This window comes from Rhodospirillaceae bacterium, assembly GCA_028819475.1.
Classification (GTDB): domain Bacteria; phylum Pseudomonadota; class Alphaproteobacteria; order Bin65; family Bin65; genus Bin65.
The window spans coordinates 228,840-417,899 of the sequence record JAPPLJ010000050.1; the positions used below are offsets into that span (position 1 = coordinate 228,840).

Annotated in this window: 185 protein-coding genes, 7 tRNA genes, 3 pseudogenes and 1 riboswitch (1 of these 196 cut by a window edge); of the genes and pseudogenes, 95 read left to right on the top strand and 100 right to left on the bottom strand. The window is 67.2% G+C overall.

Annotated features, from left to right (window positions below):
* Positions 1–31 carry the 3' portion of a hypothetical protein gene (locus OXM58_15500; protein MDE0149776.1) on the top strand. 491 nt of this gene lie to the left of the window's left edge, so the window shows 31 of its 522 coding nt (coding positions 492–522); the start codon falls outside the window, past its left edge; the stop codon is at positions 29–31.
* Positions 32–139: 108 nt separating this feature from the next.
* On the opposite strand, the gene OXM58_15505 is transcribed toward OXM58_15500, so the two are convergent.
* A complete protein-coding gene (locus tag OXM58_15505) occupies positions 140–670 on the bottom strand; it encodes a histidine phosphatase family protein (protein MDE0149777.1) in 531 nt (176 codons plus the stop codon).
* Between the two features lie 74 nt (positions 671–744).
* Between OXM58_15505 and OXM58_15510 the strand changes: the two genes are divergently transcribed.
* The 3 genes from OXM58_15510 to OXM58_15520 all read left to right on the top strand — a co-directional run bounded on the left by OXM58_15510 (position 745) and on the right by OXM58_15520 (position 5,982).
* On the top strand, positions 745–3,015 hold the full coding sequence (locus OXM58_15510; protein MDE0149778.1) for an RNA degradosome polyphosphate kinase: 2,271 nt from the start codon (positions 745–747) through the stop codon (positions 3,013–3,015).
* Between the two features lie 14 nt (positions 3,016–3,029).
* The gene (locus OXM58_15515; GenBank protein ID MDE0149779.1) at positions 3,030–4,625 is read left to right on the top strand and encodes a Ppx/GppA family phosphatase; all 1,596 of its coding nucleotides are present in this window, start codon (positions 3,030–3,032) and stop codon (positions 4,623–4,625) included.
* Positions 4,626–4,809: 184 nt separating this feature from the next.
* The gene (locus tag OXM58_15520) at positions 4,810–5,982 is read left to right on the top strand and encodes an iron-containing alcohol dehydrogenase (GenBank protein ID MDE0149780.1); all 1,173 of its coding nucleotides are present in this window, start codon (positions 4,810–4,812) and stop codon (positions 5,980–5,982) included.
* An 81-nt stretch (positions 5,983–6,063) separates the two neighbouring features.
* Here the strand turns inward: OXM58_15520 and OXM58_15525 are convergent, their stop codons facing one another.
* Positions 6,064–6,498, bottom strand: coding sequence for a potassium channel family protein (locus tag OXM58_15525; protein MDE0149781.1), 435 nt, complete (start codon positions 6,496–6,498; stop codon positions 6,064–6,066).
* A 472-nt stretch (positions 6,499–6,970) separates the two neighbouring features.
* On the opposite strand from OXM58_15525, the gene OXM58_15530 reads away from it, so the two are divergent.
* The gene (locus OXM58_15530) at positions 6,971–8,197 is read left to right on the top strand and encodes an O-succinylhomoserine sulfhydrylase (protein MDE0149782.1); all 1,227 of its coding nucleotides are present in this window, start codon (positions 6,971–6,973) and stop codon (positions 8,195–8,197) included.
* Positions 8,198–8,214: 17 nt separating this feature from the next.
* Positions 8,215–8,604, top strand: a complete 390-nt coding sequence (locus OXM58_15535; GenBank protein ID MDE0149783.1) for a rhodanese-like domain-containing protein — start codon at positions 8,215–8,217, stop codon at positions 8,602–8,604.
* A 6-nt stretch (positions 8,605–8,610) separates the two neighbouring features.
* Here OXM58_15535 and OXM58_15540 read toward each other — a convergent pair whose 3' ends face one another.
* Positions 8,611–9,108, bottom strand: coding sequence for a tetratricopeptide repeat protein (locus tag OXM58_15540; protein MDE0149784.1), 498 nt, complete (start codon positions 9,106–9,108; stop codon positions 8,611–8,613).
* Positions 9,109–9,248: 140 nt separating this feature from the next.
* Positions 9,249–9,338: transfer RNA gene (locus tag OXM58_15545), tRNA-Ser, on the bottom strand.
* Between the two features lie 319 nt (positions 9,339–9,657).
* Between OXM58_15545 and OXM58_15550 the strand changes: the two genes are divergently transcribed.
* The 6 genes from OXM58_15550 (at position 9,658) to mazG (ending at position 15,809) form a co-directional block, all read left to right on the top strand.
* A complete protein-coding gene (locus OXM58_15550; GenBank protein MDE0149785.1) occupies positions 9,658–10,500 on the top strand; it encodes a D-alanyl-D-alanine carboxypeptidase in 843 nt (280 codons plus the stop codon).
* Between the two features lie 4 nt (positions 10,501–10,504).
* Complete coding sequence (gene tmk, locus OXM58_15555) at positions 10,505–11,167, top strand: dTMP kinase (GenBank protein MDE0149786.1); 663 nt, start codon at positions 10,505–10,507, stop codon at positions 11,165–11,167.
* Positions 11,160–12,254: a DNA polymerase III subunit delta' gene (locus tag OXM58_15560; GenBank protein MDE0149787.1), complete on the top strand. Its 1,095-nt coding sequence runs from the start codon at positions 11,160–11,162 to the stop codon at positions 12,252–12,254. The genes tmk and OXM58_15560 overlap by 8 nt, the downstream gene beginning before the upstream one ends.
* A gap of 254 nt (positions 12,255–12,508) precedes the next feature.
* Complete coding sequence (gene metG / locus OXM58_15565) at positions 12,509–14,059, top strand: methionine--tRNA ligase (protein ID MDE0149788.1); 1,551 nt, start codon at positions 12,509–12,511, stop codon at positions 14,057–14,059.
* A gap of 23 nt (positions 14,060–14,082) precedes the next feature.
* Positions 14,083–14,880, top strand: a complete 798-nt coding sequence (locus OXM58_15570; protein ID MDE0149789.1) for a TatD family hydrolase — start codon at positions 14,083–14,085, stop codon at positions 14,878–14,880.
* A gap of 59 nt (positions 14,881–14,939) precedes the next feature.
* Entirely contained in the window at positions 14,940–15,809 is an 870-nt protein-coding gene (gene mazG / locus OXM58_15575; GenBank protein ID MDE0149790.1) for a nucleoside triphosphate pyrophosphohydrolase, read from the top strand.
* 260 nt (positions 15,810–16,069) lie between these two features.
* Here mazG and OXM58_15580 read toward each other — a convergent pair whose 3' ends face one another.
* The 11 genes from OXM58_15580 to dusB all read right to left on the bottom strand — a co-directional run bounded on the left by OXM58_15580 (position 16,070) and on the right by dusB (position 29,228).
* The gene (locus tag OXM58_15580; GenBank protein ID MDE0149791.1) at positions 16,070–16,924 is read right to left on the bottom strand and encodes an inositol monophosphatase; all 855 of its coding nucleotides are present in this window, start codon (positions 16,922–16,924) and stop codon (positions 16,070–16,072) included.
* 96 nt (positions 16,925–17,020) lie between these two features.
* Positions 17,021–18,319: a GTPase HflX gene (gene hflX, locus OXM58_15585; GenBank protein MDE0149792.1), complete on the bottom strand. Its 1,299-nt coding sequence runs from the start codon at positions 18,317–18,319 to the stop codon at positions 17,021–17,023.
* Between the two features lie 114 nt (positions 18,320–18,433).
* On the bottom strand, positions 18,434–18,691 hold the full coding sequence (gene hfq / locus OXM58_15590) for an RNA chaperone Hfq (protein ID MDE0149793.1): 258 nt from the start codon (positions 18,689–18,691) through the stop codon (positions 18,434–18,436).
* A gap of 75 nt (positions 18,692–18,766) precedes the next feature.
* Positions 18,767–19,435: an HAD hydrolase-like protein gene (locus OXM58_15595; GenBank protein MDE0149794.1), complete on the bottom strand. Its 669-nt coding sequence runs from the start codon at positions 19,433–19,435 to the stop codon at positions 18,767–18,769.
* Positions 19,432–20,325 (bottom strand): D-amino-acid transaminase, encoded by an 894-nt coding sequence (locus OXM58_15600; GenBank protein ID MDE0149795.1) that lies wholly within the window; start codon positions 20,323–20,325, stop codon positions 19,432–19,434. The genes OXM58_15595 and OXM58_15600 overlap by 4 nt, the downstream gene beginning before the upstream one ends.
* Positions 20,326–20,377: 52 nt before the next feature.
* Positions 20,378–21,754: a Trk system potassium transporter TrkA gene (gene trkA, locus OXM58_15605; GenBank protein MDE0149796.1), complete on the bottom strand. Its 1,377-nt coding sequence runs from the start codon at positions 21,752–21,754 to the stop codon at positions 20,378–20,380.
* Positions 21,755–21,793: 39 nt separating this feature from the next.
* Positions 21,794–23,197 carry a sigma-54 dependent transcriptional regulator gene (locus OXM58_15610; protein MDE0149797.1) on the bottom strand — a complete coding sequence of 468 codons (1,404 nt, stop codon included), beginning with the start codon at positions 23,195–23,197 and terminating at the stop codon, positions 21,794–21,796.
* A gap of 42 nt (positions 23,198–23,239) precedes the next feature.
* A complete protein-coding gene (locus OXM58_15615) occupies positions 23,240–25,561 on the bottom strand; it encodes a PAS domain-containing sensor histidine kinase (GenBank protein ID MDE0149798.1) in 2,322 nt (773 codons plus the stop codon).
* Entirely contained in the window at positions 25,561–27,057 is a 1,497-nt protein-coding gene (gene ntrC, locus OXM58_15620) for a nitrogen regulation protein NR(I) (GenBank protein ID MDE0149799.1), read from the bottom strand. The genes OXM58_15615 and ntrC overlap by 1 nt, the downstream gene beginning before the upstream one ends.
* Positions 27,058–27,060: 3 nt before the next feature.
* Positions 27,061–28,227: an ATP-binding protein gene (locus OXM58_15625; GenBank protein MDE0149800.1), complete on the bottom strand. Its 1,167-nt coding sequence runs from the start codon at positions 28,225–28,227 to the stop codon at positions 27,061–27,063.
* A gap of 2 nt (positions 28,228–28,229) precedes the next feature.
* A complete protein-coding gene (gene dusB, locus OXM58_15630; protein ID MDE0149801.1) occupies positions 28,230–29,228 on the bottom strand; it encodes a tRNA dihydrouridine synthase DusB in 999 nt (332 codons plus the stop codon).
* 98 nt (positions 29,229–29,326) lie between these two features.
* Between dusB and OXM58_15635 the strand changes: the two genes are divergently transcribed.
* Genes OXM58_15635 through OXM58_15650 form a run of 4 tightly spaced genes read left to right on the top strand, consistent with a single transcriptional unit; the run spans position 29,327 to position 32,328 of the window.
* Positions 29,327–30,538, top strand: coding sequence for a bifunctional 2-C-methyl-D-erythritol 4-phosphate cytidylyltransferase/2-C-methyl-D-erythritol 2,4-cyclodiphosphate synthase (locus OXM58_15635; GenBank protein MDE0149802.1), 1,212 nt, complete (start codon positions 29,327–29,329; stop codon positions 30,536–30,538).
* Between the two features lies 1 nt (position 30,539).
* A complete protein-coding gene (locus tag OXM58_15640) occupies positions 30,540–31,043 on the top strand; it encodes a phosphatidylglycerophosphatase A (protein ID MDE0149803.1) in 504 nt (167 codons plus the stop codon).
* Entirely contained in the window at positions 31,040–31,582 is a 543-nt protein-coding gene (locus OXM58_15645) for a CinA family protein (GenBank protein ID MDE0149804.1), read from the top strand. The genes OXM58_15640 and OXM58_15645 overlap by 4 nt, the downstream gene beginning before the upstream one ends.
* Positions 31,579–32,328, top strand: coding sequence for a CPBP family intramembrane metalloprotease (locus OXM58_15650; GenBank protein ID MDE0149805.1), 750 nt, complete (start codon positions 31,579–31,581; stop codon positions 32,326–32,328). Before OXM58_15645 ends, OXM58_15650 begins: the two co-directional genes overlap by 4 nt.
* Here OXM58_15650 and OXM58_15655 read toward each other — a convergent pair.
* The 4 genes from OXM58_15655 to OXM58_15670 form a co-directional block, all read right to left on the bottom strand.
* Positions 32,325–32,807, bottom strand: coding sequence for a type II toxin-antitoxin system RatA family toxin (locus OXM58_15655; GenBank protein MDE0149806.1), 483 nt, complete (start codon positions 32,805–32,807; stop codon positions 32,325–32,327). The two genes, OXM58_15650 and OXM58_15655, sit on opposite strands and share 4 nt — an antisense overlap.
* Positions 32,808–32,811: 4 nt before the next feature.
* Positions 32,812–33,786 (bottom strand): lipoyl synthase, encoded by a 975-nt coding sequence (gene lipA / locus OXM58_15660; protein ID MDE0149807.1) that lies wholly within the window; start codon positions 33,784–33,786, stop codon positions 32,812–32,814.
* Positions 33,787–33,872: 86 nt separating this feature from the next.
* A complete protein-coding gene (locus OXM58_15665) occupies positions 33,873–34,169 on the bottom strand; it encodes an ETC complex I subunit (GenBank protein MDE0149808.1) in 297 nt (98 codons plus the stop codon).
* A gap of 31 nt (positions 34,170–34,200) precedes the next feature.
* A tRNA-Pro gene (locus tag OXM58_15670) sits at positions 34,201–34,277 on the bottom strand.
* A 244-nt stretch (positions 34,278–34,521) separates the two neighbouring features.
* Here OXM58_15670 and OXM58_15675 point away from each other — a divergent pair.
* Positions 34,522–35,190, top strand: a complete 669-nt coding sequence (locus OXM58_15675; protein MDE0149809.1) for a class I SAM-dependent methyltransferase — start codon at positions 34,522–34,524, stop codon at positions 35,188–35,190.
* On the opposite strand, the gene OXM58_15680 is transcribed toward OXM58_15675, so the two are convergent.
* From OXM58_15680 to OXM58_15695, 4 genes are all read right to left on the bottom strand, one after another.
* Complete coding sequence (locus tag OXM58_15680; protein MDE0149810.1) at positions 35,187–36,233, bottom strand: acetoin utilization protein AcuC; 1,047 nt, start codon at positions 36,231–36,233, stop codon at positions 35,187–35,189. The two genes, OXM58_15675 and OXM58_15680, sit on opposite strands and share 4 nt — an antisense overlap.
* 1,060 nt (positions 36,234–37,293) lie before the next feature.
* Positions 37,294–37,512, bottom strand: coding sequence for a hypothetical protein (locus tag OXM58_15685; protein MDE0149811.1), 219 nt, complete (start codon positions 37,510–37,512; stop codon positions 37,294–37,296).
* Positions 37,513–37,546: 34 nt separating this feature from the next.
* The gene (locus OXM58_15690; protein MDE0149812.1) at positions 37,547–37,819 is read right to left on the bottom strand and encodes a hypothetical protein; all 273 of its coding nucleotides are present in this window, start codon (positions 37,817–37,819) and stop codon (positions 37,547–37,549) included.
* 54 nt (positions 37,820–37,873) lie between these two features.
* Entirely contained in the window at positions 37,874–38,089 is a 216-nt protein-coding gene (locus OXM58_15695) for a hypothetical protein (protein MDE0149813.1), read from the bottom strand.
* Between the two features lie 275 nt (positions 38,090–38,364).
* On the opposite strand from OXM58_15695, the gene OXM58_15700 reads away from it, so the two are divergent.
* The 17 genes from OXM58_15700 (at position 38,365) to OXM58_15780 (ending at position 51,849) form a co-directional block, all read left to right on the top strand.
* The gene (locus OXM58_15700) at positions 38,365–39,849 is read left to right on the top strand and encodes a hypothetical protein (protein MDE0149814.1); all 1,485 of its coding nucleotides are present in this window, start codon (positions 38,365–38,367) and stop codon (positions 39,847–39,849) included.
* 63 nt (positions 39,850–39,912) lie between these two features.
* Positions 39,913–40,206 (top strand): hypothetical protein, encoded by a 294-nt coding sequence (locus OXM58_15705; protein MDE0149815.1) that lies wholly within the window; start codon positions 39,913–39,915, stop codon positions 40,204–40,206.
* Between the two features lie 182 nt (positions 40,207–40,388).
* Positions 40,389–41,276, top strand: coding sequence for an IS1 family transposase (locus OXM58_15710; protein MDE0149816.1), 888 nt, complete (start codon positions 40,389–40,391; stop codon positions 41,274–41,276).
* Positions 41,277–41,333: 57 nt separating this feature from the next.
* Positions 41,334–41,478: riboswitch (TPP riboswitch) on the top strand.
* Complete coding sequence (locus tag OXM58_15715; protein ID MDE0149817.1) at positions 41,469–42,347, top strand: ABC transporter permease; 879 nt, start codon at positions 41,469–41,471, stop codon at positions 42,345–42,347. Its footprint overlaps the riboswitch before it by 10 nt.
* A gap of 16 nt (positions 42,348–42,363) precedes the next feature.
* On the top strand, positions 42,364–43,332 hold the full coding sequence (locus tag OXM58_15720; GenBank protein ID MDE0149818.1) for an ABC transporter substrate-binding protein: 969 nt from the start codon (positions 42,364–42,366) through the stop codon (positions 43,330–43,332).
* A 194-nt stretch (positions 43,333–43,526) separates the two neighbouring features.
* A complete protein-coding gene (locus tag OXM58_15725) occupies positions 43,527–44,024 on the top strand; it encodes a Na+/H+ antiporter subunit E (protein MDE0149819.1) in 498 nt (165 codons plus the stop codon).
* A complete protein-coding gene (locus tag OXM58_15730; protein ID MDE0149820.1) occupies positions 44,021–44,332 on the top strand; it encodes a cation:proton antiporter in 312 nt (103 codons plus the stop codon). The genes OXM58_15725 and OXM58_15730 overlap by 4 nt, the downstream gene beginning before the upstream one ends.
* 2 nt (positions 44,333–44,334) lie before the next feature.
* Entirely contained in the window at positions 44,335–44,685 is a 351-nt protein-coding gene (gene mnhG, locus OXM58_15735) for a monovalent cation/H(+) antiporter subunit G (protein MDE0149821.1), read from the top strand.
* Positions 44,682–45,344 (top strand): DUF4040 domain-containing protein, encoded by a 663-nt coding sequence (locus OXM58_15740; GenBank protein MDE0149822.1) that lies wholly within the window; start codon positions 44,682–44,684, stop codon positions 45,342–45,344. The genes mnhG and OXM58_15740 overlap by 4 nt, the downstream gene beginning before the upstream one ends.
* Entirely contained in the window at positions 45,341–45,811 is a 471-nt protein-coding gene (locus OXM58_15745; GenBank protein ID MDE0149823.1) for a Na(+)/H(+) antiporter subunit B, read from the top strand. Before OXM58_15740 ends, OXM58_15745 begins: the two co-directional genes overlap by 4 nt.
* A gap of 8 nt (positions 45,812–45,819) precedes the next feature.
* Positions 45,820–46,179 (top strand): cation:proton antiporter subunit C, encoded by a 360-nt coding sequence (locus OXM58_15750; protein MDE0149824.1) that lies wholly within the window; start codon positions 45,820–45,822, stop codon positions 46,177–46,179.
* Positions 46,179–47,657: a monovalent cation/H+ antiporter subunit D family protein gene (locus OXM58_15755; GenBank protein MDE0149825.1), complete on the top strand. Its 1,479-nt coding sequence runs from the start codon at positions 46,179–46,181 to the stop codon at positions 47,655–47,657. The genes OXM58_15750 and OXM58_15755 overlap by 1 nt, the downstream gene beginning before the upstream one ends.
* Entirely contained in the window at positions 47,654–49,171 is a 1,518-nt protein-coding gene (locus tag OXM58_15760) for a proton-conducting transporter membrane subunit (protein ID MDE0149826.1), read from the top strand. The genes OXM58_15755 and OXM58_15760 overlap by 4 nt, the downstream gene beginning before the upstream one ends.
* Positions 49,172–49,173: 2 nt before the next feature.
* Positions 49,174–49,449 carry a hypothetical protein gene (locus OXM58_15765; GenBank protein ID MDE0149827.1) on the top strand — a complete coding sequence of 92 codons (276 nt, stop codon included), beginning with the start codon at positions 49,174–49,176 and terminating at the stop codon, positions 49,447–49,449.
* Positions 49,439–51,130, top strand: a complete 1,692-nt coding sequence (locus OXM58_15770) for a Na(+)/H(+) antiporter subunit D (GenBank protein MDE0149828.1) — start codon at positions 49,439–49,441, stop codon at positions 51,128–51,130. Before OXM58_15765 ends, OXM58_15770 begins: the two co-directional genes overlap by 11 nt.
* Positions 51,131–51,214: 84 nt before the next feature.
* The gene (locus tag OXM58_15775; protein MDE0149829.1) at positions 51,215–51,451 is read left to right on the top strand and encodes a hypothetical protein; all 237 of its coding nucleotides are present in this window, start codon (positions 51,215–51,217) and stop codon (positions 51,449–51,451) included.
* Positions 51,448–51,849, top strand: coding sequence for a type II toxin-antitoxin system VapC family toxin (locus OXM58_15780; GenBank protein MDE0149830.1), 402 nt, complete (start codon positions 51,448–51,450; stop codon positions 51,847–51,849). Before OXM58_15775 ends, OXM58_15780 begins: the two co-directional genes overlap by 4 nt.
* Before the next feature lie 37 nt (positions 51,850–51,886).
* Here the strand turns inward: OXM58_15780 and OXM58_15785 are convergent, their stop codons facing one another.
* The 5 genes from OXM58_15785 to OXM58_15805 all read right to left on the bottom strand — a co-directional run bounded on the left by OXM58_15785 (position 51,887) and on the right by OXM58_15805 (position 57,068).
* Positions 51,887–52,771, bottom strand: coding sequence for an ABC transporter ATP-binding protein (locus tag OXM58_15785; protein MDE0149831.1), 885 nt, complete (start codon positions 52,769–52,771; stop codon positions 51,887–51,889).
* Positions 52,771–53,514 carry an ABC transporter ATP-binding protein gene (locus OXM58_15790; GenBank protein ID MDE0149832.1) on the bottom strand — a complete coding sequence of 248 codons (744 nt, stop codon included), beginning with the start codon at positions 53,512–53,514 and terminating at the stop codon, positions 52,771–52,773. The genes OXM58_15785 and OXM58_15790 overlap by 1 nt, the downstream gene beginning before the upstream one ends.
* Entirely contained in the window at positions 53,511–54,674 is a 1,164-nt protein-coding gene (locus OXM58_15795; protein MDE0149833.1) for a branched-chain amino acid ABC transporter permease, read from the bottom strand. Before OXM58_15795 ends, OXM58_15790 begins: the two co-directional genes overlap by 4 nt.
* Positions 54,675–54,681: 7 nt before the next feature.
* On the bottom strand, positions 54,682–55,728 hold the full coding sequence (locus OXM58_15800; protein ID MDE0149834.1) for a branched-chain amino acid ABC transporter permease: 1,047 nt from the start codon (positions 55,726–55,728) through the stop codon (positions 54,682–54,684).
* 104 nt (positions 55,729–55,832) lie between these two features.
* Positions 55,833–57,068, bottom strand: coding sequence for an amino acid ABC transporter substrate-binding protein (locus tag OXM58_15805; GenBank protein ID MDE0149835.1), 1,236 nt, complete (start codon positions 57,066–57,068; stop codon positions 55,833–55,835).
* A 268-nt stretch (positions 57,069–57,336) separates the two neighbouring features.
* Here OXM58_15805 and OXM58_15810 point away from each other — a divergent pair.
* Positions 57,337–57,789: pseudogene (locus tag OXM58_15810) on the top strand (carbon monoxide dehydrogenase subunit G).
* A gap of 36 nt (positions 57,790–57,825) precedes the next feature.
* On the opposite strand, the gene OXM58_15815 reads toward OXM58_15810, so the two are convergent.
* From OXM58_15815 to OXM58_15825, 3 genes are all read right to left on the bottom strand, one after another.
* Positions 57,826–58,728, bottom strand: a complete 903-nt coding sequence (locus OXM58_15815; GenBank protein MDE0149836.1) for a DUF2497 domain-containing protein — start codon at positions 58,726–58,728, stop codon at positions 57,826–57,828.
* Positions 58,729–58,822: 94 nt separating this feature from the next.
* Positions 58,823–60,202 carry a TolC family outer membrane protein gene (locus OXM58_15820; GenBank protein MDE0149837.1) on the bottom strand — a complete coding sequence of 460 codons (1,380 nt, stop codon included), beginning with the start codon at positions 60,200–60,202 and terminating at the stop codon, positions 58,823–58,825.
* A gap of 166 nt (positions 60,203–60,368) precedes the next feature.
* A complete protein-coding gene (locus OXM58_15825; protein ID MDE0149838.1) occupies positions 60,369–61,052 on the bottom strand; it encodes a protein-L-isoaspartate O-methyltransferase in 684 nt (227 codons plus the stop codon).
* A 302-nt stretch (positions 61,053–61,354) separates the two neighbouring features.
* Between OXM58_15825 and OXM58_15830 the strand changes: the two genes are divergently transcribed.
* Together OXM58_15830 and OXM58_15835 are read left to right on the top strand one after the other, a co-directional pair.
* Positions 61,355–61,428: transfer RNA gene (locus OXM58_15830), tRNA-Cys, on the top strand.
* 131 nt (positions 61,429–61,559) lie between these two features.
* Positions 61,560–61,634: transfer RNA gene (locus tag OXM58_15835), tRNA-Asn, on the top strand.
* A gap of 74 nt (positions 61,635–61,708) precedes the next feature.
* On the opposite strand, the gene OXM58_15840 is transcribed toward OXM58_15835, so the two are convergent.
* Together OXM58_15840 and mtnA are read right to left on the bottom strand one after the other, a co-directional pair.
* Positions 61,709–63,325 (bottom strand): Na/Pi symporter, encoded by a 1,617-nt coding sequence (locus OXM58_15840; protein ID MDE0149839.1) that lies wholly within the window; start codon positions 63,323–63,325, stop codon positions 61,709–61,711.
* A gap of 196 nt (positions 63,326–63,521) precedes the next feature.
* Positions 63,522–64,634 (bottom strand): S-methyl-5-thioribose-1-phosphate isomerase, encoded by a 1,113-nt coding sequence (mtnA, locus tag OXM58_15845; protein MDE0149840.1) that lies wholly within the window; start codon positions 64,632–64,634, stop codon positions 63,522–63,524.
* A gap of 217 nt (positions 64,635–64,851) precedes the next feature.
* Between mtnA and OXM58_15850 the strand changes: the two genes are divergently transcribed.
* The 3 genes from OXM58_15850 to OXM58_15860 all read left to right on the top strand — a co-directional run bounded on the left by OXM58_15850 (position 64,852) and on the right by OXM58_15860 (position 67,237).
* On the top strand, positions 64,852–65,733 hold the full coding sequence (locus OXM58_15850) for an MBL fold metallo-hydrolase (protein ID MDE0149841.1): 882 nt from the start codon (positions 64,852–64,854) through the stop codon (positions 65,731–65,733).
* 133 nt (positions 65,734–65,866) lie between these two features.
* Positions 65,867–65,943, top strand: a tRNA-Arg gene (locus tag OXM58_15855).
* A 109-nt stretch (positions 65,944–66,052) separates the two neighbouring features.
* Complete coding sequence (locus tag OXM58_15860; protein ID MDE0149842.1) at positions 66,053–67,237, top strand: Rieske 2Fe-2S domain-containing protein; 1,185 nt, start codon at positions 66,053–66,055, stop codon at positions 67,235–67,237.
* Positions 67,238–67,419: 182 nt separating this feature from the next.
* Here OXM58_15860 and OXM58_15865 read toward each other — a convergent pair whose 3' ends face one another.
* The 4 genes from OXM58_15865 to OXM58_15880 all read right to left on the bottom strand — a co-directional run bounded on the left by OXM58_15865 (position 67,420) and on the right by OXM58_15880 (position 69,735).
* Positions 67,420–68,007, bottom strand: coding sequence for a hypothetical protein (locus OXM58_15865; protein ID MDE0149843.1), 588 nt, complete (start codon positions 68,005–68,007; stop codon positions 67,420–67,422).
* A gap of 3 nt (positions 68,008–68,010) precedes the next feature.
* Entirely contained in the window at positions 68,011–68,223 is a 213-nt protein-coding gene (locus OXM58_15870; GenBank protein MDE0149844.1) for a hypothetical protein, read from the bottom strand.
* 443 nt (positions 68,224–68,666) lie between these two features.
* On the bottom strand, positions 68,667–69,161 hold the full coding sequence (locus tag OXM58_15875) for a CinA family protein (GenBank protein ID MDE0149845.1): 495 nt from the start codon (positions 69,159–69,161) through the stop codon (positions 68,667–68,669).
* 124 nt (positions 69,162–69,285) lie between these two features.
* The gene (locus OXM58_15880; GenBank protein ID MDE0149846.1) at positions 69,286–69,735 is read right to left on the bottom strand and encodes a thioesterase family protein; all 450 of its coding nucleotides are present in this window, start codon (positions 69,733–69,735) and stop codon (positions 69,286–69,288) included.
* A gap of 398 nt (positions 69,736–70,133) precedes the next feature.
* Here OXM58_15880 and OXM58_15885 point away from each other — a divergent pair, with 398 nt between their 5' ends.
* Both OXM58_15885 and OXM58_15890 read left to right on the top strand, forming a co-directional pair.
* Entirely contained in the window at positions 70,134–70,961 is an 828-nt protein-coding gene (locus OXM58_15885) for a helical backbone metal receptor (protein ID MDE0149847.1), read from the top strand.
* Positions 70,962–71,241: 280 nt separating this feature from the next.
* Complete coding sequence (locus OXM58_15890; GenBank protein MDE0149848.1) at positions 71,242–71,802, top strand: 3-hydroxyanthranilate 3,4-dioxygenase; 561 nt, start codon at positions 71,242–71,244, stop codon at positions 71,800–71,802.
* 99 nt (positions 71,803–71,901) lie between these two features.
* Here the strand turns inward: OXM58_15890 and OXM58_15895 are convergent, their stop codons facing one another.
* Complete coding sequence (locus OXM58_15895; GenBank protein ID MDE0149849.1) at positions 71,902–72,789, bottom strand: hypothetical protein; 888 nt, start codon at positions 72,787–72,789, stop codon at positions 71,902–71,904.
* A gap of 323 nt (positions 72,790–73,112) precedes the next feature.
* On the opposite strand from OXM58_15895, the gene OXM58_15900 reads away from it, so the two are divergent.
* Entirely contained in the window at positions 73,113–73,265 is a 153-nt protein-coding gene (locus OXM58_15900; protein ID MDE0149850.1) for a hypothetical protein, read from the top strand.
* 94 nt (positions 73,266–73,359) lie between these two features.
* Positions 73,360–73,866 (top strand): cytochrome b/b6 domain-containing protein, encoded by a 507-nt coding sequence (locus OXM58_15905; protein ID MDE0149851.1) that lies wholly within the window; start codon positions 73,360–73,362, stop codon positions 73,864–73,866.
* A 261-nt stretch (positions 73,867–74,127) separates the two neighbouring features.
* On the opposite strand, the gene OXM58_15910 is transcribed toward OXM58_15905, so the two are convergent.
* Positions 74,128–75,213, bottom strand: a complete 1,086-nt coding sequence (locus OXM58_15910) for an LLM class flavin-dependent oxidoreductase (GenBank protein MDE0149852.1) — start codon at positions 75,211–75,213, stop codon at positions 74,128–74,130.
* Positions 75,214–75,469: 256 nt separating this feature from the next.
* Between OXM58_15910 and OXM58_15915 the strand changes: the two genes are divergently transcribed.
* The 3 genes from OXM58_15915 to OXM58_15925 all read left to right on the top strand — a co-directional run bounded on the left by OXM58_15915 (position 75,470) and on the right by OXM58_15925 (position 77,961).
* Positions 75,470–76,039, top strand: coding sequence for a hypothetical protein (locus OXM58_15915; GenBank protein ID MDE0149853.1), 570 nt, complete (start codon positions 75,470–75,472; stop codon positions 76,037–76,039).
* Positions 76,040–76,240: 201 nt separating this feature from the next.
* Positions 76,241–76,666, top strand: coding sequence for a DUF2794 domain-containing protein (locus tag OXM58_15920; protein ID MDE0149854.1), 426 nt, complete (start codon positions 76,241–76,243; stop codon positions 76,664–76,666).
* Between the two features lie 41 nt (positions 76,667–76,707).
* Positions 76,708–77,961 (top strand): thiolase family protein, encoded by a 1,254-nt coding sequence (locus OXM58_15925; protein ID MDE0149855.1) that lies wholly within the window; start codon positions 76,708–76,710, stop codon positions 77,959–77,961.
* A gap of 248 nt (positions 77,962–78,209) precedes the next feature.
* On the opposite strand, the gene OXM58_15930 is transcribed toward OXM58_15925, so the two are convergent.
* The 5 genes from OXM58_15930 to OXM58_15950 form a co-directional block, all read right to left on the bottom strand.
* Complete coding sequence (locus OXM58_15930) at positions 78,210–79,325, bottom strand: bifunctional trypsin-like peptidase domain-containing/SEL1-like repeat protein (GenBank protein ID MDE0149856.1); 1,116 nt, start codon at positions 79,323–79,325, stop codon at positions 78,210–78,212.
* 3 nt (positions 79,326–79,328) lie between these two features.
* A complete protein-coding gene (gene glpK / locus OXM58_15935; GenBank protein ID MDE0149857.1) occupies positions 79,329–80,846 on the bottom strand; it encodes a glycerol kinase GlpK in 1,518 nt (505 codons plus the stop codon).
* Between the two features lies 1 nt (position 80,847).
* Positions 80,848–81,651: a glutathione S-transferase family protein gene (locus tag OXM58_15940; protein ID MDE0149858.1), complete on the bottom strand. Its 804-nt coding sequence runs from the start codon at positions 81,649–81,651 to the stop codon at positions 80,848–80,850.
* A 146-nt stretch (positions 81,652–81,797) separates the two neighbouring features.
* On the bottom strand, positions 81,798–83,639 hold the full coding sequence (locus OXM58_15945; protein MDE0149859.1) for an adenylate/guanylate cyclase domain-containing protein: 1,842 nt from the start codon (positions 83,637–83,639) through the stop codon (positions 81,798–81,800).
* A 177-nt stretch (positions 83,640–83,816) separates the two neighbouring features.
* Positions 83,817–83,893, bottom strand: a tRNA-Glu gene (locus OXM58_15950).
* 162 nt (positions 83,894–84,055) lie between these two features.
* On the opposite strand from OXM58_15950, the gene OXM58_15955 reads away from it, so the two are divergent.
* The 3 genes from OXM58_15955 to OXM58_15965 all read left to right on the top strand — a co-directional run bounded on the left by OXM58_15955 (position 84,056) and on the right by OXM58_15965 (position 86,288).
* The gene (locus tag OXM58_15955; GenBank protein ID MDE0149860.1) at positions 84,056–85,033 is read left to right on the top strand and encodes a nitronate monooxygenase family protein; all 978 of its coding nucleotides are present in this window, start codon (positions 84,056–84,058) and stop codon (positions 85,031–85,033) included.
* Positions 85,034–85,200: 167 nt separating this feature from the next.
* Positions 85,201–85,890 (top strand): hemerythrin domain-containing protein, encoded by a 690-nt coding sequence (locus OXM58_15960; GenBank protein ID MDE0149861.1) that lies wholly within the window; start codon positions 85,201–85,203, stop codon positions 85,888–85,890.
* A 110-nt stretch (positions 85,891–86,000) separates the two neighbouring features.
* Positions 86,001–86,288 carry a HigA family addiction module antitoxin gene (locus tag OXM58_15965; protein ID MDE0149862.1) on the top strand — a complete coding sequence of 96 codons (288 nt, stop codon included), beginning with the start codon at positions 86,001–86,003 and terminating at the stop codon, positions 86,286–86,288.
* A 38-nt stretch (positions 86,289–86,326) separates the two neighbouring features.
* Here OXM58_15965 and OXM58_15970 read toward each other — a convergent pair.
* Positions 86,327–86,413: transfer RNA gene (locus OXM58_15970), tRNA-Leu, on the bottom strand.
* A 126-nt stretch (positions 86,414–86,539) separates the two neighbouring features.
* Here OXM58_15970 and OXM58_15975 point away from each other — a divergent pair.
* The gene (locus tag OXM58_15975; GenBank protein MDE0149863.1) at positions 86,540–86,779 is read left to right on the top strand and encodes a hypothetical protein; all 240 of its coding nucleotides are present in this window, start codon (positions 86,540–86,542) and stop codon (positions 86,777–86,779) included.
* A gap of 34 nt (positions 86,780–86,813) precedes the next feature.
* On the opposite strand, the gene OXM58_15980 is transcribed toward OXM58_15975, so the two are convergent.
* A complete protein-coding gene (locus OXM58_15980) occupies positions 86,814–87,575 on the bottom strand; it encodes a molybdopterin-binding protein (protein MDE0149864.1) in 762 nt (253 codons plus the stop codon).
* Between the two features lie 156 nt (positions 87,576–87,731).
* Here OXM58_15980 and sfsA point away from each other — a divergent pair, with 156 nt between their 5' ends.
* The 3 genes from sfsA to radC are packed head-to-tail and all read left to right on the top strand — an operon-like array spanning position 87,732 to position 90,165.
* The gene (gene sfsA, locus OXM58_15985) at positions 87,732–88,448 is read left to right on the top strand and encodes a DNA/RNA nuclease SfsA (protein ID MDE0149865.1); all 717 of its coding nucleotides are present in this window, start codon (positions 87,732–87,734) and stop codon (positions 88,446–88,448) included.
* Positions 88,449–88,488: 40 nt separating this feature from the next.
* Positions 88,489–89,331 (top strand): type I methionyl aminopeptidase, encoded by an 843-nt coding sequence (map, locus tag OXM58_15990; protein ID MDE0149866.1) that lies wholly within the window; start codon positions 88,489–88,491, stop codon positions 89,329–89,331.
* A 60-nt stretch (positions 89,332–89,391) separates the two neighbouring features.
* Entirely contained in the window at positions 89,392–90,165 is a 774-nt protein-coding gene (gene radC / locus OXM58_15995) for a DNA repair protein RadC (GenBank protein MDE0149867.1), read from the top strand.
* Positions 90,166–90,181: 16 nt separating this feature from the next.
* On the opposite strand, the gene OXM58_16000 is transcribed toward radC, so the two are convergent.
* Complete coding sequence (locus tag OXM58_16000) at positions 90,182–91,222, bottom strand: COX15/CtaA family protein (protein ID MDE0149868.1); 1,041 nt, start codon at positions 91,220–91,222, stop codon at positions 90,182–90,184.
* Positions 91,223–91,376: 154 nt separating this feature from the next.
* On the opposite strand from OXM58_16000, the gene OXM58_16005 reads away from it, so the two are divergent.
* Positions 91,377–92,957 carry a benzoate-CoA ligase family protein gene (locus OXM58_16005; GenBank protein MDE0149869.1) on the top strand — a complete coding sequence of 527 codons (1,581 nt, stop codon included), beginning with the start codon at positions 91,377–91,379 and terminating at the stop codon, positions 92,955–92,957.
* Here OXM58_16005 and OXM58_16010 read toward each other — a convergent pair.
* The 3 genes from OXM58_16010 to OXM58_16020 form a co-directional block, all read right to left on the bottom strand.
* A complete protein-coding gene (locus OXM58_16010) occupies positions 92,941–94,170 on the bottom strand; it encodes a TauD/TfdA family dioxygenase (protein MDE0149870.1) in 1,230 nt (409 codons plus the stop codon). The genes OXM58_16005 and OXM58_16010 overlap by 17 nt on opposite strands.
* Before the next feature lie 309 nt (positions 94,171–94,479).
* Positions 94,480–95,628, bottom strand: a complete 1,149-nt coding sequence (locus tag OXM58_16015; GenBank protein ID MDE0149871.1) for an acyl-CoA dehydrogenase family protein — start codon at positions 95,626–95,628, stop codon at positions 94,480–94,482.
* 83 nt (positions 95,629–95,711) lie between these two features.
* The gene (locus tag OXM58_16020) at positions 95,712–96,083 is read right to left on the bottom strand and encodes a VOC family protein (protein MDE0149872.1); all 372 of its coding nucleotides are present in this window, start codon (positions 96,081–96,083) and stop codon (positions 95,712–95,714) included.
* A gap of 191 nt (positions 96,084–96,274) precedes the next feature.
* Here OXM58_16020 and OXM58_16025 point away from each other — a divergent pair, with 191 nt between their 5' ends.
* From OXM58_16025 to OXM58_16070, 10 genes are all read left to right on the top strand, one after another.
* Positions 96,275–96,802 (top strand): 2Fe-2S iron-sulfur cluster-binding protein, encoded by a 528-nt coding sequence (locus tag OXM58_16025; protein MDE0149873.1) that lies wholly within the window; start codon positions 96,275–96,277, stop codon positions 96,800–96,802.
* A 15-nt stretch (positions 96,803–96,817) separates the two neighbouring features.
* Complete coding sequence (gene hcrA / locus OXM58_16030) at positions 96,818–99,181, top strand: 4-hydroxybenzoyl-CoA reductase subunit alpha (GenBank protein MDE0149874.1); 2,364 nt, start codon at positions 96,818–96,820, stop codon at positions 99,179–99,181.
* The gene (locus OXM58_16035; GenBank protein ID MDE0149875.1) at positions 99,181–100,194 is read left to right on the top strand and encodes an FAD binding domain-containing protein; all 1,014 of its coding nucleotides are present in this window, start codon (positions 99,181–99,183) and stop codon (positions 100,192–100,194) included. The genes hcrA and OXM58_16035 overlap by 1 nt, the downstream gene beginning before the upstream one ends.
* A gap of 204 nt (positions 100,195–100,398) precedes the next feature.
* Positions 100,399–101,472 carry an ABC transporter ATP-binding protein gene (locus tag OXM58_16040; protein ID MDE0149876.1) on the top strand — a complete coding sequence of 358 codons (1,074 nt, stop codon included), beginning with the start codon at positions 100,399–100,401 and terminating at the stop codon, positions 101,470–101,472.
* Between the two features lie 94 nt (positions 101,473–101,566).
* Positions 101,567–102,853 (top strand): ABC transporter substrate-binding protein, encoded by a 1,287-nt coding sequence (locus tag OXM58_16045; GenBank protein ID MDE0149877.1) that lies wholly within the window; start codon positions 101,567–101,569, stop codon positions 102,851–102,853.
* Positions 102,854–102,943: 90 nt separating this feature from the next.
* Complete coding sequence (locus OXM58_16050) at positions 102,944–103,807, top strand: sugar ABC transporter permease (protein ID MDE0149878.1); 864 nt, start codon at positions 102,944–102,946, stop codon at positions 103,805–103,807.
* Entirely contained in the window at positions 103,804–104,625 is an 822-nt protein-coding gene (locus OXM58_16055) for a carbohydrate ABC transporter permease (protein MDE0149879.1), read from the top strand. The genes OXM58_16050 and OXM58_16055 overlap by 4 nt, the downstream gene beginning before the upstream one ends.
* Positions 104,622–105,470 (top strand): endonuclease/exonuclease/phosphatase family protein, encoded by an 849-nt coding sequence (locus tag OXM58_16060; GenBank protein MDE0149880.1) that lies wholly within the window; start codon positions 104,622–104,624, stop codon positions 105,468–105,470. Before OXM58_16055 ends, OXM58_16060 begins: the two co-directional genes overlap by 4 nt.
* Positions 105,471–105,476: 6 nt before the next feature.
* Positions 105,477–106,994, top strand: coding sequence for a glycerol-3-phosphate dehydrogenase (glpD, locus tag OXM58_16065; protein ID MDE0149881.1), 1,518 nt, complete (start codon positions 105,477–105,479; stop codon positions 106,992–106,994).
* Complete coding sequence (locus OXM58_16070; protein MDE0149882.1) at positions 106,991–107,797, top strand: HAD-IIB family hydrolase; 807 nt, start codon at positions 106,991–106,993, stop codon at positions 107,795–107,797. Before glpD ends, OXM58_16070 begins: the two co-directional genes overlap by 4 nt.
* Positions 107,798–108,414: 617 nt before the next feature.
* On the opposite strand, the gene OXM58_16075 is transcribed toward OXM58_16070, so the two are convergent.
* The 4 genes from OXM58_16075 to OXM58_16090 all read right to left on the bottom strand — a co-directional run bounded on the left by OXM58_16075 (position 108,415) and on the right by OXM58_16090 (position 112,178).
* Positions 108,415–109,326, bottom strand: a complete 912-nt coding sequence (locus tag OXM58_16075; protein ID MDE0149883.1) for a DMT family transporter — start codon at positions 109,324–109,326, stop codon at positions 108,415–108,417.
* Positions 109,327–109,353: 27 nt separating this feature from the next.
* A complete protein-coding gene (locus tag OXM58_16080; GenBank protein MDE0149884.1) occupies positions 109,354–109,770 on the bottom strand; it encodes a VOC family protein in 417 nt (138 codons plus the stop codon).
* A 13-nt stretch (positions 109,771–109,783) separates the two neighbouring features.
* Entirely contained in the window at positions 109,784–110,920 is a 1,137-nt protein-coding gene (locus OXM58_16085; protein ID MDE0149885.1) for an acyl-CoA dehydrogenase, read from the bottom strand.
* 61 nt (positions 110,921–110,981) lie between these two features.
* Positions 110,982–112,178, bottom strand: a complete 1,197-nt coding sequence (locus OXM58_16090; protein MDE0149886.1) for an acyl-CoA dehydrogenase family protein — start codon at positions 112,176–112,178, stop codon at positions 110,982–110,984.
* Between the two features lie 119 nt (positions 112,179–112,297).
* Between OXM58_16090 and OXM58_16095 the strand changes: the two genes are divergently transcribed.
* Positions 112,298–113,077 carry a glucose 1-dehydrogenase gene (locus OXM58_16095; GenBank protein MDE0149887.1) on the top strand — a complete coding sequence of 260 codons (780 nt, stop codon included), beginning with the start codon at positions 112,298–112,300 and terminating at the stop codon, positions 113,075–113,077.
* A 206-nt stretch (positions 113,078–113,283) separates the two neighbouring features.
* On the opposite strand, the gene OXM58_16100 is transcribed toward OXM58_16095, so the two are convergent.
* The 6 genes from OXM58_16100 to OXM58_16125 form a co-directional block, all read right to left on the bottom strand.
* Positions 113,284–113,994, bottom strand: a complete 711-nt coding sequence (locus OXM58_16100) for a DUF1194 domain-containing protein (protein ID MDE0149888.1) — start codon at positions 113,992–113,994, stop codon at positions 113,284–113,286.
* A 23-nt stretch (positions 113,995–114,017) separates the two neighbouring features.
* Complete coding sequence (locus OXM58_16105; GenBank protein MDE0149889.1) at positions 114,018–116,126, bottom strand: 3-hydroxyacyl-CoA dehydrogenase NAD-binding domain-containing protein; 2,109 nt, start codon at positions 116,124–116,126, stop codon at positions 114,018–114,020.
* 259 nt (positions 116,127–116,385) lie between these two features.
* Positions 116,386–117,591 (bottom strand): acyl-CoA dehydrogenase family protein, encoded by a 1,206-nt coding sequence (locus OXM58_16110; protein MDE0149890.1) that lies wholly within the window; start codon positions 117,589–117,591, stop codon positions 116,386–116,388.
* 116 nt (positions 117,592–117,707) lie between these two features.
* Entirely contained in the window at positions 117,708–118,085 is a 378-nt protein-coding gene (locus tag OXM58_16115; GenBank protein MDE0149891.1) for a type II toxin-antitoxin system VapC family toxin, read from the bottom strand.
* Positions 118,082–118,363 carry a type II toxin-antitoxin system prevent-host-death family antitoxin gene (locus tag OXM58_16120; protein ID MDE0149892.1) on the bottom strand — a complete coding sequence of 94 codons (282 nt, stop codon included), beginning with the start codon at positions 118,361–118,363 and terminating at the stop codon, positions 118,082–118,084. The genes OXM58_16115 and OXM58_16120 overlap by 4 nt, the downstream gene beginning before the upstream one ends.
* 182 nt (positions 118,364–118,545) lie before the next feature.
* Entirely contained in the window at positions 118,546–119,610 is a 1,065-nt protein-coding gene (locus OXM58_16125) for a TauD/TfdA family dioxygenase (GenBank protein MDE0149893.1), read from the bottom strand.
* A gap of 113 nt (positions 119,611–119,723) precedes the next feature.
* Between OXM58_16125 and OXM58_16130 the strand changes: the two genes are divergently transcribed.
* From OXM58_16130 to OXM58_16150, 5 genes are all read left to right on the top strand, one after another.
* Entirely contained in the window at positions 119,724–120,449 is a 726-nt protein-coding gene (locus OXM58_16130) for a haloacid dehalogenase type II (protein ID MDE0149894.1), read from the top strand.
* Between the two features lie 78 nt (positions 120,450–120,527).
* Positions 120,528–121,292 carry a transglutaminase family protein gene (locus OXM58_16135; GenBank protein ID MDE0149895.1) on the top strand — a complete coding sequence of 255 codons (765 nt, stop codon included), beginning with the start codon at positions 120,528–120,530 and terminating at the stop codon, positions 121,290–121,292.
* 2 nt (positions 121,293–121,294) lie between these two features.
* Positions 121,295–122,344: a hypothetical protein gene (locus tag OXM58_16140; GenBank protein ID MDE0149896.1), complete on the top strand. Its 1,050-nt coding sequence runs from the start codon at positions 121,295–121,297 to the stop codon at positions 122,342–122,344.
* 4 nt (positions 122,345–122,348) lie between these two features.
* Entirely contained in the window at positions 122,349–123,335 is a 987-nt protein-coding gene (locus OXM58_16145; GenBank protein MDE0149897.1) for a hypothetical protein, read from the top strand.
* Positions 123,332–124,621, top strand: a complete 1,290-nt coding sequence (locus tag OXM58_16150) for an AMP-binding protein (protein ID MDE0149898.1) — start codon at positions 123,332–123,334, stop codon at positions 124,619–124,621. The genes OXM58_16145 and OXM58_16150 overlap by 4 nt, the downstream gene beginning before the upstream one ends.
* 6 nt (positions 124,622–124,627) lie before the next feature.
* Here OXM58_16150 and OXM58_16155 read toward each other — a convergent pair whose 3' ends face one another.
* The 7 genes from OXM58_16155 to OXM58_16185 form a co-directional block, all read right to left on the bottom strand.
* Entirely contained in the window at positions 124,628–125,062 is a 435-nt protein-coding gene (locus OXM58_16155; protein MDE0149899.1) for a PIN domain-containing protein, read from the bottom strand.
* Positions 125,059–125,316 (bottom strand): hypothetical protein, encoded by a 258-nt coding sequence (locus tag OXM58_16160; protein ID MDE0149900.1) that lies wholly within the window; start codon positions 125,314–125,316, stop codon positions 125,059–125,061. Before OXM58_16160 ends, OXM58_16155 begins: the two co-directional genes overlap by 4 nt.
* Positions 125,317–125,419: 103 nt before the next feature.
* Positions 125,420–127,234 (bottom strand): single-stranded-DNA-specific exonuclease RecJ, encoded by a 1,815-nt coding sequence (recJ, locus tag OXM58_16165; protein MDE0149901.1) that lies wholly within the window; start codon positions 127,232–127,234, stop codon positions 125,420–125,422.
* Between the two features lie 23 nt (positions 127,235–127,257).
* Entirely contained in the window at positions 127,258–128,235 is a 978-nt protein-coding gene (gene glpX / locus OXM58_16170; GenBank protein MDE0149902.1) for a class II fructose-bisphosphatase, read from the bottom strand.
* A 25-nt stretch (positions 128,236–128,260) separates the two neighbouring features.
* Positions 128,261–129,553 carry a homoserine dehydrogenase gene (locus OXM58_16175; protein ID MDE0149903.1) on the bottom strand — a complete coding sequence of 431 codons (1,293 nt, stop codon included), beginning with the start codon at positions 129,551–129,553 and terminating at the stop codon, positions 128,261–128,263.
* A gap of 42 nt (positions 129,554–129,595) precedes the next feature.
* Positions 129,596–130,792 carry an LL-diaminopimelate aminotransferase gene (locus tag OXM58_16180; protein MDE0149904.1) on the bottom strand — a complete coding sequence of 399 codons (1,197 nt, stop codon included), beginning with the start codon at positions 130,790–130,792 and terminating at the stop codon, positions 129,596–129,598.
* Between the two features lie 34 nt (positions 130,793–130,826).
* Positions 130,827–131,513: a hypothetical protein gene (locus OXM58_16185; GenBank protein MDE0149905.1), complete on the bottom strand. Its 687-nt coding sequence runs from the start codon at positions 131,511–131,513 to the stop codon at positions 130,827–130,829.
* Between the two features lie 318 nt (positions 131,514–131,831).
* Between OXM58_16185 and phaC the strand changes: the two genes are divergently transcribed.
* On the top strand, positions 131,832–133,643 hold the full coding sequence (gene phaC, locus OXM58_16190) for a class I poly(R)-hydroxyalkanoic acid synthase (protein ID MDE0149906.1): 1,812 nt from the start codon (positions 131,832–131,834) through the stop codon (positions 133,641–133,643).
* A gap of 30 nt (positions 133,644–133,673) precedes the next feature.
* Positions 133,674–133,967, top strand: a complete 294-nt coding sequence (locus tag OXM58_16195) for a cupin domain-containing protein (GenBank protein ID MDE0149907.1) — start codon at positions 133,674–133,676, stop codon at positions 133,965–133,967.
* 28 nt (positions 133,968–133,995) lie between these two features.
* On the opposite strand, the gene OXM58_16200 is transcribed toward OXM58_16195, so the two are convergent.
* Positions 133,996–134,820, bottom strand: a complete 825-nt coding sequence (locus tag OXM58_16200) for an SDR family oxidoreductase (GenBank protein ID MDE0149908.1) — start codon at positions 134,818–134,820, stop codon at positions 133,996–133,998.
* Positions 134,817–135,362 (bottom strand): gamma carbonic anhydrase family protein, encoded by a 546-nt coding sequence (locus OXM58_16205; protein ID MDE0149909.1) that lies wholly within the window; start codon positions 135,360–135,362, stop codon positions 134,817–134,819. Before OXM58_16205 ends, OXM58_16200 begins: the two co-directional genes overlap by 4 nt.
* A gap of 446 nt (positions 135,363–135,808) precedes the next feature.
* Here OXM58_16205 and OXM58_16210 point away from each other — a divergent pair, with 446 nt between their 5' ends.
* From OXM58_16210 to OXM58_16230, 5 genes are all read left to right on the top strand, one after another.
* Positions 135,809–136,663: a hypothetical protein gene (locus OXM58_16210; GenBank protein ID MDE0149910.1), complete on the top strand. Its 855-nt coding sequence runs from the start codon at positions 135,809–135,811 to the stop codon at positions 136,661–136,663.
* Between the two features lie 539 nt (positions 136,664–137,202).
* Positions 137,203–138,933 carry a hypothetical protein gene (locus OXM58_16215; protein ID MDE0149911.1) on the top strand — a complete coding sequence of 577 codons (1,731 nt, stop codon included), beginning with the start codon at positions 137,203–137,205 and terminating at the stop codon, positions 138,931–138,933.
* A 61-nt stretch (positions 138,934–138,994) separates the two neighbouring features.
* Positions 138,995–139,231: a hypothetical protein gene (locus OXM58_16220; protein MDE0149912.1), complete on the top strand. Its 237-nt coding sequence runs from the start codon at positions 138,995–138,997 to the stop codon at positions 139,229–139,231.
* Positions 139,231–139,872 (top strand): transposase, encoded by a 642-nt coding sequence (locus OXM58_16225; GenBank protein ID MDE0149913.1) that lies wholly within the window; start codon positions 139,231–139,233, stop codon positions 139,870–139,872. The genes OXM58_16220 and OXM58_16225 overlap by 1 nt, the downstream gene beginning before the upstream one ends.
* A 72-nt stretch (positions 139,873–139,944) precedes the next feature.
* On the top strand, positions 139,945–143,238 hold the full coding sequence (locus OXM58_16230) for an error-prone DNA polymerase (protein ID MDE0149914.1): 3,294 nt from the start codon (positions 139,945–139,947) through the stop codon (positions 143,236–143,238).
* Positions 143,239–143,478: 240 nt separating this feature from the next.
* Here OXM58_16230 and OXM58_16235 read toward each other — a convergent pair whose 3' ends face one another.
* The 5 genes from OXM58_16235 to OXM58_16255 all read right to left on the bottom strand — a co-directional run bounded on the left by OXM58_16235 (position 143,479) and on the right by OXM58_16255 (position 148,197).
* Entirely contained in the window at positions 143,479–144,879 is a 1,401-nt protein-coding gene (locus tag OXM58_16235; protein ID MDE0149915.1) for a cytochrome P450, read from the bottom strand.
* Positions 144,880–144,955: 76 nt separating this feature from the next.
* Positions 144,956–146,104 (bottom strand): acyl-CoA dehydrogenase family protein, encoded by a 1,149-nt coding sequence (locus tag OXM58_16240; GenBank protein MDE0149916.1) that lies wholly within the window; start codon positions 146,102–146,104, stop codon positions 144,956–144,958.
* A gap of 65 nt (positions 146,105–146,169) precedes the next feature.
* Positions 146,170–147,000 (bottom strand): SDR family oxidoreductase, encoded by an 831-nt coding sequence (locus tag OXM58_16245; GenBank protein ID MDE0149917.1) that lies wholly within the window; start codon positions 146,998–147,000, stop codon positions 146,170–146,172.
* A 324-nt stretch (positions 147,001–147,324) separates the two neighbouring features.
* Complete coding sequence (locus OXM58_16250) at positions 147,325–147,735, bottom strand: MaoC/PaaZ C-terminal domain-containing protein (protein ID MDE0149918.1); 411 nt, start codon at positions 147,733–147,735, stop codon at positions 147,325–147,327.
* Positions 147,736–147,747: 12 nt separating this feature from the next.
* Positions 147,748–148,197 (bottom strand): MaoC family dehydratase N-terminal domain-containing protein, encoded by a 450-nt coding sequence (locus OXM58_16255; GenBank protein ID MDE0149919.1) that lies wholly within the window; start codon positions 148,195–148,197, stop codon positions 147,748–147,750.
* 367 nt (positions 148,198–148,564) lie between these two features.
* Between OXM58_16255 and OXM58_16260 the strand changes: the two genes are divergently transcribed.
* Positions 148,565–149,818, top strand: a complete 1,254-nt coding sequence (locus OXM58_16260) for a cytochrome P450 (GenBank protein MDE0149920.1) — start codon at positions 148,565–148,567, stop codon at positions 149,816–149,818.
* Positions 149,819–150,000: 182 nt separating this feature from the next.
* Here OXM58_16260 and OXM58_16265 read toward each other — a convergent pair whose 3' ends face one another.
* Together OXM58_16265 and OXM58_16270 are read right to left on the bottom strand one after the other, a co-directional pair.
* A complete protein-coding gene (locus OXM58_16265; GenBank protein MDE0149921.1) occupies positions 150,001–150,621 on the bottom strand; it encodes a redoxin domain-containing protein in 621 nt (206 codons plus the stop codon).
* Between the two features lie 58 nt (positions 150,622–150,679).
* Positions 150,680–152,923, bottom strand: a complete 2,244-nt coding sequence (locus OXM58_16270; protein ID MDE0149922.1) for a thioredoxin family protein — start codon at positions 152,921–152,923, stop codon at positions 150,680–150,682.
* Between the two features lie 218 nt (positions 152,924–153,141).
* Between OXM58_16270 and OXM58_16275 the strand changes: the two genes are divergently transcribed.
* The 3 genes from OXM58_16275 to OXM58_16285 are packed head-to-tail and all read left to right on the top strand — an operon-like array spanning position 153,142 to position 155,829.
* Positions 153,142–154,785 carry a long-chain fatty acid--CoA ligase gene (locus OXM58_16275; GenBank protein ID MDE0149923.1) on the top strand — a complete coding sequence of 548 codons (1,644 nt, stop codon included), beginning with the start codon at positions 153,142–153,144 and terminating at the stop codon, positions 154,783–154,785.
* Positions 154,786–154,787: 2 nt separating this feature from the next.
* Positions 154,788–155,348: a hypoxanthine phosphoribosyltransferase gene (gene hpt, locus OXM58_16280; protein MDE0149924.1), complete on the top strand. Its 561-nt coding sequence runs from the start codon at positions 154,788–154,790 to the stop codon at positions 155,346–155,348.
* Between the two features lie 40 nt (positions 155,349–155,388).
* A complete protein-coding gene (locus OXM58_16285) occupies positions 155,389–155,829 on the top strand; it encodes a hypothetical protein (protein MDE0149925.1) in 441 nt (146 codons plus the stop codon).
* A 40-nt stretch (positions 155,830–155,869) separates the two neighbouring features.
* On the opposite strand, the gene OXM58_16290 is transcribed toward OXM58_16285, so the two are convergent.
* The 4 genes from OXM58_16290 to OXM58_16305 all read right to left on the bottom strand — a co-directional run bounded on the left by OXM58_16290 (position 155,870) and on the right by OXM58_16305 (position 159,654).
* Positions 155,870–156,979, bottom strand: a complete 1,110-nt coding sequence (locus OXM58_16290; protein ID MDE0149926.1) for an aromatic ring-hydroxylating dioxygenase subunit alpha — start codon at positions 156,977–156,979, stop codon at positions 155,870–155,872.
* A 69-nt stretch (positions 156,980–157,048) separates the two neighbouring features.
* Positions 157,049–158,263 (bottom strand): NADP-dependent isocitrate dehydrogenase, encoded by a 1,215-nt coding sequence (locus OXM58_16295; protein MDE0149927.1) that lies wholly within the window; start codon positions 158,261–158,263, stop codon positions 157,049–157,051.
* A gap of 99 nt (positions 158,264–158,362) precedes the next feature.
* A complete protein-coding gene (locus OXM58_16300; protein ID MDE0149928.1) occupies positions 158,363–159,016 on the bottom strand; it encodes a nitroreductase family protein in 654 nt (217 codons plus the stop codon).
* An 80-nt stretch (positions 159,017–159,096) separates the two neighbouring features.
* Positions 159,097–159,654 (bottom strand): TIGR00730 family Rossman fold protein, encoded by a 558-nt coding sequence (locus tag OXM58_16305; protein ID MDE0149929.1) that lies wholly within the window; start codon positions 159,652–159,654, stop codon positions 159,097–159,099.
* A gap of 176 nt (positions 159,655–159,830) precedes the next feature.
* Here OXM58_16305 and OXM58_16310 point away from each other — a divergent pair, with 176 nt between their 5' ends.
* Positions 159,831–160,364, top strand: a complete 534-nt coding sequence (locus OXM58_16310; protein ID MDE0149930.1) for a cytochrome c — start codon at positions 159,831–159,833, stop codon at positions 160,362–160,364.
* A gap of 341 nt (positions 160,365–160,705) precedes the next feature.
* Here the strand turns inward: OXM58_16310 and OXM58_16315 are convergent, their stop codons facing one another.
* The 5 genes and pseudogenes from OXM58_16315 to OXM58_16335 form a co-directional block, all read right to left on the bottom strand.
* Positions 160,706–161,299 (bottom strand): aromatic-ring-hydroxylating dioxygenase subunit beta, encoded by a 594-nt coding sequence (locus OXM58_16315; protein ID MDE0149931.1) that lies wholly within the window; start codon positions 161,297–161,299, stop codon positions 160,706–160,708.
* A complete protein-coding gene (locus OXM58_16320; protein ID MDE0149932.1) occupies positions 161,299–162,663 on the bottom strand; it encodes a Rieske 2Fe-2S domain-containing protein in 1,365 nt (454 codons plus the stop codon). Before OXM58_16320 ends, OXM58_16315 begins: the two co-directional genes overlap by 1 nt.
* Before the next feature lie 21 nt (positions 162,664–162,684).
* Positions 162,685–163,884, bottom strand: a pseudogene (locus OXM58_16325) (glutamine synthetase family protein).
* A gap of 714 nt (positions 163,885–164,598) precedes the next feature.
* The gene (locus OXM58_16330) at positions 164,599–165,225 is read right to left on the bottom strand and encodes a discoidin domain-containing protein (protein ID MDE0149933.1); all 627 of its coding nucleotides are present in this window, start codon (positions 165,223–165,225) and stop codon (positions 164,599–164,601) included.
* Between the two features lie 118 nt (positions 165,226–165,343).
* Positions 165,344–166,261: a VOC family protein gene (locus OXM58_16335; GenBank protein ID MDE0149934.1), complete on the bottom strand. Its 918-nt coding sequence runs from the start codon at positions 166,259–166,261 to the stop codon at positions 165,344–165,346.
* 77 nt (positions 166,262–166,338) lie between these two features.
* On the opposite strand from OXM58_16335, the gene OXM58_16340 reads away from it, so the two are divergent.
* Entirely contained in the window at positions 166,339–167,250 is a 912-nt protein-coding gene (locus OXM58_16340; protein MDE0149935.1) for a DUF1932 domain-containing protein, read from the top strand.
* Here the strand turns inward: OXM58_16340 and OXM58_16345 are convergent.
* On the bottom strand, positions 167,240–168,001 hold the full coding sequence (locus OXM58_16345; GenBank protein MDE0149936.1) for an iron-containing redox enzyme family protein: 762 nt from the start codon (positions 167,999–168,001) through the stop codon (positions 167,240–167,242). The two genes, OXM58_16340 and OXM58_16345, sit on opposite strands and share 11 nt — an antisense overlap.
* 101 nt (positions 168,002–168,102) lie before the next feature.
* Complete coding sequence (gene gor / locus OXM58_16350) at positions 168,103–169,482, bottom strand: glutathione-disulfide reductase (GenBank protein ID MDE0149937.1); 1,380 nt, start codon at positions 169,480–169,482, stop codon at positions 168,103–168,105.
* Positions 169,483–169,658: 176 nt separating this feature from the next.
* Here gor and OXM58_16355 point away from each other — a divergent pair, with 176 nt between their 5' ends.
* The 5 genes from OXM58_16355 (at position 169,659) to aat (ending at position 173,096) form a co-directional block, all read left to right on the top strand.
* A complete protein-coding gene (locus tag OXM58_16355; protein MDE0149938.1) occupies positions 169,659–169,856 on the top strand; it encodes a hypothetical protein in 198 nt (65 codons plus the stop codon).
* Positions 169,857–170,010: 154 nt separating this feature from the next.
* Entirely contained in the window at positions 170,011–170,472 is a 462-nt protein-coding gene (aroQ, locus tag OXM58_16360; GenBank protein ID MDE0149939.1) for a type II 3-dehydroquinate dehydratase, read from the top strand.
* A gap of 58 nt (positions 170,473–170,530) precedes the next feature.
* Entirely contained in the window at positions 170,531–171,016 is a 486-nt protein-coding gene (accB, locus tag OXM58_16365) for an acetyl-CoA carboxylase biotin carboxyl carrier protein (protein MDE0149940.1), read from the top strand.
* 52 nt (positions 171,017–171,068) lie between these two features.
* Positions 171,069–172,418 carry an acetyl-CoA carboxylase biotin carboxylase subunit gene (accC, locus tag OXM58_16370; GenBank protein MDE0149941.1) on the top strand — a complete coding sequence of 450 codons (1,350 nt, stop codon included), beginning with the start codon at positions 171,069–171,071 and terminating at the stop codon, positions 172,416–172,418.
* A 24-nt stretch (positions 172,419–172,442) separates the two neighbouring features.
* Positions 172,443–173,096, top strand: a complete 654-nt coding sequence (gene aat, locus OXM58_16375; protein ID MDE0149942.1) for a leucyl/phenylalanyl-tRNA--protein transferase — start codon at positions 172,443–172,445, stop codon at positions 173,094–173,096.
* On the opposite strand, the gene OXM58_16380 is transcribed toward aat, so the two are convergent.
* The 7 genes from OXM58_16380 to OXM58_16410 form a co-directional block, all read right to left on the bottom strand.
* Complete coding sequence (locus tag OXM58_16380; GenBank protein MDE0149943.1) at positions 173,066–173,545, bottom strand: DUF2155 domain-containing protein; 480 nt, start codon at positions 173,543–173,545, stop codon at positions 173,066–173,068. The genes aat and OXM58_16380 overlap by 31 nt on opposite strands.
* A 21-nt stretch (positions 173,546–173,566) precedes the next feature.
* Positions 173,567–174,364, bottom strand: a complete 798-nt coding sequence (locus tag OXM58_16385) for a class I SAM-dependent methyltransferase (protein ID MDE0149944.1) — start codon at positions 174,362–174,364, stop codon at positions 173,567–173,569.
* Positions 174,361–174,855 (bottom strand): outer membrane lipid asymmetry maintenance protein MlaD, encoded by a 495-nt coding sequence (locus OXM58_16390; GenBank protein ID MDE0149945.1) that lies wholly within the window; start codon positions 174,853–174,855, stop codon positions 174,361–174,363. Before OXM58_16390 ends, OXM58_16385 begins: the two co-directional genes overlap by 4 nt.
* Before the next feature lie 11 nt (positions 174,856–174,866).
* The gene (locus OXM58_16395) at positions 174,867–175,334 is read right to left on the bottom strand and encodes an MlaD family protein (GenBank protein MDE0149946.1); all 468 of its coding nucleotides are present in this window, start codon (positions 175,332–175,334) and stop codon (positions 174,867–174,869) included.
* A gap of 146 nt (positions 175,335–175,480) precedes the next feature.
* A complete protein-coding gene (locus OXM58_16400) occupies positions 175,481–175,843 on the bottom strand; it encodes an NADH:ubiquinone oxidoreductase subunit NDUFA12 (protein MDE0149947.1) in 363 nt (120 codons plus the stop codon).
* A gap of 113 nt (positions 175,844–175,956) precedes the next feature.
* Entirely contained in the window at positions 175,957–176,244 is a 288-nt protein-coding gene (locus OXM58_16405; GenBank protein ID MDE0149948.1) for a HigA family addiction module antitoxin, read from the bottom strand.
* 5 nt (positions 176,245–176,249) lie between these two features.
* Positions 176,250–176,537, bottom strand: a complete 288-nt coding sequence (locus tag OXM58_16410; GenBank protein MDE0149949.1) for a type II toxin-antitoxin system RelE/ParE family toxin — start codon at positions 176,535–176,537, stop codon at positions 176,250–176,252.
* A gap of 137 nt (positions 176,538–176,674) precedes the next feature.
* Between OXM58_16410 and OXM58_16415 the strand changes: the two genes are divergently transcribed.
* From OXM58_16415 to OXM58_16430, 4 genes are all read left to right on the top strand, one after another.
* Positions 176,675–177,649 (top strand): DMT family transporter, encoded by a 975-nt coding sequence (locus OXM58_16415; protein ID MDE0149950.1) that lies wholly within the window; start codon positions 176,675–176,677, stop codon positions 177,647–177,649.
* A gap of 391 nt (positions 177,650–178,040) precedes the next feature.
* Positions 178,041–181,862 carry a vitamin B12-dependent ribonucleotide reductase gene (locus tag OXM58_16420; protein MDE0149951.1) on the top strand — a complete coding sequence of 1,274 codons (3,822 nt, stop codon included), beginning with the start codon at positions 178,041–178,043 and terminating at the stop codon, positions 181,860–181,862.
* A 228-nt stretch (positions 181,863–182,090) separates the two neighbouring features.
* Positions 182,091–183,557, top strand: a complete 1,467-nt coding sequence (locus OXM58_16425; GenBank protein ID MDE0149952.1) for a DNA methyltransferase — start codon at positions 182,091–182,093, stop codon at positions 183,555–183,557.
* A complete protein-coding gene (locus OXM58_16430; GenBank protein ID MDE0149953.1) occupies positions 183,554–183,871 on the top strand; it encodes a hypothetical protein in 318 nt (105 codons plus the stop codon). Before OXM58_16425 ends, OXM58_16430 begins: the two co-directional genes overlap by 4 nt.
* 58 nt (positions 183,872–183,929) lie before the next feature.
* Here the strand turns inward: OXM58_16430 and OXM58_16435 are convergent.
* Positions 183,930–184,109: pseudogene (locus OXM58_16435) on the bottom strand (IS630 family transposase).
* A gap of 35 nt (positions 184,110–184,144) precedes the next feature.
* Here OXM58_16435 and OXM58_16440 point away from each other — a divergent pair.
* Together OXM58_16440 and OXM58_16445 are read left to right on the top strand one after the other, a co-directional pair.
* The gene (locus tag OXM58_16440) at positions 184,145–184,957 is read left to right on the top strand and encodes a hypothetical protein (GenBank protein ID MDE0149954.1); all 813 of its coding nucleotides are present in this window, start codon (positions 184,145–184,147) and stop codon (positions 184,955–184,957) included.
* A gap of 517 nt (positions 184,958–185,474) precedes the next feature.
* Entirely contained in the window at positions 185,475–186,665 is a 1,191-nt protein-coding gene (locus tag OXM58_16445) for an AAA family ATPase (protein ID MDE0149955.1), read from the top strand.
* A gap of 70 nt (positions 186,666–186,735) precedes the next feature.
* On the opposite strand, the gene OXM58_16450 is transcribed toward OXM58_16445, so the two are convergent.
* The 5 genes from OXM58_16450 to OXM58_16470 all read right to left on the bottom strand — a co-directional run.
* On the bottom strand, positions 186,736–187,032 hold the full coding sequence (locus tag OXM58_16450) for a hypothetical protein (protein ID MDE0149956.1): 297 nt from the start codon (positions 187,030–187,032) through the stop codon (positions 186,736–186,738).
* A 301-nt stretch (positions 187,033–187,333) separates the two neighbouring features.
* Complete coding sequence (locus OXM58_16455) at positions 187,334–187,843, bottom strand: hypothetical protein (GenBank protein ID MDE0149957.1); 510 nt, start codon at positions 187,841–187,843, stop codon at positions 187,334–187,336.
* A complete protein-coding gene (locus OXM58_16460) occupies positions 187,840–188,112 on the bottom strand; it encodes a hypothetical protein (GenBank protein ID MDE0149958.1) in 273 nt (90 codons plus the stop codon). The genes OXM58_16455 and OXM58_16460 overlap by 4 nt, the downstream gene beginning before the upstream one ends.
* 283 nt (positions 188,113–188,395) lie before the next feature.
* Positions 188,396–188,554, bottom strand: coding sequence for a hypothetical protein (locus OXM58_16465; GenBank protein MDE0149959.1), 159 nt, complete (start codon positions 188,552–188,554; stop codon positions 188,396–188,398).
* Between the two features lie 198 nt (positions 188,555–188,752).
* Positions 188,753–189,060: IS110 family transposase (locus OXM58_16470; GenBank protein ID MDE0149960.1), on the bottom strand; the 308-nt coding region annotated here is incomplete at its 5' end.

The window sequence follows — 189,060 nt, forward strand, 5'->3', positions numbered from 1 at the left end:
ATTGAAATTACATTTGAAAACAAAAGATTAGTCGGTAACCTTAATCTGACCTTACGCTATCGGCGTAGGGGAGGGTTTCAAACCCTCCCCTACAAATCGGGGGCCAATTCCGCGCGCCATCCCGTGCACAAATTCCGGGCTACACCAGATCCTTCGGGCGGACGAAGCGCAGCAGCGTCGCCTTGCCGGGGCCGAGGGCCGGCCACGCTCCTTCGAACGCCAGGTCGGCCACGGCGGCGGTCGGAAACTTGGCGCGCATCTCGGCGACTCCGCGCGCCGCCCGGTCCGCCGCCAGCAGGATCGCCAGGCCGTCGAACCCCGGATGATGGCCGACCAGGCAGACCGTCGCCACGCCGTCGTCCAGCGACCGCAGGCGCTGCAGCAGGTCGCCGGTTTCGGCGAGATACAGGGCTTCGTCGAGCACCGGGTCGGGCGCCTCGGGCCATTGCCGGGCGACGATCGTCCAGGTCTCCGCGGCGCGCCGCGCGGCCGAGCACAGGACGAGGCCGGGCACCGGGGTTTCCTCGGCCAGCCAGGCCCCCATGAGAGCGGCGGCCCGGCGGCCCCGGGCGTTCAGCGGACGGTCGAAATCGGACCCGTAACCGGCGGCCCAGTCGGACTTGGCGTGCCGCAAAATCAGTATCCGGCGGTTGGCGTCTGGTCCGGCCATTATGTTCTCCCGAAAAACTGCACTATATTGGGATTGTGCGAAGGCCCGAGGGCCGATAACGACGCGGACACCCCATGGACGACCGGATCGCCCCGTTACAGGACAGCGACGCCCAGATCGCCGACTCCCAGATTGGCGAATCCGGGCCGGAGCCTTCGGACGATGCCGGCGTTTCGCTGACCGATCCGAAACGGTTCATCAACCGGGAGCTTTCCTGGCTCGCCTTCAACGAGCGGGTCATGGAAGAGGCCGACAATACCGACCACCCGTTGCTCGAGCGTCTGCGCTTCCTGTCCATTTCGGCGAGCAATCTGGACGAATTCTACATGGTCCGGGTCGCCGGGCTGAAGGGGCAGGTCGAGGCCGGCGTGACCGCGCCGAGCCAGGACGGCCTCTCGCCGGCCGAACAGTTGCGGGCGATCTACGCGCGCGGCGGCGACCTGATCGATTCGCAGCTTGCGGCCTGGCGGCGCCTCAGGGCGGACCTCGCCCGGCACGGCATCGACGTGGTCGATCCGCAGGCGCTCGACGCTGCCGACCTGGCCTGGCTTGACGACCATTTCATGGAACAGGTGTTCCCGGTCCTCACGCCGATCGCGGTCGATCCGGCGCATCCCTTCCCCTTCATCCCGAACCTGGGCCTGTCGATTGCGCTCGAACTGGCGCGGCCGGACGCCGACGAATCGCTCTATGCACTGGTCCGCCTGACCGACCAGCTGCCGCGCTTCATCAGGCTGCCCGGCAAGGCGGCGCGCCATATCACCCTGGAAGACCTGGTCGGGCTGATGCTGCACCACCTGTTCCCGGATTTCGAGGTCCAGGCGCGCGGCCTGTTCCGGGTCATCCGCGACAGCGACATCGAGATCGAGGAGGAGGCCGAAGACCTGGTCGCCCTGTTCGAGACCGTGCTGAAGCGGCGCCGGCGCGGCCATGTCATCCATCTGTCGGTCGACGCCGCCATGCCGGAGAGCCTGCGCCATTTCGTGGTCAAGGAGCTGGAGGTTCCGGAAGACGACGTCTTCGAGATCGACGGCCTGCTCGGCTTCGCCGACGTCAGCCAGCTGATCGATAACGCGCGGACCGACCTGCTGTTCGAGCCCTACAACCCGCGCTCGCCCGAACGGATCCGGGACTTCGGCGGCGACTGTTTCGCCGCGGTCCGGGCCAAGGACATCCTCGTCCACCATCCCTATGAGAGCTTCGACGTCGTCGTGCAATTCCTGCGCCAGGCGGCGCGCGATCCCTCCGTCGTCGCGATCAAGCAGACGCTCTACCGGACCAGCACGGACTCGCCGATCGTCGACGCGCTGGCCGAGGCCGCCGAGGCGGGCAAGAGCGTCACCGCGCTGGTCGAACTCAAGGCGCGCTTCGACGAGGAGGCCAACATCCGCTGGGCGCGCAACCTCGAACGCGCCGGCGCCCAGGTCGTCTACGGCTTCATCGACCTCAAGACCCATGCCAAGGTCTCGCTGGTCGTGCGGCGCGAGGGCCACGGCCTCGCCCGCTATGCGCATTACGGCACCGGCAACTACCATCCGATCACCGCGCGCAGCTACACCGACCTTTCCTTCTTCACCTGCGATCCGGTGCTGACCCGCGACGCGGCGCACCTGTTCAACTACATGACCGGCTATGCCCGGCCCGAGCCGATGCAGAAGCTCGCCGTGGCGCCGATCGACCTGCGCCAGAGGCTGCTGGAGCATATCGACACCGAAATCGCCAACGCCCGGGCCGGCCGGCCGGCGCAGATCTGGGCCAAGGTGAACTCCCTGGTCGACGGGCCGATGATCGACGCCCTCTACCGCGCCTCGCAGGCCGGCGTGCAGATCGACCTGGTGGTGCGCGGCATCTGCTGCCTCCGGCCGGGCGTGCCGGGCCTGTCGGAAAATATCCGGGTCAAGAGCATCGTCGGCCGCTTCCTCGAACATTCGCGCGTCGTCGCCTTCGCCAACGGCAAGGCGCTGCCCAACCGCGACGCGCGGCTCTACCTGTCGTCGGCCGACTGGATGCCGCGCAACCTCGACCGCCGGGTCGAGAGCCTGGTGCCGATCGAGAACCCGACCGTCCACGAGCAGATGCTCGACCAGATCATTGTCGCGCAGATCAACGACAACCGGCAGAGCTGGGTGCTGGACGCGGACGGCCGTTACGCCCGGGTCATGCCGGCCGGCGCTTCCGCGGACGCTTCGGCCGACGCTTCTGAACGTGCATTGAAGGGCTTTTCCTGCCATACCTATTTCATGACCAACCCGAGTCTTTCCGGCCGCGGCAGCGCCCTCTACGGCAGGGGGCGCGGCAAGGGACGGCGCCCGCCGGCCGACCTGTCGCCCCCCGGAAGCGTTTGAGGAAACCCGCCTGAATGGCCTCGGGCCTTGTTGAAAACGCGGCCGCGCCGGGTGCGGCTGCCGGCACTGCCGCCCTGCTGCCGGCCGGCCCGGATACCAACGGCGGCGCAGGCGTCCCGGACGCCGAGGCTCCCGATTACTTCTTCGGGCGGCGGATCGCGGTCATCGATATCGGCTCCAATTCGATCCGCCTGGTGGTGTTCGAGGGTTCGGCCCGCGCGCCGACGCCGATCTTCAACGAGAAGGTGATGTGCGGGCTCGGCCGCGGCATGCAGTCCAGCGGCCGGCTCAACCCGGACGGCGTCGCCCGGGCGCAGGAAAATCTCGGCCGGTTCGTCGGCGCGGCGGCCGCCATGAAGGTCGCCGGCCTTTCGGCCTTCGCGACGGCGGCGGTGCGCGAGGCCGCGGACGGCCCGGCCTTCATCGAGGCGCTGCGGCGCGATCCGGGCCTCGAGGTCCGGGTCCTGAGCGGCGAGGACGAAGCGCGGCTTTCGGCCTATGGCGTCATGGCCGGCTTCCCCCAGGCGGAAGGCATCGTCGGCGATCTGGGCGGCGGCAGCCTGGAGCTTGTCCGGGTCGGCGGCGAACGGGTGCGCGACATGGCAACCCTGCCGCTCGGGCCGCTGCGGCTCAACGAGGCGATGGCGCAGGGCGAGAGGATCGGCGCCCTGGTCAGGAAATCGCTCGGCGATATCGACTGGCTCGCCAAGGCCGGGGGGACGACGCTCTACGCCGTCGGCGGCGCCTGGCGGTCGCTCGCCAAGGTCCATATGGCGCAGCACGGCCGGGCGCTGCGGATGATCGACGGCTACCGCGCCGGGGCTTCGGAGTTTGCCGATTTCGCCCGATTGCTGGCGCGACAGAGCGACCGGGCGCTGGAGCGGCTGCCGGCGATCTCACCCAGGCGGATCGAAGCGGTGCGGGCGTCGGCCATCGTGTTGCGGCGGCTGATCCGGATCGCGCAGCCGGCCCGGATCGTCTTCGCCGCGCGGGGCGTGCGCGAGGGGGTCCTGTACGAAGCCCTCGACCCCGCGGCGCGGCGCGCCGATCCGCTGCTCGCCGGGGCGTCCGCCTTCGGCCAGCGTTTCTGCCGCTTCACCGGGCTCGGGCCGGCGCTCGCCGGCTGGACCGCCGGTCTCTTCCCCGGCGAGACGCGCGAACGGACCCGCCTGCGCCGGGCGGCCTGCGAGATCGCCGACACCGGCTGGTCCGACCACCCGGACTACCGCAACCGGCACGCCTGGGGCCGCATCCTGACCGCCCCGCTGATGGGGCTGGACCATGCCGGCCGCGCCTTCCTCGCGCTGGCGGCGAGCGCGCGCTACAGCGGCGGCATCCAGGAGGATATGGAGCGAACCGCGCGCGACACGGGCCTCGGCGCAGACGATATCCGCGATGCAAGGGCCCTCGGCCAGGCCCTGCGGCTGGGCTACACCATCGCCGCCGGACAGCCCGAAATCCTCGACGGCAGCCGCTTCGAGCGAACGGAAACCGCCCTCGCGCTGAAGGTCGGCGACAGCGGCACCCACTATTTCGGCGAAGTCATCCGGAAACGCCTCGGCGACCTTGCCATGACCCTGGAACTGGAGCCGGAACTGGTGCTGGGGTAGGGGGGCGCTGCAACAGCCTTTTGTGTACTTGGCAGGCCGCGAGTAATCTTTGCAAATTCGTGAATGGACGCCCGTGTGTAGGGGAGGGTTTCAAACCCTCCCCTACAAAATCCGCGGATGACAATAGCTTCTCCGCTCGGGCGGCCGGGCGATGCGGCAGGTGCAGCAACACCGGACAAACGCCATGACGCCAGCGGAAGGCCTGTTTCAGTTTCTCGCCCAGGAACGCGTCGGCTGGGGTACGCCGGCGCCGGAGGCGATCGCGCGGGAGATGGCGGCGCTCGGGGCAGGGCGAGCGCTGATCGTGGCCTCGACGACCCTCGCGACCCGGACGGACACGATTGCCGCCATCGAGGCCGAACTGGGCGACGGGCTCGCCGGCCTCTTCACCGGCTGCCGCGAACACACGCCGGTCGACACCGTCATCGACTGCGCCGCCGCGATCCGGCGGAGCGGGGCCGATGTCGTCGTCACCGTGGGCGGCGGGACGCCGATCGACACCGTGAAGGCCGCCCTCCTGTGCCTGGCGGAGGACGTGCACGACCCCGAAGCCCTGAAGGCCTACCGCGTGACGGTGGCCGAAGACGGCGCGCGCACGGTGCCGGCGGTCGGCCCTTCGGCGGTCCGGCAGATCGCGGTGCCGACGACGCTCTCCGGCGCCGAATTCAGCAACATCGCCGGCGTCACCGACCCGGAGCGCGGCGTCAAGGACGCCTATATCGCGCGCGACAGCGCGCCGGCCGCCGTGATCCTCGACCCGGCGGCGACGGTCCACACGCCGGACTGGCTGTGGCTCTCGACCGGCGTGCGCGCCGTCGACCATGCCGTCGAAACCCTTTGCTCGCGCTCGGCCCAGCCGCTGCCGGACGCGACGGCGATCCACGCGCTGAAAATCTTTGCCGGGGCGCTGCCGCGGACGAAGGAACATCCGGAAGACCTGGCGGCGCGGCGCGACTGCCAGCTTGCGGTCTGGCTGGCGGGTTTCGGCCTCGGCCGGGTCGAATACGGCGCCAGCCACGGCATCGGCCACCAGCTCGGCGCGGTCGGCGGCGTGCCCCACGGCCACACAAGCTGCGTCATGCTGCCGAGCGTGCTGCGCTGGAATGCGCCGGTGAACGCCGGACAGCAGGCCCGGGTCAGCGAAGCGCTCGGCCGGGCAGGGGAGGCGGCGGCCGACGTCGTCGCCGATCTCGTCGCCCGGCTCGGCCAGCCCGGCACCCTGCGCGCCGTCGGCATAACCGAAGATCAGCTCGACACGATCGCCGAAGGCAGCCTCGGCAACATGATGGTGCGCTCCAACCCGCGCCCAATCGCTGAGGCGGCCCAGGTGCGCGAGATCCTGGACATGGCGTGGTGAGAAGACCGCTCTCCGGAATGCACCGGCCGGTGTAGGGGAGGGTTTCAAACCCTCCCCCACGGGACGCTGGAAACCCGGCAATCAGTCTCCCGCCCCGGGCCGCGTCGTGTGCAGGCTGCGGATCAGGTCGATCAGCACGGCCGTGGTCAGGCCGAACAGCACCAGGCCGTTGGCTGCGAGCAAACCGGACAGCAGGCGGTGCGGCTTGTCGAGCACGACGTCGCCGAAGCCCAGCGTCGTGAAGGAAACGAGCGAGAAATAGACCGCCGTCTCCAGGTCGCCCAGCGCCCCGCTCCACAGCAGATAGAAGGCCCAGATCCAGACCGTGGCGCTCATGCTGACCAGCAGCCAGACGGAGAGCACGGTGAGCGCCCCGGTGAGCTTTGACAATTGGGGCGGTTGCGCCAGCCAGGCTTCGTGCCGGCGGAAGGCGCGGACCGCCAGCGCCATGAACGCGGCATGGATCGCGAAGCTCAGCACGATCAGGGCCGATCCGACGGCGAACTGGCTTGTCATCGCCTGGACTGCTCCCGCTGTTGCACGCCGGCCCGCCCGGCCTCCCGGCCGGTAACCGCGGCAGCGCCAGATTAACCCGGATTCGCCGCCGCGGTCATCGCCGTCGACGCCGGGTGTGCCGCGCCGCTTTTCCGGGCCGGTCTTGCAAGACACAGCCGGGGCTTGACGGCGGCCCCGCGATGTTCCATATGGATCGCAGCGCCGATTTAGACCGACTTGCGGGCGCTTTTAAGAAATGCGGCTAAAGAGGTGGAAACCCGTCCGGAAGCCGCGACGGGTTTTTGTATGGGCCGATCCCCCTTACCGGATCCGCGGGATTTGATCGGGCAGCTTGCATCCGCGTCACCAACTGCTAAAGCGCCACGGAGGCATCTTCCGTGGGCCCGCCGACCGGCAACCCATGGGGATGACCGTGAACCAGATCCTTCAGCCGACCCCCGGACCCGCAACCCCTGAATCCGTAACAGGGGCGATCGCCCGGGAATTCCCGCATCCGCTGCACACGGAGACTGCCGCCGTGCACGGCGGCATCGTGCGCAGCCCGTTCGAGGAGACCGCCGAGGCGCTGTACCTCACCTCCGGCTATGTCTACGGCTCGGCCGAGGAGGCGGCGGATGCCTTCGAGAACCCGGATTTGCGCTACGTCTACAGCCGCTACGGCAACCCGACGGTGCAGATGTTCGTCGACCGGCTGTGCGCAATCGAGGGCGCCGAGGCCGGCGTGGCAACGGCGAGCGGCATGTCGGCGGTCTTCACCGCCCTGATCGGCCTGCTGCGCACCGGCGACCGGCTGGTGGCGTCGCGCGCCCTGTTCGGCTCCTGCGCCTTCGTCTGCACCGACATCCTGCCCCGCTTCGGCATCGTCACCGACCTGGTCGACGGCACGGACCTGGCGGCGTGGGAGCGGGCGCTTTCCACCCCGGCAAGGGCGGTCTTCCTGGAGACGCCGACCAATCCGCAGCTCGAAATCGTCGATCTCGCGGCGGTCGCCAAACTGGCCCACGCCGCCGGCGCCACGGTGGTGGTCGATAACGTCTTCGCCACGCCGCTGCTCCAGCGGCCGCTCGAACTCGGCGCGGACGTGGCGGTCTATTCCGCGACCAAGCATATCGACGGGCAGGGGCGTTGCCTGGGCGGCGCGATCCTCGGCTCTAAAGCGTATTGCAGCGAGGCGCTCTCGCCCTTCGTCCGCCACACCGGGCCGAGCATGAGTCCGTTCAACGCCTGGGTGCTGCTCAAGGGGCTGGAGACCCTGGCGGTGCGGGTCGAACGCCAATGCCGGACGGCGACCCATATCGCGCACTGGCTCGAACGGCGCGCCGGCGTCCGGCGGGTGCTCTATCCCTTCCTCGACTCCCATCCCCAGGCGGAACTGGCGCGGCGCCAGATGGCGGACGGCGGCACGGTCGTCACCTTTATGATCGAGGGTACGATCGAAGGCGGCCGGCGCGAGGCCTTCGCCCTGCTCAACGCCCTGCAGCTGATCCCGATTTCCAACAATCTGGGCGACGCCAAGAGCCTGGCGACCCATCCGGCCTCGACGACCCACCACCGGATCGGCGCCGAAGGCCGGGCCGCCGTCGGCATCGGCGACGACATGATCCGCCTGTCGGTCGGCCTCGAACATCCCGACGACCTGATCCGCGACCTGGACCGTGCCCTAAATTGTGCGGGTGCCCAGGCCGGCCTCGGCGCCTGACAAAAGGATCGAACGCTATGGCGACTCTTTCGAACAAGAAGAACATCACCGTCCAGGCGGTCGACGTGCACCGGGCTAAGATGCTGCTGGAGGCCGGCGAGGCCGTGCTGATCGACGTGCGCGAGGACATCGAATACGAGGACGAATACATTCCCGGCGCGGCCCACTATCCGCTCTCGACCTTCGACAGCCTGCGGCCCGAGGGCGACAGCGGCAAGATCGGCATCTTCCATTGCCGCTCCGGCCGCCGGACCGCGGAAAATTTCGCCCGTTTCCTGGAGACCGGCTACCGGGAGGTCGTCCACATGGACGGCGGCATCGTCGACTGGTCGATCGCGGGCTATCCGGTGCGCACGGAAGACGAGATGGCGGAGGAGGCGGGGCAGCCGTCCGGACCGGCGGCGTGAGGGGCGCTAATCGCCCTTACCGTGCTTCGCCTTGTAGGCCTCGATCGCTTCCTTGAGCTCGGTATATTCCTCGCAGCCGAACAGGCAGGCCCGGTCGAGCACGGCGAGGCGCTCCTCGGCCTTCTCGAGCTGGCCCAGCGCGAGATAGAGTTCGCCCAGATACTCGTTCGCCCCGCGGTGCCGCGGTTCGATGCGCAGCGCGATCCCGTAGTGCTTCAGCGCCGCGTCATACCGTTTCAGGTTGCGCAGCGCGTAGCCGAGCCAGTTGTGGACATCTGCATTGTCCGGCGCCTTCGCCTCCGCCTTCCTGAGCAGCGGGAGCGCCCCGGCGAAGTCGCCTTTCCCGATCAGCGCCACCGCCGTTGTGTAGTCCGGGTTCGCCGGCGTGCCCGGCTGCGGGCTGCTGCCGGCCCCCGCCGCCACGGCCGGGCCCGCCGCAAGCAGCGCGTAAAACAGGACGGCGACTGTCGCCGAAACCGTGTACCGCAAAAGGGTTGCCGTCATCGACCGTCCTCCCATCGAGACCGCGGTTTCGGGCGCCGATCCCCAATGGCATACCGCCGCGCCGCGGGCGCAAATTCTGGAACTAATGTTCGTAAAATAAAAGGATTTTTGTTATTTTTCATACTATTAAACCGCAAAGTTGGCGGATGGGGTGGGATTCGAACCCACGAGACGCATTCACGCCTGCCGGTTTTCAAGACCGGTGCCTTCGACCGCTCGGCCACCCATCCGGACGGTGCGGGAGCGATATTCGATTGATCAGATTAGGGCCGGGACGCGAAGCGTCAACCGGCGAAACCTACGCCCCGGTATTGCCAATCCGTCATTTCGACCGACCGCAGGGAGCGGAGAAATCTTTCCAGCGCGGTTTAACGTTCCTTGCTCCGCGGGGAAAAGATATCTCCACTTCGCCGCCCTGCAGGCGGCTCCGGTCGATATGACGGGGTCGGTGTATGCAAAGACCGACCGGAATGAATCCCCTGCTTCGGCTATCCGGCCTGAGAATAATCCGTACAATGGCGCCGCCATCTCCGACCGCGCCGGAAACCGATGCGTCCGCTTCTGCTGTTCCTCATGCCGATAGGTCTTGCGCTGCCGACTGCTGTAGCCGCCGGCGAAGCGAACGCGGCGGCCGGGCGGAGCCCCGCCACCCCGGCGAAACAGGCATTGCTGGTCGATTTCCCGTCCTATCGCGTGCTGTTCGCGAAAAACGCCGGGGTCAGGATGCGGCCGTCGTCCATGACCAAACTGATGACCGCCCTGCTGGTCTTCGAGGCGCTGCGCGCGCGCCGACTCTCCGGCGAGGCGCAGGTTGCCGCCAGCCGGCATGCCGCCGGGCAACGCGGGTCGCGCGTCGGCCTGAAGCCCCGCGGCGGCTACCGGGTGCGCGACCTCGTGCGGGCGATGATCGTCCATTCCGCCAACGACGCCACGGTCGCCCTGGCCGAGCGGCTGGCCGGCAGCGAGACCGCGTTCGCGGCGGCGATGACCCGGCGCGCCCGGCAGCTCGGCCTGCGCGACACGGCGTTCCGCAACGCCACCGGCTTCACCGCCCCCGGCCAGCTGACCAGCGCACGCGACGTCGCCCGGCTGGCTGGCGAGATCGTCGCCCGGTTCCCGGCGCGCTATCGGCTGTTCGCCCTGCGCTCGGTGCAATTCGGCGGCCGGGCATGGCCCAACCGGAACCCGGTGCTCGGCCGGGTCGCAGGCGCCGACGGCCTGAAGACCGGCCAGACCCGGGCCGGGGGCTACGGCCTCGTCGCCTCGGCGAAGCGCGGCGGCCGGCGGCTGATTCTGGTGATCAACGGCCTGAAGAGCGCCGGCGCCCGGCAACGCGAAGCGGTGCGCCTGCTGCGCTGGGGCTTCCGCCAGCCTTCTGGTGCCGGGCAGTAGACCGGTGGCGGATCGCAAGCCTGCGGCCGGGCGCTTCGTCACCGTCGAGGGCGGGGAGGGGGCCGGCAAGTCGACCCAGATCCGCCGGCTCGCAGCCTGGCTGGACGGGCAGGGCATCGAAACCGTCGTGACGCGGGAACCGGGCGGCACGCCGGGCGCCGAGGCGGTCCGCGCCCTGCTGGTCACCGGCGACCCCGACCGCTGGGACGCCACGGCCGAAGCCCTGCTCATCGCCGCGGCCCGGCGCGACCATGCCGGGAAACTCATCCGGCCGGCGCTGGCGCGCGGCGCCTGGGTGCTGTGCGACCGGTTTGCCGATTCGACCCTGGCCTACCAAGGCTACGCCGGCGGATTGCCGCTCGACGGGCTGACGGCGCTGACCCGGTTCGCGGTGGGAGACCTGACGCCGGACCTGACGATCGTTCTCGACCTTCCGGCCGAAGCGGGGCTGGCGCGGGCAGGGCGGCGGATGGCGGCCGGACCGGGAGCCGAGAGCCGCTTCGAAGGCCGCGATCTCCGGTTTCACGAAGCGGTGCGCAACGGGTTTCTCGACATCGCCCGGAAGGAACCGGCGCGCTGCGTCGTCGTCGATGCCGCCCCGCCGGCCGACAACGTGGCCCGGCAGATCGCCGCGGCGGTCGAAGGCAGGCTGCTTGCCGATGGCTGAGCCGAAGGAGGAGGCGGCCCGGCCCGGTCCGGAGAACACCCATGCGCTGTTCGGCCACGAGACGGCCGAGGCGGTGCTGGCGAAGGCGTGGCGCAGCGGCCGGCTGGCCCATGGCTGGCTGCTGACCGGCAGCGAGGGCATCGGCAAGGCGACGCTCGCCTTCCGCTTCGCCCGCGCCATCCTGTCCGGCGCGCTGGACGGCGCGGGGCCGCCGGCCGGGCCGGGCCTGCCGGGCCTGCCCGGCATGGAAACGCCGGCCGATGTTCTGCCGGCCGATCGCCTGCCCGACGTCGTTCCGGACGATCCGGCGGCGCGGAAGATCGCCGCCGGCGCCCATCCCGGTCTCAGAATCGTACGCCGCTCGATCAACCCGAAAACCGAGAAATTACGCGGCGAGATCGCTGTCGGCGACGTGCGCGAAGCCATGAAATTTCTCAACCGGACGGCGGCCGACGGCGGCTGGCGCATCGTCATCGTCGATCCGGTCGACGAGATGAACCGGAACGCCGCCAACGCCGTGCTCAAATCGCTTGAGGAACCGCCGGACAAGTGCCTGTTTTTGCTGATGAGCCACGTTTCCGGCACCGTCCTGCCGACGATCCGCTCGCGCTGCCAGCTGCTCGCCCTGTCGCCGCTGGCGCCCGACGATGTCCGGGCCGCGATCGGCGCGGCGGCGCCCGACCTGGCGTCCCGTGCGGACGATACGCTGCTCGACCTGGCGGCGGGCAGCCCGGGCCGGGCGATCCGGCTGCTCGACGCCGACGCGGGGGCGCTGGAGCGCCGGATCGGCGCCATCCTGGCGGAGCCGGAAGAGGCGGGCGGCATCGCGGCGCTGGACCTGGCCGAACAGGTTGCGCGGGCCGGCGCGACCGAAGCGTTCCGCACCGTCGGCCAGCTGCTGGCGCGGCGCAGCGCGATCCTGGCCCGCGACGCGCGGGAAGCCGCGGTGCGCGATGCCGCCGCCGTGCTGTGGTTCGAAACCGCGGAACGGTTTCGCGAGGCCGAACTGCTCAATCTCGACCGGCGCCACACGGTGCTGAAGGCGTGCCGCGATACCGGCCGCCTCGTCCGGACGGCCGGCGGCTGACGCGGGGCAGGAAGAAGAAACCGACGGGCGAAGGGGCGTCTCAGGCGTTGTGGGGGAGGGTTTCAAACCGTCCCCTACGGCGGTTTGGAAACGCGCGGCGGGTCGCCAACGCTCCATTACGGGCAAAGCCGCGCGGGCGATTGGACGCTGTGGCGCAGCGGGCCGGCATGTCCTATGTGTCTGGCCTCACGGTATCCGACATCCGGCGCGCCCGGCTCTCCTTCCTCCAACGCCGCTCCCGCGGTTCCGACGGCATGACCGACAAGCCCAAATTCTACATCACGACGGCGATTTCCTACGTCAACGGCGCGCCCCATCTCGGCCACGCCTACGAAGCGATCTCGACCGACGTCATCGCCCGCTACAAGCGGCTGGACGGCCACGACGTCTTCTTCCTGACCGGGACCGACGAGCACGGCCAGAAGGTCGAATCCTCGGCGCGGGCCGAGGGCATGGAGCCGAAAGCCTTCTGCGACATGATCGCGGCCCAGTTCGAGGAGATGACCCGGACGCTCAACATCTCGAACGACGGCTTCATCCGCACGACCGAGCCGCGCCACTACGAATCGACCCGGGCGATCTGGCGCAAGCTGGTCGAAGCCGGCGACATCTATCTGGGCAGCTACGCCGGCTGGTATTCGGTGCGCGACGAAGCCTATTTCAGCGAGGACGAACTGGTCCGCGACGGCGAGCGCTGGCTGACCCCGGGCGGCGCCGAGGTCGAGTGGATCGAGGAGCCGAGCTATTTCTTCCGCCTGTCGGCCTACACGGACAGGCTGATCGCCCACTACGAGGCCAATCCCGGCTTCGCCGCCCCGCCGCACCGGCGCAACGAGCTGATGAATTTCCTGCGCCAGGGGCTGAAGGACCTGTCGGTGTCGCGCACCAGCTTCAACTGGGGCGTGCCGGTGCCGGACGACGACGACCATATCGTCTACGTCTGGCTCGACGCGCTGACGAACTACATCACCGCCGCCGGCTATCCCCATGAAGAATCGGAGTTTTACCGGTATTACTGGCCGGCCGACATCCACATCGTCGGTAAGGACATCATGCGCTTCCACGCGATCTACTGGCCGGCCTTCCTGATGTCGGCCGGCGTGCCGCTGCCCGGCCAGGTGTTCGGCCACGGCTTCCTGACCATCGAGGGGCGGAAGATGTCCAAGTCGGTCGGCAACGTGGTGACGCCGGATGCGATGCGGGAAACCTACGGCGTCGACCAGATGCGCTATTTCCTGATGCGCGAGGTGCCCTACGGCAACGACGGCTCGGTCACGCCGGAAGCCATCGTGCAGCGCATCAACAGCGACCTGGCGAACGATCTGGGCAATCTCGGCCAGCGCGTGCTCACCATGATCGCGCGCAACTGCGGCGGGCTTGTGCCGGAACCGGGCGAATTCACCCCGGAGGACGAAGCGCTGTTCGCGGCCGCGGCCGCGCTGGTGGATGACACGCGGGACGCCATGGCCGACCTGGCGATCCACCGGATGCTGGAGGCAATCTGGCGCGTCGTCGGCGACGCCAACCGCTATGTCGACGCCCAGGCGCCCTGGGCCCTGCGCAAGACCGATCCGGCGCGCATGGCGACGGTGCTCTACGTCCTGGCCGACGTGATCCGGCAGCTGGCGATCTTCGTGCAGCCGGTCGTGCCGGGCGCGGCCGGCGCGCTGCTCGAACAGCTCGCGGTGCCGGCGGAGGAGGGCGCCCGCAACTTTGCTGCCCTCGCCGGGCGGATCGCGCCGGGCACGGCGCTGCCGGCGCCCTGGCCGGTATTCCCGCGCTTCGTCGCCGAAGACGCGGCCTGAGCGCCTGCCGGCGGCGCCCGACGATGCTGGTCGACAGCCACTGCCACCTGGATTTCGACTCCCTGGCCGAGGACCGCGCCGCCGTCCTCGACCGCGCCTGGCAGGCCGGCATCGAGACCATCGTGACGATCTGCACGCGCGTGAGCCGGTTCGGCGACATTCTGGCGATTGCGGCGGAACATGAGCGGGTTTTCTGCTCGGTCGGAGTCCATCCCCACAACGCCGACGAAGAAGGTGTCGGCAACGCCGCGCAACTGGTTGAAAAAACCGAACATTCAAAGGTCGTCGGGATCGGCGAAACCGGGCTGGACTATTTTTACACGAACAGTCGTCCCGAAACCCAGCGCGCCAGTTTCGTCGCCCATATCGCCGCCGCACGGCAAACCGGCCTGCCGCTGATCGTCCATGCGCGCGACGCCGATGCCGAGACGATGGAAATCCTGACGGCCGAGCGGGAGAAGGGCGCCTTTCCCGGCGTCATCCATTGCTTTACCGGCTCGCGGGCGCTCGCCGAACGGGCGGTCGCGCTCGGCCTCTATATTTCCTTTTCCGGCATCCTGACCTTCAAGAAGGCGGACGACCTGCGCGCGATCGCCCGCGACCTCCCGGAGGACCGGATCCTGGTCGAAACCGACGCGCCGTTTCTCGCGCCGGTGCCGCACCGGGGCAGGACCAACGAGCCGTCCTTCGTCGTTCACACCGCCGAATGCCTTGCCACGGTGCGCGATATGCCGGCGGAACGGCTCCAACAGGCGACGACGGACAATTTCTATCGTCTTTTCAACAAGATAAACCGCCTGGCTCCAGTAAATTCAACCTGATTTATTTTCCATAATATATATTATGCGAATCATTGATGCGGCGCACAGGGAGTGAAGCGATGACGACGGACCCCTCTCCGGCTGCCGAAATCGCCGCCGCCGAACCGCCCGATGCGGCAGAAGCCGTCACGCAGATCCGGCGCCTGCTCGCCATCATGGCGGCGCTGCGCAATCCGGACGGCGGCTGCCCGTGGGACCTTGAGCAGGATTTCGCCAGCATCGCGCCCTACACCATCGAGGAAGCCTACGAGGTCGCCGACGCGATCGGGCGCAACGATATGGCCGACCTGCAGGACGAACTGGGCGATCTGCTGTTCCAGGCCGTGTTCCACGCCCGGATGGCGGAAGAGGCCGGCGCGTTCGACTTCGCCGACGTCGCCCGGTCCATCGCCGACAAGATGGAACGCCGCCATCCCCACGTTTTCGGCGCGGACCGGGTCGCTTCGGTCGAAGCCCAGTCGGCCGCCTGGGAGGACCACAAGGCGCAGGAGAGAAACAGGAAATCCGGACAACGCATTGAAAATACGAGCGTTCTGGACGATGTGCCGACCGCCCTGCCTGCCCTGCTGCGGGCCCACAAGCTCGGCCGGCGCATGGCGCGCGCCGGCTTCGACTGGCCGGACGCCCTGTCCATCCTCGGCAAGGTCGAGGAGGAGCTGGACGAGTTGCACGCCGAAATCCGGCCCGAAGTCCATGGGGGCGATGCCGGCCGCATGGCCGGAGAACTCGGCGATCTGCTGTTCACCGTCGCCCAGATCGGTCGCCGGCTCGGCATCGACCCGGAAGAGGCCCTGCGCCGGGCCAACCGCAAGGTCGAGCGCCGCTTTCGCAGCGTGGAAGACCGGATCCGGCAGGACGGCCGCGATATCGCGGCCCTGCCGATGGAAGACCTGGAGCGGTACTGGCGCGCGGCGAAGGCCGAAGAATAGGCGGTTTTCCCGGTCGTCCCTCGATACGGCGCTTCGCGCCTACTCGGGATGAGGGAAAATGACGGAAATCAGCCATTTCACCCCTCCCCTCATCCCGAGCAGCCGCCGCTTCACCCATCCCCTCATCCTGAGTAGCCGCCGCAGGCGGCGTATCGAAGGATGTGCCACGGGCGCCGGCAGTTGCCCGACCGCAGGGGAGGGTTTTAAACCCTCCCCTACAAAATGAATCGGCGGATTCCGGCCATTTTCCGCGCCGCCGGTCACTCTGCGGTGAGCGTATCCCGGATCGTGCGCCAGCTGGCGGCGTCGGGCGCGAGCAGGAAGGGGACGTCGCGCTCGACGGGCCGCCACGGGCCCGACTGCGGCGCGCCGTCGACATAGCCGTAGCAGCCGCCCGCCTCGGCGATCATCAGGATCCCGGCGGCATGGTCCCAGGGCAGCAGGCGGGTGAAGACGGCATAGTGCGCCCTGCCCGTCAGCATCGCGATATATTCCCAGGCGGCGCAGCGCGCGAAACGGCGCGGCCCGAGCCGGCCGCGCCCGCGCAGCGCCTTGATCCGCTCGAACATGGCCGGCGCCCGCGATTTTCCGACATAGAGCGCGCCGGTCATGGCGCCGAAAGCGGCCGGCTCGGGCAGCCGGAGCGCGCCGGAAGCGCCGTGAGCCCCCTGCCCCAGCCCCGCCGCGTAGGTTTCGTCCCTGGACGGCAAATGGATGTAGCCGCAAACCGTGATTCCGTCGCGCACCAGCGCCACGATGGTGGCGAAACGGTGATTGTCGTGGGCGTAGTTCCAGGTGCCGTCGATCGGATCGATGATCCAGACGTCGCCCGGCCGGCCAAGCCGGTCGAGGACCGCCGGATCGGCCGCCGCTGCTTCCTCGCCGATCGCGGCCGAGCCGGGCAGCACCTCGGTCAACGCCTTGCGCAGAAAGGCTTCGCAGCGTTCGTCGGCCACGGTGACGAAATCGTTGGGGCCCGTCTTCGTCCTGACGTCCGCACCGGCGAGATTGCGGAAATGCGGCAATACGATGGTCCGCGCCGCCTCGCGCAGGATGCCGTCGACCGTTTCGAAGGCCGGCAGGGCGGGCAGCGGCCGGTTTTCGCCCGTCTGCATCAGCGGTCCGGCCTCGTATTCAACGCGTATTCAACCCGTATTCTGTATACTGCATGCAAATACACTCTTCTATACGCAGTATACAGTGCCGCAGACTCACGGTCGGGCGGGTGTTTCGACGATCCCGGATGCCGTCGACAGCCCGTAGCGGCTGTCCAGCGTCCGGCAGTCCGATTGTTCGATGTCGACGATGAGCAGGCTGCCCGCCTCGTCGTCGGTCCGCTCGACGACCGCGCCGCGGTCGTAGAGCCAGGCCAGCGCCGCCCCCTTTTCGTAGGGCACGCGGATCGCCATGCGCCGGCGCGCGGCACCGAGCAGGTCCTCGACTTCGGCGCACAGGCCGTCGACTCCGGCGCCGGTGAGCGCCGAGACGAGCCGTATGCGGTCGTTGGCCCGGTCCGCCCGGTTGCGCAGGCGCTCGAGGCCGGGGCCGCCCACGCGGTCGATCTTGTTCCAGACCTCGATCGTTGCCGATGCGAGTTTTTCCCCGGCGACCAGGTCGCCCAGGATCCGCCGCACGCTCTCGGCCTGGGCCGCCGCGTCCGGCCGGGCGATATCGCGGACATGGAGGATGACATCCGCCAGCGCGACCTCCTCCAGCGTCGCCCGGAAGGCGGCGATCAGTTCGGTCGGCAGGTCGGAGATGAAACCGACGGTATCCGAGACGACGATCCGGCGGCCGCGCGGCAGCGCGATCCTGCGCATGGTCGGATCGAGGGTCGCGAACAGGGCGTCCTCGGCCGCCACGCCGGCCGCGGTGAGCCGGTTGAACAGGGTCGACTTGCCGGCGTTGGTGTAGCCGACGAGCGCCGCGACCGGATACGGCACCTTCGCGCGCGCCTTTCGTTGCAGGGCGCGGCGCTTGCGCACCGTTTCGAGCGCACGCTTCAGCCGGGCGATCCGGTCGTCGATCAGCCGCCGGTCCAGTTCGATCTGGGATTCGCCCGGCCCGCCGGCAAAGCCGAAGCCGCCGCGCTGGCGCTCCAGATGGGTCCAGCTGCGCACCAGCCGGCTGCGCTGCCAGGTCAGGTGCGCAAGCTCGACCTGGAGACGGCCCTCCCGGGTGCGGGCGCGGGCGCCGAAAATCTCCAGGATCAGCGCGGTCCGGTCGATGACCTTGCAATGCCAGCGCCGTTCCAGGTTGCGCTGCTGGCCGGGGCTGAGGGTGCAGTCCATGACGACCAGTTCGGCGCCGGCCGCCGCAACGTCGCAGCCGATCGATTCAACCGCGCCCTTGCCGATCCAGGTCGCCGGCACAATGCGCGCGCAGGGCGCCGGATGGACGCTGCGGACCGCAAGCCCGATGGCGCGCGCCAGGCCGGCAGCCTCCTCGAGCCGGTCGGCGCTGCGCGCCGCCGCGCCGCTGTCGCCGCGCTGCCAGGGATGGACGACCAGGGCCCCTGCCCCGGCGGCTCCGGTATCCGATGCGTCTGTCCCGGCCGGAATTGCGGGCGCGCCGGAATGCGGCCCGGCTGGCTGTCGTTCGATAGCGATGGCGCCGGCCCGGCTTCAGGCCTTGGTGTCGGCGCCCGGCGCGTCCGGTTCGAACAGCTGGATCGGCTGGCCCGGCATGACCGTCGAGATCGCGTGCTTGTAGACCAGCTGCGAATGCTGATCGCGGCGCAGCAGGACGCAGAAGTTATCGAACCAGGTGACAATGCCCTGAAGCTTCACGCCATTGACGAGAAACACGGTCACCGGCGTCTTGTTCTTCCGGATATTGTTCAGAAAAACGTCCTGCAGGTTTTGTTGTTTTTCCGACGACATGCTCGATTCCTTGGTTATTTTTCTGCAGTCAGTTCCGTCGCGCCGGCGTCAGTCCTTTTCTTTCGGCCGCCTTCGTCATATGGGCCGTCGCGCATCGACGGCAAGCCTCAATATAGCTTCGGAGGATTTCGCCACGGCCGCCGGCGGCCAGTCGCGAAAAGCCGCTTCCGGCTCGTCTTCCGTCGCCCGCAGGACCGGCGTGCAACCCGCGCGGATGGCGCATTCCATGTCGATCGCAGCGTCGCCTACAAACCAGACCGCGCCGGACCGGCCGATGCCCGATCCGCTGAGCGCCAGGTCGACGGGCGCGACCGCGGGCTTGTCCTCGGCGGCATCGCCCGCGCCGACCGCCCGCCCGATCAGGGCAGTCCACGCCAGATGGCCGATTTCCTTGCGCAGATAGCCGCCGTGCTTGTTGCTGACGATGCCGACATAAAGGCCGAGCCCGTTGAGCCGCCGCAGCAGTTCGCCCGCGCCGGGCAGCGGCTTCAGCGCTTCGAGATGCTTCGCGCGGAAGCTGCCGTAGAAGATTTCGCGCGCCTCGGTCCAGGCCTCGCCGAACATGGCGGGAAAGCTGTTGCGCATGGATTGCCTGACCCAGCCGCGCACGGCCGCTTCGCTCATCTCCGGATGGCCGAACGCGCTGCGCGCCGCGTTCAACGCGCCCGCGATGGCGGCCCAGTTGTCGACCAGCGTGTTGTCCCAGTCGAACAGGATGGCAGCCGGCGCCGGCAGCGGCGTCATGCTTCGGACGAACCCGGTTTGGCCGCTTCGGCCCCGCCTTCGGGAGCCATGCCCGCATGGGCGTCGTAATGCGCCTGCAGGGCGCTTGTCAGCGGGCCGGGCCGGCCGTCGCCGACCGGCCTATCGTCGATCCGTACGACCGGCATGACATGGGAGGTCGTGCTGGTCAGGAAGGCCTCGGCGGCGGCGTGCGCTTCGTCGAGCGAGAAGACCCGCTCGACCACGGCATATCCCTCGCGTTCGGCGATGGCGCGGACGGTGCGGCGCGTGATGCCGTTGAGGATCGCGTGGGTCGGCGGCCGGGTCACGACTTCCCGGCCTGCGGTGACGATCCAGGCGTTGGCCGAGGTGCATTCGGTGACGTCGCCGTCCGGCGTCACCATCCACGCCTCGTAGGCGCCGGCTTCCGCCGCCATCTGCTTGGCCAGAACATTAGGTAACAGTCCGACCGTCTTGATATCGCAGCGTTTCCACCGGATGTCTTCGGTCGTCACAACCGAAACGCCGCCGGCCCTGGCCGACGATTTGGGCACGGTCGAGCGGGCGGTGACGACGAGGGAACTGACGCGGTGCGCAGGAAAGGCATGGTCGCGCCGGGCGACGCCGCGCGACACCTGCATATAGACGATGCCGTTGCGCACCCGGTTGCGCCGGACGATCTCGCGCAGAATTTGCCTGAACGCCGGCCGGCCGACCGGCGGCGCCATGCGCAGCTCGCCGAGCGAGCGTTCGAGCCGGTCGAGATGCGGCTCCTCGTCCACGAACCGTCCGTTCTGGATCGCGATCACCTCATAGACCGCGTCGGCGAACTGGTATCCCCTGTCCTCGACATGGACCGCCGCGTCGCGGTGTCGGGTGAAGCGGCCGTTGACATAGGCAATGCGGGACATGGTTCGCGCTTTCCGGCGTGATTCTCGGGGGACGGGATTCGGGTCCGCGGCCTCAGAAGAATTCGAGGCTGACCGAGAACAGCTTTTCGACCTTCCGCACGACATCGGGCAGGGCATAGAGGATCACCCGGTCGCCGGCCCGGACCACGGTATCGCCGCGCGGCACGATCACGGTGTCCTGCCGGACGATCGCGCCGACCATGATTCCCTTGTCCAGCTTGACGCCGCTGAGCGGCTTGCCGACGATGCGCGACGTGTCCATCGCCTCGGCCTCGATGATCTCGCCGACCCCTTCGCGCAGCGAATGAACCGCGCGGATCCGGCCCCGGCGCAGATGCTGCAGGATGGTCGAGACCGTGATCGCCCGGGGCGAGACCGCGACATCGACGCCGAGCGACGTGACCAGCGGCTGATAGTGCACGGTGTTGACCAGCGCCACGGTGCGCGCGCAGCCCAGCCGCTTGGCGAGCAGCGCCGCCAGCACGTTGACCTCGTCATTGTCCGTCACCGTGAACAGCATGTCGGTATGGGGCAGGTTGAGTTCCTCGAGGATTTCATTGTCGAGGGCGTCGCCGTGCACCACGACGGTATGGGCGAGCGCCGCCGCGGCGACCCTTGCGCGCTCCTCGTCCTTTTCGATCAGCTTGACGGTGACGTCCTCGTCTTCCGCCTCGATCTCCTGGGCCAGATAAAGCCCGATATTGCCGCCGCCGACGATGATGACCCGGTGCGCCTCCGGCTCCTCGTGGCCGAACGCCGCCATGGCGCGGGTGACATGGTCCCGGTCGGCGACGAAGTAGATCTCGTCACCGGCCAGCAGCTGGTCGTCCGGTGTCGGCACGATGGTTTCGCCGCCGCGCAGGATGGCGACGATCACCGTGGCGAGATCGGGAAACAGTGCGGTGAGCTGGCGGATCGGCGTATCCAGAACCGGACAGTCCTCGCCGAGCCGGGTGCCGATCGCCTGCACCCGCCCCAGCCCCAGCTGGATCACGTCGAATGCGCCGGGCACAAGCATGCGCCGCCGGACCGCCCGCGCGACCTCGACCTCTGGCGAGATGCGCACGTCGATCGGCATGTGATCGGCGCTGAACAGGCTCGCCCATATCGGTTGCAGGTAGGATTGCGCCCGCACCCGGGCGATCTTGGTCGGCACGTCAAACAGGGAATGGGCGACCTGGCAGGCCACCATGTTGACCTCGTCGGTCTGGGTGACCGCGATGATCATGTCGCAATTTGCGGCGCCGGCGCGTTCGAGCACGTCGGGATGCGGCGCATGGCCGACGATCGCCCGCACTTCCAGGGCGTCGCTGATGCGCCGGATCAGCGCCTCGGACCGGTCGATGACCGTGACTTCGTTGTTCTCGGTCGCCAGGTGGCGGGCGATGTTGAGACCGACCTGCCCTGCCCCGCACACGATTACGCGCATGATGTCACCGGACCTTGCCGTGAGGAGAGGAGCGGCGGATCAATGGACGGTGTCTGATCCGTCGCCCGCGCTGCGTTCGCCGCCGGCGAGGCCGAGCAGCTTCAGCTTGCGGTGCAGCGCGGAGCGTTCCATGCCGACGAATTCCGCCGTCCTGGAGACATTGCCGCCGAAGCGGCTGACCTGCGCCGTCAGATACTCGCGCTCGAACATCTCGCGGGCCTCCCGGAGCGGCAGCGCCATGATCTCGCCGCCCTTTTCGAGACGCGGCAGCATGGTCTCGTCGCCCAGGATGACCGGCGGCACCATCTTGGCGGTCAGTTTCTCCCCCGGGCCGGCCGGCGCCATGATCAGCATGCGGTGGATCACATTTCCCAGTTCCCGGACATTTCCGGGCCAGTTGTAGGCCTGCAGGGCGGCGAGCGCCTCGTCCGAGAAGCCGCGCGCAGGGAGGCCATCGCGGGCCGCAGCCTTCGCCATGAAATGGCGCGCGAGATCGGGGATGTCCTGACGCCGGTCGCGCAGGGGCGGGATGTCGATGGGGACGACCCGGAGCCGGTAGTAGAGATCCTCCCGGAACCGGCGGGCGGCGATTTCGGGCTCGAGAGGCCGGCTGGTCGAGGCGATGACGCGAATGTTGACCTCGACGATCGAATGGCCGCCGATCCGCTGAAACCCCTGATCCTGCAGGATCCTGACAAATTCGCCCTGGGTTTCCCACGGCATGTCGGCGACTTCGTCCAGCAGCAGCGTGCCGCCGTGGCAGCGTTCCAGAATGCCGGTCTTCGTGTGGCCCCCGGCCTCTTCCCCGAACAGTTCCTGTTCGAGGCGGTCGGGACGCATGGTCGCGCAGTTGACGATCACGAAGGGGCCGCTGCTGCGTGTGCTGCGCTGATGAATCAGCCGGGCGACCACTTCCTTGCCGACGCCGGCGGCGCCGGTCACCAGGACGCGGCTGCTGGTCCGGGCGACCCGCGAGATCACCTGGTCGATATGCGCGATGGCCGGGGAAGCGCCGACCAGTTCGAAGGCCCCGCCCGCGCGTTCGAGCAGCGCTTCGTTCTCCCGCTTGAGGCGCTCGGTCTCGACCGCGCGCTCGATCTGCACGAGCAGCCTGTCGCTCTTGAACGGCTTCTCGATAAAGTCGTAGGCGCCCATCTTGATGGCGTTCACCGCCATCTCGACCGTGCCGTGGCCGCTGATCATGATGACCGGCAGGTCGGGGTGATCCTTCTTGACCACGGCGAGAATCTCATTGCCGTCCATCTTGCTGCCTTCCAGCCAGATATCCAGCAGGATGAGCGACGGCCGCCGCGCGCGAATCGCGTCGAGCGCGGCGTCGGCGTCCGCGGCGAGCCGGGTTTCGTATCCCTCGTCGGTCAGGATGCCCGCTATCAGCTTGCGGATATCGGCTTCGTCGTCGACGATCAGGATGTCGGCGGCCATCGGTCCATCGTTCCTGTGCTCGCGGGGGTGCTTGCGGGAAGGTCAGGCGTCCGCCGGAACGGGCCGGGCGGCCTCGTCCGCGCGGATCGTGGCCGGAAACGCCATGCTGACCGTCGCACCGCGAATTTCCCCTTCCGCCGCATAGTCGTTCTTCATCTGCAACTCCCCGCCATGATCCTCCATGATCTTGCGCACGATGGCGAGTCCCAGGCCCGTTCCCTTGGCGCGGGTCGAGACATAGGGCTCGGTCAGCCGGTGAAGCATGTCCGTCGGCAGGCCGGGGCCGGTATCCGAGATCGAAACCGTAAGGCCGGCCTCGTTGTCGTCGATCGAGACGGTCACCGTGCCGGCCCGGCCCGAATCGTCTCCCGAACCGTCTTCCGGCCCGTCCCCGGAACCGTCTTCCGAACCGTTGGGATCGCCGCGTTCCTCGATCGCGTTGGCGGCGTTCTGAAGCAGGTTGGTCAGCGCCTGGCCGATCTGGTGGCTGTCGCATAGGACCGGCAGCGGCGTCTGGGCTCTCTCGAATTCGTAGACGATCGCCGGGTGCGCCGAGCGCTCCAGGAATATCGCCTGCCGGCACAGCCTGCGCAGATCGTTTTTCCTCATGCGCGGCTCGGGCATCCGCGCGAAACTGGAGAATTCGCTGACCAGCCGGCCGATATCGTCCACCTGCCGGATGATCGTGTCGGTGCAGGTGTCGAAAACCTCCGGATCGGTCTTGATCTGCTTGAGATATTTGCGCCGGAGGCGTTCGGCGGAAAGCTGGATCGGGGTCAGCGGATTCTTGATTTCGTGGGCGATCCGGCGGGCGACGTCGGCCCAGGCCGCCGTGCGCTGGGCCTGTTGCAGGTCGGTGATGTCGTCGAAGGTAAGAACGTAGCCGACGATCTCGGACTCCAGATGTTCGGCGGCGAGGCGGACCATCAGGGTGCGCGCCCGGTCGTTGCGGTGAAGGACGATTTCGCTCCAGTGGCGGCGGACCGGGTTGCGCGCGACCCGGTCCATCATTTCGCCGAATTCCGGCACGATATCGGCGATCTTCTCGCCGATCCGCCGCTCCAGATCGACGCCGAGAAGATCGGAGGCCGAGCTGTTCGGCAGGTTGATGCGGCGATCGGCGTCGAGGCCGATCACCCCGGCGGTGACGCCTTCCAGCACCTGCGCGGTGAATTCGCGGCGCGCCTCGACCTGCCGGTTCGCCTCGACAAGTTCCTCCCGGTTTCGTTGAATTTCACCGACCATCTGATTGAAAGATTTTGATAAACTTGCGATTTCATCGCGCCCCGTACTGCCGACGCGGACGCCGAGGTCTCCCTTGGCCACGCGCTCGGATGCCGCGATCAGTTCGGAAATCGGCCGCACCATGCGGTTGGCGAAATACAGGCCGAGCCAGATCGCCGCGAGCAACAGCAGCAGCGAAACCACGCCGTAGAGCAGGAAATAGCCAATCTGCAATCCGGAGCGCTGCCCCTCCAGCAGCAGATATTCGTCGACGGCATCCTTCATGCGCAGCATGTGCGCGCGCAGCGTCGGCACGATCGGGCGGCTGATATAGAGGTAGACGTTCGAATCGAAGAAGATCGTCAGCCGCATGAGCGCGCGGATATTGTGCTCGCCCCGGCGCGCCACTACGACGATGTCGCCGTCCTTGCGGATTCTCGATATGGCGGCGCGAATGTTCGCCGGCCGCTCGTTCGCGGGCGAAAAGCTGCCGACGTCGGAGACCAGGACGCGGCCGCGCTCGTCGAAGACCGACGCACCGACGATGCCGCGCTCGCGCGCCCGCCGCGTGACGAAGGCGGGCAGCTGATGCGGATCGCTCATCAGCTCCAGCGCCTGGGCGTTGATGTCGCCGCCCAGATTGCGGACGTCGTCGCGCAGCGCGATGATGTGTTCGTCGACATATTTTTCGGTCATTTGCACCGATTCGCGCAGCGCGGTGCCGACCCGGCTGCTGAACCAGGACTGGATGCCGAATTCGAACATCGCCGCGGAGAAAACCGCGACGACGATCGCCGGCGTCACCGCCACGATGCTGAACAGGAGGACCAGCCGCGCGTGCAGCCGGGATCCCGCCTCGCCCTGCCGCCGCGCCGACCAGAGCAGAACCGCCCGGAAGGCGATCAGCCCGGCGAGCGGGAGGATGATGACCAGATCGATGACGATGAGCGCCAGGTTGATGCCCGGGTCGGCGCCCAGCGGCGATTCGGCCAGGTTGATCGCGGTCAGCACGCTGACGGCGATCGCGGCGATCGTTAGCCCGACGGCGAGGCGGCTCGACAGGGCTACGCGGTTGGCGAACGCCGAGAGGCGCAGCATCCAGCGCTTTCTCCGGCGCACGGGACCGACGGCGGCGTCCATCACGCGCCCTCCCCGCCCGGCGCGGAACCGCGGAAACGCGCCATCCGCCGGTTGCGCACGACGTCGATCCCGAGATCCGATATCTTCTTGCGCAGGGTATTCCGGTTGAGGCCGAGCATGCCGGCCGTGCGCAGCTGGTTGCCGTTCGTCGCCGCCAGCGCCAGTTCGATCAGCGGGCGCTCGACTTCCCGGATCACCCGCGCGTAGAGGCCGGACGCCGGCAACTTGCCGTCATGGGCGTCGAAATAGGCGCGTAGATGGCGCTCCACCGAACCGCCGATGCTCCCGTCCTCCTCGCCGGAGTCCTCCGGATCGGCGGTCGGCGCCCCGTCCCGGTCGGCCAGTTCGGCCTCCACGATTCCGGTCGTGATCGTTTCCTCCGAATAGAGCGCGGCCAGGCGGCGGATCAGGTTTTCCAGTTCGCGCACGTTGCCGGGCCAGCGCGCGCGCGCCAGACGCGCCACAGCCGCTTCGTCGAGGGTCTTGCGCGGCAGGCCCTCGGCTTCGGCGCGCGCCAGGAAATGGTCGACAAGGTCGGGAATGTCCTCGGGCCGCTCGCGCAGGGGCGGCACGCGGATCGGCACGACGTTCAGCCGGTAGAAAAGGTCCTCGCGGAACAGGCCCTGCCGGATCAGGGTGCGCAGATCGCGGTGGGTCGCAGCGACGATCCGGACGTTCGCGCGCATCGGCGAGCGACCGCCGACCGGAAGATATTCGCCCTGCTGGAGCACGCGCAGCAGCCGGGTCTGCGCCTCGATCGGCATGTCGCCGATCTCGTCGAGGAACAGCGTGCCGCCCTCGGCCTGGGCGAACCGCCCCGGCGCGCGGGACTCGGCGCCGGTGAACGCCCCCTTCTCGTGGCCGAACAGTTCGCTCTCGATCAGGTCGCGCGGAATGGCCGCCATGTTGATGGCGACGAACGGCCGGTTCTTGCGCTTGCCGTAGTCGTGCAGGGCGCGGGCGATCAGCTCCTTGCCGGTCCCGGATTCGCCGGTCACGACGACCGACAGGTCCGTCGGCATCAGCCGCGCCAGCGTGCGGTAGATCTCCTGCATGGCCGGCGAGCGGCCGATCAGGGGCAGGCCGTCGTCAGGCGCCGGTTCGGCCCGGCGGTCGGGACCGTTCGCTGCAGACGCCGTCAATCCGCGTTTAACGACGCCGACCAATTCGTTGATATCGAAGGGTTTTGGCAAATATTCGAAAGCGCCGCGCTCGGTCGCCCGGACGGCAGTCGCCAGGGTATTCTGCGCGCTCATGACGATCACGCGCAGCGACGGCCGCAGCTTGCGGATGCGCGGCACGAGGTCGAGGCCGTTCTGGTCCGGCAGGATCACGTCGGTGATCACCATGTCGCCGGCGCCGTCCTGAATCCAGCTCCAGAGGGTGGCGGCGTTGCCGGTCGCCTTCACGTCGTAGCCCGCCCGGACGAGGGCGTGGCTCAGCACCGTGCGGATGCTCCGGTCGTCGTCGGCCAGCAGGATGGTCGCTTCGGCCATGGGTCAGCGCCTTTCCTGCGCCGGCAGGAGCACCCGGAACACGGTGCGCCCGTTGTCCCGGTCGAACTCGACGACACCGCCAAGTTCCTCGACAAGCTTGGCGACCAGCGCCAGCCCCAGCCCGCTGCCCGATGATTTGGTCGTGACGAACGGATCGAACAGGTGGTTGCGCAGCTCGGCGGGTATGCCGAGGCCATTATCCTCGACCGAGACGACGATCGGCAACCGGATAAAGCCGTCGCCGGCCGGCGCCGCGATCCGCACGCCCGACCGGTAGGCAGTGCGCAGCCGGATCTCGCCGCCCCGGTCCGGCGCCGCCTCGGCCGCGTTCTTGACCAGGTTCAGGAACACCTGCACGAGCCGGTCGCGGTCTCCGGGAACCGGCGGCAGGGAAGGATCGTAATCCTCGACGATCCGCCGGCCCCTTGCGAAACCGTTTTCGGCGCTGGTCCGGACCCGGCCGAGCACCTCGTGGATGTTCACCGCCTCGCGCCGGACCAGCGGCCGGTCGGCGAAGATCTCGAACCGGTCGACCAGGGCGTTCAGCCGGTCGGCCTCCTCGCAGATCAGGCTGGCGAGCGGCCGGTCCTCTGCGGGCGCGGCGGTTTCGAGCAGCTGCGCCGCGCCCTTGATGCCGCTCAGCGGGTTGCGGATTTCGTGGGCCAGCAGGGCGGCCATCGCGGACACCGACCGGGCGGCGTTGCGGTGGCTGAGCTGGCGGTCGATCTGGTGCACGATGGACTGTTCCCGGAAGCTCAGCACGATCGACCCGGCGCCGTCGCCGACCGGGCTGGCCTGGACCGCAACATGGGGAATGGTCCGTTGCCGCGAATCGAGCGCCGCGTCGCTGTCGGCTACGGTGCTGCCCGCCGCCTGCGCCTGCTGCAGGAGCGAGAAGACCGGGCTGTCTTCCGGAAAATAATGCGCAAGGGTCCGCCGGCAGATCGCCTTGCGGCTGGCGCCGAGCAGGTTCTCGGCCGCGAGATTGGCGAACCGGATCGCGTATTCCCGGTCGATCACGAGGATCGCGTCGGCCAGCGCGTTGATATAGGCCCAGCCCTGAGAAGCCGCCGACCCGGTTTCGTCCCCGGTTTCGTCCACGGTCACGTCCGCGGGCCGGGGCCCGGTTTCGGGCCGCACCTGTCGCACCGCTGCGGCGTGCAGGTCCATTTTCATGCGGCCAGGGCCGCGCGTTCCGGCGCGGGTGCTGCGAAGGCCCGCACGATCAGCTCCAGCACCGCGCCGGATACGGTCAGCCGGTTTGCTGCGGCCTTGAAGTCCGGCGGGAGGCCGGCGGCCTCGGCGTACCAGGCCAGATGCTTGCGCGCGATCCGGACTCCCGCCGGTACCCCGTAATGGTCGAGCATGGCGCCGTAATGGCCCTTGACGAGCGCGGCCAGCGCGGACCCCTCCGGCGGCGCGACCGCCGGGCGGCCGGTCAGCTTCCGCATCGCATCGCGCAGCAGCCAAGGCCGGCCGCAGGCGCCGCGGCCGACCATCGCGCCGTCCGCTCCCGACAACGCCAGGGCCTCCGCCATGTCCTCCGGCGAGCGAATATCGCCGTTGACGATGACGGGCACGCCGACGGCGCGCCTGACCGGCGCGACCGCCGCCCAGTCGGCGCAGCCGCCGAACCGCTGTTCGCGGGTCCGGGCGTGGACGGTGAGCATCCGGGCGCCGGCCGCTTCGCACAGCCGCGCGAACTCCGGCGCGTTGCGGTGTGCATCGTCCCATCCCAGGCGCATTTTCGCCGTCACCGGCAGCGGCTCGGCGGCGCGCACCACCGCCTCGACGATGCGCGCGGCGAGCGCCGGCTCGCGCATCAGCGCCGATCCGCACGCCTTGTTCACGACCTTTTTCGCCGGACAGCCGAAATTGATGTCGATCAGCGCCGCGCCGCAATCCCGCGCCATCCGGGCCGCCTCGGCCATGACCGCCGGGTCCGCGCCGGCAAGCTGGAGGGCGGCGGGACGCGGCTCGCGGCTGAGGTCGCCCCGGAGCCGCGACTTGTGCGTCCGCTGCACCATCGTGCCGCTGGCGACCATTTCGGAAAAGACCAGCCCGGCGCCGAACGACCGCACGAGCCGCCGGAACGGCAGATCGGTCACGCCGGACATCGGCGCCAGCAGGACCGGCGCGTCCAGCGTCATGTTGCCGACCCGAATGCCCATTTTTCGTCCAGCGCCTGTTTATTGTGCAATCCCGCCGAACCTAGGCCGCGCCCGGTGCGTCGGCAACCGCGGGATGGGAACGATGCCGGATCGGTGATATGAGCGGCAGCATGACCGACCGGCCACAATCCGATACCGCCGGAGAACGCCCGGACTGCGCGGCCGTCATCGTGGCGGCCGGGCGCGGCGAACGCGCCGGCGGCAGCGTGCCGAAACAGTATGCCCGGATCGGCGGCGAACCGGTGCTGCGGCGGACGGTCGGCGTTTTCGCGGCCCATCCGGCGGTCTCGACTGTCGTCACGGTCATCCACCCGGACGATGAGGCGCTGGCCCGGCAGGCGGTCGGCCCGGCGCCGGTCCAGTTCGTGGCGGGCGGGGCATCGCGTCAGGAATCGGTCTACAACGGCTTGAAATTCCTCGATAAACTCGATCCGGAATTCATCCTCGTCCACGATGCCGCCCGCCCGTTCGTGACCGAGGATATCATCGGTAAATGTCTCGATGCGGCGCGCCGCCACGGCGCCGCCGCCGCGGGCGTCCCGATGGCCGATACCGTCAAGAAGACCGACGGCGCGGGTCTCGTGACCGACACGATCGCGCGCGACCGGCTGTGGCGGGCCCAGACGCCCCAGGCCTTCCGCTACCGCGACCTTGTGGCGGCGCACGAAGCGGCGGCCGGCCGGGCGCTGACCGACGACGCCGCGGTCGCCGAAGCCGCTGGCCTCGCCGTCGCCATGAGCCCGGGATCGGAGGACAATTTCAAGATCACCGCGGCCGAAGACCTGGCGCGGGCCGACCGGATCGCCCGGGCTGCGGCGCCGCGGATCACGGTCGTCGGGCATGGCTTCGACGTTCACGCCTTCGGCCCCGGCGACCATATCGTGCTGTGCGGCGTACGGATCGGCCATTCGCACGGGCTCGAGGGCCATTCGGACGCCGACGCCGGCCTGCACGCCCTGACCGACGCCCTGCTCGGCGCGCTGGGCGCGGGCGATATCGGGCAGCATTTTCCCGACAGCGATCCGCAATGGCGCGGCGCGGCCTCGGACCGGTTCGTGCGCCACGCGCTCGGCCTGGCCGCCGCGGCCGACGGGCGGCTGGTCAATCTCGATCTCACGATTGTCTGCGAGCGGCCGAAACTCCAGCCGCACTACGACGCCATGAAGCGCAGCCTGTGCAACCTGACCGGCCTGCCGCCGGCGCGAATCGGCCTCAAGGCGACGACGACCGAACGGCTCGGCTTTACCGGCCGCGGCGAGGGCCTGGCGGCCCAAGCCGTCGTGGCGCTCGACCTGCCGGATACGGTGTGACGTGGCCGCGCGGCGACCGGTCGGTTTCGCCGGCTGGCTGGCGGTCTGGTTCGGCGCCGGCCTCTCGCCGGTCGCACCGGGGACCGCCGGATCGCTGGCCGCCCTGCCCTTCGGCGCCGCGATCCTGTGGGCCGGCGGCGCCTCGGGCTGGCTCTGGCTCGGCCTGGCGACGCTGCTGCTGCTGCCGCTCGGCGCCTGGGCGGCGGCGGCCTACGACCGGCAGACCGGCGGGCACGACAACGCCGCCATCGTCGTCGACGAGGTCGCCGGCCAGTGGATCGCCCTGCTGCCGGCCGGCCCGATTACGGTTTCGGGGAGCGTCTGGTGGCATTTTGCGCTGGCGTTCGGCCTGTTCCGCCTGTTCGATATCGCGAAACCCTGGCCGGCCGGCCGGATCGACCGGCAGACCGGCGGCGGCTGGGGCGTCATGGCGGACGATATCGTCGCGGGCGTCTACGCCGGTGTGCTGACCTGGCTGGTCATCCGGCTGGAGCCGGCCCTGTGAATCCGGAAGCAAGGCCGGTCGATCCGGCACGGCTGTTGCAGGCGGCGCGGGCGGCCGGGCTGACCGTCGCCACGGCCGAATCCTGCACCGGCGGCATGGTCGCGGCCGCGCTGACCGACATCGCCGGCTCGTCCGACGTTTTCGAGCGGGGTTTCGTCACCTATTCCAACGAGGCCAAGACCGAACTACTCGGCATCGATCCGGCGCTGACCGGGCCGGGCGGACCCGGCGCGGTCAGCGAACCGGTCGCGCGGGCCATGGCCGCGGGCGCGCTCCGCCACTCCCGGGCGGACGTCGCCGTTTCGGTCACCGGGATCGCCGGGCCGGGCGGCGGCACCGCCGGCAAGCCGGTCGGCCTCGTCCATTTCGGCTGGACGGTGCGGGACGGCGCAAACGGCGCCCGCCGGCAGGTCTTTTCCGGCGACCGCGCGGCCGTCCGGGCGGCGGCAACGAACTATGCCCTCGCCCTGCTCGCCCAGGCTGTCGAAGCGGCGGTCGAAAGGGAGGCCGGCGACCCGGCAGTCCGGCGGGACCGATGAGCGCGAACCCGGCCGCAGCCCCGAAACCGACCGGGGCGCCGAAGCCGATCGCCGGCCGCGATATGCTGGTCGCCACCGGCGTCGCCATCCTGGTCTACGCCTTCGCGATCCAGTTCGTGCCCCTGCTCCGGTCCGAACCGGTCACCGCCTCCGGCAAGCAGCTCGTCCTGATCGGCTACCTGGCGGCCAACCTGGCCGCGTTCGGCGCCGCCATTTCGGCGCTCCTGCTGCGCAATCCGGGCTATTCCTGGACGGATATCGGCGTGCGGCCCGCCGACGACCGCTGGAAACGGAAAGCCGTGCTGCTGGGGCTGGCGGCGACGCCGCTCGCCTTCGCCTTCGGCCTGTTCCTGCGCCGGACGTTCGATCTCGATTCGCCGGGAGCGGATTTTTTCGCGCCGGCCGGATTTTCCTGGATCGCGGCCGCCACGATCGTTCTTTACGGCGGAATTCTCGTGCCGATGTTCGAAGAGCTGTTCTTCCGCGGCCTGGTCTATTCCTGGCTGCGCAACCGGCTGGCGGCGGTAAGCGCGATTCCGATCAGCGCACTGGCCTTCGCGGTCGTGCATCTGCGCATCGAGGTCATGATCGTCGCCTTCGCCATGGGCTGCCTGCTGGCGTGGCTTTACGAAAGATCGCGCTCGATCCTGCCCTGCATCCTGCTGCACCAGACCTTCAATACGGCGCAGCTGGTCCTCGTCTACGGCGCGGTCGCGCTCGCCCCCGACCGCAGCGGGCTCGGTTAGGCGGGATTTTCGTGCGGTGCTACCGGCGCGGCCTTTCGGATCGCCGCCGGATCGCCGTACAGCTTGCGGGCGCGGGCTTCGAAGGCGGCGACCATCTTGCGCACCGCTTCGTGGAACAGGGCGCCGATCAGCCGTTGCAGCAGGCGGGACCTGAACTCGAAATCGAGATAGAACTCGATCTCGCAGCCGTCCGGATGGGCCTTGAAGACCCAGTGGTTCTCCAGATAGCGGAACGGGCCCTCGGTATAGGTCACGTCGATGCGGCCCGGCCGGTCGAGGCTGACCCGCGACGTGTAGCGCTCGCGGATCATGCGGAAGCCGACCAGCAGGTCCGCGACGATCAGGGTTTCCGACCGGCGGCGGATGCGCGCGCCCATCACCCAGGGCAGGAATTCCGGATAGCGTTTCACGTCGGCGACCAGATCGAACATCTGGTCGGGCGCGTAGGGCAAGACCGCGACCTGCCGGTGTTTGGGCACTGCGCTACCCGCCTGCCGTTGCCGCCGCGGCGCGGGCCGCCTTCAGCCGGGCGAAATCGTCGCCGGCGTGATAGGAGCTGCGGGTGAGCGGCGAGGCCGAGACCATCAGGAAACCCTTGCCCCAGGCCATTTTCTCGTAGGCCCGGAACTCGTCGGGATGGACGAAGCGGTCGACGGGCGCGTGCTTGCGCGTCGGTTGCAGATACTGGCCGATGGTGAGGAAGTCGACGTTGGCCGAACGCAGGTCGTCCATGACCTGGTAGACCTCTTCCCTGGTCTCGCCCAGGCCGACCATGAGGCCCGACTTGGTGAAGATCGACGGGTCGGTTTCCTTGACCTCCTGCAACAGGCGCAGGGATACGAAATAGCGCGCGCCGGGGCGGATCGCCGGATAGAGCCGCGGCACGGTCTCCAGATTGTGGTTGAACACGTCCGGCCGGGCCCGGGCAACCCGTTCGACCGCGCCCGGCTTGTGCAGGAAATCCGGCGTCAGGATTTCGACCGTGGTGTTCGGAGCGTGGCGGCGGATCGCGGCGACCGTTTCGACGAAATGGCCGGCGCCGCCGTCCGGCAGGTCGTCCCGGTCGACCGACGTGACCACGATATGCTCCAGGCCGAGCCGCGCCGTCGCCAGGCCGACATTCTCGGGCTCGTGCGGATCCAGCAGATTCGGCAGGCCGGTCTCGACGTTGCAGAAGGCGCAGGCCCGGGTGCAGACGCTGCCCAGGATCATGAAGGTGGCGTGCTTCTTCGCCCAACACTCGCCGATATTGGGGCAGGCGGCTTCTTCGCACACCGTCGCGAGATTGTGTTCCCGGACCAGATTCCGGGTGGCGTTGAAGTCCTCGCCTGCCGGAGCCTTGACGCGAATCCAGTCCGGCTTGCGCCGGATCGGGCTGTCCGGCCGGTGCGCCTTTTCGGGATGCCGGGGCTTGGCCCGGCGGCCGGCGGACAGGTCAGCGGATTCGGAAATCGCCATGCCCCGGAGATGCCCCCTCGCCCGCCGCCGTTCAAGGCGCGATTGCGCGCGGAAGCCGGTCGCTCCGGACCGCGGGAAAACGCCGGTCAGCCGATCGGGCGGTCGGTGCGGAAATTTTCGGCGTAGCTTTTCGGCCTCACCGCCCGTTCCCGCGGCTCGCGGACCTGGTAGTCGATGCCCTTGCGCTCGCAGAAGGCGATCGCCTCGTCGCGGGTCGCGAACCCCATCTTCACCTGTTGGCCGGTATCCGACGACGTCGTCCAGCCGGTCACCGGGTCCTGCTTCATGGCCGCCTGCGGCTCGTATTCGACGATCCAGCCCTTGGCGTTGCCGCGGCCGGACTGCATGGCGGTCTTGGCCGGGCGGTAGATGCGCGCGCGCATGGTTGGCTTCCGAATTCAGACTTTCCTTGCCTGGTCGGGGCGGACGGATTCGAACCGCCGGCTTCCTGCTCCCAAAGCAGGTGCTCTACCTGGCTGAGCTACGCCCCGGTCAGTGCCTGCCGATAGCCGATGCGGCGGCTGGCGGCAAGCGGTTGTCACATCGGGTATCCCATCCCTGAAGCCCCGGACAGTGCAGGTCCGAACCGTTTGTAGGGGAGGGTTTGAAACCCTCCCCTACGGTCCCTCCGCCCGGACACGAGTTTGCATTCATGATGGTGTGTCGCCTTTCCTGTGTTATCAAGGCGCACATCTTTGCCGGACCCGGCGCCCCTCCCCGTCCAGGACTCCGCCCATGTCCCGTCGCACCGACCAACTGAGCGACGCGCTCCACGCCTACCTGCTGCGCTGGGGCGTCGACGAGCCCGCCCCGGTGCGGGCGTTGCGCGAAGACACCCACAGACTTTCCCAGGACGGCTGGCAGAGCTCGCCGGAACAGGCCCAGTTCATGGCCCTGCTCGCCGGCGCCATCGGCGCCCGCCGTTTCCTCGAAATCGGCACCTTCACCGGCTATTGCACCCTGCGCATGGCGCTGGCGCTGCCGGAAGACGGCCGGGTTGTCGCCTGCGACATCACCGACGAGTTCGTCGAAAAGGCGGGCCGCCGGCACTGGCGCGAGTCCGGCATGGAAGACCGTATCGACCTGCGCATCGGCCCTGCGGCGCAAACCCTTGAAGGGCTGCTCGCCGATCCCGGCCCCGGCAGCTTCGACATGGCCTTCATCGACGCCGACAAGGAGGATTACCCGGTTTACTTCTCCTTGTGCGCGCAACTGGTCCGGCGCGACGGGCTGGTGCTGATCGACAACGCCTTCTGGGGCGGCCGGGTCGCCGACCCCGACGATACCCGCAAATCGACGGCTGCGATCCGCGAAGCGACCCGCATGGCCTTCGAGCGCGACGATTTCGAGGTCGCGATGGTGCCGATCGGCGACGGCCTGCTGATGGCCCGAAGGCTGCGTTAGTCCGCCTCGTCGGCAATCGACGCGAACCAGCGTTCCGGCGGATTGCGGCCGCGGGAATGGCTCCAGGTCACCGCCCGCAGGACTGCCTGGGCGTCGGCGTTGATCGGGCTTGCCGCCTCGAGGCCGTTGAGCACACCCCACACCCGGGCCCAGCAGCGCGCGGTCGCCCATGGATTGTAACCGCCGCCGCCCGTCACCAGCAGGCGCGGGGTGAGCGCCATCGCCGCCGTGGCCGTCCGGGCGTGGCTGGCGTTGCTGAGCGACAGCTTGCTCATCGGGTCGTCGGCCAGGGCGTCGGCACCGCATTGCAGCACCAGGAGTTGCGGATCGAAGGCGCGCACCGCCGGAAGGATTTCCGAATTCATCAACGATTCGAAGTCCTTGTCGCAGAAACCTGCGGCGACGGGATAGTGGTGGACATGCCGTACCGGATCACTGGCGTTGCCGGTGCGCGGCCAGCGGCCGGCCTCGTGGACCGACAGGATCATGACGCGCGGGTCGTCGCTCAGGGCAATCTCGACGCCGTCGCAATGATGGGCGTCGATATCCAGATAGGCGACCCGCGTCGCGCCCCGGTCGAGGGCGGCGAGAATGCCGAGCACCGGATCGTTGAAGAAACAGAAGCCGCTCGCCCGGTCCTTCAGGCCGTGATGCGTCCCGCCGGCCGGGCTGAACACGATGCCGCCCTTCTCCAGCAGGCCGATGGCGTGCAGCGTCGCGCCGGCGGCGGTTGCCGGGCGCCGGAAGATCTCGCCGAACACCGGATTGCCGTTGACGCCGAGATTGTAGCGCGCGCGCTGGTCGTCGGTCGCCGCTCCGTCGCGCTCGCACTGCCGGACGGCGGCGACATAATCCGGGTCGTGGAACCGGGTGAGCTGGTCGACCGTGGCGACCGGACTGTCGACATATTGCGCGCCGGGCAGCCAGCCGAGCGCCCGGCACAGGTCGGCGGCGAGCGAAACCCGCGGAATCGCCAGCGGATGCTTCCCGCCGTACCGGGAATGCCTGTAAATTTCGCTGCCGATGAAGCGGGGTTTGGGCATGATAGCGCTGAGATAGCGCAGCGCTGCGGCCGGTCCAGCGGCGGTAGAAACCTAGCTTAGAGTTTTCGCGTTTTGTTAGACAACCTCAACCGCCTGTCGCGGTGCTAGTTCAAAATGCAGATTTTCAAATTTCGAATACTCACGGGGATAAGTTTGTGGATTTCATGTGGAAAATGCTATCGCTGGCTCCGCACCTGATAGTGTTTCGCCATACTCTGCCGGATGGACCCGATACGCTGGCGTCGGAAGTCCGCGCAGGTCGCTGAAGACCGATCCTCCTCAATCACCAATTCAACAACGTAGCCATCCATTTGTGCCTCCGGGATATAGCCGACAAAACCACTCGACGTACTCTCTGTGTCGTAAGCGACTGCGCCTTTCTCGACAATCTGAGGTAGCTTGGCAAAATTGTCAGCCCGAATGTCGGGACGCTCACCGGCAATGCGCAAAAGATCCTTTCGGCGTAGATATACTGATGCGCGCCGCTCCTGGCTGGATTCCAGCTCGACTTGGCCCAAATAACAGGATGAAGTTCGATTATCCACAAGTCGAAGAATACGAGCGAGAAATTCGTCTTGTTCGCGAGTTTTCCTCGCACCTAAGTTGCCAGTGCTCCGAACTTGTCGCGAGCCGTAAACGGCAGCCTGCTCTGGCGTTGCAAGCGGATGCCCTCCAAGCCAACTGCAACTTGCCCGCGTCTCAAAATTTAGGGGATAACTCGACACTCCGTCCTCCAATATCTCTTGAAAGCGGGTGCCGGTGCGAACAAATTTTAATTTGCGTCGTCAGAAACCTATCGACGCTTTAGTCCGCGCACCGGCATCCAACCACGTGCGGACTCCCGGTCAGAGCGACAGCGTCGCTCTGACCGGGACACACATCTTCAACTAATTTAGCATCTTCGCCCCACATGGGCGAGTCATAAAAGGGAAATTTGTGATCAGAAGCGCGATTCGCCGAAGGTGCGCGAATCCAATTCCGCCGGTATCCGAACGGGAAGGCTAACCCCCTCTCCCAACAGATGCACAACCCGTACATCGGTAGTGGGTCAGTTTGAAATTTAGGAACCTGTTGGCTGTAGTCTGTCTGCAACTTGGTTTAGGAGTTCTTGCGCTTTGGCGATTCGCCTTTTGGCCGCCGAGGTCGCCTTGCGGACCTCTCGTTCGTTGAATTGCGCATTGCCCGACGCATACTCGATGTCCGTCTTTGCTTCATTGAGGCGTTTTTCAGCTTCTTTGATAAGCGAGACACAGATATCTTCAGTGCTTGGGACACTCATCCTTTGATCCTCCCTCTGTTGCGCACAGGGCGAGTCAGTACCTGTCGAGGCGACGGTTGACCTCGGCGAGATCCCGCTGAGTGTTGTCGATCTCCTGTAGCAGGCCGAGCGCTTCTTCTCTGGTCGGGAAGTCGATTGCCCTGGACGCATCGTCCGAAACCGGGCCACGGTCGAATTGCCGAAGCATCATCTGGATGCCAGCACGCATCTTCGACCTCTTGCCTTCGAGGCAGGCCAGTTTCCGGTCAAGATCGCGACGCGCTCGCACGTCAGCCGCTATCTGCCTGTCCTGTTCATCGTCGGTCATGCGCTGAATGTACGGCGCGGGGCTCCCCGCGGCAACGGCCGGTCTTGCGGCCTGCTATTTCTCCCACCGGGCAGCGGCGGCGTTCATCGCGATCTCGCTGCGGCGCTCCGGCGACAGGCTGGACGCTCGCGCCTTCCCGCCCTTTCGCCCTGCGGCCCGCCTGACGGCGTTCGCAGGCTTGGTCTCAACCTCCGCCTGGCCGGTCGCAATATCCACGACCATCTTGCCGAGCTGGTTGGCGTCGCGCGGCATCTTCGGGGTATCGGGCATGTTCTGTCCTCCAACCGTGAAGATAGCCAAACAAAAGAAAAAAACAACATCGGCTTGCGCCGGCACCATACGGACAGTAGCCTCACCCCATCGCCAAGACAACTGCTGGCGGCTCTATGTCGGGCCGCCCGCTGAATACCATAGCCCATGATCCGACGCGGGGCCGCGCCCTGCGTCGAGGCGAATAGGCGGGGACTCGCATCTACCAGCAGTTGTTTGGCGACCGACCCGGCACCCGCCGAGTCGGTGATCGGCTTCCGATGCGGGAGAGCCCAATGAAAAAGCTGATGAGAGTGCCCGCGGCAGTGTTCGCCGCGGCAACCGTACTTGCCGCCTGCGGCGGCGGGGGTGGCGGCAGCACGAGCCGGGCACCAAGTCCCGGTCCTGCTGCAACCACAACGTCCTTCGACCGCAATCAGGCGGTCGCCTATGACGCAGGCCAGCCATCCGGCGTCAGAAGTGTCGGCAGCCTTGAGCCGACCAACACCGATCCAAGCGGAAGAGTTGCTTTTGTCGGCGGTGCAAATCCAATTCCCATGATGCAAGCTGTCGAACGGGTATCAGGATGCACCCAGCAATCGTGTTATCCACGCAGCCTGCACACCGTGCATGACGGCGTTGAAGTCGGGCATGTCCGCTTCCGGGACGGCGTGAGCGCGAGCGAACTGCTGCGCTACCTTCGAGCCGATGCCAGGGATTACAGCGAACGCGTTGTCCGGCGCTGGTCTTCGCCGCCGACCGTGCGCATGGTTGCCGGCTCGACCGATCAAGACATTCTCGACACCTTTCAGGCCGTGCGACTCGTCAACAGCGCCCTGCCCGCCGAATGGCAGTTGCGCTTCGACCACGACACGCCGGCCGCGCGCGACCACCAACTGACCCCCGGCGTGATTGAGGTTGGGTTTGTCCGGCGCGAGCAATGGCCTAACGGTTCGTGCGGCAGCAGCACACGGGCGATTGGGTGCGCCTGGACGCAGTCAAGTGCAGGTCGCGTGACGGCCGCGGGCGTTGCGGTCGATGACATCCGCGTGACAGGGGAGCGGAAGCGGATCGGCGTTCTCCTTCATGAACTGTTGCACGCTCTCGGCCGCGGCCATGTCGACCCCAACGTGATCCCCAACACCATCATGCACGCTAGCGGCGATGAAGGGCAATCGGAGCATCTCATCCTCTCCGATCTCGACGTGGCCGCCCTGTATGCCGTCTACGACCGGCTACAGCCGGGAGAGTCGGGCGACCTCGACTTCAACGATCTCGGCCCGTGGAGCGATGTCTCGACTCATGTGGTCGGCCGCATCGGCTACATACCGGGCCGGTTCGAGGCGGTGCTGTTCGGCGCTGTCTGGCAGAACGGTAACGTCCGGCCCTGGGCGATGGCGCTCAATCCTTCGGAACTCCCGCAGCAAGTATCCGGCAGCGCAAGCTGGGCCGGACGCCTGCTCGGCATGACGCCGCGGGCCGAGACGGTCGCCGGCGCCGCGGACATGACCGTGAGCCTCGCCACGCTGCGCGGTGCGCTCGACTTCACCGGGCTGGAATACTGGGCCGCCCATGCCGGGCCGGGCGCACGCGGCACCGGCACACAGTGGCGTGACGGCGACCTGAACTACCGGATCGCGGTGAGCGGGGCGCTGTTTTATGACACCGGCGGCGACGCCGGAAAGGTCACGGGTGCCTTCTACGGCTCGAACCAGCAAAAGGTCGGCGGCACGCTGCGGCGCACCGACCTTGCCGCTGGATTCGGAGCGCAACGGCGGTAGAAAGAAGCGCCGGGTGTTCGCATCACCCGGCGCTTCATTCACTCACAACACGGAGGATTTGCTGTGAGCGACCTGGACAGGATCGAGAACAACATCGTCATGCTGCGGAGCCGAATCGAAGCGCTCGAGTTTCTTCTGGCGCTGGTTGTTGCACGGCTTGACGAGGATACTCTCGAATCAATTCTCGGCGATGTCCCGAACGCCGATGTTGTCAGGTCTACCAGCGCCAATGTCCGCCCGGCTCTCCTGCCGCCGCCTTTCGACGCCGGGGTGTACGACCAAATCTACGAAGACGCTACGGTATCCGTCTTCGAGAAGTTCCAGCGTAACGTCCGCCGGCGTCGCGGTAGCTTTTGACACAACAATCTCTCCCGGCTATAAGGGTCGGGAGAACGTTGACCATTCAGAAAACATGTACCCCGCACGGTCGCCAACCGAGTGCGGGGTTTCTTTTTGCCCGGAATCGGGCGGCGCTTCAACTCAATTATAAACTGGCCTTTGTGCTTGACAAAAACAGGTTGAGTCGCCATATTAGCGACATGAACCTGTTGCCCACCGAGAAACGCCGCTTGCTCCTCAAATGCCTCGTCGAGGGCATGAGCGTTCGGGCGGCCGCCCGCACCGCAGACGTGAGCAAAACCACTGCGATGAAGCTGCTGGTCGACGCTGGCAAGGCGTGTGCGGCCTATCAGGACCGGGCGCTTCGCGATCTGCCGTGCAAGCGCATCCAGGTCGATGAAATCTGGTCGTTCATCTACGCCAAGGAGAAGAACGTCGCCACGGCGAAAGCGGCGCCGCCGAAGGCCGGCGATGTCTGGACATGGACGGCGATCTGCGCGGATACGAAGCTTGTCCCGTCATGGCGGGTCGGTGATCGCTCCGGCGAAACCGCAATCGACTTCATGGATGACCTGCGGGTGCGTCTGGCCGAACGGGTGCAGTTGACCAGCGATGGTCACAAGGCGTACCTGGAGGCCGTCGAGGGTGCATTCGGCGCTGATGTAGACTACGCCATGTTGGTGAAGCTGTACGGCGACGCTCCGGAGCGCGAGAAGCGCTACAGCCCGGCTACCTGCGTCGGAGCGCGCAAGCGTAAAATCGAGGGCAATCCCGATCCGGCGCACGTCTCAACCAGCTACGCCGAGCGGCAGAACCTGACTATGCGCATGTCGATCCGCCGGTTCACCCGGCTGACCAATGCCTTCTCAAAGAAGATCGAGAATCACGCGCACAGTATCGCGCTGCACTTCATGCACTACAATTTCTGCCGACAGCACACGAGCCTGGGCGGCATCAGCCCTGCGATGGCAGCCGGCGTGAGGGATCGCCTTTGGGACATTGAGGACATCGTTCGGTTGATCGAGGATGCCGCCCCGAAGCCCGGTCCGCGCGGTCCCTACAAGAAGCGGGCAGAGATTTCAAACTGACCCACTACCCGTACATCCAGCGGCTTGCATCTGCCCGCCGCCTGTCCTACTCCTTTCCGCATCACTTGGGGGAGCCCTAGCCCGGCTGAGAGGTTCCCTGCCCCGTCCCGGCCCCACCCCGATTCGGCCGGACGGCGCAGCGAACGACCCCTGGAACCTGATCCGGTTCGCACCGGCGTAGGGAACAGTGACATGGCCGAGCGCCGGGACAACAGCCGCCATACCAGCCGTAGCGCCCTTATTTCTGCCGGGCCTCGTCCGGCGGAGCTTCCGCACGATCCCTACGCGCCGGACGACCCCTTCGCGCCGGACGGGGCCGGCCCGCTGGAGCGCGCCATCCGGATCGGCGTCATCCTGATCGGCGTCGTCGCCTTCTGGTACGCCGCGATCCTGCTGACCGGCGCGCCGCGCTTTATCCTGCCGCCGCCCGACGCCGTGCTGGCCTCGCTGATCGGCGACGCCGGCCTGCTCGCAGAAAACGCGCTCACCACGATCAGCGAAATCCTGCTCGGCATGCTGTTCGGGCTCACCGTCGGCTGCGCCACCGCCTTGCTGATGGCGGCGAGCGCGCCGGTGCGGCGCTGGATGCTGCCGGTGCTGGTCGCCAGCCAGGCGGTGCCGGTCTACGCCCTGGCGCCGGTGCTGGTGCTGTGGTTCGGCTTCGGCATCTGGCCCAAGGTCGTGATGGCGACGCTGATCATCTACTTCCCGGTCACCGCCGCCTTCTTCGACGGCCTGCGCCGGGCCGATCGGCAGTGGATCGACCTGGCGCGGTCGATGGGCGCGTCGCGCGGCGACGTGCTGCGGCTGGTCCGCCTGCCGGCCGCCCTGCCCTCGCTCGCGTCGGGCATCCGTATCGCCGCGGCGACCGCGCCGATCGGCGCCATCGTCGGCGAATGGATCGGCGCCAGCGCCGGGCTCGCCCATGTCATGAACCAGTCCAAGGCCCAGGCCGAGGAACCGCGCATGTTCGCCGCGCTGGTCGTCATCGCGGTCATCGCCGTCGGCCTCTATTTCGCCGTCGACCGGCTGCTGCGCCTCGCCGTGCCCTGGCGCGCTGAGGCTGCCTGATTGTGGAGATGTAAAGATGCCCATTCCCTCCCCGATTCGCCCGTTTCGCGCCGCCTGCCTGGCCGCCTTCGCCGCCGCCCTCGCCAGCGCGGCCCCCGCGGTTGCTGCCGACAAATTCACCGTCCTGCTCGACTGGTTCGTGAATCCGGACCACGGGCCGCTGTTCGTGGCGCAGGAGCGCGGCTATTTCCGGGAGGCGGGGCTCGACGTCGAACTGATCGCGCCGTCCGATCCGAACGATCCGCCCCGGCTGGTCGCGGCCGGGCGCGGCGACGTCGCCATTTCCTACCAGCCGCAGCTTCATATCCAGACGAGCAAGGGTCTGCCGCTGGTCCGCATCGGCACACTGGTCGCGACGCCGCTCAATTCGCTGGTCGTGCTGCGCGACGGCCCGGTCAAGCGGATCGCCGACCTCAAGGGCCGCAAGGTCGGCTATTCGGTCGGCGGCTTCGAAACGGCGCTGCTGAAGGCGATGCTGGGCAAGCACGGGCTGGCGATCGAAGACATCACGCTGGTCAACGTGAATTTCGACCTGTCCTCGAGCCTGATGGCCGGCAAGGTGAGCGCGGTGATCGGCGCCTACCGCAATTTCGAGCTCAACCAGATGGATATCGAAAAGCGGCCGGGCACCGCCTTCTTCGTCGAGGAGGAGGGCGTGCCGCCCTACGACGAACTGATCTATGTCGCCCACAGGGACAGGGTGGCCGATCCGAAAATGCGCAAATTTATCAATGCCGTGGAACGCGGCGTTCAGTATCTGGTGAATTATCCGCGGCGCAGTTGGAAACTGTTTATCAAGAGCCGCGAGAAGGAACTGGACAGCGAGCTCTTCCGCCGGGCGTGGCGGGATACCCTGCCCCGCTTCGCGCTGCGGCCGGCGGCCCTGGATCGCGCGCGCTATGCCAATTTTGCCGCCTTCCTGAAAAGCCAGGGCATCATCCCGAAAGTCCTGCCGGTCGCGGACTATGCGCGGGAATTGAAGTGACGGTCCGGGAATGGCCGAAGGACCGTAGAGGAGAGTTTAAAACCCTCCCCTGCAAATTTGGATCGGCGGAAACGGCGGCGCGTCGGATTGCCCGGTTCTGAGACACTGCCGACGCGCCGGCAGCCTTGTCACGATTGAGTCCGCTCACTAGGGTTCGCGGCACCCGAATGCGCTGTGGAGAGGAGCGGAATTCCGTGCGGCTGGTCGGCCTGTATCTTGCCCTGTTCGCCTTCTGGCTGCTGATGTCCGGCCATTACGAGCCGTTGATCGTCGGCTTCGGCGTCGCCTCCTGCGCCGCGACGGTCTATATCGCCCGGCGCAAGGATTTCGTCGATTACGCAACCCTCTCCTGGTACATCAAGCCGACGCTGCCGCTCTACTGGCTCTGGCTGCTCGGGCAGATCCTGAAAGCCAATGTCGACGTTGCAACGCGCTGCGTCCTGCCCGGCAACCGGATCGACCCCTGCGTCTTTCGCGCGCCGGCGAACCAGGATACCGGCGTCGGCGTCGCGACCTACGCCAATTCGATCACGCTGACGCCCGGCACCGTCTCCATGCAGACCTGGGACCACGAGATCCGGGTCCATGCGCTGACCCGCGACGGCGCCCGGGATGTCCTGGGCGGCGCGATGGACGGGCGCGTCTGCCGGGTCGAGGGCCACACGAAGGACGGGGCGGAGGACGGGCCATGATGTTCGCCGCGGCGATGGCCGGGGTGCTGGCGGCGATGGCGTTGACGCTGGTCCGCGGCCTGCTCGGCCCGACGGTGTTCGATCGGGTCCTCGCGCTCAACACCTTCGGCACCGTGACCGTGCTGGCGATCGCCGTGCTCGGCTTCCTGATGGGACGGCCGCAATTCCTCGATATCGCCCTGCTCTATGCGCTGATCAATTTCGTCGGCACCATCGCGATCCTGAAATATCTGCAATACGGCGATCTCGGCGCGTCCGGCCGGGAGGCCGACACCGGCGAGGCCGATATTTCCGGGAGCGGCGGCTGACCATGGCGCTGGCGGTCGATATCGCAAGCTGGCTCTGCCTGGTCGCCGGAGCGCTGCTTTGCGTGGCCGGCGGCATCGGCATGATCCGCTTCCCGGATGTCTACGCGCGCAGCCACGCCGCCGGCGTCATCGATACCGGCGGCGCCCTGTTCATCCTGTTCGGCCTGGCGCTCCAGGCCGGTTTTTCGCTGGTCACGGTGAAGCTGGCGATTATCGGGCTGCTGCTGTTCTTCACCTGCCCGACGGCAACCCACGCGCTGGTCAAGGGCGCGCTGGCCGGCGGGCTGAAGCCGCTGTGCCGCGAGCTGGACGCCGACGAAACCGCCGGGATGGCGGATGAGGCGCAGCGTTGATTACCGTCACCAACCTGGCGCTGCTCGCCTTCATGGCGATCACGGCCTGGGCCATCGCCCGGACCCGCAACCTGTTCGTCGCGACGATGCTGGCCGGCATCTACAGTCTGCTGACCGCGACCGTCTTCGTGCTGCTCGACGCGGTGGACGTCGCCTTCACCGAAGCGGCGGTCGGCGCCGGCATCACCACGGTGCTGTTTCTCGGCGCCCTGCTGCTCACCGACCGGCAGGCGAAGCCGCACAAGAATCGTCTGGGGCACCGTTTGGGAACCTACGGCTCGATGCTGCTGGTCGTGCTGCTCGGCGCGGCGCTCGTCTACACCACGCTCGATCCGCTTATGCCGCATTTCGGCGACCCCGGCGCGCCGGCCCAGGGCCGGCTGGCGCCGGAATTCCTGGCCGATTCCGTGCGCCAGGTCGGCCGGGAGAAACCGACGGCGACCCATATTCCCAATGTCGTGACGACGACCCTGGCGAGCTATCGGGGCTTCGACACGCTGGGCGAGGTCGTCGTGATCTTCACCGCGGGCGTCGGCGTGCTCATGCTGCTCGGCGGCGGCGCGGTCCGGCGGCGGCGGCCGGGACGGCGGGACGGCGAAGAGACGTCAGGCGGCGAATCGACTTCCGGCGAATCTACGTCCGGCGGGGCCGGCGCATGATCGAGCATGTCGTCCTGCGCGTCATCGCCAGGCTGCTGGCGCCGTTCATCGTCCTGTTCGCGCTCTACGTCCAGTTCCACGGCGATTTCGGGCCCGGCGGCGGCTTCCAGGCCGGCGTGATCTTCGCCTCGGCTTTCATCCTGTTTGCCCTGATCTATGGCATCGAACACGCCCGGCAGATCGCGCCGCCCGCCGTCGCGCAGGCGGGAATCGGGCTGGGCGTGCTGCTCTATGCCGGAACGGGCGTGGCCGGGATGCTGCTGGGCGGCAAGTATCTCGACTATTCCGTCCTGGCCGACGATACCGGCCACGGCCAGCACTACGGCATCCTGATCATCGAGTTCGGTGTCGGCGTGACAGTCGCCGCGGTGATGATCACGGTCTTCTTCACCTTCGCCGGCCGGCGCGGCGTGCTGGAAGCGCGCGAGGACACCGGCGTTCCGCACGACGGCGACGAAGAGCGGTAGCCGCGCCCATGTGGGAGACCTTTCTCGGCCTCTACAACTACTGGATCGTCATCCTGCTGATGATGGCGGGCTTCTACATCGTGATGTCGCGGCACAACCTGGTGAAGAAGCTGATCGGCTTGAACATCTTCCAGTCCGCCGTGTTCCTGTTCTACATCAGCGTCGGCAAGGTCAAGGGCGCCACTGCGCCGATTGTCGAACCGGGAATATCCAGTTATTCCAATCCATTACCGCACGTTCTTATTCTCACGGCCATCGTCGTCGGCGTCGCGACCGTCTCGCTCGGGCTGGCGCTGGTCGTCCGGCTCAAGGAGGCCTACGGCACCATCGAGGAAGACGAAATCAACGAGATGGACGCCGCCGACTGATGGGCGAGCACCTGCCCATATTGCAGGTGATCCTGCCGTTGATCGCCGCGCCCGTCTGCCTGTTGATCCGTCATGCGGTGCTGTGCTGGCTGATCGCGACGCTGGTCAGCTGGCTGTGCCTCGCCATCGCCGTGCTGCTGCTGCTCCAGGCGCTGGACGGCGGCGCGATCCGCTACCAGCTCGGCAGCTGGGTGGCGCCCTGGGGCATCGAATATGTCGTCGACCGGCTGAACGGCTTCATCCTGGTCATCGTCGCCGCAATCGGCGCCGTCGTTGCGCCCTACGCGCTGCGCAGCGTGGCCGAGGAACTGCCGGAGCGGCAGATCGGCCTGTTCTACGTCATGTATCTGCTGTGCCTGTCCGGCCTGCTCGGTATCACGATCACCGGCGACGCCTTCAACGTCTTCGTGTTCCTCGAAATCTCCTCGCTGTCGTCCTACGCGCTGATCAGCCTGGGCCGGCACCGCAAGGCGCTGCACGCCGCCTATCAGTATCTGGTCATGGGCACGATCGGGGCGACCTTCTTCCTGATCGGCGTCGGCCTGCTCTACCTGATGACCGGCACCCTCAACATGGCCGACCTGGCGGTGCAACTGAAGCCGCTCCACGGCTCGCGCATCGTGCTGGCGGCCTTCGGCTTCATCGTCGTCGGCATGGGCCTGAAGCTCGCCGTCTTCCCGCTGCATCTGTGGCTGCCCAACGCCTACGCCCACGCGCCCTCGGCGGTCAGCGTCTTCCTCGCCGGCACGGCGACCAAGGTGTCGCTCTATGTCGTGCTGCGCTTCATCTTCACCGTGTTCGGCTTCGAGTTCAGCTTCGGCGGCCAGCCGTTCGGCCCGGCGCTGCTCGTCCTTGCCATCGCCGGGATCGTCGTGTGTTCGCTCGTCGCGATCTTCCAGGACAACGTCAAGCGCCTGCTCGCCTGGTCGTCGGTGGCGCAGATCGGCTACATGCTGCTCGGCCTGTCCTTCGCGACCGCGCTCGGCCTTCAGGCCGGCCTGCTGCATATCTTCAACCACGCGCTCATGAAGGCCGGCCTGTTCCTCGCCATGGGCTGCGTGTTCCTGCGCCTCGGCAGCTGCCGGATCGAGGCCATCGCCGGGGTCGGCCGGCAGATGCCCTGGACAATGACGGGCTTCCTGCTGTGCGGGCTCAGCCTGATCGGCGTGCCGCTCACCGCCGGCTTCGTGAGCAAATGGTATCTGGTCCTCGCGGCTCTGGAGAAGGGCTGGTGGCCGGTCGCGGCGCTGATCGTGCTCACCTCGCTGCTCGCGGTCGTCTATGTCTGGAAGGTCGTCGAGGCGGCGTGGTTCCGCGACCCGCCCGGGACTGCCGGCCGGATCGGCGAAGCGCCGCTCGCCATGCTGGTCCCGCTCTGGATCGTCGTCGCGGCGAACGTCTGGTTCGGCTTTGAGACCAGCGGCAGCGTCGATGTCGCGAAAGCCGCCGCCCTGGCGCTGATGGGGGCCGTCGAATGAGCGGCGGCACGCTGATCGCGCTCGCGCTGCTGATCCCACTGGCCGGCGCCGGCCTGATCGCGCTTTCGGGCCGCCGGCCGAACCTGCGCGAAGCCGTGACGATCGCCACGGCGGTACTGCTGTTCGCGGTGAACGTCCGGCTGGCGATCGGGGTGCTGGCCGGCGAAATGCCGGCATTGCGCGTCGTCGAACCGGTCGAAGGCGTTCCCATCGCTTTCGCCATCGAGCCGCTCGGCATGCTGTTCGGGCTCGTGGCCTCGTTCCTGTGGATCGTCACCTCCTTCTATTCGATCGGATACATGCGGGCGAACGGGGAGGCGCGCCAGACCCGCTTCTATGCCTGTTTCGCGCTGGCGCTCGGCGCCACGATGGCGGTCGCCTTCTCGGGCAACCTGCTGACGACCTTCATCGGCTACGAGGCGCTGACGCTCACCACCTATCCGCTGGTCACGCACCATAGCGATGCGAAGTCCGTGCGCGCCGGGCGGACCTATCTCGGCATTCTTCTCGGCACCTCGATCGCCTTGCTGCTTCCGGGCATCGTCGCAACCTGGATGCTCGCCGGCACCCTCGACTTCCGCGCCGGCGGCATTCTTTCGGGTACGGCGTCGGACGGCGTCGTCCTCCTGCTTCTGGGCCTCTACATGTTCGGCATCGGCAAGGCCGCCCTGATGCCGATCCACCGCTGGCTGCCGGCGGCGATGGTCGCCCCAACGCCGGTGTCGGCGCTGCTGCACGCGGTCGCCGTGGTCAAGGCCGGCGTCTTCGTCGCCCTCAAGGTCATCGTCTATGTGTTCGGCATCGATCTGCTGAACAGCAGCGGGGCCGGCGCGTGGCTGGTCTGGATCGCAACGATCACGCTGGTGGTCGCCTCGGTCGTCGCGCTGACCAAGGACAATCTCAAGGCCCGGCTCGCCTATTCCACGGTGAGCCAGTTGGCCTACGTCGTGCTGGCCGGCGCGCTCGCGACGCAGTGGGGCGTCCTGGGCGGCGGCATGCACATTGCCATGCACGCCTTCGGCAAGATCACCCTCTTCTTCTGCGCCGGCGCGATCTACACGGCGCTCCACAAGACCGAAGTCAGCCAGATGGGCGGCATCGGCCACGCCATGCCGGTTACCATGCTCGCTTTCCTCATCGGGGCCCTGAGCGTCGCCGGCCTGCCGCCCGGCGGCGGCACCTGGAGCAAATGGTATATTGCGCTGGCGGCCGCAGAGACCGGGCATCTGCTCATCGTCGGCGCACTGATGCTCAGCACGCTGCTGAACATCGCCTATTTCATGCCGATCGTCGCGCGCGCCTGGTTCGCGCCCCGGGCGGCGATACATCCGGCGCGCTCGGCGGGGGCCATGGCGGCGCCGGACGGTGGCAACGGGCTGAAGGAAGCGCCCCTGTTCTGCCTGATCCCCCTGTCCCTGACCGCCCTGGGATGCGTCGCCCTGTTCGTCTTCGCCGGCGAGCTGCAGGCATTTCTGGCGCCGATGATCGACGGACTCTCGACGAAGGGCCGATAGCGATGGCCGGAAACGATTCCGAAAAGCGAGACCCGCCGGAGCGGCGCTACTGGCTCGACGAGCGGCGCAACGTCGACAAGGTCTACCGCGCCCTGCTGGTCGTCTGCGCCGGCCTGTTCGCGGCGGACCTGTTCTACGACAAGCACGGCAAGTTCGCGATCGAGGACTTGTTCGGCTTCTACGGCCTCTACGGCTTCATTGCCTGCGTCTTCCTCGTTCTGGCGGCCAAGCAGTTGCGCAAGCTGCTGATCCGGCCGGAAGATTATTATGATCGCTAGCCTGCCGCCCGGCCTGCTCCTGATCGCCGGCGCGCTCGCCGTCCCATTCCTGCGCGGCTGGCTGCGCTGGGCGTGGATGCTGACGCTCCCGGTCATCGGCTTCGTCGATCTGATCGGGCTGGAGCACGGCGCCCACGTTACCGTCGCCCTGTTCGACTACGAACTCCAGCCGGTCCGGGTCGACAGGCTCAGCCTCGCCTTCGGATACATCTTCTACATCGCGGCGTTTCTGGGGATCCTTTACGCCGTCACGATCAACCGGACCGCCGAGCAGGTCGCCGCCCTGATCTATATGGGCAGCGCCGTCGGCGCGCTCTTCGCCGGCGATCTGATCACGCTCTTCGTCTACTGGGAGGTGACGGCGGTCGCCTCGGCCTTCGTCGTCTGGGCTGGCAACACGGAACGCTCCTACCGGGCGGGCATGCGCTACCTGGCGGTCCAGGTCGTCTCCGGCGTGCTGCTGCTGTCCGGCGCGTTGGTGCAGATTGCCGAGACCGGCTCGGTCGCCTTCGCGCAGTCCGGCCTCCAGAGCCTTGCCGGCCTGCTCATCTTCCTCGCTTTCGGCATCAAGTGCGCCTTTCCGTTCCTGCACAACTGGCTGCAGGACGCCTATCCCGAAGCGTCGCCGACCGGCACCGTCTTCCTGAGCGCCTTTACCACCAAGCTGGCGGTCTACGGCCTTGCGCGAGGCTTTGCCGGCGAGGATATCCTGATCTGGATCGGCGCGCTGATGACCGCTTTTCCGATCTTCTATGCGGTGATCGAGAACGATCTCCGGCGCGTTCTCGCCTACAGCCTCAACAACCAGCTCGGCTTCATGGTCGTCGGCATCGGAATCGGCACGGAGCTGTCGCTTAACGGCACGGTCGCCCACGCCTTCACGCACATTCTCTACAAATCGCTCCTGTTCATGTCGATGGGCGCGGTGCTGTACCGGGTCGGCACCGTCAAGGGCTCCGAACTCGGCGGGCTTTACAAGTCCATGCCGTGGACGGCGGCGTTCTGTATCGTCGGCGCGGCGTCGATTTCGGCCTTTCCCCTGTTCAGCGGTTTCGTCTCGAAATCGCTCATCATGAGCGCCACGGCCGGCGAAGGGCTGCTCTTTATCTGGTTCGTGCTGCTGTTTGCCTCAGCCGGCGTGTTCCACCATTCGGGGATCAAGATTCCTTATTTCGCCTTCTTCGCGCACGATTCGGGGAAGCGCTGCAAGGAGGCGCCGCTGCCGATGCTGCTCGCGATGGGCGCGACGGCTTTCCTGTGCATCGGCATCGGCGTCTGGCCGGACCCGCTCTATGCTCTGCTGCCCCATCCGGTCGATTACGTCCCCTATACGACCGCGCATGTCGTGACCCAGCTGCAGCTTCTCCTGTTCTCGGCGCTGGCCTTCGCCGTGCTGATGCGGACCGGCCTCTATCCGCCGGAACTGCGCTCGGTCAATCTCGATATCGACTGGATCTACCGGCGGGGCCTGCCCGCGGCCGGCCGGGCCATGGCGCGCGCGCCGGCCGGGCTGCGCGACGCCCTGGCCGCCGCCGGCGTGCGGACCGCGTTCGGCTTCCTCAACCGCCTGGTCCGGCTGGCCGGCCCGGAGAGCGCGCTCGCCCGCACCTGGCAGACCGCCGGGATGGTCGGCCTGATCGTGATCGTGATGGCGGTCTATCTGGTCCTGGCGCTGGTGTAACCGCTTTACCGGCGCCGCACGGCTGTGGCTGTAACTTTGTGTGAAATGCTTGCATTATGCTGTCTTATACCGCATAATGCATTCATGCCGGTGCAGATCACGATACGGGGCGTTGCCGAAGAGGTTCGCGACGAGTTGGCGTTGCGCGCGGCGGCGCGCCGCCAGTCCATGCAGGAGTTCCTGCGCTGCGAATTGGAGCGGATCGCATCCCGTCCGTCGGTTGACCTCTGGCTCCGGGACGTGCGGCGGCGCAAGGCGGCGGCCGGCGCTACCGTACCGCGGTCGGCCATTCTGCAAGCCCGGGACGCGGACCGCAGGTGAACGCCGCGGTCGATGCGTCCGTGGTCGTCGCGGCGCTGATCGACGCCGGTCCGGACGGCAGATGGGCGGAATCGGCGGTCGCCGGGGATGCGCTGGCCGCGCCGGAACTGGTGCTGGCGGAATCTGCCAATATCCTGCGCCGGCTTGAGCGGACGAACGCTATCTCCCGAAGCCAGGCAAACGGCGCGCACGCCGATCTGCTCGAACTGGGCATCGAGCTGTTTCCCTTCGCCCCGTTCGCCCGCCGCGCCTGGGAACTGCGCAGCAACCTGACCGTCTACGACGCCTGGTATGTGGCGCTGGCCGAAGCGCTCGGCTACCCGCTCCTGACGCTGGACCGCAAGCTCAGCCGTGCGTCCGGTCCCAGATGCCGCTTCATCGTCCCGGCGCGCTCCTGAGCCGTCCGCCCTTCACCCCCGGGGGGCGGGCGGGCCGTCACCCGCCAAGGAACAGGCGGCCGACTTCGGGGTTTTCCAGCAGGGTCTTGCCCGGCCCGGCCATGGCGAGCCGGCCGGAGACCAGGACGTAGCCGATATCGGCGAATTCGAGGCCCTTCTTGGCGTTCTGCTCGACCATGACGATGGTCTTGCCCTCGCCGCGCTGGAGATCGTCGAGGATTTCGAACACCATGTCGATGAAGCGCGGCTCCAGGCCGATCGACGGCTCGTCGACCAGCAGCACCTCCGGGTTCATCACCAGGGCGCGGGAGATTTCCAGCAGGCGCCGCTCGCCGCCGGAAAGCACCTTGGCCGGATGTTTGCGCCGGGCGGCCAGCCGGTCGTATTTCTCGAACACCCGTTCGGCGGCCCTTCTGGCGTCGGCCGGGTCGGGCATGAGATAGCCGCCCATCCAGAGATTTTCCTCGACCGTCATGTCCGGGAAGACAGACTTGTCCTGCAGGATGTAGGCGATGCCGGCGCTCTTCAGTTTTTCGCTCGAACTGAGCCGTGTGACGTCGCGTTTTTCGGCGCCGTCGGTGGTGATCGCGCCGGAGAAGATGTTGGTGAAGCCGAAGATCGAGTGCAGCACGGTCGACTTGCCGGCGCCGTTCGGCCCGATCAGGCACAGCGACTGGCCCTTGCCGACATGGAGATGGAAATCGTGCAGGATCTCCATCTTGCCGTAGCCGGCGCTGAGTTCCTCGATCGAGAGGTACGGGTCGTCGTTCGCCAGCGCCGCCAGTTCTTCAGCCTTCGGCCCCTCCTCCGCGATCTTCTGAACCTCGCGGACGACGTCCTCGACCGAAATGACCGTATCGACCGAGCCGGCGCCGTAGCCCGTGGTCGGTTTGCCGCCCGGATCGTTCGCGCCCGCGGCCATCAGTGCGCCCCAAGATAGGCATCGATGACCCGCTGGTCGTTGCGCAGCTCGTCCGGCGGGCCGTCGGCGAGCAGTTCCCCGTGGGCCAGGCAGTAGATGTGCTCGGCCAGGTTCATGATGACCCGCATATTGTGCTCGATCACGAACAGGGTGACGCCGAAGCGGTCGTTGGCGAGGCGCAGCCGGTCGATCAGCCCGTTGATCAGCGTCGGGTTGATGCCGGCGGTCGGCTCGTCGAGCAGCAGCACCTTCGGCTCGTTCATCAGCGCCATGGCGAATTCGAGCAGCTTCTGCTGGCCGAAGGACAGGTCGCCCGCGCGCAGCTTGCGCTTCTGGTACAGGCCGACGAAATCGAGCAGGCCCTCGGCCCGTTCCTCGGCCTCGCCGGACTTGCGCGCGAACATGCTGCGGAAGGTGCCGTCGCGGTGGGACAGGGCGGCGTGCATGTTCTCGACGCAGTTGAGCTTGCGGAAGATCCGCGTCTGCTGGAAGGTGCGCAGCATGCCGAGCCGGGCGATCTGCGGCACGCGCAGTTTCGAGATTTCCCGGCCCTCGAAGCGGATGCTGCCCGAATCGATCGGGTGGAAGCCGACGATGGAGTTGAACAGGGTCGTCTTGCCCGAGCCGTTGGGGCCGATCAGCCCGGTGATGCTGCCCGCCTCGACGCCGAGCGCGATGGCATGGTTGGCGACGACGCCACCGAACGACTTGGAGACGTTTTCGACTTCGATCAGCGCGGTCATCGCGCAGCCTCGCCGGCCGGCCCGTCGCTGTCCTCCAGGACGGCTTCGAGCGCCTCGGCCGCTTCGGCGTCGGCGCGCTGGCCCGCGGTGCCGCGGTCGACCTCGATGCCGAACCATTCCGGCCGCTGCTCCTGCAGCCAGCCGACGATGCCCTGCTGGAAGAAGACGACCGTGACGACGATGAGCAGGCCGAGCACGACCCACTGCCAGCCGAGCAGGTGGGTCCAGGTCACCTCCTTGATGATGTGGAACAGGGCGGCGCCGATCACCGGCCCCCAGAGCGTGCCCTTGCCGCCGAGCAGGGCCATCAGCACCATGAAGATGCCAAAGGTGACGGTCGGGAAGGCGACCTCCAGCGGCTCCATGAAACCGATGATGTTGCCGAACAGGGCGCCGGAAATGCCGAGGAAGAAGGCGGAGATCGACCAGGCAACCGTCTTGTAGAGCTGGGTGCGCACGCCGAGCGCCTCGGCCTTGGTCTCGTCGTCGCGGATCGCGTTCAGCATCAGGCCGAAGCGGGTGCGGTAGAGCCAGCGCAGGAAGAGGAAAGTCAGCACCGCCAGGGCGAAGCAGGTCCAGTAGAAGAAGACGCCCTGGAGGTCGGCGGAGTGGATATCCCCGAACGGCACGCGGAACAGGGGATCGGCGTCGGTGCCCGACGGGAACACCGGCAGCCGGATGCCGCCGCCGCCGCCGACCCAGTCCCAGGCGCCGATCAGCTCGCCGGCGGCGATCGCCATGCCGAGCGTGCCGATGGCGAAATACGGCCCGCGCAGCCCGAACACGATCAGGCCGAACAGAACCGCGAGCGCGACCGACCCGAGCGCGGCCAGAACGACGCCGAGGGCGAGGCCGGCGAAATACTGGCCCGTCGTGAAGGAGGTGGTCAGCGAACCCGAAGGATCGGTGTATTGGCCGACATCGTACCAGGGCCAGATCTGGCAGACCGCGGCGATATACATGCCGGCGCCGAAGAAGAAGATGTTGCCCAGGGAGTTGTAGCCCATCTGGCCGCCCATGGTGTCCCAGGTGAGCGCGAACACGATCATGATCCAGAGCATCGCGATCTGCTGGACGTAGGCGGGGAAGACCATCGGCGCGATCACGCCGAAGATCGCGACGAGGATATAGCCGGGCGTTTCGAACCGCTTGCCGAACATCGGCGCCCTACTCCACCACCCGGCGGTGCTTGTTCTCGATGATCTGGCGCCAGATCAGGACGAGCAGCAGCAGACCGACCACCGTCGCCTGCTGGAAATCGGCGCCCAGGACGAAGCCGCTGTACTGCTCGGCGACGCCGAGGCCGAGGCCGGCCATGATGACGCCGGGCAGGTTGCCGAAGCCGGCGGCCGTCACGACGACGAAAGACCGGATCGAGTGGGTGATGCCGTAGAAGGGCTGGATCACCCAGATCATGGCGATCAAGACGCCGGCGGCGCCGCAGATCGCGGCGTTCAGCGAATAGGTGAAGGCGTAGACCCGGTCGGTGTCGATGCCCATGACTCGGGCGGCGCGCGCATCCTGCGCCGTGGCGCGGATCGCCTGCCCCATGCGGCTGCGCTTCATGAAGATGACGACCGCGAGCGCCAGCGCGCCGCACATCAGGAAGGCGGTCAGCTTGATCCAGGCGAAGGTGAAGGCGCCGCCGCCAACGGTGACGGTCGCGGTCGGCAGGCCGGAGCGCGCGGTCTGCACTTCCGGGCCGAAAATCAGGTTCAGGCCCTGCTGGAGGACGATGGCGATGCCGAAGGTGGCGAGCAGCGAGGTGAACAGGTCGCGGTCGATGACGCGCCGGATCACCAGGACATAGACGGCCCAGCCGAAGCCGAACATGAAGACGATGGCGACCGGCAGGCCGAAAAAGGGATGGATCTCGATTTCATAAAGATAATAGGCGATGTAGCCGCCCATGATGACATATTCGCCCTGGCACAGGTTCTTGACGTTCATCACACCCCAGACCAGGGCGAGGCCGTAGGCGGCCAGAGCGAAGATGGCGCCGATGAACAGGCCGTCGAGCAGCAGCTGGATATTCTGCTGCCAGGCGACCTGGAGGATGGTGAGGTTGGTCTGGGCCTGGCCGCTGATCGCCACCAGCACGACGCAGACCAGCGCGATCATCAGCAGGAGCGACCAGCCGTCGCCGGTCGATTTCACCCAGGCCGGCGACAGGAAGCCGGTGCGGGCCGGCGCTGCGGGTTTCGGAGTCGCCATCGGGCTAGGTCACGTCCGCCGTCATGGGGAACACAGGATGCAGCCGCCCGGTTCCCGAAGGAACCGGGCGCACTGCATTCACGCGTCGGTTGCCCCTGGCGGGACTACTGGACCGGGCGCGGATGCTGGACCTTGTGCGACGCCCATTTCGATGGCGCCACCACGACATATTTCCCATCCTGGATCTGGCGCAGCACCATCGGCTTGGCGATGTTGTTGCCGGCCTTGGAGAATTTGATCCCGCCGTAGAAGGTCATCATCTCGGTGCTGGCGATCGCCTCGCGGACCTTCTCCTTGTCGAAGCTGTTGGCCCGCTCGAACGCCTCTTTCCAGACCAGCACGGCGGCCGCCGCCTGGGCCGACTGGTAGGGCACGGTCTTGTAGCCGCTGAAGGTCGCCTTGAACTTCTTGTCGAAGTCCGCCGCGCTGCCGAAATACTTGCCCGTGTAGGACAGGGTCTCGGCCCACTGGGTCGGGCACAGGAAGCCGTTCACGGCCGCGCCGAACTTCGAGACCAGCTTCGACGATTCGCAATGGGTCATCGCGACCATCGGAGTCGCGATCTTCAGCTCCTTGATCTGGCGGCCTGCGGTCGCGGCGCCCTTCGAATGGCCGGAAACGACCAGCAGGTCCGGCTTGAGCGCCCGCACCTTGGTCAGCGTCGCCGTCATGTCCGACAGGTCGCGCGGCAGCCGGTCGTCGATCACGACCGTCATGCCGAGGCGCTTGATGTCGTCCATCACGCCGGCGCGCACGTCGAGCGAGAAGGGATCGTTCTCGAACGCCATGGCGATCTTGACGTCCTTGCGCTTTTTGCCCGCCTTGTCGGCGATCTCGGCCGCGAGCTGGATCGCGCTGGCGAGATACTGCTCGGAGGTCGACAGCACGGCGAACAAATACTTGTAGCCCTTGGTGAACAGCGAGCGCGAGGCGCCCTCGGCCTCGACCATCGGGATGCGGTATTTCTCGGTGACCGGCGCGATCGCCTTGGTCAGGCCCGAACTGTACGGTCCCAACATGTACTTCACGCCGTCCTGCCGGATCAGGCGTTCGGCGAGCTGGGCGCCGCGGGCCGGGGTCGATTCGTCGTCGTAGTAGATGACCCGGAGCTTGTAGGACTTGCCGCCGACCTTGACTCCGCCGGTCTTGTTGATGAGGTCGATGGCGATGTTGTAGCCGTTCTTGGCGTGGATGCCGTTGGTCGAATATTTGCCGGTTTCGGACAGGGCCGAACCCAGGACGATGGTATCGCCTTCGACCTTCGCCGAAGCCGGCGCCGCGATTACGGCGGCGACGGCGGCGGCGGCAATGACCGTCGCCGGGCTGCAATGTTTGAGCATGTCGTTTCTCCCTGAGCATTTGCCGAAAAGAGGCAAGCCGTCGGAGTGTACCGGCCTCGGGCCTGCGCTGCTTCCCTGACATAGCGACGCGCCTCGGCCGCCGCTCGTCATTGACGGTGATGTATCAGACCCGCGGCCATTGCCAAACGCAAATTACCGTGCGCGACGGCGCCCCGGTCGGCCGCGGCTTGCAGGACGCCGGGCGGGCGTCTACTTACTCACCCGATACACGGGAATTCCGGAGCGTTGCCGACATGGAAATGCCGACATGGAAATGAGTGGCGAGTATCGCATCCCCGCCAGCCGGGAGACCGTCTGGCAGGCCTTGAACGATCCGGATGTGCTGCGCGCCTGCATCCCCGGGTGCCAGGAACTGGAGCGGACCTCCGATACCGGCTTTGCGGCGACGGTCAAGGCGAAGGTCGGGCCGGTTTCCGCGACCTTCAAGGGCGAAGTGGAGATCGGGGACGTCGACCCGCCCGCCGGCTACCGCATCCAGGGCGAGGGCAAGGGCGGCGTGGCCGGCTTCGCCAAGGGCGGCGCCAACGTGCGCCTCGCCGAGGACGGCGGTGAAACGATCCTGACCTACGATGCCGACGCCAAGGTCGGCGGCAAGCTCGCCCAGATCGGATCGCGCCTGATCGCCGGGACCGCGCGCAAGATGGCCGACCAGTTCTTCGGCGCCTTCGCCGAGCATCTCGCGCCCGGCAGCGCGGACGCCGCAACGGAATAGCCGCCGGGACGGCCCGCAGCGCCCTCAATCCTGCCGGTCGGAAAGCTTCTGCAATTCGCGCCGGGCCGCCCGGTCCACCAGCTCCGGGGCATTGCGGTCTAGCCATTCGCGGACGGTCGCGGCCAACTCGCTCTGCGTCGCGGGATCGAGCGCACCCTCCCCTGCGCCGTCGCCGCTGCCGGCGCCCGCCGCCGGATCGTCCGGCGCCGCCGGCGCGTCCGCCGGGCGCGGATCGAGGCGCACCACCGAGCCGTCCGGCGCGATCATGTCGGTCAGCAGCAGGACCGTTTCGTCCGGTCCCGCGCCGATGCCGCCGGCGTCCCCGGCGGGCGGCGCGGCCGGATCCCCAGGTTCCTGCGCTTCCGCCGGAGCGGGGTCCCGCGGTTCCTGCAGCGCCGTATCGTCCGGCGGGGCGGCCTCCGCCGCACCGGCCTCTTCGCCGGCGATCGTTTCATCAGAGGCCGGTTCGACGGCCGGGGGCGCTTCGACGGCGGGGGGCGGCTCGACAGCAGAGGGCGGTTCGTCCGGCGGAGCATCCGTCCCGGCGGGCTGCACCTTTTCTTTTCCGGCTGCCCGGCCGGCGGCCGCGGCGGGAATTTCCGCAGCAGGAACGTCCTCGGGAGGAACATCCGCGGCCGGAACATCGGTAACGGGAACATCGGCGGCAGACACTTCCGCAGCAGGGACTTCCACAGTTGGAACTTCCGCAGCAGGGACTTCCGCAGCAGGGACTTCCGCAGCAGGGACTTCCGCAGCAGGGACTTCCGCAGCAGGGGTTTCCGCAACGGGGGCCTCGGCGCCAGATACTCCCGCGCCGGGACCGGGGCCCCGGTCGTCTTCCTCGAAGACGATCCGGCGGATCGACTCCAGGATATCGTCCACCGACGGTTCGCCGGACTGCTTCGATCGGGATTCGCGCTCGGTCATCGCCCTTTGCGTCTGCCGGAGCGGGCCGGCGCCGCGCCGGAACGGCTGGCGCGGCAGGCCCGGCCCGGCAAATCCGGAAGCCCTTGCCGGATGCCTATTTTGCCGGCGCGCCGTCGATCGGTGCGCCGAAACCGTACGCCTTGTTGCGCACCTTCCGGTAATGCTCTTCCGGATCGTGGAATTTCACCTTGAGCTTGAGCTGCCTGGCGTTCATCCCGCCGACGGCGGCAAGCAGTTCGTAGGTCGCGACGACGAGATCGCGCCGCGCGCGCACCAGATTGACCTGCGCATTCAGCAATTCCTGCTGGGCGTCCAGGGTATCGAGCACGGTGCGCAGCCCGGCCGCCGCTTCCTGGCGCACGCCGTTGAGCGCGATCCGGCTGGCCTCGAGCTGCGCCTCGAACGCCGTAACGCTCGAGCGCGCCGTCCGCAGCGCGGCGTTGGCCCGCGCCGCGTTCTCGGCGGCCGTCCGCTGTGCCTGGCGCAGCTCGTCGCGGCGCCGGAGCACCGTTTGCTTAGCCGCCCGGACCCGTGACGCCACGCCGCCCGACCGGTACAGCGGGACCGCAATTCTCGCGGTGATGCTGGCGGAATCGCCGATCGTATCCCGCGCCTGGGCGTTATAGCGCCGCTGGACCTGTCCGCTGATCGACACCGTCGGCATCAGTTCGCCGCGCACCAGGTCGACGCTCGCCTGCGCCGACTGCTCGTCCCACCTCGCGGCAACGACCGCGGGATTGTCGCGCTGGGCCTGTTTGGCGATGTCCGCCGCACCGCGCGGAAGGTCGGCACGCAATCCGGGCTGTTCGAGGGCGCCCGGCATGACGCCGACGACGTTCGCGTAGTTGGCCCGCGACGCCTGCAGGATGCCCTGGGCCTGAATGGTCGAGGCGCGCGCCCGGGCGAGGCGCGCCTGGGCCTGGGACACGTCGGTCCGGGTCACCTCGCCGACGCTGAACCGGTCGCGCGTCGCCTGGAGCTGGCGCGCCAGTACCTGTTCGTTGTTGGCGTTGAGCCGCAGGACGGCGAGATCGCGAAACACGTTCATGTAGGCGCGCACCGCGTTCAGGAGCACCGCCTGCTCGACGGTCGCCAGCCGGGCGCGCTGGGCGGAGATATTGGCGTTGGCCCGGCGCAGCTGGTGCTGGTTGCGGCCGCCCCGGTAGATATCCTGGGTGACGTTGAGCGACGCGCCGGCGGGAATCCGGTTGGTGCTCTGGAATCCGCCGGGCCGGCCGAGACCTCCAGGCTGCTTGCTCCGGCCCGCCGTCAACCCGGCGTCGGCCGAGAATGTCACGCCGGGGCGCCAGTTGGCGAAGGCCTGCGCCGCCTGTTCGTCGACCGCCCGCAGGCCGGCCCGGGCCGCGAGCAGTTGCGGGTTGTGCCGGTAGGCGCGCGCCAGGGCCTCGGCCAGGGTTTCGGCCTGCGCCTCCGGCACACCGGCGCCGAGCGCCAGGCCGGCTGCGAGGGCCACGGCCGCACCTGCGAGACCCGGTGCGGCCAGGCGCGGGGAATGCGGGACTTTCCGCTGTCCCACCTGACGGGCCGGACGTCGCGATGCCGATGCTTCCGGCTGCTCGATGCGCTGCGTAACCATCGCTCCAATCCCTTCGCTCCGGCGCCGGTTCCGCCCGGTCCTGCTAGAATCTGAATACGCCGGTCTCGACGAATTCCGGCAGCGGCGGCACGGTGGCGTCGAACACCGGGCGATTCGACACGATCCCGCCGAACTTCGTGCCGACCGTCGCCCGACCGATGTCTGGACCGACGCCTGGACCGACGCTTGGGCCGCCACCCGTGAGGACGCCGACCATCCGCCCGGATTCGGCGCACTGGGCCGCGACTGCGTCGGGGAAATCGGGAATCGCGCCGTCGAACAGGATGACGTCGTAGGGCGCCTGTTTCGGATACCCTTCGCTCGAAGGGCCTTCGACGACCAGCGCATTGTCAATACCGAGGTCGATCAGCGTCTCCGCGGCGCGCCCGGCCAGCGCCGCATCCGATTCGACGCCGATCACCGTTTCGCACAGGCGCGACAGGACGGCGACGGCATAGCCCGTGCCGCAGCCCACCACCAGGGCGATCTCGCCGGCTTCCGGCGCCGCCGTCTGGATAAGCCTGGCGAGAACCATCGGCTCCATCAGATGGCGCCCGGCGCCGAGCGCAAGGTCCTCGTCGACATAGGCCAGCGGTCGCCGCCCGGCCGGCACGAACTGCTCGCGCGGCAGGGCGCCCATCGCGCCGATCAACGCCGGATCGGTGACCTTGTTGGGGCGAATCTGGCTTTCCACCATGTTCGCCCGTGCTGCTGCGAAGTCGGTCATTCGGCCCCGAGCTCGAAAATCGGACAGGTTCCGGCGCCTTTCGGGGCGCACCGTCCAAATCTGCGGGCCCCAATTCTGCAGGCCCCAATTCTGCAGGCCGAGTCTACAGGCTGCGTCATGCCGGTGACAACGGACTATTCCGGGCACCGTCCGGGCGGTTCGCCCAAGACGGCTGGCAGGCGCCAAGCGGGGCGCCGGCCGTTCGCTTGACCGGCCTCCGGCCGCCCCCTATATGTCGCCGCCCGACGGGCGCAACGCTTGGGCATTGCGCCTGCGCCGTCCGGACGGCCGCGCGGCAGGCAGGCCCGGTGGCAGAGTGGTGATGCAGAGGACTGCAAATCCTTTCACGTCGGTTCGATTCCGGCCCGGGCCTCCATCCGGCCGCGGCTGCGGCGGCCGTCACGCTTGACCTTTGACGCCCATGACCTAGAAATTCCGGGACGGGCAATCCGGCAACGGGAAGCCCCGGTTGCGCCGCCGGTGCCGCAGGCGGTGCAGCACAACCGGTCCGGAGTAGCTCAGCGGTAGAGCAGGTGGCTGTTAACCACCCTGTCGGGGGTTCGAATCCCTCCTCCGGAGCCAATTTGAGAGGCCGGTCTCTTCGGGGGCCGGCCTTTTTGTCGGGAAATCGACAGCATAGCGCGCTCATCCCGTATCTATGCCGCGGCTGCGGTCTGAGCGGCACCGCGCCCCGGCACGTCCGAATACGGGTCCATGTCTTCCGCGATGCGCGTCACCAGGACGAATATCTCCTCGACCGCACCGGTGATCCGGATCACGGCCGTCGAGTCGGAACTGCGCATCGGCGCGACCGCTTCGAGATATTTCGCCCGGGTCCGGCGCATCAGCGCGCTCCGGTCGCCGAGGAGCCGGGCGGCAAGGTCCCAGTCCACCCTGTCGCCGTCCTTCATCGCGTGCGCCAGCGCCAGGAATACGCTGTCGACTCCCTCGCAGACGCTCATCCGGAATTCTTCGAGGTCGGCCCGGCCGGCAAGCCCGGCCAGCGCCGTACACATCTCCGCCACGGCATCTTCCAGCCAGTAGAGCAGCATCTGCCGGCTCAGCAACGCGTTGCGGTCCTCGACGCCCTGCAGGGGGTGAAGAACCGGCAGACCGGACAGAAACCCGTCGATTTCGAACAGGACGACCCGGGACGCCTCCCGATAGGGTTCGACCCTCTCGTCCTTCCGCACCAGATCGAAATAACCCGATAACATGCCGAAAGCCCGGCGCTGTTCCAGATCGGCGAGCATCAGCGATGTCTCGACGTCGACCGTCGCGCGGTCATGGATAAACCGGGTGCGTGACAGCGTATCGATCTGCGAGGTCGGCCACAATCGTTCGAGAATCCGGGCCGAAACCCCCAGCGTCGGAAGCAGGATCGCCATGGGAAGCACGGCCGCGATCACGATGACGAGCGCAAGCTGCTGCGGCAGATCCAGATCGGTCGCGAGAATCAAGGCCTTGGTCGACGGAATGCCGAGATGGATCTCGGCGTAGAGCAGCGGGACCAGCACCACGCAGAGCAGCGCGTTGTTGGCGACATGATACATGGCGATCTGGCGCGAGCGGCCGGTCAGCCCGGCCGACAGCACATACATGATTGCGCCCGATCCGAAAAAGCTGCCGTACATGATCATGAGCGCCTGATCGACGCTGACGACGTGAACCGCCGCCAGACCAATGGCGAAGACCGAGACCGCGCCCGACGACTGCACAACGAAGGTCAGGGCCGCCGAGACCAGAAAGGCGAGGACCAGGGAATCGCCGGTCCCCGTCATCATGTCCCGGAACCACGGCGCTTCGGCGAGCGGCGCCGCGGCCTCCTTGAGCAGGACCAGCCCCAGGACCAGCATCGCCCCGCCGAACAACGACGCCGAGACCGGCCGGAAACTCGACAGCCGTTCGCTGACCGCCGCAGCGCCGGCCAGACCGAGGACGAAGAGCGCTCCCGTCCTGATATCGAAGGTGACGATCATAACCAGGAAGGCAATGCCGATCGCGCCGCCGAGGACGATGGCGAGCGCGCCCCGCGTGGCGATCAGGCCCGACCGCATGAAACTCACGACGATGAAGGTCAGCGCAGTCATGTTCTGGGTGATGCTGCCGGCGAGCGCCCCCCAGGCCAGTGCCGTAAACCGGTTTGCCGTCCAGCGTTGCGCCATCCGGCGGAGACGCCGGCTCGCAAGCTTCTTCAGATTCTCGGTGAGCAGCCACATGCCGAAGAAAAACAGGCCGAGTCCGCCGACGACGCCTCCGATCAGTTCGGTCATTGACCACCCTGGCTGTTTGCTGCGCCGCCGGCCCGAAAGGATCCGATGCGGCAGCACAGGCGCAAATACCGTTCCAACATGAAGATTATTTTACAAAGGCCGGATGCGCTCGGCAGCCGCCGCAGCCTGATTGATAAATCGGTTCATTTTTGTCAAGACCCGCCGCAACCGAAGACCGGCCGCCGCCGTACCGCGATCAGCCGCTATCGGCCTTTTCCGGATACAGCCCTTCGAGGCCGCCCCGGTTCGCGGCGCAGACGCCGCGTTCGGTGACCAGCGCCGTCACCAGGCGCCGCGGCGTGACGTCGAAGGCGTGGTTGGCCGCGCTGCTGCCCTCCGGCGTGATGCGAAAAGCGCCGACCGTGCCGTCCTCGGCGACGCCGCGCAGGGTCGTCACCTCGTCGGCGGCGCGTTCCTCGATCGGGATGTCGCGGCCGTCGTCGAGCGACCAGTCGATCGTCGGGCCGGGCAGCGCGACGTAGAAGGGCACGCCGTTGTCGCGCGCCGCCAGCGCCTTGAGATAGGTGCCGATCTTGTTGCAGACGTCGCCGCCCGCCGTCGTCCGGTCGGTGCCGACGATGCAGAGGTCGACCTCGCCGCGCTGCATCAGGTGGCCGCCGGCATTGTCGACGATCACGGTGTGCGGGACGCCGTGGCTGCGCAGCTCCCAGGCGGTAAGCGCGGCGCCCTGGTTGCGCGGCCGGGTCTCGTCGACCCAGACATGGACCGGCAGGCCGGCGTCGCTGGCCTGGAAGACCGGCGACAGTGCGGTGCCCCAGTCGACGGTCGCCAGCCAGCCGGCGTTGCAATGGGTCAGCACGTTGAGCCGCCCCTTCCCGCCTTTCCCCGTCCCACCTTTCTCCTTCCAGTGTTTCTCGAACAGGCCGAGCGCGTGCGCGCCGATGGCCCGGTTCATCGCCACGTCTTCCTCGCAGATCGCGGCGGCGCGGGCATAGGCGGCCTGGACCCGCTCGTCGGGCGGCCGGCCGCGCAGCTGGCCGCGCATGTCGTCGAGCGCCCAGCGCAGGTTGACCGCGGTCGGCCGGGTTGCCAGCAGGCGGTCGCAGGCGGCGTCGAGGGCGGCGTCGGTGGGGTCGTCGCGCAGCGCGAGGCACAGGCCGTAGGCCGCCGTGGCGCCGATCAGCGGCGCGCCGCGCACCCGCATCGCCGCGATGGCCTCGGCGGCGTCCTCCAGCGTGTGCAGGGGCCGGGCCGCGAACTCGAAGGGCAGCAGCGTCTGGTCGATGATCGTCACCGTGCCGCCGGCATCGAGCCAGATCGAGCGGTAGGGCGTGCCGTCAACGCGCATGGCGGGGGTTTTCGGGCATGAGGGGCGTCTCGCAGACCTGGGCTGTCGTTCCCGGCGGACCGATATCGGAGAACTATAGCCAAATTCAGGAATTGACGCAGGACCGTAGGGGAGGGTTTCAAACCCTCCCCTACAAAAGCTCGCCGCCGCACCGGTCTTGACCCCAGGCGATCTCTCCGGCTGTCTACGGTCCGTTGCAGGGAAGCGGGAGACCATCGTGCAGCAGCTTCGTTTCGGCGACGTTACCGTGGACCGGATCGTCGAGGCCGAGGGGCTCGGTTTCCCGCCGGGATTCCTGCTGCCGGAGAGCGACTTCGACGCCATCCGGAGCTATCGCGCCTGGCTGGAGCCGCATTTCTTCGATCCCGAGAGCGGCCGCTTCATCCAGAGCGTGCATTGCTACGTCGTGCGCTCGCCGCGCCACACGGTGCTGATCGACACCTGCGTCGGCAACGGCAAGGACCGGCCCTCGACCCGGGCGTGGAACCGGATGGACACCGATTTCCTGCTCCGGCTGCGCGATCTCGGCGTCGCGCCGGCGGATGTCGACTACGTCCTGTGCACCCATCTGCATGTCGACCATGTCGGCTGGAACACGCGGCTGCTCGACGGCCGCTGGGTGCCGACCTTCCCGAACGCGCGCTACCTGTTCCACGAAACGGAGTTCGACCATTGGGAGAAGAACGGCGACTATGTCGTTGACGGACCGGGATCGAGCGATGGCTTCTACATGGACAGCGTATTGCCCGTGGTCGAGGCCGGACAGGCCGTCTTCGTCGCCGACGGCCACACGGTCGACGACTGGCTGACCGTCGAATCCTGGCCGGGCCATTCGCCGGGCCATGTCTGCCTGCGCCTGCGGGCCGGCGGGCGCGAGGCGGTGTTCGCCGGCGACCTGCTGCACCATCCCGTGCAATGCCGGCACCCGGACTGGAACAGCCGCTTCTGCTGGGACCCGGCCCTGTCCGCGGCCAGCCGTCGACGCTTCGTCGAACGCCATGCCGAAACCCCGGCCGTGATCCTCGCCGCCCATTTCGCCGCCCCGGTCGCCGGCCGCATCGCCGCCCCGGGCGGGCTGGCGCGGTTTGCGATGCTGTAGGGCGGCAGCGGTCAGGCGAGCGCTGTGGCGGCCGGCCGTCTTTGTAGGGGAGGGTTTGAAACCCTCCCCTACGGAATTCTGCACCCTTGACGCGCGCCGCCGGGACTCGCATCTCCGGCCGGACAAGCGATACGGCCCCGTAGCTCAGCTGGATAGAGCACCGGCCTTCTAAGCCGACGGTCGCAGGTTCGAATCCTGCCGGGGTCGCCAAATCCGGCTCGCCGACCGGCGCCCGCCCGGCCTGCGCATCGGATCGGGCTTATCAAACGCCGGCCGACGCCCTACCAATCGGTCCGTCGAACGTCGCCGGGAAGCCGCCATGGATCGCGCAACGGAAATCGAACTGCTGGAAGAGCTCGCCGGCCTGCGCGAGGCGCGCTCCTTCTATCTCGACGACGCGGTGACGGCGTGGCCGGTTGCCCGCTACACCTGCCCGGACCGGTTCGCCCGGGAAATGCAGGCGCTGTTCCACACGATGCCGGCGGTGGCGGCCCACAGCAGCGAACTGGCGGGGCCGGACGCCTTCCTGACCCGCGACCATGCCGGCCTGCCCCTGCTCCTGACCCGCGACCGGGCCGGGGCCGTCCATGCCTTCCTCAACGTCTGCCGCCATCGCGGCACGCGGCTGGTCGGGGCGGCGAAAGGCTGCCGGCGCCGCTTCACCTGCCCCTACCACGCCTGGACCTACGACAACCGCGGCGCACTCACGGGCGTCACCCACGGCAAGGCCGGCTTTCCCGGCATCGACCGGGCCGAACTGGGCCTGCGGCGGCTCGGCTGCACGGAAGCCCACGGCTGGATCTGGATCGCGCCCGGCACCGGCGCCGCGCCGGATATCGACGGGTTTCTCGGCGGGCTGGCGGCGGATTTCGGCTGGCTCGGCGCGGACGGCCTGCGGATCGTTCACGAGGAGCGCCGGGAATGGGCGGCGAACTGGAAGATCCTGTACGAGGGCGGCCTCGAATCCTACCATTTCCGCATCGCCCACAAGGACACGATCGGCCCCTTCTTCCAGGACAATCTGTCGAGCTACCGCATGTTCGGCCGGCATATCCGCTCGATCCTGCCGCGCGCGCGCCTCGACGCCGAGATGGCGCTGCCGGAGGACAGCCGGTCGCTGCGGCGCGCGACCAACCTGGTTTATTCGATCTTTCCGTCCTCCCAACTGCTGGTCCAGGAAGACCATATCGTCTGGATTCAGTCCCTGCCGACCGCGCCGGACCGGACTCTGGTGCGCCTCGCCACGCTCGCGCCGGCGGACTTCGACCCTTCCGACCCGGAGGCGGACACCGAAGCGGCCCGTCAATCGAACCGTCACTGGCGCAAGAACCACGAGATCACCGCGCGCACCCTGTCGGAGGACTTCGCGATCGGCGAAAGCATCCAGAGCGGCCTCTCCTCCGGCGCCAACGCGGACCTGCATTTCGGCCGCTTCGAAGGCGCCCTAGACCGCTTCAACCGGATCGTGGAGGAGGAACTGGCGGCGGCCGGGCAGTCAATGTAACGGCATTCGTCGGGCGTTGCCGGCAGTGTCGGGCCTCATCGCTCCTCGTAGCGCGAAGCACTATGCGAAGCTGTGCGGGTCCCCCTATGGACTACCGGGACAACGACCATCCCCTGGAGAAGTCAGCATTGCGCACAGATCGGGGATTAAAGTAGAATGTCGATTGACATTTTTTGGCGGCGTTACGACAACTGATCTCCAGAAACACGAAATACACCCTTTATGTTCAATGGATTTCGAACGCAGATCTGGATGTGCGTCTTCTTGTTGAATCCCGCCCCTTCATAGACCGGATCACCTTCAACAAATACACCACGCACGGTATCTATACTTGAATCTCCAGCTTCTTTTCGGATGTCATGCAATTGCTCAAACACTGCACGGTCCAACGGTCGACGAAGTTTATCTTCATCTGACGAATTCTTCGGCAGCTCGACCTCCGCCGTTTCACATATTTTTACAAATACCTTATGAGCCTCTTCCACTTGGCGAACACCAGCTGAAGTCATTAAATCAAGACAAAGCCCTAGATCAACTACAGCACCAACAACAGCCGGTTCCGTAACATTCAATCCCCGACTACTGTTCATCAACTCACCGGCAAATTCCAAACCGCGAACCGGATTCGCTTCCCAGAAGTAAATGCCGTTCCCCAGCCAATCATAAACGTTTTTGCTTGTTTTAAACTCTTCTCCACTCAATAGGGCTTCGGCGACTGCTTTATCGCAACCGTGATACCCGAGAACAAATGCCGAAGATAAGCGGTGCAACAGTTAGCCGTATTTTTTAGAAAGACGCCCGGTTGGAGTGTGTGTTCCGAGTTTATGTAATTTGTTTCGAGCAATTTCTTTTGATTTGGTTACCTTAGTAACATGTGCACTTGCAGATTTAGCGAATTTATCTGCATCAACACCGGACAGAACAAAAGCGCCAGAGCGATGGGTGCTCCAATTTTTTCTGATCTTTTTGGACTTTTTCTCTGTCATTTCAACACCACGGACTCAATGCTACCCGTCTTCAAAGATGCAGAACATCTGCTCTCATGTCCCCTGCCGCGATCATTACGTCCATTGTAGCAGATCGTGCATCCCAACTCGATCCAGAACCAAGCCTGTTCCTTCAGCGGCCTACTGCCTTACCTTACAATTGCCACATCTTGTGATACTTTGTCTGCATTGGAAAACTCTATGGGATGACACTTCGGGGCTTCATGGAAAGTTCCTGTTCTCCCGCATCTTCGAATGCCAAACCACCCATTCCTACGCTCCATGAGCGTACAGCATGACGGTAGACATGCACAAGGCCTTCTGTCCCATAGAGCAACCGCCGGTTGAGTGTCATATCGGTGTGCAATATTGACCTCGCCAAGGATTGGAAGAGGCGGTCGCTTAGACCTCAGTCACCCCCCGGTGCCGATCCAGTCTCATTCCTACTGCACCTTCACTTTGGCTTCGATCGCCTCCAGCAACAAATCGAGCGCCGCGCGGGCGAAGGCGCGCATGTTCTCCGGCCGGTCGTTATGGCCGGTCTGGATCGTGCGCGCGATGTCCGCCGGGCCGCTCACCGCGAGGCAGGTCGTGCCCGCCGCCGGGCCGTAGGGGCTGTCCGCCGGCCCGGCCGCACCGGATTCGGCGAGACCGAAGGTTGCGCCGAGCTGCCTGCGAATCTGCGCCGCCGCGATCAGGGCGTAGGCTTCGGTCGCGCCGCGCACCCGGACCTCCGCATCGGCCAGTTGCAGCAGTTCGCGGCGCGCGTCGCGGGTATAGATGACGCCGCCGCCCCGGAAATACGCCGAAGCGCCCGGCACCGCGAGCAGGGCCGCCGACACCAGCCCGCCCGACGACGATTCCGAAACCGCGACCGTCCAGCCGTTTTCCTTCAGGATGGCGGCGCAGTCCCGCGCCGGCGCCAGCAGCGATTCCATGACTTCGTCCCCCCTCCGATCCGCAAACCGGATTGCTGTAGCGGACCGTCCCCGAGGCCGCAAGACGGCCCTGAGCGGTTGCGGTCCGGGGTGACGGTCGCGATCCGCCCGATCCCAACAGAATTCATCGGGGGTCGCCCGCGATCAGCTTCGCCTCCAGCAGGTCGCGGACGTAACCGGGGATCGGCGCGGCCTTGCGCTCGATCTTGTCGAAGAGCACCTCGACCAGGTCGGCGGTGGCGTGGACGATACCGCTGTGGGTGTCGCGCATCCGCTCGCGGTAGGTGAAGCTTTTCGCGCCGACCCGGACGATGGCGCTCTCGACGACCCAGAGCTGGCCGGCCCGCATTTCCTGCAGGAAATCGATCTTGAGCGACGCCACGACGCCGATCAGGCCCAGCTTCTCCTCCAGCTCGAGAATCGGGACGCCGATCGCCGACCAGATATGGAAGCTCGCATCGTCGAACGCCTCGGCGTAGAAGCGCACGTTCATGTGGCCGAAATGGTCGCATTTCCAGGGCACCACCACCCCGCGGCCGGTCTCGTGCCAGCCGTCCTCTGTCGTACCGGTCACAGCCTTCTCCCGCCTTTGCCGATGCGCGGTGATAGAGCAGGAGCCGGGTTCCGGATAAGGGGCAAATTGGTCTCCACCCCGAAGGAGAATTGCGTTCGGGCCTCGGAAAATCGCTGTGCAGCTTGAATCCCCCTCCCCTTGGGGGAGGGGCCAGGGGAGGGGTTGTCGGGCAGCGCGCCGATGCCGGGTTCAAGGTCTGCGGCAACGTCAGCGGACCCCTCCCCCTAACCCCCTCTCCCAAGGGGAGGGGGGATGTTGTCGTACAGCCGGTGCCGTCATTTCTCCGTTCGTTGAAGCGGATCGAAGACACGAGCATCGCGACGAAGCCGGTTGACGCCGCGGGAGCGGCGCGTTTCTTTCGCCCCGGAACCCGATTGCGGACAGCGAAACGCGAGGCGATGGCGGAAACGGCGGGACCGCTGCTGGAAGACGATGCCGGCACCCGCTTCGCATCGGCCGGGCCGGAGGCGCGGATCGCCTGCTTCGTGCCGTCGATCACCGAACTGCTGGTCGATCTCGGCCTCAAGGACCGGCTGGTCGCGCGCACCCGCTTCTGCATCCATCCGGCCGAGGCGGTGGCGCGCATTCCCGCGATCGGCGGCACCAAGAAAGTCAATCTGCGCAAGCTGGAGGCGCTGGCGCCGACCCACGCTGTTCTGAATATCGACGAAAACACCGTCGAGATGGCCGAGGCGATGCGCGGCTTCGTGCCGAACGTCGTCGTCACCCATCCCCTGGTTCCCGAGGACAATCTGCGGCTCTACGCCCTGATGGGCGGCCTGTTCGGCAAGGCGGACGAGGCGTCGGCCCTGGCCCGGCGGTTCGAGGCCGCGCGCGCCGCCCTGCCGCCGGCCGGTCCCGCCGCGCACCGGGACGTGCTCTATTTCATCTGGAAGGACCCGTGGATGACGGTGTCGCGCGACACCTACATCTCGGCGATGCTCGGCCTGATCGGCTGGCGGACGACCCATCACGATCCGGACGTCCGCTATCCGACGGTGGACCTGACGCCGGAGACAGTGGCGGCGACCGACCTGTTCCTGTTCCCGACCGAGCCTTACGAGTTCACCCGCGCGGAGGTCGACGCCTTCCTGCGCGACCACGATTGCCCGCCGGAGAAGGCGCTCATGGTCGACGGCGAATATTGCAGCTGGTACGGCAGCCGCGCCATCGCCGGCCTGCGCTATCTGAAGGACTTGGCAGACAGCGTGCGGCGGCGGGACTGAAAGACGCCCCGATTCCTTTCCCTTCGATCGTCATATCGACCGGAGCCGCCCGTCAGGGCGGCGCAGCGGAGATATCTTTCCCGCGCGGAACGGAGACCGAAGCTCTTCAGCGGAAAGATTTCTCCACTCCGCCCCGGATTAAATCCGGGGCTTCGGTCGAAATGACGTATTGGGACGGGCGCGATACCTCACTGGCGATTCGGCCGGCCGCACACTATGTTGAAGCCGTCGCCCCACCCGGCAAACGACCCGGCGGAACGCCACCCAGCGGAGCAGGACCATGCCCGGACTCGCCGCCTTCAACCTGATGCAGTGGATCGCCGACCATGACGAGGTGCTCAGGCCGCCGGTCGGCAACGCCCAGATCTGGCAGGACGCCAACTTTATCGTCACCATCGTCGCCGGGCCGAACGAGCGCACGGATTTCCACGACGACCCGCTGGAGGAGTTCTTCTACCAGATCAAGGGCGACATGACCCTGCGCATCATCGAGGACGGGCGCATCAAGGACGTGCCGATCCGCGAGGGCGACGTGCTGCTGCTGCCGCCCCACACCCGCCATTCGCCGCAGCGGCCGGAGCCCGGCTCCTACGGCCTAGTGATCGAGGCGCAGCGGCCGGAGGGCCATCTCGACGCCTTCGAATGGTATTGCGACAACTGCGGCCACCGCATCCACCGCGACGAGTTCCAGCTCAGCAGCATCGTCGACGACCTGCCGCCGGTGTTCCGCAACTACTACGCCAGCGAGGAATTGCGCACCTGCAGCAACTGCGGCTGGCTCGACCCCGGCCGCCGCCCGCCCCCGCCGGCGGAGGGATTGCCGCGGATTGTGATGGGGTGAGGGATCATTTTCGACTAAATCCATTCTGCCAGTCAATTTTTTTGAAATGCGTTGTCCAGAAAACCTGTTCGCCATTTTTTGTAATTTCTATCACTAAATTCAGTATGTTCTAGGAAATAGAGGCACTGAATCAATTGCAATACCAAATTGCTTGGCTAAATTCCAAGAAAAATCTATACCTTGCGTAGCAAAATAAAATGCCAATATAATTGGCAGCACAATCAAAACAAATGAAACAAATTGATTAAGAAAAACCCGGCGTCGCATTTTTGAGTTTAGTAACGAATATTTTTTGTTGATCTTACCCATACGCTTATCATGAGATGCCGCAATTGTAGTCAATTTGTCGAACCTCTTGCCAAATGGCGCTTTGGTGAAAGCGAACAACAACCCCAATGTTAAGAAAGCACCGATAATTGAATAAACAATAAAATCTACAAGAAAGTAAATCATGGGACGTTTATTTGGGGCCTTCTCTATTCTCCATCCATGAATTCTTCCTACTATTCGCAAAGTTGATTCCGAAGGAAGAATGCTATTTCCTGTTGTAAATGCCAAATAAAATCGACATTCGAAGCCTTGGTTTGGATCGATAATATCAAATTCAAAATATAATTTATTATCTCTAATGTAGCATCTATATTCTTGTTCATCCGGGTTTGTAGAAAATGAAACCGAAGGATCTAACAATGTTACGCCCTTTTCTAGCTTAACATGGATGGGGGATCGAATATCTGAACCAAGTAACGGCTCAGTACCAATGTTCTTTAATGAAATGGCCTTTCTGTCAATGTACCACACATTATCGATACCTTTAACCAAAAGTTTTACCGAGATATCGTTAGTTTTTAGTCCAACATAACCCAATGGTGTATCTGACTGTTCAATTGCTAAGATGCGCACTTCCGGTTCCCAAGTGCTAATAGCAAACAAAAAACCTAGGACGCCAAAAATGTAACCAATTATGCTGCGTAATTTTTTGAACATTGTTTAGGACTACGCCAATTTGTGTTCAATATTGAGCCGCATGCGAAATGATTCATCGCGCCAAAACTAAGATAGCTTTACATTATACGACATTTTCATATTTTGAACAACTACTTTGTTCTAATTTTAACTTGAAGATGATTGGTGATTGCGCAGTTCATGCTGCGTGAGGTTATGGAGGCGGATTTTGCGTAAGGTATGGCCCAAGCGCTTGCCATCCAAATTATATGAAAGCATGTTATGCACATGCCCACAATGATCCAAATCCGCAACGCCCGGACTCGCTACACCGCACACTCGAGGCGCGGGCGGCGCTGGCCGGCATGTCGCTTTCCGACTACCTGCTCGCCGAAATTCGCAAAGTCGCGGAGTACCCGACCGTTGAGGAACTGCGCGAACGCATCGCGAGCCGCGAGTGCGTGAACCTTACCGTTTCGCCCGCCGAGATCATCCGGCAGATGCGCGATTCGGAGTAGCCGCCGGAAACCGCACCGTTCGGCGTATAGTCGGCAATAATCGCCGCGCCCGTCCCGGTCTGTGGCGCCGCTATTCCTGCCGCGAGGTCTTGCCATGCCGCCTGCCAGAACGGGGTATTCCGCAACGCAGATCGCGCTGCACTGGGTCATTGCGGTGCTGGTGGTCGCGCAGGTCGTGCTGCACGAGGGGATGCATGCGGCCTACCGGGAAGCCCGGGGCGGGCCGGCGGCCACCGAGGCCGAGAGCCTGATGGCCGATCTGCACGTCGCCGGCGGCATCGCAGTCTTCCTGCTCGCCCTCTTGCGCGTCGCGCTCCGGCTGCGGCGCGGCGCCCCCTCTCCGCCCGCCGAGGAGCGCGCGATCCTGCGCTTCGCCGCTAGAGCGGTCCACTTCGCGTTCTACGCGATCATCCTGCTGATGCCGCTCACCGGCGCGCTGGCCTGGTTCGGCGGCGTCGAGGCGTCGGCCGCGGTGCACCGGGCCGGCATGCTGGCGATCTTCATCCTGCTGCTGCTGCACGTCGCCGGTGCGCTCTACCACCACTTCGTGCTCAAGACCGACGTTATGCGCCGCATCCTGCGGCCGGAGAAGGGCGGCTGAAATGTTCCGGGACCATGCTGCTGACCATGCTGTGCGGGCACTCCCGCCGGTGGCGCAGCCGGACGGATGGAAACCCTCAAGGGCCGACCAACCAACGCGATCCCAAAATATGAACATGCCGCCCCGGATTAAATCCGGGGCCCAGAGCCGACCCGAAAGGCTTCAGCCTGTTGCCCCTGGACCCCGGATTTCCGCTTCGCTCCATCCGGGGCGACAAAGAGGGGTCGAAAAAGGTCTCGGAATATCGAGGCTGCTGAACGCTCACTCCGCCGCGCGGCGCGGCTGGGCGGCGGTATCCATCCGCTTCAACTCCGGCAGCACCTCGGCGGCGAACAGGCGCAGCATGTCGAGGGTCCGCTCCGGGCCGTAATAGGGCGGATAGTGCAGCATCAGCGAGGTCGCGCCGACGTCGCGGAACGCCTCGATCCGGCGCAGCACCGTGTCGGGCGCGCCGTGCAGGATGGTGTCCTTCACCAGGCGCTCGTAGGCGAACTCGCTTTCGTCCGTCTTCTCCGCGACGTCGCCGAGGTAGCGCCCGACCTCACCGCTCATGAACGACTTCATGTGGTGCGTGATGCCGGCCTCGCTTTCCTCGCGCGCCCGGGCGTCGGTCGCCGCGACATAGGTCATGCGCACCACGTCGACCTCGCCGAACGCAGGGTTGGCGTCGAGCGGCGCCGGCGCCTCCGCCATATGCTCGCGGTAAAGCGCGATATGCTCGCCGATGGTGGCGGCCGAGGGCAGCAGGGACTGCATCAGCCCGAAGCCGTTGCGCGCCGCCGTGCGGATCGAGCCGTCGGTGCCGGCAGCCATGAAGAAGGGCGGGTGCGGCTGCTGGACCGGCTGGGGAAAGACCTCGTATGTCTCGTCCATCGCGAAGCGGAAATACCGGCCGTCGCTGTTCACCCGCTTCTTGTGGAAGCCGTCGAGGATCAGCGGGATCGCCTCGGCCTGGATGGCGCGCCGTTCCTCGTAGCTGATGCCGAGCCCCTCGAACTCGTAGGGGCGGTAGCCGGAACCCATGCCGAGCTGGAAGCGCCCGCCGCTCAGGATATCGACGAAGGCGGCATTCTCCACGATGCGCAGGGGATGGTGCAGCGGCACGACCATGACCGCCGCGCCGAGCCGGATCCGCGTCGTCTTCGCCGCCAGGTAGGACAGGAAGCTGAACGGGTCCGGCAGGATGCCGTATTTGTTGGAAAAGTGGTGCTCGGCAATCCACACGGCATCGAAGCCCAGCTCCTCGGCTTCGAGGATCTCGCGCGTGACCCGCTCGTGAATGCCCCGGTGCGGATAGGGTTCGGACTTCGGGTCCGGGTGCGAGGTGAAGAGAATGCCGACCTTCATGGCAGACGCGCCTTTCGTGATGCGACCAGTTCGGGCGACCGGTCCGGGCGGCCGGCCCGGCAGGATCGATATACCGACCTGCCGACCGGCGTCAAATCGGCACGACAATGACGGGTGGGGAAGCGGGCGAACGACGATAGGGCCGCCACGCGCGGCGGCGGGCGGCGCATGACAAACCAGGGCGTTTCGTGACATCCTGACCGCCATCCCCGGCACGCCGGCGGGCGGGTCCCGCCGCACACCGAAAGGACCGGCCATGACCTACAGTTTCGAAGCGTTCTGCGCCGACAACCGGCGCGCCTACGGTGCCGACGGCGTCGCCGACCTCGAAAACATCCGGCTGAACCTCGAGCGGCTGATCCGGGAAAATCCGGGCTTCGTCGCGCGGGAATGCAATCCGGGCGACGAATACGGCTATCGCGCGCTCTACACCGACCCGGAAAAGGGCTTCATCGTCTATTCCCACAAGAGCTACGGCGGCCGGACCTCGCCGCCGCACGACCACGGCGCCTCCTGGGCGATCTACGGCCAGGCCTGGAACGCCACCGACATGACGGAATACCGCCGCCTCGACGATGGCTCGCGGGACGGCCACGCCAGGATCAAGCGCACGCGGGCCTACCGGCTCGAACCGGGCCAGGTCGGCAAGTTCGGCCCGCACGACATCCACCAGATCCATTTCGAGGACGATGCCGGCTTCATCCGGGTCACCGGCGCCGACCTGTTCCAGGTCGATACGCTGACCTACGAACCGGAGACGGACAGCGTGACGGTGATCGGCGCCGGCTCGGCCGCCGGTGGGGAGCAGCCGCCGGACTCAGCGTAAGGAGCGTCGCGGAGGACGCTCCGGGGCGACAGGGCGGTTGATGCAGCGCCGAAGGCGAATCGCGCCATTCCAGGACGCACCCCGGTATTCGCCGCGCTCCGGACTCGACTCTGCGGCGGGCTTCGGTGAAACTGCACATGACGACACGATAACAGCAGGGCAGGACACGCAGCGCATGGCGATCGGGAGGGCGAAGCGGGCATGGGGACGCTGATCGATATCGAACAGGCGCGCGCGTCCCGGCGTGCGGCCGGCCACAGGGCTCCGGCATCCGGGACGCGCCATCCACCCTCCGCCCCCGTAAGGCCTCCGCCCGCATCCCGCCACACCTTCTTCAGCCGGTCCGAGCTCTGCAAGCTGCTCTCGCTCTACAGCCGGCGCGTCGTTAACGGCGAATGGCGCGACTACGCCATCGACCACGACGCCACGCAGGCGACCGTCTCCTTCTACCGCTGCGCCGCCGAACATCCGGAATACGCCATAACCAAGACGGCGGGCCACAAGGACCGGCCGGGCCTGTTCGTGCTCAAGGCCGGGCCGCAGGAGATCACGCAGTCCCCGTCGCTCGAAGAGGTGATCGGCGCGGTCGAGCGGCAGCCGCGCCTGGTCTGGTCGTCGGCCGGCTGACCGGCGCGCGCCCCCTGCCCCGACCTGCGGAGGCCCCTGACATGACCGACGCCTGGATCATTGGCGCCAGTTCGACCCGCTTCGAGCGCGCACCCGAAAAAAGCTATCGCGATCTCGCCCGCGAAGCCTATTGCGGCGCGCTTGCCGACGCCGGCATGGAGACCGGCGACGCCATCGAATTCGGCTGGTTCTCCAACTGCGGCCTGTGGGTCGACGGCCAGGCCTCGATCCGCGGCCAGATCCTGTTCACGCCGCTGGTGCGCGAGGGCCTGTTCCCGGAACGCGTGCCGATGGTCAACGTCGAGGGCGGCTGCGCCTCGGCCCAGATGGCGCTGCACGGCGCATGGAAGGATATCCTCTCCGGCGAGTGCGACGTCAGCCTCGCCATCGGCGTCGAGAAGCTGTTCAACCCGCAGGCGCCGGAAGACACGATGGCGGTCTACCGGGCCGCGATCGACCAGCTGACGCCGGAGGAATGGCGGAATTACTACGCCGAGGCCGGCGAGGAGGCCGGCAAGCCGTTCGAGGAAGGGCCGGACCGCACGGTGTTCATGGACACCTACGCCATGCAGGCCTGCTATCACATGAAGGCCCACGGCACGACGCAGCGCCAGATCGCGGCCGGCGCGGCCAAGAACCACCGCAACGGCGCGCAGAACGAGAAGGCGCAATACAGCTTCGAGCTTTCGGTCGAGGACGTGCTGAACGACCGGCCGGTGAGCTGGCCGCTGACCCGGGCCATGTGCTCGCCGGTCGGCGACGGCGCTGCGGCGGTGCTGGTCTGTTCGGAGGATTTCCTGCGCGGCCAGCCGGCTGGGGTGCAGGACCGCGCCATCCGCATCCGGGCCTGCGAACTGGCCGGCGGCAAATACCGGCGGCTCGACGAACCCGGCCTGTCCCATGTTGCGGCGCAGAAGGCCTACGCCCGGGCCGGCGTCGGCCCGCAGGACATCGACGTCGCCGAGGTCCACGACGCGACCGCCTTCTGCGAGATCTACCAGGCCGAGATGATGGGCTTCGCCGAGTTCGGCCGGGGCGGCGAACTGGTCGAGAGCGGCGAAACCGCGATCGGCGGGCGCATCCCGATCAACACCTCTGGCGGGCTGGTCTCGAAGGGCCATCCGGTCGGCGCGACCGGCCTGTCGATGATCTACGAACTCGCCCGGCAATTGCGCGGCGAGGCCGGCGCCCGCCAGGTCGCGGGCGCGCAACTCGCCCTGTCGGAAAACGGCGGCGGCGTCATCGGCTTCGACGAAGCCGCCTGCGCCGTGACGATTCTGGAGCGGGCGGGGTAAATTTCTCCGCAGTTTCGCGGTAGGTCAGCGCCCCAATCCGATTTCACGGCCGTCATTTCGACCAGAGCGGCGCAGCCGCGGAGTGGAGAAATCCTTTCGCTGCGGAACAATGACACCGGTACAGCGCGGAAAAGATATCTCCGCTCCGCGAACCTCCGGTTCGCTTCGGTCGATATGACGGGAAGTGGGGGAGAAATCCGGCCTGACCCCCACTCCGTATCCGCTCCAACGCGGCCGCGCCTGGCAGGCTAGCGGTCCCGCTTCGGATCGGTCTCCGCCAAAGCATATCCGCTCCCGGCGGCCCGTCTCATCCAGTAGTCGCCCAGGGCTGGGGTCTTCGGCACCCCCCATCCGTTGCGGAGAAACCGGCCGGCCCAGTACATGGCGGGCGGGAAACCCTTTTTCGCGGCGCGTTCGATGTAGCGAAAGGCTTTCCCCAGATCCTTCCCGACCCCGATGCCTCGGATATACCGGAACGCCAATTTGAACGCCGCCCAGGCAAGACCGCGGTCTGCGGCCCGCTCCAGCAGCGCGACGCTCGGTTCCGCCCGCTTGTCGATCATGGCAGCGAAGCTGTATTCGCGGCCCAGTTCGAATTGGGCGAGGAGATGCCCGTTCGCCGCCATTCTTCTCACGTCTTCGACGCCGGCCATCAGGCAGGCGTTCAGGTTCGGATGCAGATCGCACCGGGTTCCGGTCTTTCCGGCGGCGAAGCTGCGGATGTGCCGCGGCCGCACCGCGAAGAGCATATTGGCGTTGGCGTAGAATGCCATGCCCGCAACGCGCCCCTCGCCGGTCACGAGGGCGCCGCCGCTCAGGCCTTTCAGTTCCGATGTGCCGGTCGGAACCAGAAAGAAGAAATCGTTGGCATAGGCGACGCCCCGTGCCGGCTTCATCCACGCGAACGCGCGTCCCCGATAGCCGAGAATGTTCAACCGCTCGTCGGGGGCCGGCAGATCCCCGTCCGCGAAGTCGAGGTAGCCGCCGGCGCCTTTCTCCGTTTCCAGGAGGGCCAGGTCGTGGGCGAGGTCCACGGCGAGCACCCTTTTCACCCGGAGCGCCCACCTCTTTTCGCCGTGGGCCTGGACGAATTCGATATGGTCTTCGATATGGCCGGGGGCGCCGTCCGGTTCGACGAAACCGAGCAGGAGGTGAAAGGCGGTGAGCATCCGATTCGGTCCGATCGCGAATGCCGTTCCCTGATCGAATGTGCCTGTTTTTCCGGCCTTCGGGGACAGGGCGTCATGCACCTTCCACACGGCGCGGTGGGCGTTCTCGAGCCGCAAGGCCCCGGCATAAGCGTGCGGTGAGGCCGCGGCGAGACAGATCGAACAAGTTGCGAAGAACGCGAGGACCGGCCTCATGGTTCATTCGCTCCGCACCCGGTCCACCGCGGCGCGCCAGCCGGCGCGGAGCGTGCGGCGGCAGTCTGCGGCCATCGACGGCGTGAAAATACGGTCGGCGCGCCAGGCGGCGGCGACCGCCTCTTCGAGCGAGCCGTAGAGGCCGGCGCCGACGCCTGCGAGCAGGGCGGCGCCGAGCGCCGTGGTTTCGGTCACCGCCGGGCGCTCAACCGGGGCGCCGGCGATGTCGGCGATGAACTGCATCAGCCAGTCGTTGGCCGCCATGCCGCCGTCGACGCGTAGACGTCCCGCCCCCGATCCCGAACCATTGCCGCCTTCGGGGCTTCCCGTGGCTTCCAGCAGGTCGGCGGTCTGGTAGCCGCAGGCCTCCAGCGCCGCTCGGACAAGGTGGGCGGCGCCGGTATCCCGCGTCAGGCCGAACAGGCCGCCGCGCGCGCCGGCGTCCCACCAGGGCGCGCCGAGGCCGGTGAAGGCCGGCACCAGATAGACGCCGCCATTGTTCGCCAGGCCGGCGGCCAGGGCCTCGCTCGCCGCGCTGTCAGCGATGACGCCCAGCCCGTCGCGCAGCCACTGAACGGCGGTGCCGGCGTTGAAGATGGCGCCCTCGACGGCATAGACGGTCTCGCCGCCGAGCCGCCAGGCGACGGTCGCCAGGATGCCTTCGCCGGGTTCGGGCCGGTCGCGGCCGGCGTTGACCAGAATGAAGCAGCCGGTGCCGTAGGTGCTCTTGGCCATGCCCGGCGTCAGGCATCCCTGCCCGACCAGCGCCGCCTGCTGATCGCCGGCAATGCCGGTCACGGGAATGGCCGCGCCGAATATCTCCGGGCCGGCCGTGCCGAACGCGCCGGCGCTGTCCCGCACCTCCGGCAGCACCGCGTCCGGCACACCGAATTCGCGGCACAGGGCGCCGTCCCAGCCCTGCGCCTCGATGTCGAACAGCATGGTGCGCGAGGCGTTGGTCGCGTCGGTCGCGTGGACCGCGCCGCCGGTCAGGCGCCAGAGCAGGAAACTGTCGACCGTGCCGAAGGCGAGTTCCCCGTTGCGCGCCGCCGCGCCGGCGCCGTCGACATGGCCGAGCAGCCATTCCAGCTTGGTCGCCGAGAAATAGGAATCGGGCACCAGCCCGGTCGTCTTGCGGATCGCGGGCGCCGCGCCCGCCCCTACCAGCGCCCGGCAGCGCTCCGCGCCGCGCCGGTCCTGCCAGACGATGGCGTTATGGATCGCCCGGCCGGTCCCACGGTCCCAGACGACCGTTGTCTCGCGCTGGTTGACGATGCCGATGGCGGCGACGGCGAAGCCCTTGCCCTGCGCTTCGGCTACCGCCTGCCGCGCGGTTTCCAGCACCGTGCGCCAGATGTCCTCCGGGTCCTGCTCGACCCAGCCGTCGCGCGGGAAATGCTGGGGCAGCGGCTGCTGCGCACTGGCGACGATGCCGCCGGCGAGGTCGAAGGCGATGGCCCGGCTGCTCGTCGTGCCCTGGTCGATCGCCAGGATCGCGGCGCCGGCGGGCTCGGCGGGCATGTCAGGCGGCAAGTATGTCCCGCACCGACGGCCAGTTCTGCCCGCCGAAGGTGTTCAGGTCGCTGCGCAGATGGTCCGGGATCCACCGGTCGATCGCCTCGGCGTAGCTCGGCCGGGCCTGGATCCGGGAGAACCAGTCGGTCAGACGCGGCCGGCTTTCGGTCCACATCGCCTGCATCTGCAGCATGTCGAGCCGGGCGAGATAGGGCGTCATGCCGGCGTCGGCGAGGGTATAGGCGTCGCCGGCCAGCCACGGGCCGCCGACGAGATCGGCCTCCATCTTCGCGAGATAGCGGTCGTAGAGATGCACGATGCGGCTGGCGTCGGGCGCATCGAAGCCCTGCTCGATATAGCCGCGCTTGCGGACGTTCCAGTCCGACGTCACCGAATCGGCCGGCGTGCTTTGCAGGAATTCCTCCAGCTTCTCGGGCCCGAGGCGCATCAGCGTATGGCGATGCGAAGCCATGAAGGTGAGCGGGCCGCAGGCGCGGTGCACCTCCTCGTCAACCGCCTTGGTCCAGCAGCGCATCTTCGCGCGCTGCACCGGATCGGCCGGGATCAGCGGCGGGTCGGGAAAGACCTCGTCGAGATATTCGCAGATCACGGTGGATTCGACGATGACCGTGCCGTCATGGACCAGAGTCGGCACCACGGCCTTGGGGTTGAGCTTGCGGTATTCCGGCGCGAACTGGTCGCCCTTGAGGATGTCCAGATAATGACCGGTCCACTCGAGCCCCTTTTCGGTCAGTGCCAGCCGCACCTTTGCGGCGCAGACCGACGATCCGTGGTGATACAGCTCCAGCATCGTTTCCCTGCCTAGCCTGTCGTTCCCGCTATGCGCCGACCCGCCTTCGGGCCCGGCGCGGCACTTCTGTACCAAAGACTCGCCGGATTGCAGAGGATTTCCGCGCCGCGCCGCGATCCGCCGAATTCCGGACCCGCCGCGGGCCCTCAGTCGCCCAGCGTGAACACGTCGACCTCGCCGGCGCGGCCCTTGACGCGATGGCGGCCGGCCGGCTTCGGCGCGAACTCCGGCCCCAGCCCGGCCGCGGTCTCGCCGCTGATCAGGATCGCGGTCTCGCTGCCTTCGGGACAGAGCGTCTTGCCGAGCTGCTCGAGGCGCTGGCCGACATTCACCGCATCGCCGATGATCGTGTAGTTGATGCGGCCGGGCGAGCCGATGTTGCCGACCGTGGCGCTGCCCGAATGGATGCCGATGCGGATGCCCAGCGGCGCCTCGCTCGCGGCCCGGCGCTGGACATTCTCCGCCCGGATGCCGTCGGCGATCGCCAATGCCGCCCGGCAGGCCCTCTCGGCGGCGTCGGGCTGCGCGTCCGGCGCGCCCCAGAAGGCCATCACGGAATCGCCGATGAACTTGTCAACCGTGCCGTCCTCGGCCTCGATGCAACCGGCGACGATCTCGAAATGGCGGTTGACGAGGGCAGCAACCTCGGGCGCCGAAAGGTCTTCCGACACCGAGGAAAAGCCCGCGATGTCGGTAAACATGACGGTGATCTCGCGCGCCGAGGAAATCGTGTCGTCCATCTCGCCGCGCTTCACGAGCCGCTCGACCACCTTCCGGGGAATGTAGAGCTCGAACCAGCGCAGGGCGCGCAGCATGGCGTTGAAGGATTTGGCCTGCTGGTCGAGTTCGCGGAACACGCTGCCCGGCAGGTCGCCGATCTCGCCGATGTTCAGATCGCGGACCTGCCCGGCCGCCGCGGAGAAACGCACGATGGGCCGGGCGATGCGCCGGCCGAGGATCACGGCGGCGACGATGGCCAGCAGCAGGGCGGCGACACCGATAGCGATCGAGACCGTCATCCGCCGCCACACAGTCGAGACATCGTCGATGTGGAAATAGGTGCCCACGATCAGCGGTTTCGGCCCGAAACCGTGCAGGCGGCGGAAGACGAAGATATATTCCTGATCGCCGATCCGGATCCTGTGGCCGTTCGTATCCTGCGCAAGCGGGGTGACGAGATCGAAGCGGCCTTCCTGCTGCCACATCGCCGCCAGAACGGGATCGCGGAAGTCCGTCAGACGGGGCAGAGGGTTCGCCACCGAGCCGCCCGGATAGCCGCGCGCCATCAGCGGATGGGCCAGAACGCGGTCGCGGCCGTACAGGATGAACCGGGTGCCCGGATCGGCCTTGCCGATCCTGCGGACGAAGGCCGACAGTTCCCGGATCGAGACGATCGCGACCACGGCCCCGATCGGCCTGCCGTCGCGGCGGACGGGATGGACGAGGTTGAAGAAGGTTTTCTTGTGCTCATCGCGCCAGAGTGGCGCGACCCATTGCGGGTCCCCGGCCAACATCGGGCGGTGTCGGCGGATCTGCGGGTCGCGCGACAGGTCGGCCTCGTGAACTTCGATATTTTCGCCTTCGCGCCGCGCGGCGGTCAACGCGACCAGCCGCTCGTCAAAAAAGGACACGGCCTCGATCTGCCGGACGCCGGCGAGGGCGCCGGTGAGCAGGCGGCCGAACGCCGCGCCGTCCTTCGGGTCGATCTCGCCCTTTTCGATTCGCCGCGCGATGAACCGCGCCTGGTCCTCGGCCGGGCGCAGGTGCTGTTCGAGGCGGGCCACCGCGTTGGCGATGCCCTGGTTGGCGTTCTGGCCCATCAGGGCGAACGTGTTCTTCCCCGCCAGCCAGACGCCGACGCCGAGCACGCTGCCGACCGAGACCAGGACGAGCAGGGAGATCGCCGTCGCGAGCGTGATCGTGATGGAGAAGCGCCCGTTCCAGCGCGCCGACGGGGGCGGTTCCGGGCTGTCGGATTTGAGCGGCATGGCGGGTGTCAGCGTTCCGTCCGAAGCGAGAGGCCGGGCGCTGCCCGGGCGCCCCCGGTCATTCTAGCCCCGGTCATTCTACCGTTGAACGCCGGACGCGCGCGAGACCGGCGATGCTTCGGAAAATCCCCAGGGCAAAACGAACGGGCGCCACCGAACCTGACCGGAATTGCGCGATGGTGACCCCAACGGGATTCGAACCCGTGTTTTCACCTTGAAAGGGTGACGTCCTGACCTGACTAGACGATGGGGTCGCGGTTTCGCGCGCCTCACCTATGGGCGAAGGCCGCGAAAATCAAGCGGGGCCGCGGGGCGGCGCCCGCCTCGCGACATTTTGTTGAAATCGGCGGCTGCCGTTTCCGGGCTAAACCGGGCCGCGACCGAACAGCCGCCGCCGCCGAAGGACCGCCCGCGCCATGAAGACCCGCATCACCGAAATGCTCGGCATCGAGCACCCGATCATCCAGGGCGGCATGCACTATGTCGGCTTCGCCGAACTGGCGGCGGCGGTCTCCAACGCCGGCGGCTTCGGCATCATCACCGGCCTCACCCAGGAAACGCCGGAAGACCTGGCGAAGGAAATCGTCCGCTGCCGCGGCATGACCGACAAGCCCTTCGGCGTCAATCTGACGATCCTGCCCTCGTTTCGCGACACGCCCTACGACGAATATATGGCGGCGATTATCGAAGGCGGCATCAAGGTGGTCGAGACCGCCGGGCGCAACCCGCAGCCGTTCCTGCCGCAGCTCAAGGAAAACGGCATCAAGGTCATCCACAAATGCACCTCGGTGCGCCATTCGCTCAAGGCGGAGGCGATCGGCTGCGACGCGGTTTCGGTCGACGGCTTCGAGTGCGGCGGCCATCCGGGCGAGGACGATATCCCGAACATGATCCTGCTGCCGCGGGCGGCCGACGAGCTGACCATCCCGTTCGTCGCGTCCGGCGGCATGGCGGATGCGCGCAGCCTCGTCGCCTCGCTGGCGATGGGCGCGGACGGCATGAACATGGGCACCCGCTTCATCGCGACCAAAGAGGCGCCGGTCCACGATAGGGTGAAGCAGGCGATCGTCGCCGCGACGGAGCTGGACACAAGGCTGGTGATGCGGCCGCTGCGCAACACCGAGCGGGTGCTGACCAACGCGGCGGTGGAACGACTTCTGGAAAAGGAGCGGACCCTCGGCGACAGCATCCGGATCGACGACATCATGGACGAGGTGATGGGCGTCTATCCCAGGGTGATGCTCAAGGGCGACATGGATGCCGGCGCCTGGAGCTGCGGCCTGGTCGCCGGATTGATCCACGACATCCCGACCTGCAAGGAACTGATCGACGGCATCATGGCCGAGGCCGAATTCCTGGTCCGCCGGCGGCTGGAAGGCATGCTGGCCGCCTGAACCAAGGCGTGCGGCGGCAACCTGACCCACCCCGTCTTGATTCACATCAATGCGGCGCGCGCCCGCTTCAGCAACGATTCCCGCCTGAATGCCGAAACCGGGGCGTGCGTCCGGACCGCCCGGCGGACGGGCGCACGCCCAACCGGAGTATTGCCCGGAGCATTGCCATGTCGCAGGCCGCCCTCGATATCCTGAAACGGGAACACCGCGCGATCAGTGCGGTGCTGTTCTGCCTGAAGCACACGGTCGGCGAGGCGCGCAGGGGCGCGATCGTGCCGCCCTTCGCCATGATCCACGCCGTCCTGGATTACCTGACTTCCTTCCCGAACCGGTTCCATCATCCCAAGGAGGATACCTACCTGTTTCCTGCGGTCCTGGCGCGCGCGCCGGATCTCGATCCGGTGATTTCCGAATTGCTGGCCCAGCACGAGGAAGGCGAGGAACGGGTCAGCGACCTGAAGGACCGGGCCGCCGAACTGCAGACCCTGTGGAACGGACGCTGGCAGGGCGACGGCGCGGCCAAATTCGAGGCGTTCGCCGACGCCGTGGACAGTTACGTCGATTTCGAACGGGCGCACGGCCGCAAGGAAGGCGTCGAGGTCATGCCGCGGGCGCAGGAGGTGCTGACCGAAGAAGACTGGGCCCCGATCGAGGCCGCTTTCAGCGCCAACGACGACCCGATCTTCGGCGAGGAGCCGCGCAGCCGCTTCGACAACCTCTATAGCCAGATCGTCGCCCTCGCCCCCGCCCCGATGGGCTATGCCGAACGTGAGAAGCCGGAGAAGGCGCTGCCGAAGCCGGACTCGCCGCTCGAACAGGGCGCCCGCCAGAAGCTCCTGACCCTGAACTGGATTTGATGGGCGAAACTCGCCTCTCGTTGACGATTATGGGGCGAATTTCGGGTTCGGCGACTGACGCGCAGTCCAATATGGATTATAACCAAGGACGACCGTCAGGAGCGCACGTCATGGCCATGAAGAACCCGGTGCATCCCGGCGCCATCGTGCGCGAAGATTGCCTGAAGCCCCTCGGCCTGTCGGTCACGGAAGGGGCGAAGCGGCTCGGCGTCGGGCGCCAGACGCTCTCCAATCTGGTCAACGAAAAGGCAGCCGTATCGATCGAGATGGCCTACCGGCTGTCGAAGGCCTTCGGCTCGACGCCCGAGACCTGGCTCGGCATGCAACTGGCGTTCGATCTGTCCCGCTCCCGCGATCTGGAACGCAAGATCAAGATCGAACGAATTGCAGCAGCGTAGAACGCCGACGGATTGCGGCGAGCGGCGCATCGGAAAGCTGGTGCCCGCTGCGAGACTTGAACTCGCACTCGCTTTCGCGAAAGGGATTTTAAGTCCCTCGTGTCTACCGATTCCACCAAGCGGGCCCGTGCCGCAGCCGGTTGCGGCGAAGGATAGGTAAGTCCTTTGTCCGGCGTTGCGCAACCGGCGCCGGGCCGGTAAGCCTCGGACGCACCCTGCCCGCCGCCCGCGAACGAACCGACCTGGCTCGAATGGCCGATCCGCAAGACCCCTCCCCCGACGCGCTCCCCTGGTGGCGGCGGAAGGAGCCGGTCCAGCGCATCGGCTATGTCCTGTCGGCGGTCTGGATGGCCGGGATCGTGATCGCGACGAACGGCGATACCGGGCATGTCCTGTTCGATTTCATCTTCACCGTGCCGCTCGCCGGCTGGATCATCGGCCTCGTCGTCGCCGCGCTGCTGCGGCGCGCGGAGAGAAACCGCAAACGGTAGACCGCGCGCCTTCGCCCGCCGGTCCGCTTAAGGTTCAATCGTCTTCCGGCACCGGTTTGCCGCCCAGCCCGGTCACCATGTCCGCCACCGCGGCATAGGCGGCGTCGAGCGCCGCCGGCTCGGTGCCGCGCAGCACCAGGCTCGTGCCGAATTTCCCTTCCCGGTAAAAGGGATAGCTGCCGATGTCGATGCCGGGCCAGCGCTCCTGTATCTCCGCCAGGCCCCCGGCGACCGCGCCTTCCGGCAGATGGCAGCCCATCGCGCGCGACCGGACCGGCGCGCCGCCGATCAGCCGGTTCTGCAACGTGTCGGCCATCGCCCGCATGATCGAGGGCACGCCGGCCAGCACGAACACATTCTCCATCTGGAACCCCGGCGCGACGGAGACGGAATTCTCGATTGGCACGGCGCCATCCGGGATGAAGCACATTTTCCGGCGCGACTCGTTGAATTCCTCCGGTGTCTCGTAGCGCGCCGCCATCAGCGCGAAGCTCTTGGGGTCCTTGACCAGCCCGACGCCGAAGGCCTTCGCGACGCTGGCCGCCGTGATGTCGTCGTGGGTCGGCCCGATGCCGCCGGTGGTGAAGACGTAGTCGAAGGCGCGGCGGCAATGGTTCACCGTCTCGACGATGGTCCGCTCGATATCGGGAATGACCCGCGCCTCGCGCAGCTGAATCCCCCAGCGGTTCAGCCTGCCGGCGAGATACTGGAGATTGGCGTCGCGCGTCCGCCCCGACAGGATCTCGTTGCCGATGACGATCAGGCAGGCGGTGTATTCGGTCTTGGTGCTGGACATCTAATCCCGGTCGATGCGCCTTCGGTTGCGCGGCGGAGAATAGCGCCTCGGACGCGGCCTGCAACGGACAAGCCGCCAGCGGACTGAACCCGTCCCGCCCGGCGTCGGCCGCCGGGCCGCTTGCCGGCCCGAAGCGATCGCCATAAACCGGACGCCATGCAATTCCCCGCTCCCCTGATCCGCGGCGCGCTGGTCCGGCGCTACAAGCGGTTCCTGGCCGATGTCGACCTGGAATCGGGCGGGCGGGTCGTCGCCCACTGTCCCAATCCCGGCTCGATGGCAGGACTGGCGGAGCCGGGCGCCGAAGTCTGGCTGTCGCCGGCCGCCGGCCCGAAGCGCAAGCTGCGATGGACCTGGGAACTGGTGCGCGACGCCGATACCGGCAGCCTGGTCGGCATCAACACCGGCCGGGCGAACGCCGTTGTCGAAGAGGCGCTGCGCGCCGGACTGGTCGATCCCGCCCTCGCCGGGCCGTCGATCCGTCGGGAGGTCCGCTACGGCAGCGGTTCGCGGGTCGATTTCCTGCTCACCGGCGACGACGGCCGGCGCTGCTTCCTCGAAGTCAAGAGCGTGACCCTGCGCCGGTCGGCGGCGGCGCCCCATATCGGCGAATTTCCCGACGCGGTGACGGTGCGCGGCGCCCGGCACCTGCGCGAACTGGCGGCGGTCCGCGCCGGTGGCGACCGGGCCATGCTGCTCTATCTGGTGCAGCGCGGGGACTGCGAAGCGGTGCGCCTGGCCGCGGATATCGACCCGGCCTATGCGGAAGCGGCCCGGGATGCGCAGGCTGCCGGAGTCGACTTCCGCGCCGTCGATTGCCGGGTGACGCCGGAGGAGATCGCCGTGCGCCGGCCCTTGCCGGTCGGGATATGAGGTTTTAATTTTTCGCAGCGCAACATACTCTCCCGGCGCCATGAGAACCGACGTCCTTTTCGACAAGACCGGCGGCTCCCGCACCTTGGTCAAGCTGCACGACGCCGCCGATTTCGACGGCATGCGCCGGGCCGGCCGCCTCGCAGCGGAAACCCTGGATTTCGTGACGCCCTATGTCGAGCCCGGCGTCACGACCGGCGAACTCGACCGGCTGTGCCACGACTTCATCCGCGACCACGGCGCGACCCCCGCGCCGCTCGGCTACCGCGGGTTCCCGAAATCGATCTGCACTTCGGTCAACCATGTCGTCTGCCACGGCATCCCGGACGAACGGAAAGTCCTGCGGAACGGCGATTCGCTGAATATCGACGTCACGGTGATCCTCGACGGCTGGCACGGCGACACCAGCCGCATGTTCCCGGTCGGCCGGGTCGGCGTGCGGGTCGAGCGGCTGATCGAGGTCACCTGGGCGGCAATGATGAAAGGGATCGCGGCGGTGCGGCCGGGCGCCACCCTCGGCGATATCGGCGCCGCAATCCAGACCTATACAGAGAGCCAGGGTTTCTCGGTCGTGCGCGACTTCTGCGGCCACGGCCTCGGCACGGTGTTCCACGACGCGCCAAGCGTCCTGCACTATGGCGAGCCGGGCGCCGGACTCGTGCTCCAGGAAGGCATGTTCTTCACCATCGAGCCGATGATCAACGCCGGCGGCCCGGCGACGAAGATCCTGCAGGACGGCTGGACCGCCGTGACCCGCGACCGCAAGCTGTCCGCCCAGTTCGAACATTCCCTGGGCGTCACGGCGGACGGCCCGGAAATCTTCACCGGCTCGCCGCGCGGCTGGCAGAAGCCGCCCTACGAGCCGGCCGAACGCGCGGCCTGAATTCCCCCCGAAGTGCATAAAATCGGTTGAAGTTTCCGGAACGTTCCGGGTATATATCCGATGATGTTGCGCGATTTCGATCATTGCTGGCCGGAGTCCGGCCCGTGCAAGGGCGCGGAGAGCGCGCTGCACCGCGACGCCGTGCCCGATTTCGATCCGAAGGACAAGTCCCTCGGCGGCCACAGGGAACGGCTGCGCCGCCGTTTCCTCGACCGCGGAGCGGACGCCCTGCCCGATTACGAGCTGCTGGAGCTGATCCTGTTCGCCGCCAGCCCGCGCGGCGACGTCAAGCCGGTGGCGAAGCGCCTGATTGCGGAGTTCGGCTCTCTCGGCAACGTGCTGGCCGCGAGCCCGGCCGACCTGTTGCGGACCGAGGGCATCGGCCCGGCCGCCGCGGCGGCGATCAAGGCGGCCGCGGCGGCGGGCGTAAGGCTGACGCGGCAGGAGGCGTCGGGCCGCCCGGTGCTCAACAACTACCGCAAGGTCGTCGGCTTCTGCCGCGCCGCCATGGGCCGGGAGCCGGTCGAGCAGTTCCGCGTGCTCTATCTCGACAAGCGGAACCGGATGATCGACGACGAGATCGTCCAGCGCGGCACGGTCGACCACACGCCGGTCTATCCGCGCGAAGTCGCGCACGGGGCGCTGAACCGGGGCGCGACGGCGGTCCTGCTGGTCCACAACCACCCGTCGGGCAACCCGGCGCCGAGCGAAGCGGACATCCGGATGACGAATTCGCTGAAGGACGCCCTGGCGCCCATCGGCGTGGTCGTGCTCGACCACCTGATCGTCTCGGCCGAGGGCGACACTTCCTTCCGCTCGCTGGGGTTGCTGTAGAGCGTCCGCCCGGTGTTCAGACGCCTTGACCGCGCCGCCGCGCGGCGGCGTGCAGGACGGCGGCGGTGACCAGCAGCATGGCGCCGGCCTGGTGCAGCGCGGCCAGCCAGACCGGCGCGTACAGGAGCAGCGTCGCGATGCCGAGCGCCGTCTGAAGCAGCGCGGCGGCGAGCAGCCAACCGGCCCATCGCCGTTCCTCCGCGCCGCCCTGCCCGCGTGTCCGCCACCACAGGGCGAGGACGAGCAGGACGCTCAGGATCGCCAGAACCCTGTGGTTGAACTGCACCGCAACCGGATTGGCGACGAATTCGGCAAGGCCGCCGCCCGGCCGCAGATAGTCCGCCGGCACCAATGCGCCGCCCATCAGCGGAAACGTGTTGTGGATTTTCCCGGCGTCGAGGCCGGCGACGAAGGCGCCGAACACGACGGTCAGCGCGATCGAACCGTAGGCGGCGACCGCCAGCCCGCTGCCGCCGGCCGCCGCATCGGCCGCCGGCCTTGCCGGCCGGTTCATCCGGGCGATCAGCCAGACGGTCCAGGCGTAGAGGATCATCGCCAGGGAGAGATGGGCAGCGAGCCGGTAGTGGCTGACCGAGGGCCGGTCGACCAGTCCGCTGGCGACCATGTACCAGCCGAGCGCGCCCTGCAGGCCGCCGAGGACGAACAGCGCGGCCAGCGGCGGGACCAGCCGGCGCGGCAGGCGGCGGCGCAGCAGCAGGATGACGAAGCCGGCCAGGAAGACGACGCCGATCAGCCGGCCGAACAGCCGGTGCAGATATTCCAGCCAGAAGATCGCCTTGAAGCCGCCGACGGTCAGGTCGGGGAAGACCTGCCGGTACTGCGGCGTCTCCCTGTAGAGGTCGAACAGCTGCTGCCAGGCGGAGTCGCCCATCGGCGGCAGCCAGCCGAACAGGGGCCGCCATTCGGTCATCGACAGACCGGATTCGGTCAGCCGGGTCAGCCCGCCGAGCGCGACCATGGCGAAGATCATCCCAGCCACCAGCAGAAGCCAGCGGCGGACGGACGGATGGACGGGAGCGTCGGCAGGCGCAAACATGCTGGCGGCGGGTCGGGGAGCGGAAGGATTGCAGGCGCGCCGTGTTGCGCGGTGAATCCGAAGATGTCCCTGTGCTAGAGCCGGGGAAACCCGGCTGCGCGATGCAATTCGCCGCGCGGCCCCGGCAACGCAACCGGTATCGAGGAGCCGTGCGATGGCTGCCCACACCGTCACCGTCACTCCGGACAGCGCTAACGGCGCCGCCCTCGATTTCGCGGCGCCGTTCAACGCCGCCGTGGCCTTCATCGACCGGCACATAGGGGAAGGCCGCAGCACCAAGTCCGCCATCCTGACGACGGCGGGCGAAGAGGTCAGCTACGGGCAACTGGCCATCGGGGTAAACCGGTACGGCAATGCCCTGAGGGGCCTCGGCATCGAAACCGGCGACCGGCTGCTGATGGTGGTGAAGGACTGCCCGGAATTCTTTTTCGTCTTCTGGGGCGCCATCAAGGCCGGCATCGTGCCGGTGCCGCTCAACACGCTGCTCACGGCGAAGGATTACCGCTACATGATCGACGATTCGGCGGCTGCCGCCATCGTCTGGTCGCCCGAGTTTGATGGCGCGGTGCGCGATGCGCTCGCGCAGGCGGACCACAAGCCGGCGCATCTGCTGCGGCAGGACCGGGCGGCGGCGCTGGCGGCGCAGGCCTCCGACGGCCTCGAACCGTATCCCAGCGAAGCCGGCGACGATTGTTTCTGGCTCTATTCCTCCGGCTCGACCGGCTTCCCGAAAGGCGCGATCCACCGGCATCGCGACATGGTCGTGACCAGCCAGCAATACGGCGTGGACCTGCTCGGTGTCGGCGAGGACGATATCTGCTTCTCCGCCGCCAAGCTGTTCTTCGCCTACGGCCTGGCCAACTCCATGACCTTCCCGCTCTGGGTCGGCGCCACGGCGGTGCTGGCCGCCGAACGGCCGACGCCGCAGATGACTTTCGACATTTTCGAGCGCTTCCGCCCAACGCTCTTTTTCGGCGTGCCGACGCTCTACGCCGCACAACTGGCGGCGATCGACGGCGGCGCGGCCTGCGACGTGGCGAGCGTCCGCTGGTGCGTCTCGGCCGGCGAGGCCCTGCCGGCCGACATCTTCCGGCGCTGGCGGGAAACGACCGGCACGACGATCCTGGACGGCATCGGCTCGACGGAGGCGTTGTACATCTTCATCTCCAACCGGCGCGATATCCAGAAACCGGGCACGAGCGGGCTTGTTATACCCGGCTACGAGGCGCGCATCGTCGGCGAGGACGGCGCGCCGGCCGCCGCCGGGGAAGCCGGCGCGCTGCAGATCCGGGGCGGCTCGACGGCGCGCGGCTACTGGAACCTGCCGGAAAAAACCGCGGCGACCATGCTGGACGGCGGCTGGCTCGATACCGGCGACACTTACAGGACCGACGAGGACGGCTGCTTCGTCTGCGAGGGCCGGTCCGACGACATGATGAAGGTCGGTGGCATCTGGACCTCGCCGGTCGAGATCGAGGCCTGCCTGATCGGCCATCCCAAGGTTCTGGAGGCGGCCATTGTCGCCCGCGACGACGAGGCCGGCCTCGTCAAGCCCGAAGCCTGGGTGGTGCGCGCCGACGGTGTGACCGACGACGAAGCGGCGCTACAGGAAGAACTGCATGGCCACGTCAAGGCCAGCCTGGCGCCCTACAAGTATCCGCGCTGGTGGAAATTCGTCGACGCACTGCCCAAGACCGCAACCGGCAAGATCCAGCGCTTCAAGCTGCGCGGTTAGCGCGCTTTGCCCGGCGCAAGATCCGGATGCGGCTCAACACCTCCTCGCGCTCCATGTAGCAGCCCTTGAGCGCCCGCTCGCCGACCGCGTCGTCGAACGCCGTCCGGCCGTGCAGGACGCGCCGGTTATCGAAGACGACCAGGTCGCCGGGCGCGTAGTCGAAGGTCATGGCGAAACCTTCGCCGGCGGCGAGGGTCTGGAAGGCGCGCAGGCCGGCATAGGCCGCCTCGACATCGTCGAAATCGACGTTGAGCGGGCCGCGCAGAAAGGTCGTGGCGCGGATTTCGCGGGGATCGCCGTTCCCGTCCAGCACGACCAGCGGCGCGCGCCAGCGATAGTCCGTGGCCGGAGAGCGGTTTGTGAAGGTCCATTCGATCTGCGTGACCGCCCGCCACAGATCCGGATCCGTCCGCCGGATGCGATCGGCCACGGCAAAGCCGTCGACATAGACGGCCCGCCCGCCCCGGGTCGTGTTGACCAGGCAATGCAGCAATTGCAGTCCGGGTTCGTATTCCCGGGTCGCCAGATCGGTGTGCGGCGCCAGGGCGCCGGCAAAATAGGCGTTGGAATCCGCGGCCTTGCGCGAGTCCGCCGGCGCGGTCTTCACGTCGAACAGGAAGCCGAAATTGGAGTTGCGGATCGTGCCGATGCGCTCGGCGACCCGTTGCACCGCCGTTTCGTCAGTCGGCACGCCGCGCAGGCGCACGATGCCGAATTCCATCAGGGCTTCGAGCGCTTCCAGCAGGGCGCCGTCCCGGTCCATGCATGCCGGGCCGTCGAAGGTCGGCGGGGCTGCGAGGCGGCGGGGATCCCAGTGTGTCGGCGCGATGTCGCCGAGATCGTCGTGGCGGCCGTTGGAATAGTCGAGCGCGCGCAGCCAGCCAGGATGGTAGGCGACGGTCCGGCCTTCGGGCGCGAAGGTCACCTCGATGCTGCCGTTTTCCGCGACCGCGGCCGCCGATACGGCGAGGTCCGCCGGCAGGTCCCAGGGATGGCCGACCTGTTCGCGCGTGACCGGGCTGTGGGTGCCGGGTTCGGTCGCGTTGTCGCGTAGCCAGATCGCGTGATAGCGGCTGACCCTGCCGTCGTCCCACGCGACGGTGACGATCCGGCCGTCCGTCGTGGCCCCGGCCGGCAGATGCTCGACCGGCCAGGTGTCGAAGTCCGGCGTCGGCGGCCAGGCCCGGCCCGAGTGCGCGTCCGTCCCCGTCATGGCTGCGTCCCGTTAACGCGAAGGCATGAAAGGCGCGCCCCTCTCGCGCCGTTCGCGGTCCAGGTCAAGCGAAATCGTCCGGCGGTGAAGTTCCCTGTGCCGCTCCGTTCGGTTCACTTCTCCCGTCATATCGACCGGAGCGGCCTGTAAGGCCGCGGAGCGGAGATATCTTTCCCGCGACGAGCCGGGGCGAGGCACCTGCGCGGAAAGATTTCTCCGCTCCCTTCGGTCGGTCGAAATGACGGATGAGAAATGACGGGGCCGCGGTTGCGCTCCGCGGCCCCACACGCAATCGCGCGCTTTCGGCCTTCAGCCCCGACCGCCGAACAGGGCGCGGGAGATCACGACATTCTGAATCTCGTTGGCGCCGTCGAGATACTGGGCGATCTTGGCCCCGGCCAGATGGCGGGCGAGCGGATGGTCGTGGGTCAGGCCCCAGGCGCCCATCACCTGCATGCAGTCGTTGAGCCGGTCGAAGGCGACCCGCGTGGCGTATTTCTTGGCATGGGCCGCCAGCACCCTGCCGTCCGGATCGCCGGCGGCGAGCGCCGCGCCAGCCTTCGCAGCCAGCGCCGAGGCCGCTTCCAGTTCGCTGGCGGCGTCGGCCAGGATCCATTGGATGCCCTGCTTTTCCGTATTGCGCGTGCCGAACAGGGAGCGTTGCGAGACGAAGGCGATCGCCGCATCGAGCCCGGACCGCAGCATGCCGCAAGCGCTGTACGCGACGTTGACCCGCGCCAGGTCGATGCCCTCCATCGCGGCCGCAAAGCCGCGCCCGGCCGGAATGAAATGGGCCGCTTCGTCAAGCTCCAGCCCGTCGAAGCGGAAACCGCCGGCGCCCAGGGCGTGGCCGCCGAGCATGGCGTAGGCCGGCAGGCGCTCGACGCCGGGCGCATCCGCCGCCGCCAGGAAGCAGGCGACGCCCCGGTGGCCCGCCGCCGGATCGGTCTGGGCGTAGATGCTGAGCAGGTCGGCGTGGGAGCCGCTGGTCACCCAGGCCTTCTCGCCGTCGATGCGCCAGCCGCTTTCCGTCTTCGCCGCCGTCGTCTGCACGTTGGCGGCGTCGCTGCCGCCCTGCGGTTCGGTCAGCAGGAAGGCGCCGATGCGCCGCCCGGCGATCAGGTCCGGCAGGTGGGCAGTGTGATGGTACGGCGCGCCGTTGCGCGCGATGTTGCCGGCCAGGTTGTTGTGCACGACGAGGCTGAAGGCGAAGGCGAGGTCGCCGGCGGCCAGCACCTCCATGATGCGCGCCATCGCGAACAGGTCGAGGCCGGCCCCGCCCAGCTCTTCGGGCACCAGCAGGCCCATCAGCCCGGCCTCGGCCGCGGCCTCGAAGGCCTCGCGCGGCGCGCGCCGGTCGCGCTCCCACGCCGCGGCATGGGGGGCGACGGCCTCGGCGGCAAAGCGTCGGGCGGTCTCGATATAGCGGTCGGCTTTGGCGATGGAACCGGCGGACATGGCAGCGGCCTCTTTCCGGCTATCGGGAGCGCCGCAACAAAGCCCGAAACGCGGGCCGGATCAAGGCACGGGGGTTGTCGCGCCTACGACGGCGTCATCAGGCCGATCACCGCGCCGCCGGGGTCCTGGACGATGGCGATGCGGCCGACATTCGGGACGTCGAAGCAATCCTGGAGGACCGTGCCGCCAACGCCGGCGACCTTCGCGGCGGCGGCGTCGACATCGCCCACGGCGATATAGGCCATCCAGTGGTTCGGCATGTCCGGCGCGCCGGTTTTCGCCTTGTCCATGATGCCGGCGACCATCCTGTCGCCGGACCTGGCGACCGTGTAGGTGAAATTCGGCATCGGGACGTCGTCATAGGTCCAGCCGCAGACCTCGGCGAAAAACGCCTTGCAGTCCTCGACGTCGCCGGTGAGCAGTTCGTTCCAATGGAAGGCGCCGTGGTCGGCCATGAGCGGTCTCCTCTCGATAGGGAGAACCGGCTTATCCCGCGTGCCGGCGAGGGCCAAATGCCGATATCGTCACAGGCGCCGCCCTCAGTCGGGGCCGCCGGAACTGGCGGACATATTTAATTGAGGTGACAAATAATTTGTGTTACTGATTATTTGAATCACTGCGCAAATCGGCGACGGGAGCCGGACCGATGGCGAAACGGATCGTCAGTTTCACCCTCAACGGGCGGGCGCATGACGGCGTCGTGCCGGACAACACCCTGCTGCTCGACTATCTGCGCGAAGGACTCGGCCTGACCGGCACCAAGACCGGCTGCGACGGCGGCGAATGCGGCGCCTGCACGGTGCTGGTCGACGGCCGCGCGCAGCTCTCCTGCCTCACCCTGGTCGGCCAGGTCGCCGGCACGTCGGTCGAGACGGTCGAGGGCCTGGCGCACAACGGCCGGCTGTCGGACGTGCAGGAAGGCTTCCACATGAAGCTGGGCGCACAGTGCGGCGCCTGCACGCCGGGCTTCGTCATGGCGACCGAGGCGCTGCTGCGCCGGAACCCGGCGCCGGACGACGACGACATCCGCGAGGCGCTGGGCAGCAACATCTGCCGCTGCACCGGCTACATCAAGATTCTGGATGCGGTGCACCACGCCGCGGCGCGCCGGCGGGGCGAGGAGCCGGCGCCCTACCCGCCGCTTCCGGACCGGGTGGCGGACCGGGTGGCGTAACGGGGAGGCGGAGCAATGAACGAACAGGTCAAACCCGTCGATCCCGCCGCGGCCGAGCCGGTGCGCTCCATCGGCGAATACGTCCCGATGGTCGACGGGCCGGAGAAGGTTTCGGGCGCGGCGAAATACACCGCCGATTTCGTCGAGGGCGAGGCGCTGGAGGCCGCGATCCTGCGCAGCCCCTACGCCCATGCCGAAGTGCTTGAGGTCGATACTTCGGAAGCCGAGGCGATGCCGGGCGTCCGCGCCGTCGTGACCGGCGCGGACTGCGACAAGACCTTCGGCGTCCTGCCGATCGCGCGCGGCGAATACCCGCTGGCGCGCGACCGGGTGCGCTACAAGGGCGAGCCGGTCGCCGCCGTCGCGGCCGACGACATCCACATCGCCAAGGCGGCGGTCAAGAAGATCCGGATGAAGGTCAGGGAACTGCCGGCCTACTTCCGCTGCAAGGACGCCTATGCCGAGGACGCCGTCGACCTGCACGAGCACCGGCCCGGCAACCTGGAGCGCGACGTGTTCTTCGAGCTCGGCGACGTCGAGGACGCCTTCGCCGGCTCGGACCTGGTTATGGAGCGGAACTTCCATGCCGCCGAGGTCTGCCAGGCCCAGATGGAGATGCACAGCGCGCTGGTCTCCTATGATCCGCTGCGCGACCGGCTGACCTGCCAGTGCTCGACCCAGGTGCCCTACTACGTCCACCTGATGCTGGCCAAGGTGACCGGCATGGACCAGGGCCGCATCCGGGTCATCAAGCCCCATGTCGGCGGCGGCTTCGGCGCCCGGACCGAGACGTTGCAGCCCGAACTGATCGCCGCCCTGCTCGCCCGCAAGATCGGCGGCGCGGTGCGGCTGCTGACGACCCGGGAGGAGACCTTCATCACCCATCGCGGCCGGCCGGAGACCGACCTGCGGCTCAAGATCGGCATGGCGAAGGACGGCCGGATCACCGGCGTCGAGCTGGAGAACGACCAGCGCGGCGGCGCCCATTCGAGCTACGGCATCGTCACGATCCTCTATGCCGGCTCGCTGCTCTACGCGATCTACGACCTGCAGAATGTTCGCTATATCGGCCGGCGGGTGCTCACCAACACGCCGCCCTGCGGCGCCTTCCGCGGCCACGGCACGGTCAACACGCGCTTCGTGTTCGAATCACTGCTCGACGAGATGGCGGAGGAACTGGGCCTCGACCCGATCGCGGTGCGGCGGCGCAACTATATCGAGGCGCCGGCCTTCACCCAGAACGACCTGATGATCAATTCCTACGGCCTGCCCGAATGCGTCGACTGGGTCGAGGAGGCGAGCGGCTGGAAGGAAAAGCGGGCAAAGGGCCTGCCCGATCCCGGGCCGGGCAAGAAGAAGGGCATCGGCTTTGCCGCCTCCCACTATATCTCCGGCGCCTCCAAGCCGGTGAACTGGACCGGCGAGCCACACGCGACGGTCAATCTCAAGCTGGACTGGGACGGCGCGATCACCGTGCTGACCGGTGCTGCCGAGATCGGCCAGGGCTCGTCGACCCTGGTCGCGCAGATCACGGCCGACGTGCTCGGCCTGCCGATCGACCGCATCCGGGTGATTGCGGCCGACAGCGAGGTCACGCCCAAGGACAACGGTTCCTATTCCTCCCGCGTCACCTTCTATGTCGGCAACGCGACGCTCGAAGCGGCCGTGAACCTGCGCAAGATCCTGGTCGAGGCGGCGGCGCGCAAGCTGGAGGCCAATCCCGAGGACATCGAGGTGCTGGGCGAATATTACCGCGCCGGCAGCCAGGATACCGGCATCCCCTTCCAGGAAGTGGTCATGGAAGCGCTGCGCGACACCGGCACGATCACGACCAAGGGCATCTACAACACGATCCCCGAGAGCTGGGGCGGCAAGAAATACCGCGGCGCCGCGATCGGCGGCACGATGGGCTTTTCCTACGCCGCCCAGGCGGTCGAGGTCACGGTCGACGAGACCAGCGGCGAGGTCACGGTCGACGATGTCTGGGTCGCCCACGATTGCGGCAAGGCGCTCAACCGGCTGACCGTCGAGGGCCAGGTCGAGGGCTCGGTCTGGATGGGCATGGGCCAGGCGCTGAGCGAGGAGACCGGCTACTACAACGGCCTCAACCTCGCCAACAACCTGCTCGACTACCGGGTGCCGACGATCCAGGATTCGCCGCCGATCCACACCCATATCGTCGAATCCAACGATCCCCACGGCCCCTATGGCGCCAAGGAGGCCGGCGAAGGCTCGCTCAGCAGCTTCATCCCGGCGGTCGCCAACGCGATTTACGACGCCACCGGCATACGCTTTCCCGACACGCCGATTACGCCGGACAAGGTGTTCCTCGCCCTCGAAAAGGCCGCCCGGTTCGGTGCCAAGAAGAAGGCCGCCTGATGGACGCGCTGCACGGTTTCGAGGTCATCCGGCCGGCGACGGTCGAGGAGGCACTGGCCGCCCGTCAGGCCCATCCGGAGAGCCGGATGATCGGCGGCGGCACCGACATCCTGGTCAACATCCGCCGCGGCATCGAGACGCCACCGGTGCTGATCGACACCAACGACCTGGCCGATCTCAAGAGCATCGACGTCAGCGAGAACGGCCTCGTCATCGGCGCCTCGATCCGGCTGTACGAGGTCGCCGAACACCCAGAAATCCGCCGCCTCTACCCGGCGGTCGCCCAAGCCGCCGGCTCGATCGCCGGGCCGACCCAGCGCAACATGGGCACGGTCGGCGGTAACATCTGCCTCGATACGCGCTGCATCTACTACAACCAGTCCGAATGGTGGCGCGAAGCCAACGACCACTGCCTGAAGACCGAACTGGGCGAGATGTGCCACGTCGCGCCCAAGTCGAAGGGCGTGTGCTTCGCGACCTATTCCGGCGACCTCGCCCCGGCGATGCTGCTGTTCGGCGGCGAGATCGACCTGCTCGGCCCGGACGGCGCGCGCACGGTTTCGATGCGCGACTTCTTCATCGGCTATTCGCGGCAGGACGGCTCGACCGGCGACGGCATCGACTATATGGCGATCCGGCCCGGCGAATTCGTGCTGCGCATCCGCGCCGCCGCGCCGGGCAACCTGATCTCGGGCTACGACAAGGTGCGCATCCGCCGCTCGATCGAGTATCCCGTGGCCGGCTGCGCGGCGGCGGTGGCGCGCGACGGCGACCGGCTCGCCGACCTGCGCATCGCGATCACCGGGACAAATCCGCGTCCGGTGTTCCTCGAAGGCGCGGCAGACCTGGCCGGCGGCGCGCTGGACGACGCAACGGTCCAGGGCATCGACGACCTGTGCAAGGACCAGCTCATGTCGATGAAGACCACCTTCACCCCCGGCCACTACCGCCGCCGCGTCGCGACCAAGATGGCGATACGGCTGGTGCGGGAGCTGTTCGAAGGGGCGGCCTGAGAAACAACCGTAATTTCCTTTGACTCCGGCGCCGCGCTGTCCGATTAGGCGTGGCCGCACCGGCCGGCGGAGACGCCGGTTTCCGGGAAAGCGACCGTCCAAGCGCCGCGCCCCGAAAGCCGTTACCACGTTGACGTATTCGCCTGGCGGTCACGCATGATACAGTCGCGAATGTTTCACGATTCTACCCGCATAACGTAACCGATGGCCGCCATAGAGTTGACCGAAGTTACCAAGTCCTGGGGCAGGACAGTCGCCGTCGGCGATATTTCGTTCACGGTAGACAGCGGTACTTTCGTCGTCCTGCTCGGGCCTTCCGGATGCGGGAAGTCGACCACTCTGCGGATGATCGCCGGTCTTGAGGAGATGACGTCCGGAAAGGTGATGATCGACGGCCGAGACATGTCCCATGAGCCGCCGTCGGCACGCCGGGTATCCATGGTGTTCCAGTCCTACGCGTTGTTTCCGCATCTGGATACCCGCCAGAACATCCTGTTCGGCCTCAAGGTGCGCAGGGTCGAGCGGGCGGAGCAGGAGCGCCGCCTGGCGCAGGTCGCCGAAATGGTCGGACTGGACCGGCTTCTGGACCGCAAGCCGTCCCAACTGTCCGGGGGCCAGCGCCAGCGGGTGGCCCTGGCCCGGGCCATCGTCGCGGAGAATTCCATCTGCCTGATGGACGAACCGCTCTCCAATCTGGACGCGAAATTGCGGCACGAAATGCGGGTGGAGATCCGCGCGCTCCAGGAGCGCCTCGGGATGACGGTCGTTTACGTCACCCACGATCAGACCGAAGCGATGAGCATGGCCGACAAGGTTATCCTGATGCGCGAAGGCCGGATCGAGCAAACCGGCACGCCGGACCGCCTCTACGACCGCCCGTCGACGAAGTTCTGCGCGGAATTCATCGGCACGCCGCCCATGAACATCCTGCGGCTTTCCGACGCCGGAGGCGCCGCCGTCATCGCCGGGAGCGACGGACCTGCCGTCGTCGCCGGTTCGGGCGACGGCTACGAATTGGGCGTGCGCCCGGAGCATATCGGGGTTGCGGCGTCGGGCGGCGTTCCGGCAACCGTCGACTCTTGCGACTATCTGGGAGCCGATACGATCGTTTCGGCGCAAATCGGTGCGCAGGAGGTGTTGGTACGGACGCCCGGAAGGTTCGGATTTGCTTCCGGAGCAACCATCGGCCTGACATGGTCGGCGGACGACACCCACATCTTCAATTCCGGGAATGGCCGCCGTGAGCAGGGCGCTGCGGCGCTTTCGGTCACCGCTTGACCGAATTCGGCGCACGCCCGGACCGCACGATGCAAAAATTGACCGAACGGAAACCGGCATCACGGTTTTCGTTCACCACGACGAGGAGAAGGAAATGTTCCGAAAATTGAAAGCCCTGATCGGCGGCGCTGCGCTTGCGCTCGGCCTTTCGATGAACGCACCGGGCGCCGGCGCGGTCGAGTTGACCATGTACTATCCGGTTGCCGTGGGCGGTCCGCTGACGAAGATCGTCGACAGCATGGTCGCGGACTTCATGAAGGCCAACCCGGATATCAAGGTCAACGCCATCTATGCCGGCAACTACAACGACGCGCGAATCAAGGCTCTGGCGGCCCTGAAGAGCGGCAAACCGGCCCAGCTGTCGGTTATGTTTTCGATCGACATTTACGAGCTTATCGAACAGGGAGCCATTGTCGCTTTCGACGATATCGTCGAGACGGCGGAAGAAAAAACCTGGCTCAAGAAGTTCTATCCGTCCCTGATGGAAAACGGCATGACCCAGGGCAAAGTCTGGGGCATTCCGTTCCAGCGTTCGACGATCGTCATGTACTACAACAAGGACGCTTTCCGCGACGCCGGCCTCGATCCCGCAAAAGCCCCGGAGACCTGGGACGAGCTGGTTTCGATGGGCAAGAAGCTGGTGAAAAAGAGCGGCGATCAGACCGTACGCTGGGGCGCCATGATTCCGTCCACCGGCTATCCCTACTGGATGTTCGGCGCCCTGACCAAGCAGAACGGCCAGGTCCTGATGAACGCCGACGGCAACAAGACCTTCTTCGACGCGCCGGCTACCGTCGAAGCGCTACAGTTCTGGCGCGATCTGGGCAACAAGCACGGCGTCATGCCGTCGGGCACCATCGAGTGGGGAACGCTCCGCAAGAATTTCCTCGAAGGCAAGACCGCCATTATGTGGCATTCGACGGGCAACCTCACCGTAGTCAAGAACAAGGCCAAGTTCGACTTCGGCGTTGCCATGCTGCCGGCCAAGAAGAGCCGCGGAACGCCGACCGGCGGCGGCAACTTCTACATTTTCAAGAAAAGCTCTCCGGCCGAGCGCAAGGCGGCCATGAAGCTCATCCGGTTCCTGACCGAACCTGGTCGGACAGCGGAATGGAGCATGAAAACGGGTTACATCGGCACGCGTCCGGACGCGTATCAGACGGAAGCCCTGAAAAAATACGTCGCCGGCTTCCCGCCCGCCGCGGTGGCCCGCGACCAGCTCAAATTCGCGACGGCGGAGCTTTCGACCTACCAGACCGGTCGCGTCCGGAAGCTGCTGGACGATGCCATTCAGGCAACTCTGGTCGGTAAGAAGTCGGCCAAAGATGCGCTCGGCTCGGCCCAGAAACAGGCGGACAGGCTGTTGAAGCGCTATCGCTAGAACGACTGTCGCAGCGGCCCCGAAACGCTGTCTGGCGTTTACGGGCCGCCGCCTTTCGCCGTCGCTCCCATGAGACGATCCCCTTCAAGCATGAACCAGGTATACGGCTGGCTCCTGCTGACGCCGGCCGCAATTTTATTGATCGCCTTTACCTATTACCCCGCGGTTGCAACGCTCGGTCAGAGTTTCTTCTCCGCCGGCACGGCATTGAAACCCTCCGTATTCGTCGGCGTCGAAAACTACAGCTTCATGCTCGACGACGAGGTCTTCTGGCAGGTCCTGAAGAATAACCTCTGGTATGCCGTCGGCACCATTCCCGCGAGCATCGCCATCGCCCTGCTGATGGCGGTCTGGGTGAACGGAAAACTGCCCCTCCGCGGTTTCATTCGCATGAGTTACTTCACGCCGACCGTTTTGCCGATGATCGCGGTCGCCAATATCTGGCTGTTCTTCTACACGCCGCAGATCGGGCTGATCGATCAGGTCGCCGGCGTTCTGGGATTGACGACCTACAACTGGTTGGGAGACCCGGATACGGTGCTGACCTGCATCATCGTTATGACGATCTGGAAGGAAGCCGGCTTTTTCATGATTTTCTATCTGGCGGCGCTGCAATCGCTGCCGCCCGAACTCGAGGAAGCGGCGAAACTGGAGGGCGCCGGCCGCTGGTATTACTTCCGGCGGGTCGTTTTTCCCTTGCTGATGCCCACGACGCTGTTCGTATTGATCAACGCGATCATCAATTCCTTCAAGCTGGTCGATCAGCTTTTTATCCTGACCAAGGGAGGGCCCGACAACGCCAGTTCCCTGTTGCTGTATTACATCTACGAGGTCGCGTTCAGCTTTTTCGATCAGGCCTACGCCTCGACCCTGACCGTCGTGCTTCTGGTCAGCCTCGCGGTTATCGCGATCGGCCAGTTCGTGTTCCTGGACAAGCGGATCCATTATCGATGAGACGGCGCGCCGTCAGCATCCGGGACGGGGTGGAAGCCGGCGCCGCCTGGCTGCTCGCCGCCATCTGGCTGCTGCCGCTCCTCTATGCCTTCTGGAGCGCCTTTCACCCGTCGGAATATGCGGTCCGGTTCGAACTTCTGGCGCCGCTCACGCTGGACAATTTCCGCGAAGCCTGGTCGCAGGCGCCCTTCGCGCGTTACTACCTCAACACATTTCTTCTGGTGTCGTCGATCCTGGCGGCCCAGTTCGTCCTCTGCACCCTGGCCGCCTACGCTTTCGCGCGGTTCGAGTTCCGCGGCCAGAACATCGCCTTCGCCCTCGTCCTGGTCCAGTTGATGATCATGCCGGAGGTGCTGATCGTCGAGAACTACAGGACCATGAGCCAGCTGGATCTGGTCGATACCATCACCGGCATCGGCCTGCCCTACATGGCAAGCGCGTTCGGTATTTTCCTGCTGCGGCAGACCTTCAAGACCGTCCCGAAGGAACTGGAGGAGGCCGCCCGGGTCGAAGGCTGCAATGCGCTGCAGATCCTCTGGAAAGTCTATGTGCCGCTCGCCCGCCCCACCTACATCGCCTACGGCCTGGTTTCCGTAAGCTATCACTGGAACAATTTCCTGTGGCCGCTGGTCATCACCAACTCCGTGACGACCCGACCGCTGACCGTTGGACTGGCCATATTTGGCGCGCCGGAATCGGGCGTTGAATGGCCGATCATCACTGCCGGCACGCTGCTCGCCGTCGCGCCCCTGCTGATCGCCTTCCTGCTGTTCCAGCGCCAGTTCGTGCAATCGTTCATGCACGCCGGAATCAAATGACGACCGTCGTCAGCTGGAACATACAGGCCGGCCTCGGCGTCGACGGGCGGGTCGATCTGGACCGCATCGCCGGTGTGATCGCCACCCTGGCCGATGCCGATGTGATTTGCCTGCAAGAGGTCGAGTGCCCGGGCGACCCGGGCTCCGGGGTCGATCAGTTCGCCGCGATTGCAGACCTGTTTTCGCGCCATGCCGCCATCGAAGGGCCCTGTGTCCAGCGTGCGGCCGGGCGTGAGGAATACCGTTTCGGCAACATGGTGCTGTCGCGATTACCCGTATTGAGCGTCTTCCGCCACCATCTGCCCTGGCCGGCGGCGCCGGGCGTGAAGCACATGCCGCGGCAAGCGACCGAGGTCACGGTCGAAACGCCTGCCGGCCCCCTGCGGGTGGTCACCACGCATCTGGAGTATCACTCTGTCGCGCACCGCCGGGCCCAGGTTGCGCGCCTGCGCGAACTGCATGTCGAGGCCGCCGCCCAGGAGAGGAACCCGGCCGAGGCGCACGCGGCCGGCCCCTATGCCGGCCCGGTGCGGCCCGCCACGTCGGTAACCTGTGGCGACTTCAACATGAGCGTAGAAGCGCAGGAGTACGCGGCCATGCTGGAGTCCTTCGACGATGGTGCGCCGGGACTGATCGACGCTTGGTCCGGGCTGTATCCGGGCCGCCCGCACGATCCCACCTGCGGGGTATTTGACCGCGTACAATGGCCGGCGGGGCCGCATTGCCGGGATTTCTTTTTCGTAACCGAGAATTTGCTGCCGCGTCTCGTATCCCTGTCGGTCGATCTGGAGACCGATGCTTCGGACCACCAGCCGCTGGCGCTGACTCTCGACGATACCGGCTGAGGCGGAGTGCCTGAGAACGGAAAGATCCACGACCTGGCGGTCGTCGGCGGCGGTATCAACGGTGTCGGAATTGCCCGCGACGCGGCGGGCCGCGGCCTCTCTGTGCTGCTCGTCGAGGCCGGCGATCTCGCCGGCGGCACCTCGTCGGCCAGTTCGAAACTGATCCACGGCGGTCTGCGTTATCTCGAGCACGGGCAACTCCGGCTCGTCCGCGATGCCCTGAGGGAGCGCGAGGTGCTGATGGCCAACGCGCCGCACCTCGTGCAGCCGCTACGCTTCGTGCTGCCGCATGTGCCCGCCATGCGGCCGCGGCCGCTGATCCGCCTCGGCCTCTTCCTGTACGACCGCCTGGCGCGCCGGCGTGCCATTCCGGGTTCCACCGGAGTCGATCTGTCGTCGTCGCCCTTGGGAGCACCCTTACGCCGGAAATACAGCCGTGGATTCTCCTACTGGGATTGCTGGGTCGACGACGCCCGGCTAGTGACTATCAACGCCCGCGCTGCTGCCGAACGCGGCGCCGAAATCCTTACCCGCACGTCCTGCGTCGCGGCAGATCGGCTGGAGGGCCACTGGCGTCTGCGGCTGCGCGATGAGGCCTCCGGCGAGGCCCTCGAGGCCCGGGCGCGCGCCCTGGTCAACGCAGCCGGCCCCTGGGTCGGACGGGTCGCCGACTCGATCGATACCGGCAGCGCCGCTGCTGCCGGTCCCCGGATTCGGCTCGTGAAGGGCAGCCATATCGTCGTACCTCGAATCGTCGGCGCGGACGCTGCCTACATCCTTCAGAACGACGACCGTCGCGTCGTCTTCCTTCTGCCATTCGAGGACCGTTTCTCGCTGATCGGTACGACCGACGTGCCGTTCGAGGGGGATGCCGGCGGGATCGCGATCGATGCGGCCGAAACGCAATATCTGATCGCTGCCGTCAGCGGTTTCCTGAAGCGGCCGCCCGCGGCGGCGGATGTCGTATGGTCTTTCTCCGGCGTTCGGCCGCTTTACGAGGACGACAAATCCGCGCCCGCATCCGCAGTCACCCGGAATTACCGGCTCGAACTGGAGGGCGGCGGAGACCGGCCGCCCTTGCTGACTGTCATGGGAGGCAAACTCACCACATTCCGCCGCCTTGCCGAGGATGCCGTGGACCGGCTGGCGCCGCACCTCGCACCGGCCGGCGAGCGCTGGACCGCGTCGGCGCCCCTGCCGGGAGGCGACCTGCCGGCCTCCGACGGCGCGGCCTTCGTCGACGACCTGGCCCACCGGTACGACCGGTTCGACAGGGCATACCTGGTCCGCCTCGTCCGCCGCCACGGTCGCATTGCCGAGGATGTCCTGGGCGATGCACGCAGCCCGCAGGACATGGGCCGGCATGTCGGCGCCGACCTGTACGAGCGGGAGGTTCTGCACATGGCCGCCAACGAGTGGGCCCGCCGACCCGAGGACGTGCTATGGCGCCGGACCAAGACCGGCGTTCATCTCTCGACGGCCGAAAGAGAGGCTGCGGCTGAAGCCCTGGCGGGGATGCTGTGACCGCACCGAGATCCATCGCCGAATGGCCGGCCGCCGGGCGCAGCAGCGTCCTCGGCGTGTTCACCGATATCGATGACACGTTGACCACCGGCGGACGGATCCCCGCCGCCGTCTTCCGCGCCATCGAGGATCTGCGGGACGCCGGCCTGTTGATCGTCCCGGTGACCGGCCGGCCGGCGGGCTGGTGCGACCTGATCGCGCGAACCTGGCCAGTCGACGCCGTCGTGGGCGAAAACGGCGCCCTAGCCTTCCGCTACGACGGGGAGGCAAAACGGATGAGGCGCCTCTATGCCGATTCGGCGCCTGTGCGCGCCGGGAAGAGGCAACGCCTCGAACGGGTGCGCGACGCGATCCTGGACCGGGTGCCGGGCACGCGCGTTTCCGCCGATCAATCCTATCGGGAAACCGACCTCGCCATCGATATCGCCGAAGATGTGCCGCGCCTCCACGAAACCGCCGTCGAACGGATCGTTGCCATATTCGAGGAACACGGCGCGACCGCCCGGATAAGCTCGATTCACGTCAACGGCTGGTTCGGCGACTACAGCAAACTGAGCATGACCCGCCGCATGATGTCGGAGTTTTTCGGCGTCGATCTGGACGCCGCGAAATCGGCCTACGCGTTTATCGGGGATTCGCCGAACGACGCGCCCATGTTCGACTTTTTTCCCGCCGCGATAGGCGTCGCCAACCTGCGCGACCTTGCGCATCGGTGCCCGAGCCTGCCGAAGTGGATCACCGAAGCGCCGCGATCCAGGGGCTTCATCGAACTGGCCGAAGCCATTCTCGCTGCCGAAGCATAAATCGACCTGTACAGCAAGAACCAGCTTATGTCGATGAAGACCACATTTACCCCCGGCCATTACCGCCGCCGCGTGGCGACGAAGATGGCGATCCGGCTGGTGCACGAGTTGTTCGAAGGAGCGGCCTGACGCAATCTACCTCAACGAAATCTTTGTCTATTCGGTAACGGCGGAAAATCGCTTTCGTGCACAATCTCAAGAGTGACTTGGTCGACAGGTATCACCCGCTCGATCGTTGCCGTCGCGTAAGGATACGAATGCACTCGATCCGGTTTTGTGAATCGAACGACTACTCTGATGAATCCGTCTTCTTGTTCAAGTGATAGAATCGGTTCGAAATCCGGAGCGCTACTGAAGTTGCCAGCACCTCGCTCATTGTAGAATCGTGCTACTTGCCTGTCCCTGCTGTTGATATCCGGCTTGGTCGTACTGTCGGGGTTCTTCCGCACCGCCACGATCACGGCGCCGCGCCCGTACCTCGCATGGTAAAGATCGTGTGCGTCGAGCAGAGAGGGGTCAATTAGTTTCCGCATACATTGCTCTCCAATAATTCGGATCAATCCGGTCTATTGATCTTTCTCAGTAAGAACGGAACTGCTCAGACTTTCCGTCACCTTTTACCCCGACGACACGCCCGTGCGGTGGCGGAACAGGGCGCGGTCGCGGGTCAGGCCGAAGATGCTCGCGAAGACGATGCCGGTGCCGACCCAGACCCAGATGTCGGGCCACTCGGCGAACAGGATCAGCCCGGCGACCGCCGCGAAGGGCATGCGCAGGAAATCGAACGGCCCGGAGAAGCTGGCGTCGGCCGCGGCGATGGCGCGCGCCAGGGAGTATTGCGCCCCGGTGCCGAGGAAGGCGATCGCGACGACCCAGTGCAGGTCGCTCCATTGCGGAACATACGAATTGTAGACGAACGGCAGCGCCGCGACGGCGGCGATCATCAGGTTTGTCCAGCCGACGATCCGGCTCGCCGGCTCGGTGCGCGAAAGATGCTTGTTGATCGCCGAGCTGCTGGCGAACAGCACCGCCGATGCCAGCGCCGTCAGCGCCGCGATCTGGATGACCGCGGCCCCGGGCCTGAGGATCACGACGATGCCGGCGAACCCCACGCCGATCGCCGCCCAGCGGACCAGCGACACCTTCTCGCCGAGGAACATGCCGGCCAGCAGGGCAAGGAAGATCGGTGTCGTCCCGCTGAGCACGGTCGCCTCGGCCATCGGCATCCAGGTCAGGGCGAAGTAGAAGCAGGTCTGGGCGCTGAAAATGAACACGCCGCGCAGGACGAACCAGGGCATCGCCTTGCGCAGCGGCCCGCCGTGCCCCATCCGGCCGGCGCGCCGGATCAGCGGCAGCATCACGGCGACGGACAGCAGCCCGCGATAGAAGGACAGGTCGGAGATCGGCACCCGGCCCTCCAGCATGCGCACGCAAACCGCGACCAGGCTCCACAGCGTGACCGCGAGTATCATCCACAGGGCGGCTTGCAGGCGCCGTTCGGGCGCAACCGCTAACGGAGGTTCAGCCACGGCGCGGTCTTCAGCGTGAACGGGCGCTCAGGTCGAAGGGCCTTTCAGCTCGACCGTGTTGCCCTCCGGGTCCGTCAGATAGATCGACGGCCCGTAGCCGGTCGCGCCGTAGCGGACCGCCGCCGCCTCCACGTCGCAGCCGCGCGCTTCCAGTGCGCTGCGGATCGCCGCCTCGTCCCACGGATCGACCAGCAGGCAGAAATGGTCCTGGTTGTGGCCCTCCGGCCCCGGCGCCGGCCCCTTCTGCCGGCCGATCGGCCCGTCGACGGGCGCGAAGTCGATCAGCGCGTCCCCGGCGCGCATCTGCCAGAGGCCGATATCCTCCTGGACCTTCTCGAGCGTGCAGCCGAGCACGTCGCCGTAATAGCGCAGCATGACGTCAATATCCCGGACGCGCAGGACGATATGGTCCAGCCCTTTAATCGGTATCGGATTTTCGGCCATCCGGTGCCCTCTTTCAGCCGGCCCTGCCGCCGGCGAGGCCGGCAAAGCGATCGAGATGGTGATCGGCGTCGCCGAACAGGCTGCCGATCATGGTGATGCGCTTGAAGAAGGCACTGATCGGCATTTCCCTTGTCATGCCCATGCCGCCGTGCATCTGGATCGCTTCCTGGCCGACCAGCTTGCCCTTTTCGCCCGCATAAGCCTTGGCCGCCGAGGCCGCCCGCGCCGCCGCCGGCCCGCCGCCCGCCGCGGCGCGCACGGCCGCCATATAGGCCATCGACTGGGTCTGCTCCTTGTGAATGAACATCTCGGCCATGCGGTGCTGCAAGACCTGGAAGGACGACAGCGGCACGCCGAACTGCTTGCGCGTGCCGATATATTCCCGTGTCTGGCTCACCAGCGCCTCCATCACGCCGGCGGCCTCGCAGCACAGCACGGCCGTGGCCGCATCGATTGCCGGTTCCAGCAGCGCCATGCCGTCGTCGACTTCGCCGAGCACGGCGTCGCTGCTCGCCCTGACTCCGGAAAGCGTCACTTCGGCGGCCCGGCCGTCGTCCATCGTCCTGTAGGGCCGCAGGACAATGCCCTCGGCGCCGGCCTGCAGGAGGAACAGGCTGATGCCGCGCGCTTCGGTCTGCCCGCCCGCGGTGCGCGCCGGCACGATCAGCCGGTCGGCGGACGGCGCGTTGAAAACGACGGCCTTTTGCCCGCTCAGCACATAGTCGCCGCCGCTTCGCTCCGCCTTCGTCGCCACATCGTGGAGCGCATAGCGCGCCTGCGGTTCGGCGAAGCCGGTGGCAAGCTGGAGGTTGCCGGCAATCAGCGCCTCAAGCAGATCGTTCCGACCGGCGCGGGCCAGCAGTCCGCCGCCGAGCACGACCGTCCAGAGATAGGGCTCGACCGCCAGCCCCTTGCCCAGGCCCTCCGCGATCAGCCCGGCCTCGACCGGCCCGCCGCCATAGCCTCCCGCGCTTTCGCCGAACGGCACGCCGAGCCAGCCCAGTTCGGCGAATCTGGACCAGTTCTCCGCGCTCCAGCCGCGCTCGCTCTCGGCCAGACGTGTGCGGACGTCGAAGCCGTAGTCGCGCTCGACGAACCGGTCGACGCTTTCCTGGAGCAGCCTCTGTTCGTCGGTCAGGGCAAAGGGCATGGAATCGTCCCGTCAGCGAAATCGGGCAGCGGCGTCACGAATCCGCCGGGGTCCGGCGCGCCTAGAAGCCCAGCACCATCTTGGAGATGATGCCGCGCTGGACCTCGTTGGAGCCGCCGTAGATCGAGGTCTTGCGCAGGTTGAAATAGGCCGGCGACAGGCTGACCGCATAGTCCGGCCCCACCGACGGTTCGTTCCAGCCGAATTCGCGGGCTTCGGGCGTATCGGGATGGCTGTAGTAGCCGATCGCCTCCATCAGCAGCTCGCCGAGCTCCTGCTGCAGCTCCGTCGCGCGGATTTTCAGCAGCGAGGCTTCCGGGCCCGGCACGCGGCCGGCGCTCTCGGCCGAGACGATGCGCAGCAGGGTCATTTCGAGGGCCATCAGGTCGATCTCGGCCCGCGCGATCTTCTCGCGGAAGCGCGGATCCTCGATCAGCGGCGCGCCGTCCTTCTGTTCCGCCGCCGCGATTTCCGTCAGCTTTTCGAGTTGCGCCTTGGAGCGGCCGATCTCGGCGATGCTCGTGCGCTCGTGGCCGAGCAGGAACTTGGCGATGGTCCAGCCCTTGTTCTCCGGGCCGACCCGGTTGGAGACCGGTACGACGACATCGTCGAAGAACACCTCGTTGACCTCGTGGCCGCCCTCCATGGTAATTATCTGCTTCACCGCGATGCCGGGCGTCGTCATGTCGATCAGCAGGAAGGAGATACCCTCCTGCTTCTTGACCGTGTCGTCGGTGCGCACCAGGCAGAAAATCCAGTCCGCCCAGTGGGCCGCCGTCGTCCAGGTCTTCTGGCCGTTGACGATGTAATTGTCGCCGTCGCGCACCGCCCGCGTCTTGAGCGAGGCGAGGTCCGAGCCGGCGCCCGGTTCGGAATAGCCCTGGCACCACTGGATCTCCGAACTCGCGATCTTCGGCAGATGCTGCGCCTTCTGCTCGTCGCTGCCGAAGGCCTGGATCACCGGGCCGACCATCTTCAGGCCGAAGGGCATGAGGCGCGGACAATGGTTGCGGCCGGTCTCCTCCTCAAAGATGTGGCGCTGCATCGGCGTCCAGTCCGGCCCGCCATATTCGACTGGCCAGCCCGGCGCGCCCCAGCCGTTGGCGTGCAGGATCCGGTGCCAGTTGACATGGTCTTCCCTGGTGAGCTTCAGGCCGCGGCGCACCTTTTCGCGGGTATCCGACGGCAGGCTCCGGTCAATGAAGGCTCTGACCTCGTCGCGGAAGGCCCCGTCTTCGGCGCTGATATCGAGATCCATGCCTTCCTCCCTGCGCGATAAGGCCCGGCCCGGCGGCGTTGCAAACCGCAACCGGCCGGTTGATTCGTCGGGCATCGGATTATAGGAAGCGCCAGAACGTTGCAACCGGACACATCCCGATGAAATACGACGACCTGTTCCGCCTCGACGGCAAGGTGGCCCTGATTACCGGCTCCTCGAAGGGCATCGGCCGGGCGACCGCGGAAGCGATGGCGGCGCAGGGCGCCAAGGTCGTGATCTCCAGCCGCAAGCTGGACAAGTGCGAGGAGGTCGCCGAATCGATCCGGAACGAGGGCGGCGACGCCGTCGCCGTCGCCTGCAACATCTCCCACAAGGACCAGCTACAGGCGCTGGCCGACCGCGCCAACGACCGTTACGGGCGGATCGACATCCTGGTCTGCAACGCGGCGGTCAACCCCTATTTCGGCACGCTGCAGGACCTGCCCGACGAAGCCTACGAGAAGACGACCGGCGCCAACCTGCGCTCCAACATCTGGCTGTGCCAGATGGTGATTCCCCAGATGGCCGAGCGCAAAGACGGCGCGGTCATCATCGTCTCCTCGACCGGCGGGCTGAAGGGCACGCGCTACCTCGGCATCTACGGCATCACCAAGGCCGCCGATTCGGCGCTCGTCCGCAACCTCTCGGTCGAATGGGGCGACCGGAACGTGCGGGTCAACGCCATCGCGCCCTCGATCATCAAGACCGACATGGCGCGCGCCCTGTGGGAGAACGAGGAGATCTACAATTCCGCCGTAAAGCATTATCCGCTCAAGCGCATCGGCTCCGTCGAGGAGGTCGCCGGCGCGGCGGTCTTCCTCGCCTCGAAGGCCGGCAGCTTCACCACCGGCCACACCCTCGTCGTCGACGGCGGCTCGACCATCAGCGGGGAGTTCTAGGGGTTGCGGGGGCGCGTCCCTCGATACGGCGCGCAAGCGCGCCTACTCGGGATGAGGGGTATGGTGTTCGAACTACTACATTCACCCTCACCCTGAGTAGCCCCGGCCCCCGGCCGGGGCGTATCGAAGGGCACGAAGTGCCGTTAAAACTTCCAAAAACTCTGCCAAGCGTATTAAAAAATTAATTCATCATTTCAATAGATTATCTATCGTTTTTCAAGCATCGCGATTTCCCGGACCAGCTTGCTCAGGATCACTTCCTCGAACGGCGTCCGCTCGTCTGCCGTCATGACGAAGGCGCCGGGTCCGCCGATGACCTCCATCCGGTAATGCTCCTCCAGCGGCACGCCGAAACTGGGACGGAAGCTGGTGCCGGTGCGGGTCTTGATCGCCAGGCCGTTGATCGTGATGCCGGCTTCGAGCGCCGCGGCCCGCACGACCTGCAACGGCGGTCCGTTGATCTGCGGGCCGTCGCCGGAAATGTCGATGATCTTCTGCTTGCCTTCGTAGGCGTTGGAGCGGATCTGCTTCGTCGAATAGGCGATGGCGGCGCTGATCGAATTGTAGCCCCAGACCTTGCGCGGCGCCGCGACCAGCCGGTCGGCGAAGGCCTTCGCCGTCGCCGCATCCCGGATCACCGTCCAGTCGACGATGGTTTCGACCGATTCCGGCGCGCCCCATTCGACGAACAGGACGGCGATCCTGCGGAATTCGCCGCCGCGGATCGCGTTGAGAACGAGCGGATGGGTTATCGCCCGCGCATACCCCTTCCGCTGCAACTGGAATTCGATATCGTCGATCGAGCCCGACCCGTCGACCGCCAGAACCAGCTCGACATCGACCTTTTCCGTCGCAGCAGCGGGCGCCGCGGCCAGCGGAGCGAGCAGCAGGGCGCACAGCAGGGCGAGCCTTCTCATGCTGCAACCTACCATAAATCCGCTCAGCGCGCCTCGGCCCATTCGCGGAAGGTCGTCCCCTGCCCCGCGATCTCGCGCAGCAGCGGGGCCGGTTCCAGCCAGTCGGGATCGCAGGTCCGGGCATAGTGCTCCAGCCGCTCCAGGACATGGGCCGGGCCGATCTCGTCGGCCCAGTGCATCGGCCCGCCGCGATAGCGCGGGAAGCCGTAGCCGTAGATCCAGATCAGGTCGATATCGAGCGGCCGGGCGGCGATGCCCTCGGCGAGCAGCTTCGCGCCCTCGTTGATGAGCGGATACAGGCAGCGCTCGAGGATCTCGTCGTCGGAAACGTCCCGCCGTTCAATGCCGAGATCGGCCGACGCCTGCTCGATCAATGCCGTCACCTCGGCATTGGGCTGTGGTGTGCGGCTGCCCTCCGCGTAGTCGTACCAGCCCTTCCGGGTTTTCTGGCCGTAGCGGCCGAGATGGTAAATCGCGTCGGCGATCTTCGATTCGCGCTTGTTGGTCGGGCCGAATTTCTTGAGCCGCTCCTGGCGCACAAGGTAGCCGACGTCGACGCCGGCGAGATCCCCCATGGCGAACGGCCCCATCGGCAGGCCGAAATCGTAGATCACCCGGTCGACGTCCTGGGGCAGCGCGCCCTCCTCGATCAGGAAATTGGCCTGCCGGCTGTACTGGTAGAGCATCCGGTTGCCGACGAAGCCGTCGCACACGCCGCACATCACGCCGACCTTGCCGATCCGGGGCGACAGCTTCATCGCGGTCTGGGCGGTCTCGTCCGACGTCTTCGCGCCGCGCACGATCTCGATCAGCCGCATGACGTTGGCCGGGCTGAAGAAATGGGTGCCGACCACGGCCTCGGGCCGCGCCGTCGCGTCGGCGATCTCGTCGACGTCGAGGGTCGAGGTGTTGGTCGCCAGCACCGCGCCCTCCTTGCAGACGACGTCCAGCGTGCCGAACACCTCCTTCTTGATGTCCATATTCTCGAACACCGCCTCGATGACGATGTCGCAGTCGGCGATGTCGTCATAGCCCGTCACACCGGAGATCAGGCCCATGCGCCGGTCCATCGCCTCCTGGCTCAGCCGGCCCCGGGAGACCGTCGCGGCATAGTTGCCGGCGACGATCCCCAGGCCCTTTTCCAGCGCCTCCGGGCTCGTCTCCAGGACCTTCACCGGGATCCCCGCGTTGGCGAAGTTCATCGCGATGCCGCCGCCCATGGTACCGCAGCCGATCACCGCGGCCTGCTCTATCGTCGCGGCCGGCGTGTCCTTCGGGATCGATGGATGGCGCGCCGCCTGGCGGTCGGAGAAGAAGACGTGGCGCATGGCGCGCGCTTCCGGGGTGCCCTGGCATTCCCGGAACACCTCCCGCTCCGCCTTGACCGCCTCGTCGTAGGGCAGGACGATCTTGGCGACCGCGTCGACCGCCTTGAAGCGGGCTTCGAAGCCGCGCCAGCGCCGGGCCATGCCATTTTTATAGTCGTCGAAGAAGCCGTCGGGGATGTCGCCGATCTTCGAACCGTCCTCGCGCAGCTTCTTCGGCGGCCGGGCCAGCGCCATCGCCGCCGCGGCCTCGACCGGATCGTCCTCGATGGCCTCGACGATGCCGAGTTCGAGCGCCCTGGCCGCCGGCACGAGGTCGCCGCTGACGATCATGTCGAGCGCATTCCTGAGGCCGGCGAGCCGCGGCAGCCGCTGGGTGCCCGTGGCCCCCGGAATCGTGCCGATATTGACCTCCGGCAGGCCGAGCCGCGCCTTCGGGCCGGCGACCCGGAAGTGGCAGCCCAGCGCGACCTCGAGCCCGCCGCCCGCAGCCGGTCCGTTGACCGCGGCGACCACCGTCTTGCGGCAGTCCTCGATGGCGTGGACCCCGTCGGTCAGGCTCGGCACGCCCGGCGGGTTCGGCTGGCCGAACTGGCGGATGTCGGCGCCGGCGATGAAAGCCCGGCCGGCGCCGGTGAGCACCACGCCCTTTACCGCCGGGTCGGCGTCGATGGCGCGCATCGTGTCGTGCAGCTGCTGCCGCATTTCCCAGCCGATCGCGTTGACCGGCGGGTTGTTCAGGGTGACGACGCGCACGCCGTCCGGCCGGTCACGGGTTTCGACGACCGTCTTCGTATCTGTGGTCATGAGTTCGATTCCTTGCGGTCTTTCACGCCTTCCTGGCCGTCATATCGGCCGGAAGGAGTTTCCCATCGTCGCCCCATCGTCGTCATATCGACCGGAGCGGACCGCAGGTCCGCGGAGTGGAGATATCTTTCCCGCGCAGAGCAGGGATCGGAGCGCCGCGCGGGAAAGATTTCTCCGCTCGCTGCGCTCGGTCGAAATGACGGGAATGGGCATGGATTCGGTCGCAACGACGGGAAGGAGCATCGGTTAGAGTTGCGCGCTACAAATGCTTGCCGATCTCCATCCGGGCGATCTGGGCCTTGTGGACCTCGTCCGGGCCGTCGGCAAACCGGAGAATCCGGCCGACCGACCAGAGTTTCGGCAGGATGGTGTCCTCGGTCAGGCCGCAGGCGCCGTGGACCTGCATGGCCCGGTCGGCGACGCGCAGCAGCATGTTCGGCGCCGCCACCTTGATCGCCGCGATTTCCAGCCGCGCGGCCTTGTTGCCGACCGTGTCCATCATGTGGGCGGCGTTGAGCGTGAGCAGCCGGGACTGGTCGATGTCGATCCGGCTCTCGGCGATCCAGTCGCGGATCAGCCCCTGGTCGATCACGCGGGTGCCGAAGGTCGTGCGGTCGGCGGCGCGCCGGACCATCAGTTCCAGCGCCCGTTCGGCCATGCCGATCATGCGCATGCAATGGTGGATGCGGCCGGGGCCGAGGCGCCCCTGCGCAATCTCAAAACCGCGGCCTTCGCCGAGCAGCATGTTGGAGGCCGGCACCCGGACGTCCTCGAAGGTCACTTCCCAGTGGCCCTCCGGCGCGTCGTCGAAGCCCATGACCGGCAGGAAGCGGTGGATCGTGATGCCCGGCGTGTCCGGCTCGACCAGGATCTGCGACTGCTGGTTGTAGCGCGGCGCCTCGGGATCGGACTTGCCCATGACGATCCAGATCTTCGTGCGCTTGTCGCCGGCGCCGGAGGCCCACCATTTGCGGCCGTTGATGACATACTCGTCGCCGTCGCGGCGGATCTCGGTCTGGATGTTGGTGGCGTCGGACGAGGCGACGTCCGGCTCGGTCATGCAGAAGGCGGAGCGGATTTCGCCGGCGAGCAGCGGCTTCAGCCATTTCTCCTTCTGCGCCTCGGTGCCGTAGCGGGTGAACACCTCCATGTTGCCGGTATCCGGCGCCGAGCAGTTGCAGGATTCCGGCGCCAGATGGGGCGAGCGGCCAAGGACTTCGCACAGATGGGCGTATTCCAGATTGGTCAGCCCGGCGCCCAGGTCGCTCTCGGGCAGGAACAGGTTCCACAGGCCGCGCTTCTTCGCCTCGGCCTTGAGCTCGTTCAGGACCGGCGGCGCGTCCCAGCGGTCGCCTTCATTGTGCTGTTCCTCGTAGACCGCCTCGCTCGGGTAGATGCGGCGGTCCATGAAGTCGAGCAGATTGTCCTTCAGCTCCTGCGCGCGCGGCGTCAGATCGCGAAGCATGGGCGGTCTCCCCGGAAATCCCGTATCTCGAAGTCGTCGATTTGCAGTCGGGGCGGACCCTATCGCCCGCGCCGGTCAATGACCAGCGGCAAGGACGCGCGGGCGGTGGCGGGGGATTACCATCGCCGGTCGATGGCGATGTCGTCGAAAACCCTGTCAAGCGATACCAGCGCGCACGTCTCCAGACGCGCTTGGGCCGCGAGCAGACGATCCCAGGGATCACGGTGATCCCAATCGAGATGCGCGGCGTACTCTGCGTGGTCGTGGGAGATGGCTAGTTCCTCGACAGCATTGCGTCTGAGCGCCGCCCGCAATTCCTGCGGCGGCAGGACGACACGACGGCGCCGGGCCTTCAGTTCAATCTCATAGATCGAAACTGCGCTGACCAGCACGTCGTTCGACTGGTCGAAGATCAAGCTCCGCGCGGATTTGGAAAGTCTTTTGTCGCCTGCCATCCACCAGTACGCGGCATGGCTATCGAGAAGCAGCTTCACGGCGACGCCTTGCGCCCGCGCCAGATTCCCAGATTGTCGCTGTAGTCGCCGGCATCGATCGCCGCCTGGTCCGCGTCGTCGCCGTCGAACAGGTCGCCGGGCAGGTTCAGATGGGCCAGCGGCGCGATTTCCCGATGGGCGGGCCCGGACGGCGGAACGAGCCGGGCCTGTGGCTCGCCGCCCTTGGTGATAGAGATTTCTTCACCGGCCTTGGCCCGGGCCAGAAGCGCCGAGAAATTCGCCCGCGCCTCGGCCGTTTTGTATGTGGTGGACGACATGAACGGCCTCCGTGTTTTTGGCCTGGACCAGTTCTCCGGGCCGGCGCCCGGCCGGTTGCAATCTATGTACAACATAGTTGCACAAATGCAAACCGGCGGTGCGGCGGCGCAATGACGCCCGGAGGGCATCGGGACATCGCTTCATTTGTCCCGGTAAAGGGTACCGACCCGGCGCGCGGGGCCTATCCGCGATACACCAGCCGGATCTGCTGCTGCGTCCGTTCGAGGCGGACGCCCTTTGCCCATTGCGCCGAATAGGGGGTCGCCGGGCGGAAATCCGGGATGCGCAGCCACAGGCGCCACAGCACGCGCCTGCGCTCCGGCTCCGGCCAGTCCTCGAAGGCGGTCCGCGTGTGCAGCGCCGTGTAGTTGTTGAGGAACTGGATGTCGCCGCGCTCGAACCGCATCGCGGCGTGGTGCTCCTCTGCCAGGTCCGACATGAACTCGATAGCCTCGCACTGACGGGCCGTCATGTCCGGCGCGTCCGGCAGAGCATGGCCCTTGATCATGTGTTGCGGACCGAACGCGATGCACAATTTGCCGTCGAGGAAATTGAACGCCGGGCTCTCATAGTACGGTAGCTCGCCGGCCTCCATCTCGCCGTGCTTGGTCCAGCAATAGGGCTGCGTCAGCGCCTCGAACAGGTCCGGGCGGCGGCGCAGCACCTCGTTGTACAGCCGGACCGAACTGACGATCTTCGACAGGCCGCCGGACTTCGCCGTGCGCAGGCACAGCAGCCCGACCGCGTCGGTCTGGTCGCAGTGATAGTCCATCGTCGCGCTGGTCTGGTAGCCGCGGTGCCGCGGATGGTCGTAGTCGCGCCCGGCGTCGAGCACATGGCCGATCATGTCGCCTTCGGGGTTGTTGGACTGGGCGGCGCCCATGTGCAGCCCCATCGCCCAGTAGACGACGGCGGTTTCCATGAGCGACAGCTCGTCCAGCGGCAGACCGCGGTAGAGCGCAATGCCCGGCCCGTCGCGCAGCAGGCCGAGCATGGCCTCGACCGTATCGGCGAAGGGGCCGAGGTCGAAATCGCTGCGGCCTGCATCGAGCAGCCGGTTCGGATCGCCGCCCAGCCGTGCCGCGGCGGCGCGCGCCATATCGACCAGATGGGCGGTCTCGGCGGCGGTCGCGTCGAGGCGCCAGTCGCTCCGGGCGGTCAGGTCCGCGCCGGTCCAGTCCGCCGGATCGGCGACGGGCCGGCCCGGGACGGCGACGGGTCGGGCGCTGGCGCTCACCTCGTTCATGCTGCTCCTCCGCAGAAGGTTCGCAACCTCACTATCCCTATCGGAAATGGCTTGCAACGCCGCCGGTCGCGCGGCACATGCCCGGCGCATACCCCTTGCAGCGAGACCCGACCATGCGTCTGACCGATTTCAAGGCCCTCACTTTCGATTGCTACGGCACCCTGATCGACTGGGAGGCCGGCATGATCGCAGCTCTCAAGCCGCTGACCGGCCGTGTGGACCGGGCGCTCGGCCGGAACGAGATTCTGGAGGCCCACGCCTTCCAGGAATCGACGGCCCAGCGGACCAGCCCGGCCAAGCCCTACCCGGAACTCCTCGCCGTGGTCTACAAGCGCCTTGCCGAGGAATGGGGCGTCCCGGCAAGCTGGGAGGAGTGCCTCGCCTACGGCGCGTCGGTCAAGGACTGGCCCGCCTTCGACGACAGCGCGGAATCGCTGCATTATCTGAAGCGGCATTACAAATTGATCGTCCTGTCGAACGTCGACAACGCCAGCTTCGCCCACTCCAACCGCAAGCTGGAGGTCGACTTCGACGCCATCTACACCGCCGCCGACATCGGTTCCTACAAGCCGGCCCCGCGCAACTTCGAATACATGCTCGAGCAGCTCGCCCGCCACGGCGTCGGCAAGGACGACATCCTCCACACGGCGGAGAGCCTGTTCCACGATCACGGGCCGGCCAACGATTTCGGCCTCGCCAACTGCTGGATCTACCGCCGCCACGGCGAGGCCGGGGCCGGCGCGACCATGCCGCTCGCCGAACGGCCACGCACCGATTTCATGTTCCACTCCCTGGCCGACTTCGTCGCGGCCCACAAGGCGGAACTGGCGGCAGCATAGCGCCGCGCCCCGGTTTCGTTTGACGCGCCGGGACGAGGCGTTAGGTTTCCCCTACTTCGATCAAGGGGGAGCGAGGGCGTGACGGATCCGTTGATCTTCGAGAAGGAACCGCAGGACGGCGTGCCGCTGGCCGACGCGGAGCCGCCGGCCTTTCTGGAACCGACCTGGTATATGGATTTCGACGAACCGGACGTGCAGGATTATGCAGAGCGCAACGCCGGCGACGCGCCCGACCATCTCGGCAAGGCGGTCAACCTGTTCTACGCCATCCGGGACGATTTCCTCTATTCGCCCTATTCCATCCCGATCGACCGGGCGGAATACAAGGCGAGCGCCCTGATCCGGCGCGGCAGCGGCTGGTGCGTGCAGAAATCGCTGGCGATGGTGGCCTGCTGCCGCCATCTCGGCATCCCGGCCCGGGTCGGCTATGCGGACGTCAAAAACCACCTGACGACGCCCAAGCTGCGCGACGCCATGGGCACCGACATCTTCTCCTATCACGGCTATGCCGATATCTGGCTCGAGGGACAGTGGGTGAAAGCGACGCCGGTGTTCAACCGCACCCTGTGCGAGAAGGCGCGGGTCAAGCCGCAGGAGTTCGACGGCCGGGGCGACGCCCTGTTCCAGGAATACGACGCCGCCGGCCGCCGCCACATGGAATATCTCCAGGATCGGGGTATTTACAGCGACATTCCCTTCCACGAAATCATGACCGACTTCGCCTGGCGCTATCCGAAATACAAGGAGGAGCAGTGGAATCTCGGCGGCTCGGATCCCGAGAGCTTCGCCGACGACGCCGCGGGCCACGCCCAGCCGGAGACCGGCGCCGGAAAAGCGGCCTGAGCATGCCGGACGGCGCCGCCGCTCCGGAAATGACGGCCGAACGGGTCAAGGCCCTCGCCGCGGGCCTGGGCGCCGACCTTGTCGGCATCGCCAGCGCCGAAACGCTCAACGCCTTCCCGCCCGACCCGCGCTGGCCCCAGACGCCGGACCGGGTCTCGCCCCACGTCAAGTCCGTGGTCGCCATCGTCCAGCACATCCCGGTCGCCGCCTTCCGGGCCAAGACCAACATCGCCGTCCAGTATATCGACATGCTGGTGCTGCGCCGGATGGACCGGATCGCCTTCCGGATCGCCGAGGCGCTGGAGGACGCCGGCCATCCCTCCTTCGTCACGGCAGCGCAGGAGACCGACTGGAACCTGAAGCGGGCCAGTTACGGCCGGCTCTCGACCCGCCATCTCGGCATCGAGGCCGGGCTCGGCACCTTCGGACTCGAGGTCAACATCCTGACGCCGGAATACGGGCCGCGGGTCTATCTCACCGGCATCCTCACCGAGGCCGAGCTGGAGCCGGACGAGATCCTGACCGAGCAGGTCTGCATCGGCGAAAGCTGTTCGCGCTGCCTGTATTCCTGCCCGTCCGACGCGGTGCGCCATTTCGGCATCGACAAGCGCGAATGCGCGACCGAGGCCCAGGAATTCGGCTACGCCCAGATCACCGGCTTCTTCGACCGCTATATCGGCCTCGACCGGGAGCGGAAGCGCGATTTCAACAAGAGCCGCGGCGTGTTCGGCTTCTGGCAGGGGCTGCTGCGGGTCGTCGGCTCGTTCGGCGACTGCCCGCGCTGCCTGGCGGTCTGCCCGGTCGGCAACGACTATCACGCCTACCTCGCCGACGTGCAGAAGTTCATCCCCGAGAAGACGCCGCAAAAGGTCGAAAAGGCCAAGGCCTTCAAGCAGGCGCGCAAGGACGGCGCCGAGATCGACGGGCTCAACGACTGGAACGAACGCTGGGTCGGCCCGGAGGGCTACAAGGGCATGGTCGCGCGCCAGGTCCAGGCGTTCAAGAAAGCCCAGCGCGAGCGCGAGGCGGCGGCTGCCGGAGCGGAGGACTGACCCCGTGGCGGTTTCCGTCTTCCAGGAGGCCCTGACCGCGGCCGACATCAAGGCGAAGGCGCGCGAACTCGGCGCCGACCTGGCCGGCATCGCCGACAGCGCCGAGATCAACGCCAACCCGCCCGACCCGGCCGACCCGCGCATTCCGGCCGACATCTCGGACTACGACGCCGACCGGGTGATCGTGCTGGCCAAACGGCTGTCGGCCGGCGTGACGCGCATCCCGCGCTGGGACGAGCGGCACAAATATTACAACGACGAACTGACCATGACGACGCTCGAGGAGATCGCCCTCGAGCTGGTGCTGTGGCTGGAAGCGAAAGGCTGGCCGGCCCTCATCGTGCCGCCGACCCATGTCGATCCCTGGCGCTACCGCGGCGATCCCGGCGAGCCGATGAAGCCGCTGCTCTCCCTCGACCATTGCGCCGTCGAGGCCGGGCTCGGCACCCTCGGTCTGAACCTGCAGCTGCTGACGCCGGAATACGGCCCGCGGGTGATGCTCGCCGGCGTGCTCTGTTCGGCGCCGGTCGAGTGCGACAGCCGGACGGAAACCGCCCTGTGCAAGGGGCCGGAATGCGGGCGCTGCCTGCGCACCTGCCCGGGCGACGTCGTCGGCCACTGGGACCGCGACTGGGCGGGCTGCGACAAGTTCCGCGCGCCCCACGGCTTCCATCATCTGACCGACTTCATGGACCGGATGCTCGACGCCGAACCGGCGCAGCAGAAATCCATGTTGCGCTCGGAAGACACCTTCGACCTGTGGCAGTCGATCCTGCGCGGCGCCGGCGCGATCACCGGCTGCCGGCGCTGCCAGGACGTCTGCCCGGTCGGCGCGGATTTCGAGCGCATGATCGGCGATTCGCTCGACGACATGCCCGAGGACAGCGAAGAAAAGCGGGCGCGGCTCGCCGGCTATGCGGAAGCCGAAGCGGCCGGGCCGATGCCGGAGGGCTACGAAGCGCAGAAACGCTGGATCGGCCGGTTCGCATGACCCTTGCGTTCCCGAAGTCCCAGGCCGAAATCGACGCCATCCGGCGGGAGCGGATGCGCGCCGCCGCCGAGGCCGCGCTCCGCGCGCCGCTCCATCGCAAACGCCTGCCGGCCGACCTCGATCTCGACCGCATCCACGAGCCGGACGAATGGCGGCGCATCCCGATCCTCGACAAGGAGGAGCTGCGCGCCCTCTCCCCGCGCGCGTTCATGACCGACTTCAACATCGCGCCGCGCGAGGACATCGAGGAATACTGGCGATCCGGCGGCTCGACCGGCAAGCCGCTGTTCTATCCGCGCACCTTCCGGGACATGGAGTTCATGTTCGAGGGCTTCCGGCGCGGCATCCATCTCGCCGGTGTCCGCGCGGGCGACACGGCGCACATCTCCTACCCGCTCGGCATCCATCCGGTCGGCCATGTCAGCGCCCGGGTCTGCCAGCAGATGGGCGTCGGGGTGAACTGGGCCGGCGCCGGCGCCAACACGCCCTCGGCGGTCCAGGTCGAGCTGATCGACCAGATGCGGCCGACGGTCTGGATGGGCATGCCCGGCTATGCGCTCCATCTGGCGAATCTCGCCGAGGCCGCGGGCTTCGACCTGAAGAACTCCTCCGTAGAGAAAATCCTGTGCTGCGCCGAGCCGCTTTCCGCCGCCAAGCGGGCCAAGATCGAGAGCATGTGGGGCGCCACCGTCTACGACGGCTTCGGCATGACCGAGATGTGCATGATGGGCGCGGAAGACGAGCTGCACGACGGCTTCCGCATGTGGACCGACATGTTCCACCTCGAAGTGCTGGACCCGGAGAGCCATGAGCCGGTCGGCCCCGGCGAGGAAGGCGTGCTGGTCTCCACGGCCCTGTGGAACGTCAACGCCACGCCCTTCATCCGCTGGAATTCCGGCGACCTCGTGGTCTGGCGCTCGATTGAAGCGGAAGGCGACGGCTACAGCGTCTTCCCGCGCCTCAAGCACGCCCACCGCACGGCCGGCTTCTTCAAGGTCCGCGGCATCAACATCACGCACGGGGACTTCGAGGATTTCATGTTCGCCATGGCGGGCGTGCAGGACTTCAAGTGCGAGGCGCTGGCCGGCCCGGACGCGCTCGACGTGCTGCGCGTGTCCTACGAGGCCCGGAAGGAGGCGGACGCCGACGCATTGGCGGCCCAACTGTCCGAGAAGATCCGCACCGTCTTCGAACTGCGCCCCGAACTGGTCCAGCTCGACCTCGGCACGCTGGCCCGCGAATTCGAAGGCGCCGTGAAAGCGCCACGGTTTCAGGACCGGCGGTAGGCGGCGTCAATCGACCAGCGGGTTGCGAGTGGCGAGGCCGGGAAAACGGCCGAAGTCCCGGTCAGCGGTCCAGAGCTCCGATACTCCGTGGGCGAGGCAAAGCGCAGCAATCCGCGCATCGTGCACCGCCGGGCCGCGGACCCGTCCCGCCAGAAGCTGCGCCTTCAATACCGTCCAGTGCGCGCTGGTTTCCGCAAGCAGACGGACAGCCGGGGAAGCGAGCCAGACCTCGACCTGGTCCAACGCCTGCGTGATCGTGGAGGGCGGGTCGTAGATCGCCGGATGGGAGGCGACGGCGATGAACTCGTGCACGCAGGGCCAGGGCAGCCCCCAAGGCGCGCGCCCTTCCGCAAGCCGCCGGAGGCAGGCCCGCGCGGGCCCGTGCCGGTCCGAGTCGGCGCGGTGGGCGTAGACCAGGATATTGGTGTCGACCGCGATCAACTTCCCCGCCCGGCATAGGCGGCGTCGCGGATCCGGTCCCAAATCCGGTCTTGGCCGGCCTCGCGAAACGCAGCCTGCAAGCCCCGGCCGCCGACGCTGGCGTCGCGCAGGGTAAACGGTGCCGGCGCCTGCCCGGCGCGCAGCACCTCGATCAGGCCCCGTTCGACGAGCGAACGGAAGGTGACGCCCTCCTGCGCCATGTAGGCCTTCACCTCTTCGGCGAGACCGTCGGAAATTTCCACCGTGGTTTTCATACCGTACTCCCGTTATCCGGGATATGGGAACCCATATATATGGCTACGGGCGTACGGTGTCTATCCCGGCCGCATCGGGGATGGCGCAAGCGCCGCGCCGGCGTCACCCTGCAATGACAGCCCCGTCGTCGATCAGAAACTGGACGTCCTCGCGGCCCTTCCAGTCGTCGGCGCGCAGCTTGCCGGCGAGGTGAAGCGCGCCGCCGCCCGCCTTGAGCAGGGCGTCGCCGAGCGGCTCGCCGAGGCTGCGGAAGGCGATGGCCTTGAGCCGCCCGCCCTGCGCGTCCGCGAGGAAACAGCGGACGTGGTTGTCGCCGACGACATCGGCCTTGGCGATCCGCGCGCCGGAAAGCGCGAAGCGGGGCTCCGGATTGCCCGCGCCGAACGGCCCGACCCGGTCGATCTGCTCCTGGAGCGCGCGGGTGGCCGCGGACGGCGTCAGCACCGCGTCGATCCCCAGCGTGCGCACAGCGCCGGCCGTCGCCACCGCGCGCTCGACACGTTCGCACAAGAAGCCGTGCAGCGCCTCGACCTTGCCCGCTTCGACGGTGAGGCCGGCCGCCATCCGGTGGCCGCCGCCGTTCACCAGCAGGCCGGCCTGGCGCGCGGCGATCACGGCGGCGCCAAGGTCGACCCCGGCGATCGAGCGGCAGGAGCCCTTGCCGGCCGCGCCGTCCAGCCCGACGACGCAGGCCGGCCGGTTGGTCCGCTCGACGATCCGCGACGCCACGATGCCGATCACGCCGGGATGCCAGCCCTCGCCCGCGACCAGGACGAGGGGCTGCCCTTCGGCCGCCTGCGCCTCGGCGTCGCCCAGCGCCGCAGCGAGCACGGCCTTTTCGATATCCCTCCGCTCGGTGTTGAACCTGTCGAGCTCTTCGGCGAGCCGCCGGGCCTCGGCCGGATCGTCGGTGGTCAGCAGCCGGGCGCCAAGATCGGCCCGCCCGACCCTGCCGCCGGCGTTGACCCGGGGCCCGAGCAGGAAACCGGCGTGATAGGCGCCGGGCGCGCTCGCCATCCGCGCCACGTCGGCCAGGGCCCGCAATCCGAGGTTGCGCCGCCGGGCCATGACCTTCAGCCCCTGCGCGACCAGCACCCGGTTCAGGCCCCGCAGCGGCACGACATCGCAGACCGTCCCGAGCGCGACCAGATCGAGCAGCCCGATCAGGTCGGGTTCCGGCTGCCCCTCGAACCGGCCGCGTTCGCGCAGCGCGCGGTTGAGCGCGACCAGCAGCAGGAAGGTCACGCCGACCGCGGCGAGCGCCGTGTGCGGGCTGTCCTCGTCCAGCCGGTTCGGGTTGACGACCGCGACCGCCGGCGGCAGCGCCGGCTCGGCGACATGATGATCGAGCACGACGACGTCGAGCTCGGCGGACTGCGCCGCGGCCAGCGGCTCGTGCGCCGAAATTCCGCAATCGACCGTCAGGACCAGCCGGATGCCCTCTTCCTGCAGGCGCAGCAGGGCGTCGGCGTTGGGGCCGTAGCCCTCGGCAATCCGGTCCGGCACATAAAGGCGCAGCGGTGTACCGAGTTCGGCGAAATACCGGTGCAGGAGCGCCGCCGAGGTCGCTCCGTCGACATCGTAGTCGCCGAACACGGCCGTCGGCTCCCTGTTTTCCAGGGCGGCAACGATCCGCTCGACCGCGGCGTCCATGTCCCGGAGATGCGACGGGTCCGGCAATGCGGCCTTCAGGCTCGGCTCGAGAAAGTCCTCCGCCGTCTCCGGCGTCACGCCGCGGTTCGCCAGCAGGCGGCCGACGATGTCCGGGAGATCGAGACGCTGTGCCAGTGCCATCCCCAGGCGTTCGTCGGCTTCCGGCGCGCCGGAGGTGCGCGGCTGCCAGCGCCGGCCGCCGAGCGACCGTTCGACTCCCAGAAGCGCGGGCAGGACCGCCGGTTGCGGGGCGCTGTCAGGCATGGACGGCGATTTCGTCTTCGGGTCTACAGATCGGGTGCCGCCTTGCGCTGGAAGTTGTGGGTCGCCTCGATGGTCCGGACGGTGCCGGACTTCGAGCGCATGACGATCGAATGGGTCGCCGCGCCGGTGCCCCAGCGGCGCACGCCGCGCACCATGGAGCCATCGGTGACACCCGTGGCGGCGAACATGACGTCGCCGTGCGCCATGTCGTCCAGACCGTAGACCCGGTTCTGGTCCTCTATCCCGGCCTGGCGCCCGCGCCGGCGCTCGTCGTCGTTGCGAAACAGCAGCCGCCCCTGCATCTGGCCGCCGATGCAGCGCAGCGCCGACGCCGCCAGAACGCCCTCGGGCGCGCCGCCGGTGCCGAGATAGATGTCTGTGCCGCTGTCCGGCTTCGAGGTGGCGATGACGCCGCTCACGTCGCCGTCGGAGATCAGTTTGATGCGCGCGCCGGCCTCCCGGACCTTCGCAATCAGTTCGGCATGGCGCGGTCGGTCGAGGATGCAGGCGACGAGATCCTGCACCGTGACGCCCTTGGCTTCGGCGAGCGCCTGCAGGTTGGCGGCCGGTTCGGCGTCGATATCGACCAGCCCATCGGGCAGGCCGCCGCCGACCGCGATCTTGTCCATGTAAACGTCCGGCGCGTGGAGGAAGCCGCCCTCCTGCGCCATGGCGATGACGGCCAGCGCGTTCTCCGTGCCCTTCGCGGTGATCGTCGTGCCTTCGAGCGGGTCGAGCGCGATATCGACCTTGGGGCCGCCGGCCCCGACCCTCTCGCCGATAAACAGCATCGGCGCCTCGTCGCGCTCGCCCTCGCCGATCACGACGGTGCCGTCGATCGACAGCACGTTCAGCGCCTTGCGCATCGCGTCGACCGCGGCCTGGTCGGCGGCCTTCTCGTCGCCGCGCCCCATCAGGCGCGAGGCCGCCAGCGCTGCCGCCTCGGTCACCCGGACCGCTTCGAGCGCCAGATTGCGCTCCAGCACGTCTCCTTCAGCCATTCCCCAGCGTTCCCCTTGCCGTCTCTCAGGAGTCCTCAATGCGGATCAGGCAGGGCTCCTCCAGGACCGTCTCCAGCCCGCCGATCCGGACCAGCGCCCGCTTCAGCGCCGCCTCGCCGCCCTCGTGGGTCGTCAGCACGACCGGCACCGCATCGTCCGGCGCCCGGCCGCGCTGGAAGACGTTTTCCAGCGACACCTGCTCGTCGCGCAGGGCGGCCGCGATATCGGCCATCACGCCCGGCCGGTCGCGCACGATCAGCCGGACATAGAAGGCGCCGCGCCTGGCTTCGGGATCGGCCCGCCGCAGCGGTTTCAGCGCCGCGGCCGGAATGCCGAAGGCCGGCAGCGCCCGGCCGCGCGCGATGTCGACGATATCGGCGACGACGGCCGAGGCGGTCGGCCCGGCGCCGGCGCCCCGGCCCTCGTAGGTCGTATCCTCCGCAGCGTCCGACTGCACCGTGACGGCGTTGTAGACCCCGTCGACCGCGCCGAGCGGCGAGGTGCGCCGGACCATGCAGGGTTCGACGCACTGCTCAATCCCGGAGTCCGTCAGGGCGCCGATGCCGAGCAGTTTGATGCGGTAGTCGAGTTCCCCGGCGAAGGCGATATCGACCGGCCGGACCTTGCGGATGCCGGCGATCGAGACGCCGGCGAAATCGACGGTCACGCCGAACGCCAGGCTGGTCAGGATGGCGAGCTTGTGGGCGGCGTCGATCCCGTCGACATCGAAGCTGGGATCGGCCTCGGCATAACCGAGCTGTTGCGCCTCTTCGAGAACCTCTTCGAACGGGCGGCCGCTGCGGCGCATGTCGGTGAGGATATAGTTGCAGGTGCCGTTCAGAATGCCGACGACCCGGCCGATCCGGTTGCCGGCCAGGCCTTCTCGCATCGCCTTGACGATCGGGATGCCGCCGGCGACGCCGGCCTCGAACGACAGGGCGACCCCGGCGGAATCGGCCTGCGCGGCGAGCGCCGCGCCGTGTTCGGCGATCAGCGCCTTGTTGGCGGTGACGACGTGCTTGCCGGCGGCGAGCGCGGCTTCGACGGCGGATTTCGCCGGCCCGTCGGCGCCGCCGATCAGCTCGACGAAGACCTCGTGGCCGCCGGCCCCGGCCAGGGCGACCGGATCGTCGTACCAGGTTGCGCCAGCGAGATCGACGCCGCGGTCCTTCGCCCGGTCGCGCGCGCAGACCGCCGCGACGGTCAGCCGGCGGCCGGCCCGGGCGGCGATCAGGTCGCCGTTGCGCTGCAGGAGGTCCACCACGCCGGCGCCGACCGTTCCGAGGCCGGCCACGGCAAGTCTGATCTCGTCGCTCACTTCACCCCGCCCGGAGGAACGCCACCCGGAACGCGCGGCCGGTCAGGCGCCGGCCGCATCGCCGGAAAGGAATGCCTTGATGTTGCGGACCGCCTGCCGGATGCGCTGCGTGTTCTCGACCAGCGCGACCCGGAGATGGCCCTCGCCATACTCGCCGAATCCGATGCCCGGCGATACCGCGACTTTTGCCTCGCCGAGCAGCAGTTTGGCAAATTCCATCGACCCCATGTTCGCAAAGCGCGGCGGCAGCGGCACCCAGGCGAACATGGTGGCCGGCGGGCTCGGGACGTCCCACCCGGCCGCCGCCAGCCCTTCGACCAGAACGTCGCGCCGCCGCCGGTACAGTTCCCGGAACTCGGCCACGCAATCCTGCGGGCCGTTCAGCGCCGCCGTGGCCGCAACCTGGATCGGCGTGAAGGCGCCGTAATCGACGTAGGATTTCACATGGGCGAGCGCCTGGACCAGCCGTTCGTTGCCGACGGCGAAGCCGAGCCGCCAGCCCGGCATGGAATAGGTCTTGCTGAGCGACTGGAACTCGATGGCGATATCCCGGGCGCCGGGCACTTCCAGGATGGAGGGCGGCGGTTCGCCGTCGAAATAGATTTCCGCATAGGCGAGGTCGGAAACGATGAGCAGGTCGTTGCGGCGGCAGAAATCGACGACCTCCCGGTAGAAATCGAGATCGACGACCTGGGCCGTCGGGTTCGACGGGAAGTTCAGGATCAGGGCGGTCGGCGGCGGCACCGAGTGGCGCACCGCCCGGTCCAGCTCGCGGAGATAATCGTGCGCCGGAGTCAGCGGCAGATGGCGGATCGAGGCGCCGGCGATGATGAAGGCATAGCTGTGGATCGGGTAGGTCGGGTTCGGCGCGATAATCATGTCGCCCGGCGCGACGATGGCCTGGGCCAGATTGACGAAGCCCTCCTTGGAGCCGAGGTTGACGACGACCTCCCGCTCCGGATCGACTGTCACGTTGTGGCGCCGCTCGTAGTAGGCGGCGACCGCCCGGCGCAGCCCGGGAATGCCGCGCGAGGTCGAATAGCGGTGGGTCCGCGGATTGCGGACGGTCTCGACCAGCTTGTCGACGATGTGGGCCGGCGTCGCGCTGTCCGGGTTGCCCATGCCGAAGTCGATGATGTCCTCGCCGGCCGCCCGCGCCCGGTGCTTCATCGCGTTGACCTCGGCGAACAGGTAGGGCGGCAGGCGCTTGAGGCGGTAGAAGGGTTCGGCGGGCGTCACCGGCCGGCGGTCCCGTTGCGGCGCGGAAAGCGGGCTACTGCCTGGGCGCCCGTCCGCCGGACATGTAGATATCGACCCGCGAGGCCGTCCCCTTGCCCCTGCGGACGCGGATCTTGTTCGCCGGCACGCCCACGGTCGTCAGGCCGGTCTTGACGGCCTGCGCCCGAGCGAGCGCCGTCGCCGCGGATTCGCCCCTGCCGGCCCGGCCGATCAGGGTCAGCGTGCTGTTCAGCAGATTCTGGACCTGCGCGATGCGCACGATCTTGCGGCCGCTGCCCGGCGGCAGCCCGGTGCCCTTGCCGCGGAACGCGACCGCGGCGATGAAGCCGGAGCGCACGAGCCGGACGCCGTCGACGGTCCTGACCTTTGCCTCCTCCCTCGCGCTGCCGGGCCGGAAGATCTCGGCGCGCACATCGCTGTCGGTCACCTTGTCCGGCGCCCCGCCATAGCCGGCCCGGGGCCCGCCACCTTCCAGGTAGCGGGCGTTGCGCCGGTCGGCGAACAGGCCCTCCTGGATCTGCATGCGCTGGCGCCGGGTTTCCCCCTCGGGCTTGTCGGGAACCGTCGCCAGTTTCGGGAACGGCTTGTCGGCGCCGGGAGACTCGCCCTTTTCCGGGCTCGCGCAGGCGCCCAAAGCGGTCAGGGCGGCGGCCAGGACGGTTGCCAGGGCGGCCAGTCTCATTCTGCGCGGGACGGACATTTTCGGCTCGGCGACAATCATGATCGAAGCTCCGTATGCCGGCCGCCGGGCGAACCGCGCGCCGGCCGTGCGACACAGAACTGGTAGCATATCCTGCCCGCTGCAAGCCAACGGCCAGAGTATTCGGCCGGCGCGCCGCGCTGTGCGTCAACCCGTCGCCGCCCGGCGGACATCCGGTCATCCTGCCGGAGAAATTCCGCAGTATACCTAACCGGAATCGCCCGCTTCCCGGACCCGCCGGCACGGGATCGCGATCGGCCCGGCCGGGCCGCGCACCCGCATGAAGGGCCTCGTTCGCCCCGGGAAAAATGAATTTGGGGACGGATAAGGATTTGCGCCATGACCGAACCGCGTACCGACGCCGCACCGCCCGACATGGCTGCCGCCGCCGAGCAGTTCGCCTCCATCGCCGAGCGCAGCCAGAAGATCGTCGAGGATTTTCTGGCGTCGCAGAAGGAGGACGGCCTGCAGGACCCGGATCCGCTCAAGGTCGGCGGCGCATTCTTCGAGCTGACCCGGCACATGATGGCCGATCCCGCCCGGCTGTGGGAGATGCAGACCCGGTTCTGGTCGGACTATGCCGAGCTGTGGACCGATGCGGCGCGGCGCATGACGGGCGCCGCGGCGGATAGCTCGGCGGCCAAGCCGAACATCGCGCCCGAGGCCGGAGACCGGCGCTTCAAGGACGCGGCATGGACCGACAACGCGGCCTTCGAATTCATCAAGCAATCCTACCTGCTGGCGTCGCGGCACATCCAGAAATCGGTCGCCGAGACCGAGGGCCTGGACGACCACACCGCCCACAAGGTGGAATTCTTCACCAATCAGTGGATCGACGCGATGGCGCCGACCAACTTCGCGGCGACCAACCCCGAAGTCCTGCGCGCAACCGTCGAATCGAAGGGCGAGAACCTGGTCAACGGACTGAACAACCTGCTGACCGACCTGGAGCGCGGCAAGGGCCGGCTCGCCATCCGCATGACCGACGACACCAAGTTCGAGGTCGGCGAGAACGTCGCCGCCTCCAGGGGTTCGGTCGTGTTCGAGAACGACCTGATGCAGCTCATCCAGTACGCCCCGTTGACCGAAAAAGCGTACAGGGCGCCGCTGCTGATCGTCCCGCCGTGGATCAACAAGTTCTACATCCTCGACCTGCGCGATTCGAATTCCTTCATCCGCTGGGCGGTCTCGAAGGGCCACACGGTCTTCGTGATTTCCTGGGTCAATCCGGATTCGAAGCTCGCGGACAAGACCTTCGAGGACTATCTCGCCGAGGGCCCGCTGGCCGCGATGGACGCCATCGAGCGGGCGACCGGCGAAAAGCAGCTCAACATGATCGGCTATTGCCTGGGCGGCACGCTGACCGCCTGCACGATGGCCCATCTGGCGAACAGCGGCCGGGCCGGCCGGGTGAAGAGCGTGACCTATTTCACCACCCTGGTCGATTTCAAAAATGCCGGCGACCTGTGCGTCTTCATCGACGAGGAGCAGCTGAAGGGCCTGGAGCAGCGCATGGCCAAGCGCGGCTATCTCGAAGGCAAGGAGATGGCGAACACCTTCAACATGCTGCGCGCCAACGACCTGATCTGGTCCTTCGTCATCAACAACTACCTGCTCGGCAAGGACCCCTTCCCCTTCGACCTGCTGTACTGGAATTCCGACGCCACGCGCATGCCGGCGGCCATGCACATGTTCTACCTGCGCAACATGTACCAGCGGAACCTTATGGTCGAACCGGGCGCCATCGACCTGCTGGGCACGCCGATCGACCTCGGCGCGGTCGAGGCGCCGACCTTCATCCTGTCGACGAAGGACGATCATATCGCGCCCTGGAAGGCGACCTATTCGGGCACGCAGCTCTATGGCGGGCCGGTGAAGTTCTGCCTCAGCGGCTCGGGCCACATCGCCGGTGTGGTCAACCCGGAAGGCTCGGAAAAATACGGCTACTGGACCAATCCGAAGCACCCGGCGGACCCCGAAAAATGGTTCGCCGGCGCGAAGCAGCATGAAGGCTCCTGGTGGCCGGAATGGCAGCGCTGGATTTCCCGCAAGACCGGCGGCAAGGTCGACGCGCGCCAGCCGGGAGACGGCGATCTCGCCATCATCGAGCCGGCGCCCGGCCGCTACGTCAAGGTCCGCGCAACGGATTAGGGCGCGAGCAAACCCCGACCGGAGGAGACCATGAGCGAACTGAAAGCGGTGCCGACCGTGATGATCGAGGACGAGCGGGTCCGCGTGACCGAGTGGCGCTTCGCCCCCGGCGCGGCGACCGGCTACCACGTCCACGAACACGATTACGTCGTCGTGCCGATCACCACCGGAACCCTGCGCCTGGTCGAGCCCGACGGCACGCGCGACTCCGAACTCGAGGTCGGCAAGCCCTACAACCGGCCGCGCGGCGTCGCCCACGACGTGATCAACGCCAACGACTACGAGTTCGCCTTCATCGAGATTGAACTGCTCGAGAACCGCTGACCGGCGGGGTGCAGCGGCCCCGCCCCGCTCACACCATCAGCCGGCCGCCGTTGATGTAGAGGGTCTGGCCGGTCATGAAGCGGGCCTTTTCCGACAGCAGGAACAGGACCGGCCCGACGATATCGTCGGTCACCGCGATCCGGCCGAGCGGAATCGTCGCCAGCATGGCCGAGTTGTCCATGCCGGCCGGAAAATCCTGCTCGTTCTTCGGCGTCACGTCGCCGCCGCGCCCGGTGCCGCCGCGCAGGAAGGCGGTATCGACCGCGCCCGGCGCGATGCAGTTGGCCCGCACCTCCGGCGCATTCTCCTTCGCCAGCCCCTTGGCAAGCGCGATGATGCCCGCCTTGGCCGCCGAATAGGTGCCGGTGGTCTTCTCCACCAGGGTCGCCAGACCCGAGGCGGCGAACACCATGCCCGAGGCGTTGCCGGTCTCGCCCGCCCCCTTGCGCAGCATCGGCAGCGCCGCCCTGACCGCCAGGAAGGCCGAGCGGAGGTTGACCGACAGCGCCTCGTCGATCTCGGCCGCCGTCATGTCCTCGACCGGCTTGGGCGGCGACATGTAGCCCGGCAGATGGACCAGCCCGTCGAGCGCGCCGCCCCAGATACCGGCCAGGGCCTCGAACGCCCGGTCGGCGCCGTCGTTGTCCCGCGCGTCGTAGGGCAGCGTCTCGACCCCCGCGGGCGGCGTATGGCGCTCCAGCGAGCCCGGGAGGTCGATGACCGCGACCTTGAGCCCTTCGGCGACCGCCACCTCGGTCAGCCGCTTGCCGATGCCGCCGCAGCCGCCGGTGATGGCGAGGCGGTAGCCGGCGGCCGGCGCGAGGCGGGAGAAATCGGGAGTCGGGAGCGTCATCGCAAGTCCTTTCCGTCAGCCTTGATCACCCTGTGTTCCTGCGCCAGACGCGCGTAGTGGCGCGCGCCTTCGCGCAGCGCCTCCAGGGTGTCCTCGTCCAGCTCGCGCATGAATTTCGCCGGCCGGCCGGACCAGAGCTGGCCGGCCGGAATCACCTTGCCCGGCGTGACCAGGGAGCCGGCGGCGACCATCGCGCCCGGCTCGACCGTGACGCCGTCCATCAGGCAGCTCTGCATCCCGATGGTGGCACGGTCGCCGATGGTGCAGCCGTGGAGCAGGCACTGGTGGCCGATCAGCACCTCGTCGCCGACGATGGTCGGGTATTTTTTGCTGTCGACATGGATCGTGCTGTTGTCCTGCAGGTTGCTGCCGCGGCCGATCCGCACCCTGTTGACGTCGCCGCGCACCGTGCAGCCGTACCAGACGCTGCTGCCCGGCCCGATCCGCACGTCGCCGATGATCGCGGCGTTCGGCGCGATGAAGGCGGTGTCCGCGATGTCCGGTTCGACGCCGCGGAACGGCAGGATGACGGGCTGGTTCATGAGCGGTCGGGGGCGGTCGGTTTTGCGGCCGGGGCGGTCGGAAGATCGGGCGGTCGTGTGCGCCGGCCGTGTTACGCCGGCAGCCCGGCGGCGGCAAGCCCCGCGGGAGGCAATGCCGTTTGCGCGAGGAACACACTTGGACCCTCTCGGTCGCGCCGGACCGAACCTGTTCCTCCCCGTCATTTCGACCGGAGCGGCGCAGCCGCGAAGTGGAGAAATCTTTCCGGAACAGTGCTTTTGACCAAGCACAGCAGGTGAAAGAATTCTCCGCTCCGCCCCGGATGAATCCGGGGCTCCGGTCGAAATGACGGGACAGGGGATCGACGCCGGCCGACACGAAAAATCAAACTGAGACACGACCGGCTTTCGAGTCGACTTGCATTATTTATTCTCGTATTGTTCTATAAATGTACGTGTTCGTTCTTGCGAAAAGGAAACCGCCGCCGATGTCGACCGCCGCCACGCTGCACCGGCTGCGCGACCGGATCCGCCGGCTGGAACAGGGTTGTCCGGCGCCGGCCGCGCCGGGCAGCGGCGCAGCGGGCGGGGATACGGCCGCCCTGCCCGCCGCCCCGGGCGAAATCGTCCCGCTCGGCCTGCCGGCGATCGATGCGGCGCTGCCCTGGGGCGGGCTGCCGCGCGGCGCGGTGCACGAGATCCTGTGCGGCGATCCGGGGGACGGCGCGCCGACGGCCTTCCTGCTGGCGCTGATCGGGCGGCAGAAGGCCGCCGGCCATGCCGGGCCGGTCCTGTGGGTCAGCTGCCGGCGCGACCTGTTCGCCCCGGCCCTGCCGGTCTATGGCTGCGATCCGGCGGATTTCCTGTTCGTGCGCTGCCGCAGCGGGGAAGAGGTGCTGTGGGCGATGGAGGACGGACTGCGCTGCCCGGCGCTCGCCGCCGTCGCCGGCGATGTCGGGGCGCCGGACTTTTCGGCGACCCGCCGCCTGCAACTCGCCGCCGGCCGGGGCGGCGTGCCCCTGTTCCTGCACCGGCCCCTGTACGGGTCCCTGCATCGGGCGAAAAAGGCAACGGAACACAGGATAGGCAAAGGCGGCGCCCTGGCGCCCTCGGCCGCCGTTACCCGCTGGGCCGCGGCTGCCCGGCTGTCCGACCCGGCCGATCCCTCGACCGGTTTCGGGGCGCAGACCGGCGACCCGGCCTGGACGGTGCATCTGCACCGCTGCCGGGGCGGGCGGCCCGGCCGCTGGCCGGTTGTCTGGAACCGGCGGCAACAGGCGTTCGAGCCGGCGGCAGCAGGCGCGCTTCACCAGGCGCGGGACCGGGTGTGGGCAGGGGCATGATATCCGGCCCTCGGCAGGGCGCTCCGGATACCGTCGGGCCGGCCGGCAGGGTCGCCGATAACGGTGTGTTGTTCGATTCCAGACCGCCGCACCATGAAGTAACGATCATTCAAGATTGGACCAACGCGGCGGAGACCGATGCCGCGGCCAAACGGCCCGACGGCGGCCCGCGGAAAGCGCCGGACGATCCGCGACCCGCACGCACGCCATCGGTTGCCGGGTCGGCCTCTGGCCGGCGGAATTTCCGGCGCGCCCGGCCGCAAAACAGACGGCCGGATCGACGCCGGCGGCCGGTTCGGTCGTCGGTTTGTCCCGATTCGGTCTTGGGAGCCGGTATACAATCGACAGCCCCGGCAAAGCATTCCCGGGGTTTGACATGATCGCCGGCATCCGGCGCAAGCCCAGGGTCTGCAAGGACTCCGGTGGAAACCTGGCCGGCCGTTCCGGGCCAAACGGCCTGTTTGTATCCAGTATCCTGAATAGCATGAACCGGCTGTTCGACCGGTTAAAGGCGCCGGCATCACGGCGGAGAGCCTGCCATGCCGCGTGACCTGTTCGACGGCCGGACCGGTGCCCGGTTCCGTTCGGGGGCGGCCGGCCGGCGCATCCTCTACTGCTGGCTGCCCTGCTTCGCGACCGACCGGATCGCGCGGCGGCGGCCGGCGCTGGCGGTGCGGCCCGTCGCGATCGTCCGGCACGACCGCGGCCGGCGCATCGCGGTGGCGGTCAACGGCCCGGCCGGCCGGAGCGGCGTGCGGCCCGGCCAGAGCCTGGCGGACGCGCGCAGCCTGTGCCCCGCCCTCAAAGCGGTCGAGGCCGACCCGGCGGCCGACAGCCGCCTGCTGTTGCACCTGGCGCGCTGGTGCACGCGCTACACGCCCTGGGTCGCGCCGGAAGCGCCGGCGGAAGACGATCCGCCCGCCCCCGCTCAATCCGAGACTGCCTTGCTGCTCGACATCAGCGGGTGCGCCCATCTGGCGGGCGGCGAGGAAATGCTTTCAGGAAACCTTGCCAACCGATTGGAAGATTTCGGTTTTACCGTTCGCTGCGCGGTTGCCGATACGCCGGGCGCCGCCCGGGCCTGGGCGCGACACGGCGATCCGCTGCACCCCGTCATTCCGGAAGGCGCGCAGGCCGATTGGCTGAAGCCCCTGCCCGCCGCCGCCCTGCGCCTGCGCGACGCGGACGCCGAGACCCTGACGCGCCTCGGCATCGCCACGGTCGGCGACCTCATGGCCCTGCCCCGCGCCGCCGTCGCCAACCGCTTTCCGGCCGGCCGGGCCGCCGGCGTGCTGGAGCGGCTGGACCGGGTCCTCGGCATTGCGCCGGAGAGCATCGCGCCGCTGCCGCCGCCGGCGGACTACAGCGTGCGCCAGCACTATGCCGAGCCGGTCGGCACGCCGGAGGGCATGACCGCCGCCTTCGAACGGCTGCTGCTCGCGCTCGCCCGCAGGCTGGAAGCCGCCGGCCTAGGCGCCCGGCAGCTCGAGTTCGCCATCGTCCGCGCCGACGATACGCTGGACAGCGCGCGCATCGGGGTCAGCCGCCCGAGCCGCGATCCGGCCCATCTGGCGCGCCTGTTCGCGCCCCGGCTCGAAAGTCTGGACCCGGATCCGGGAATTGAAACGGTCGTTCTAAGGGCCGTCTCGGTCGAACCCTTCATCGTGGAACAGAAGGCAATTCAGAAGGTTAGCCGTCGAAGTCCGGTCGGGACATTACACGAAAAACGGCGCGGCCTGCCGATTCCGCAGGACCGGGCGGATTTGAGCCAGGTCGACACCCTGATCGACCGGCTGGCCAACCGGCTGGGCCGCGCGGCGGTCCTGCGCGCCCTGCCCTGCGAGACCGCCCTGCCCGAAACCCAGACCCGCTATGCGCCGGCGCTCGACCTGCGGGCCGGCAATCCGGCGTCCGGCTGGACCGCCTGGCAGAGCCCGGACCGTCTGGCCGGCCCGGCCCTGCCGGTGCGCCTGCTGGAAGCGCCAGAGCCGGTCGAGGCGGCGGCCGAGGCCGTGCCGGGCCGGTTCGCCTGGCGCCGCCGGGTCTGGCGGGTCATCGCGGACGAAGGCCCGGCCCGCCGCCTCGGCCGCTGGTGGCACGGCGAAACCGCGATCCGCGACTACTGGCAGGTCGCGGCGGTCCCCGCCGAGGCTTCGGGCGGTATTCCAGACGATATTCCGGACGGGGCCGCGCCGGTCCGCCTCTGGCTGTACCGCGACCCGGCGGCCGGCCCGGCAAACCGATGGTCGGTCCACGGGCTGATGGGGTGAAAACGGGTTGAAATGAAGCTACTTACTGCCGGATTTGACTAGACTTTTTGAGGAAACGACGATGGCCACGCTGACGATCCGCAACCTGGACGACAAAACCGTCGAACGGCTGAAACACCAAGCCCGCCAGAACGGGCGCTCGCTCCAGGCCGAGGTGCGCCATATCCTGAACAACGCCGCCCAAACCCTGACCAAAAAGGAATTCTGGGCGCGGGCCGATGCGATCGCCGCAATGACGCCGCGCGATATCGAGCAGACCGACAGCGTCACCCTGCTGAGGGAGGAGCGGGACTGCTGATGACGCCACCCAAAGCAAATTCCCCGGATTTTGTAGGGGAGGGTTTCAAACCCTCCCCTACGGCGATTGGCGTCCCTGCGGCGGTCGGCGATGCCGGAACATCGCCTTTCCCGCGCCGCAGGCCGACCCGCCTGCCCGGTTACGATTATGCGACGCCGGGAGCCTATTTCGTCACGACATGCACCGATGGTTACCGATGCCTGTTCGGCCGCGTCGAAGACGGCATCTGGCGACCGAACCGGCTCGGCGGGATTGTCGAGGAATGCTGGCTACAGTTGCGGACGCATTACCCGGCCATCGAACTTGACGAATTCGCCGTCATGCCGAACCATTTTCATGGCGTGGTTCATCTTCGGGACGGCGCGCCGTCGCTTGTCGAGCTGGTGCGCGGCTTCAAGACATTCTCCGCCCGGCGGATAAACGCCGTCCGGCATTCCCCGCGCACCAGGGTCTGGCAACGCAGCTTCCATGACCGGATCATCCGTTCCGATGCCGATCTCCAGCGTATCCGGGCATATATTTTCGATAATCCCGGCAATTGGGGCAAAAGCCGGCCCGATAGCAGCCCCGAATTCGTAGGGGAGGGTTTGAAACCCTCCCCTACAGCGGCCGGCGCCCCTGCGGCGGTCAGAGGCGATTGATGCCGTCCTTCCGACCACCTCCCTTACATTTCCTGACATTTCCCGACAGTCCGGCGGCGGTGGGAGGACGTCATGCCCTTTGACAGCCGCCCCGGCCCGGGCCCCGTCCCGGCCTATGCCGAATTGCAGGTGACGACGAATTTCAGCTTCCTGCGCGGCGGTTCGCACCCGGAGGAGCTGGTGATGCGGGCGGCGGAGCTGGGCTACCGCGCGATCGGCATCGCCGACCGCAACACGCTGGCCGGCGTCGTCCGGGCCCACAGCGCGGCCAAACGGGCCGGACTCACGCTGCTGGTCGGCGCCCGCCTCGACCTGCAGGACGGCATCAGCCTGCTGTGCTTCCCGCAGGACAAGCCCGCCTACGCCCGCCTCTCCGGCCTGCTCACCCTGGGCAAGCGCCGGGCGGAGAAGGGCGACTGCCATCTCCGGCTCGCCGACCTGCCGGACCTTGCCGGGAGCCAGTGCATCGTGGTGCTGCCGCCCGACGGGATTCCGGAATGCGACCCGCCGGACCGCGCCGCCGGCGGCGACGGTTTTCCCTTTATTCTCAAGCGCATCTCCGGTCTTTTTCAGGGCAATACCTGGCTTGCGGCGAGCTGCCTGTATCGCGGCGACGACGCCAGGCGGCTCGACCGGCTGGCCGGGCTGGCGGCGGCGGCCGGGGTGCCGCTGGTGGCGACCAACGACATCCACTACCACGTCCCGGCGCGCAGGCCGCTCCAGGACGTGCTGACCTGCATCCGCGAACACTGCACCCTGGACGAAGCCGGCTTCCGCCTGTTCGACAATGCCGAACGCCATCTCAAACCCCCGCAGGAGATGGCGAACCTGTTCCATACGTACCCGTATGCTATCCACCAACAGTCTGAAATCGTTGAGAAAATATCGTTTTCGCTCGATCAATTAAAATATGTCTACCCGGTCGATCCGATTCCCGAAGGAAGGACCCCTCAACAAGAACTGGAACGGCTGACATGGCGCGGCGCGGCCGAACGCTACGGCCGCCGCGTCCCGGATCGGGTCCGGGCGGCCCTGGAGCACGAACTGGCGCTGATCGGCCAGCTCGGCTACGCGCCCTATTTCCTGACGGTGCACGATATCGTGCGCTTCGCCCGCGGGCGGAAGATCCTGTGCCAGGGCCGCGGCTCGGCGGCCAATTCCGCGGTCTGCTACTGCCTCGGCATCACCGCGGTCGACCCCGGCAAGGTCGACCTGCTGTTCGAGCGCTTCGTCTCGGCCGAGCGCAACGAGCCGCCGGATATCGACGTCGATTTCGAGCATGAGCGGCGCGAGGAGGTCATCCAGTATATTTATGGCAAATACGGCCGCCACCGCGCCGGGCTGACCGCGACCGTCGTCTCCTACCGGCCGCGCAGCGCGATCCGCGAGGTCGGCAAGGCGCTCGGCCTGTCGGAGGATACGGTCGACATCCTGGCCCGCACGGTCTGGGGCTGGAGCGACGACGGCCTCAAGCCCGAATATATCCGGCAGACCGGGCTCGACCCGGCCGATCCCACCCTGCGCCGCGCCCTGCTACTGGCGCTCGAACTGGTCGGCTTCCCGCGCCACCTGTCCCAGCACACCGGCGGCTTCGTCATCACCGACGGGCCGCTGCACGCGCTGGCGCCGATCGAGAATGCGGCGATGGAGGACCGCACGGTCGTCGAGTGGGACAAGGACGATCTCGATACGCTCGGCATCCTCAAGATCGACGTGCTGTCCCTCGGCATGCTGACCTGCATCCGCAAGGGCTTCGACCTGCTGGCCCGGCACTACGGCCGGCGCCACGACCTCGCCACCGTGCCGGCCGACGATTCCGCGGTCTACGACATGATCTGCAAGGCCGACACGCTGGGCGTGTTCCAGATCGAGAGCCGGGCCCAGATGTCCATGCTGCCGCGCCTCAAGCCGCGGGATTTCTACGACCTGGTGATCGAGGTCGCGATCGTCCGGCCCGGCCCGATCCAGGGCGACATGGTCCATCCCTATCTGCGCCGGCGCAACGGCGAGGAGAGAGTCGAATTCCCGTCCAGGGAGCTGGAAGACGTGCTGGGCAAGACGCTGGGCGTGCCGCTGTTCCAGGAACAGGCGATGAAAGTCGCCATCGTCGCCGCCGGGTTTACCCCGTCCGAGGCCGACCAGTTGCGCCGCGCCATGGCGACCTTCCGCAAGACCGGCAAGATCCACGGCTTCCGCACCAAGATGGTCGAGGGCATGGTCGCCCGCGGCTACGAGCGCGACTTCGCCGAGCGCTGCTTCCGGCAGATCGAGGGCTTCGGCGACTACGGCTTTCCGGAAAGCCACGCCGCCAGCTTCGCCCTGCTGGTCTATGTCTCGGCCTGGCTCAAATGCCATTATCCGGCGGCCTTCGCCTGCGCCCTGCTGAACAGCCAGCCGATGGGCTTCTACGCCCCGGCCCAGATCGTGCGCGACGCCCGCGAGCACGGCGTCGAGGTGCGGCCGGTCGACGTCAACCGCAGCGGCTGGGACAACATGCTGGAGCCCGGCGCGGACGGCGCCATGGCCCTGCGCCTCGGCTTCCGCCAGGTCAAGGGGCTGCGCGAGGAGGCGATGGAGCGCTTGGTCACGGCGCGCGGCAACGGCTATCCGGACCCGTGGACCCTGTGGCGCCGCGCCGGCCTGCCGGCGGCGGTGCTGGAGCGGCTGGCCCGGGCCGACGCCTTCGGCTCGCTCGGGCTCGACCGGCGGCGGGCCTTATGGGCGGTGCGGCGCTTCCGGCCGGCCGCACTGCCCCTGTTCGCGGCGATGGACGAGGACGAGCAGCCCGGCGATCCGCCGGCCGCGCTGCCGGCGATGACGCTGGGCGAGCAGGTGGTGGACGACTACGCCAGCGTGCGCATGACCCTGCGGGCGCATCCGCTCGCCCTGCTGCGCGGCGAGGCGCCGTTCGACCGGGCGACGCGGCACGGCGACCTGCCCGGCTGCCGCAACGGCCAGCGGGTCGAGGTCGCCGGCCTGGTGCTGATCCGCCAGCGGCCGGGCACGGCCAAGGGCGTCGTGTTCATGACCCTGGAGGACGAGACGGGTGCGGCCAACGTCATCGTCTGGCCCCATGCGCTGGAGCGCTACCGGCCGGTCGTGATGGGCGCCCGGCTGGTCCGGGTCGCGGGCGAGGTCCAGAAGGAGGGCCTCGTCATCCACATCGTCGCGCGCCGGCTGGAGGACCTGTCCGTCCGGCTCGACGGGCTGGGCCGGCTCGATGCCACTTTCGACCCGGCCTTCGAAAACGCGCTGGCCCGCGCCGACGAAATCGCCCGCGAGGCCCGCGATCCGCGCGACCCGAAGCGCGACCCCCGCCGCGACCGCCTGCACAAACGGATGTACCCGTCGCGGGATTTCCATTGAGGGTTTCGAGACGGCCACGCCCCACCTGTCATTTCGACCGGAACGGCCAAGCCGATTCCTCCCCGTCATTTCGACCGACCGAAGGGAGTGGAGAAATCTTTCCGCTACAGTGCTTTGGTCCTCGCACTGTGCAGAAAAGATATCTCCGCTCCGCAGTCCTTCGGACTGCTCCGGTCGATATGACGGGCGAGGGCGAAAAACCCCGAATGGACAATCCCGAATTAAAGGAGAATGCGATTGTCACGACGCGCGGCGGCTGAGCCTGACGAGCAGGTTTTCGGGCATCATGGTGAAGGCGTGCTTTTCCTCGATCGGACGCGCCGGGAACGCGGGCTCGACGTCGAAATTGCGGCAGAACATCGCGAGCACGGTGCGGATCTGGAGCAGGGCGAGACTGCGGCCCGGACAGAAACGCGGCCCGGAGCCGAACGGAATGAAGGCGTCGGTATCGTGCGGGCATCCCCGCGCCTCGCCCGCCAGCCACCGTTCGGGATCGAAGCGGGTTCCGTCGCCGAAATTGCCGTCCTGCATCGCGATATGGCGGTTCAGCGCCATGACCATGGTGCCGCGCGGGATCCTGTGGCCCAGAATCTCCGCATCCTCGACCGGCTCCAGCGAGTTCACCGGGGCGACCGGCTTGAGACGCATCGACTCGTTGCAGACGGCGTCGAGGAACGGAAACCGCTCGACCTGCTCCGGCTCTTCGACGGCCGGCGCCGGCGCGATCGCATCGTCGACCTCGGCACGGGCGCGGGCGAAATGCTCCGGATGCTGCATGAAGCCGTGCACGGTCCAGGCGATGGTGTGCGCGGTGGTGTCCTCGCCCGCGAGCAGCAGGGTGCAGACATTGGCGAAAATGTCGGCGTCGGAAAACCTGCCGCGGCCGTCCTCGCCGGCGGCGATGATCGCCTCCAGAAAGTTCGACGGCGAGTCGCGAAGCGCCGGATTCGCGCGGATGCGCTCCCGGGCCTCGCCGATGATCCCGTTCACCTCGGTCCGGAGCCCGGCAAGCGCGCGGTCGAGCGCACGGTCGGCCGGCAGGCGGACATACCGCCACCAGGCGAGCGGTGCATTGATGCGCCGATGGACCATCGGGAAAACCCGGTCGAGATGGCGCTGGATGACCGGCCCCTCGGTCTCGACCGTGTTGAAGTCGATGCCGAACGCGAGCTGCGCGGTCACATCCACGGTCAGGCGCATCAGATCGCGGCACAGGTCCGTCGTCTCGCCGGCATCGGCGGCGCGCTCCCATTTCCGTTGCAGGCGGCCGACGGCGACCGCGAGCTTGGGAAAGAACGGCCGGACCCGCGCCGCGTTGAGCCCCGCGGCGACCAGGCCGCGATGCCGCCGCCAGTCCCGGCCCTCGGCGGCGAACACGCCGAGCATGCCGATTTCCCCCGCCACCGCCTCGATCGCCCGCCAGCGCCGGAACTTTCCGGGCCGCTCGCGGTGCACCTGCCGGACGGCAGCGGCGTCCGACACCGCCGCCACGCGGATGGGACCCAGCCGCGCCCGGTAGAGCGGCCCGTAGCGGTCGGCCCAGCGCTCAAGGGTGAGGTGCAGCCGGTTCAGGCGGATCTGGTGCAGGTTGCCGATGACCGGCAGGGCGGGCGGACCGTCGAGATCCCTATAGGTCTTCATGCGACGTCTTCCGTGCCGCAGGGCCACGCGAGGCCGCGTCTCGGCTGCAACCCGCCGCGGAGCGCCGGGCGGCGGCTTACAACGTCCGCGCGATCAGTTCCTTCATGATCTCGTTGGTGCCGCCGTAGATTTTCTGCACCCTTGCGTCGGCATACATGCGCGAGATCGGGAATTCGTCCATGTAGCCGTAGCCGCCGAACAGCTGCAGGCACTCGTCGATCACCTCGTTCTGCTTCTGGGCGCACCACCATTTGACCATTGCGGCGGTCGTGACGTCGAGCTCGCCGGCGAGATGACGCTGCAGGCAGCTGTCGACGAAGACCCGGGCGATATGCGCCTCGGTCTTGCATTCGGCGAGCTTGAAGCGGGTGTTCTGGAAATCCAGGATGCGCTTGCCGAACGCCTTGCGCTGCTTGACATAGTCGACCGTCAGCTCGATCGCGAGGTCCATCGCCGCGCAGGCGCCGATGCCGACGATCAGCCGCTCCTGGGGCAGCTGGTTCATCAGCTGGAAGAAGCCCTGCCCCTCCTCGGCGCCGAGCAGATTGGCGGTCGGCACCTTGACGTCGTCGAAGAACAGTTCCGACGTGTCCTGGGCCTTGAGGCCGAGCTTCTCGAGGTTGCGGCCGCGGCTGAAGCCCTCGGCGCCTTCGGTCTCGACGACGATCAGCGAGACGCCGCGCGCCTTCTCGTCCGGGTCGGTCTTGGCGACGACGATCACCAGGTCGGCGTGCTGGCCGTTGGTGATGAAGGTCTTCTGGCCGTTGACGACATACTGGTTGCCGGACATGCGCGCGGTCGTCCGGACGGCCTGGAGGTCGGAGCCGGTGCCCGGCTCGGTCATGGCAATGGCGCCGACCAGCTCGCCGGCCGCCATCTTCGGCAGCCAGCGGCGCTTCTGCTCCTCCGAACCGTAGGCATGGATGTAGTGGGCGACGATGCCGCTGTGCACCGCGTTGCCGAGGCTGCGCACGTTGGCCTTGCCCTGCTCGTACAGGATCACCGTCTCGTGGGCGAAGCTGCCGCCGGCGCCGCCATAGTCCTCCGGGATGCCGGCGCACAGCAGGCCGGCGCCGCCCGCCCGGTTCCACATCTCCCGCGGCATGATCCCGTCCTTCGCCCATTGCTCCTCGTGGGGCACGAATTCGCGCTCGAAGAAGCGGGCCGCCGAATCCCGGAGCAGGGAAAGCTCCTCGGTCATCCAGGGGGAGACGTAGTCGCCCATGAGGAAAATCCTTTGTTTTTCAGCCGGCTGCGGGCCGTTCCGAAAGTCCGGTTACGCCGCCCGGATCAGATCAGCAGGCCGCCGCCGGCGACGATCACCTGGCCGCTGATATAGTCGCTCTCCGGCGTGCAGAAGAGGTAGACGGCGTCGGCCGCCTCCTCCGGCGTGCCGCCGCGGCCCATCGGGATGATCGCCTCCATCATCTGGATCATGTGGGGCTGGACGCCGACGCGGATGTCCCGGCCGCCGATGTCGAGGACCGGCGGATCGTCCTTGTCCATCGGCTGGGTCATGCGCGTCTTGATGTAGCCGAAGGCGACGCAGTTGACGCAGACCTTGTAGCGGCCCCACTCCTTCGCCATCGTCCGCGTTATGCCGATCATGGCGGACTTGCCCGCCGAATAGTTGATCTGGCCGGCATTGCCGTAGAGCCCGGCGATCGACGAGATGTTGACCACCTTGCGGATGACCTCGCGGCCTTCCATCGCCTCCTTCTTGGCGGCGATGCGGATCGGCTCGGCGGCGGCGCGCAGGATGCGGAACGGCGCCTTGACGTGAACGTCCATGACCGCGTCCCACTGCTCGTCGGTCATCTTCTGGATGACGCTGTCCCAGGTGTAGCCGGCATTGTTGACGACGATGTCGATGCCGCCCCATGCGTCCATCGCCGTCTTGACGAAGCGGTCGGCGAAATCGTCCGCGGCGACGTCGCCGGCGCAGACCGCCGCCTCGGCGCCGAGCGCCCGGATTGCTTCCGCGGTTTCGTTGGCGGGATCGGGGTCGAGGTCGTTGACGACGACCCGCGCGCCCTCGCCGGCCAGCTTGAGCGCCAATGCCCTGCCGATGCCGCGCCCCGAGCCGGAGACCAGGGCGACCTTGCCATCGAGTTTGGCCATGCGGTTACCTGCCTTCCTTTGGATCGTACGTCGGTTTGTAGGAACAGAGTATGCGGCGGCACGAAAACGCGCGCCTCTCCTCGCCCTGCCCCGTCATTTCGACCGGAGCGGCGCAGCCGCGTAGCGGAGAAATCTTTCCGGAACAATGCTTGGGACCAAGCTTCGCAGGTGAAAGATTTCTCCGCTCCGCCCCGGATGAATCCGGGGCTCCGGTCGAAATGACGGATAAGGGATCGGCTCCGGCCGACGCTGAATTTCTAACTGACGCACGACCTTCCTTCGAACTTCGATGCGTTGCAATACGGTATGACGGGATGCCGGTTGTCAGCCGACCGCGACGACGGCCTCGCCTTTCAGCTTGACGTCGCCGTGTTCGTCCGTGGCGGCGATGTCGAGGCGCAGGCGTTGCTCGCCGTCCTGCTCGAACCGCTCGGTCACCGTGCCCGTGCAGCGGATCCGCGCGCCGACCTGGGTGATCGAGGCAAAGCGCACGCCCCAGCTGCGCAGGGCCGATTGCGGCACGAAACCGGTCAGCGCCCGGCCAAGCCAGGCCATGACCAGCATGCCGTGGGCGAACACGTCGCCGACGCCGGCCTCGCGGGTGAAGTCCGTGTCGATATGGATCGGGTTGTGGTCGCCCGACGCGCCGGCATAGAGCGCCAGCGTCTGCCGCGACACCCGGTCGATGACCAGCTCGGGAATGGCGTCGCCGACCTTCAGGGCTGCCGCGTCCATCGCGCGTCTCCTCTAGCCGTGGCGCTGGACGACGACGGCGGTCATCGTCGCGCACAGGGCGCCGTCCCGGTTCACGGCGTCGGTCTTCTGCACCATGAATTCGAGCAGGCCGCCCTTCTTCTCGTAGATATCCTCGATCCGGGTGCTGAGCGTGATCGTGTCGCCGGCGCAGACCGGACGGAAATACTCGAAATGCTGCTCGCCGTGCAGCAGTTTCGCCACGTCGAAGCCGAGCTTCACCATCCCTTCCGTCGGCTCGGCATTGCGCTGGGCCAGGCAGAAGACCAGGGTCGGCGGGGCCACTAGGTTCGGATAGCCGGCGGCCTGCGCCGCTTCGAGGTCCGTGTGGATCGGGTCAGTCGCGCCGATCGCGTTGGCGAACTGGCGAATCTCGCCCTTTTCGACCTCGGCCACGACCGGCTCCAGCACCGTGCCGATCAGGTTTCTGTCCAGCCTCGGCATCGCCGCGTCCTTCACCGTCCCGTACCGCTCTCCGGTGGGGCTATCGCCCGCGTCCCGCCCTGTCAACGCGGCAAACGGAAAGGTTTGCAGGCCCGGCCGTCCTTCGAGACGGGCGTTTCGAGACGGCCCTTCGGGCCTCCTCAACGCCCTCCTCAGGATGAAGCCCTTCGGGACGGCTCAGGCATTCGCCTTCGGCTCCTCAGGATGAAGCTGAAACGATTGGCCAATACACCTCTTCATCCTGAGGAGGGGCTGAGGAGCGGTTCGAAGAACCGCGTCTCGAAGCCCCGTCTCGAAGGGCACCGCTTGCATTCGCGCGGCCTGACGCTAGGGTCGCCGGCACGCGACCCGGAACCGCAGAACCCCCATGCCCGACGCCGAAAGCCCCGCTCTCCTCTTCGATCCGCTGTCGGCCGCGGCGATCCGCGATCCCTATACGGCGCTGGCGCCGCTGCAGGCCGAAGCGCCGGTCTACCGGTCGGACATTCTCGGCGCCTGGGTCGTCACGCGCTACGACGACATCCGCGCGGCATTCCGCGACCCGCGCCTGTCGTCGGACCGCATCCGGCCGTTCATCGCGCGCGCGCCGGCCTCGATGCAGGACACGCTGAAGCCGCTGGGCGACCATCTGAACCTGTGGGCGGTGTTCACCGACCCGCCGGACCATACCCGCCTGCGCGGCTTGATGAACCGCGCGTTTACGGCCCGCGCGGTCGAGGCGCTGCGGCCGGAAATCGCCCGTATCGTCAACCGGTTGCTGGACGATATCGATGCGGAGATCGAGCGGACCGGCACGCGCGAATTCGACCTGATCCACGAATTCGCCTATCCGCTGCCGGCCCTGGTGATCGCCCACATGCTCGGCGTGCCCGAGAAGGACGTCGACAAGCTGAAGCGCTGGTCCGACCTGCTGGCGAAATTCGTCCTGACCTCGCGCAGCGATCCGCAGAAATACCGCATGGCATCCGACGGCATCGTCGAGATGGAGGCCTGGTTCCGCCGCTTCCTGGAGGAGCACCGGGCGAGCGGCGCCGAAGACGTGACAACCGGGCTGCTCGACGCGCGCGACGAGCAAGACCGGCTGACCACCGACGAGCTGGTCGCCTGCTGCGTCCTGCTGCTGTTCGCCGGCCACGAGACGACGACCCAGCTCATCGCCAATGGGATGCGCGCCCTGATCGAGAACCCGGCGCAGATGGCGGATCTTCGCAACAATCTCGACGACCTCGACCTGGTGCGCAACGCGGTCGAGGAGATGCTGCGCTTCGACGGGCCGTCGCTGTCCATGGTCCGCGTCGCGACCGAGGATTTCGACTGGCACGGCCGGCATATCGCCCGGGGCGACCGGCTGTTCCTGATGATGTGCGCCGGCAACCGCGATCCGCGCGCGTTCCCGGAGCCGCACCGCTTCGATATCCGCCGCGGCGAGGCGAAGAAGAACTTCGCCTTCGGCTACGGCATCCATTTCTGCCTCGGCGCGCCGCTCGCCCGGCTCGAGGCGGAAATCGCCTTCCCGCTCATGCTCCGGCGCTGGCCAGACATCGCCCTGGCGGAGGACGACCCGCCCTGGTCCGACAGCATCCTAAACCGCGGCATGCTGCACATGCGCGTGCGGGTGTAGGCCGGGGCGCAACTCACCCCGATCCCGTCATATCGACCGCAGCGAACCGCAGGTTCGCGGAGTGGAGATATCTTTCCGGCGCGGAACCAGCGTCCTATGCACCGTGCGGGAAAGATTTCTCCGCTCCGCGGTTCTCCGAACCGCTCCGGTCGAAATGACGAGCGTGGGAGCGGCGGCGCCCCTCAATACGCGTATTTCACCGAGCAGCCGTATTGGCGCGTTACCGGTTCGCTGACCTTGCGGCCGGCGGCGATTTCGTTCAGCGCCGCGGTCACATAGTTTTTCGCGCGCGGAATGTCGGCGGGGTTGGCCGAGCGGATGCTGTCGATCGCGCCCATGTAGAGCAGCGCGCCGTCCTTGCCGACGATGAACATGTGCGGCGTGTTGGTGGCTTCGTATTTCCGCCCGATCGTTCCTTTCGGATCGAGGATGACGTGGCTCGGCGCCGCGCCGCGCGTCTTGCTGAGGCGGTTCGCTTCGGCGCCGTCGACATGGCCCTGCCGGCCTGGCGCCGACGAGATGATGCTGAGCCACACCGCGCCCTTCGCACGCGCCGCCTTCTGGGTCTTCTGCATGTTGCCGGCGCCGTAGTGCTTCGAGACATAGGGGCAACCGTGGTTGGTCCATTCCAGCACGACGAGCTTGCCGCGCAGGGCCGAAAGCGTCACGGAAGCCCCGTTGCTGTCGACGCCGGTGAAGTCCGGCGCGGTCTTGCCGACTTCGGGCGCGGAAGCGGCCGCCGGGGCGGCCAGGAAAACCGCGGCAACGGCGGCGGCGGTCAGCAGTTTCAGGCGCTTCGTCATCGGTTCGTTCCCTCTTTCCGTGCGTTCCAGCCTTGCGCTTTGCCCGGGCGGCGACGCGCTATTGTCCGGCCCGCCCGGCCCGGCGCGTTTCGGCGGCCATGCTGCGGATCGCTGCGATCGTGCCGCCTTCGGTCAGGATCTGCGGCAGCACCATCGGCGTTTTCGGCGATCCTTTCGGCGGATAGATAACATAGAGCGGCACGCCGGAGCGGCCGAACCTGGCGAGATGTCCGGTGATGACCGGGTCGCGGCGGGTCCAGTCGCCCTTGAGCGTCGCCATGCGCGCCGAATCGACGGCCTTCCGAACGCTTTCGAGGCGCAGCACCACCTTTTCGTTGGCGATGCAGGTGATGCACCAGGCTGCGGTGAAGTTGATGAAGACCGGCCGGCCTTCCGCGCGCAGGGCCGCCAGCCGCGCTTCGCTGAACGGCTGCCAGGCGATGCCCGCGGCGGCGGCCTCAGCAGTCCCGTCGGACCGGACCGGGACCGGGCGCGGCGCGCCGCTATCGGCGGAACCGACCATCGCGAGGGCCGCGACGACGGCGAGTGCGGCCAGGCTGAGGCCGGCCGGGCGCCAGCGGCCGGGTGCGCCGGCGCTGGCCTGCCACAGCCAGACGGCGAAGGCGAGCAGGACGGCGCCGGCGAGCGCGCCGAGCAGCGCCGCATCGCCGGCCTGCAGGGAGAGGACCCAGATCAGCCAGGCCGCGGTCGCGAACATCGGGAAGGCGAGGAACTGCTTGAACCGGACCATCCACGGCCCCGGTTCGGGAATCAGCCGTAACAGAGCGGGCGTCATGCTGAGCAGCAGGAACGGCAGGGCGAGGCCGAGGCCGAGCGCCAGCATGACGGCCATGGCGACGGCGGCGGTCTGGCCGAGCGCGAAGCCGACCGCCGCACCCATGAAGGGCGCCGTGCAGGGCGTGGCCACGATCACGGCAAGCACGCCGGTGAAGAAGGAACCGCTGAGGCCGGACCGTTCCGCCAGCGCGCCGCCGATGCCGGCGAACCGGCTGCCGATTTCGAACAGGCCGGCGAAATTCAGCCCGATCAACACCATCAGATAGGCCATGAGCAGGACGAACACGGGTTCCTGGAGCTGGAAGCCCCAGCCGGCCGCCTCGCCGGCGGCGCGCACCGCCAGAAGAATGGCGCCGACGATTGCGAAACTCGCCAAGACGCCAAAGGTATAGGCCGCGCCGTGGCGGGCCATGCCCCGGCCCTGGCTGGCGTGGCGGGCAAAGCTGAGCCCCTTGACCGCCAGCACGGGCAGGACGCAGGGCATCAGGTTCAGGATCAGCCCGCCGAGCAGCGCCAGAAGGACCGCTTCCCAGAAACCGATCAGGGGCGCCGCGGCGGCCTTTGTCGCGGTCAGCCGGAAGGCCTGGGTCGCGACCGTGCCGTCGCCGAGCCGTTCCTTGACGACCAGCAGGCCGCCCACGTCCGTTATCGGTTTCGCCGCCTTGCCGCGCCGGGTTTCGAGGATGAGCGCGCGGTCGGTCACCGTCAGCTTCTGCGGCGCGGCATATTTCACCACGCCGTGGCCGTAGGGATAGAACCAGGCGTCCTCGATGACCTCGCGCTTCAGGCCCGCCGCCGCAACGTCGAGCCGGAACCCCTTGTTTTCGAATCGGAATGTCGCCGGCCAGGGCGACGGTTTCGGCAGCGCTGCGCGCGCTTTCGCGAAGATCGGCCCGGAGCGGAAATCGGCGATCGGCGGGTCGCCGGCGACCGGCAGGGCGAGCGTCAACACCCCCACCTCCGGAATGCAGACCTCTTCGCACACCAGCCATGACGCGCTCGCGGTCAGCGTCGCCGTTTCGCCGGGCCGCGCGTCCTTCGGCACCGAAATCGGCACCATATGGATCGCTTCGCCGCCGTAGCCGTAGTTGACCAGCGGGCCGACCGGGATGCGCTCCGGCGGCAGCCAGACGATCCCGCCGGCGGCATAGCCTTCAGGCAGATCCCAGTCGATCCGCGTCGCCTCGCCCGAATCGCCGGCATTGCGCCAGTAGGTGTGCCACTTCGGGATGATTCTGAAGACGAGGGCGACCCAGGCGGTCGTGCCCGGCCGCAGGGTGACATGCTCGCTGAGCAGTTCGGCGGTGACGTGCTTCGTCCGGAAAACGCTGTCGGCCGGCCCCGCCGGAGCGTCTTGCTGCGCACCGCCCTGCGGCGTCAGGCCGGGCAGGTCGAGGCCGCGCAACGTCCCCGGCTGCGAGGTTTGTGCAATAGCCTGCCCCGCAGGCACAAGCCCCGCGAGAAGCGCAGCGCACAGGGTCCAGCGAAGGAATCTGCCAATCATTCCGGGGCGTTACCGGGCTGCCCGATCGTGTGCCGCTATATGGGTGGTCCACTATGGCGAAAACAAGCAGGCGTGGCCTCGCGGGCCATCACGTTCGCGCCAGCCGGCATCCATTCCGCCGCGGCGGCTGGCTACCGGCAATCGGGCCACTGGCAATCCGGCGGGGCGCTGGTGTAAACATCCGGCGACGGTTCCAGGCAGTTCGGGAGGTAAACGCCATGGCCCGCTCGGTCGCCACGATCATGGACTATCCGCTGACGCTCAATCATTTGCTCGGGCGGATGCGGGAGGTTTATCCGACGCGCGAGATCGTCTCCCAGCGGCCCGACAAGTCCGTCCTGCGCCAGACCTATGCCGAGATCTGCGAACGGGCTGAGAAGCTGGCCCGGGCGCTCGTCAAGGCCGGCGTGAAGAAGGGCGACCGGGTGGCGACCCTGGCCTGGAACCACAGCGCGCATCTCGAATGCTATTACGGCATCCCGGCCGCCGGCGGCGTCATGCACACGCTCAACCTGCGCCTCGGCCCGGCCGACATCGGCTATATCGCGACCCACGCTGACGACCGGATCGTCATCGTCGACGACGTCCTGCTGCCGCTCTACGACCAGTTCAAGGACCGGATGCCGGCGCACCGCACCGTCGTCATCCCGTTCGGCGGGCCGGTCCCCGACGGCATGGAAAGCTACGAGGATTTCATCGGGACCGGCGACCCTGCAACCGGACTGCCGGAGATCGACGAAACCGACGGCTGCGCCATGTGCTACACCTCCGGCACGACCGGCGATCCCAAGGGCGTGATCTACTCGCACCGCGGAATGGTGCTCCATTCGATGGTCGGCGCCCAGCCGGACATGCTGAATTTCAGCATGAACGACTGCATCCTGCCGGTCGTGCCGATGTTCCACGCCAACGCCTGGGGCATTCCCTATGCCGCGACCATGACCGGGGCCAAGCTGGTCTTCCCGGGCCCGCATCTCGATCCCGACAGCCTGATCGCCCAGTTCATCGGCGAAAAGGTCACCTTCTCCGGCGGCGTGCCGACGGTCTGGCTCGGCATTATCCAGACGATCGAGAAGGACCCGGCGAAATACGAGGCGCTGCGCGGGCTGCGCACCGTGGTCGGCGGCTCGGCGGCGCCGCCCGCCCTGATCCGGCGCTTCCAGGACTTCGGCATCACCGTGCTCCACGCCTGGGGCATGACGGAAATGTCGCCGCTCGGCACGGTCGCCAACGTCAAGCCGCATCTCGCTGGCCAGGGCGAAGAGATCTATTTCGACTACCGCTCCAAGCAGGGCTACGCCGCGCCCTTCGTCGACCTGCGCCACCGCGACGGCGACGGCAACATCCTGCCCTGGGACGGCGAATCGATGGGCGAACTGGAGGTCCGCGGGCCGTGGATCGCCAGCAGCTATTTCAACTATCCCGAAGCCGGCGACCGCTGGAGCGACGACGGTTGGTTCCGCACCGGCGACATCGTGACCATGGATGGCGAGGGCTATGTCCAGATCACCGACCGCTCGAAGGACGTCATCAAGTCCGGCGGCGAGTGGATCAGCTCGGTCGACCTGGAGAACGCCATCATGGGCCATCCGGCGGTCAAGGAAGCCGCGGTGATCGCCCTGCCCCACACGAAATGGGACGAGCGGCCGCTCGCCTGCATCGTGCTCAAGGACGGCGCGGCGCTCACCAAGGCGGAACTCGACAGCCATCTGCTCAGCGACTTCGCCAAGTGGCAACTTCCCGACGATATCGTGGTGATCGAAGAGGTGCCCAAGACCTCGACCGGCAAGTTCCAGAAACTCACCCTGCGCAACCGCTTCGCCGACTGGCAATGGGGCGCGGACGCGCGCAAGGCCGGCTGACCGTGACCGGTTTCACCGACCGCGCGCAGGAGGGCGGCGACACGCCGCCGACCGCGCTGTTCGCCGCCGGCGACATCTCGAAGCGCATTGAATCGCTGGCCGGCGACATCGCCCGGGCGATGGGTCAGGAATTCGTGCTGCTCTGCGTCCTGAACGGCGCCTTCATCTTCACCGCCGATCTCGCCCGCGCCCTAGCGGCGCGGGGCTGCCGGCCGCGCATCGAGTTCGCCAGCTTCAAGAGCTACGGCAGTTCGACCGAGAGTTCCGGCCGGGTGCGGCTGGTCGGCGAGTTTCCGGGCAACCTGTCGGGCGAGCGGGTGCTCCTGGTCGACGACATTCTCGATACCGGCCGGACGCTGCTGACCGCGCGCATGATGGTGGAGGACGCCGGCGCCCAGACCGTCGCGACCTGCGTGCTGCTCGACAAGCCGGCGCGCCGCGAAGCGCCGGTCGAGGCCGACTATGTCGGCTTCGCCATCGACGACGTGTTCGTCGTCGGCTACGGCATCGATTACGCCGAGAAATTCCGCTACCTGCCGGACCTGGCGCATATTTCCGGGTAGTGCCGCGCCGCCTTCAATCGCTCGAATGACGGGGCTTTCCATGAACAAAGCAAGAATAATTTCCAGCGTGCCGGGCGCCGGGAAGCTGGTCCTGGGGGCCGCTGCTTACACGATCTGCACATTCGCTCTCGCCGTGGTCTGGCACGTCCTCCTGTTCAGGGAGAGCTACGAATCGTTCGGCTATTTCGAGGGAGAGCCGGACTTTCTGGTCGGCTTGCTGACGATCGCGCTTCAGGGATTTCTGCTCTGCGCCCTGTTTCCGATGCTGAAGGCCGAGGGGAGCAGTATTCGGCGGGGGTTCCGGTTCGCTCTCATCGTCGGCGCCTTCTTCTGGACGTCCCACGTGCTCGCCTTCGTCGCCAGGCAGGAGGTTCCGGGCGCGTCTGCGTTCATCTGGATGGAAACGCTCTATCTCGCGCTCCAATTCGGCGTGTTCGGCCTGATTATCGGCCTCATCCACCGGGGACGAACTACGGACTGACGCAGCACCCGCAGCCTGCGCAAAAGGGGAGCGCTTCACCCTAACTCCGCCAGCGCAGGACCGTCTCCGTTACCGGGTTGCGGAAATCGCGGCCTTCGGCGCGGGAGGCCGCCAACTCCTTCTTCAGCGCCATGTACCATTTCGCCGGCGTGTCGGCGTCGGGCAGCAGCATGGCGGCGTCGGATTTTTTGCGGCCCTCGCGCTGCCGGTTCATCGCCGTGCGGTCCTGGTTCAGGAAATTGCGCGTGACCGGGATCGCGATCGGCTTGGCCAGCGTCATCAGCGGGTGCGACCAGTACATGACGTGGTGCATCGCCGTGCGGTATTCCGAAACCGGGGTCATCGCCGTCACGCCGACATAAGTGTGCCGGTCGCCCAGCGTCATGTGCTCGACGCGGACGCCGGGCAGCCGGAAGCTTATCTCGACCGTCTTCTCGCCGCGCAGCATCCGGATGATGCGGCTGTTCGTGCTCGGCGCGTGGCGCACCATGGTGAAGCCGAGCTCCGACGGCGCATAGCGCTTGGCCTTTTCCGTCAGCGTCTTCGACGAGCGCCACCACCAGTTGCGGTGGACGTAAGCGCCGTGGGCCGGATCGATCAGGCCGATCACGGCGTCGTCGAAATGGCATTCCAGGTCCAGGGTCTCGGCGATGCCGGGCCGGCCGGGCGCCGGGATCTCGGGCAGCGCCGGCAGGTCTTCGCCGGCCGCGCCGCCATCGTCGCCCATATAGACCCAGATCAGGTGCTGCGCCTCGCGGCAGGGATAGGACCGGGTCCCGATCCGGTCGAGCCGGACCGTCTTGCGATAGTCCTCGACCAGCGAGGGAATGTTGCGGCACACGCCGTCGGTGCCGAACTGCCAGCCGTGGTAGGCGCAGGTAACCGTCTCGCCGTCGAACCGGCCGGCCGAGAGCGGCATCGCCCGGTGCGGGCAGATATCGCGCAGGGCGAAGACCGCGCCGGCCCGGTCGCGGCCGATCAGGACCGGCTCGTCGAGCAGGGTGCGGTGCACCGCCGTGCCGCGCCTGAGCCGCGTCCCCGGCATGGCGAGATACCACAGGCCGCGGGGCGCCGCCGGCACCCCGGCCGCTTCGCCGCCGGCCGCTCCGGCGCGCACTTCCGACGGGAGTACCGGCGCGCTGTCGCCCATCTGCCTCTCCGCCTTCGAGCCCGCGCTCCCAACTGCCGCAGCGGGCCGCCGCCGCGGCGCGGGACCGGTCTAGGCGCCCATCCGCGCCTGCAGGCCCTCGTCCAGCTTCTCGAGGAAGCCGTTGGTGGTCAGCCATTCCTGGTCCGGCCCGATCAGCAGGGCCAGATCCTTGGTCATGTGGCCGCTCTCGACGGTCTCGACACAGACCGTCTCCAGCGTTTCGGCGAAGTCCGCGACCGCGGGCGTCTCGTCCATCCGGCCGCGGAATTTCAGGCCGCGCGTCCAGGCGAAGATCGAGGCGATCGGGTTGGTCGAGGTCTCCCGGCCCTGCTGGTGCTGGCGATAGTGGCGGGTGACCGTGCCGTGCGCCGCCTCGGCCTCCACCGTCTTGCCGTCGGCCGTCATCAGCACCGAGGTCATCAGGCCGAGCGAGCCGAAGCCCTGGGCGACGGTATCCGATTGCACGTCGCCGTCGTAATTCTTGCACGCCCAGACGAAGCCGCCGGACCATTTGAGCGCCTGGGCCACCATGTCGTCGATCAGCCGGTGCTCGTAGCCGATGCCGGCTTCCTTGAATCTGTCGGCGAAATCGGCCTCGAAAACCTCCTGGAACAGGTCCTTGAAACGCCCGTCATAGGCTTTCATGATCGTGTTCTTGGTCGACAGGTAAACATCGCAGTTCCGGCTCAGCCCGTAGTTGAGCGAGGCGCGGGCGAAATCGCGGATTGAGGCGTCCAGATTGTACATCGCCATCGTCACGCCGCCGCCGGGGAATTCGTAGACCTCGCGCTCGATGGTCGTGCCGTCGTCGCCGTCGAAGCGGATCGTCAGCTTCCCGCTGCCCGGCACGACGAAATCGGTCGCGCGGTACTGGTCGCCGAAGGCATGGCGGCCGATGATGATCGGCTCGGTCCAGCCCGGCACCAGGCGCGGCACGTTGCGGCAGATGATCGGCTCGCGGAACACGGTGCCGCCCAGGATGTTGCGGATCGTGCCGTTGGGCGATTTCCACATCTGCTTCAGGCCGAACTCCTCGACCCGGGCCTCGTCCGGCGTGATGGTCGCACATTTGACGCCGACGCCGTGCTCCCGGATCGCGTTGGCCGCATCGACGGTGATCCGGTCGTCGGTCGCGTCGCGCTTCTGGATGCTCAGGTCGTAATAGTGCAGGTCGATATCGAGATAGGGCAGGATCAGCTTGTCCTTGATGAACTGCCAGATGATCCGGGTCATCTCATCGCCGTCGATCTCGATAACCGGCCGGGCGACCTTGATTTTGCTCATGTCGAAGTTTCCGGAATTAGCGGAGGCGGATTGGTTGGAGGGGTGCGCCGCCGATGCGACGATAGCGGGTCCGCACGATGGCGCCGACCGTCCGGCCGGTCATTCCCGGGGCGTGACCCAGTTCGACCATGCGGCCCGCTCGCTGCGCTTGTCGCGCATGCCGCCGGGAATGCGCTCGCCGCCGTCGTTCGGAAACACGAACACGGCGCCGAGCAGGATCTGCTGCGCCGGGATGCCGAGCAAGTCGAAGGTGGCGGTGTCGCGCAGGTAGCCGCCGCTCGACCAGTAGGTCGTGAGCCCCCGTTCGGTCGCTGCGAGCAGGAAGGACTGTACGGCGGCGCTCGCCGCTGCGATGTGCTCCATGTTCGCCATCGTCGGCTCGAACAGACCGCCGTTCAGGCCATCGTCGCCGTTTTCCGGCGGATTGGGCAGCCAGGTCGCGAGGATCAGCGCTTCGGCCGCGGCGAGCATCTGGGGCACGCGGCCGGCCTTTTCGGCGTTGTCCTGAACGAAGCCGATCAGGCGCCGGCAGGTCCCGGCGTCGGCGAGATGGAAGCGCCAGGGTTCGATGGTCCGGGTGCCGCGCCAGTGAACCCGGTGCGCCGGCTTGTGAAACGGCGCCCACCCCGCCAGGGCGATGAGCGATTCGATGGTCTCCCGGTCGGTTTCGGGCGCGGCCGGACGCTCGGGATCGAACATGACCTTGGTGGTCTTGCGCGTCGTGAGGATATCGGCGACGGGGTATGACGGCATGGCGGCGGCCTTTCCTGACGGACCGGTGGCGACAATATCGGGCAGCGGGACCGGTTTTTCGAGCGGCGGTTCGGCGCGGGCTACGGCCCGGCGGCTTCCAGCACGGCGAAAATCTCCTCCACCGACCGGACGACGGTCATCAGCGAGAGATGCGCCGGATCGACAAAGCCGTGTTCGACCTGCGCGTTCAGCAGGTCGAGCAGCGGCTGCCAGTATCCGCCGATATCCGCCAGCACGATCGGCTTGTCGTGGAACCGCAGCTGGCGCCAGGTCAGGATCTCGAAGGTTTCGTCGAGGGTGCCGAGGCCGCCCGGGAGCGAGACGAACGCGTCCGACAGTTTCGCCATCAGGAGCTTGCGTTCGTGCATCGAGTCAACGACATGCAGTTCGCTCACGGCGCGATGGCCATGCTCGCGCACTTCCAGATCGCGCGGGATGATGCCGGTCACCCGTCCGCCCGCAGCCATGGCGGCATCGGCGGCCGCGCCCATGAGGCCGACATTGCCGCCGCCATAGACCATATCGATGCCGCGCTCCGCCAGGCCGGCGCCGAGGGCCGCCGCGGCCTCTTTCCACGCGGGTTCGTTGCCGCTGCGCGAGCCGCAATAGACGCAGACGGCGCGGGGATACCGGCTCACGGGCATGTCCTTTCGAGGCGGCGGAGGGGGACTTGCATTCGGTGCGTGCGCCCGATTCACACGCCGCCCGACGCCCTGTCAATGACCCGCTTGCGCCCCTGTAACGCCGAAATCGAAGCGTCCCGGTCCGATTCCCGCGTTTGAGAGCCGTGCGGTCGCGCCTCAGTCGCTGTATAGTGGCGCTTCATTCGCCGTTCGGCGCGGCGGAACCGGTCATGGAGAAGACGATGGCGAAACAGTCCCATACGAAACGAGCGATTGCCGGCATCCTGCTCGCCGGCGCGATCATTTGCGGCGCGATCCTGTCCGCGCCCGCCTGGGCCCTCGACCCGGGCGACGCGATCCAGACCCGCAAGGCGGTCATGGCGTCGATCGGCGCCCATATGAACGGCATCAAGGCCGGCCTCGGCGCAAAGAACGCCAAGCTCGTCGCCGGACACGCCGGCGCGATTGCGGCGCTGGCGCCCGTCCTGCCCGGCCTGTTCCCCAGGGGAAGCGGCCCGGAAGCGGGCGAGACGCGGGCAAAGGCGGAAATCTGGCAGCAGTGGGACACGTTCGTCGCCACGACAAAGGCGCTACGGAAGGAGGCCGAGGAGCTGGCCCTGGTCACGGAGCTTGGCGACATGGCCGAGATCGCCGCCCAGTTCGGCACGATGGCGCGGGCCGGCTGCGGTGCCTGCCACCGCCCCTTCCGCGCGCCGAAGAACTAGCGTCGGGCGAGCGCCGGCGTATTCGGTCGAGTTTCAGGCGACAACTGCAAACGCCGCTCGTTCGCCGATGCTCAAAAATAACCAATAATGCCGCCCCGGACTTGGTCCGGGGCCCAGGGGGCGACCCGAAAGGCCTCGGCCCGTGCCCCTTCGCAGGCTCAGCGCAGGGTCTGAGCGAAGCCGAAGGGGCGGCCCGAAAGGTCTTTGCTTGTGGCTCCTGGGCCCCGGATCTCCGCTGCGCTCCGTCCGGGGCGGCAATGACGGGATAATTTGCGAAATCCGCTATCGGAGCGGCGGTGGGCCGCAAACGCATAGATAAAGATTTGAATCCCGTTGCCCCACTACAGCGTAATGCTCGGATTCCGGAGATTCCGGTCGCAGTCGATCAGGTTGACCTGCTTGGCGAGGATCGAAAAGCCGCCGCCGGTTATCGCCAGCCGGTGCCCGGTCCAGCCGGCCCAGTGGCGCAGGTCGCCGTCGAGCAGTTCGGCGATGTGGAAATTCGAGCGCGCCATGACGATGCCGGCGTCGCCGGTCGCGAACAGCTCGACATTGGAGACCGAGCGCACCGTCCTGCTTTCGGGGCTCTGCGACCAGGCATAGCCGGTGCGCAGCCGGTAGACCCGGTCCTCGAGCTGGCGGCGGTCGTGGAAGGCGACGGTGATTTCCCGCCGCGGATCGCCGCGTTCCGGGGTGCCGGGAATCCAGTAGGCGCATTCGGGCGCGAAGAGCGCCAGCCAGTCCTCGAGCCGGCCCCGGTCGAGCAAACGGGCCTCGCGTTCGAGAAAGGCGCGGGCGGCATCGCGCCGGGCCGGGTCGGAAATCGCAAGCTCGTCCCGGTCCCAATCGGTGAAGGCGTCGACTAGCTCCCTATAGAAATCGTCGCCGACATAGTACGAACTTGTCGACGGATCGCGTTCCGCCGCCGCCTCCATCAGGAAACGTCCCGGGTCGGCGCGATGTTCGGCTCGGTCTGCATCAGCCGCCGATAGACCCGCATATAGTCGCGCATGAAGACCTCGTCGGTCGCCGGGCCGACCGTCGTGCCGCCTTCGGCCGCGCTGTAGCGTTCGGGCAGGCCGAGGCCGCGGTGCATGTAGATCCATGCGTCTTCCTCTGCGGCGAGCCCGGCCTGGATCTGCTCGAAATTGGCCAGATCGTCGACCTCGCCGAAGGTCGGGAACTGCTCCTGGGTGCGCATGCGCAGAGCGTTGACCGGGCCCAGCGCGTCGCCGAGTTCGCCGTCCGGATCGACCACGGCGGTGCCGTACCAGGTCGTCGCCGTCTCCGTCACCGACAGGGGCTGGCCGACCTGGATATGGTTGCCCAGGATATGCAGGTTCGGAAACACGTTGATGTTGACCGGCTCCGACGACGCCAGGTCGAGAAAAGCGTCCGCCCGGTCGGGGAAGTCCCGGCGCAGGGCCGCCTCGTAGTGCTCCATGCCGGGATGCAGCCCCTCGATCGCCCACAGGGCGCCGGGGCGCTTCGGAATCGCGTCGCGCTTGTCCTTGAAGTGATGGGCGTTGGGGAAGGAATAGAGCTTCACCGGCCCGGTGTCCGGGCTGTCCTTGTAGTAGGACATGCCCTTGCCGTCGCCTTCCTGGAAGCGGTTCTCCATCATCAGCAGCGAGCGGTGCGAGAAGACGACGTGATAGCCGTCGGCGGAGTTGTCGTAGAGCAGCTTCCAGTTGCCGTTGAATTTCAGCCGGTTGGCCTCGCGCACTTCGAGCGCGCCGCCGGGATGGCGGTCCATCCATTCGTCGAGCGGCCGGCGCACCGGGCCGAGATAATCGATCAGCCCGGGCGCGTCGGCGTTCAGGGTGGCGAAGATCAGGCCGCGATAGCTCTCGACCCGCGGCACCTGCATCAGGTTGAATTCGGGCCGGGAAAAGTCGCAGCTGTAACCCTCGGGCCAGGGCACGCCGGACAGCTTGCCCGTGTTGAGGTAGGTCCAGCCGTGATAGGGGCACTGGAACGCTTTCGCCGAGCCCCTGTCCTGCCGGCAGACGGTGGCGCCCCGGTGGGTGCAGCGGTTGTAGAGCGCGCGCAGGACGCCGTTCGAATCGCGCACCACGATAAGCGGGCGGCGGCCGAGCCGGGCGCGCACGAAATCGTTGGGCTGCGGCACCTGGCTTTCGTGGGCCAGATAGACCCAGACCGCGCCGAAGATGCGCGTCATCTCCAGGTCGAAGATCGCCGGGTCGGTATAGAGCGACCGGTGCACCCGGTCCTCGTGGACCAGGGCATCGAAGTCGAAGACCCGCTCGGGCAGGATCGGTTTCTGTTGCGTCGTCATCGGCGCCTCCCCGGCAATCCGCTAGAACGCATCGAAATACTCGTTGACCTCCCACCCGGTGACGCCGGCGGCGGGATCGACGCCGGTTTCGGAGAGGAAAGCGTCGAAGCGGGCCATTTCCGCCCGTTTCAGGGCCAGATAATAGCCGATATAGGCGTCGCCGAAAGCGTCGCGATAAAGCGGCGATCGTTCCAGGGCTTCGAGGGCCGCCGGCAGGCCGGTCGGCAGCATCGGGCGGTCGGCGGTATAGGGCGCGTCGTCGGCGGGCCATGGTTCGGCTCCGCGCGCCAGTCCGTCCAGCCCGGCGGCGACCTGCGCGGCGATGAAAAGATAGGGGTTGGCCGCCGGCTCGCCGACCCGGTTCTCGTAGCGCGTCGCCGGATCGCCGGCGCCGCCGAGCACCCGCACCATCGTGCCGCGATGGTCGAAGCCCCAGGTCACGCGGTCGGGGGCGAGCTAAAACGGCCGGAAGCGACGATAGCCGTTGACCGTCGGCGAACCGAACACGACGCCGTCCAGCGCATGGTCCAGCAGGCCGGCGAGGAAATTGCGGCCGAGCGGCGACAGATGATCGGGCCCGGCCGCCGGCATGAGCGCGTTGGCGCCGCTGCCGTCGCACAGAGAAAGATGCAGATGCCAGCCGCTCGGATACAGCCCGCGCCGGCCCGGCGCCGCCATGAAGCTCGCCATATGGCCCATCCGCCGGCAGATCTGCCGGGTCGCGGTGCGGAACAGGACATAGTCGTCCGCGGCGCGCATCGCGTCGCCGGGCGCAAAGGTACATTCCACCTGTCCGGCGCCCCACTCGTTCTCGATCGAGCGCAGGCCCAGCCCAAGCGCATCGTAATGCGAAACCAGCGTGCTCATCGCCGGCTGCATCAGGTCGAGGTTGCTTTCGCTGTGATAGGAAAAGCCGGAATCGTGCGGCGCCACCGGCAACGGCCGGCCGCGCTCGCCGAGGATGCCGATATTCTCCTCGCCGAGCGTGTCGTCCAGCAGCTTGAGGAGGTACCACTCCACTTCGACGCCGACGACCGCGCCCAGGCCGCGCACCGCCAGCGCGTCGAGCGTGCGGCGCAGCACCCGGCGGGCCGAGAAGTGAAACGGCGCGCCGTCGCGGAAATACTCGTCGCACAGGACCCAGCCGACGCCCGGCGCCCAGGGCAGGATGCGGAAGGTCGCCGGGTCGGGCACCGCGACCAGGTTGGGCGAGCCGGTCATCTCCGGCAGGTCCATGCCGCCGCCCGGCGTGAAGGAGGCGAAGACGCGGCTGCCGGAAGCGTCGAGCGTCCAGAGCGCCACGTTGATGTTGTGGCCGTCGGCGAGCGCCGCCTCGAAGGCCGGCAGGGTCAGCGCCTTGGCGCGGACATGGCCGTGGCTGTCGGACCAGGCGAGCCGCACCAGTTGCAGCTTCTCCGCCCGCGCCCGCGCCGCGATGTCCCGGGCGCAGCGCGCCTGGTCGTCGGTCCACAGGCCGTGGCGGGCGATGAAGCCTTCCGGTTCGGGTGCGTCGGTCATTGCGCCGGGCAGACTAGGCGATCCGGCTCCCGGTCGGGGCAATTTTTTGGATTGATTTCTGTTACTATGCGTTTGCAGCCCACTGCCGCTCAGATAGCCCATGCTGTTGACCATCCCTCAGTGCCACCCCGGATGGAGCGAAGCGGAAATCCGGGGTCCAGGGGCCACGGGGTGAGGCCTTTCGGGTCGCCCCTGGGCCCCGAAACAAGTCCGGGGCGGCAAATTCGTTTTTTTTTGAATATCGACGAACAAACTGCGTTTGGAGTGTTCGCAGACTTGCTCCCACCGTCGGAGGAAAACCCGGCGCTGCAACGCCAAAGACCAAAATGCCAAATTTCCTAGCAGCTGCAGGCTTGGCAGACCCGCTACGGCCGGCCGGTCGAACCGGAGCGACCGCCCCGCTAGACGCCGTCCGCTTTACCGGTTCCCGTCAGCAGGCGGCGCCGGCAGCCAGTCGTCGACCATGGCCGCGCTCACCACCGGTGCGTCCAGCGAGCGCTCACCGTCGGACGGCCGGAACTCGCTGATTGCAAACGCGCGGTGGCGTTTTCCCGGCGTGGCGGCCGTCGCGATCAGGCGAATCCAGAGCGTGTCCACCGGCCGCGACAGGACGATTATTTGCATGCCGTTGCGCTCGACAACGTCCGCCCTGTCGGTCAGGCCGTCCGACGTCTGGATCAACGCCTGGCGCAACCGCCCGTTGTCGGCCCAGGCTTTCGGCGACCGGCCGTTGCCGTTCCACAGGGTGAGATAGCGGATACGCCGGACTGCCGTAAAACGAAGCTCGATCAGGGTGCCGAGGTTGAGGCCGCGCTGGCCGGGCGACCAGGCGGTCTTCGGGTCGCCGTCGGCGGCATGGCGCGGATGGAAGAAAACGGCCTCCTGACCCGGTTTCTCAGGGAAAAGGGGCAGCCGCACCGTCGACGCGCAGACCGTCCAGCCGCGCTTCGGCACCTGCTGGCAGGTCAAATTGCCTGGAAGTTCGCCGGTCGGCACCGCGGCCAGCGCCGGCGCGGCCATCGACGCAATCAGCAATGCCGACAATATCGGGCGTCTCATATCGACCCGGCGATAGGCGGAATCGCCGGATCGCGCAAGCCCGTACGCACGCAAGCCCGTACACTCCGGGCGCGCTGTCCGCCGGCGGGCCGGGCGGGCCGGTTCAGCGCGCCGGGCGGGTTTTCCGCAGCGGCAGGCCCTTCGGCAGCATCCATTCGGCAAAGACTTCCGGCCCCGGCGTCCAGAGCTGGGGCTCCCAGTCTTCGGTCAGATAGTCCTCGTCCCAGAAATATTCGGCGAGGCCGCCGCAGGGATTGTGCACATACCAGAAATAGCAGGACGAAATGCGGTGCCGGCCCGGCCCGACCGCGGTTTTCCAGCCGCACAGGGCGAGGTGCTGGCCGCCGGCGAACATCTCGTGGATGTCGCGCACGGCGAAGGCCAGATGGTTGATGCCCGGCCGGCCGGTCGGCGATTGCAGCAGGAACAGGTTGTGATGGCTGTGGCGCGGCGCGCAGCGCAGGAACACGCTGCCATTGTCGTAGGAGTCGGACAGGTGGAAGCCCAGAACCTCGCGATAGAAGGCGGAACAGGCGGCGGCGTCCGGCACGTTGAGCACGATATGGCCGATCTTCAGCGGCACGGCCCGGTCGTAGAAGCCGGCGCGGGAGTCGATCCGGTTGATATCCTGCGGCGCGTTGGCGGGCGACGGCGCGACCTCGGGCATCCGGGTTCCGGACACGACGAATTCGAGGGAGAAGCCGGCCGGGTCGACCGCGCGCACGCCCGGCCCGTCGGCGAGGCAGCCTGCTGAGGCCAGCCGTTCCCGCACCGCCTCGACGTCTTCGGCGGTCTCCAGGCCCCAGGTCATCAGCCGGACCGAAGGCCCCTCCTCCACCGGCGGCGGCAGCGACCGGTCGCTCCGCCGTTTGAGGACCACGCGCGCTCCGTTGGCCGCCGCGTATTCTGCCGACGACTTGCCGCCCGCCCGTTCCTCAAGCCCGAAATCGGCCCAGAAGCGCCGCGCTTTCGGCAGGTTGGTCACCCCGTAGGTGACCGCCTCGATCCCGACAAATCTCACGTTGTCTTTGCCTTTCGCCCGCCGGTGCACCGGCATTAGATTAGCGCCAACGGCACCTTCGAAGACAAGGATATAACATGCCTGCACGCATCGGCATCATCGGTTACGGCGAGGCCGGCCGCGCCTTCGGCGCAGGGCTCGCAAAGGCCGGCGCGACGGTGGCGGCCTACGACATCCTCGTGCCGACCCCCGACGGCGCGGCCATCCGCGCGAATGCGGCAGCCGACGGCGTGGCGGTCCGCGCCACGGCGAGAGAGGCGATCGACGGCGCGGCGATCGTCCTGTCGCTGGTTCCGGCCGACGAAGCGCGCTCTGTCGCGGCGGAAGCGGCGGGCCATCTGCGGGCCGGGCAGCTGTTCATGGACATGAACTCGGTCTCGCCGCGCGAGAAGGAGACCGGCGCGGCGATCGTCGAAGCCTCCGGCGCCCGCTATGTCGAGGCGACGATCATGGCGCCGGTCGTCGAGAACGGCGTTGCGAGCGAGGTGCTGCTGGCCGGGCCGGCGGCCCCCGGGGCGCTGCGCCTGCTCCGCCCTCTCGGCATGGTCCTTTCGGTCGTCGGCGACCGGTTCGGCGCGGCGGCGGCGGTCAAGCTGTGCCGCAGCGTCATCGTCAAGGGGATCGAGGCGATCGTCGTGGAGAGCATGCTGGCAGCCCGGCAATACGGCGCGGACGGCGCCGTGCTCGCCTCCCTGCAGAAGAGCGATCCGGAAATCGATTGGGCGGCCAGGGCCGATTATGTGTTCGAGCGGGTCCTGCGCCACGGCCGGCGGCGCGCCGCCGAGATGCGCTTCGCCGGCGAGGCGGTGTCCGACGCCGGCTATCCGCCGCTTCTCAGCGACGCCATCGCGACGCTGCAGGATGCGATGGCCGACTATGCCGCGGCCGACCGTGCCCTGTTCGCGCTCGCCGACTACAGGGAAGCCGCCGACCGGATCGGCGCGCTGCTGGCGGAAAACGAAGGAAAAACCCGCGCCGTCAGCCGCTGACGCCGTCGGGCACCATATCGGTCTCGCCGAGCACCTCCAGGCGCCAGATGTCGTTGGTCGAGGCCCAGCGCAGGCGCACGGCGGTCTCGCAGACCTCGATGGCCCGGGCGGCTTCCTCCGGCGTCCGGATGTATTTCGCGCACAGGTCGAGTTGGCGCGTGGAATGCTCCAGGTCGGCCTCGGCATGCTCGACGAAGAAGCCGATTTCCGGATCATCCCTGGTCAGGCCGTAATGCTTTTCGAACGACGGGATGGTGATCTCGTTGTTCAGCGCGACCTGCTGGCCCTCCTGGGTCGAGGCCATGGCGAGCGCCACGCCGAGCGGCTCCTCCCGGTTGACGTGGCAGTAATACAGGGTCCGCGCCCACCAGCCGGGAGTCGGCTGGGTATTCTCGATCTCCGCGTCCGACAGGCCGGCGTGGCGGCAGAAATCCGTAATCATCTCGAAATGGTCGTGGGGCACATGCCCCGGCTTGGGAATGGCCATCAGCCCCTCTTCCTCGGCCATGTTCTCGGCGATCATGCGCCGGATGTCCGACGGGCCGCGCCAATAGAGAAATCCGAAGGACGGCACGACATAGTTCACGAATTTCAGATGCTGGGCCATGTAGACGCCGAGCGCGCGCAACGGCAGCGAACCGTCGAGCATGGCCTGAAAGAACGGATGTTTCTTGGTGTGCCATTTCTCGCGGATGGCGACGACCTTGTCGGCAATGCCCTCCGGGCTGACGACGACGGATCCTTCCGGCATGGGGCGGGGCCTCCTCGTTGATTCGCTGCCGCAGTAAAGCCGCGTTCGGTGCGCCGTTCAACCGCGGCGTCGCGCCGCCCGTAGACGGGTCCAGTCCGGGGCTATTCGGCCGCCAACGGCACAGGATCGGGAACCGGCTCGCGCATCGTCACCAGTTCCTCGGCCGCGGTCGGATGGATGCCGATGGTGGCGTCGAAATCGCGCTTGGTCGCGCCCATGTTGATGGCCACGGCGAAACCCTGGGTCATCTCGCCGGCGCCCGGGCCGACGACATGCAGCCCGACGACCCGCTGGGTCTCGCGCACGACGACCAGCTTCATCAGGCCGCGCTCGTCGCGGCCGGAGAGCGTGTGCTTCATCGGCCGGAAGGTCGAGCGGTAGATGTCGAGCGCGCCGAATTTCGCCCGCGCCTCCGCCTCCGTATAGCCAACTGTGCCGATTTCCGGCTGACTGAAAACTGCCGATGGAACAAATTCGTAGCCGACGGTCTTGCCGGACGGGTTGAAAAGCGCGTCGGCCAGCGCATGGCCTTCCTGGATCGCGACCGGGGTCAGCTGGATCCGGTCGGTCACGTCGCCGATCGCGAAGATGTTGCCGACATTGGTCCGCCAGTCCGCATCGACGGTTACGGCCCCGTTCCGGCCGGTCGCGACGCCGGCCGCCTCCAGTCCCAGGCCGCCGGTGTTCGGCACCCGTCCGGTCGCATACATGACCAGGTCGGTCTCCACTGAGCCGCCGCCTTCCAGGCCGACCGAGAAACCGCCGCCCGGCTGGCGCGTCACATTCCGGACATCGGCGTCGAAGCGCAGGTCGACGCCTTTCTTGGCCATTTCATCGGCAAGAAGCTGCCGGACATCGTCGTCGAAGCCGCGCAGGAACGGTTTGCCGCGATAGATCTGGGTCACCTGCGCGCCCAGCCCGGTGAAGATGCCCGCGAACTCGACCGCGATGTAACCGCCGCCGACGATGACGATGCGTTCCGGCAACTCCGGCAGGAAGAAAGCGTCGTCCGACGTGATGACGTGCTCGCGGCCCGGAATGTCGGGCACAAAGGGCCGGCCGCCGACCGCGATCAGGATCTTGTCGGCCGTCACGCGCCGGCCGCCGACATCGAGCGTATGATTGTCGATGAAGACGGCGCGGGCGTCGAAGATTTCAGCCCCCGGACCCTCGATCAGCCGCTCGTAGATGCCGTTGAGCCGGGCAATTTCGCGGTTCTTGTTGGCGATCAGCGCCGGCCAGGCGTGGCTGCGCGGCCCGACCGTCCAGCCGAAGCCCGCCGCGTCCTCGAAATCCTCGGCGAAATGGGCGGCGTAGGTGAACAGCTTCTTGGGCACGCAGCCGACGTTGACGCAGGTGCCGCCGAGATGGCGCTCCTCCGCGACGCCGACCCGCGCGCCGTGGGCCGCCGCGATCCGGGACGCCCGCGTGCCGCCCGACCCCGCGCCGATGACGAAGAAATCGAAATCGTATCCGCTCATGTCCGCCCGCCCGTCCGTGCCGGCAACAGATGGGCCGGCTCCGCCGCCGGATCAACCGGATGCGGCAGACGCGACGGCCTGAATGGCGGACGCTGCCAATGACTCCTCATGCAACGACTTGACGGATGATTTGGTCGCCAACATTTCGAACAAACCAGAAAGGAAGGATCGATCGAATGTCAGGGCGACACAACTTTTCCGATTTGACAAAGGAGTTCGCACCGGAGCGCCGCGAGCGCATCGAAGCGCGCGTGGCAGAGCTTCGGGCGAACATCGCCCTGCACAAGATCCCGGAAGGAAGCGAAACGCCCCGGAAAGCGATTAACGACATCGTTGACGTGAGCCGACCCGCCTCAACGTCGAAAAAGACCTGAGGTCTTCGTCGACACTTCGATCTGTCGCTCCGGCTGGCCGGACTCGTTGGATATTTTGAAACTTGAGCGCTATCTTTGAGTACACGCGCAGGCTGCATGGCAACAAGGCGCCAACCTGCAAGACAAACCCGGCAGAACAGCCACGACTGCTCCGATGCACACTGTCCTTTTACTGAACGGCCCGAACCTTAATCTTCTGGGCAGCCGGGAGCCGGAAATCTACGGTGCGGCGACCCTGCCGGAAATCGAGGAAAAGTGCCGGAACTGGGGCGCCGAGCTGGGGCTGGAGGTCGATTGCCGCCAGAGCAACCACGAGGGCGAACTGGTCGAACTGATCCACGCCGCCGCCGGCCGCTGCAGCGGCATCGTCATCAACGCCGGCGCGTTCACCCACACCTCGGTCGCCCTGCTCGACGCGGTCCGCGCGGTCGGCCTGCCGACCGTGGAAGTGCATCTGTCGAACGTCCACGCCCGTGAATCCTTCCGCCGCCGCTCCTATATCGCCCAGGCGGCGCTCGGCGCGATTTCCGGCTTCGGGGCGGACAGTTACCGGCTTGCGCTTCAGGCGCTGGCGCTGCACTTATCGGCGACCGGTTCTTCGCCGGGGAAAGGGTGAGCCGGTCCGCGGCGCCCCGCCGCCCGGCCGCCCCGCCCGTCCGCACGGAGCACCCTCCATGGCCAAGACGATCGACAATGACAGCGTGGACAGCGTGCGCCGCCTCGCCGACTTGTTGGACGAGACCGGGCTGACGGAGATCGAATACGACGACGGCGACATCCGGATCCGGGTCGCCCGCCAGCAGGCCGGGGCGGTCGCCTTCGCGGCGCCGCCGGCGCCGGGCGCCGGGCCGGCCGGGACCGGCGCCTCCCCGCCGCCGCCAGTAGCGGCGGTCCCGGAAGCACCGGCGGCAATTGCGGCAGACCATCCCGGCGCTGTCACCTCGCCCATGGTCGGCACCGTCTATCTCTCGCCCGAACCGGGCGCGGCGACCTTCATCGGCGTCGGCGACACGGTGAGCGTCGGCCAGACCCTGATGCTCGTCGAGGCCATGAAGACCTTCAACGAGATCAAGGCGCCGCACGCCGGAACCGTCACGCAGATCGTCGTCGAAAACGGCGTCCCGGTCGAGTTCGGCGACGTTCTGGCGATCGTCGAATAGCCCGGGAGGCCGCACTGACCCGCCTCCCGCACCGATCAGAAACCGCGAGCCCGTGTTCGACAAAGTCCTGATCGCCAACCGCGGCGAGATCGCCCTGCGCATCCATCGCGCCTGCCGCGAAATGGGCATCCATACGGTCGCGGTGCATTCGACCGCCGACGAGAACGCCATGCATGTCCGCCTCGCCGACGAAAGCGTGTGCATCGGCCCGGCGCCGTCGGCGGACTCCTATCTCAACATTCCGAACATCGTCAGTGCCGCGATGATCACCGGCGCCGAGGCGATCCACCCGGGCTACGGTTTTCTTTCGGAAAACGCCTATTTCGCCGAGATCGTCGAAGCCCACGGCATCGCCTTCATCGGGCCGTCGCCGCAGCATATCCAGACCATGGGCGACAAGGTCGCCGCCAAGAAGACCATGGTCGAGGCCGGCGTGCCGGTCGTTCCGGGCAGCGACGGCGCCGTCGGTTCCCCCGAAGACGCCCGGCAGACCGCCGGGAGCATCGGCTATCCCGTGCTCGTCAAGGCGGCCGGCGGCGGCGGCGGCAAGGGCATGAAGGTCGCCGAAACCGCGGAGACGCTGGCCGAGCAGATCAACCTCGCCCGGCGCGAAGCCAAGGCCAATTTCGGCGACGAGAACGTCTACCTGGAAAAATACCTCGCCAACCCGCGCCATATCGAATTGCAGATCGTCGCCGACGAGCAGGGCGGCGTCGTCCATCTCGGCGAGCGCGACTGTTCGCTCCAGCGCAAGCACCAGAAGGTGCTGGAGGAGGCGCCCTCCCCCGCCCTCAACGCTGCGGAACGCGAGCGGCTCGGCGAGATCGGCTGCACGGCCATCCGCCGGCTCGGCTACCGCAACGCCGGGACGCTCGAATTCCTCTACGAGAACGGCGAGTTCTATTTCATCGAGATGAACACGCGCCTCCAGGTCGAGCATCCGGTCTCGGAAGCGATCAGCGGCATCGACATCGTGCGCGAGCAGATCCGCATCGCCGCCGGCGCGCCGCTTTCCTTCCGGCAGGAGGATATCGATTTCCAGGGCCACGCCATCGAATGCCGGATCAATGCCGAGGACCCGGCGACCTTCGCGCCCTGGCCGGGCCGCATCGTCGAATACCATCCGCCGGGCGGCCTCGGCGTCCGGGTCGATTCGGGCCTCTATGCCGGCTATTCCGTGCCGCCCTATTACGACAGCATGATCGCCAAGCTGATCGTCCACGGCGCGACGCGCAACGAATGCCTGATGCGGCTGCGGCGCGCCCTGGAGGAGTTCGTCATCACCGGCGTGCGCACGACCATCCCGCTGCATCAGGAGCTGACGGCCCAGAGCGACTTCATCAACGGCCGCTACGATATCCGCTGGCTCGAGGACTATGTCGCGGGACAGGCCGCGGGCTGATATCCTCTCGACAGGTTACCGGCGATGGAATACCGCCTGACGCCCGAACTGCTGCTCCGCGCCTATACCAGCGGCCTGTTTCCCATGGGCGAAGCGCGCGGCGCTTCCGACATCGTCTGGGTCGATCCCGAGTGGCGCGGCATCATCCCGCTGGACGGCTTCCGCATCCCGCGGCGGCTGCGGCGCACGGTGCGCAATGCCGGGCTGGCGGTGCGCGCCGATACGGCGTTCGAACGGGTGATGCAGGCCTGCGCCGCGCCGCGCCGCGACCGGCGCGAAACCTGGATCAACGACGACATCCTGCGCGCCTATGCCGAGCTGCACCGCGCCGGCTACGCCCATTCCGTCGAATGCTGGCGGGGCAATGCGCTGGTCGGCGGCCTGTATGGCGTCACGATCGCCGGCGCGTTCTTCGGCGAGAGCATGTTCACGCGGGAGACCGACGCCAGCAAGGTCGCGCTGGTCCATCTCGTCGCCCGGCTGGCCCATGCCGGCTACCGGCTGCTCGACACCCAGTTCCTGACCGACCATCTGGCGCGTTTCGGCGCGATTGAGGTGACGCGCCAGGAATACCGGCGCCGGCTGGACGACGCGCTGTCGGGCGAAGCCGAATTTCCCCGCACGCTGCCGGAGAGCGTCTTCGCGCGCTATTTGCAGTCTTTCACCCAGACGTCGTAGATCGGGTGATCCATCGCGGAGAGGGCCGGCTTGGATTTGAACATCCAGCCGCTGAACGCCATCGTGCGTTTCCCGGTATCCGGGTCGACATCGTAGATTTGCAGGAAGGCCGCGCGTTCCGGCGGCTCGTCCGGCGGCGTCCGCTGGCAGCGCCGGATCGCGATGTCGAGGGTCCGGAAGCGCACGGTCTCGCCGACCCGGCCGCCGAAGGAGAGGATGCGGGCGGTTTCCTTGTCCAGGCCCTGGAGGACGACCTCCTGCAGATCCGGCTCGAACGGCTCTTCGGGCGCTTCCTCTTGCGTCGTCTCCGGATCGACGGGCCGGGTCTGCTGCGCGCCGGCGGGGCCGGCGGCAAGGGCGATCGACAGCGAAACCGCCACAAGCAGACGCGCAACGCCGGCTCCGACGAGAGCCGGAATGTTCATGTCGACGATGGGACGGGCACCCACGGTGTCGTTGCCTGTCCGCGGCTATCGCCGCTTGTCGGCGGCGAAACGCAAGCGGACATAGTCTGCGGTCCAGACGCCGTCGGCGTCGCGCAGCGCCGGCTCGACCTCGCGGGCCACCTCGGCCTTGACCGCCTCGGCCTCGGCCGGCTCCAGCGCCGCCAGCCAGCTCTCCGCGAAGGTGTCGAGCCAGCCGCCCAGATCGCCGGGCAGCCGGGTCAGCCGGTCGATCAGCCGGATATCCCGCACCGCGAAGCCGACGCTTTCGAGCCGCACCCGGTATTCGTCGGGTTCCGGGAAATACCAGGGATTGTAGCGGTCCGGGTCCAGGCCGCGCCGGCGGAAGGCGGCCTCGACCGCCCGGCGGATGCGTCCGACATTGTCGCCGCCGCCCATTTCGGCGACGAAGCGGCCGCCGGGCTTCAGCGCCTGCCAGACGCCGCGGATCACGGCATCGGGATCTTCGTCCATCCAGTGCAGCGCTGCGTTCGAAAAAACCGCGTCGAAGGCTTCCGCCGGCAGGTCGAGCCTCTGCCCGTCCATGACCCGGGCGTCGAGGCCCAGCGTCCGGGCGGCCTCGATCTGCGGCGCGCTGGCGTCGACGCCGGTCACGTCGACGCCCATGTCCCGGAGCTTGAGGGTGAGCGCGCCGTCGCCGCAGCCGAGATCGAGGATCTTCTCGCCGCTTTGCGGCGCCAGCAACTCGACAACCGGCATCCCGAGATCGGCGACGAACCGCGCCTGCCGGGCGTAGCGGTCCGGGTCCCAGCCCTGTTCGCCGGGCCGCGACCCGGATTCCATGGCGCGCTGCGCCTCGGTCATTGCGCGTCTTCTTTCCCGTTCGTGCCGCCGCCGTCCGCCCCGCGCGGCGGCTCGGCGAGCAGGAATATCGCGCGCGCCAGCAATTCTTCCAGCGCCAGCGCGTCGCGCGTTTTCGCAAGCGTATCGCCGGGCGCCAGGCGCCGCTTCGACACGCCGGGGACGAGCCGCAGATACTTGCCGCCGAGCAACCCGTCGCTGGTCACCGACGCCTCGGTATCCGCCGGCAACGCGAGACCGGCGCGCACCGTGAAGCTGATTTCGGCGCGATAGCTTTCCGGATCGATCCGCTGGCCGGTCACCGAGCCGACCTTGACGCCGCCGATCCGCACGTCGCTGCCCGGCGCGAGCCCGCCGACGGAAGCGAAACCGGCCTTCAGCGTGTAGCCCTCGACCGGGCGCAGATCGGCCGTGTTCCAGGCGAAGACCAGGAACAGGACGGCCACCGCCAGGACCACCGCGCCCATCACCGTTTCGATCAGCCTCTGTCCCACGGCGGCGCCTCCTACCTGTCCGGGCCGGTCCGGCGCGCCGCGGCGGCGGCCGCGACGATCCGCTCGAGCAGGCTCTCGACGATGACCGCGTCCTGCACCAGCTCGAACGCGCTGCCCTTCGCCATCATGTCGTCGCCGGAGCCCGGTTCGATCTTGACCGATTTGCCGCCGAGCACGCCGTCGCTGACGATCATGGCGGCGCTCTCTTCCGGCACGTCCACGGCCTCGTCGATGCGCAGGGCGACGCGCGCCTTGAAGCGCTGCGGATCCAGGCTCATGCGCTCGACCGTCCCGACCCGGACGCCGGCGAGAAACACCGGCGCGCCGACGGCCAGCCCGTCGGCCTGGTCGTAGGTCGCGTGGAGCAGGTAGCCACGGCGGGCGCCGTCGCCGGCGGCCAGCCCGAAAACCATGCCGAGCAGGACCAGCGCGATGGCGAACGCGCCGGTGAGCGCAAGGACGGTGCGGTTTTCCCTCATGGGCGCATACCCATTGTCGACCCGGGCGTTCTCTATGTAAGGGCTCTATGTAAGGGGATTTATGCCGGGGGAATTGCGGCGATTGCGCGGCGCCGGACGCTCCGGCCGCTACGCGCGCGCAGCCCGGCCCGTCTCCCGGCTTTTCTCTAGGAGGGCCGCCACGGTTCGTAGTCGCCGGTCGCCGCGTCGCGCGGGCCTTCTTCGTATTCGCTGCCCGGCGGATGCCAGGCCTCGGGCGTGCCGGTCAGGTTGGGCCGGTGTTCGGCCTGCCAGGGCCTGCGCTCGACGGGCGCCTCGTCCGGCGTCTCGTCGACCATATAGTGCAGCCAGCCGTGCCATTCCGGCGGCACGCGCGACGCCTCGCGCTCGCCGTTGTAGATGACCCAGCGCTTGCGGCGGCGGCCCTGCGGCTCGTGGCGTTCGACATAATAGCGGTTGCCCTGATCGTCCGCGCCGACCTGCAGGCCGTTCAGGGCGGTATAGATGCGGGTGCCGATATGCGTGCCCAAGGCGTGATGCGCTCCCGTCGCGGCAAAGCCGGTGATGCTTGCGCCGCAGTATATGGCAAGCCTCCGGCCCGCCGTCCAGCGGTGCGGGGCGGCAGATCAGGGCGGCGGACGCTCTAAGCGGCGTCCGCCGGGCGCACATGCCCGGCGATCTCAGCGCCGCGGTCCCGTTCGACCCGGGCGATGTCGTATTGACTCTGGAGCCCGGACCAGAACGACGCGCCGTTGCCGAAATAGAGGCCGAGGCGAACCGCGGTGTCGGCAGTGATCGAACGGCGGCCGTTCAGAATGTCGGTGACGCGGCCCGGCGATACGCCGAGGGCGCGCGCAAACCGGTTTGCGCTCAGGCCTCTGGCATCGAGTTCGCGCCTCAACAGCCGGCCGGGATGGGAAACCGGGAGCATCGCGTTCATCCCCTGTGGTAGTCGACGATCTCGACTTCGTAGGCGTCGCCCGCCCGGAACTCGAAACAAATCCGCCACGGCCCGTTCACCGTCATGGCCCATTGGTTTGCGCGCGCACCCTTGAGCTTGTGCAGCCCGACGCTCTTGAGCGGGCTCAGATCGCGGAGAGCGCCGGCCGCGTTAAGCGCCAGCAACAGATCGACCGCGGCATCGACGTCCAGGCCTCGAAACCGGTTTGGAGTCTCGCCTTCCCAGACCTTTCGACTGGCGGCGTTGCGCCATGAGCGGATCACGGCGCAAGGATAGGATAACTGCTGCTCCGGTACAACATCGCGCGGGTCGGCTGGGCGGTGCAGCCCGCGGGACCGACAGCGCGCGGAAAGCAAAAATCCTTGCCCGCGCCCCGTGCCCTTGGGATAGGTGGCGACCCATGACGCCGCCCGACAATCCGCCCTCCACCGACTTGCCGTCCGATGCGGCGCCCGGTTCGGGTCCGCCCGCCGACCCGCCGCCGCGCACCCTTGCCGCCCGCCTGCTGGGCGACCGGGCAGCGCTCGGCTATCTGCTGATCCTGATCGCGACGATCCTCTTCGGCGCCAACAACAATCTGGCCAAGGAAAGCTACCGGCACGGAGTCTCGGTCGATACGGTGCTGGTCGGCCGTTCCTGGTTTCTCGTGCCGCTCCTTTGTCTATGGTTCGCGGCCCGGCGGAGCTGGCCCGCGATTCCCCGCGGCATGGCGGGCTGGGTCGTGCTCGGCGCGATCCTGTTTTCGCTGAACGGCTGGGCGCTGCTGTCGGCCTTCGACCGGATGTCGGTCAGCCTGTCGATCCTCGTCTTCTACCTGTTTCCGTTCCTGGTCGGGCTGCTGGCGGCCGCGCTGCGGATCGAGCCGCTGCACCCGGCCATGCTGGTCGGCCTCGTCGTCGCCTTCATCGGCCTGTTCCTCGCCCTGGATGTCGAAGGCGAACTGCAACCGATGGGCGTCGCGCTGTCCGTGGCGTCGGCGCTGGCGATCTCCGGCAACATCCTGGTCAGCGGCAAGCTGATGCGCCACGGCATGTCGCCCGTTGCCGTGGCCTTCTGGATGGTGCTCGGCTCGTCCATCGCGTATGGCGGCAGCCTCGTCGCCTCCGGCGGCTTCCATTGGCCGAACAGCACGACCGGCTGGGCGGCCTTTTCCGGCACGATCGTTTTCATCTGCGTGGCCTTCTTGATGTTTTACGGCGCGCTCAACTTCCTGCGCGAATCGCGCACCGCCCTGGTGATGAATCTGGAGCCGGTCTTCACCATCGTCATGGCCGTCTTCCTGTTCGGCGAAGCCTTCGGCGCGACCCAGTGGCTTGGTGCGGGGCTGGTCGTCCTTGCAATCTTCGGCGTCGCGCTGGCCGGGCGGAAGGCGTAGGCGGGTAATCCTCCGACCCGTCAGGATTCGGCGGCCGTCCTGTCCCGACGGCATTTCCGCATCGCTGTAATTGTCGCCCCGGACGGAGCGCAGCGACGATCCGGGGCCCAGGGCCGTGACGAGAGGCCTTTCGGGTCGTCCCTGGACCCCGGCTCGCCCTCTGGTTGGCCGGGGTGACATCGGGGTTTTCCACAAAAGACCTCTGTGTGGTCGGAAACCGCAATATCTTGATATTATCGCAACATAACGCAGCTATCCCCAATTCATACACAACATTTAGTTGACAGACCGGCATCCTTCGCAATATCTTGCGCCAAGTGGACCGCGATCCACAAGATACGGGATAGAGGAGTCTGCGCCGCTCGGGCGTCTGGCGGACAGGGAGATGCCGATGAAAATCCGGCGCCAGTTCACGGTCGAAGGCCGGGATGCCTATGACGGCATCGCCTTCCGGAAGGCGACGAGCGAGATCCGCAATCCGGACGGCTCCGTCGTGTTCAGCAACGACCGGGTCGAGGCGCCGGAAGACTGGTCCCAGGTCGCCATCGACATCCTGGCCCAGAAATATTTCCGCAAGGCCGGGGTGGCGGACGACGCCGATCTCGAACCCGTCCCGGAAGAGAATGTCCCCGACTGGCTGGCCCGGCGCGCGCCGAAGAAGGGCGCCCGAATGGACCCGGGGACCGGCGGCGAGACCAGCGCCAAGCAGGTGTTCGACCGGCTCGCCGGCACCTGGACCTACTGGGGCTGGAAGGGCGGCTATTTCGCCGGCGAGGCCGACGCCCGCGCCTATTTCGACGAGATGCGCTTCATGCTGGCGCGCCAGATGGCGGCGCCGAACTCGCCGCAATGGTTCAACACGGGCCTGCACTGGGCCTACGGCATCGACGGCCCCGGCCAGGGCCACCACTATGTCGACCACGAGACCGGAGTGCTGACCGAGGCCTCTTCGGCCTATGAGCACCCCCAGCCCCATGCCTGCTTCATCCAGTCCATCGCCGACGACCTGGTGAACGACGGCGGCATCATGGACCTGTGGGTGCGCGAGGCGCGCCTGTTCAAATACGGCTCGGGCACCGGCACCAACTTCTCCACCCTGCGCGGCGAGTGCGAACCGCTGTCGGGCGGCGGCAAGTCCAGCGGCCTGATGAGCTTCCTCAAGATCGGCGACCGGGCGGCCGGCGCGATCAAGTCCGGCGGCACCACGCGGCGCGCCGCCAAGATGGTCATCGTCGACGTCGACCATCCGGACATCGAGGATTTCGTCAACTGGAAGGTCAGGGAAGAGCAGAAGGTCGCCGCGCTGGTCGCCGGCTCGAAGCTCGCGCGCAAGCATCTCAACGAGATCATGCGCGCCTGCCGCGCGTTCGACGGCGCCGAGCCCTTCAACCCGCGCGCCAACCCCAGCCTGCGCAAGGCGATCCGCAGGGCGCGCAAGGCGATGCTGCCGCAGAACTACATCCAGCGGGTCATCCAGTTCGCCGAACAGGGCTTCGAGGAGATCGAATTCGCGACCTACGACACCGACTGGGATTCGGAGGCCTACCTCACCGTTTCGGGCCAGAATTCCAACAACTCGGTGCGCGTCACCAACGAGTTCCTCGACGCCGCGATGGCGAACGGCGAGTGGACGCTCTACAAGCGCACGACCGGGGACGAGCACCGCAGGGTCAATGCCGGCGAATTGTGGCGGCAGATCGCCGAGGCCGCCTGGCAGTCGGCCGATCCGGGCGTCCAGTTCGATTCGACGATCAACGAGTGGCACACCTGCCCGGCCGGCGGGCGCATCAACGCGTCCAACCCGTGCTCGGAATACATGTTCCTGGACGATACGGCGTGCAACCTGGCGTCGCTCAACCTGCTCGCCTTCCGCAAGGCCGACGGCGCCTTCGATGTCGCCGGCTTCGAGCACGCCGTGCGGCTGTGGACGCTGACGCTGGAAATCTCCGTCCTGATGGCGCAGTTCCCGTCGCGCCGGATCGCCGAGCTGTCCTACCGCTACCGCACGCTCGGCCTCGGCTTCGCCAATGTCGGCGGCTACCTGATGGCATCGGGCCTGCCCTACGACAGCGACGAAGGCCGCGCCTTCTGCGGCGCGGTGAGCGCGCTGATGACCGGCGCGGCCTACGAGACCTCGGCCGACATGGCCGCCGAGCTCGGCCCCTTCCCCGGCCATGCCGACAACGCCGCCGCCATGCTGCGGGTGATGCGCAACCACCGCCGCGCCGCCTGGGGCGAGACCGGGGGCTACGAGGACCTCGCCGTCCTGCCCGTCCCGCTCGACCGGGCGGCCTGCCCGGACCGGGCGCTGCTCGACGCCGCCCGCGCGGCGTGGGACCGGGCGTACGAGAAGGGCGCGACCGCCGGCTACCGCAACGCCCAGGCGACGGTGATCGCGCCGACCGGGACGATCGGCCTGGTCATGGACTGCGACACCACCGGGATCGAGCCGGACTTCGCGCTGGTCAAGTTCAAGAAGCTCGCCGGCGGCGGCTATTTCAAGATCATTAACCGGCTGGCGCCGCTGGCCCTGCGCACACTCGGTTACGCCACGCCGCAGATCGAGGAGATGATCCGCTACGCCGTCGGCAACGGCTCGCTGGAGGAGTCGCCGGCGATCGACCATGCGGCGCTGCGCCGGGCCGGCTTCACCGAGGCCATGATCGAGCGGGTCGAGGACGCCCTCGCCCAGGCTTTCGACATCAAGTTCGTCTTCAACAAGTGGACCCTGGGCGAGGATTTCTGCGTCAACCGGCTCGGCCTCGACCCGGACGCGCTCGACGATCCGGAATTCGACATGCTCGCCGCCCTCGGCTTCTCGCGCCGCGAGATCGAGGCCGCCAACGCCTGGGTGTGCGGGGCGATGACCCTGGAAGGCGCGCCGCATCTGAAGGACGAGCATCTGCCGGTGTTCGACTGCGCCTCGCCGTGCGGGCGGTCCGGCAGGCGCTTCCTGAGCTGGGAGAGCCACATCCGCATGATGGCGGCGGCCCAGCCCTTCGTCTCCGGCGCGATCTCCAAGACGATCAACATGCCGAACGCGGCGACGGTCGAGGACTGCCGCAAGGCCTATGAGCTGTCGTGGAAGCTGGGCGTCAAGGCCAACGCGCTCTACCGCGACGGCTCCAAGCTCAGCCAGCCGCTCTCGGCCACCGTGTTCGACGATCTCGGCGACGAGGACGCGGCCGAGGAGGCCAAGGAGGCCGCAATCCGGGCCCCGGCGGCGGAACAGGCCGCGCAGGTCGCCATGCAGGCCACCCGCATCGTCGCCGAGAAGGCCGAGCGCGCCAGCCGGGAGCGCCTGCCGCACCGGCGCCGCGGCTATACCCAGAAGGCGATCGTCGGCGGCCACAAGGTCTATCTGCGCACCGGCGAATACGACGACGGCACGCTCGGCGAAATCTTCATCGACATGCACAAGGAAGGCAGCTCCTTCCGCAGCATCATGGACAGCTTCGCCATCGCCGTCTCGATGGGCCTGCAATACGGCGTGCCGCTCGAGGAGTTCGTCGACTCCTTCACCTTCACCCGCTTCGAGCCCCAGGGCCTGGTCGAGGGCAACGACGCCATCAAGATGGCGACCTCGGTGATCGACTACATCTTCCGCGAGCTGGCGGTCTCCTACCTGGACCGGGAAGACCTCGCCCACGCCACCGGCACCGACATGCTGCCCGACATCATCGGCAGCGGCGTCGCGGAGAGCGCGCTGGCCGACGACGCGGCCGCCCACGCCGCCGCCGTGCTCGACGGGGTCCAGAAGGTCGCGAGCAACGGCTTCGTGCGCAACAAGTTCGCCGTCCTGGAGGGCGGCCTGTCGCTGGCCGCGAATGGCGGCGGCAATGGATCGGGCAACGGGTCCGGCCATGGCGCCGGGAACGGGGCCGGTAACGGGGCCGGCAACGGCGCTGGTAATGGCGCTGGCAATGTTTCGGGACAACAGTCTTCGGCCGGCAAGCCGGCAGGCGTTTCCGCCGCATCCTCCGGCGGCGGCAACGGCGGCTTGCAGACCGCGGAGCTCGAGGGCGGGTCAGCGGCTCTCGAGGTATCTCCCGCGGTCGCCGAGGCGGTCGACCTCAAGCTCGACCAGATCCGCGAGGCGCGGATGAAGGGCTATGAGGGCGACTCCTGCGGCGAATGCGGGAACTTCACCCTGGTGCGCAACGGCACGTGTCTCAAGTGCGACACCTGCGGGGCGACCAGCGGGTGCAGCTGACCGGGCATTTTTGCCCGTCCGTTACTCCTCCCTGAAACTGCGGGGCGCGCCCGAAGGGGCCGCCCCTTTTTCTCGGTGGGAGCGGTTTCTCTTTCCATGTAACGAAGCAGATCGCTACTTGCCTCCAATGACAGGAACATGTAATGAACAAATAGCGTATGCAGTGGGACGCCTGCTTTCAGGGCAACCCGTCACCGTGACCGCGGCAACCAACCCTGAACCGAACCGATGACTAAACCGAACTTCGCGACCGGGACGGTCTGGACCGGCGACAACCTGCCGGTCTTGCGGGGCATGAACGACGCCTGCGTCGACCTGATCTATCTCGATCCGCCGTTCAACTCAAATCGACTCTATGAAGCGCCGATAGGGTCAACAGCTGCTGGCGCGGCATTTAAGGATGCGTGGACATTGAGCGATGTTGATGTCCACGAACACGGCGAACTAGCGGATCGCAATCCGGCGGCGTATTCGGTGATTGAAGCCGCGCGCCAAGCGCACGGCAAGGGGATGCAGGCATATTTGGTCATGATGGCCGTGCGCCTCTTGGAGATGCACCGCGTCCTGAAGCCGACTGGCAGCATCTACCTTCACTGCGATTCTACCGCTTCGCATTACCTCAAATTGCTCATGGACGGTGTGTTCGGGCGTTCCATGTTTCTAGCCTGTATTACATGGCGGCGCACCTACGCACATAACGACAAGATGTTCGGTTCCCTTTCGGAACAAATTCTCTGGTACGGAAACGGAGGGGAGCAGACGAAGAATATGGTTGACGTGGTGGTCCCGTTTACTGCCGCGGAACTGAAGAAGAAATATCCGCACAAAGATGGGCGCGGGCAGCATATGCGTGACAATCTCATGGCCTCAGGGACTCGGAATGGTGAAAGCGGACAGGCGTGGAAGGGTTGTGATCCGACAAGCTACGGACGACATTGGAGCGTCCCTAGAACTGGCCAATACGCGAAATATCTGAATGATGTTTTGTTGCCCGGTTATCTCGACATCAAGGGGCCGCGTGACCGATTGATCGCACTCGACGATGCAGGGTTCATTCATTGGACAGATACCGGTGTCCCGCTGCTGAAACGGTATGCCATGCCAGGACAGGGAACGATTCCCGGTGATATTTGGACAGATGTTCCTCCGCTATCCCGGAAGACGAAAGAACGCACAGGTTATCCGACACAGAAGCCATTGGCGTTGCTTGATCGAATAATTCGTGCGTCTAGCAATCCCGATGACATGGTGCTTGACCCTTTTTGTGGTTGCGCTACTGCGCTTGTCGCGGCGGATCGGTTAGGGCGCCGATGGGCTGGAATCGACCTGTCACCGCTTGCCGTGAAGTTGGTCAACGACCGGATTGCGGCGGACAGGGCGGACAAGAAAGGCGGCCACCATATCGGCGGCAGCCTATGGGGCGGTGCTACGGCGCTCACCACGCCGCCAAAGCGCACCGATCTCGGCGACCTGCCGAACTACCGGACGCATCGGCACCGGCTCTATGGCGAGCAAGAGGGTGTCTGCGTCGGCTGCGATACGCATTTCCCGTTCCGCGTCATGGACGTGGATCATATTCTGCCGCGGTCGCGCGGCGGGACCGATCATCCCGACAATCTTCAACTGCTGTGCTCCGGCTGCAACCGCAGCAAGGGCGGCAGAACGATGGCCGAATGGAGGGCTACTCAAGGATGAGAAATTTCGACCTGATGGTCAGGTTGCTCGAAGAGATGGCCGCTAAGCCTGATGGGCGGATTATACTCGTGAACTCCTTCGGAATGTCCGAGGAAAGGCTAGAGCGCCGTCATCATGCGGAAAATCTTTGTGATGCTGGTCGGGTTGAATGGGAATCCGAACATGTGTTTCGGATCACCAACGAGGGGTACGACTTTCTCGCTGCCCTAAAGAAGAACCCACGCCTCCGAGATAAGGCGAAGAAACTGATTGCCCAAGGAGAATCGTGGCTAGCAATGTTCGAGAAAATCACGTCGCTTGTTGACAAGATTTAGGTCACGTTCTCGGAGGGGAATTATATAGCTGACTAAGCAAGTTTAGAGCGGAATCCGATCATGTTGCGCGATACCCTGTGGCATTGAAGTAGTTTTTGCATTCTTGCGGTGAGAAGGTGAAGGAGATTTGGCGAATAGTGTTCCAGAGACCGTCGACGGTTTTCTCAGCGGCTTTTCGCAGTTTGGCCTTGAGCTTTGCGAAGGCGAGTTCGATGGGATTGAAGTCAGGGCTGTAGGGGGCAGAACGAGGAGTTGGGCGTAGGAATCGAGAGCATGTACCATCCAATACCTAGACAATGGCTCGAAACGACCAATCGGGTTGACGTTCAGTTCTACAACGGAGTCGAGACAAAGTCTGTCTCCGGCTCCGGCTTCTGGGTAGCCGTATCCGGAGACTCGGACCTCTCGGTGTTCATCACCAACAGGCATCTCGTCGACATGGTGTACAAGGATAAGAAGTATCGTGGAGCGGGCTATCGATTATCGCGCTTGACCGTCTCTTCACACAGCACGGTTCCACGCAATCGAGGCGTTGTCGTCGACTTGGAGGATAACATCGACATCAGGGTGCATACGAGCTACGGCGTGGACATCGCCATTTTGATTCCATATACATCTGACGGGAGGGTGCCCCCTTTTACTATACCGGCCAATCCTCTCTTTGCAGATCAATCATTTTTTGAGAGCCTTCCCTGGGGGGCGCAGGTCTCCTTTGCCTCGTTCCAAGCTTGGCAGGACAACATCACGCAGAAGCCCATCTTGAGAACTGGGATCGTATCCAGCGATCCCCGAGACAACTATTCCAGCGATTTGGTTGACGACAGGAAGAGCGCCCTGCTGCTTGAGGCTTTCTCATTTTCCGGCAGCTCCGGTTCGCCAATCTTTGCAAATGCCTTTGGCCTCCCGATGGATGACAGGCTGCTCACGGGAGGCCCCGGTTTTCGCGAGGCTCGAGTCATTGGAATCGTGTGCGGCCACATCCAGCACCCCGACGGCAACGTGGGCTTGTCCTACTGTCACAAGTCGACTGTGTTGCTCGAAATGCTCAGCCAACCCGACTCTCTAGAGCGGCTCCGCATCGGCTGATCGCGACTTTGGGTGGATGAAAGAAAATCAATCCGGTTGTAGGTACCAAGCCGGTTTGCGTAGTTAGGTATATTATTCTCGTCCGACCCTGAAGATGCCGCGCAGCAGCGGCCGGTCACCACCCGATCCTCCACACCGTCATTCCGGCCGGAGCCCCGGACCTGATCCGCGGCGGAGTGAAGGACTCTCGTCGCCGCACGATGGCGCCTGTTCCCCGGGCCGAGCCGAGATTCCTCCGCTTGCTTGCGCTCGGTCGGGATGACGGGACGGGGCAGCGGCTTCGCCGCCCCGCGCCGGCGCTGCTTCCACACCCCCTCCTTCACGCTGCACCCTCGCATCGGGAAAGGAACCCGGCGCCCTTTCCTGCGCCCATATTGCCGGCAGCCTGCGCTATCCGGACGCCGATTCGACCTTCCGCGAGATCGCCGGTCGGCCCGGCGAACATGCGCGGTGCTGCCCGGTTGGCATTTCCCGTCGGTGCGATTAAGATTTATCGATTAATCGACGGGCACGATTGATGCTGGAAAAGCTGACGATCAGGGCTTTCAAGTCCCTGGAGGACGTCACGGTCGAGCTGGGGCTGGTCAACGTCTTCATCGGCGCCAACGGCAGCGGCAAGAGCAACCTGCTGGAGGCGCTGGGCACCCTCGGCGCGGCGGCGGACGGCAAGGCTGACGAGCGGACCCTGCTCGCCCGGGGCGTCCGGCCCGGACTGCCCGCCCTGTACCGGTCCGCCTTCTCCGCGCGCAAGGGCATGCGGATTCCGCGGCACCTGTCATTCGGCGCAACCGGCGGCACGGAACGCTACGAAGTGTCCCTGCACAATCCGCTCAAACGGCCCGAGCCGGCCTGGCGGTTCAGGGCCGAAACCTGGGAGATCGGCGGCGCACGTCCGGTCGCCCGATCCTCCACCAGGCCCGGCAAGGCCGATCCCTACCGTGGGCTGGCGGCGCTCAGGGCGGTCGAAATCTTTCCGGATAACCCGTCCAGCCTGCTCGGCCTGCTCCAAGATTACGTCATCTTCTCGCCGGCGACCGCGGTGTTGCGCGGCGTCACGCCGGAATCCCGGCCGGCCTGGCCGGTCGGCCTGTCCGGCGGCAACCTGCCGCGCGCCCTCCTCGAACTGCTCCGGCAGCGGTCGGACGACGCGCGCGCCCGAGAGATCTGCCGCGATGCGCTCGGCCTTGTCGACTGGGGCAAGGACTTCGGCGCCGCGCCGGCCGACCGGCTACCGCTGACGTCCAGCGCTGCGGCATCCCGGACGGTCATCCGGTTTCGCGACCGGTTCATGCGGGAAGGCGGCAACATGCTGTCCGGTTACGAAGCGTCGGAAGGCGCCCTGTTCGTCCTGTTTCTCGCCGTGCTGGCCGCGCATCGCGCCAGTCCGCGCCTGTGTGCGGTCGACGATGCCGACCACGGGCTCAATCCGCGGCTGGCCCGGACCCTGATGGAAAAGCTCTGCCAGTGGTATCTCGAACCGGGTTCGGCGCGCCAGATCCTGCTGACGACGCACAATCCCCTGATCCTCGACGGCCTGCGGATCGTGGACGATCGCGTGCGGCTGTTCGTCGTGTCGCGGACCGGCGCCGGACGGACGGCGATCCGCCGGATCGCGTTCGACGACCGCCTGCCGAAACTGGCCGAGGAAGGCTGGACGCTGTCGCGCATGTGGACGACGGGCTATCTTGGCGACACCGGCGGCGTCTGAAGTGGCGTCGGGCGGATTTCGCCGCCGCAGGCCTTGTCCGGCGTCCGTCCGGGTCCGGTCCCCCACATCGTCATTCCGACCGCAGCCCCGGATCAAGTTTGAAGAATTTTGGACGAATGTCATGTAATGCACTGCGTTCATTGAATAAATTTCTTTGGATCGGACGACGTGCAGTCGGGAATACCGGATCAGTCATCAAATCGAATGCAGATTTTTTCAAAATCAGGACGGCCCGTGGCGGCGAAAGGCAACGGAATGCGGAAAGCGTTTGAGTAAACGTAAGCGTTCCGTTTGCCGTGGAGCCGAGCTGCCTGCCATCCGTTCTGCGCGTCGAGGCGACCGATTTTGCGAACTTCCGCACGATCATTCCCTCCGAGCCATCGCGCCCGCACGGCCAAACGGAACGGATATGACCCCGGGCCGGGTAGGCGGGGGCATTGCTGCGCCCCGCCTACCCGGCCCCTACCTTGAGACCTCCTTGCGCGAAAGGCCGTGCGCACGCTGACGTTTGGATCTATACGGTGTGGAATGCAGGCCGTCCAGCTTGCGGGGAATGTCCACGATCACGGGATGCCGAACCTGAGGCCCGCAAGGGCGTCTCGGTCCACGCCCATGCGATCGGCGGCGGCGTATCCGGCGACCGACGCGCCATCCTTCCGTCCCAGCGCTTATCCCTGTATGTGCCTGTAGACGAGAAGCCCGGTCAGGAAAGCGTCAGCCTGTAGGCTGCCGCGCACCTGGCGCCAGTCCCGAAACGCCTGTTCCGCCTGATCGGCGAGATCGAGCGCTTCCCGCCGGGTAAAGCGGAGAGCACGGTTGTAGTCCGCGTCGTGACGGGCTTCCTGAAGCTGGACGAAGGCGGTGGCGACATCGATCAGCGGCTGTTGAACCTCCTGGCGGTCGAGGCCGGATGCGAGCCTCGGAGGTATCGACTTCCTGGCGAAGGCAACGGCGGTTTGCTTCATCGCGGAGTGGCGAAAAGCACGGGCCAGACTGTCTCGCAGAGGGCCGCGGACATTGCCCGCCAGCATGAGCTTGGTCGCTTCGTCGACCAGAAGGTGAAAGAGGGCGTAGTAGGACGCCGATACTGATCGCCGGAGGCTGGCCTGGATCGGTTTCTTGGGTTCCTTGCGGGCGAGGAAATGAGCCTGCTTCAGCAACTCCGCTTGCAGGCTCATGCCAAATGCTCGACCTCAGACGCGCCGCGAAAGCGGACGTAGACGAGCATGGAGGAATCGGTCTTTTCCTCGACAAGGTCGCGAATGATCGAGCGCAGCCGCGACCGCTTGGCGAATTCGACGTGATCGTCCTTCAGCATCGCCCACACCCAGACGGCGGGGTCGTCGGTGGAGTCGGGGCCGGTTTCGACATGCCAGCTGCTGACAGGGGTCGGCAGTTCGGGAAGTTCGCGAAGCGCGGCTTCCAAGGTGCTGGCGGCGACGTCCATGTCAGTCATCCATCGGTTATGTCGACATCATATATGGTGCCTTGAGGGCGAGTATGGTAGTGGTGGCGACTGTCTGCAATCGGAATGGCGGCTGGGAATCAGGTATCGAGCGGAGGTCAGTTCGCTGCTGTCAGGCGGCCTCTTGCTGCTCCGCATTTGCGCTGCCACGGCTGCACGACCTTTAGGTCCTCGTCCTGAAGGTGAATAGTTCATCTTTTGAGACACTGTTAATTTGGGCGTGAATCTCGTATGGCGATGATGCCGCTGGCCTGAGTGTCGGGGCTCATGCAGCGAGGCTGGCGTCGCTGCCGGTGGGGATGTTGTCGTTTGCGGGGGTATCGGCCTTGCCCATGAGGGTGGCCCAGGCGCGGTCGAAGCGCTCGGATTTGATGAGGGCGCGGACGGTGAGAACGGCTTGCCCGCCGGGGATGCGCCATCGCATGCCGGAGCGCTTCATTCTCTGTGTGACGAGTATTTGCCGTGAAACAGTTTCGACTGCGAGACGCACGGGGTCGATCCACCGCCACGGTTGTGGGGTTGGCATCGGTCGCCGGTTTTGGCGCGGTCGTGACGAGCGGTGGACTTCCCCGATTTGGCCCGAAGCTGGCCCCGCGCAGCCGTGTGGCGTTATGCGTGCCGATCAGGCAGCCTTGGGTTCTGCCGCGTTCACGGGGGCGACATAGCCGTAGCGTCGGAGCATTCGGATCCACCGCGGGGCGTTGCGCTTGACCATGAGCGCTTCGTAGTCGGCGGTGCGATCGTAGTAGGGCGTGGCGGTTTTGAGCACGACATAGACGATGCGCAGCATCTTGTGGGCGCCGGCGACGATGGCGCGCTTGTATCCGCGCCGTGCGGCCAGCGCGCGGTGATGGGCCTCGAACTGGCAGCCTTTGGTTCGGGCCGCGCCGTGTGCGCACTCGACGAGGGTAGCCCGCAAGGTTTTGGCGC

Coding starts and splice junctions, on each gene's coding strand:
- glpX (MDE0149902.1), bottom strand. CDS start 128,235: ATGGCTGAAGGAGACGTGCTGGAGCGCAATCTGGCGCTCGAAGCGGTC.
- OXM58_15700 (MDE0149814.1), top strand. CDS start 38,365: ATGAAAAAGCTGATGAGAGTGCCCGCGGCAGTGTTCGCCGCGGCAACC.
- OXM58_15550 (MDE0149785.1), top strand. CDS start 9,658: ATGCGTCCGCTTCTGCTGTTCCTCATGCCGATAGGTCTTGCGCTGCCG.
- OXM58_16160 (MDE0149900.1), bottom strand. CDS start 125,316: ATGAAAACCACGGTGGAAATTTCCGACGGTCTCGCCGAAGAGGTGAAG.
- OXM58_15760 (MDE0149826.1), top strand. CDS start 47,654: ATGAGCGGCGGCACGCTGATCGCGCTCGCGCTGCTGATCCCACTGGCC.
- glpK (MDE0149857.1), bottom strand. CDS start 80,846: ATGCCCGCCGAGCCCGCCGGCGCCGCGATCCTGGCGATCGACCAGGGC.
- OXM58_15540 (MDE0149784.1), bottom strand. CDS start 9,108: ATGACGGCAACCCTTTTGCGGTACACGGTTTCGGCGACAGTCGCCGTC.
- OXM58_15965 (MDE0149862.1), top strand. CDS start 86,001: ATGGCCATGAAGAACCCGGTGCATCCCGGCGCCATCGTGCGCGAAGAT.
- OXM58_16130 (MDE0149894.1), top strand. CDS start 119,724: ATGCGTCTGACCGATTTCAAGGCCCTCACTTTCGATTGCTACGGCACC.
- OXM58_16150 (MDE0149898.1), top strand. CDS start 123,332: ATGACCCTTGCGTTCCCGAAGTCCCAGGCCGAAATCGACGCCATCCGG.
- OXM58_15580 (MDE0149791.1), bottom strand. CDS start 16,924: ATGCAGACGGGCGAAAACCGGCCGCTGCCCGCCCTGCCGGCCTTCGAA.
- metG (MDE0149788.1), top strand. CDS start 12,509: ATGACCGACAAGCCCAAATTCTACATCACGACGGCGATTTCCTACGTC.
- OXM58_16425 (MDE0149952.1), top strand. CDS start 182,091: ATGACTAAACCGAACTTCGCGACCGGGACGGTCTGGACCGGCGACAAC.
- OXM58_15560 (MDE0149787.1), top strand. CDS start 11,160: ATGGCTGAGCCGAAGGAGGAGGCGGCCCGGCCCGGTCCGGAGAACACC.
- OXM58_15945 (MDE0149859.1), bottom strand. CDS start 83,639: ATGCCGCTCAAATCCGACAGCCCGGAACCGCCCCCGTCGGCGCGCTGG.
- OXM58_15840 (MDE0149839.1), bottom strand. CDS start 63,325: ATGACCGAACTGATCGGAGGCGTCGTCGGCGGACTCGGCCTGTTTTTC.
- OXM58_15610 (MDE0149797.1), bottom strand. CDS start 23,197: ATGGCCGCCGACATCCTGATCGTCGACGACGAAGCCGATATCCGCAAG.
- OXM58_16465 (MDE0149959.1), bottom strand. CDS start 188,554: ATGCGATGGCGCATCCCCGGCGGGCAAGCCGTTCTCACCGTCCGCGCC.
- OXM58_16020 (MDE0149872.1), bottom strand. CDS start 96,083: ATGGCCGACCACGGCGCCTTCCATTGGAACGAACTGCTCACCGGCGAC.
- trkA (MDE0149796.1), bottom strand. CDS start 21,754: ATGCGCGTAATCGTGTGCGGGGCAGGGCAGGTCGGTCTCAACATCGCC.
- OXM58_15895 (MDE0149849.1), bottom strand. CDS start 72,789: ATGTTCAAAAAATTACGCAGCATAATTGGTTACATTTTTGGCGTCCTA.
- OXM58_15535 (MDE0149783.1), top strand. CDS start 8,215: ATGGCGACTCTTTCGAACAAGAAGAACATCACCGTCCAGGCGGTCGAC.
- OXM58_15825 (MDE0149838.1), bottom strand. CDS start 61,052: ATGACCGACTTCGCAGCAGCACGGGCGAACATGGTGGAAAGCCAGATT.
- OXM58_16265 (MDE0149921.1), bottom strand. CDS start 150,621: ATGACGAAGCGCCTGAAACTGCTGACCGCCGCCGCCGTTGCCGCGGTT.
- OXM58_16255 (MDE0149919.1), bottom strand. CDS start 148,197: ATGCCGAGGCTGGACAGAAACCTGATCGGCACGGTGCTGGAGCCGGTC.
- OXM58_15860 (MDE0149842.1), top strand. CDS start 66,053: ATGGATCGCGCAACGGAAATCGAACTGCTGGAAGAGCTCGCCGGCCTG.
- OXM58_16295 (MDE0149927.1), bottom strand. CDS start 158,263: ATGAGCAAAATCAAGGTCGCCCGGCCGGTTATCGAGATCGACGGCGAT.
- OXM58_15600 (MDE0149795.1), bottom strand. CDS start 20,325: ATGTCCCGCATTGCCTATGTCAACGGCCGCTTCACCCGACACCGCGAC.
- OXM58_16415 (MDE0149950.1), top strand. CDS start 176,675: ATGACGCCGCCCGACAATCCGCCCTCCACCGACTTGCCGTCCGATGCG.
- OXM58_16040 (MDE0149876.1), top strand. CDS start 100,399: ATGGCCGCCATAGAGTTGACCGAAGTTACCAAGTCCTGGGGCAGGACA.
- OXM58_16460 (MDE0149958.1), bottom strand. CDS start 188,112: ATGGACGTCGCCGCCAGCACCTTGGAAGCCGCGCTTCGCGAACTTCCC.
- OXM58_15800 (MDE0149834.1), bottom strand. CDS start 55,728: ATGGCGACTCCGAAACCCGCAGCGCCGGCCCGCACCGGCTTCCTGTCG.
- OXM58_15665 (MDE0149808.1), bottom strand. CDS start 34,169: ATGCGCGCGCGCATCTACCGCCCGGCCAAGACCGCCATGCAGTCCGGC.
- OXM58_15765 (MDE0149827.1), top strand. CDS start 49,174: ATGGCCGGAAACGATTCCGAAAAGCGAGACCCGCCGGAGCGGCGCTAC.
- OXM58_16000 (MDE0149868.1), bottom strand. CDS start 91,222: ATGTTTGCGCCTGCCGACGCTCCCGTCCATCCGTCCGTCCGCCGCTGG.
- OXM58_15625 (MDE0149800.1), bottom strand. CDS start 28,227: ATGGACCTGCACGCCGCAGCGGTGCGACAGGTGCGGCCCGAAACCGGG.
- OXM58_15955 (MDE0149860.1), top strand. CDS start 84,056: ATGAAGACCCGCATCACCGAAATGCTCGGCATCGAGCACCCGATCATC.
- OXM58_15680 (MDE0149810.1), bottom strand. CDS start 36,233: ATGCCCAAACCCCGCTTCATCGGCAGCGAAATTTACAGGCATTCCCGG.
- OXM58_16205 (MDE0149909.1), bottom strand. CDS start 135,362: ATGAACCAGCCCGTCATCCTGCCGTTCCGCGGCGTCGAACCGGACATC.
- OXM58_16210 (MDE0149910.1), top strand. CDS start 135,809: ATGTCGACCGCCGCCACGCTGCACCGGCTGCGCGACCGGATCCGCCGG.
- sfsA (MDE0149865.1), top strand. CDS start 87,732: ATGCAATTCCCCGCTCCCCTGATCCGCGGCGCGCTGGTCCGGCGCTAC.
- accB (MDE0149940.1), top strand. CDS start 170,531: ATGGCCAAGACGATCGACAATGACAGCGTGGACAGCGTGCGCCGCCTC.
- OXM58_16105 (MDE0149889.1), bottom strand. CDS start 116,126: ATGACCACAGATACGAAGACGGTCGTCGAAACCCGTGACCGGCCGGAC.
- OXM58_15960 (MDE0149861.1), top strand. CDS start 85,201: ATGTCGCAGGCCGCCCTCGATATCCTGAAACGGGAACACCGCGCGATC.
- OXM58_15790 (MDE0149832.1), bottom strand. CDS start 53,514: ATGACCGCGCTGATCGAAGTCGAAAACGTCTCCAAGTCGTTCGGTGGC.
- OXM58_16095 (MDE0149887.1), top strand. CDS start 112,298: ATGAAATACGACGACCTGTTCCGCCTCGACGGCAAGGTGGCCCTGATT.
- OXM58_16220 (MDE0149912.1), top strand. CDS start 138,995: ATGGCCACGCTGACGATCCGCAACCTGGACGACAAAACCGTCGAACGG.
- OXM58_15635 (MDE0149802.1), top strand. CDS start 29,327: ATGAGCGGCAGCATGACCGACCGGCCACAATCCGATACCGCCGGAGAA.
- OXM58_16050 (MDE0149878.1), top strand. CDS start 102,944: ATGAACCAGGTATACGGCTGGCTCCTGCTGACGCCGGCCGCAATTTTA.
- OXM58_16440 (MDE0149954.1), top strand. CDS start 184,145: ATGTACCATCCAATACCTAGACAATGGCTCGAAACGACCAATCGGGTT.
- OXM58_16100 (MDE0149888.1), bottom strand. CDS start 113,994: ATGAGAAGGCTCGCCCTGCTGTGCGCCCTGCTGCTCGCTCCGCTGGCC.
- mazG (MDE0149790.1), top strand. CDS start 14,940: ATGACGACGGACCCCTCTCCGGCTGCCGAAATCGCCGCCGCCGAACCG.
- OXM58_15710 (MDE0149816.1), top strand. CDS start 40,389: ATGAACCTGTTGCCCACCGAGAAACGCCGCTTGCTCCTCAAATGCCTC.
- OXM58_16015 (MDE0149871.1), bottom strand. CDS start 95,628: ATGTCCGCCGGTTCCATCGCCAAAGCCGACCGCTATATCGAGACCGCC.
- OXM58_16125 (MDE0149893.1), bottom strand. CDS start 119,610: ATGAACGAGGTGAGCGCCAGCGCCCGACCCGTCGCCGTCCCGGGCCGG.
- OXM58_15615 (MDE0149798.1), bottom strand. CDS start 25,561: ATGGACGCCGCCGTCGGTCCCGTGCGCCGGAGAAAGCGCTGGATGCTG.
- mnhG (MDE0149821.1), top strand. CDS start 44,335: ATGGCGCTGGCGGTCGATATCGCAAGCTGGCTCTGCCTGGTCGCCGGA.
- OXM58_15770 (MDE0149828.1), top strand. CDS start 49,439: ATGATCGCTAGCCTGCCGCCCGGCCTGCTCCTGATCGCCGGCGCGCTC.
- radC (MDE0149867.1), top strand. CDS start 89,392: ATGATGTTGCGCGATTTCGATCATTGCTGGCCGGAGTCCGGCCCGTGC.
- OXM58_16420 (MDE0149951.1), top strand. CDS start 178,041: ATGAAAATCCGGCGCCAGTTCACGGTCGAAGGCCGGGATGCCTATGAC.
- OXM58_15885 (MDE0149847.1), top strand. CDS start 70,134: ATGGCGGAAACGGCGGGACCGCTGCTGGAAGACGATGCCGGCACCCGC.
- OXM58_15755 (MDE0149825.1), top strand. CDS start 46,179: ATGGGCGAGCACCTGCCCATATTGCAGGTGATCCTGCCGTTGATCGCC.
- OXM58_15510 (MDE0149778.1), top strand. CDS start 745: ATGGACGACCGGATCGCCCCGTTACAGGACAGCGACGCCCAGATCGCC.
- OXM58_16270 (MDE0149922.1), bottom strand. CDS start 152,923: ATGATTGGCAGATTCCTTCGCTGGACCCTGTGCGCTGCGCTTCTCGCG.
- recJ (MDE0149901.1), bottom strand. CDS start 127,234: ATGCCTGACAGCGCCCCGCAACCGGCGGTCCTGCCCGCGCTTCTGGGA.
- OXM58_16245 (MDE0149917.1), bottom strand. CDS start 147,000: ATGGCCAAACTCGATGGCAAGGTCGCCCTGGTCTCCGGCTCGGGGCGC.
- OXM58_15685 (MDE0149811.1), bottom strand. CDS start 37,512: ATGAGTGTCCCAAGCACTGAAGATATCTGTGTCTCGCTTATCAAAGAA.
- OXM58_16005 (MDE0149869.1), top strand. CDS start 91,377: ATGGCTGCCCACACCGTCACCGTCACTCCGGACAGCGCTAACGGCGCC.
- OXM58_15730 (MDE0149820.1), top strand. CDS start 44,021: ATGATGTTCGCCGCGGCGATGGCCGGGGTGCTGGCGGCGATGGCGTTG.
- OXM58_15795 (MDE0149833.1), bottom strand. CDS start 54,674: ATGTTCGGCAAGCGGTTCGAAACGCCCGGCTATATCCTCGTCGCGATC.
- OXM58_15520 (MDE0149780.1), top strand. CDS start 4,810: ATGACGCCAGCGGAAGGCCTGTTTCAGTTTCTCGCCCAGGAACGCGTC.
- OXM58_15925 (MDE0149855.1), top strand. CDS start 76,708: ATGACCGACGCCTGGATCATTGGCGCCAGTTCGACCCGCTTCGAGCGC.
- OXM58_16445 (MDE0149955.1), top strand. CDS start 185,475: ATGCTGGAAAAGCTGACGATCAGGGCTTTCAAGTCCCTGGAGGACGTC.
- OXM58_15905 (MDE0149851.1), top strand. CDS start 73,360: ATGCCGCCTGCCAGAACGGGGTATTCCGCAACGCAGATCGCGCTGCAC.
- OXM58_16250 (MDE0149918.1), bottom strand. CDS start 147,735: ATGGACGCGGCAGCCCTGAAGGTCGGCGACGCCATTCCCGAGCTGGTC.
- lipA (MDE0149807.1), bottom strand. CDS start 33,786: ATGGCGATTTCCGAATCCGCTGACCTGTCCGCCGGCCGCCGGGCCAAG.
- OXM58_16225 (MDE0149913.1), top strand. CDS start 139,231: ATGACGCCACCCAAAGCAAATTCCCCGGATTTTGTAGGGGAGGGTTTC.
- OXM58_16385 (MDE0149944.1), bottom strand. CDS start 174,364: ATGACCGAGGCGCAGCGCGCCATGGAATCCGGGTCGCGGCCCGGCGAA.
- OXM58_15875 (MDE0149845.1), bottom strand. CDS start 69,161: ATGGAATCGCTGCTGGCGCCGGCGCGGGACTGCGCCGCCATCCTGAAG.
- OXM58_15745 (MDE0149823.1), top strand. CDS start 45,341: ATGATCGAGCATGTCGTCCTGCGCGTCATCGCCAGGCTGCTGGCGCCG.
- mtnA (MDE0149840.1), bottom strand. CDS start 64,634: ATGCGCGTTGACGGCACGCCCTACCGCTCGATCTGGCTCGATGCCGGC.
- OXM58_15980 (MDE0149864.1), bottom strand. CDS start 87,575: ATGTCCAGCACCAAGACCGAATACACCGCCTGCCTGATCGTCATCGGC.
- OXM58_15690 (MDE0149812.1), bottom strand. CDS start 37,819: ATGACCGACGATGAACAGGACAGGCAGATAGCGGCTGACGTGCGAGCG.
- OXM58_16185 (MDE0149905.1), bottom strand. CDS start 131,513: ATGATTGTCGCCGAGCCGAAAATGTCCGTCCCGCGCAGAATGAGACTG.
- hfq (MDE0149793.1), bottom strand. CDS start 18,691: ATGTCGTCGGAAAAACAACAAAACCTGCAGGACGTTTTTCTGAACAAT.
- OXM58_15750 (MDE0149824.1), top strand. CDS start 45,820: ATGTGGGAGACCTTTCTCGGCCTCTACAACTACTGGATCGTCATCCTG.
- OXM58_15775 (MDE0149829.1), top strand. CDS start 51,215: ATGCCGGTGCAGATCACGATACGGGGCGTTGCCGAAGAGGTTCGCGAC.
- OXM58_16260 (MDE0149920.1), top strand. CDS start 148,565: ATGCCCGACGCCGAAAGCCCCGCTCTCCTCTTCGATCCGCTGTCGGCC.
- map (MDE0149866.1), top strand. CDS start 88,489: ATGAGAACCGACGTCCTTTTCGACAAGACCGGCGGCTCCCGCACCTTG.
- OXM58_16430 (MDE0149953.1), top strand. CDS start 183,554: ATGAGAAATTTCGACCTGATGGTCAGGTTGCTCGAAGAGATGGCCGCT.
- aroQ (MDE0149939.1), top strand. CDS start 170,011: ATGCACACTGTCCTTTTACTGAACGGCCCGAACCTTAATCTTCTGGGC.
- gor (MDE0149937.1), bottom strand. CDS start 169,482: ATGAGCGGATACGATTTCGATTTCTTCGTCATCGGCGCGGGGTCGGGC.
- OXM58_16290 (MDE0149926.1), bottom strand. CDS start 156,979: ATGGGCGACAGCGCGCCGGTACTCCCGTCGGAAGTGCGCGCCGGAGCG.
- OXM58_15570 (MDE0149789.1), top strand. CDS start 14,083: ATGCTGGTCGACAGCCACTGCCACCTGGATTTCGACTCCCTGGCCGAG.
- OXM58_16195 (MDE0149907.1), top strand. CDS start 133,674: ATGAGCGAACTGAAAGCGGTGCCGACCGTGATGATCGAGGACGAGCGG.
- OXM58_16340 (MDE0149935.1), top strand. CDS start 166,339: ATGCCTGCACGCATCGGCATCATCGGTTACGGCGAGGCCGGCCGCGCC.
- OXM58_16230 (MDE0149914.1), top strand. CDS start 139,945: ATGCCCTTTGACAGCCGCCCCGGCCCGGGCCCCGTCCCGGCCTATGCC.
- OXM58_16345 (MDE0149936.1), bottom strand. CDS start 168,001: ATGCCGGAAGGATCCGTCGTCGTCAGCCCGGAGGGCATTGCCGACAAG.
- OXM58_15595 (MDE0149794.1), bottom strand. CDS start 19,435: ATGACGCCGCTGCCGGCGCCGGCTGCCATCCTGTTCGACTGGGACAAC.
- OXM58_15505 (MDE0149777.1), bottom strand. CDS start 670: ATGGCCGGACCAGACGCCAACCGCCGGATACTGATTTTGCGGCACGCC.
- OXM58_15870 (MDE0149844.1), bottom strand. CDS start 68,223: ATGACAGAGAAAAAGTCCAAAAAGATCAGAAAAAATTGGAGCACCCAT.
- OXM58_16035 (MDE0149875.1), top strand. CDS start 99,181: ATGGACGCGCTGCACGGTTTCGAGGTCATCCGGCCGGCGACGGTCGAG.
- OXM58_15930 (MDE0149856.1), bottom strand. CDS start 79,325: ATGAGGCCGGTCCTCGCGTTCTTCGCAACTTGTTCGATCTGTCTCGCC.
- OXM58_16085 (MDE0149885.1), bottom strand. CDS start 110,920: ATGCCCTTTGCCCTGACCGACGAACAGAGGCTGCTCCAGGAAAGCGTC.
- OXM58_16045 (MDE0149877.1), top strand. CDS start 101,567: ATGTTCCGAAAATTGAAAGCCCTGATCGGCGGCGCTGCGCTTGCGCTC.
- OXM58_16215 (MDE0149911.1), top strand. CDS start 137,203: ATGCCGCGTGACCTGTTCGACGGCCGGACCGGTGCCCGGTTCCGTTCG.
- OXM58_16090 (MDE0149886.1), bottom strand. CDS start 112,178: ATGGATCTCGATATCAGCGCCGAAGACGGGGCCTTCCGCGACGAGGTC.
- OXM58_16405 (MDE0149948.1), bottom strand. CDS start 176,244: ATGCTCCCGGTTTCCCATCCCGGCCGGCTGTTGAGGCGCGAACTCGAT.
- OXM58_16080 (MDE0149884.1), bottom strand. CDS start 109,770: ATGGCCGAAAATCCGATACCGATTAAAGGGCTGGACCATATCGTCCTG.
- OXM58_16140 (MDE0149896.1), top strand. CDS start 121,295: ATGCCGGACGGCGCCGCCGCTCCGGAAATGACGGCCGAACGGGTCAAG.
- OXM58_15715 (MDE0149817.1), top strand. CDS start 41,469: ATGGCCGAGCGCCGGGACAACAGCCGCCATACCAGCCGTAGCGCCCTT.
- OXM58_15910 (MDE0149852.1), bottom strand. CDS start 75,213: ATGAAGGTCGGCATTCTCTTCACCTCGCACCCGGACCCGAAGTCCGAA.
- dusB (MDE0149801.1), bottom strand. CDS start 29,228: ATGGGCATTCGGGTCGGCAACATGACGCTGGACGCGCCGGTCCTGCTG.
- OXM58_16285 (MDE0149925.1), top strand. CDS start 155,389: ATGAACAAAGCAAGAATAATTTCCAGCGTGCCGGGCGCCGGGAAGCTG.
- OXM58_15975 (MDE0149863.1), top strand. CDS start 86,540: ATGGCCGATCCGCAAGACCCCTCCCCCGACGCGCTCCCCTGGTGGCGG.
- OXM58_16240 (MDE0149916.1), bottom strand. CDS start 146,104: ATGGGCGACTACGTCTCCCCCTGGATGACCGAGGAGCTTTCCCTGCTC.
- OXM58_16010 (MDE0149870.1), bottom strand. CDS start 94,170: ATGACGGGGACGGACGCGCACTCGGGCCGGGCCTGGCCGCCGACGCCG.
- OXM58_16395 (MDE0149946.1), bottom strand. CDS start 175,334: ATGAGGGAAAACCGCACCGTCCTTGCGCTCACCGGCGCGTTCGCCATC.
- OXM58_15785 (MDE0149831.1), bottom strand. CDS start 52,771: ATGGCCGCGGGCGCGAACGATCCGGGCGGCAAACCGACCACGGGCTAC.
- OXM58_16315 (MDE0149931.1), bottom strand. CDS start 161,299: ATGGAGGCGGCGGCGGAACGCGATCCGTCGACAAGTTCGTACTATGTC.
- OXM58_15695 (MDE0149813.1), bottom strand. CDS start 38,089: ATGCCCGATACCCCGAAGATGCCGCGCGACGCCAACCAGCTCGGCAAG.
- OXM58_15815 (MDE0149836.1), bottom strand. CDS start 58,728: ATGACCGAGCGCGAATCCCGATCGAAGCAGTCCGGCGAACCGTCGGTG.
- OXM58_16055 (MDE0149879.1), top strand. CDS start 103,804: ATGAGACGGCGCGCCGTCAGCATCCGGGACGGGGTGGAAGCCGGCGCC.
- OXM58_16450 (MDE0149956.1), bottom strand. CDS start 187,032: ATGATCGTGCGGAAGTTCGCAAAATCGGTCGCCTCGACGCGCAGAACG.
- OXM58_16235 (MDE0149915.1), bottom strand. CDS start 144,879: ATGAAGACCTATAGGGATCTCGACGGTCCGCCCGCCCTGCCGGTCATC.
- OXM58_16110 (MDE0149890.1), bottom strand. CDS start 117,591: ATGCTTCGCGATCTGACGCCGCGCGCGCAGGAGCTGAAGGACAATCTG.
- OXM58_15720 (MDE0149818.1), top strand. CDS start 42,364: ATGCCCATTCCCTCCCCGATTCGCCCGTTTCGCGCCGCCTGCCTGGCC.
- OXM58_16275 (MDE0149923.1), top strand. CDS start 153,142: ATGGCCCGCTCGGTCGCCACGATCATGGACTATCCGCTGACGCTCAAT.
- OXM58_15940 (MDE0149858.1), bottom strand. CDS start 81,651: ATGCTGGAGCTGTATCACCACGGATCGTCGGTCTGCGCCGCAAAGGTG.
- phaC (MDE0149906.1), top strand. CDS start 131,832: ATGACCGAACCGCGTACCGACGCCGCACCGCCCGACATGGCTGCCGCC.
- OXM58_16455 (MDE0149957.1), bottom strand. CDS start 187,843: ATGAGCCTGCAAGCGGAGTTGCTGAAGCAGGCTCATTTCCTCGCCCGC.
- OXM58_16320 (MDE0149932.1), bottom strand. CDS start 162,663: ATGACGACGCAACAGAAACCGATCCTGCCCGAGCGGGTCTTCGACTTC.
- OXM58_16300 (MDE0149928.1), bottom strand. CDS start 159,016: ATGCCGTCATACCCCGTCGCCGATATCCTCACGACGCGCAAGACCACC.
- OXM58_15675 (MDE0149809.1), top strand. CDS start 34,522: ATGTCCCGTCGCACCGACCAACTGAGCGACGCGCTCCACGCCTACCTG.
- OXM58_15525 (MDE0149781.1), bottom strand. CDS start 6,498: ATGACAAGCCAGTTCGCCGTCGGATCGGCCCTGATCGTGCTGAGCTTC.
- ntrC (MDE0149799.1), bottom strand. CDS start 27,057: ATGGCCGAAGCGACCATCCTGCTGGCCGACGACGACCGGAGCATCCGC.
- OXM58_15805 (MDE0149835.1), bottom strand. CDS start 57,068: ATGCTCAAACATTGCAGCCCGGCGACGGTCATTGCCGCCGCCGCCGTC.
- OXM58_15915 (MDE0149853.1), top strand. CDS start 75,470: ATGACCTACAGTTTCGAAGCGTTCTGCGCCGACAACCGGCGCGCCTAC.
- OXM58_15515 (MDE0149779.1), top strand. CDS start 3,030: ATGGCCTCGGGCCTTGTTGAAAACGCGGCCGCGCCGGGTGCGGCTGCC.
- aat (MDE0149942.1), top strand. CDS start 172,443: ATGGAATACCGCCTGACGCCCGAACTGCTGCTCCGCGCCTATACCAGC.
- OXM58_16025 (MDE0149873.1), top strand. CDS start 96,275: ATGGCGAAACGGATCGTCAGTTTCACCCTCAACGGGCGGGCGCATGAC.
- OXM58_15920 (MDE0149854.1), top strand. CDS start 76,241: ATGGGGACGCTGATCGATATCGAACAGGCGCGCGCGTCCCGGCGTGCG.
- OXM58_16060 (MDE0149880.1), top strand. CDS start 104,622: ATGACGACCGTCGTCAGCTGGAACATACAGGCCGGCCTCGGCGTCGAC.
- OXM58_16200 (MDE0149908.1), bottom strand. CDS start 134,820: ATGACGCTCCCGACTCCCGATTTCTCCCGCCTCGCGCCGGCCGCCGGC.
- OXM58_16355 (MDE0149938.1), top strand. CDS start 169,659: ATGTCAGGGCGACACAACTTTTCCGATTTGACAAAGGAGTTCGCACCG.
- OXM58_15890 (MDE0149848.1), top strand. CDS start 71,242: ATGCCCGGACTCGCCGCCTTCAACCTGATGCAGTGGATCGCCGACCAT.
- OXM58_16120 (MDE0149892.1), bottom strand. CDS start 118,363: ATGTCGTCCACCACATACAAAACGGCCGAGGCGCGGGCGAATTTCTCG.
- OXM58_15900 (MDE0149850.1), top strand. CDS start 73,113: ATGTCGCTTTCCGACTACCTGCTCGCCGAAATTCGCAAAGTCGCGGAG.
- OXM58_15650 (MDE0149805.1), top strand. CDS start 31,579: ATGAGCGCGAACCCGGCCGCAGCCCCGAAACCGACCGGGGCGCCGAAG.
- hcrA (MDE0149874.1), top strand. CDS start 96,818: ATGAACGAACAGGTCAAACCCGTCGATCCCGCCGCGGCCGAGCCGGTG.